This is a genomic window from Streptomyces sp. NPDC026538, assembly GCF_055567535.1.
The window spans coordinates 966004-1196689 of the sequence record NZ_JBVHQG010000002.1 but is presented as its reverse complement, the minus strand read 5'-3'; the positions used below and the strand labels follow the sequence as shown (position 1 = coordinate 1196689).

Here is a 230686-nt window from a genome sequence, read left to right as displayed (position 1 = left end):
CAGCATGCCGGTCTATCCCGTCTTCGCCTTCCGGCATGCTGAGCCAGCCGCGACTCCGAAAGGCGCCGCCGTAACCCGCGAATCTCCCCGTGGCCTCAACCACGGTGTACTCCACCTCCAAGGTGCTGACTCCGTCTTCCGCGGACGTCTGCAGGACGGCATGGTCTTGCGTGCGCAGCTTGGAGCCAGCCTTGTCGAGAAAGACGTGACACATCGTGTACTCGAACCTGCCATTGCCGACGCTGTTCAGGTCGCTGGTGTTCTCCCCGTAGGCCGCACCGTCAATCGTGCCTGTCATGGCACCGATGCCAGACCTTTCGGTCAGGGTGAAGAGGTTGGCCGTGCCGCCCATGCTGATGCAGTCAGGCGCCTCGGTATGACGCTGGATCGCCATGTGGTTCGTCCTTTCCGGGTATAGAAACGCGCGTCAATCGCCTGGCCATGGTCAGCACCAACCCAGTCAACGGACAACTAACGTTGCCGTATTGGCAAAACGTACTGGACCGATGGCCCGGGGCCAGAGGCCCACGGCGGTGCCTTCGCGCAGCGGCGCTCACAGGTGACGACCTTGCCGTGCACCTGTTGGTGACCTCTTCTGCAGCCGTGCTTCCTCGGCCTCCTGGCGCCCCCCCCCGGCTCCCGCCGTTTGCTGGATCAGCAACACAGCTTGCCTACTGAGCGGCGGGTGAGGACTTTGGCCACGAGGGGCCGCCTTCCGCGCCTGTAAGGAGATCTTGATGACCACACCCGACAGCATCGAGCCTGCCCAGTTCTGGGAGGACCGCTACCGCAAATGCGGACGCATCTGGAGCGGTCAGCCGAACGAGCTGCTGGTCCGCGAAGCGGTCAATCTGGCACCGGGAAGTGCACTGGAGCTGGGCTGCGGCGAGGGCGCGGACGCCTTGTGGCTGGCGTCCTGGGGCTGGCAGGTGACCGCTGTCGACATCTCCACCACAGCCTTGCGACGGGCCGCCGCCCGCGCGATCGAGCTGGGCCTGTCCGGGCAGGTCACCTTTCAGCATTACGACCTCGGGCAGACGTTTCCCGCCGGCAGCTTCGACCTCGTCGCCGCGCAGTACCTGCAGTCACCGGTCGCTTTGGACCAGACGGCCATCCTGCGGCTGGCGGCCCGGGCCGTCGCACCGGGCGGCACATTGATCATCGTCATGCACGCCGGATGGCCGACCTGGAGTACCGCCGCGCAGCAGCCCGCCGATGTCGTCTTCCCCACCCTGGAGGGCCTGCTGACCACCCTTGCCCTGCCTCCCACCTGGAAGGTGGACACCCTCGCCAGCGTCCAGCGGCCCGCCCCCTCATCCGAGGGGCGCCCAGGCACCCGCACCGACCATGTATGGCGCCTGACCCGCACCACCTGAACCGCCCCGCCCCCCCCGTACACCCGCAGCGAGCGGAGCCCCCTACCTCCCCACCCGACGAAGAAGAGAGCCATGTCCACCACACCGACGGACGACCAGCTCGTTCACGACACAGAGGCCGTGCTCGGCTCGGTCGGGCCCCGTCTGCGCGACGCCCGCCAAGCCCGCCGCATGACCCTCTCGGACGTCGCCGAACGCACCGGCATCTCCACCAGCACCCTCTCCCGCCTGGAGGGCGGCCGGCGCCGCCCCAACCTGGACCTCCTGCTGCCGCTGGCCCACGTCTACCGGGTCGCCCTGGACGACCTGATCGGCGCCCCGCCCACCGGTGACCCCCGCGTCCACGTCAAGCCGATCCGCAACAACGGCACCACCTTCGTCCCTCTCACCCGCGGCAGAGCTCCCGTGGAGGCGTTCACGATGGTTCTCCCGCCTCTGCGGATCGCCCCGAAGCCCTCGCTGCGTACGCATGGCGGTTACGAATGGCTGTACGTCCTGACCGGTGCCATCGACCTCACTCTCGGCACCACGACCACCCGCGTGCACGCCAGCGAAGCCGCCGAATTCGACACCCGCACACCCCACGCCCTGACCAGCGCCGACCACGACGCGGCAGCCGAAGTCCTGGCCCTGCTCTCCACCAGCGGCAAACAGCTCCACGTCCGCCAGTGCTGATCAGGGACACGTCCTGCGTTTGCGGCAGACGCAGCGCCCCGGCTGCGCCAGTGGTGGCCACCCGATACCGCTGATCCACAGGTATTGACAATCACTCCTGCACCCAGCGAACCGTCGGGGAGTTGGTCGACGTACTTCGTGAACAGGTCGACGAGGGCCTTCTGCATCTCGTGGGTTTCACGCCCCCACTCGTTCTCAAGCCGTCGCTGTGCGTTCGCGGCGGTCATCTCTGTCGGGGTAGCGGTGTAGATCAGGTCACGCTCGGCGGCGGTGAACGAGGTCCCATCGCACCGATACAGGCGCGACCGGTCATCGCTGCTGCTGTCCACTTCGGTGAGCAGGACGACGACGTTGGGGCGGAAAGAGGGCTGGGGCATGGGTGGTTCCTTGTGCGGTGTCGTGTGATCGGCGACGGTGATGGCGGCGTCCGGCGTAGGAGTGTTCAGCGCCGCCGTGTCTGGGGTTCGTGCGGGCGCGGAGCGGTGGCGTGCCTGGCGGTGTGGTGCGTGTTGGCTGCCTGGGCTCGCGGGCCGGGTGCGTGTCTTTCGCCGAGGCGGCGGATGCGCCAGGTCAGTGCTCGTGCGGGGCTGTGGGCGTCGTCGAGCGTGCGCTGGCTGAGGGCCCGGTCGAGGATCGCGGCCGGGTTGTGGCCGGCTGCTTCCGCCTCGGCGAGCACGGTGGCAAGGGCGTCCCAGGCGGGGTCGGTCCGGATGCGTTCAGCGTGCTCGGGGACCGCCTGCTGGAGGTGGTGGGCGTAGCGGCGTTTGGTCTGCGGGCTGGGTGCCCGGCTGGCGAGGCCGGCCAGGACTGGCCCGGTGACCTGCACGTACGCGGCCTGCAGGTGAATGAGGGTCTGCTCGGCAGCCGCCTGCTGCTGGGCGTTGTGGCGGGTGCGGTGCCAGTGCATCGCGTAGGCGACCGCGGTGAGCGCGACGTCCAGCAGCATCGCCAGCCCGGCACCGTCGCCATGCCGTGCGGGGTCCTTCCAGATCGCCTGGACGCTGCGGCGCAGGACGCGGGCACTGGCGTGGTCGGCCGCGGTGCGTGAACGGGTGGCGCGCTCGAAGGCGACGGCGGCGCGTTCGAGTTCGGCACGCGCTACGGCGGGGGCGGTGAGCGGGAGCAGGTCGAGCGCTGCCCCGAGGGCGGCCAGCTGGCCCTGGGCCACTTCGCCGTTGGTGTGGGTGAGGTGGTGGGGGATGCGTTCGGTGGCGGCGGTGGCCTGATGCCAGGGGTTGCCCGGCCGGACAGTGGAGGGCTCGGGGCTGGTGGTGGCGAGGCGTTGGCGGATCTTGGGGAGGGAGAGGTCGGGGGCGAGGGTGGAGCCCGAGTAGAACACCGGCTCGCCCTTGTCGTTGGTGTCGCCGGGCAGGGCGAAGTTGCAGCCGAGCGCGTCGCCGGACGGGCCGTGCTTGAGGCGCACAGTCACACCCGTTGTCTCCAGCAGGGCGAAGAACTCGGTCTCGGTGGAGGCGGCTGCCATCGCGCGCCGGACTCGCAGGCGCAGGATCTCGCGGGACGTGGCGTCCTGGCCCAGGCGCTTGGCCTTGAAGTGCTCTTTGCTGGTGGGGCGCTTGGCCGCGGTGCCGTCGCCCGGCTTCAACCGCCGCAGCCCGTAGTCGACTTCGATCTGGCGGGCTTCGCGCTGGACGGCGCGTTGGTCGTAGTCGCGCTGGGGGCGGCGGCCGTCCTGGCGTACGAGGGTGGCGGCGATGTGGATGTGGTCGTCGGCGTGGCGGACGGCCACCCAGCGGCAGGCTTCCTCGTCGCCTTCGGGGGCGATGCCGGCGGCGGCCACGATCCGGCGGGCGATGTCCGCCCACTGGGCGTCGGTGAGGATCGGGTCTTCGGGTGCGGCACGGACGGGGCAGTGCCACACGATGTACTTGGGTGCCTTGTCGCCCAGCATCTTCACGGGCTGGTCGAGCTGTGCGACGAGCTGGGCCTCTACCTCCTTCGGGTCGCGGTGCGGGCTGCGGCCGGGGTCGGGGGCGAAGTCGTTCCAGGAGGCCACCAGGTGCGGGTCGACGTGCTCATTCGCCCTACCATTGTCGAAGAGGTAGCCGATCGTTCGGCGGGTGGCGTGCGGCCCCGTGCTCAGGATGATCTTCGGGATCAACGGCTCACCGCGCCTCTGTGATCTGGGCGACGGCGGTGTCCAGGTCGGCGATGGACACCTCGACGCGGTCCAGGAGCCGTTGGACCGTGTCGGGGTGGGGCCAGGCACCGTCCTGGTTGAGGTGGCGGGTGAGCTGGTTGAGGTTGCTGCCAACCTTGCCGAGCTGCCCGTTGGCAGCCATCACTGCCTTCACCAGGGCGCGGTAGTCGGCGACGGCTGCGGTGGGATCGTCGGCGCGGGCGGCGGCGAGCGCGCACTCTGCAACGTAGCCGCCGGGCTTCATACGGCTCAGGGCAGCGGCCTTCTGGACGAGGTCGTACTCGTCGACGTTGTAGCGGGGATGGACGCGGTGCTCGCGCAGTTGCTTATCACGCAGACGGCGACGCGGTGTGGATCGCTGCGGCGAAGACGTCTCGGTGCTCCCTGTCTCGGTCGGCTCCCCCGGGCCGGCCGGCTCCGGTGCCCCCGCGCCGGATGCCTCCGCACCCTCCGGGGCGAGGGCCGGGTAAGGACTCCTTACCCGACAACTTGCTCCGGCTGAGGTCGGTGTGGAGGTCATCCGCTCCTCGGCGATGGGGTGTTCGTGGTGCGGGTTGTACATGGGTGGCTCTCCGTGTGATGCGCGGGTGGTGTTGCGTCGCCTGTGAGGTGTGCCGTTCCGGACGGGTGCGAGGCGGGTTTACGACCGGGTCAGGCTCCGGAGTCGTTTCCGTCCGCCCGCCGATGGTGGTTGTCGAGGACCGAGGGGACCGGTCCCCGAAGCGATGAGGCCACGGTCCCCGATCCGTTCGGGGACCGGCTCTGCGAAGTTGGTTGGGGACGGTCCCCGTGACATAGCGTCAGCGGGACCGTCCCCGCTGACGCATCGCGGACGGTCCCCAGGGCGTTGGCGGTCCCCGGAAAGCTGGGGACCGAGCCTGCCCTTGGAGACAGTAAAGAAGATCGAAATACTGTCTTTGAGCTGCGGTTTCTCGGGGACCGGTCCCCGTCCTCCTCGGTCCCCGGAGTGGCCCCGAGCGGTCCCCGTACGGGTCTGGTCCCCGCCGGTTCTCGGTCGCGGGGACCGGGCATTTCCCGATGGTTTGGGTCCCCAGTGCTCGGTCCCCGGTGGTGCTTGTCGGGACGGTCCCCGTTCGCCGCGACGTGCTGGCGCGGCCAGGAAGCCTCTGGTCACACGGGGGACGCGGTGCGGCGTCGGTCGGGGCCGGTGAGGATGACGCGTTCGGTCATCTCGGCGAGGCGGGAGGCGACGCGGTCGCCGAGGGCGGCGCGAAGCTCGGCGGTGGGGAGGTTGGTGGTGATGAGGGTGGGGAGCATGTGCTCGTACCGGTGGTTGACCAGCCGGTAGGTGAGCTCCTCGGTCCACTCGCTGGTTTTGGCCGCGCCGAGGTCGTCCAGGAGCAGTAGCGGGCAGCGGGCGAGTGTCTGCAGCTCCCGTTCGCCGTCGTGGCCGGCACGGGGGCGGAGCCGTGCGTACAGGTCGGCGGAGGTGGTGGCCTCCCAGCGCAGGCGGACGCCTCGGGTAAGGAGGGCGCGGACGGCGCCGTACGCCTGGTGGGTCTTGCCCGTGCCGGTGGGGCCGGCGATCAGCAGGGACGGGCCTTCGGCGATGCCCGGTCCGCCGGGTCCGGGGCGTCCTGCTCCTGCGATCTGGTCGGCCCAGGCGGTGATCTGGGGGTGGTCGGCCAGGGCACGGCGGTAGCGGGCAGGGATGCGGGCGTCGGCGATCTCCAGGGCCGTCACGGGCTGCGGTGGTGGCTCCTCGGTGGCGGCGGCGGTGGGGTCGATGCCCCGACTGGCCAGGATGCCGTTGAGGCGGTCGGCAAGCGGGCCAACACGCTGGGGTACGCGGGTGAGGGTGGCGGTCAGAGCTCATCTCCGTATGCGGCGACGACGTCGGTCGGGTTCGTCCAGGCCCGGTGGGCTGTTGGCGTGGCGGTGCCGGCGTTCATGACCTCGTGGACGAGGCTCGGCAGGACGCTGGGGTGCAGTCCCTTGGCCCGGTGGCGTTCGAGCGCGACCCGCAGGTGGGCGGGGGCGATGCCCTCGGCGAGGAGCTTGCGCACCTGCCGGCCCAGATGGCCCAGGAAGTCGCCCGGCGGACGGTGTGCGCACGCGGCGACGTACTCGGTGACGAGCTGCTGGGCCGAGACGGTGTCGGGCGCGGGGGCGCTTGCGCCCCCCGAAGGGGTACTTCCTAGGTCCATGATCCTAGGTCCTAGATCCGGGAAGTGAGGCTTCACCGCCGGTGCCGGGAGCCCTCCGTGCTGTTTCACGGAGGGCTCCGTGAAAACCTGCTGACCTGCGGGTTCGCGATCGGTCGCCGGATTCAGTGCAGGTGGGTGCATCTCGCGGGAGTCCTCACTGAGGGCTCCGTGAGGCGGCGGTGCGGGCTCCGTGACACCGGCCCGCGCGGTGTACGGCCCGGCGGCAGCCGGAGCGTCATGCTCCGGGCAGGCGGGGAGACGGCTCTTGCTCGGCCGGTTGATCTTCTGGTGCTGGCTCCAGGTGACGATGTGCAGGTAGCACTTGTCGTCGGGGCCCTTGTAGCGGCAGATGAGTCCGGCTCCGGCGAGTTGGGCGAGATCGGCCTCGACGTCGGTCGGGGTGTGCTCGGGGCGCAGGACCCACAGTTGGCCGGCGATGATCGCGGCGTGGTCGCGGTGGCGGCCCTGGTCGTCGGCCTGGGTGAGCAGGCCGAAGAAGGTGCGCTCCGCGGTCAGCGAGACAGCGGCCAGGGATTCGGAGACGAAGGCTTCGGGCTTGATGGTGCGGATTCGTGCCAAGAGCGGGCGGTCCTCACTCGGCGGCCTGTGCGCGGGCACCACGGCTCACCGTCGGTCGGGGCGGGTTTGGAGGCGGGCCGGTTGGCAGGGGGCGTGAGCCAGGAACCGACTGCGCTTTCCGGGGGGGGTGTGTCGTCAACATAGCCACACCCGAGTCGCGCAAGTCCAGCCCTGTCCGGCGCAATCTCTCACGGCAGAAAGGTGACCAGAAATAGCGCTGAGTGGAGGGCCGGGGCAAAACCGTAAGTCACGATTGGCTGTTGGCCAAATAGTTGCCCGGACCGATGAGCCAGAAGCATCACATCGGGAAGCTGTTGACGCACCGGCGATGACGAAGCTACAACACAACATCCCACGTCAGGAGCACATCGGGACGTCAGGGCGAGGTTGCGCACCACCTGGCTGGGGGCAGAGTCACCGACCTGCTCGTTTACCCGGGCGGGCGCAACATAGCCGACGATCGCCGGTTCACCAAACCGGCGAATGAGCGCTACAACTGGAGCCATGGCAGCACGCACTCTGGAAATAGGTCCGGCCGGAATACGGACCGCCCGCACAATCGAAATCCTCCGCACGGAACGTGGTCTCGCCCAGCGTCAGTTGGCTGACCGCGTCACGGCCCTTGGCCGTCCGATGTCCAACACAATGCTGTCCCGCATCGAACGCGCCCAACGCCGTTGCGATGTCGACGATCTGGTTGCGATCGCGGAGGCCCTCTGCGCCTCTCCGCTTGCCCTCCTTGAGGGGGCGCCGCCACGGTCGTGACGTGTCATCCGAGGCCGCCTGGGGGCTTGTAGCACCCCCTTCCCCGGTTACCGAAACCGGTGATTCTCTGGATGGTTGCGGTGTCCAGCAGGGCTGGCCCCTCTGCCCTCACATCGATCCACACCTCAAGCGAACGAAGAACGGAAAGTGTCCGCTTCCTTTCGCCCACCTCATGGCAAGACCGACCGCCGACCGGCTCGCGCCGCCTTGGGCGGCCTCGGAGCGCCTGATCCGGCTTCGTCCTGAACCTTCCGAGCAGCAAGCCAGCCGGCGGCTCCACCGGAAGTACGAAGTGGGCTGACCCCCGCTTGCTTCCCGCAACGCCAGCCCTCGTGCTGTGACACCTCACGTCTCTGACAAGGCCCGCCGGCCTGCCCCCGCGACCGGCTAACAGCTCGGCTGCCTCCACGCGCTGCCGCTTCCGGGCCCCATCCCACCCCACCTGCACCGTCAAGGACTCCTCATGCCTGCCCGCCTGTTGTCCATTCCCGCTGTCGCCGTCGCCCTCGACGTCGACCGCCGTACCGTCTACCGCTTCATCGCCGCTGGCGACCTGCCGGTCGTCGATCTCCGTACCGGCCCTGGACGGTCCCGCGTACGTGTCCCTGCTGCCGGACTCGAAGAGTTCATCAGCAGCAGGACCGTCCCCGCGCCCATAGCCCGTCGCTGATCCTGCGCCCGTTTCCGAATCTCTCGGCAGCTGAACAAGGAGTAGATCCACGTACCTCCGGAAACTGGCATCCGGCAACTGGCAGGCGACCGTACGCAACCGGGCGGGAGACCGGTTCAGTGAGTCATTCCCCCTCAAGACACAAGCCCGCGCCTGGGGCGCCGATCTGGAGACCCAGTTCGCTCGCGGTGCTCTGCGCGACCCACGGGCGGGCGAGATCTCCTTCAGGGACTGGCACGACCGGTGGTGGAACGCCCGCATCGTCGAGCCCCACACCCTGCGGGGCGACGCTTCCTCTATCCGGAACCATGTCCTGCCCTACTGGGACGGCTGGGAGATGCGGGCCATCACCCGCATGGACATCCAGAGCTGGATCCGCGCCCTGGTGGACAAGGGCGCGGGAGCCTCCGCGATCAAGAGGGCGTTCAACCTCACGTCCTCCATGATGCGCGCGGCCGTGGACGACGACGTCCTTGCGGTCAGCCCCTGCCGCAACATCGACCTGCCGACCATCGCGGTCAAACCGCCGCAGTGGTTCACGCTCGACCAGGCGCAGAGCATCCTGGACGAACTGCCTACCGCATGGCGGACGATGTGCCTGCTCGGCTTCTACACCGGATTGCGCTGGGGCGAACTGTCCGGGCTGCACCGGCATCGGATCGACCAGCGTCGCTCGCGGCTGTTCGTGGTGGAAGTCAACTCCAAGAGTGGCATCAAGGAGTACCCCAAGAGCTCCAAGAGCCGTCGGGAAGTCCCGCTGCCGCCCCATGTCCTGGAAGCCCTCGAACGCCACATCCACCGGCTCGACCGGGACGCCGTGGTGTTCACCACCCTCACCAAGGGCCGGGCCGGCCGTCTCCTCGCCGACAGCAACTGGCGACGGCAGACCTGGTGGCCCACCGTCGAGGCCGCGTACTACTTCGACACCGACGGCGAGCAGCAGCTCGTCCCGCACTATCCGCCGCACTCCATGCGCCACACCTGCGCCTCGTGGCTTGTCCAGAAGGGGGTGTCGCTCTACGAGGTCCAGCACCTCCTTGGCCACGAGAGCTTCCAGACCACCCAGCGTTATGCGCACTTGCAGCCGGACGCGCACAAGGCTGTCCTTGGCGCGTGGGAGCGCTTGGACGCTCCGCTGACCATCGCCGCTTAAGCGTTCCTTCGCTCCGTCCGCCATGGAGGGGGCGGCCCGGCGTGTTCCAAGAATCGGGTCGGTCGCGGTACCGGGACGCATGTCCCGCCCCCTCTCGGCCCGCGCCGATGGATCTCGGTCTGCCCGACATGGACGGCGTCGACGTGATCAAGGCCCTGCGCGGCTGGACCCGCGTACCCATCCTGGTGCTGTCCGCGCGCCAGGCTTCCGAGGAGAAGGTCGCGGCGCTCGACGCCGGCGCGGACGACTACATCACCAAACCGTTCAGCATGGACGAACTCCTGGCACGGCTGCGGGCCTCGGTCCGCCGCAACGAGGAGACTCCGCTTGTCCCCGAGGCGACACTGATCAAGACCGATGACTTCACCATCGATCTCCTGGCGAAGAAGGCGACGAGGAGTGGCCAGGACATCCGGCTCACTCCCACCGAGTGGCATCTGCTGGAGATCCTCGTCACCAATCCGGGCCGTCTCATCACGCAGATGCACATGCTGCAGGAGGTCTGGGGCGTCTCGCAGAGCAACAAGACCAACTACTTGCGGGTTTACATGGCCCAGCTGCGCCGCAAACTGGAGGCGGACCCCGCCCACCCCCGTTACCTGATCACGGAGCCGGGTATGGGCTACCGCTTCGAGGCATGACCGCAGAGACGAAGAGAGGAGAGACATGGCACGCGGCAAGCTCCGGATCTACCTCGGTGCGGCACCCGGGGTCGGCAAGACGTACGCGATGCTCTCCGAGGCCCACCGGCGCATAGAGCGGGGCACCGACTGCGTGGTGGCCTTCGTGGAGCACCACGGCCGCCCACGCACCGAGGTGATGCTGCACGGGCTGGAGGAGACCCCGCGCAAGGAGCTGGAGTACCGCGGGGCGGTCTTCACCGAGATGGACGTCGACGCCGTCCTGGCGCGCAGGCCGCAGGTGGCCCTGGTCGACGAGCTGCCCCACACGAACATTCCCGGCTCGCGCAACACCAAGCGCTGGCAGGACGTCGAGGAGCTGCTGGCGGCTGGCATCGACGTCATCTCCACCGTCAACATCCAGCACCTGGAGTCGCTGGGGGACGTCGTCGAGTCGATCACCGGGATACGGCAACAGGAGACAGTTCCCGACGAGGTGGTACGGCGCGCGGACCAGATCGAGCTGGTCGACATGTCACCAGAGGCGCTGCGCCGCCGGATGGCGCACGGCAACATCTACAAACCGGACAAGGTCGACGCCGCACTCTCCAACTACTTCCGGCCGGGCAATCTCACGGCGCTGCGGGAGTTGGCGCTGCTGTGGGTGGCCGACCGGGTCGACGAGTACCTGAACGCCTACCGCAGCGAGCACCGGGTGTCGAAGATCTGGGGCTCGCGGGAGCGGATCGTCGTCGGCCTGACCGGCGGCCCGGAAGGGCGCACCCTGATCCGGCGCGCCGCCCGGCTCGCGGAGAAGGGCGCCGGCGGCGAGGTGCTGGCGGTCTACATCTCCCGCAGCGACGGGCTGACATCCGCGTCCCCGAAGGAACTCGCCCTACAGCGCACCCTCGTCGAGGACCTCGGCGGAACCTTTCACCAGGTAGTCGGCGACGACGTGCCCGCCGCACTGCTGGACTTCTCCCGCGGGGTCAACGCCACCCAGATCGTGCTGGGCGTCTCACGGCGCAGAAGCTGGCAGTACGCCTTCGGGCCCGGCGTCGGCGCCACGGTCGCCCGGGACTCGGGACCCGACCTCGACGTTCACCTGATCACCCATGACGAGGCGGGCAAGGGCCGTGGCCTGCCCATCGCGCGCGGAACACGGCTCGGTCGCTCACGGATCATCTGGGGCTGGCTCGCGGGCGTCGGCGGGCCGGTGGTGCTGACGCTGCTGTTGACGCATGTCGACGCGGACCTCGGCCTCACGAACGACATGCTGCTGTTCCTGGCGCTGACGGTGGCGGCCGCCCTGCTCGGCGGACTGCTGCCGGCGCTGGCTTCGGCGGCGTTCGGCTCGATGCTGCTCAACTGGTATTTCACCCCGCCGGTGCACCGCATCACGATCGCCGACCCGAAGAACATGCTCGCGCTGGTGATCTTCGTGGCGGTGGCCGTGTCGGTGGCCTCCGTCGTCGACTTCGCGGCCCGGCGCACCCACCAGGCGGCCCGGCTGCGCGCCGAGTCGGAGATCCTCTCCTACCTCGCCGGCAGCGTGCTGCGCGGCGAGACCAGCCTGGAAGCCCTGCTGGAACGGGTCCGTGAGACGTTCGCCATGGAGTCCGCGGCCCTGCTGGAGCGCGCGTCCGACGCCGAGCCGTGGACCTGCGCGGGCCGCGCGGGGCCGGGTGCGCGAATCGAACGCCCCGAGGACGCCGACGTCGACGTGCCGGTCGGCGACCACATGGCGCTGGCGCTCTCCGGCCGAGTCCTGCCGGCCGAGGACCGGCGGGTGCTCGCGGCGTTCGCGGCCCAGGCGGCCGTGGTCCTCGACCGTCAACGCCTCCAGGAGGAGGCAGACCGGGCCAAGGTGCTGGCCGAGGGCAACCGGATGCGCACCGCGCTGCTCGCCGCGGTCAGCCACGACCTGCGCACCCCGCTCGCCGGCATCAAAGCGTCGGTGACCTCGCTGCGCTCGGACGACGTTGACTGGTCGAAGGAGGACCAGGCCGAACTCCTCGCCGGCATCGAGGACGGCTGCGACCGCCTCGACCACCTCGTCGGCAACCTCCTGGACATGTCCCGGCTCCAGACCGGAACCGTCGCACCGCTGATCCGCGAGATCGACCTGGACGAGGTCGTCCCCATGGCCCTGGCCGGTGTGCCGGAGGACAGCGTGGAGCTGGACATCCCCGAGACGCTGCCCATGGTCTCGGTGGACAAGGGCCTGCTGGAGCGTGCCGTCGCCAACGTCGTGGAGAACGGCGTGAAGTACGGCCCGGCCGGCGAGCCGGTTGTCGTCACGGCCAGCGCCCTGGGCGACCGGGTCGAGGTCCGGGTCGTCGACCGCGGCCCCGGCGTCCCCGACGAGGCCAAGGACCGCATCTTCGAACCATTCCAGCGCTACGGAGACTCCCCGCGTGGCAACGGCGTCGGCCTCGGCCTGGCCGTCGCCCGCGGCTTCGCCGAGGCCATGGGCGGCACCCTGCACGCCGAGGACACTCCGGGCGGCGGACTCACGATGGTCCTCAGCCTGCCGGTCGCGGCGAGCCGCCCGCCGGTCTCATCCGGCCTGTCCACCAGCGCCGCGTCGTAAAGCGCCGCGGGAATGCCGGCGCGCTGGGCTGGGCGGCGTCCTGGACGGGTTGCTGTCGATGCCGGTCGTCGCCGGGTTCACGGAGATGACCGGCCTTCGCCGAGGCCAGTGGCGGCACGCTCGTGGCAGAGGACACCCCGGGCGGCGGGCTCACCATGATTCTCACCATCACGGTGGCCGCCGGTGCGGCCGCCGGACCGGTCGCCGACGGCCGCCGCGTAGCCCTGCATGACCCTCGTTGCCGGGTACCGGCAACCTGTCGTCCACGACGGTGCGCGTAAGCGTTCTGTCAAAGACGTATCAAGAACAGGTAGGGTTTCCACCGGTGTGCCGGGAAGCCTGGTCGGCGAACAGAGGTGTGATCTCTCTTCCGATCGGGGGCGTTTCCGGTGGTGCTCGTCGCTGTCTTCGGGGTGGCGCTGCTGATCGCGGTGCTGCTGTCCGGGCTGGCCGCTCGTACCGTGCTGTCCACCTCCCTCCTCTTCCTCGTCGGCGGGGCACTGGTCAGTGACGGCTTCCTGGGGCTGATCCACATCACGCCGGACAGCGAGATCGTGTCGGTCACCGCCGATCTGGCCCTGTTCGCGGTCCTGTTCACCGACGGCCAGCACGTGTCCTTCGCCAAGCTGCGGACCAACTGGCGCAATCCCGCCCGCGCACTGGGGCTCGGCATGCCTCTGGCGTTCGTGTTCATGGCGCTGGTGACCCATTGGCTGGTGGGCCTGGACTGGACGACCTCGTTCCTGGTGGGCGCGGTGCTGGCGCCGACCGACCCGGTGTTCGCCTCGGCGATTGTGGGCCGCAAGCAGGTCCCGGCCAGGCTGCGCGAGCTGCTCAACGTCGAGAGCGGCGTCAACGACGGCCTGGCCCTGCCCGTCGTGCTGCTCCTGATCGCCGCCGCTGGACCCACCGCCGCCGGTCACACCGACGAGGCGTCGATCGGCGGCATCGCGCTGGAACTCGGCCTCGGCCTGGCCTTCGGTGTGCTGCTCCCGCTGCTGGTGGGCGGGCTTGTACGGTTCCGGCTGCTGGGCGCCGAGCCGAAGCTGCAGCCGCTGCTGCCGCTGGCCACCGGCGTCATCCTGTACGGCCTGTGCCACCTCACCCATGCCAACCCCTACCTGGCCGCGTTCTCCGCGGGCGCCGTGCTCGCCGCCGTCTCCCCTGAGGCGAAGGACGCGTTCGAGCCGCTGGGTGAGGCGCTGGCGGAGCTGGCGAAGTTCGCCGCGCTGCTGGTGTTCGGGGCGTTGCTGACGCCGACGCTGTTCGCGGACCTGTCGTGGCGGGGATACGTGGCGGTGGTGCTGGCGATCGTGCTGATCCGCCCGGTGTCGCTGCTGATCTCGCTGACCGGCACCCGGTTCGCACGGCGGGAGAAGCTGACCGCCGCGTGGTTCGGGCCCAAGGGCTTCGCCTCGGTGGTGTACGGGCTGCTGGTGCTGCAGTCGGGCATTCCGCACGCCGAGGAGGCGTACACGCTGATCGCGGTGTGCATCGCCTTCTCGATCGTGGCGCACTCCAGCACCGACGTACCCATCGCCCGCATGTTCGACGTCGAGGACCTGGTCGGCATCCCCGACGACGAGCAGGACCCGGCGGACCCGCCGACCGAAGTGGAGAGAAAGGCCGCCGTATGAGCGATTGGCAGAGCTGGGCGGCCGTGGCCGTGTTCGTGGGCGCGTACGTGCTGATCATCAGCGAGCGCGTCCACCGGACGGCTGCGGCCCTCGGCGGCGCCGGACTGATGCTCGTGATCAGCGCCACCGACGACAAGGCGGCGTTCTACTCCGAGCACACCGGCATCGACTGGAACGTGATCTTCCTGCTGCTCGGGATGATGGCGATCGTCGGTGTGCTGCGGCAGACCGGCCTGTTCGAGTACCTGGCGATCTGGTCGGTCAAGCGGGCCCGAGGCAGACCGTTCCGGGTGATGGCGATGCTGATACTCATCACCGCGGTGGCCTCGGCGCTCCTCGACAACGTCACCACCGTGCTGCTGGTCGCCCCGGTCACCCTGCTGGTTTGCGAGCGACTCGCCCTCCCCTCCGCGCCGTTCCTGATCGCCGAGGTGTTCGCCTCCAATATCGGCGGCACCGCGACCCTGGTCGGCGACCCGCCCAACATCATCATCGCCAGCCGGGCCGGACTGACCTTCAACGACTTCCTGGTCCACCTCGCCCCCATCGCTGCCGTTCTGACGGTGGTGCTGCTGGCGCTGTGCCGGGTGATGTTCCGCAAAGCGTTCGTGTACGACGAGGAGCGCGCCGCACAGGTCATGACACTGACGGAACGCGAGGCCATCCGCGACCCACGGCTGCTGTGGCAGGGGCTGGCAGTCCTGGCGCTCGTCGTCGCCGGCTTCGTCCTGCACCCCGTGCTGCACTACGAGCCGAGTGTGGTCGCCCTGCTCGGCGCCGGTCTGCTGGTCGCCGTGTCGAAGGTGGACACCCGGGATGTCCTGGGCGAGGTGGAATGGCCCACCCTCGCCTTCTTCGCCGGCCTGTTCGTGATGGTCGGCGCGCTGATCGAGACCGGGGTCATCGGCGACCTGTCCCGCGCTCTGGCGGACGCCACCGGCGGCCGTGAACTCGGCGCCACGCTCACCCTGCTGGGCGGTTCGGCGGTGCTGTCCGGCGTCGTCGACAACATCCCCTATGTGGCCACCATGGCGCCCATCACCGCCGACCTGGTCAAGGACATGGGCGGCGCGGCAGACGGCCATCACGTGCTGTGGTGGGCGCTGGCCCTGGGAGCCGACCTGGGCGGCAACGCCACCGCGATCGGCGCCAGCGCCAACGTCGTCGTCCTCGGCATCGCCGAACGCAACCGGCAGCCCATCTCCTTCTGGCAGTTCACCAAGTACGGCCTCGTCGTCACGACCGTGACCGTGCTGATCAGCGCCCTGTACCTGTGGCTGCGCTACTTCGCCCTGGCCTGAGCTCGTGCCATCGCACTCCGCGCGGGCGACTCAAGGACTCGGCGTGATCAATGTGCCTGCTTTGCCGAGAAGCTCGTGCAGCAGGTGCGAGGCGGTGACGACCCCGAGCAGATGGGTACCCGCCTTGTCCTTGGTGGCCACCGCGACCAAGGGGCTGCGCACCCGTGCCATCAGCGCGGCGACCTCCAGCGCGGTGTCGTCCGGGTCGGCGATCGGCGGCGCGGGAGCGGCACTCGACAGGCAGTCGCCGACCCGGCGTCCGGCCAGCGCCTGGCAGAGCCGGTCGGCGTGCTGCTCGTCGACGACCGCAGCGAGTGTGGGGTCCTCGACGACATACGCCGGCACCAGCACCTTGACCATCTGCGAGGCCGGCAGGATCGCCTTCGGCTCCCCGCGCTCGTCCAGTACGAGCAACGCCGGCAGCTTGTGCTCGGCCATCAGCCGCGCCGCGTCCAGAGCGTCGCTGTCGACGCTCACCGACTGGTACTCCACCGCCAGATCACGTGCCCGCACGGCCGGCTCCCGTCTTCCCGAAACGTCCCTGCGCCCAGCGTCGTACAGGTCCCGCTCCGCGCGCCAGGTCATCGCGGGGAAACATACGCGACCTGAGCGTCCTTGCGGGATGACCGGGTGAGGGGACGCCCCACCGGCGTGGCGGCCTTGGCGCGCATGCGTGCGGCGCAGGCCCTCGTGAGTCCACTGTGGGCGGCTACATTCGCTGCGGCAGCGTGTTCGCCGGCCCGGCAGGAGGTGTAGGCGCGTGGTGGTGGGGGCGGAGCGGCCCACGAGTGTCGTCCGACTGGACGGGGGCTTGGTCGAGTACCGGTTGGAGCGTCGGGGTCCGGCCGCCGTGGTCGTGTTGCACGGTGGGCACACCCGGGCCGGGCTGGCGGTGGGCGAGGAGGTGTTCGCCGAAGCAGGCTGCACGGTGCTGGCGCCGTCGCGGCCCGGCTACGGCCGGACCCCGCTGTCGACCGGTAAATCCGCGATGGGATTCGCGGATGTTGTCCGATCACTCTGCGCCCGCCTGGGGATCACTGAGGTAGCCGCAGTGGTGGGCACCTCGGGGGGTGGGCCGACGGCTGTGACGATGGCTGCCCGCCATCCGGATCTGGTGCGGCGACTGATTCTGCAGAGCGCGGTCGGGTGGCTGGCCTGGCCCGACCGCCACACCCGGCTCGGCGCGCATGTCGTGTTCGCCGCGCGGACCGAGCGAGTGACCTGGGGTGCGTTGCGGGTGCTCGTGCACCATGCGCCCGAGGCGGGGCTGCGACTGTTGCTGCACGGTCTCAGCACCCTGCCGGTCAGGGAGGTGATGGCCCGCCTCGGGCCCCAGGGGCGCGTGGCAATGATCGAGCTGCTCTGCCGGATGCGGTCGGGCCACGGGTTTCTCAACGATCTGCGGCCCACCCCGGATCTCACCGCCGAGGTCTGCCAGCCCACCCTGGTGATCGCCACCCGCTCGGACGGTGGCGTGCCGTTCGCCCATGCCCTGTCGCTCGCCGCGGCCATCCCCAACGCAGAGCTCCTTGAGAGCCGGGCCGACAGTCACCTCATATGGTTCGGGGCCGACTGGCCTTCGATCGCCACGAAGGTCCGCGCCTTCCTCGCGGACAACCCCGGCGGCGGGACGGGTTGACGGTCCCGGTGCCCGCGGCGACCGACCTCGGCGCATCGTCCTTTCGCCCCCTCCGTCCTTTCCGTTCTCCGCCAGTTCGGCGAGAGGAGCGTCAAGGAAGCATCAAGTGGCTGGTCGCAGGCCATACTTGACGAGCGGGGCCAGATCGGTCCCGCTGCGGTTCGACGCGGGGAGGCGGCGCCTGATGAGCAGCGTCGGCGAGGGACTCGGCAAGGTCGAGGTACGGCTGAAATGGGACCCGAGCCCTTTCGGGGAGCCGCCCCGGCATCTCGACATCGTCGCCGCGACCTACTCCGCGGACGACCCTCACGGCCGGCCGGAGTACATCGTCCACTACGGCAGCCGGTCACCCGACGGCACGATCAACATGACCCGGCACAGCCAGACCGGCCAGGGCTTCGGCTACGTCGAGGTGATGGTGCTGGAGTTCGACCGTCTCGCGGCCGTCTACGGGCGGGTCGTGGTGGGCGTGGTCATTCACCAGGACGGCGGACGCCGGACCTTCGGTGACATCTCCAACGCCGGGGTACTGGTTGTCCAGCGCTACAACGAACTGTTGGCGGACGACTTCACGCAGGTCGCCGACTCCACCGCCACCACCGTGGCCGAGTTCGTCAGAAACGGCTCGGGGGAGTGGGAGATGCGCGAGATGGTCCGGGGATCCGACAGCGACCCGGTACCCTTCACCCTGGAGATGGGCGGGGTGCCCCGGCCCTGCAGCGGCCACGCCCCGGAGGAGCGTCCGGCCGGGACGGCCTGAACGCACCGATCACGAGTCGCTGCCCGGCTGGGCGGCCAGCACACGGGCAAGACCGATCTGGTCCAGGATCGACCGGGCCCGCTCGTCGGCGTGCGTGACGACCACCCGGGTGTCGCGGGCGCGAGCGGCACGCAGCGCGACGAACAGTGCTCTGCAGCCGTCCGGGCTGAGATACGTCACCTTGCCGAGGTCGATCTCCAGGACCTGCGGTCCGGCGTCGATCAGCCGGACCAGGCGCAGGCCGGTCGCCCTGGCGCTGCGGGCGTCGAGCTCACCGCGGAGACGGATGACTTCGCGTGAGGACTGGCCGTGTGCGACGGGTCGTCGGGGGAAACGCGAGCGGAAGAGGCGCATCGGTGGCTCCGGGGCAGCGGACGACGTCCGCCGACCAGACTTCCCGGCACACCTGCTGCACACCGTATCGGGGGTGACGGCAGGGCGCCTGTTCTGAGCCGTGGGGCGACCGCGGGCGCCCCAATAGTACGGATCCGGGACGGTGGGTGCCTGCGGGAGCATGTGCCACCTCGATCCCGATCTCCCGCTGCCGGTACCGACAGGTCGGCGCCCGCGCGGTCGGGCCGGGGCATACGTGGCGCCTGACCGACTCCGAGGTCCCGTCACCCGGTCTTCCACCCCCTGGGGCTGTCGGCACGCGCCCACTCCTCGTCCCACCGCTCCAGCCGTCGTCGCTCCAGCCGGACACGGACGCCCTGGGCGCTGCCGAACACGGCACCGGCCGTGGCCACGGCGACCAGAATGCCGGTCCAGGCCACCTGGAACGCCGCATCACCAGGCGCGAGGGGCTCGGACGTCAGCTGGCCCTGGCGGTCGATCCACACCGTGACCTGCGTCCCGGCCTTCGCGCCGGGGTGCACCGTGGTACGGCCGATGCGGGCGGAGCCGTCCGGTGCCTTCCAGCGCACAGTGGCCCAGACGCGGCTGTCGTCCACTGCCGATGCCGATGTCCTGCCTGGCGCGTTCGCGGTGAGAACAGCCGGGATGGTACGGCGTTCCGCCCGCTGCCGGTCCAGCCGGTGGTCCACCGCGGATCCCGCCGCAAGGCCCGTGATCAGGCCCCCCGCGAGGGCGATCAGCCACGCCGCGAGCAGGATCCAGGCGTCGATCAAATCGCTGCGCCGCCTCAGCGGATTGCGGCGCAGGCGCCACATCCTCACCCTGCCGCGCCGGGACCACACCATGACCGACACCTCCTGGGCGAGTGATGACAGGACCGTCGTCACCTCAAGTGTCCTCCCGCCGTCCTTCTCAAGGACGCGGGGTACTCGACGTATGAGGCAACTGGTGCCCAAGTGGTGGCGTTATTGCACATGTTACGAGGGTTTGGGCCCTCCTTTGCATGGTGCAAAATACGATGGCGTCCTGTCGTACGGCCGCCCGGTCCTGCACGGGCGGCCGTGGAGTGCTGCTGCACACATTCCGGGGGGATGTGGGAATGAGTTCCGCACGTGATCTCGGCGCGCGCCGTCGCGCGCGCCGTCTCCTGGTGGGCACCGTGGTGGTGCTCGCGCTGGCCGGTATGAACGGGCCCTGGCTGTACCGCTTCGGGGCCGAGAGGTACCACGAGTACGCGATCAACAGACCGGAGTACAAGGCAGAGAACGGGCACTGGGACATCGTCGACGTCCCGGAGGAGTTCCGGCAGAACACCATTCACGGCGCCCTGCTGCAGACCGGCAAGGTGCTGCTGGTCGCGGGCTCCGGCAACAACCTCGACAACTTCGACGCGAAGAACTTCCGCTCCCTGGTGTGGGACCCGGTCAAGAACACGTACCACGAGGTCAAGACCCCCAGTGACCTGTTCTGCACCGGCCACATCCATCTGGCCGACGGCAACCTGCTGTTCGCGGGCGGCACCAAGCGCTACGAGAAGCTCAAGGGGGACGTTACCAAGGCCGGCGGGCTGATGGTCGTCCACAACGAGGACCCGGACAAGCCGATCACCCTGCCCGCCGGCACCCGCTTCACCGGCAAGGAGAACCACAAGACCTTCGTCTCCAAGGACCCGGTCACCGTCGCACCGGCGAAGAAGATCTTCGACAAGAAGACCGGCAAGTTCCTGCGCACCGAGGCGAGCCTGGGCCGGATCTACGTCGAGGCGCGCAAGAGCGGTACCAAGTACGAGACCGGAGCGCAGGAGAACTACCGGGTCGAGGGCCTGGCCGGCTCCGACACCCACAACGTGTACGGCATCGCCAACAAACTCGGCCTCGACAAGAAGGACTTCCAGGGCATCCGGCAGGCGTACGAGTTCAACCCGTACACAGAGAAGTTCACCAAGGTCGGTTCCATGAACGAGGCCCGCTGGTACCCGACCCTGACCAGGCTTGCCGACGGCCGAGTGCTGGCCCTGTCCGGCCTGGACGACATCGGACAGATCGTGCCCGGCAAGAGCGAGATCCACGACCCGAAGACCAGGACCTGGCACTACAGCGGGAAGATCCGTCAGTTCCCCACCTACCCGGCGGTCTTCCAGTTGCCCGACGGGACTTTCTTCTACTCCGGCTCCAACGCGGGCTATGGACCGGCCGACGTGGGCCGCACGCCCGGCATCTGGCAGTTCGACACCAACAAGTTCACCGACCTGCCCGGCCTGGACGACGCGAACCTGATGGAGACCTCCGGCACGGTCATGCTGCCGCCCGCCCAGGACGAGAAGTTCATGGTGGTCGGCGGCGGAGGCATCGGAGAGTCGCCCAGGTCTTCGAAGAAGACCCGCGTCATCGACCTCAAGGCGGCGGCCCCGCACTTCACGGACGGGCCCCAGCTGGCGGAAGGCACCCGCTATCCGGAGCTGTCCGTCCTCCCCGACGACACCGTGCTGGTCACCGGCGGCTCACAGGACTACCGCGGTCCGTCCTCCGAGAACATCCACCAGGCCCGCATCTACGACGCGAAGACCGGCACCATGCGCCGCGTCGCCGACCCCGAGGTCGGCCGCAACTACCACTCCGGGTCCATCCTGCTCCCCGACGGCCGGGTGATCACCTTCGGCGGCGACTCCCTCTTCGCCGACAAGGCCAAGACCAAGCCCGGCGTGTTCGAACAGCGCCTGGAGATCTACACCCCGCCGTACCTGTACCGCGGCTCGCGGCCGTCGCTCACCGGTGGCCCGAAAACCGTCGGGCTGGGCCAGACGGCGACCTTCACCACCAGGCACGCCTCGGTCATCAAGACGGCACGGCTGATCCACCCCAGCTCCACCACCCACGTCACCGACGTCGAACAGCGCTCCATCGCTCTCAGCTTCAAGAGGACGAAGGACGGCAAGGGCATCCAGGTCACCGTCCCGAAGAACCGCGACCTGGTCCCGGCCGGCTGGTACATGCTCTTCGTGACCGACGACCAGGGCACACCGTCCAAGGCGTTGTGGGTGCGAGTGCCCTAGCGGCCGGAAACGATCACCGGGACGGGAGGGTGTCGTGTCGCCTCGGCCAAGGGACGAGAATGAGGAGATGACTGCCGGTTCGCGCGCTCATTCCTTCAACTCGGCTGCTGCACAGTACGAGGCCAGCCGCCCGTCATATCCGCCGGCCGTCCTCGACCTCGTCGAGGAGTTCCTGGGCCGTCCGCTGAAAGACGCCCGCGTCGCCGATGTCGGCGCGGGCACGGGAATCGCGACCAGGCTCCTGAACGAGCGGGGCGCCGATGTGATCGCCGTCGAACCGGGTGAGGCGATGGCCGCCGAGTTCCACCGGGTGCTCCCGGACGTGCCGATCGTCCGGGGGGACGGCAACGCCCTGCCTCTCGCCGATTCCTCCCACGACCTCATCACGTACGCGCAGTCCTGGCAGTGGACCGACACCAGCCGTTCCGTCCCGGAGGCGCTGCGTGCCCTGCGTTCGAACGGCGCGCTCGCGATCTGGTGGAACACCACCGCCTTCGACGTCACGTGGATCCGCGCCCAGCACGAACGCATCGCGCGTCATTGCGGCATCCCCGCGCGTGCCGCGGTGCGTCCCGATGACGACGAGGCCATCCGGCTCGCGGGCCTGACGGGGTTGCGAGTCGTCCGCCGGCAAATCCGCTGGAACCGCGTGGTCGCCCTCGATACGCACCTCGCCAACATCGGCGGCCGTTCGGCGTTCCTTGTCCTCGACCAGGCTGAACGCAGTGCCATTCTCAAGGGGGAGCGCGGGAGACTGCGCGAGGCTTTTCCCGACGAGTTGCTGGAAGAGACCTACGTGGTCGATCTGCTGGTCGCCGCGGGTCCGTGATGCGCTAGCGAGTTCCGGCGAGGGTATCCAACGCAGCCAGAATGTCGGCGGGTTCGGCACGGGTGGTGTAGTCGGTGTCGACGAACGCCCAGCGGATGGTGCCGCCCTGGTCGATGACGTATGTGGCGGGCAGGGGAAGCGTGCGCGGGTGACCGTCGTTGACGCGCTGGAGGTCGAAGCCGAGCCTGTCGTAGACGGCGCCGAGGTCGTCGGGGAGGTCGAAGGCGATGCCGTACTCCTTGGCGGTGTCGGAGCCCAAGTCGCTGAGGACGTCGAACGTGAGGGAGTGCTTCTCGGCGAGGGAAAGGGATTCGTCGGGGATCTGCGGGGAGACGGCCACGAGGCGTGCGCCGCGTGCGGTGATGTCGGCGTGGTGTTGCTGGAGGGCGCGCAGGGCGATGTTGCAGTACGGGCACCAGGCGCCGCGGTAGAAGGTCAGCACGACCGGGCCGTGGGCGAGCAGGTCGTCCAACGACACGGACTCGCCGGTGGCGGAGGGCAGCCGGAAGCGCGGGGCGCGGGCGCCGGTGGTCAGGGCGCGGTCGGCCGCCCCGGAGGCGGCGAGTTCCTGGGCGGCCCGCTGCATGATCTCCCGCATCTCGGCGGGGATCTGCTGCTGGCGGGCGTCGTAGAAGGTGCGCAGTTCGGCGTTGAGGTCTGTCACGGCGTTTGGTCCTCCCGGTCGGCGTCCGACTAACTTGGAATGACTGTTTCAAGATAGGGGGTCCGCGCTCTCACGCCAAGGGGACGGGGGGATATCTTGAAATCATCGTTTCAGGAAGGCGGGTGGAGCATGCCGGACATCAAGCACTTCGACCCGGACGCGGCCCTGGAGGCCGTGGTAAGGCTGTTCTGGCGGCAGGGCGTGGCCACGACCGGGATCCAGGACGTCGTGACCGCGACCGGCCTCAACCGCTCCAGCCTGTACGCCACCTTCGGCGGCAAGCAGGAGCTCTACCTCGCCGCGCTGCGCCGCTACCAGGAGCAGTGGTCCCGGCCGGCGTTCCGTCGGCTCGCCGAGGACGGCCGCGGACTGCCCGCCGTCGCCGAGTTCTTCGACGCCCTGATCGAGGTCAGGTGCTCGGGCGAGTACGCCCGCTGGGGCTGCATGGTCTCGAACGCGCAGGCCGGCGCGGAGCACGGCGCCCCCGACGTGCGCGCCCTCCTCCACCGGCACCACGAGGAGCTGCGGGACGCGCTGCATGCGGCGCTCGTCAGGGCCGAGACGCAAGGGCAGTTGGCGGCCGGCACCGAGCCGGGCGCAACGGCAGAGCTGCTGGCGCTGCTCGCCTACGGTGTGAACCTGCGCTCCCGAACGGGCGCCGACGCCGGTTCGCTGCGTGCGACGGTGACTGTCGCACTGCGGTCGCTCGGCAGCCGGACGGCCGACTGACCCGGTGCGCGGATGGCCGGTCGCAAGCCCCTCGTGGTCGAGGTGGATCCCTACTTGGGCGGCAGGCCGGCCGCGAACGCGTATCCCTCGTCGATCCACCCGCCGAGCGCCTCGTCCTCCGCGACGGCGGAGCCCGCGACCACGACCCAGCCGCGCATCGATCGGCCCGTCATGTCGAAGATCCGCGTGCCCGGACGGGCCAGTGCGGCGTCCATGGCCTCCGGACCCACGCGGACCATGAGGTCGTCGCCGGTCGCCCCGACGGCCATGTTGCCGCTGTGCAGGAAGGCGATGCCGCCGAACATGCGTTTCTCGGTGATGTCCGGGTCGGAGCCCAGATGCTGCCGGATCCGCTCCGCCAGTCCTTCGTCGTACGCCATCACGTGCCGCCTTCGCGATCGGTGAGCCGTCGTTCGAGATCGCGCAGATCCTTGCCGAGAGAGGAGCGGACCTGGCGGGACGTCAGGGTTCGGCCAGCCGGAGCAGGCCGCCGGGGCCACCGCGAACCCGGATGCCGGCCAGGGTTCCCCGCGGATGGGACTCGAAGGAGTAGGTGACGTGCATGGGCATGGGGGCGGCCGAAGCGACCATGTCCAGCAGCCGCGGCGGGTCGTACCCGGCCACGCGCAGGACGTAGTCGATGCGCCGACCGAGGAACCGGGCCGTACGGGTGACCTCGGCACCCACGCCGAACCCACCGCCGTGCGCCTGCCTGGTCAGCTCCGCTCTGCGGATGCCCTGGGTCCACTCCGCGTCGTGACGCCAGTCCATGGCGTACGCGGCGACCAGGTCGGGCGGCAGCGGGATCACCCGGCGCACTGTCACATCGATGGCCACAGGACCAGGGTCCCAGCCGGTGCCGGACACCGCACCACACCGGACGGATGCGGTCGAGGCCATTCGGAGGCACCGCTGTGGCACCTGACGTGGGTGACTCGCACGCTGGACCTCAGACATGGACGACTCGCCACGCACCACGTGATGGCAGGGCTTTCAGGAGGACTGTGTGACCGCTTCGTCGCCCGCTACCGATGCTCCGCCGGCTCGGTACGACGACCTGCGCGCGCTGGTGATCAACTGCACCCTGAAGCGCTCGCCGGAGACGAGCAACACCCAGGGGCTGATCGACCGGTGCACCGCGATCCTGGATGCGCAGGGAGTGCATGTGGATGTCGTACGGGCGGTTGATCACGACATCGCCACCGGTGTGTGGCCCGACATGACGGAGCACGGCTGGGAGACGGACGCCTGGCCCGATCTGTACCGGCAGGTCATGGAGGCCGACATCCTCGTGCTGGCCGGCCCGATCTGGCTGGGCGACAACAGCTCGGTGATGAAGCAGGTGATCGAACGCCTCTACGCGTGCTCCAGCCTGCTCAACGAGGCGGGCCAGTACTCCTATTACGGCCGTGTCGGCGGGTGTCTGATCACCGGTAACGAGGACGGCGTCAAGCACTGCGCCATGAACGTCCTCTACAGCCTCCAGCATCTGGGGTACACGATCCCGCCCCAGGCGGACGCCGGCTGGATCGGCGAGGCGGGCCCCGGCCCCTCGTACCTCGACCCCGGCTCCGGCGGCCCGGAGAACGACTTCACCAACCGCAACACCACCTTCATGACCTGGAACCCGCTGCACCTGGCCCGGGCGCTCAAGGACCTCGGAGGCATCCCCGCCTACGGCAACCAGCGCACGGCCTGGGACGCCGGCTGCCGCCGCGACAACGAGAACCCCGAACACCGGTAGGCAGGGCTCTCACTGGCGGATCGTCACGGTCTTCTCCACGGTGACCTGGTCGATGTCGGACACACGGACGGTCGCTTTCATGGTCCAGGTCCCGGCGACCGGGAGGTTGAGGGTGTCGCTGCCCCAGTAGCCGTGTTCGTCGACGAGGCCCGCGTCCAGCGGGCCGATCGCGCGGTCGGTGTCCGTGAAGGTGAGGCGGAGTTCGGGGATGGTGACGGGGCTGTCGTCGGCGCCGTAGACCAGGGCCTCGACGACGTTCCGGCCGGTCCGGCCCGGCGAGAGGCTGACCTGGACCTTGCCGCGTCCGACGAGGGTGTCGGTACCCGTGTCGTATGGGATCAGGGTCAGGGAGATGTCGGGCTGACCCGGCACTCTGGTCGCGGTGGCGGCCGTCTCGGTGTCGGCCCGACCGGTCTGGGTGCCGGTCAGCAGGGTCGTGAGCACGAGGACCGTCAGGCCGATCGCCACTTCCGCCAGCACCGGCCGGCGCAACCCGCGTCGGGTTGCCTGGGAAGTGAGGCCCGCCGTGTCGCCTTCCTCGGCCCGGAGAGCGGGGCCGCCGTGGCCTGCCGGGATCAGGACCCGTTCCTCCTCCGGCGCGGGCAGCAGCCGGGCCGTCCAGCGCCGGGAGTGTGACGCCGCGAACAGCATCACCAGCACGGCCCAGATCTTGAACGCGAGGATCCTGCCGTAGGGGGTGGTGAACGCCTGCCAGGACCCGAGTCCGCGCCAGGACTGGTACACACCGGTGGCCGCCAGCACGGCCACCGCGGCGAGGGCGATGCGGGAGAAGCGGGCGACGGCGGCGGGCGGCAGCGGGTCCTCGGCGGGGGCGCGGTGGAGCGTGACCAGCAGTGCGGTCAGACCGCCCAGCCAGACCGCCATGGCCAGCAGGTGCAGCGCGGTGGAGGCCATGGCCACGGGCACCTGGACTCCGGCGGCGGCGTGCTCGGCCGTCACCCAGGTCGCGGCCAGGCCCAGCACGAGCACACCGCCCGCCGCGACGATCGGTCGCGTGGGCCGCGGCTCCGGCGGTCGGCGCCGTACGAGCACGGCCACGATCAGGAGCAGGACCAGCCGGGCCAGCAGGGCGATCGACGGTCGGGTGCCCACCGCTTGGCGCAGCGAGCCCAGGTCGAGCACCCCGGCCGGTCCGTCACCGCTGTCGTAGGGGCCGCGCAACAGCACCAGCGCGGCTGTGGACCCCAGCAGCGCCCACCAGCCGATCGTGAACGGGCGGCGCACCAGCCGTACCGCCGTGGCGGACCGCCAGCAGGCCAGGACGAACACGACGACGCCGATCAGCAGCGCCAGACCGCCGTAGGCGACATAGCGGCCGATGCCGTACAGCGCGTTGACCGTGGGGTCGACGGCCGGTGCGGCGGCGGTCGTGACGCGGGTCGTGGAGGGCTTTCCGACGGAGAACGTGAACGCGCCCGACACGGCGTGGCTGTCCGCCGACACCACCCGCCAGGAAACGGTGTAGGTGCCCTGCCCCAGACCGTCCGTCAGGTTCACCTGGTCGGTGTTGCCCTTGCCGCCCGCGTGGTGCGGACGCCCCGCCGTGACCGGACGGCCGTCCGGGTCGACCACCCGCAGTGAGTCCTCGACCAGAGCCACCGACTCGTCGAACGTTGCCGTGACCTGCTTCGGCGCGGTCTTCAGCACACCACCGTCGCTCGGGTCGCTGCTGGCCAGCGTCGCGTGCGCCGACGCGGGCGACGCTCCGCCGAGAAGGGCGCCGACGAGCAGGGCGACCACGGCGATCAGCGAACGGGCCTTGTACCTGATGTCGTTCACCTCTGGTCGCCCCACGTGGGTTCTCCGGTTTCCTGCTCTCGGTCCAGCAAGACGTACGGACGTGACCCGAGTCGTGCTCACCACCCGATGCGGGGCGTCGGGGAGGGTGTGCCGGCGTATGCGGAACCCGTCGGTGGGTGGGTGGCGGTCGGTATCCCGTCCGGCAGGACGTCCTCGGACTGCTGTGTGATGCCCTCGTCGGGTCCGCCGTCAGGGAAAGCTGATCGGGTGGGTACGTGGGCAAGGGCACCCACGGCCACGATGGCGGCGACGACGGCGAGGACACGGCCCCGGCCCGCCGTCGTCGCCAGACGGCATCCGGGACGGCCGGACCACTGTCCTCGCCGCCGAGTCCTCCGTTGCCCGCCGGGTGCTCAGCGACCACTGGCTCTCATCTCCATGCCCGTTGCCTTGACCGGGGGTACATCGTGCTGGAGTGGCGTACTGCTGGAGACCGGAGGGGTGGCGCGGCGTGCCCGTCGGGACAGGCCCGTGGGGCCCCGTCGGCGGCCGGCGCGCCACCCGAGCCCGTCATCCGTGCCGGTCACTCCTGCGCGGGCGCCGGGCGACCCGACCGCCGACTCGGCCCCCCGGGTGCAATATTTGCATGATGCAAAATTCAACGCCAGTACTTTCGAGAAGTTTCCTGTCTCGGGTCACGGTGGGCCTGCGGGTCATGTCGGGCGAAACCCTGGGGCGGCCTCCAGGAGGACGAAGAGGATGCCTCTTCCGGCCTCCCGGTACCCCGCATCGGTGCCGTCCGGTGTGAATCCCATGAAGGCGCAGAGCCGACGGGCGGTCCGGGGGTGGTGACGTGCGTAGCGGGCCATGATCTCGGCGCCTTCGTGCGGTGGGAGGAATCGGGCCGTGACGGCGTGCCGGCGGCTGCCCACCTCGATCAGCGTCTTCGGATCCGCACGCAGATTGCGGTACCAGGCCGCCCTCGGCCCGAAGCCCGACGCGACGGTCCAGCTGCCGCCGGCCCGATCGTGCTCCACCACTTCGAGTACGGCTCGGCGCTGGAGTCCGGTCACTCGGCCCGTGTGATGCAGCAGGAGCAGCCGTTTACCGAAGGCCCAGCCCAGCCCGCAACGGAAGAGCAGTATCGGCAGCCGTGCGGCCAGGCGCCGCCAGCCGACGGGAAGGGCGGGCCGGTCCGGTGGGGTCTGTCTGCCAGGCATGGTCGCCTTCCGGGATCGGGTACGTCGGCCACGGTGACTCTCGGCCTCTCCTGGGTAAAGGGCCGGGAATGGGGCCCGCTTCGATGTGCAAACTCTTGCATAGTCTAAAAACGGGGAGGGGTGCCTGTGCCGGAGATCCTGGAAAGGCGGCTCCTGAGACCGCGGTACCGCTGGAGGGCGTCATGACCGAACACAAGCCGACGTCCCGGTCCGCCGTGCTGTCCTGGATGCCGGTGGCGGTGATGGTTGTCGTGGCCGGGGCGGACCTGGTGTCCGGGCCTGGTGTGGGGTTCCTGCCGCTGGTGTCGCTGGGGCCGGCGTTCTCCGGGCTGGTGGGAGGGTGGCGGCGTACGGCGCTGATCGGGGCGGTGGCTCTGCTGCTGTGTGTGGGTCTCGGGATGTACGACGGGCTGTTCGAGGAGCGCCGTGGGTTCACGGCGATGGCGTCGGTGGCGGGTGTCACCGGGGTGGGTGTCGCGGCCGCGGTGGCGCGTTCGCGCCGGGAGGCGGAGCTCGCGAGTGTGCGGTCGATCGCGGAGGTGGCGCAGCGGGTGCTGCTGCGGCCGGTGCCGCGGACCGCCGGCCCGTTGCAGGCGGCGGTGTCGTACACCTCGGCGGTCGCGGAGGCGCGGATCGGCGGGGATCTGTACGAGGTGGTCGCCTCGCCGCACGGGATCCGGGTGATCGTGGGGGACGTGCAGGGCAAGGGGCTGGCCGCGGTGGAGACGGCGGCCGTGGTGCTCGGCGCCTTTCGGGAGGCGGCCCACGACGAACCCGATCTGGTGGGGCTGGGGGAGCGGCTTGAGCGCAGCGTGGCCCGGGAGCTGGAGGGCGAGAAGTTCGTCACGGCGGTGCTCGCCGAGATCGGCTCCGGTCACGAGGTCGTCTTCCTCAACTTCGGCCACCCGGCGCCGATGGTCGTACGGCAGGACGGCAACGTCGACTTCCCGCAGCCGCCCGCGTACGCGCTTCCCCTCGGGCTGGGCGCCCACGGGGCCGAGGGACCGGAGCCCTATCGGGTGGCCTTCGCGCCCGGCGACCAACTCCTCCTGTACACCGACGGTGTCACCGAGACCCGGGACGCCCAGGGCTCCTTCTATCCCCTCGGTGAGCGGGCCGACCTGCTCAAGGAGCCCGAAGCGGACCAGGCCCTGGAGGTTCTGCGGGAAGACCTGGTCAGACATGCCGACGGGCCGCTCCACGACGACGCCGCGATGCTGCTCCTGCGCTACCACGGTCATGGGGAGGGAAAAACTATTCCCCTCGCGTGAGGGGGCGCCGACTTCGGCACGGTAAAAAGGACCTATGCCGGAGCACGAGACGACCCCAGCGGGGGCCATGGACGATGTCGACGCGGTCACCAGGGCGGTACTGACCGCCTCCCGGCTGCTGGTGGCGGTCTCGGCCCGTTCCCTCGCCGAGGTCGAGGAGCGGGTGACCCTGCCGCAATTCCGGATGCTGGTCGTGCTCGCCACCCGGGGGGCTACCAAGCTGGTGGTGCTCGCCGACCTCCTCCAGGTGGCGCCGTCCACCGCGATGCGCATGGTCGACCGGCTCATCGCGGCCGGGCTCGCCGACCGCCAGACCAACCCCGACAACCGCCGCGAGACCCTGCTGCAGCTCACCGACGAGGGTCGGCGCACCGTCGAGCACGTCACCGCCCGGCGCCGCTCCGAGATCGCGGGGATCGTCGCCCGGCTCGGTCCCACGCAGCGGCTCGCGCTGATCGAGGCTTTGGGCGCCTTCAACCGGGCGGGCGGCGAGCCGCCGGCGACCCCCGCCGCCGACCATCCGGATCCGCACCCGCTCGGCTGGGCTGTGGACGAGGCGATGATCCACGACATGTGACCCGCACGGGTAGGAACCGCAGTGCGCGGCCGACCAGGCCCCGTTTTCGGACACGTCTTTTCCGGATCCCGCTGGTCTTGCATAATGCAAGGGAATTGTGAACACCGGCCACGCGACCCGCTCCGGGGCACGTGCCGTGCGCGTATGTCCGGCCAAGACAGCGCGGCCGCACGGCACGGGCGCCGGAAGTGTGAGGGAGGACGCGGGGGATGGCACTCGTGCGCCGTACGCGTCGGGTTTCGCCGTCCGCCGACTCCCACCTTCTGACGCATCTGCGCGCCGCGGTCTGGGGCCCGGCCGAGTTCGTCGGACTTCCGCCGTGGTGGCTGGTCGGGGAGGGAGTCCTCGCGGGGCTCCTCACCGCCGGGGCCGTCCTCGGCACGACGCTCTACGGCGCCTGGACGGGCCGCCCCTCGCTTGCCGATGGCGAGGGGGGCCTGGCGTGCGCGGCGGCGCTCGCGCTGTATCTCGTATCCGTCGGCGCCGGGCGTGCTCTGGTCGGCATCGTCGCGCTGCTGGGTGTCTGTCTCGCGCTGCACGCTCCGCAGTCCGCGGCCGGCGTGGTGCTGGCGGAGCGCGGACGGGTGCAGTCCGTGACGGTGACCTCGGTCGAGGACGGCTGGGCCACGGACGGCGGGCGGGGCCGGTACCTGTGCTCGGTGCGGGACGCCGACGGTGTCCCGCTCAAGGTCCGGATCTGGCGCGGCTGCGGAGGGACGACCCGCCCCGGGGACGCGATCGCGCTCGTGTACGACCCTGAGGGGCGGGTGCCCCCGCGCGGAGTGGAGGCGGGATCGGGCGGACTGCAGCCGTTGCGTGGCGTGACACCGTGGGTATCCGCTCTCGTCGTCGCCAGCCTGGTCGCGGTCGTCCGCTCCTACCGGCTTTCCCGCCCTGCCGACGCGAAGCGCTGAGGGCCCCCGCGGCCTGCCCTTGATCACCCAGCCGACGGGGTGGGTGTCGGCGAGGCGGTGTTGATACCCAGGTCGGGGCGTGGGGTGAGGATGACGATGGGGGCGCCGGGCTGCGCGGCGGGTGGGGTGAGCTGGTCCTTGGGGACCTTGGGCGGGGTGGTCTGCTGGAAGTTGACCTGGTCGAAGTTGACCACGCCGGTGTTCTCCAGGACGGTGATGTGGTCCAGGACGGTGTCGTTGGCCAGGTCGGCGAGCTGACGCACCAGGGTGTTGGTGGTGCTGGCGCGGATCTTGGCGATGGTCGGGAAGATCTGGCCGTGGGTGACACGCATGATGTTCGCCGCGGTGGAGTCGAACTGTCGGCCGGACTGCGCCGCCGAGGTCGCGACGAACTGTTGCTGTTGCGGGGTCGCCTGGTTGGGCAGCGTGATGTTCAGCATGGGTGCGATCTTGCGGCACAGCTCGTCCAGCCCGGCGTGCCCCACGATCAGGTGCTTGCCCGCCTCCTTCATCTCCGCCGTCGAGCCCTTCTCCAGCGCGAGTTCTCCCAGGGGGTACTCCCACAGCCCTGCCGACCGGACCTTGACGACGAAGTCGCGGTCCCCTTCGGTCAGCGGTCCCCACTGGGTGTTGGCGATGATCCGGGACGGATCGGAGGACGTGGTCTGCACGCCGAGCATGCTCGGGTAGACGAGGGCGGCCAATGTGGCGGTGAGCGCCCCGCCGACGACGAGGGCTCCGATCGTGTTGCGGGCAATGGGCATGATTCCTCCTGGCGCGAGCAAAGCGTTCGTCAAGAGGTACGCGGGAGTCACGCCGACCGATCATTGCGCAAGGTAAAACTTGCACGCTGCCATATAGTGGCCGGTCGGGCCGTGTCATCCCGCGGTCGGCGTCGGGGTGGGGGTCGGGGACGTCGCGGAGGAGCCCTCCGAGGTGACGGCCGGACCCGTCGGCACTCCCTCGGTCGACAGGCCGGGGGGTACCGTGAGGACGACCTGGGGTGCCCCCGCCTGTGGCACCGGCGGCGTCACCTGTGCGGACGGAAGCTTCGGCGGGGTCGTTATCTGGAAGTTGACCTGGTCGAAGTTGACCAGACCGGTCTTCTCCATCTGTGTGATGTGGTCCAGGACCACGTCGTTGGCCTGGTCGGCCAACGCGCGCACGAGGGTGTTCTCGGTCGTGGAGCGGACCTTGGCGATGGTGTTGAAGATCGACCCGTGCGTGACGCGCAGGATGTTGGCGAAGTCGGTGTCGAACTGCTTGCCCGTGTCCGACTGGAACGTCGCGAGAAAGCCCGCCTGCTGTGGTGTCGGCTGGTTGGGGATGGTGATGTTCAGCATGGGGGCGATCTTCCGGCAGCTGGCGTCGAGCGCCGCGTGCCCGATGACCAGGTGCCTTCCGGCTTCCCGTACCGCCGCGGTCGTCCCCTTCTTCATGGCCAGGTCCCCCGAGGGCCCCTCCCAGAGCCCGGCGGAGCGCACGAAGACGACGAAGTTGCGGTCGGACTCGGTGAGTGGCCCCCACTGGGTGTTCGCGAGGATCCGGGACGCGTTCGAGGAGGTGGTCTGGATGCCCAGCATGCTCGGATAGACGAGGGCGGCGAGGGTGGCGGCGAGTGCCCCGCCGACGGTGAGGGATCCGATCGTGTTGCGCGAGATGGGCATGGTGCCTCCTGGTGCGGACCGTCTGGCTGTCCGGATGTACGGAGGCGACAGGGAAAGAAGACCTTTGCGCTAGGTAAAGATTGCATGATGCCATCTAGGTCGAGTGCCGGATCGGGTCCAGTTCGGGCAGGCGCGGTCACATCCGCTCTTTCCGTCCGGCGCGTATGAGCCGGCCGTTGGCGGGCCGGGCCGTGAAGAAGCCCACGATCGTGGCGAGTCGCATCAGTGGCCGGTATGCGGCCGTGGTCTTCGCCAACTCCGGCGCGAAAAGCGCCTCCTGGTAGACGCGCCTGCCCGCCAACAGGTCGATCCGGAACGACGCGATGGAGAACTTGTCGGCCTTCACGGCTTCCCGCAGTCCCTGGGTGACGCCGATGTCGCGCGTGGGGCGATGGTGAAGCACCGGAAACCGATGCCGAGCAGCCAGGCGCGGGCGAAGCCGGTCAGGCACCCCGGCCCGGTGCTTCCAGCCAGTCGGGCGATTGATGATGTGGCCGCATCCTGGTCACGTCTCGTACAGGTGTGCCGTCGCCACCCGTCCCGGCCGCATGATGCGTATCTTGCGGCGCTCGCAGGCAGGGCAGCGGGGTGACTGCAGCGGTGACGGGACGGCCTTGTCGTCGAGGTGGTACGTGGCGATGATCCGCCCCTGGTCGTCCACGGTCACGTCGATGTCGTACGTGGCCTCCCAGCCGTGTCCGCAGTCGAGGCAGGCGAACGAGTAGGAGCGCCGGGTGTGCTCGCTGTGCATGGCACCTCCCTGGAGTGCTGTCACCCTTCGAGGCCCCCGTACCCATTCTTGCACACTGCAAAATAAGGGGTGGCGGGCGCCGGAACCGGGCGGACCGCGTCCGGTCGTCCCCTCAGGCCGTCGTGTGCACAGCGCGCAGCGCGCTCTGGTGGCTGAGCCAGCCCACCGGTTTTCCCTGCTCGGAGTCGAGGACCGGTACGCCGGTCCCAGCGGCCGACAGCAGGGTGTGCAGGGCCTGGGCGAGCGGCTGGTCGGCCACCACGGGCAGGGGTGCCTCGGCGAGCTGTCCGACGCGGGTCGGTGCGTTGTCCGGCTGTTCGGCGAGCGCTTCGGCCACCGCCTGGGCGGTGACGACGCCGACATAGGCCCCTCCGTCGTCGACGACCGGGAGCGCGCCGTGGCCCGAGAGGCTGAGCAGATCGGCGGAGTCCGCGAGCGTCGTCGATGCGGACAGCGGGGACGGCAGGGGTTCCATCACGGCATCCACCCGCTGGGTGCCGATCCGCGCACCGGGGGCGGGTCCCTCCAGGTCGATGCCTCGCCGTCGCAGCTTGAGGGTGTAGATGGTGTCCCGAGTCAGCAGGCGGCTTGCGGCGGTGGCCAGGACGATCGCCAGCATCAGCGGCAGGATGATCGAGTATTCGCCGGTGAGCTCGAAGAGGATCACCACGGCGGTGATCGGTGCCCGTGCGGCGCCGGCGAACACCGCGCCCATGCCGACCAGCGCGTAGGCGCCGACCGCACCGGCCGATCCGGGCAGCAGGTGGTGGACGACTGTGCCGTAGGCGGAGCCGAGCATCGCCCCGATGAACAGGCTGGGTGCGAAGACGCCGCCGGAGCCGCCGATGCCGATCGTCAGGCTGGTCGCCAGCATCTTGCCCACCAGCAACAGCAGCAGGAAGCCGATCGCGTAACCGCCCTCGGTCGCCGTCTGCAGGACCGGGTAGCCGACGCCGTACATCTGCGGCAGGAGCAGGAGTACCAGTCCGAGTGCCAGTCCGCCGACCGCCGGCCGCAGCCACTCGGGGCCGCGCCACAGCCAGTCGCAGGCGTCCTCGACCAGGTACAGGAACCGGGAGAACCCCACCCCGACCACCGCGGCCCCTACCCCGAGCGCCGCGAACAGCCCGTACTGGGCCAGGTGATCCACCCGGAAGCCGGGAAGCCGCAGGAAGGCGGTGTTTCCGAAAGCGGCGCGTCCGATGACGCTCGCGGTGACGCTGGCCAGCACGGTGGCGCCGAAGGCTTCCGCGCTGAAGGTGCCCAGGATCAGCTCCATGGCGAAGAACACCCCGGCCAGCGGTGCGTTGAAGGTGGCCGCGATGCCGCCCGCGGCGCCGCACGCGACCAGCAGTTTCATCCGGCCCTCGGTCACCTTCGCCATACGGCCGAGGGTGGAGCCCAGCGCTGAGCCGATCTGCACGATGGGGCCCTCGCGGCCGACCGAACCGCCCGAGCCGATACACAGGGCGGAGGCGAGCGTCTTGACCACTGCGACCTTGGGGCTGATCCGCCCGCCGCGCTGGGCGACGGCCAGCATCACCTCCGGCACCCCGTGTCCGCGCGCCTCCTTGGCGAACCGGTTCACCAGGGGACCGTAGAACAGGCCGCCCGCTACGGGCGCGAGAAGAACGAAGTACGGGCCGAGCCAGGGCACGTGCGGATTGACCGCGCCGGGGGAGGCCGCGTAGTCCGCATGGCCGGAGAAGAGACGGGTGAACGTTTTGAGGCACCAGCGGAAGACGATCGATCCCGCACCGGCCCCGGCGCCGACCACGACAGCCAGCGCCATCATCACCCAGGGCGCGGTGCGCACCGCAGGAAATCCCAAGGCCGGTCTGGCACCGCTCGTCGTACTGCTGGGCACGTGCTTTCCGCCTGTCGCCGCTCGTATGGCACTCATCGCATCCCCTTCATACCTTTGCATTATGCAAAACGAGTCAAGGGGGTGGTGTCGCGGGTGGTGCCCGAGGCGGCGTATTGCGCCCTGTGAGAGTCAGTCCGCTTCGGCACGGGCCTCGACGTCCTCGATGTCCGTGGGCCGTCCGGCCCGTGTCCACCGGGCGTACAGGGCGCCAGCGACGAGCAGGGTCGCGGCCAGGGAGAGGATGGGCCAGCCGCGCAGCAGGTTCACCGCGAGTGTGAAGGCGACGGCCACGGCGGCGAGGCCGTTCATCCAGGCCAGGGGTGTCTTCCGCTCCCGGTGGGCGAAGCGCACCATGGCGAGCAGGCCGACCAGGAAGCTGACGAAGACGGCGACCGCGTAGAACAGGACGAGTTCCTGTTCCTGGCCTGCCGCCGCGACGATGATCAGTGCTGCGGCGGCCAGGTAGGCCACGACCGACCAGTACGGGGTGTGGTGGCGGTTGGTGCGGCCCAGTACCGGCGGCAGGACACCGGGCCGTTCGGCGGTACCGGACAGGGCCTTCAGCAGTCCGGGTCCGGCCTGGAAGGAGGAGCTGGCCGCTGCGAGCAGCAGCAGCGAGCTGGTCAGCTGGAAGGCGCCGTACAGCCAGCCCGGTCCGGCGGCGGCGTGCGCGATGTCGGCGATCTGGGTGGAGTCGGAGCCGGGGATGCCGATGTGCAGGCGCACGGCGAGGGCGGTCAGGGCCAGGGTGAGACCGCCGACGATGACCAGCAACAGGGCGAGGGTGCCCCGGCCGAAGCGACGGCGGTGGGTGTCGTCGAGCTGGTCGAGCTGGGCGATCGCGGTGGACGGTGCCTCGATGCCGGTGGCCAGCGCCATGGCGACCGGGAAGGCCAGGACCACCGCCAGCGCGGCGGAGCGGCCCGGGTCGGCCGAGGCGGCCGCATGGCCGGCGCCGTGCGGGGACGTGAAGCCCAGGGCGAGAACGGCCACCGAGATCACGACGAAGGCCACGGTCATGACGGCGAACAGCAGCCGCCCGCCGTGCCCGAACCAGGTCAGCCCGGCCACCACCACGAGCAGCAGCAGCGCGAGCGGGATCCGGTACGGGGCCAGGCCGGGGAAGAGGGCGATCACCGCGCTCGCCGCGGCCGCGATCGAGATACCGATGGTCAGCACGAAGTCGACGACCAGGGCACCGATGGGCAGGAACGTCCAGCGGGGGCCGAACGCCCGCCCGGCAGCCGCTGCGGCACCGCCGCCCTTGGGGAAGCGCCGTACCAGCTGCCAGTAGTTGGCGGTGACCAGTACGACGAGCCCGATGACCAGGCTCATCGTCGGAAACAGCAGCGCGAGGTCACCGTGCAGGGCGCGCAGCGCCGCCTCGATCGCGTACGCCACCGACGAGACCGGGTCCGCGATCACCGCGAAGGCGAACGCGAAGAACAGGACGGAACGGCGTGGGCCGCGCCGGCCCGGGGCGAGGGACGGGGCATTCGCGGCGACGGCAGCCGACTTCGAGGGGGTCACGGGAAGACCTTCCTTGACGTCCGTAGTACGCACGACGGACGAGTCACCAGGGACACTTCGCCGACCCGTCTTCCCGGCACACCGCCGTCGACGATACGTCAAAGGGCCATCAGCGTGGCGTCAGGGAATCGTCAAGATCGTGGATCGCCCCGTGAAGCCGGTTGAGGCTGCCCTCCTGGTCGCCGGGTGTCGCGTCGGCGGGTGTGAACCGCCTCGACGCCTTCCGTCGCCCCGCCGGCCGGGCCGTGCCTTCTTGACACCCGAGCTTTGCATAGTGCAAAAGTAGTGGTGGGGTGGGTACACCCCGGTCCTCCCGAAGTGGAAGAGGCGACGCACACCGATGAGAGCAGTGATCTGCGGAGCCGGTATCGCCGGGCTCGCGCTCGCCGGCCGTCTGCACAATGCGCTCGGCTGGGAGGTCGTGGTCCTGGAGAAGGCGCCGGGGCCCCGCACCGAGGGATACATGATCGACTTCTTCGGCTCTGGCTACGACGCCGCAGAGGCCATGGGAGTCCTGCCCTGGCTGGAGGAACTCAGCTATCCGGTCTCCGGGGCCGCCTTCGTCGACGACCAGGGCCGGTGCCGTGCCCACCTCGGCTACGACCGGTTCGCCCGGTCGCTGGACGGGCGTCTGCTGAGCATCATGCGGCCCGACCTCGAACTCGCCCTGCGAGAACGGCTGTCCTTCGCCGTCGGCCTGCGCTTCGGCGTCGGCCCGGCACACATCGACGCCACCGCCTACGGTGTCCGCGTCACCCTCACCGACGGCAGCAGCCTCGACGCGGACCTCCTCGTCGGGGCCGACGGCATCCACTCCACGGTGCGGGCGCTGGCCTTCGGCGACGAACGACGTTACGTACGGCACCTGGGCTACCACACAGCCGCGTTCACCTTCGCCGACCCCGAGGCGCATGCGGAACTCGGTGACCGGTTCTGCCTCACCGACACCGTCGGCAGGCAGATGGGCCTGTACGCACTGCGGGACGGCAAGGTCGCCGCGTTCGCCGTGCACCGAGCCTCCGATCCCCGCAGGCCCGAGGACACCCGGGCCGCTCTGCGCCACGAGTACGGCTCGCTGGGCTGGCTCGTGCCCCGCGCTCTGGCAGGCTGCCCGCCGTCCCCCGAGCTCTACTACGACCAGGTCGCCCAGACCGACCTTCCCTCCTGGAGCCGCGGCCGGATCGTCCTGGTCGGCGACGCCTGCCACGCCGTGTCCCTGCTCGCCGCGCAGGGTGCCTCGCTGGCGATCGCCGGCGCCTACGTCCTCGCCGACCAACTCGCCGGATCCCGCAGTATCGAGGAGGCACTCGCCGGATACGAACGCCTGTGGCGCCCGGCCGTCAACCGCAGGCAACGCTCCGCCCGCAGGACCGCCCGCTGGTTCGTCCCCGCCACCCCCCGGCAACTGCGGCTGCGCCGACTCGCCCTGCGGCTCGCCGACCTCCCAGTGACGGGCAACGTCGCCGGCACGGCACTCGCCGGCAGGCAACGGCCGTATCTGCGTCAACTCGCCGCGGTGCCGGCCTGGTCGAGAACGGCGAAGTCGACAGGATCACGCTCACGTCCGGCCAAGTCGACGCGGATGGCTCGGAGTTCCGGGGAGCAGACCCAGCGGCCGGAGAGTTAGATGCCGTCAAGCACCGGGCCCGGCCCGAGCCTCGTCACCGCCCGCCTGCGCCAAGCCCTGGAAACCGCTGACTGTCCGCTGCTGGCCGATCTCCTGCACCCGAACGTGCACTGGAGTCCTCCCGATGGAGGCGAGACCGGCTGCCACACCCGCTCCCACGTGCTGAGCCGATTTTCCCGCTTGCACGCGCTCGGACTGCGGGCGAGCGCCGAGGAGACCTTCACCTATCCGATGGCCGCCGTCCTCGGGCTGCGGATTCTCGGCACGGTGCCGCCGGCCGACCCACAGAGCGTGGGCTACCACGTCTTCGGCGTCACCGGCGGCCTGATCACACGGATCACCGGCTACACGGACCGCGCCCAGGCGCTGGAGGCGGCCTTCGCCGGGACCGCCGGCAGGTCAGGCTGAGGAGACCCGGGCCTGGAACCGGATCAGTCCGGCCACGCCGAACTGAAGGACCACCGGCAGTGTGTGTCGCGCGCTGATGCCGCGCACGTGATGCAGCAGGACGCGCGGTCCGTCCGTGGCGCCGAACGTGACGCTGGTCCCGCTCGTCACCAGGATTCCGGCGGTGGAGAGTGATCCGTCGCCCTCGGCGGACTTCCCTCCGACGAGCTCCCCGCGTCTGCCGTCGGGGGCGGCGACCATGCCGAGGTGTTCGGGGACGCCGTCGTCGTTCCGGACGGTCATGGCGAGCGAGCCGTCACCGAAGCGGTCGAGACGCGCGACGGCGCCCGTGACCGTCAGGTCGACCTCGCCGGCAACGACCACATGAACGCTGCCGGGAGCGGCCGTACCGCCGGTGCTCGGGGAAGCGGTGTCGGCAGTGTGGGCGGAGGAGTTGCCCGCGCAGCCCGTGGTCGCAATGGCGAGCGCCACGTACAGGGATGCGACGAGAAGGGTGCGGCTAGGCGATGATGGGCCTGTCATCTTTGCAGTATGCCAATATTGGCTCGGGAGGCGGCCGCTGCCTCGGCTGTCCGAGCGGGATACCGGAATGCGGCCCTCGGGGCAGAAGGCGCACAGGCCGCCGGCGGCGCGGACACCGACGGAGTGGGGGATGCCATGGGACTGGCCATGTGCCCGTTGTGCAGTGACGACGAGGATGTCGAACTGGTCCGCACCCTGGACGACGGACGCCGGCTCGTGAAACACCGGTGCGGCTACGAATGGGAACACGGCGAGCCCGTCCACCCGAAGAAGGAGCAGGTCCGCTCCTTCGGCGACCTCAAGGCCCGCTTCCCGAAACCCGAGGACGCCGAGCCCCGGTGGCTGGAACGGGCGGACCGGCTCAAGGCCGAGTACCTGGCCACCAGGCCCGACTTCGACCCGCAGGTCGCCGCCTACTGGGCGAAGTACCAGCAGGTCTTCTCTCCGGACGGGTTGAGCACCTGCGACCCCAGGGTCCTCAAGGATTTCGCCAACTCCGATGTCGGAGCCCACCCCGGCAACCAGGCCACCTTCAACTCCGCCTGGAACCTCATGGGCGACGCCGCGGCGGGAGAGTCGACCCGCAGCACGATCGAGTACCTCCTGTACGGGCCCGACGAGGTACCTCTGGAAGACCGGCTCCAGCACCTGCTGTCCGGTGTGAAGCCGTTCGCGATGACCGGTTTCAAGGAGGCGCTTCTCACCAGAGTTCTGTGCGTGGTGCAGCCCGAGCGGTTCCTGTCGATCCTCAAGTACACGACGCTGGCGGGCGGCAAGCGCGAGATAGCCCGGGCCGTGTACGGACTCGAACTGCCGGCACCCGAGTCGGTGAACTGGACCCTCGGCCGGCTCATCCTCTGGAGCAACGACCTCCTGCACACCCTCGTCGGCGAGGGCTTCGCCAACCAGCAGCACTCCGCCGCGTTCCTGTGGTGGGCCAAGGACCAGCCAGGAGGATCCGGATAGACCGGCCGGGCCGTCGCGTGGACGCCTATGCGGCCCTCCTTGCCATGGGCAGTCGCAGTCGTCGCCGACTGATGACCGAACCTGTCGTGGTCAGTGCGGCTGGGAAGCGCTGACGCCTCGGCCGGTGAGTGGCAGACCTCTGCAGGGGTGTACAAGGCGGACCCAAATCGCCCCTCAGAAGGATGAAGACCGCAAGATCCGGGTTCTGGATCCATCAGTTCAGAACGGGCCGTGGAGACTGCCCAGTCTGTCGGTCAGGCGAAGGTTCTCGGAGTAGTCCACGGGGCAGGCGATCACGGAGACCCCCTCGTCGTCGAGGGCCCTGCTCAGCACAGGCAAGAGCTGGTCGGCGGCCTCGATCCGGTAGCCGCGTGCGCCGAAGCTCTCGGCGTATGCGACCAGGTCCGGGTTGGTGAACCGGGTGTGGCTGTGGCGGCCGAGTTCGAGTTCCATCTTCCAGGTGATCAGGCCGTATTCCTCGTCCACGAGGACGAGGACGACCAGGGGGACGCGTTCGCGGACGGCGGTCTCCAGTTCCTGGGAGTTCATCAGGAACGAGCCGTCGCCCATCATCGCCAGGACGCGCCGGTCCGGACGGGCGAGCTTGGCGGCGATGGCGCCCGGCAGTGCGAACCCCATCGTGGACAAGCCGTTGGAGACCAGGCAGGTGTCCGGTTCGTAGGTGGGGTAGAGGCGGGACATCCACATCTTCCCGGCGCCGGTGTCGGCGAGCACGATGTCGTGGCGGTCCAGCGCGGTGCGCACATCGCTCACGACACGTTGCGGCACCAGGGGGAACGCGTCGTTGTCGCGTCCGTACTGCAGTTCTTCGTCGAGCAGCGTACGGATCTTCTCGCTGCCTCCGGCGTCGTAGGTGAGTCCCTCGGGGAGCGCTGCTGCGAGTGCGTCCAGCGCCTGCGAAGGATCACCCTTGACGCCCACCGCCACCGGGTAGTGGGCGTCCACCTCGGCAGGGAAGCGGTGCAGGTGCAGGATCCGCTTGTCGCCGTTCGGGTTGATCTTGACCGGCTCGAACTCCTGGATCTCGTAGCCCACGCAGATCAGCACATCAGCCGCGTCGAAGCCGAAGTTGCCGTAGTCGTGGCGCATGAAGCCGACCGCGCCGAGAGCGTTGGGGTGGTCGTCGGGGAAGACGCCCTTGCCGTGGAAGGTGGTCGCGACCGGGATGTCCAGCCGTTCGGCGAACCGCACCAGGGCGGCCGAGGCCCCGGCTCTGGCGGCGCCGTGGCCCGCCAGCACGACGGGGTGCCGTGCAGCGGTGAGCACCTCGACCGCCCGCCCGATCTGGGAGGCAGACGGAGCATCGGCACGCACCGTGTCGACCTGCAGGGGGGGCCAGCGGCTCAGAGGGACGCCCCGCTTCGATGTCCTCCGGCACGGCCAGGAACACGGCACCGGGGCGCTCGCTCTGCGCGGTCTTGAACGCCTTGCGGGTCATCTCCGGCACCGCGTCCGGACACGCGACCTGGGCCGCCCACTGGGTGACGGGAGCGAACATCGACACCAGGTCGATGACCTGGTGCGACTCCTTGTGGGTACGGCGCAGGGAGCCTTGTGCGGCCAGGGCCACCATCGGGGCGCTGTTGGTCATGGCATCTGCGGTGCCGAGCAGCAGGTTGATCGCGCCGGGCCCCAGCGTCGCCGAGCACACGCCGGCCCGGCCGGTCAGCCGTCCGTAGATCTCCGCCATGAACGAGGCGGCCTGTTCGTGGCGCACCAGGACGTACCGGATACCGGAGTCGTTCAACGCGTCGACGAAACGGATGTTCTCCTCGCCGGGGATCCCGAAGACGTACTCCACGCCCTCGGCCCGCAGGCAACGCACCAACAGGTGCGCGACGTCCTCGACTGCTGCCGTGTTCTGCGACTCGCTCGCGCCTTCGGTACCCATGAGACGAACGTAGGCACGGCCACCGGACCCAGCCACTCGTCGGCAGCCGACCGAGGGGCGCGGAACGCCGGAACCGTTCGGAGGTGTTGCAGTGGCGGCTGCCGCGGTCGACACCCAGGCTGGACACAGTGGACGAGTCGCCGCGCACCGGGCGGCGGCAGGGCTCCAGGAGGACTGTGTGACTACTTCGTCGCCCGCTACCGATGCTCCGCCGGCTCGGTACGACGACCTGCGCGCGCTGGTGATCAACTGCACCCTGAAGCGCTCGCCGGAGACGAGCAACACCCAGGGGCTGATCGACCGGTGCACCGCGATCCTGGATGCGCAGGGAGTGCATGTGGATGTCGTACGGGCGGTTGATCACGACATCGCCACCGGTGTGTGGCCCGACATGACGGAGCACGGCTGGGAGACGGACGCCTGGCCCGATCTGTACCGGCAGGTCATGGAGGCCGACATCCTCGTGCTGGCCGGCCCGATCTGGCTGGGCGACAACAGCTCGGTGATGAAGCAGGTGATCGAACGCCTCTACGCGTGCTCCAGCCTGCTCAACGAGGCGGGCCAGTACTCCTATTACGGCCGTGTCGGCGGGTGTCTGATCACCGGTAACGAGGACGGCGTCAAGCACTGCGCCATGAACGTCCTCTACAGCCTCCAGCATCTGGGGTACACGATCCCGCCCCAGGCGGACGCCGGCTGGATCGGCGAGGCGGGCCCCGGCCCCTCGTACCTCGACCCCGGCTCCGGCGGCCCGGAGAACGACTTCACCAACCGCAACACCACCTTCATGACCTGGAACCCGCTGCACCTGGCCCGGGCGCTCAAGGACCTCGGGGGCATCCCCGCCTACGGCAACCAGCGCACGGCCTGGGACGCCGGCTGCCGCCGCGACAACGAGAACCCCGAACACCGGTAGTGGGATGCCGATGGCACGTGGCGGACGACCGTCGGGTTCGGCCCCGCGCAGTGGGCCGGGACGCCGGGGACCGGACGAGAGGCGGGTACGGGAGCGGCTGAGGCGTGTGCGGGCCGATGGGGCCGCTGCGGTGGCGTCGGCGGCCGCCCGTACCCGTACGGCGGCGCGGCGCGTCAGCCAGATGCCCCCGCCCCCAGGGCCGTTCCGGCCGGGATTCTGGCGCAGTCCGATCCGTGGCCCCTGGCTGACCTCGGCGTTCGGCCTGGTCCTCCTGGTCGGCATTCCGCTGCTGTTCATCACCGGACTGCTCTCCTACGCCGCCTACAACCCCGGGCTGAGCCCCCTCAACGACGAGACCCCCGACAAGGGCATCCTGGGCTTCTACCTCTTCAGCTGGCCCACGCATCCCTACTGGCTCTACCGGCTGCTCCAGGGCGTGCACGTGACACTGGGCGTGGTCCTTGTACCGGTGCTGCTGGCCAAGTTGTGGTCGGTGATCCCGAAGCTCTTCGAATGGCTGCCGGTACGCTCCGTCGCCCACGGCCTGGAGCGCTTGTCCCTGCTGATGCTGGTCGGCGGCGTCATCTTCGAATTCGTCACCGGAATCCTGAACATCCAGCTCTACTACGTCTTCCCGGGCTCGTTCTACCGCCTCCATTTCTACGGCGCATGGGTGTTCATCGCCGCCTTCGTCGTCCACGTGTGGCTCAGACTCGGCCGGATGACCCGGGCCCTGCGCTCGCGCAGCCTGAGCGCCGAACTGCGCACCGACCTCGCCCACACCGTGCCCGAACCACCCGATCCCGACGGCCTGGTGGCGGCCGCCCCCGCCGCACCGACGATGACCCGCCGCGGCGCGCTCGGCATGGTGGGCGCGGGATCGCTGCTCCTCCTCGTCGTGACCGCCGGACAGAGCATCGGCGGGTGGCTGCGCGGCACAGCACTGCTCGCTCCGCACAACCGTGATCCGGGCAGCGGTCCGAACAGCTTCCAGATCAACAAGACGGCGGCGAAGGTCGGCGTCACCCCCGCGCTCGTAGGCCCGACCTGGCGGCTGGAGGTGCACGGAAGCGGAGCGCCGCGGATCTTCACCCGCGAGCAGCTCCTGGCGATGCCCCAGCACGCCGCCGCGCTGCCGATCGCCTGCGTGGAGGGATGGTCCACCGAGGACCAGCACTGGAGCGGCCTTCGGCTGGCCGACCTCGCCGCTCTGGCCGGCCTGCCCGGCGCGGGAAGCGTCCTGGTCCAGTCGATCCAACCGCCAGGCCCCTTCACCAGGGTGGTGCTGCGCGGGAACCAGATCCACGACCCCCGAGCGCTGCTCGCCCTCCGCGTCAACGGCGCGGCCCTCTCACTCGACCACGGCTACCCGGCCCGCATCATCGTCCCGGCCAACCCCGGCGTGAACAACACCAAGTGGGTCCACCGGCTCACCTTCAGGGCGTGACCATGGCACGATTCGGCCGCTGGTACGGCTCCGGACCCCTGCACCTGCTCGTCCTGATCGCCTCGTTCGCCCTCACCGGCTACGCCATGGTGCGCCTGTTCGCCGTCCAGCCCTGGGAGGTGGCGATCTGGTTCGTCGGGGCGGCGATCCTCCACGACCTCATCCTGCTGCCCCTGTACTCGCTGTCCGACCTGTCGGCCCTCTCCGTACTACGACACCGCGCCGATGCCTCCCCCAGACCGACGGTGCCATGGATCAACCACCTGCGCGTCCCCGCCTTCCTGTCCGGTCTGCTCCTGCTGGTCTGGTTTCCCCTCATCCTCCGTCTGGCAGTCCCCTACCCCGGTGACACGGGCCTGTCCTACAGCGTCTACCTCGGCCGATGGCTGGCGATCACCGGCGTGCTCTTCGCCGCCTCCGCAGTGGCCTTCGCGATCAGACTTCGCCGCGCCCGGCGAGCCGACCGCGGCGACGAGGGCCCGCCCGCCACGGGTCATGGCGCCACACCGTGACCACCGACGGGGACAAGTCGTACGGCACCGGACAGGGCCCCTACGCGCTGGCCCTGCGACCCGGCCGTGGACCGGTGTATCTGCGGCTGGTCGACGGGCGCCGGATCCGGATGCCCGTGCACCGCTGGCACGAACAGCCCACAGCAGCCGACACGACCGTGCTGGAACGCTGCGTCGGTCCAGTCCTGGATGTCGGCTGCGGTCCGGGCCGGATGTGCAGGGAGCTGCTGAGCCGGGGAGTCTTCGCTCTCGGGGTCGACATTGCACCTCACGCGGTCGCACTCACCACCGTCCAGGGCGGGCTCGCACTGTGCCGGTCGGTCTTCGACCGTCTGCCGGCCGAGCGCGGCTGGCAGACGGTTCTGCTGATCGACGGCAACATCGGCATCGGAGGCGACCCGCACAGCCTGCTGCGTCGCTGTGGTGGACTCATGGCCCCGGCGGGACGCCTCGTCATCGAGGTCGACCCAGATGACATCGAGGAGCTGTGCACGGCGCGGTTCGAGGACCTCCAGGGCCACAGCGGTCCGCCTTTCCCCTGGGCGCGGCTGGGACGACGCGCGCTACGCAGGGTCGCCGAGGACCTCGCCCTCAGCATCACCGACCAGTGGACGAGCGGACACCGCAGTTTCCTCACCCTGGCTCATCGAAGATCTGAACCCACAACGACACACGAGGAAGGGGATCTCAATGAAGGCCATTGTGGTAACCGACCAGGACGCGGGAACAGCTGGGATGACCCTGACGGAGCGGCCTGAGCCGTCCGCAGCGATCAACGACGTCATCGTCCAGATTCATGCATCGGGCTTCGTCCCGACTGAGATGGAGTGGCCATCGACCTGGACCGATCGCGCCGGCCGTGACAAGACACCGTCGATCCCCGGCCACGAGCTGGCCGGAGTGGTCACCGCCCTCGGCTACGGCACAACGGGACTGTCGGTCGGGCAGCGGGTGTTCGGCCTCGCCGACTGGCACCGCGACGGCACCCTGGCGGAGTACGTGGCGATCGAAGCACGCAACCTCGCACCGCTGCCCGGCGACGTCGACTTCACGGTAGCCGCGTCCCTGCCCATCTCAGGTCTGACCGCGTGGCAGGGGCTGTTCCAGCACGGCCGCCTGCAGACCGGCCAGACCGTCCTCGCCCATGGCGCTGCCGGGGCAGTCGGGACGATGGTGACCCAGCTCGCACGTGAGGCCGGCGCTTACGTCATCGGCACCGGACGCGCCGCCGACCGTGAGAAGGCACTCGACTTCGGCGCGCATGAGTTCGTCGACCTGGAGAACGACGCGCTGAAAGACGTCGGCGGCGTCGATCTGGTCTTCGACGTCATCGGTGGCGACGTTCAGAAGCGGTCCGCTGCCCTGATCAGGGCCGGAGGCATGCTGGTGTCCGTCGTCGGCCCGGTCGAGGCGCGGCCCACCGACGGTCTGGCGGTGGACTTCGTTGTCGAGGCCGATCCTGCCGGACTGCGTGAGATCGTGCAGCGGGTGCGGGACGGACGGCTGCGGACGAATATCGGTGACGTCGCGAGCTTGGATGATGCCGTTGGTGCCCTTAACCCGACCACGCGACGCAGCGGGAAGACAGTCATCCGCGTACGCCCGTAGGGAGTGATGGCCACAGTCCGACTGGCGGGTGGCGGGATATCCGCACGGTGTACGAGATGAAGCGGCTCGGCCGCGACGTGCTCGTGCTGGAGATGCGCGCCGGACTCCTCGCGGGAATGTACGACCCTCAGCGGGCACGGCAAGTTGCTGTTTCTTCGCGGTCGTGGTGGAGACCGGGCGGGAGAACATCCCCAAGTCGACCCTGGAAGGACTCGACGCCGCCGCCCGCAAGGGCGAGCGCGGTGGCCGGCCGTCATCACCGCGATGAGGCGTACGTCGTGGAGCTGTGCAACCACGTGGTGGGTGAGACAGCCCTGACCCAGCACCGGTTCGACTCGCTCCCGGGAGACCCCAGTACGAACGGGCGGTGGGCGAGGCTGCCTGTCGACGCCTGCTGGGAGAGCCGCGTGCATCGTGCGGAGGGCCGCGCCGAACTGCCCGACGGCCGGCCGGCTCCGCTCACCATCACCCAGCTGGACGATCTGCTCGGGGAGCGGTCCAATCAGACGAGGATCGTCCTCGGCACGTCCGCCACTGGCGTCACGGACGTCGGCGACACCCTGCGGACGATCGCCGGACGCATCGCCGACTGGGTGCTGCCGCCCGTCGGCAGGCCCAGCGTCTACAAACAGGAACTCACGGGCGGACTCCCGTGTGAACGGCGCGTCGTCATCAGCGACTTCGCCTGCTACCCGACGCGGCCCGAGACCTGCCGGGAGGCCGTCGATCTGGCTGAGACGCTACTGCCCGACACCCCGGGGGTGACTCGCGCGGTCGTCCTGGTCACGGACCCCGCCCAGCTGGCCCTGTGGCGCACCCTGCTGACGGGCGAGGAACTCACCTCGGCTGCCCCCGTGGTGCTGCGCTGCCACGACCGCCGCAGCCTGCGCGGCTGGGCCCAGCTCGTCGAGATGTTCCACACGGAGGACCGCTTGGACCGCCTCCACGACCTGACTGGCGGCTGGCCCCTCCTGGTCGGCGTCGATCAGGTCGCGGGGCGCTCCGCGGTCGGCGAGGGCGCGGACCTTGGTTCCGATCACGTCCTCCTCCACGAGGACGGGCCCGTACGGGCTCTGGGCGACCGGCCGCCAGAAGATCTCCTTGAGGATGTCGACTTCGCTTCCTGCCCGGTGGCTGGGTCGGACACGGTGAAGCGGGCGGACAGCGGGGCAGTCTCCAGCGCGTGCACGTTCCAGCCGCGGGCTTCCAGGCCGGCCCGGAGCGTGGCGGCGATGTCGGCCATGGGTGCCGGGTTCTCGGTGGCGACGTCGAGGTCCTGGCTGGGGCAGTTCACGAGGCGGTGTGCCCGCACGGCGTATCCGCCGGTGAGGACCAGCGGATACGGGGAACCGAGCGCGATCACATCCGCCAGGAGCCGCGTGTGCAGCTCCGGCATGTCCGTCACGCGGCTGCCCGGGTGTGGGAGGCGAGCTGGGGGAAGGCGTCCTCCCACACGGTGCGCACGGTGCGGCCGACGAGGGTGCGCAGCACCGGCCACAGCTGCAGGAGCAGGTTCTGGTTGAGGTAGCGGGGCAGGTCGTCGTGCAGGCCCTCGTGCAGGACGGTGCGGTACAGGCCCATGCGCTGGCGAGGTTTGCCCAGGTCGTATGAGGTCATCCCGGACCAGGCCATGTGCAGCGGCAGATCCACGACACCCTGGGTCGGCCCGTGCAGCTCGTCCAGCGACTCCGGCAGACGGCGGCGGAACTTCTCCCGGTACAGCGCGAGGTCCTCGGCGTCCGCGCCCGAGAAGTCGCTCGGTGTGGGTGCGGAATGCTGTGGGCTGGAGGACATGAGTCCATTATGGCGGCCGGAGAAGTGGCGCGGGTCTTGATGAGACGGCTGGTGTCTGGAATGAGCGTGCCGGAGCGTGCCGGGGGAGCTGGTCGCGGCAGCTGGGCCTGCTCCGAATAGGTGGGACGGACTGTCGGCCGTGACGCTCTGGGCGCCCGCACGCTGCCTGTCGAGCTGAGAAAGCGGCTCTGACCTGGCCTTTTCTGCGACTCGCTCAGGTCGACACCTTTCCGATGACGTCGCATGTGGAGTGCGTCGCCATCCTGGAACCCGCCGGGCAAGGCCGCTGACCTGCCGTTTTCTGACTTCTTCTGGCTGCTCGACCTGTTTCCCGGCGTGGGAACATGTGAAGCCGGACGACGCCGCGTGGCCTGCGCTTTCGCTTGAGGGGGCGGGTTGCGTGGCGGGAACTGGACGTGTTCGTCCTGCGCTATGACGCATGAATGACGCACGGACTGATGTTCCGTCAGGTGTTTATGATGTCTGGATCAGGTGTAAAGGCGAGGCGGTTGGGCTGCTCGCTGAAATCCCGTACTTCGACAAGCCGGACCGGCTCGCCGTCAGCGGAGTCCAGCGGGGTGAACGATTCAGGTTCGGTGCGATGACCGCGGTGTGGCGGCCTGCTGTACTGCTCGGATCACTGCCGCTCGGGCAGCCGGTGAAAAGTTCCGTACATTTGCCAGCTTGATGGGTGAGCCGACGATGATGAATCGCTGATGGGGGTTGTGCCGGGCGGCGGTGGTCACGGCATCGTGCAGATCGGGTCCCACGGAGATGATGAGTCCGCAGTGGCGCTGCACGAGGCTGTTGATATAGGGCAAGGACGCCGCTGTGCCGCTCGTGGGGATTTGGAGGTGCTGCGCGTTGACGGCAGCACCTGAAGTCGCATTCTGCAGTGACGACCAGACGGACTGGGCCATATCCGAGTCGTGCTGGTCATTGATCAGGCAGGCGCGGAAATTTCTTGAGATGTTGTTTGCGGCGACCTTCGGAGCCCGGGGCGCGGTCAGCGAAGCGATGGCAAGCCACGCCAGTAGGCCGCTGACGAGCAGTGTGCCTGCGGCAGCCATGAGCCGGGCCTTTGGGGGGCGGTTGTGAAGGCTGAAGGGAAGGTTCACGTGGTGCGCTCCGGAATGGGTTCTGGATGGTGGTCTGCTACCTGCCCGGCGGGGGCGTGGCGCACCTCAGGCTCGGTTTTTCTGCTTCTTCTTGCGTGACTTGGCGTCCGGATGCTGTGTGCGGCGTGGAGGAGTCGGGCTTGTCCGCTTGGGAGAACGGCTCTTGCGGTGCCGGATGACGACCCACACCGATGCTGCAGTCACAGCCACCGCCCCGGTCAGACCGATACCGGCGACCCATCCGATACCGGTGCCTTCGTGATTGCCGAGCGGACTGGCGGACAGAAGGGGGTTGGCCGCAGCGCCGTTGGCGGCGGCGGGTGCGTGCAGAGCTGCGAGTGGGTCGATCAGGCCGTAGCCGTACTGGTCGTCGTGGCCGCTGCCGCCGGGCCGTCGAGCGGTGCTGATCAGACGGCGGATGGTCTGCCCCGCGCTCAGGTGGGGGAAGGCGGAACGAACCAGCGCGGCTGCTGCGGAGACGTAGCCGGCTGCGTAACTGGTGCCGTCCGCTTTCACGTACTGGCCTCGGTCGTTGGCGGAGTAGATGTCGGTGGCCGGCGCGGCGAGCGTCGACCGGGGTCCGGATTCGCTCACCGGCCAGAAATGGCCGCTGGAGTCGGTCCCGGTGACATCGATGACGCCGGGGAATGCGGCCGGGTACATGGCCGGGTTGCCGTTCTGCCCTTCGTTTCCGGCGGACGCGACGACTACCGCGTCTTTCCCGAGCGCGTAGTTGACGGCTTCGCGCAGCAGCGGATCCGGTGTGGTCGTCCCGATGGATATGTTGATGACCTGGGCGTGATGATCCGCGGCGTATTTGATGCCTTCCGCGATAGCGGTGGGCTCTGCGGTTCCGTCGGTGGACACACGGACGGGAAGTACCTGGGATTTCGGGGCGAGTCCGGTCATTCCGTTGCCGTCGTTCGCCTTGCCTGTGCCGGCGATGATGCCGGCGATGGCCGTCCCGTGTGAGTCGCCGGAGATGTCCGTCTGACCGTTGTCCCGAGGGTCTCCGAGGAATCCTGTGCCTTGGAGGACCTGGCCTTTGAGGTCGGGATGGGCGGCGTCGACACCGCTGTCGATGAGGGCGACGGTGGTGCCTTGGCCTTGGGACATGTGCCAGATCTTCTGGGTCTGGAACTGCGTGAGCGGCCACTCGGATTGGCGAATGCCCACCGCGTCGGCGGGTGCGTCGGCTGTGAGGGCCCATAGTCCTGCAAGCGTGGCGCCGACGAGGAATCGGCAAAGGGTCGATATCGGGGTTGGCGCGCGGCGTCTGCCGGATCGTCTTCGCGGCAACAGCACGAACAGCTCCTATCGGTGCGGGGCGTCCCAGATGGCAAGCGCGGGGAGCGCACGGAGCCAGCCAGGTTCTACCACATCGCCTGTGGTGGCGGCCGGGGCGGCGGGCGGGCCAGTGTCCGGCTCTGCCGACCGCGGAGTGTTCCGGGGCGGGCCGAGGCCGGGGCGTGAGTCAAGGCCGAGCATCGAAGGGCCAAGGCTTGATCAAGACTGTGGGGGCAAATCGGGCTCAAGCGAGTTTGATCATGTCAATTTGCTGTGTGTATTTGTCGATGAATCGTTGATCAACTGGCGGGTCGACATTACAACTTGGGTGCCGCGCCTCCATCGGAGAGGTGTTGCTGTGTCGCGCTGTGGGGGTTCTGTCATGAGTCGCCGTCCGGACCGCGTGCCGTCTGGTGCGGGTATGAGGTTGGTGTTCGTCATCTCCTCCCTCGCCAGTGGCGTGCAACGGCGTTGGCTGCGGAGTATCGCGCTCACGATCAGTGGCGTGGTGTTCATTGCGCTGGCGACGCAGCCCGCCGAAGCGTTCATCAATGAGCAGACCCTGGCTTCGAGTTCGGCAGTGCTGCCCCATCAGCGGACGGGTTCCGCGGCTGGGCTGCCCCACCAGACCGGTTCCGCGCTGACGGCGAAGGGCCCCAGGCTCGCCACCGTAAAAGCTCACAAGCCGGTCGCGGTGAAGGGGGCACTGCCCGCCGACCGCGAGGCGAAGCGGCCGGTGAAGCCGCGGATGTCGTACACCGGCCCGAAGAGCAAGCTGGGCGCCAAGCGCATGGCACCGCCTGCCGCAGTGCGCGCCCGCATGCTCCAGGGACATCGCACCAGCTCCCGGTCCTCCTCCGCGCACGGCGACGCCCACCTGCCAGGCCCCGCGGCCGCCGGTACGGAGGTCACCAAGGACCGCACCGCCACCACATCGGTGTTCCAGAACCCGGACGGGACCCTCACCGCCCGGGTCTACAGCCGTCCCGTCCACTACCGCACGGCTGACGGCTCCTGGGCCGACATCGACACCACGCTGACCCAGGACTCCGACGGACGGTGGAAGGAGAAGGCGGACGCCCCCTCGGCCCGCTTCGCAGCCAGCGGTGACGATCCGGCGCTGGTGACGTACGGCCCAGGCTCCGGCGAGCAGGTCAGCTACGGCCTGCAGGGCGCGGCCGCTGTCCAGGGCCAGGCATCGGGAAGCTCGATCACCTATCCGGGCATCGCCCGGCAGTCGGACGTGACGTACAAGGCGACCGCGTCCGGGGTGAAGGAGACGCTGACGCTGCACTCCGCCGCGGCCCCCGCCACCTGGATCTTCCCGCTGCACCTGACCGGCCTGACCCCATCGCTGGCCTCGAACGGCAGCGTGGTGTTCAAGGACGCCTCCGGCACGGTGCGTGAAACGATTCCGCACGGCTTCATGGAGGACGCCCACACCGGCAAGGTCTCGGGTGAGGGCGCCATCTCCACCGGCGTCACCTACGCCCTGACCAACGCCCCCGACGGCAGCCCGGCGCTGAAGGTCTCGCTGGACGACTCCTGGCTGCGCTCCTCGGACCGGGCCTTCCCGGTGACCGTCGACCCGACGAACCTCAACGCCGCGTCCAGCACCTACGTGGAGACCCCGTACGACATTAACTTCTCCACCGACGACACCCTGAAGGTCGGCTCCTACGACGGCGGCACCCACAAGGCCAACAGCTACCTGCAGTTCTCGTCGTTCGGCTCCACCTTCCAGAACGACTACATCGAGAAGGCGTCGCTGTACCTGGACGACGTGTGGTCCGGCGGCTGCACCGCGGAACCCGTCTACGTCCACGGCATCAGCAGCGCCTGGACCGTGGGCACCATTGCCGACTACCCAGGTCTGTCCTACGGTTCGACGCTCGGCTCGTCCAGTTTCGAGGCCGGGTCCAGCTGCGGCGGGTCCGCCTGGCACGGGATCGACATCGGCGACGACCCGAGCGCGGCCGGCGTGAAGTTGCTGGAGGGCTGGGCGCACGGCGGCACCAACCGGGGCCTGGCACTGACCGCGAGCACCTCCGTGGTGGCGGCCTGGAAGCAGTTCGCCTCGGTCCACTCCTCCTACCCGCCGTACCTGTCGGTCACCTACAGCGCGTACGGCGCCGACTACTCGATCCCCAGCCAGACGTACACCGAGCCCACCGCGACCACCACCGGCTCCATGAAGGTCACGCTCACCAACCGCGGCACCACGTCGTGGTCGACCACCGGCACCCAGCTGGCCACCGACATCTACAGCACGTCCTGGACGAAGCTGACCACCAACGCCACCAAGACGTACGTGACGAGCTCGGTCAGCCCCAACTCCACGATCACCATGACCGGCACGCTGCCCGCCCTGGCACCCGGCCAGTACTACGTGTGCTGGGACATGCTGACCGGCGGCACCTCGTTCTACTCCACCTACAACGTGCCGCAGAAGTGCGCGGAGATCGCCTCCGCCGACACCCCGCCGCAGATCGACTCGACGCTGCCGCCCTCCAACTCCGTGGTCGGCTCCATCACGCCGCAGCTGTTCGCCCGCGGTCACGACCCGGACAGCTTTCCGGGCAGCGCGCTGACCTACGACTTCCAGCTGTACACCGACCCCGCATCCGGCTCGCCGTCCCTCATAGTGGACTCCGGCTGGCTGAGCACGTCCAAGTGGACCGTGCCCAGCGGCAAAGTGGCCTGGGACCAGTCCTACTACTGGATCGTGGCCGACAACGACAGCGACGCCCAGAGCGCCTGGTCGGATCCCTCGTACTTCTCCACGACCGTTCCCCAGCCGCTGATCACCTCACATCTCGGCGCCGCGGCGCAGGGCCCTGACGGCAGGAGCTTCGACCCGCAGGTGGGCAACTACACCGCCTCGGCGACGGACGCGAGCGTGTCCGTGGCGGGTCCGGCGCTGTCGGTGGTGCGCTTCTACAACTCCCTCGACCCGCGCACCGGCAGCCTGTTCGGCGCCGGATGGTCGACGCAGTACGACATGTCGGCCCTGCCAGACAGCGACGGCTCGGGCGCGGTCGTGGTCACGCTGGCAAGCGGCGAGGAGGCGCGGTTCGGCCTGAACGCGGACGGGACGACGTTCACGCCACCGCAGGGCACGTACGCCACGTTCCGGACGGTCAGCGGTGGCGGGTACACCCTCAACGACAAGTCGGGCACGACGTACACGTTCGGTGAGCAGGTCGGCCTGGCATGGAAGCTGACGACGATCAGCGACGCGTCCGGGCTGAGCCAGACACTCTCGTACAACCCCGACGGCACCCTGGCCACCGTGACCGACACGGCCAGCAGCCGTTCGCTGCACCTCACCTGGAGCGGCGGCCATGTCACCCAGGTGGCCACCGATCCGGCCACCGCCGGCGGTGCGGCCGAGACGTGGACGTACTCCTACAGCGGCAGCGACCTGACGGGGGTGTGTCCGCCCACCTCCGCCACCGCGTGCACCGTCTACTCCTACACCACGGGTTCGTCCTCCGGCTCGCACTACCGATCGGCCGTGCTGGACGCCAACCCGGCCTCGTACTGGCGCCTGGCCGAGTCCTCCGGCACCTCGGCGGCCAGCGAGGTCGCCGTCAACGAGGGCAACGACAACGGCACCTACTCCTCGGCCGGCGTGACACTGGGAGCCGCCGGCCCGCTGCCCGGCTCTCCGACCACCGCCGCCACGTTCAACGGCTCCAGCGGCTACGCGTCGGTTCCGGCCGACGTGCTGCACCAGGGCAGGAGCCGGGCGGTGAGCCTGTGGTTCAAGACCTCCTCACCCGGTGTGCTCATCGGCGACCAGTCGGTGGCCATCGCCGGCACCTCCACCGCGACCGGCACCTGGGACCCGGTCCTGTACGTGGGGTCGGACGACAAGCTGCATGGTCACTGGTGGAGCGTCAGCGGCTCCGGCAGCACCGCCTTCGGTTCGACCGGCACGGTGAACGACAACGCCTGGCACCACGCGGTGCTCAGCTCCGACGGCGTCACCCAGACCCTGTATCTCGACGGCAGCCAGCAGGCCACCTTCTCCGGCACCCCCAACGACCAGTCCAACACCATCACCTACATAGGCGCCGGATACGCGAAGTCCTGGATCGACTCGCCGGCGGACGTCAGCTACTTCCACGGCTCCATCGCCGAGGTGGCCTTCTACGCCCACGCACTCGGCGCCCCGGCGGTCCAGGAGCAGTACACGACCGGCACCCACGCCGCCGGGGAACTGACCGGCGTCACCCTGCCCTCGGGCAAGACGGACATGGCCGCCGCCTACGACGCGGTGCACGACAGGGCATCGCAGCTCACCGACACCAACGGCGGCACCTGGAGCCTCGCCAACCCCACGACGAAGGGTTCGGGCGCCTACTACCGCAACTCGGTGATGACGAACGATCCCGGTGACTACTGGCGCCTCGGTGACTCCTCCGGCAGCCAGGCCGTCAACGAGACCGCGGGCTGCACCACCAACGCCCTGCGGTACTGCTCCGACGGCCCCGCGACCTATCACAACGTCACGCTCGGTGCGTCGGGCCTGTATTCCGGTGGCACGGAGACAGCCGCGTCCCTCAACGGCACCAGTTCCTACGTCGAACTGCCCTCCGGGACCATCGGCGGCATCAGCGGACCGGTGAACCTGACGCTGGAGATGTGGTTCAAGACCACCACCGCCGGTGGAGTGCTCTTCAGCTACCAGAGCAACCCCATCGGCACCACACCCAGCGGCAACTACACCCCGGCCCTGTACGTCGGCGCCGACGGCCACCTGTACGGCGAGTTCTGGGACGGCTACCTCTCTCCGATGGAGTCCGACGGCACCGTCACCGACGGCGCCTGGCACCAGGTGGCCCTGAGCATGGGCTCCGACGACGTCCAGACCCTGTACCTCGACGGCAAGCAGGCCGACCAGCGCACCGGCAGGGACTTCAACAACATCGGCCAGAGCTACTACTCCCTGGGCGCCGGCTACCTGTCCGGCGGCTGGCCCGCCCAGCCGTCCAACAACCTCAACGGCTACTTCAAGGGCTCGCTGGCCGAGGCGTCCTTCTTCGTCAGCGAACTCAGCGGCGACGCCGTCGCCGCGGACTACGCCGCCCGCGGTGCCTCCAGCGGCGCCACCCCGGTCACCACCGCCACGGTCACCGACCCCGGCCACAAGGCCCTCACCTACCAGTACGACCCCGGCCACGGCGGACGCCCGCTCTCCACCACCGACGCCCTCGGCCACACCGTCTCGTACGCCTACGACACCAACGGCTTCGTCTCCACCGTCATCCGTCCCGACGGCGACAACACCGGCTACACCCACAACGCGCGCGGCGACGTGCTGTCCACCACGCTCGGCGACTTCTACCCGGGGGGCCTGACCAGCTACTACAGCTACCCGGCCGACGGCACCTACAGCGTCACCGACCCACGCGACGACGAACCCACCGCGTATGCCGACGCCCGCTCCTCCGGACCGTCCGACACCACCTACGCCACCAACTACACCTACGCCGCGAACGGCGACCTGCTCACGACCGAGGACGCCGACGGCAACACCGCCAGACGCACCTACACCACCGGCACCGAGGCGGCGGTCGGCGGCGGAACGGAACCCGTCGGCCTGCTCGCCACCAGCGAGGACGCCGACAACAAGACGACCAGCTACGCCTACGACAGCGCCGGCGATCTCGCCCAGGTGACCGCTCCGTCCGGACTGAGGACCAGCTACACCTACGACGCGCTCGGCCGTCGGCTGACCGCCACCGAGGTCTCCGACACCTACCCGAACGGCATCACCACCAACTACACCTACGACGCCGACGACCGCCTGCTCACCCGCACCGACCCGGCCATCACCGACGCCGTCCAAGGCACCACCACCCACACCGCCCGGACGACGTACGGGTACGACACCGACGGAAACACGACCTCGGTCGCGGTCGCCGACACCACGGGGGGCGACACCACTCGCACTACGTCGTGGACGTACAACAGCCACGACCAGGTCGACTCGGTGACGGATCCGCTGGGCCACGAGACCGGCTACGGCTACGACGCCTACGGCAACCGCGCCTCCGAGACCGACGCCGACGGCAACGCCTACGCCTACAGCTACTCACCCACCGGTGAGCTGCTGACCACCACCCTCACCAACTACACCGGCGATCCGGTCAACCCCTCCACGGCGACGTCGCTGGTGCTCGACTCGCGCACCTACGACCCGGACGGGCTGCTCGCCTCCGACACCGACGCGATGGGGCGCACCACCGGCTACCAGTACCACTTCACCCACTGGCTCTACACCAGCTCGCTCACCGACTTCCACAACGCGGACGGTTCCACCAGCAGCAAGTACCTGCACGTCTACGGCTACGACGCCGCCGGGCACGTGGTCACCGACCTGGAGACCAACGCGCTGGTGAAGACCCAGTACACGTACGACGCCGCAGGCCGCACCACCCAGCAGACCTTCGATCCCAGCGGCCTGAACACCGTCACCTCCTACGGCTACGACGGCGACGGCAACCTCACCTCCCAGTCCGTCACAGGCGGCGGAACCACCGAGCAGAGCGACTACACCTACGACACCCTCGGCGACGTCACCGCGGAGACCGTCCACGACGGCTCGGCCGACCTCGTCACCACCCACACCTACGACCAGCGCGGGGTGCTCACCTCCACCACCGACCCGCGCGGCAACGCCTCCGGCGCCGACGCCGCCGCCTACACCACCGCCTACACCTCCGACCAGGCCGGCCGCGTCACCCAGGTCACCGCGCCGACCGTGAACGCCGAAACCGACGGCGGCACCCCGCAGCAGATCCACCCAATCACCCTGTACGGCTACAACACCTTCGGCGACCAGACATCGGTCGACGACCCCGACGGCGACATCACCACCTACACCTACGACGTGGACGGCGAGCAGGTGGCGGTCTCCGACGCCGCCTACACCCCGCCGGGCTCCGCCACGTCCATCACCCCGACCACGACCGCCGCCTACGACACCGACGGCCGCCTCACCGCCGCCACCGACGCGGACAACAACACCACCAACTACACCTACGACCAGTTCGGCGACGTGGCGCAGATCCAGCAGCCCGCCGCCGGCGGCACCACCCCCACCAGCCACGTCACCTACGACGCCGACGGCGAGGCACTGTCCGCGACCGACCCCACCGGCGCGGTCACCCAGACCACCTACGACGACCTCGGCCGCCCGGTGACCGCCAGTTCGGTGGTCCGCCAGCCGTCCACCACCACGGACACCACGAAGCTGGGCTACGACGAGGCCGGAAACCAGACCTCCCTGACCCTGCCCGGCGGCGAGAACTCCACCGCCACCTACGACACCGCGGGCGACCTCCTCACCACCACCGACGCCCGCACCAACACCACCCACTACGCCTACGACCTCGACGGGCGGCTCACCAAGACCACCCTGCCCGACCAGACCGCCACCACCCAGACCTACGACGCCGCCGGCCGCCTGACCGCCACTGCGAACCTGGACGCCTCCGGCACCACCCTGACGGGGACGTCGTACGGCTACGACCTGGCCGGTAATCCCACCTCGGTCAAGAACGCCGACCAGAACACCACCACCTACGCCTACGACGCCAGTGACGCGCTGATCCAGCAGACCGAGCCGGTCAGCTCCACCTCGACGATCACCACCAGCTTCGGCTACGACGCGGCGGGCAACCCCACCCGCTACACGGACGGCGACAACAACGCCACCATCACCACCTACAACACGCTCGGGCTGCCGGAATCGAGCATCGAGCCCAGCACCACCGCGTTCCCGAACACCGCCGACCGCACCACGACCATCGCCTACGACGCAGGCGGCAACCCGACCACCGTCACCCGCCCCGGCGGCGTCACCCTCACCCATACCTACGACGCCGACAGCCGCCTGACCCGTACCTCTGCGACGGGCGCCGAGGCCACCACCCCGAGCCAGAACTTCGGCTACGACGCCGACGGCCGCCTCACCTCGGCGGGAGCACCCGGCGGCACCGACACCTACACCTACGACGACCGCGGCGAGGCACTCTCAGCCTCCGGCCCGTCTGGCAACGCCACCTACCACTACAACTCCGACGGTCTGCTCTCCTCCCGCACCGACAAGGCGGGCACGGCGACCTTCACCTACAACCCCGACGGCCAGGTCGACACGGCCACCGATGCGGCCACCAACACCTCAGTCGGCTATACGTACAACTCCAACGGCCAGGTCAGCGGCATCGCCTACGGCGGCAGCGGCAACGCGACCCGCAGCTTCGGCTACGACCCCCAGCACCGCCTCACCAGCGACACCCTCACCGCTCCCGGCGGCACCACCGAGGCATCCGCCTCCTACGGCTACGACAACGCCGGCAACCTCACCGCGCAGACCACCACCGGCACCGCCGGAGCCGCGTCCAGCACCTACGGCTACGACCAGGCGGGCCGCCTGACCTCGTGGAACAACGGCTCGACTACCAAGAGCTACGGCTACGACGGCGCCGGCAACCGCACCAGCGTCACCAGCGGATCCACCACGACCAACGCGAGCTACAACGCCCGCAACCAGCTCACCGGCACCAGTTCCGGCTCGGCCTCGACGACGTACGCCTACACGGCCCGCGGCACCCGGGCCTCGGTCACCGGCGCCCAGGGCACCGAGAACCTCAGCTACGACGCCTTCGACCAGCTCACCACGGACGGCAGCACCACCTACACCCACGACGACCTCGGCCGCCTGGCCACCGCGGGCAGCACCACCTTCGCCTACGACGGCACCGACGGCCAGACGGTCTCCGACGGAACCGAGAACTACGGCCGCGGACCGGACGGAGAACTCCTCGGCGTCAGCGGCCCCGGCGGCGCGGCCCTCGCCTACACCAACCAGCACGGCGACCTCACCGCCACCTTCACCGCGACCGGCACCGGCCTCGCCGGCTCCACCGCCTTCGACCCCTACGGCCAGACCACCGCCACCAGCGGCACCCAGCACGACCTCGGCTATCAGGGCGGCTGGACGGATCCCGGCTCCCACCGCGTGGCCACCGCCAGCCGCTGGTACGACCCGTCGACAGGAGGCTTCACCAGCCACGACGCCACGAGCCAGCCGCCTGTCCCGTCCGTCGACGCCAACGCCTACGCCTATGGCGACGACGACCCGCTGACCAACGCCGACACCTCCGGCAACAGTGCCTGCCACCCGGCCACCGGATACCAGTACCACCCGTCCGTCAGTTACTGGCATCCCTCCGGCGGCTACCGGAACTCCTACTCGCACACCCGGAGCCACCGCAGCTCAGGGCGGGACAACGGCAACCGGATCGCCGCACTGCAGCGGGAAAACAGCAGGTGGAACGAGGACTTCAACACGAGCCCGTCGGATTATCTGCCGGATATGTACCCGCGCTACAACTCCAACGGCAGTATCGACTACGGCCCGTACGGCTCCGGCAACTCCTACAGCTCCGGCAACGACTACAACAACGACTCCTACGGCGGGTACGGAGGCTTCCTGGGCGATCTGGGCTCTGTACTGGGTGAACTGTTCAGCTACGGGAGCTGCGACATCTCAGTCCAGGCACCTCCGCCTCCGCCTCCGCCGACCGCCAAGACGGGCCTGCGCGAGAACCCTGGCAAGCGTCCTGTGGGCCAGGCCACCGGCCGTGGCACCACGCCACAACCGGGGACCAAGACAGCGGCGACAGGCCCGTCCGACACCGCCCCCGTCCAACCTCACGGCAGCGGCAAGACCCCCGTGGCCTACGATCCGGACACGGGCCCCGCGAACATGGCGGCCAACGATCCGTCGGGTGGCCTGGGCACCACCTTCCCGGTCGACCCCGGCGCCGGCGACGGCAACACGCTCGTCAACCCGGTAGACCCTGGCGCCGGAGCAGGGCTCACATCCACCCTCCCGGTCGATCCGGAGGCCGGAGCCGGCAGCACACTGATCAATCCGATCGACCCCGGCGCGGCCGCAGGATGGAGTTCGCTCTTCCCGGTCGATCCGACCGCCGGACTTCCCAGTGTGGCACTGGCTGTGCCACCGGGAGCTGAGACGCGTTACATCTACGGCGGATCGGAGGACGGTGCCGCTCAGTTGTCACAGCGGGCGACAGACCTTCAGAACCAGGCCGGCTGGAGCGGAACGACCTCGGTGGTGAGGGTCAGGAGCAAAGCAGACCCCGGACGAGAGATGACTCTGGTCTCCAGTAACAAGCAATACATGCCGAGTGGCTGGAAGAAAAACAATTCACTTCTGCCGGGGGAGACGTTCGTGCAGCTCCCCGGGCACGCAGAACAATCTGTTCTGCAAGCTCTTTCGGCCGGGGCCGGCTGGGAAATAGTCGAAGGCGGAACATCGACAGGTGTATGCTGGGGTCGCTGTTTTCCCAGCCTCACCGGTATGGGTGTGACTGTGGACGGGTCGGTAAACAAGAGCCAGAAGCAGAACTCGCCATGGAGGACATTTTGGACCACGTACCCCTAGACGTGACACACGATTCTTTGGTCCAGGCTTTGCGTACAGCGCAAGAGGACGCCCTCGTCAGCTTCGCATCGATGTGTCTCTACAAGGTCGTGCCGCTCCTCGAGGTCCGTTCCGGTTGCCCGGTCGAGGAGCGGGTCGTCCAGCGGATGCGCTCTCTGGAAGTGGACCGAGAATTTTTGCCCGAGATTCTTGCGGCTCTGCGTGACGTCCTTGAACGCCCCCTGGACGACAGCGTTTCTGATGAATTGAGGGAACCCTGCTCGATGGCCGCGGAAATGGTCTTGAGGGCTTTTGAGGATGGCTTTCAAATCAAGGAGTGGGCGGACTGGTGTTCGACTATCGCTCTGGACATTCATCAGGAATTCGATGCTCTATTGTATCCCGGAGACGGCGGCGCGCCGATTTTCCATCCGGCGCCTGAGCAACCCGAACCGACACCCATGGAGGAATTGGAGTTGCGAGATCAAGTGACCGCACTGGACCTCCTTCGCCGCGGTGGCGGCGATGACCGACTTCGTTCCCTCAACGAATCGGGGAACTCGCGGGTTGCCGTCGCACTTTCACGCCTGTAGTGAACGATGCCCGGTACTCGCACTGGTAGGGTTTAACAAACGCGGAGTGGGTCGCGAAGACACAGGCCATCTGTTACACATCCACTCCCGTATACGCGAACGACACCAACCCGCGACCCGAGGAGATCGACATCACTGCCTTGGGAACGGGCGGCTTCAAGTCCGGCCGGGACAGAATAGTCGAGTAACGGAGCAGAGGTGCAGCGGTATAGGGTCTGTGGAGGACGTCGCCCGGATCGTCAAGTTGGGACGGTCACGAGGTTTCACGGTCGACTGGCAGGTGATCGAGTCGGACGTCGGCATCGTGCTGCCACTGGACTACAAGGAACTCGCCAGGTATTTCGGACCCGGTGGATTCGCCCCGTTCCTTACGCTCCTTGTGCCTGGTGTGGCCAACCCTGCCGGGGAACTGCGCAGAAACCTGGCACGGTGGCAGCAGGTCGATGCGGACTACCAGGGAAAGACCAGGAAAATCACGCCGATCCCTCATTTCCCTCAGCCTGGTGGGCTGATCCCCTGGGGTAACTCGGGACACGGAGAACGCTATTGCTGGCGGACTGTCGGCAAGCCCGATGACTGGCCGGTGCTCGTGGTTCCCACCATCGGGCAGGATTTCTACGAATACCAGGGCGGCATCGTAGCTTTTATCCACGACCTGCTCACCGACAGGCTCGACATCCCGTTTCTCCCGAGCCTCGCGCAACTCAATGAAGAAGCCGAGCTGGACCCTGATATTGACATTGACGAGATCGAGGAGATCCGGCCCGAATTCCTTTCGCATGACGGCTCTTGGCCGTACGACGGTGCGCTGCCGGTGATCGCCAGCTTCGAGACGGACGACTCCGGGGACTGAGAGCCGAGCGCTCGTCGGGCGGTGGTGCGTCCACTCTCGCAGTGGCCGGGTGCCTGCAGTTGCCTTTGTAGATTGACTCCCGCCGCCTCCGCACGCCCCCCTGATCTGGCGTTTGCCGGTCAGGGGGTTCCTGCGTTGGCCCTCGATTCCATGGCGCGTCGAGAGAGGGCGGCGGAACCCGTGCATGCCCAGTGCACGGCCTGCTACCGCGTAGCCTGCGGTTCGGGCATCGATCGGTATCGGCGCGCGTCTGAGGCATGGCCTGGTGGTGACGCAGGTATGACGCACGAGGCCCTCGGAGGGGTCTGGATTTCGCTCTCGAAACCGTCTCTGACCAGCATGTTTCCCGGGAAGGCGCGAACTGCACACCTTCCCGATGACGCATCACGTGGAGTGCGTGGCGATTCTTGAGCCCGCTGGAAAAGGCAACTGACCCGCGCTTCCTCGGTTCCTGGTGATCGCGGGCGGGGTAGGCCGACCTGTTTTCAGGAATGCACGACGCGGTACGTGTCCTGGTTCAGGGGAGTGGGTTCGACCTGCGGCTTCGTGGGCGTCTCGGGGGATGATGCACGCGTTCCCCGCAAGTTCGGGGAATGCCGATCGGCGGACGGGGTAGACGCGTGCCTGCCGGACGATGGACCGGCGAGGACGAGGCTGATCGACTGGGAGGGCGCCATGATGCCGACGACGACCGAGCTGACGACCGAGCAGACGGTGGCTGTGCCGGAGATCACGGACCCTTCCAAGGTCGCGCCGAAGGACGCGCGGGAGCTGTCGAAGCCGTTCTTCGACCGGCTGGCCGTCCTGGAGGAGGGGACGCCCGAGTATCAGTACGCGCGCAACACGCTGATCGAGATGAACATGTCCCTGGTGCGCTTCGCGGCCGGCCGGTTCCGCAGCCGCGGGCCGGAGGAGATGGAGGACATCGTCCAGGTCGGCATGATCGGCCTGATCAAGGCGATCGACCGCTTCGAGTTGACCCGCGAGGTCGAGTTCACCTCCTTCGCCGTGCCGTACATCGTCGGCGAGATCAAGCGGTTCTTCCGTGATACCTCCTGGGCCGTACATGTCCCGCGCCGGCTCCAGGAAGCCCGCGTCCAACTCGCCCGCGCCAGCGAGGAACTGCGCAGCCGACTGGGCCGGACGCCGACCACCAAAGAGCTTTCCGAGCTGATGAGCCTTCCGGAGGACGAGGTCGTCGAGGCCCAACTGGCCTCCAACGGCTACAAGTCCGCCTCCCTGGACGCGGCGATCAACGGCAGCGAGGACGGCGAGGCGGCGCTGGCGGACTTCATCGGCGACGAGGACGCCGCCCTCGGCCTGGTCGAGGACTTCCACGCCCTCGCCCCGATGATCGCCGAACTCGACGAACGCGACCGCAAGATCATCCACTGGCGGTTCGTGGAGGAACTCACCCAGGCCCAGATCGGTGAACGTCTCGGTGTCTCCCAGATGCACGTCTCCCGGCTGATCTCCCGTCTCCTGGCCCACCTGCGAGAGGGCATGCTGAGCACCGTCTGACGGTCGGGGGCCCGGCAGCCGGACGGCAGCCGGGCGTCCTGCGGAGTGGGGGAGATGGGGTGTAGTGCCTCACTCCGTCGGCACGTTGCCGTGTCCGCCGGGGACTTGCGGGTGCGGGCCTGGTGGCGACCTGGGCGACGGCCATGGACGGGAAATCGTCGTTATGGTGGCGGTGAGAGGGTCGATGAGCAGTTGAGGCGAGACTCAGTGCCCGCGTGTTCGGCCCTCGGCGGTCCGTCGAAAAGGGGCCTGCCCGGAGTCATGCCGGGCAGGCCCCTTTCGAATTCTCGGTGGAGAATGCAGCTTTAGTGCTTGAACGCGTCTTTCGCCTTTTCCTTGGCCTCACGGGCATCACCCGCGCTCTTCTCAGCCTGCCCCTCGGCGGCCATACGATCGGTTTCCGATGGCGCTTCCCACGGCTTCCCTGGCCTTGCCCTTGGCCTGCTCGACCTTTGCCTTGGCCTTCTCGCCGGCAGTCATGGAAGAGTACCTCCTGATATCTCGTGTGCCGCTGTCGCGGTAACCCCGCTTGTGCCCTGGCGTTCCTTTCACAAACAAAGCGTATTCGGTGAATGGCGACGGAATTGCAGGGCAGACGAGGGTGCAGGAGGTTGATAAACATGGTTCCCCTGCTGCTTGTTCTGCTTCTTGCACTGCTCCTCTTCGGTGCCGGCTTCGCCATCAAGATCCTCTGGTGGGTCGCCGTCGCCGTCCTGGTGCTGTGGCTTCTCGGCTTCGTCATGCGCTCCACCACCGCCGGTGGTGGCCGAGGTCGTTGGTACCGATGGTGAGCTGACCCGCAGCGCGCCTTCATCACGGGGTCCGGCCGATATGACGGCCGGACCCCGTGCGCGTGCCGGACGTGAGGCGACCTGGTGCGTAAGAGGCCATACAGCCCATAGGCGTCCCCAACGACAGCAGGGTAGGCGTGTTGTAGTCGGCCGGGACGCGGCTACCGACGTGGCCGGGGGCGGGGCCTTCTCCTCCCGGACTCCTGTGCCATGAGGCTCTTGTACACGCCCCGTCCCCAACGCCGCCCGTGCGGGCCGGCATGACCTGACAGGCCTGGACGTGGGCCGCGGTGAACAAGGTCGCGGACGATCATGCGGCGGGCCGTCGCGGCAGCGTGTCCACCGGTGACCGTAGCCGTTTCCGGTTCTCAGCGGCCAGATGCGGCAACTCGCAGTGCGCTACGTCTCGTTCTGCGGCAGGGTCGCCAGGGGGCGCCTACCTGTGGCCGAGCGGCCCCGCCGCGACCGGCCCTGGAACGGCCCCGGTGGGCGGTTTTCGTGCGCCGCCGGGAGGACGTTCGGTCGGTGGGACCGCGGGTACGGCGTGCCTTCGCTTCACGTGCGCGGCGCCGGCCGGGTCGCGCGGCGCCTGCGGTTCGCCATTGTGCCAGGGTGCCGGTCGGCTCACAGGAAGCGCCGGATCGGGGTGACGGCGGCTTCCTTGGCGCGTTGCAGTACTGCCCGCCGTCTCCATCGGGTGAGCTCGATGTCCACGCTGTGGCGCAGGTCCGCCTCGTAGTCGCGGTCGAGGGAGGCAGTGAACTCCTCGTCCAGGACGGCGAGCATCACTTCTTCGTCGTGGTCCATGGACCGGCGGTTGAAATTGGTGGATCCGATGAGGGAGGCGATCGAGTCCACGGTGATGATCTTGGCGTGCATCATGGTCGGCTGGTACTGGCGGATGTGCACGCCGGCCTGCAGCAGACGCGTGTAGTGGTGTTGACCGGCGAGCTGGCAGGCGCGCTGGTCGGTGTGGGGGCCGGGCAGCAGGATCTCGACATGCACGCCGCGACGTGCGGTCTGGCACAGCAGGTCGATGAAGTAGGTGTCTGGGGCGAAGTAGGCGGTGGCCAGCCGGAAGCGTTCCTCGGCGGAGGTGAGCATGACCCGGATGAGGGTTTGCATGTCCTGCCAGCCGATGCTTGCGGAGCCGCGCACGACCTGCACCACCGACGAGCCGGCCTGCGGGTGTTCCCTGAAACGGTCGCGGTCATCGAAGAGTTCGTCGTGACACTCGGCCCAGTTCTGCGCGAATGCGGCGGCGATGCCGTCCACGGCCGGGCCGCGCACCTGGACGTGGGTGTCGCGCCACTCGGCAGGGTTGCGGGCATTGCCGCTCCATTCCTCCGCGATGCCGACGCCGCCGGTGAAGGCGGTGTGTTCGTCGACGATGAGGGCCTTGCGGTGGCAACGGTGGTTCTGTTTGAACGGTGACAGCCACACGGGTTTGCGGAACCAGGCCACCTGCACGCCCGCGGCGCTCATGAGGTCCAACAGTCGCCGCTCGATCCCCTTGGATCCGAAGCCGTCGAGCAGCAGTCGCACGCGCACCCCCGCGCGGGCGCGGTCGGCCAAAGCGACGGCGAAGTCGTGGGCGATCTGACCCTGCCAATACACGAACGTCATCATGTCGACGGTGTGCCGAGCCGAACGGATCGCCCCGAGCATCGCGGGGAAGATCTCATCACCGTTGCGCAGGGGCACCAGGTCATTGCCTTCGGTGGCGGCCACGCCGATCAGTCGCTCCAGGCGACGGCGTAGGCGCTGCTTGCGCGCCGCTGCGTCAGGCGCGGTGTCGCGCGCAGGGGGTGCCGGTATGCCGTCGAGTATCACGCCGAATCTCCCACTGGACCATGAAGACGGAACGTCACGGGCCGCTGGGCGCGCCCGAACAACCACATTCCCGGCCGGCGCCGCGGCACTCCAGCAGTCTGCCTGGACCGAGCCCACCGACACCGCGACGCCAGCCGCACAGTCTTTGCTGACGACGCCACTTCACCCAACAGCTCCTCCTGGCCGTCCCCGACCTACATGCCCACGGTGCCCGTCCTCCGCGCCGAACCGGCACGCGGACACCGCGGTCTGGCCCCGCTCACCGGCGGGGCAGTGCGGGGCGCGCGCAGCGCGAAGTTCTCGCGCGGCGGAGAGAGGCGTTCGAAGCCTCAGTCCACCGGCTCAGGAGCTTCGCCGGTCTCCCGTTCCACCCACTCGATCTGCCTCACCCGCGGGTCAGGCGGGTCCTGCGGGAGGGGGTGTGCGCAGCGCGATCATGGCGACGTCGTCATCGTTGTCGTTGGGGCGGACCTGGTCCAGCAGCAAGTCACAGAAGGAGTCGAGGGGGCGGTGGGCGAGGGAGGCCGCGTGTCGGCGCAGCCGGTCAAGCCCGTGATCGATGGAGTGGTGCGGGGATTCGACCAGTCCGTCGGTGTAGAGCAGGAGCGTGGCCCGGGGTGGCAGGACGGTGACGGCGTCGGGGCGAGGTCTGGTGACTCCGGTTCCGAGGAGTATGCCGTGAGCCTCGTCGAGGTAGCGGGTCTGTCCGTCATGGGTGATGAGCAGGGGCGGCGGGTGGCCGGCGTTCGTCCAGCGCAGGCGCCACAGCGTGTCACTCCCGAGGGTGAGCCTGGCGAGGATCATGGTGGCCATGGGTACCTCGGCTATGTGCATCACGGCATCGTCGAGCCGTGTGACGACGGCGCTGGGTGCGGCCTCGGGGTGGGACCAGGCGAAGGCGCGCAGCATGTTGCGGACCTGCGCCATGCCGGCTGCGGCGTCGAGATCGTGTCCGACGACGTCGCCGATGGCCAGTGCGTGGGCGTGGGCGGCCAGAGCGAAGGCGTCGTACCAGTCACCGCCCACGGATGAGGCGTCCGGAGCGGGTACGTAGCGCGCGGTCATCTCCAGCCCGGGCAGGACGGGCAGCTGGGGCAGCAGGTGGCGTTGCATGGTCTCGGCGACTTTGCGCTGGCGCTGGTACAGGCGCGCGTTGTCCAGCGCGAGGCCCGCCCGACGGGTGAGGTCCTCCAGCAGCGGCAGGTCGGCAGGGGTGAAGGCGTCATGACGCTGGGCGCGGCCCAGGGTCAGGGCGCCGAGTACGTCCCGCAGTCCGCGAATGGGCGCGATGACGGCGGAGTGCATACCGGTCGCGGTGAACAGGCGCTGCTGCTCGACCGCTATGCCGGAGTCGGGCGGACCTTGGTAGGTGGCGGGGCCGGCGAGGGAGGAGGCGGCGCCGCGCAGGGCCCGTGACAGGGGCATCGGTGACTCTGCCGGCACGGGAGGCATCGGGCCCTGCAGATCGTCCCGCTCGACGAGAATGCCGTCCTTGTGCTCCATCACGAGAACGCGTCGTACTTCGTCACGTTCGGTGAGCAGGTCGAACACGGCCCAGTCCGCGAGCCGGGGCACGGTCAGGGCCGCCAGTCGGTGCAGCGCCTCGTCCGCGTCCAGAGTGGATGTGAGCTGCGTGGTCGTCTCCGCCAGCAGGGACAGGCGGTCCAGTTCCGTCAGCGGCGCGGAGTGCCCGCCGTCGGTGTGGCGCACGTCCCGTGGCTTCGGCTCGTACAGCATCGCCAGCGCACCTGTCCCGCCCGGATCGGGTGAGTAGGGCGTGACCAGCCAGGACAACTGGACGAGAGTGCCGTCCCCGCAGGCGAACCACTCGGCGTCGCCATGTCTGGTGTCCCCGGTGAGGATGGCCTTCCTCATCAGGCAGCGCGTGCGCGGCACGGAGTGCCCGTATCTGTCCCGGTGCAGCAGGTCGTGGAAGTCCTGACCGACGAGTTCTGAGGCTTCCCTGCCCAGCAGGCTTTGGGCCGCGCTGTTGACCGCGACGATGAGGCCATCGTCATCGACCGCGAGGGCGGCTGCCCGCAGGTTTTCCAGCGTTCCGTCGAGCAGGGCGCCAGAACGCGCCTCATGCCCGGACGGGAGAACACTCTCCCTGCCGGGAGCGGCGACGTCGTCCATGTCCCTCCTCTGTTGAAGCCCGAATGGCGTCGGGTACCCCCATCGGATTCCGGCATGCATCGAAGGCTCGTCTTCCCTGCTGCGACTGCTCGAGCACCTCCTGGTGGTGCAGGAAGAAGCTGTCCGTGAAGTCCCGAATGCCGGTCGCGAGTGATGAGGGGAACGGAACTGTTGGTCTTGACGCTCTCGGCGCACGCACGCGGAGCGATGAGCCGGAAAACGGTCCCTGAGCTGGTGTTCTTCGTGACTCGTCCGGGACGACCTCCTTTCGATGACGCATCATCTGGAGTGCGTGGCGATTCTTGAACCGGTGGCTAAGGGCTTCTGATATGGTGATTCACGGCTAGTGGCGAGCCACTCGACCTGTTTCCGGTTTGGAATCAGGTTGGACGGGTGGTGCCTGTTCCGACCGTGCTTTCACGGTGAAGTGCTGAGCGAGGTCGCAGGGGTGCCCCGAGGACCAAGCACCTCTTGACACTCAAATGACGCTCGTTCCGTCTGCTTCTGATCCGTGGCCACCGGTAGGCCGGAGTTTCTGGGCGGTGCGGGTTGGGTGCACGGCCCTCAACGTCGGCCCTGGCCCACCCGAATATCCATGTTCCAGGCGTTGCTCCGGCCGTTCTGTCCGGTTTTGCAGACCGTGTCATAGCAGCGCCAGAACCAGGTGCCGTTCGTGCGTCGGCGCAGTTCGATGCTCGTGCCACCGCAGCGAGCACATTTCGGGGGGCGGGTGAACAGCTCGGCATGCTCGTGTTCCAGCAGCTTGCGCGCGAAGTGGCCACCTCGCATCGTCACCATGATCTCGCGAGTCCACGACTGGGACAGGCTGTTGAGACTGCCCATCATTACCGTCTGCTCGTCGATCACCGCGATCTTCTGGTGCATGACGTTGACGGGGATGACGGTGTGGACGACGGCCCGAAGGTCGGCGATGAGGCTCTGGTTGTCCGGGCGTGCCTGGAGCTGGTCCGTGCCGTCGCGGATGAACACGGTCACGCGCACGCCCCGCCCCGCTGCCTCGCGCAGCAGCGGCAGGATGCCGCGTACCCGGCGCGCGACCCATGGGGCCCACAGCCAGATCGAGGTGCGGGCCTTGTTGATCTCCTCCTCGAAGGTGCTGAAGAAGGTCAGTTCGTCGTCGAGGCCGGTCACTTCGACGTGCCGGGCCAGGACGTCGGCGAGCGCGGCTCCGAAACCACCGAGATCCCGCGCTTTGTCCTGCGGCGGCGTGATCAGGTGACTTGCTCTCAGCCGTCGCACTCCGGGAGTGCCGACCAGCGCGGCCAGATGACTGAAGGCCCTGCCGTTCCTCGCGGCCCGCATCCGTTCCCAGCTGCCGAGAACGTAGAGACGGGTCTGGACGCGGGTGGCGGCCACATTGAACAGACGTACTCCGTTCCGTGCCCAGTCCGACGCGTCCGGTTCCCGGTGCGCCAGAGACATCCACAGTTCGCGTCCGTCGGTTCCCTCAACCGTGTCGAAAACGACGACGGGGAACTCCCGGCCCTGGAAGCGGTGCGCCGTGCCCACTTCGGCCAGGGGGCCGCCTCCGCTCTCCAGGTCCCGCAGAGCCTCAAGAGTCGCGTCCGCCTGGGTACCGTACGGCGTGACGATGCCCGTCTCCTCGCCCTTGCCGCGGTGGTAGTCCACGAGAGCCCTGGCGATCAGTGTCCCCGCCGGCCACCAGCCGCTCCTGCGGCCGGTGAGGTGCGGCCTTGCCAACTCGTGCAGTCCGTCGGTGTCGACGACCACGATCTCCGGATCGTCGGGTGGTCTCGGCGCCGCGGTTTGCTTGCCACCCCTCAGCAGTCCACCGTAGGCCAGCGAGTTGGCCAGCCGCATGACCGCCGGGCCGAAGCGGTGCTGCTCGCTCAGGGTGATGCACGCCGCGTGCCGGTGGGCGTCCGACGGTTCCCGGATGCCGCAGTGCTCGAAGACGTCCGGGAGCAGCCAGCGCTTGACATCCGGGCGGTCAAGATCTTTCAGCTGCTCCTCGATGACTGGCCCGAGCTGCATGAAGTCGCCGAGCAGCACGGCCGTCCGCGACGCCTTCGCCGTCGCGAGGATCACTTCTGGCAGCGTCGCCGCCCCCGCCTCGTCGACCAGGACGACGTCGTAGGGGCCTTCGAAGACCGCCTTGTTGGTTCTGAACCTGGCGAGCGTGGTCGCGACCAGCGTGGCCCTCTTGATGATCTCGCCCTGGGCGTTGCGGGCGAGGCGCTCGTACTCTTCTTGAACCTGTTGGAACTGTGCCTCCAGTGCCGGCCGACGGGAGGTGTCGGCTGTCACCTGGGGCCGGAGTCGCTCGGCGCGGGCATGGCGGGTCGGCCAGCCCTGCCGGTCTGAGAGTCCGGTGAGTTCCGCCGCGTTGAGAGCGTGGACAACGGCCTTCTCCAGCCGGGTGACGTCGTCACGGTTCGTCGCGATGGCGGCGAGTGCCGACTTGCGGGCCGACTGCGCCGAAGCGAGCGCCCCCTCCAAAGCGGCGATCTGCTCGCGGGTGTGGGTGATGCCGGCGGCCAGCTGTGCCCGTTCCACCTCCAGCGCGGTGACATGCGCTTCGGCCGTCGTGCGCGCGGCCTGGGCGGTCCGGCGCGCCCGGTCGGCGTCCTCCGTCATGGCGGTCACCTGATCGCGGAGTGCCTGCCGTTTCTCCCGGGCCCGCCACTTTGCCATGGACCGCTGGCTGTCGAGCTGCCGCAACTCTTCGCCTACGTCATGCAGTTGTTCCTCGGCCAGGAGCGCCTCGGCTTCCTTCCGCTCCGCCGCTCCGAGGATCCGTGCCTGCTCGTCGCGCAGACGGTCGGCCTCCGACCACTTACGACGGGACTCCGCGGCTTCGTCTCGGTGCCGCTGTGCCGCCGACACAGTCCTCTCGGCCGCTTCCAAGGCCGCCTCGGCTTCCTCCAGCAAGGACGCGGCGCGCTCCGCGCGTTCCCGCACGGACTGGGGGTCCTGGCCGGGCGTACGCAACAGCTTCAGCGCGTCGAAGTACGCGGTCGGTTCGACGCGGACGAGGGAGGTGTCCAGTGCGGCCAGTTCCTTCGCGCGGTTTCGTATGTCCACCAGCGCGGCCTCGATGACACGCTTGCGCTCCGCCGTCTCCGTCAGTCGCTCGCGGATCATGAGAGGCAGAGACACCGAGGGATCGTCTGCCATTTCCCGAAGTTGCGGCGGGCCGACACGGACGATGTCGCCGGATCCGTGCCGGTTCTCCCTCACCACGCCCAACAGGGCGTTGTCCACCGCGATGTTGGTGGCGGACACCAACAGGACGCGGTCGCCGCGGGCGATCAGGTCCCCGATCGCCCTCTTCAGTACGGTCGTCTTGCCGGTGCCCGGTGGACCCCACACCAGATGCACGCCCTGGCCGAGGCACGCACGGTACGCGTGTCCCTGCGTGGGGTGGAATCCTGGAGGGTCCGGGTCGGGCGAAGAGGTACCGCCGATCGATCCTGCGGCCAGGACGTTCGCCAGCGGGCTCTCGCCCAGTCCGGCGATACCGTCGCGGAGTGCCTCCACCAGGAAGGTCGGCGGTTGCTTCAGCAGCCACAGATACGCATCCGGAAGATCCGCGAATTCGGCGACTTTCAGCGTGAGCAAGGATCCGTTCTGTACCGTCTCCGAGACGACGAACCCCTGAGTCTCGATGTTGTCCGAATCCGGGCCGGCCAGTCGCAAGGCGTCCAGTTGGTCCGGTCCGATGTCCGAACCACGCAGGTCCACCGCGTACCAGCCGGCCTCTTTGGTGCGGACCGCGCGCCCCACCCGTTGCCAGCGCGGCTGCCTCCCCGAGCCGCCCGTGACCCTGATCAACTCGCCCAGAGCCGTCGCGATCTCCTCGCGCCACCCCACCCGCGTCGCCCCCGTTCCGCGCTTTCGCGGGATCTCCCGCGTGCGCGCGGCCGGATCCCGCGGGGACCATACCCGTTGCGAACCTGGGGCGATTCCATGCGGCCCATGTCCTACGGCGGCTTTCGGCCTGCTGTGTCACCGGTAGGCATCGGCGATCCGGCGAGAAGGGCGTGCATGGTCACCAGGATCCTCAGCGATCGAAGATGTGACTTAGCGTCAAACTATGGTTGACGCTGCACATGCGCCTTGATGGAATGCCTTGTCCACGAAGAACGCGAGGGTGGGGTACGGGGCACGTGGCAGGGCTGGACAGCGCGAATCTCAAGACACTTCTCGGTGACGTCGCCTCGGGAAGGCTGCAACTCCCGGATTTCCAGCGGGACTGGAAGTGGGACGACGACCGTATTCGGGCGATCATCGCGACGGTGACGCTCGATTACCCGCTGGGCGTCGCCATGACGCTGGAGACCGGCGGCGCCTCCCGGTTCCGTACCAGGACACTCACGGGTGCGGAGTCCGCTGCCGGGCGGGAGCCCGGGCTGCTGCTGCTGGACGGCCAGCAGCGGCTGACCTCGCTGTTCCAGGCGCTGTACGTCGCGGACACGCCGGTGCAGACGGTGGACACCCGGAACAAGCCCGTACGCCGCTGGTACTACGTCGACATCGCGAAAGCGACCGGCTCGCCGTCCGACCGCGACGAGTCGATCGTGTCGGTGCCGGAGGACCGGATCCTCCGCACGGACTTCGGCCGCAGGGTCGTGCACGACCTGAGCGACACCTCCGGCGAATGCGGGGCGGGGCTGTTCCCGTTGCGCATCGTCTTCGACACGCAGCGGGTCAACGCATGGCGTCGCGAGTTCGAGAGGGCCGACGAGGCGCGGAACTTCGATCTGTGGGCCGCCTTCGAGGACCAGGTGCTGCACCCCGTCCGGTCGTTCCAGGTGCCGATGATCAACCTGTCCTCGTCGACGCCCATGGACGCCGTCTGTGCCGTCTTCGAGCGGGTCAACACCGGGGGCGTCCCGCTCAACGTCTTCGAGCTGCTCACCGCCAGCTACGCCGGGGATCCCGCGTACACGAGCCGTACCGGCGACTACTACGATCTTCTCTCCACCTGGCATTCGATCAAGGAACACCTCGCGGAACGGTTCGAGGTGTTCGGCCGCCTCGACGACGGTCTGAGCAACAGCGACTTCCTCCAGGCAGTGGCGTTGGTGCGGACCTGGAACCTCAAGCAGCAGGACCCCACGGTGGGTGTCTCCTGCAAGCGGCGCGACCTGCTGGAGCTCCCGCTGGACGATTTCGAGGAGCTCGCCCCGCGTCTGCGGGAAGCCTTCGAGTGGGTCGGCCTATTCCTGTTCGCACAGTGCATCGTCCGCGCCGAGGATCTGCCGTACCGAACCCAGGTGGTGCCGCTGGCCGCCGTCCGGGCCATCCTTGGCGACGAGCTCGACAACCCTGCGGCGAGACAGAAGATCGCCCAGTGGTACTGGTGCGGTGTCCTGGGTGAGATGTACGGCGGTTCGACCGAGACCCGGTTCACCCGTGACGTGGAGCAGCTCATCGCGTGGATACGCGACGACGGCGAAGTCCCCGACACGATCACCGACGCCTACTTCTTCCCCGAGCGCCTGCGCACCCTGAAGACCCGCAACAGCGCCGCCTACAAGGGCATCTTCGCCCTCCTGATCCGGCAGGGCGCCGTGGACTGGCACTACACCGACGGCCCGATGGCTGCCGGTCGGCTGGTGGAGTACGGCGTCGACGTCCGCCAGATCTTCCCGAAGAACTGGGTACGCCGAAACCTCGACGAGCGCTACCCGGCCAGCTCCGTGATCAACAAGACCCCACTGTCGCTCCGTGCCGCGCAGGCTCTCAGCGGCGCTCCGGCCGCGTACCTGGAACCCCTCGCCGCGGCGGCGGACATGCGCCCCGAATGGTTCGACGACGTGATCTCCACCCATCTCATCGACGCGAAGGCGCTGCGAGCGAACGACTACGTCACGTTCTTCGAGGCGCGCGCCACGGCGCTGGAGGACCTGGTGTACCAGGCGATGGGCAAGCGCACCACGGTTGTCCGCGGCACCCCGGACGACGAGGGTGAGCGCTGATGAGGAAGCCGACGACAGAACAGCTGATCGCCCTCAAAGGGACGGAAGTACCGCTGTCCGAGCTGCTGGCCCTGTACGCGGTCCGGGTACGCCAGGCTGGGGTCATCCGGGAGATGACCGAGTCGCTGGCCGCCGCCGGACTCACCACGCTCCCCGACTTCTCGACCTGCCCCAGTCTGGCCCGGGTCCGGCTCGTGCCGGTCGCGGCCGCCGTGACGACGGCGCCCGAGGACGACCCGGTGGTCCCATCTGATCCGCTGCCGCCGGGGGCGCTGCCGCAGCGCCTGCTGCTGGGGGACCTGCCCTCCGCCGTGGGCGGCCTCAAGTGCGTCTCCCGTGGTGCCGGGCTGAGCCAGGCCACGTACCTGATGCGCCACGAGGGCTACAACCAGATACCCGTAGTTAGCAACATGACCGAACTCCACGGTGTGGTGACGTGGAAGTCAATCGCCCTCATGTACGAGAACGGCTGGGACACCACTCTGGAGAACGCCATGCAGCAGGAGTCGCTGCCGGTGTTCGACAGCCGAGAGGACCTGTTCAGCTGCCTGCCCATGCTCGTCGACCACGGGTATGTGCTGGTCCGGGGGCAGGACGGCCGGATATCCGGCATCGTCACCTACCAGGAGATCGTCCGCCGCTTCCAGAACACCGCCCGGCCCTTCTTCCTCCTCGGGGAGATCGAGTCACTGCTACGGCGCTGGCTGGGCTCCCGCCTGAGCACTGAGGCCGTCATCGCCGTACAGGCCACCAACCGCAGGCCCGAACATCGCACCGGCAGGGTCGAGGACCTCATGTTCGGCGACTACGTCCTTCTCCTGGACGGCTCCCAGCGGAAGAAGCCCGACCTGGCCCGGCGCGCAGACGACAACTGGGCAGCTCTGGGGCGCCCGGCGCTGGACCGGGGCCAGTTCGTCCACCATCTCCAGCGGGTGCAGGCCATCAGGAACCGGATCGCCCACTTCGGCGAAGATCCGCTGCCGCCGGAGGACGTGCGGGACCTGATGTCCTTCGCCCGGCAGCTGCGCGACTGCGTAAGGTGAACGCCCTGCCCGGAGCCCATGACGGCAGTCCGGCCGCAGGGATAGGGTGAACCTCCGGTGAAAGTGTGACGTGCCCGGACAGGTGGGCACGAGAGGGTGGCGCGGCGCGTGATGACTGAGGGGCCCACGCAGATCGGCCGTTACACGGTTGAGCGGGAGCTGGGTGCGGGGGGCATGGGACGGGTCTATCTGGCCTACTCGCCCGGCGGCGAACCGGTCGCGGTCAAGGTGATCAGGAACGACAGGCTCGACCAGGCGACCCGGGCGCGCTTCGAACGGGAGGCGCTGATCGCGCGGACGGTCGTCGGAACCAACCGGGTGGCCCGTTTCCTCGACGCCGACCCGTACGCCGACCAGCCGTGGATGGCCGTCGAGTACGTGCCCGGCCGGACCGTCCAGGAGCAGGTGGACGGCGCGGGCTCCCTCCCGGTGCCGCTGGTCGCCAGTCTCGGCGCGCTGCTCGCCGAGGGCCTGGAGGCGGTGCACGCGGTCGATCTGCTGCACCGTGACCTCAAGCCGCAGAACGTGATGCTCGGCGAGTACGGCCCGATCCTGATCGACTTCGGCCTGGGCGCCTTCATGGACGCGAGCAAGGACACCCTCACGCACGACGGCATGATCATCGGCACGGTCCGTTGCATGCCGCCGGAGCAGGCGCTCGGCCGCTCCCAGGTGAAGACTCCGGCTGACGTGTACGGCCTGGGCACGGTCCTGTTGTATGCGGCGACCGGCCACTACCCCTATGACGGCAACGGCTGGCCGGCGATCGTCGCCAAGGTGACCGACGAGACCCAGCCGCCGGACCTCTCCGGACTGCCCGATGAACTGGCCCCCCTGGTCACCGCGATGCTCGCGCATGCCCCCGGCGAACGGCCGGCCCTCGCCGAGGTCACCGAGAGCTGCGTGGCGCTGATGAAGGCCGCGGGCTCCACACCCGTAGAGGCCCGGTACGCGCTGATCGACATCGCGGCGCCGTTCGGCGAGCGGAGCGTGTGGGAGCGCGTCGCGGAGCAGTACGGCGACGCGCTGGACATGCACACCCAGGTCGTGGACGAGGACGGCTACGACAGCCCGCTGGACCGCCCGGTCCGCCCCGAGCAGGGGGAGGACGACGAACCGGAAGAGGTGCAGGAGGCCGACGCCGAGTCCGTCGACGTACCTCACGAGGAGCTGGTGCCCGCCACCCCGCCCCGGGCGCCCGGCCGAAGGCCGGCCTCGCGGAAGGTGGCCGAGGAGCTGAGGGCCAGGTACGCGATGCAGCCGGTCCTGTGACCTGCGATACGGGCAGGTGGCGGTGGGAAACGGCATGCGGAACGTCAAAGACGTCAGGGACGACGACGAGGGAACGGAGCGGTTCGTGAACGGTACGGGGGCGGGCGGCGGTACGGCCGCCGCGGGACAGGGCACCTTCGACTCGGCGGTCCATGAACACACCGCACCCGAGACCGCATCGGACTCGGCCGCGCACGCCACGACCGGCACACGCGGGGCGGGGTTCGCCCCCGGCTCCCAGGTTCTGGTCCGCGACGAGCAGTGGCTGGTGAAGAAGGTCGACCCTACGACGTACGACGGCTGGATGGTCGAGGTTACCGGCGTCTCCTCGCTGGTACGGGGCATGGACGCTGTCTTCTACGAGAAGCTGGACCACATCGAGCCGCTCGATCCGGACAAGACCCGGCTGGTGCCCGACTCCTCGCCCAACCACCGCAAGGCGCGCCTCTATCTGGAGGCGGTCATCCGCAAGACCGCGCTGCCGCAGACCGAGCACGGCCTGGCGCTGGTCGGCAACTTCCTCATGGATGAGCAGACGCACCAGCTGCGCCCCGCTCAGCTGGCCCTGTCGATGGAGAACCCGCAGCCGCGGGTGCTCGTCGCGGACGTGGTCGGTCTCGGCAAGACCCTGGAGATCGGCATCCTGCTCGCCGAACTGATCCGCCGGGGCCGGGGCGAGCGCATCCTCGTGGTGACCCCGGCACATGTCCTGGAGCAGTTCCAGCGCGAGCTGTGGACCCGTTTCTCGATCCCACTGGTCCGCCTCGACTCGACCGGCATCCAGCGGATCCAGCAGGACATCCCGGCCGGCCGGAACCCGTTCGCCTACTTCAAGCGGGCGATCATCTCGGTGGACACGCTCAAGAGTGATGTCTACGCCCACCACCTGGAGAACACCGACTGGGACGCCGTCGTCATCGACGAGTCCCACAACCTGGTCAACCGGGGCACGAAGAACAACCAGCTCGCGCGTCTCCTCGCCCGCCGCAGCGACGCCTTCGTCCTCGCCTCCGCCACCCCGCACAACGGGGACGCCGAGTCCTTCGCCGAGCTGATCGGCATGCTCGACGAGGCGGCGATCGCCGACCCCTCCTCCTACGACGTGAAGGACCTGGGTCACCTCTACATCCGGCGGACCAAGACCGACCGCGAGGTACGCGACTCCCTGAAGGGTGCCTGGGCGGACCGCGGCCCCTCCCGCCCGGTGATCACCAAGGCGACCGAGAAGGAGCGGGCGGTCCTGGAAGAGCTGGCCGCCCGCTGGATCCCGCGCGACCCGGCGGCCTCTTCGGTGTGTGTGGACTCGATGGTCGCCTACAACCTGCTGAAGGCCTTCCTCTCCTCCCACCGTGCCTTCCAGCACTCGGTCGCGGCCCGGACCGCGACCCTTGCCAAGCCCCTGAAGGGCCGCAAGGGCCAGGACCCGGCTCAGCTGGAGGCCGCACGCCGGATCGAGCGGGAGGCGATCGTCGACCTGGCCCGGCTCGCGGACGAGCTCGGTGACGACGACTCGTCCAAGCTCGAAGCCCTGGTCGAGGTCCTCAAGGAGATCGGCGTCGGGCCCGGTTCGGACACCCGTGTCGTCGTGTTCTCCGAGCGCATCCCCACCCTGAAGTGGCTTGCCGAGACGGTACCGGCCAGGCTGGGTTTTCCCCAGACCAAGCTGCTGGAGCACGCCGAGCGCAAGTCCAGGCCGTGGAAGGCGTACGGTGCCGTCGTCGAGGTCATGCACGGCGACTCCACCGGCGAGGAGGAGCAGCAGCGGATCGTCGAGGAGTTCGGCCTGGGCACCGCGCCCGTCCGGCTCCTGTTCACCGGCGACGTGGCCTCCGAGGGCGTCAACCTGCACCAGCAGTGCCACCAGCTGATCCACTACGACCTGCCCTGGTCGCTGATCCGCATCGAACAGCGCAACGGCCGTATCGACCGCTACGGTCAGAAGCAGAAGCCACAGTTCCGGGCCCTGGTCCTCACCAGCGACACGGAGTGGCGCACCGACGAAACGACCGGCGAACCCCTCCCGCTCGACGACCGGCTCGTCGGCGCCAAGCTCCTCGCCCGCGAGGAGGAGGCCCACCGCATCGAGGGCACCGCCGAAGCGGTCACCGGGATCTACCGCGCCAAGGAGGAGGAGGACCGCCTCACCCGCGACCTCATCGCCGGCCGTACCGTCGAGGAGTCGATCAAGCGGTCCGCCGCGGCGGGCGGCGGCGCGAAGGCGATGCTCGCGCGGGCGATGGGCAACGTCGGGGCGAAGAAGCCGACGGACGACGTGCCGCGCGCCACGGTCCCCAGCCTGTTCGGCTCACCCGGCGGCGCGCTTGCCACCGCCGGTTACTTCGACGAGGCGCTCCGCCAGGTCTGCGATCCCATCAGTCCCGACATCGCCCTCAAGCTACGGCGGGAGAAGGACGGCACGATCGCCTTCCGGCCGCCGGCGGACCTCCTCTACCGGCTGAAGGCGCTGCCCAAGTCGTACCTGACCGAGCAGCAGATCATGCCAACGGCGAACACGGAGGCGCGGATCCGCCTCACCTTCGACAAAAGCCTCGCCGCCAAGCGACTGGACGTGGCCCGCGAGGAGTCCGGCAGCCAGTGGCCCAACGTCAGCTACGTCTCCGACGTGCACCCCGTACTGGACTGGGTGACCGACAAGGCACTTGCCGCGCTCCGCCACGACGAGGCGTTCGTCCTCGCCTTCGACCCGGACCGGGAGAAGGCCGGGGACATCGATCCGGAGCTGCCCGCCGCGCTCGACGGCCCGGTCTACCTCGTCCAGGGCAGCTACTCGAACAAGGCCGGACGTCCCACGGTTGTCGAGTGGATGGCGGTGGCCGGTCTGCCGGACGCCCCGCGCACCTACCGGATGGACGACGCCTTCCTCGCCGCCTGCCGGGTCGGCCCGAGCATGCCCGGCCGTGCCGTCCCGGTGAATCTGGCGGCCCTGCAGCGCCAGGTACCGGCCGCGGTGGGCGAGGCGCGCCGGTTCCTGGAGGGACGCGAGGCCGAGTACGGGCAGCGGATCGACGCCGTACTCGCGCCGTACGAGAAGCGGGTCACCGAGTGGAAGCAGGCCGCGCTGTTCACCCCGGCGGCCCGCCGCTCCCAGAAGGCGAAGAACGACGTGAACCTCACCGCCGACCGTCGCCGGACCCTGATCCGTTCCCTGCGCACCTCCGGCGCCCCGCTGCTGCGGCTCCTCGCCGTACTCGAACCACTGGCCGCCACCCCCGCGCCGCCCACCGCCGCACCCGCCGCGACCGACCTGCCCGACGCCGGAGAGACGACCGCCCGATGAGCACCGACTTCGACTCCTTCTCCAACCGCGGCGAGTACCTGTCCGCGCACTACTTCGCCGAGCAGCTCGCCGACGGCCTGAAGAAGGGCGTCTTCGCTGCCTGGGCGGACCGCGAGAGCGACGAGAACGACAAGCGCACGACCCCGCGCGTCGCCCTGCGCGGTCTGCGCTCGGTCTACCTCGACGAGAAGTACCGGGGTTTCTTCGCCGAACAGGCCAAGGCGGACGCGGACGACGACGAGTACCCCGACAAGGACGGCTTCGAGGAGCGCCGCAACACCTACGAGGACGACGAGTGGCGCGCCCGCGTCGCCGCCTGGCACCGTGAGGTGCTCACCGCCCTCGGCTACCCCGGACTCGGCACCGAAAATCCTTGCGAGCCACGCGAGTTGACGGTCCACCGGGCCGGACGCGACCACACCGTCAAGGTCGCCTGGCACGGCGACGGCATCGTCGCCGTCGACTGCGGCTGGTCCGCGAGCAACGACACCGCGCTGGACGCCGACGCCTACGGCCGTCTGCTCCACCCGCTGCGCACGGTCGGCAACGGCGAGACCTACGAATCCGGCCACGCCCTCGCCACCTGGCTCTTCCAGAGCGAACTGGGCGGCGCGGGCGGCAGCGCGCCCCGCTTCGTGCTGCTGCTCTGTGGCGGGGTGATCGTCCTCGCGGACCGGCAGGCGTGGGGCGAGGGCCGCTATCTAGCCGCCAACCTCGATGCCGCGCTGGAGCGTTACGACCGTAAGCAGTACGGCGAACTCGCCACGATCGCCGGTCTGTTCAGCCACGACGCGCTCGCCCCCGCCGAGGACGGCAAGGGCCCCGCCATCGACGCCCTGGTCAAGGCGTCCCGGGACAACGCGGTCGGCGTCTCCGGCGAACTGCGCCAGGGACTCCAGAAGTCCGTCGAGATCATCGCCAACGAGGTCCTGGCCCGCCTAGAGGAGACCGGCCTCGACCCCCGCGACCTGGAACAGCCCGGCGAGCCGTTCCCCCGCCGGCTCACCCGCGAGGCGCTGCGCTACCTCTACCGCATCCTGTTCCTCCTCTACGCCGAGGCCCGCCCCGAACTGGGCATCCTCCCGGCCGACGACGGCACCTACGAGGCCGGCTACTCGGTGGCCCGCTTGCGCGAGATCGTCGAGCGGGACGCCCAGCTCACGGACGAGACCGCCCGCAACGGCTTCCACCTGCACGCGTCCCTCGATGTCCTGTTCAACAAGGTCAACCACGGCCACCGCGAGTACGGCACCGAACCCTGGGACGAGCGCGCGGACGACGACGCCGAGACCCGCAAGAAGAAGGCCAAGCAGCGCAGCGAGGGCCGGGGCCTGCGCTTCGAGCCGCTGAGCAGCGAGCTCTTCGAACCGGCGGCGGTACGGCTGATCGGCACCGGCACCCGTGACCCGCGCCGCGACGAGGACGGCCCCGACGGCCCGGCCTGGCTGGACCTGCGACTGCGCAACAGCGCTCTGCACGAGGTGCTGCGCCTGCTCACCATGAAGAAGGCCAAGCGGCGCGGCGAACGCGGCGGTTTCATCTCGTACCGCAACCTCGGCATCAACCAGCTCGGCGCGGTCTACGAGGGCCTGATGTCCTACACCGGCATCATCGCCGACCAGGAGCTGTGCGAGGTCGCCAAGGGCGGCGACCCGGAGAAGGGCTCCTGGCTGGTGCCCTCGCACCGGCTCAAGGAGTACCACGAGAGCACCTGGGTCTCGTACGACGAGCGGGACCGCGAGGAGAAGGGCCTGCGCGGCCCGAAGAAGTACCCGGCGGGTACGTTCGTCTACCGCCTCGCCGGCCGCGACCGGGAGACCTCCGCGTCGTACTACACCCCCGAGTCGCTGACCAAGGTCACCGTCGAACTGGCCCTCAAGCACCGCCTCGACCAGAAGAAGGACGAGGCAGGGAACGTCGTCAAGACCCGCGCCTCCGAGCTGCTGAAGTACCGCATCTGCGAGCCGGCCCTCGGTTCCGGGGCCTTCCTCAACGAGGCGATCAACCAGGTCGCCGAGGAGTATCTGCGGCGCCGCCAGGACGAGTTGGGCCGCTCCATCCCGACCGCCCAGGCCCTGACCGAGAAGCAGAAGGTCAAGGCGTACATCGCCCTGCACAACGCGTACGGCGTCGACCTTAACCCGACAGGTGTCGAGCTCGCCGAGGTCTCCCTCTGGCTCAACACCATGCACCCCGGGATGCGGGCCCCGTGGTTCGGGCTCCACCTGCGACACGGAAACTCGCTCATCGGCGGACGGCGTGCCGTCTACGCGGCCCACGACGTCTCGCCGCACAAGGGCAAGCCCCGCTGGTCCGTCGACAAGGACACGCTGGCGCCGACCCGGCTGCCGTTCCGTGACAACGAGGCGGGCGGGCAGCCGCTGTCGCTTCCCGACGGCGCCGTCCACCACTTCCTCCTCCCCACGCCCGGCTGGGCGGCGGTCACGGGCGCGAGCGGCGACGCGAAGAAGCTGCTTGGGCAGCTGGCGGGGGACGGTGTCGACCGGCTCAAGGACTGGAAGAAGGGCGTCGTCCAGAAGCCGGAGCGGAAGTACACCCAGGCCGGCACGCCGAGGGTGGACCGGAAGACCGGCGACGAGGCCGCCTCCCAGTACACGCGGCTGCGGGACGCGGCCCGCCGCGCGGAGTTCCTCTGGAAGCTCGTCGTCAAGCGCATGGAGCTCTCCGAGCGGGAGATCGCCCGGAGCATCGACGTCTGGGAAGCCGACCCGAAGGACAAGGAGTTTGCGTTCCTGCGGCGGGCCAAGAGCGCCGAGGGAGACTCCCAGCAGTCCCGGCTGACGAAGGAGAAGGTCTACGCAGACCTCTTCGACGCGGTGGACACGCCGTACTGGCGCCTCAAGCAGGTGATGAACGCCTGGTGCGCACTGTGGTTCTGGCCGGTGGACAAGGTGGGGCTCCTCGACGGCACGGACGGGGAGTACGCGGCAGAGTCCGTCGACGTGGAGCAACTGCTGGGCGGGTTCGGGGAAGTGGAGACGGCTCCTCCTCCGGCCGCGGTGGAGGAGGTACGACCGCTGCCCGCGCCTGCGCCTGTGGCGAGCAGGCCCGCGCCCCGGTTCGTGGAGGCGGGGCTGCTGTTCCAGATGGCCGGCGACCAGCCGACGCTCGACGACGCGGGCATGCAGGCGGAGGGCGACTACTTCTACGAGGTCCAGGCGGCCGGTGGCGTCCCCAAGCAACGTAAGAAGACGGCGAGCGTCAGCGCCGGGCCGAAGCGTCGGCGCCCTCTCATCCCGCTGAAGGATCTGAACGACTGGCTGGACTTCCTGGAGTCCATGTTGGGGACGGGGCCGGTGCCGGACGGCAGCATCGGGTCCGACCTCGACAACCTCAAGGACCTGGGGGAGTACGAGAAGCTGCTCCTGGACGAGATGTGGATGGACCAGTCCGACCCGAAGACACGGTATCCGTGGATGCGGGTCGTGGCGGACATCGCGGAGGAACAGGGCTTCCTGCACTGGGAGTTGGACTTCGCGCTGGCGTTCTCGGAAGGGGGCGGGTTCGACCTTCAGGTGGGGAATCCGCCGTGGGTTCAGCCGCAGTGGAAAGAGAACGCTGTCATCGCGGAGTTCGAGCCGTGGTTCATGCTGACGGAGAAACCTCTGGCGGCCGAGAAGCAGCGGCGGCGGACGGCTGAGTTGGCCAGGACGGAGGTGGCGGCGTACACGCTGGGCGAGGTGACGACGACGGTGACGCTGGCCGACTATCTGGCGGCGTCGCAGGTGTATCCGCTGATCGCGGGCAGCCAGCCGGACCTGTATCGGGCGTTCATGTGCCAGGTGTGGGACCACACGGCGGCCTTCGGCAGCGCCGGGCTAGTCCATCCCGACACCCACTTCAACGGGGACAGGGAGGCCGCGCTCCGTGAGGCTGCCTACCGCAGACTGCGGATGCACGGCGACTTCGTCAACGCTGGCAACCGGTTCTTCCCGCCACCTGTCGGTCGGTCCAGCCACTTCGGTGTCCATATCTACGGCACACGCGGAGAGATCGATTTCCAGCACCTGTCCTGGCTCTTCTCCGTCGACGCGTTCCGGCTGTCCATCGCGCACGACGGCAAGGGCGACGCGCCGGGAGTGAAGTTCGACGGCGACTGGGACGAGCGTCCGCACAGCAGGCGGGTCGTCCGCGTGACCACGGCCACCCTGGCGCGCTGGCAGAAGCTCTCCGGGGAGCAGGACGTCCTGGTCGAACGGGCGCGTCTCCTCACTCCGGTGAGCACCGCCGAGGACCCTGCCATCAACGCGCTCGCGGGATATCCGCTGCGGCTCGGTGCGCTGGCTCCGCAGATCACACGCGGATTCGATGAGAGCGGCGCGAAGAAGTCCGTCTACGGTCCCGACGAGGACACGCCCCTGATCGATTACAACAAGGACCTCGCGGACAGAACCGACTTCCAGGCGGACACCTGGGAGGATGTCATCCTTAAGGGTCCGCAGATCGGCGTCGCCAACCCGTTCTTCAAGCAGCCTAGCCAGGGCGGCGGCGAGGTGCGCGGGCTCAACCACTTGGAGCTGCTGCCGGACGCGGTCCCCGAGTCGGAGTACCGGCGGGTCGCTGACGAGGCCACGTATCTGGGTGCGCAGGACCGGTGGCTGGACCATGAGGAGTTGGAGCGGCTGCGGGCTTCGGGCGAAGAAATCCGTGCGGTCAAGCAGACCCTGGCTGAGAAGATGGAGTGTCTGCCGAAGGAGGTTCCGTACGAGTCGGTGGACGCGGTGTTCTTGGCACGAGTAACTAAGCCGTACACGGAATTCTACCGGGTGGCATGGCGACAGATGATTGCCCCTGATACGGAGCGCGCGCTCTACAGCGCTCTGCTTCCCATGGGAGCTGCTCACATTCATGGAATGCGTTCCGCCGTCATGGCCGATCGCCGTTCGACATGTCTGGCTGCGGGTTTTTGGAGTGCGCTTCCCACTGACTACATGTTGCGAACCGTCTCGATCGGCAACTTCGATGTTGCCCATGCCCACCGATTCCCTGCTCCGCAAGCCGACCACCCCCTAGCCCCCGCCCTACTCCTCCGAACCCTCCGCCTCAACTGCCTCACCACCGCCTACGCCGACCTCTGGCGGCAACTCCACGACCCCACCTGGTCCGACAACGACCCCTGGGCCCGCACCTGGCCCCAGATGTCCACGAAGCTAAACGACACCACCCCCACCTGGCAGCGCGACACCCCCCTCCGCTCGGAGTACGCCCGCCGAGCCGCCCTCGTCGAGATCGACGCCCTCGTGGCCGTCTGGCTCGGTATCGACGCCGACACGCTGATCACCATGTATCGGGCCCGTTTCCCGATCATGCAGGACTTCGACAGCGTGACCTGGTTCGACGCCGCCGAGCGCAAGATCGCTGGGGACCGCTACACCTTCGGCCACGGCCAGGACAAGGACCACTGGAAGCAGTTCGAGAAGTACATGGCCGACCCCACCCGCCAGACCGCCGCACCCGACGGCTACACCGCCCCCTTCTACAAGGCTGACCGCGAGACTGAAATGCGGGAAGCCCACGCCTACTTCCAGAAGCGGCTCGACGCTGCCGTGGCCGAGGGCAAGTGGGACCCGGTCAAGCAGGAGGTGCCGAAGCCGTGAGGCCGACGCTGGAAGCCGAGGGGTTGAAGGAGAGCCTTCTCCAGTACCTGTCGACCACCTACGCTCTCACCGACGAGGGGGCCCGGAAGGCGCTCCACCGCTTCCTCGGGGACGACAACTCCGGCATGTTCCGGGGCCCCTTCCTCCGTCTGCGCACGCCCTTCGTCCAGGCCGACCCCTCCTGGGAGACGTACCTCGACTGGCGCCGTACGGACGGCTGGACGCCGTACGCGCATCAGGCCGTCGCCTTCGAGCGGCTGTCGTCCGCCGGTGGGCGCTCCCCGCGCCCGACCCTCGTCACCACCGGCACCGGGTCTGGCAAGACCGAGTCGTTCCTGTACCCCGTACTCGACCACTGCGCCCGTGAGCGCGCGGCCGGGCACAACGGGATCAAGGCCGTGTTCCTGTACCCGATGAACGCCCTCGCCACCGACCAGGCGCAGCGCATCAACGGGCTGCTCACCAAGCAACCGGTGCTCAGCAAGATCCGCGCGGGTCTGTACATCGGTGAGCGCGCGGCGACCCGGTACGACAGGGTGTACACCGACCGGTACGACATGCAGGTCACCCCGCCGGACATCCTGATCACCAACTACAAGATGCTGGACCTGCTGCTCCAGCGGGCGGACGACGCCGCGATGTGGGCGGGGTCGGACATCCGGTATGTCGTGGTCGATGAATTCCACACCTACGACGGCGCGCAGGGCACGGACGTGGCGATGCTGCTGCGCCGGCTCGCCTCCGCCGTCGGGGCGTCGGAGAAGGGACGGCCCCTGGGCCGTATCTGCCCGGTGGCCACGTCCGCGACCCTCGCCTCGGGGACGGACGCGGACGGCGTAAAGCAGTTGCTCACCGTCGCGAGCCAGGTGTTCGGCACCGAGTTCACACCGGATGCGGTCGTCGGCGAACAGCGGCTCAGCGTCGACGAGTTCCTGCCCAGCGACGACTTCGACCCGCTGGCGCCCTTGCCGACCCCGGACCAGCTGGCCGCCCTGCCCGATCCCACCCTCGGTGAGGCGGAGTTCGCCGCTCTCGCCGAGGCCGTCACCGGCAGCCCATACACCGATGATCCGCACGCCCTCGGCCGCCTCCTGAAGCGGCATCCGCTGACCGCCGCCGTACTGCACGCACTCGACGGGCAGGTGCGTTCCGTGCCCGAGGTGCTGGATTTGATGTGGCGGAAGGGTGCGCAGGCCTGGGGCAGGACCATCACCCTGCGCCCGGAGGTGGCCGCCAAGGCGCTCGCCCGGTTCGTCGCTCTGCTGTCGGTCGCGCGCGATCCGGCGTCCACGCCCGCCGAGCCGCGGCCCTTCGTGCAGGTAGAGGTGCACCAGTGGGCGCGATCGGTGTCCCGGCTCGTGCGAGGCGTACTGCCTTGGCCCAAGGCCGAGTTCCAGTGGGACACGGTGGGCGCGCCTGAGACCTCCGAGGAGGCGACCGCGCGCACCGCGCCGGTCACCACCGCGACCGCCGGGCAGACGGCGAACCTGTTCCTGCCCGCCGTGTACTGCCGTGACTGCGGACGCTCGGGCTGGGCGGTGTTCACGCCGGAGTCCGACGACCTCGATGTCGAGGTCGACACGCACAAGATCCGGCGGGCCTCGGTCAGCCAGGACAAGATGCGGGTGCGGAACCTGATCGCCGCCACGGACGGGGAGGCCAAGGAGGGGTCCGCCGCCGCCCCGATGGAAGGCGCGGGGCGGGCCGCCGGGCGGGCGGACGCCAACGCGCTCAGTGTGGCCGGGGCGGGGCAACTCCGGGTGCTGGACGGGCCGAAGCGCCGGCTGCGGCTGCCCGATCCCGTCGCCGACTACGACCAGGAGACGGGCACTCCCCGACTGGCGGGCGCCGACTCGGCGTTCGTGCTGGTGTACCTGGGGGAGACCGCGACCACCGCCGCCGAGGAGGACTGGTGCCCGGCCTGCGGCTCGCGCAACACGATCCGCTTCCTCGGTACCGGCGCCGCCGCCCTCGCCGCCGCCTCCGTCACCCAGCTGTTCACCGGCGGGGAACTGGACGAGAAACAGGGCGAGACGAAGACCCTGATGTTCAACGACTCGGTCCAGGACGCGGCGCACCGGGCCGGGTTCGTCGCGAGCCGGTCGTACACCTTCTCGCTGCGCGCCCTGTTCAAGAGCCACCTCTCCGAAACCACCCCGACCGCGCTGAACGACCTGATCGCCGACGTCGTCGCCGCGACCACCGACCGTACGACCCTCGCCGCCGTCGTCCCCACCGACCTGCACGACATCAAGGGCGTGAAGAAGCTGCTGTCGGGGGAGGGGCGGGGCGGGGACCACAAGACGTGGTCGTTGATCGGGGAGCGGTTCGCGTTCGAGGCGCTGATGGAGTTCGGGTTCCGGTCGCGCAACGGCCGTACCCTCGAACTGACGCGGACCGCCGCCGCGCAGGTGCGTATCGCCGACCCGGCCGCCGCTGCCGGCCTCGTCCGGGCCGCGCACTCCGCGCCGTACGGCAAGGGCGGTCAACTGCCCGTCCCCGAGGCGCTGGACGACGCGCGCTATCTCGGGTTCCTGCGTATCTTCCTGGAGCGGCTGCGGACCCGCGGCGCCATCGGCCACCGCTGGCTGGACGGCTATCTGAAGGAGGCCGGGACCAGCCGCTACTTCATCTGGGGCAAGCGGCCGACCGGTATGAAGGCCTTCCCCAAGGGCATCGCCGCGCCCGTCTTCCTGCTCAACGCCCCCAAGGCGCGCAGTGAGTTCGACTTCGCCACCGGGCGGCTCTCCTGGTACGAGCGATGGGCGCAGCGCAGCCTGGGCCTGCCGCGTGAGCAGGCCGCAGAGTTCTGGTCGCGGCTGCTGCCCGAACTGGTTGAGGCGGGGCTGCTCGCCGTACGGACCCCGGACGACAGTGCCCTGCGCATCTACGGGCTCAAGCCGGGCGCCGTCGACGTACAACTGCTGACGGACGACGAGGTCAACGAGGCGTTCGTGCGTTGCCCGTCGTGCTTCTGGGAGCAGACCGTGCACCCGTCCCTGCTCGCGCAGTGGGACGGCCAGAAGTGCCCTGCCTACCGGTGCCGGACGGGGCGGCTCGTCGCCGGGAACCGGCCGGAGGGGCTCGGCCTGCACCAGCGTGACCGTGACTACCGCGAGGACTACTACCGCAGGCTGTACCGCAAGGCCGGCACCTACCAGGTGATCACAGCCGAGCACACCGGCATGCTCACCCGGCCCGAACGCGAGCGCATCGAGGCGGCGTTCCGGGACGGGCGTGGGTTCAAGGACCCCAACGTGCTGTCCTGCACGCCCACCCTGGAGATGGGCATCGACATCGGCGATCTGTCGGCCGTCGTGCTCGCCGCGCTGCCGCGCCGCGCCGCCAACTACGTCCAGCAGGTCGGCCGCGCGGGCCGGCGCACCGGCAACGCCTTCCTCCTCACCATCCCCGACCGCAGCCGCCGCGACCTGTACTACCTGGACCAGCCGCGCGAGATGATCGCCGGGCAGATCGTGCCGCCGGGCAGCCACCTGTCGGCCATCGAGATCCTGCGCCGGCAGTACCTCGCCCACCTCCTCGACCTCGCCGCCCAGGGACGCCTCAAGCGCACCGACGGGCAGCCGCTCGCCGCGATCCCGCGCGAGGCACCCGCCCTGTTCGGGCCCACCGGCTACCTCGTGGACCTCGTGGCGGCCGCTCTCGCCGGCGCGACCGAACTCGTCGAGGACTTCCTCGGTCTCTTTCCCACCGGCGTCAGCCCCCAGGCCGCCGACGAGCTGCGCGCCTACGCCGGACGGAAGCTGCGCGGCGCCGTCGAGGAGGCCGGGCGGCAGTGGAAGCGCGGTGAGGAGGAGCTGCGGCGCAGGCTCACCTTCATCGACGAGGCCGCCCGCGAACTCCGCGATGACGAGGACGAACAGCGCATCCGCAAGGCCGAACTCGAAGCCGAGCACCGGGCCGTCGGCCGGCGTATGAAGAAGCGCGGCCGGATCACCGCCCAGCAGGCCCTCTGCGACCTTGGTCTGCTGCCGAACTACGCCCTCCTGGACTCCGTCACCACTCTCAACGCCACCCTGTACTGGCCCGACGGCATCGACCCGAGGACCGGCCGGGACCGCTTCGACTCCAAGATGCGCTCGTACGACCGGCCCCAGCGCTATGCCCTGTCCGAACTCGCGCCCGGCAACACGTTCTACGTCAACGGATACAAGCACCAGGTCACCGGCATCGAGATCGGCAGCTCCACCCGCCCCGACTGGACGCCCTGGCGGTTCTGCCCGGAGTGCGGCTACGTCCGCACCGAGAACGCCGCCGAGGACCGCGACCCGTGCCCGCGCTGCCACAGCACCGGCATCGCCGACGACGGGTCCTGCCTGCACCACGTGATCGAGCCGACCGTCGTCACCTCCCGCGACAAGCGCGACGACGCCCGTATCGGCGACGACAAGGACGACCGCGAACAGCGCTTCTACTCCGTCGTCGACGCGGTCGACATCCCGGAGAAGCACATCGAACCCGGCGCGTCCTGGCGGCACACCCGCGAGACCTTCGGCATCGACTACTCCCGCAAGGCCGTCATCCGCCGGATCAACGTCGGACCGCTCCGCTTCGACGCTCGCGCGGACGAACAACTGGCCGGACACGACGTCAGGTTGGCGCCCTTCCACGTGTGCACCGCCTGCGGGGCCGCCACCGCCGACGGCAAGCCCGTCTTCGACCACGACACCGACGCCCTCGACACCTCCGCCGTGCGCAACCCGGCCGTCAAGCACCACCAGCCCTGGTGCCCGCTGCGCCGTGGCAAGAAGGGGCCGGACCTGCCGAAGCAGGAACCGGTGCTCCTCGCCCACCAGCTCACCACCGAGGCCCTGCGCGTCCTGCTGCCCGCCGCGACCGTCCTCGTCGACGAGAAGGTGTACTCCTTCCGGGCCGCCCTGCGACTCGGCGTCGACAGGCACTTCGGCGGCGACCCCGCCCACCTGGACACCACCCTCGCCAGGATGCCCGACCGCACCACCGGCGAGACCCGGCACTTCCTCGTCCTGTACGACCGCCTGCCCGGCGGCACCGGATACCTCGACCGGCTGACCCGGCCCACCGCCTTCCGCGACACCCTCGCCGACGCCCGCGAGACGCTGCTGGCCTGCCCCTGCAAGGAGGAGGGGCGCCGCGCCTGCCACCGCTGTCTGCACCGCTACACCGAGGAACGCCACCAGGACGCGGTCTCCCGCCAAGAGGCCCTGGAAATCATCAACAGCCTCCTCGGACCCGTCGACGAGAACGGCCGCCCCGTCACCGGCGACGACGGCGAACCCGTCAGCCTCTGGGACGTCAAGGAGATCCCGACCACCGCGGCGATCGGCCTGGACAAGCAGGTCGAGTCCGACCTGGAGGCCCGCTTCCTCGCCGCACTGCGCACCTGGAGCACCGGACAGGACGACGCCTCCCTGGAGGAGAGTGGCACGCACAGCGGCCTGCTGCGCTTCTCAGGGGCCGCGGCCTGGCGGCTGACCGCCCAGCGCGACGAGGAGTTCACCCGGACCGACTTCACCTTCGAGCGCACCGACGGCACCCCCCAGAAGGTGCACGTCTTCCTCGACGGCCACCGCTACCACGCCTCTCGCGCCCACAACCGCATCGCGGCCGACTGCGTGAAACGCGACGAGCTGCGGGCCGGCGGAGCCCTCGTCTTCCAGGTCACCTGGGACGACCTGGAACTCTTCGAGAAGGGCGACCGTGCCACTGCCGTCCCGGTGTGGCCGCCGTACCGGCGCACCGGTCAAGACTCCGCCAAGGACTGGTACGAGGAACTCGGTGGCGACCGCGCCGAGTTCGCCGACGCGGTCCTCACCAACCCCATCGTCACCCTGCTCGGCTATCTCCGCGACCCCTCGCGGAGCCGGTGGGGACGGCGGGCCGAGGCGCTGGTCGGCGGGTTGCTCGGCGACCCCCGGCCGCTGGCGCAGAACGTCGACCCCGGCCAGGCCCGTACGACCCTGCGCGCCGCCCTCCGCTGCCTGGCGAAGGGCGGAGACCCGGCGGCCGACGTCGAACCCGCCGCCGGGGACGGCGAGATCCTCGTCCTGCACGCCACCGACGAGCACGGCCTGCCACTGCTCTACACGGTCGACCCCTCCGGCGGACCCGACGGTACCGGCCGGGTCGGCTGGAGCGCCCTCGCCGTACTCGACGACCACGATGGCGACCAGCTCGGCACCCCGGCGCACAAACTCCGGTGGCGGTCCTGGCTGTACTGGTCCAACCTCCTGCAGTTCCTCGCCTTCACCGGCGGCGACGGGGTGCAGCTCGCCAGCAGTGTGGCCGCCGACTTCGCCGTGGAGGTGCTGCGGGTCGGCGGCGGGGCCGGTGAACTGGAAACCCTGATCGCGCGGGCACACGCCGAGACGACCGAGGCGGCCGACACACCTGCCTCCGACATCCCCGAGGTGGGGCAGCAGCCCGCGGAGTCCTCCTCTCTCGAAGAGGCGGTGGCGGGCCTGATCCGCGACGCCGCCTGGGACGAGGACATCCTCGAACTGCTCGAAGAGGACGAACCCGGCTCCGACCTCACCCGGCTCGCCCGCACCCTCGCCGCCCGGGGCAAGAAGGCCCCGGTCTTCGGCCACGAGCTGGGCGAGCGCGGCTGGCAGGCCGACTTCGCCTGGCCCGGCACCCCCGCCAAGGTCGCGGTGGTCGTGGACTCCGACGCCCACGACAGCGACGAGCGCCGTAAACGGGACGACGCCTACGCCGGGGCCGGCTGGACCGTACGCACGGCGGCCGACTGGCTGGACCACCTCGACACCCTGCTCACCCTGCTCCCGGACACGGAAGGCCCGACCCAGCGATGACCGCACGGCTCAGCCTGTATGAGAAGGCCGAACAAGAGCTGTACAAGCTCGACCGATCGGTCAAGGGCAAGTTCTACGACTTCTGCCACCGCTTCCGGGAGAACCCCGATCACCCCGGCCTCGACCTCAAGCCCCTCAAGGGCGACGGCCGCGTCCACCGCGCCAAGATCGACCAGTCCTACCGGGCGCTCCTCGCCAAGATCGGCATCGACGCCGACGGCCGCGAGAAGTGGCTGGTCGTCGCCGTACGCCACCGCAGGCACGTCTACGAAGAGCTCTCCGTCGCGATCAACCGCATCACCGGCGAGATCGAGTTCGTGGACCTTTCGGTGGTGGGCCAGAGCGTCCTCCAGCGGGCCGGCATGAAGCTCACCCCGGCGGAGCGCGAGCAGCCCGAAACCGCCGAGGAGCCCACGGCAGAGCCCGCCGCCGAGGCGCCCGTCCCGGTGGCCCAACCGCTCCTCGCCGGTCTCACCGCCGACGACCTGCGCGGACTCGGCGTCGCCGAACAACTGATCGGCCTCGCCCTCGCGGTCACCGAGAGCACCGAACTCGACGCCCTCGTATCCGGCGCCCCCCTCCTCACCAAGGACATCCTGTACGGCCTCGCCGCCGGGCTCTCCATCGAGGACGTCCGCAAGGAGATCACCGCCCCTGTCGACGTCAAGCTCCCCGAGGAGGAGCGGCACGACCTGGACGCGGCGCTCGCCCGCACCACCGTCACCACCATCGACGAGGATCTCAAGGACATCCTCGAAGAAGGCGACTTCCGCGCCTGGAAGGCGTTCCTCCACCCCGCGCAGGCCAAGCTCGTCGACCGCCGCTACAGCGGTCCCTTCCGGGTCTCCGGCGGGCCCGGCACCGGCAAGACCATCGTCGCCCTGCACCGCGTCAGGCACCTCGCCGAGCAACTGCCCCCCGGGCACAGCAAACCGATCCTGCTCACCACCTTCACCAAGAACCTCACCACCGACCTGCGCGCCCGCCTCTCGTACCTCCTCGAACCCGAGCAACTGGCCCGCGTCGACATCACGCACATCGACCAGCTCGCCGCCCGCGTCTTGAACGAGAACACCCTCTCCGGCGCCGGGAAACAGCGAATCTACGACGGCGTCGCCCTGGACACACTCCGCCAGATCCTCCTCGAACTCGACGAGAAGCGATGGGACCCCGAGTTCCTCTACGAGGAGTGGGAGCAGGTGATCCTCGGTCAGTCGCTCGGCACCCGCAAGGCGTACTTCGACGCCCGCAGGGCCGGACGGGGCCGTTCCATCAGCCGTCCCGACCGCGCCCAGATCTGGAAGATCCTGGAGCAGTTCACCACCCGTCTCGACAAGGAGAACCGTGAGACCTGGGGGCAGGCAGGCGAACGCGCCGCCCGCTTCGAGATGCAGCGCGCCGACAAGATCAGGAAGCGCCAGGAGTACAAGGACGAAGTCGGCGGCCTGGATCTCAAGCACCGCGACGACAGCTCCGGCATGTACTACCTGGGCCACCGCTACAAACACGTCGTCGTCGACGAGGCACAGGACCTCCGCCCCGCCCACTGGAAGATGCTCCGTGCCATGGTCGCCTCTGGCGAGGACGACATGTTCATCGCCGGCGACACCCACCAGCGCATCTACGACCAGCAGGTCACCCTGGGGACCGTCGGCGTCCACATCCGAGGCCGCGCGGCCCGCCTCACCCTCAGCTACCGCACCACCCGCGAGATCCTGAACCGGGCCATGGAGGTGGTGAACCCGAAGAACGGCCGGATCACCTTCGACGACCTCGACGACGGCACCGACAACCTCGACGGCTACCGCTCGGTCCTGCGCGGCCCGGCCCCCGAACTCGTCCCCTGCGAATCATGGGACGACGAACTCGCCAAACTCGGCACCACGCTCCGGGCCTGGCGGGAGGAGCTCGCCGCCGGCGGTGCCGACGGCGCATCCCGCGACCCGCGCGGCACCATCGCCGTCTGCGTCGCCGACCGCGAGGCCGTCAACCAGGTCATGTACCACCTGGTGACCCAGGCCGGCCTCACCGTCGCCGAACTCACCAAGGACGGCGCGAAGGGAGACGGCGACATCCACGTCGGCACCATGCACCGCTTCAAGGGCCTCGAATACCAGAGGCTCGCCATCGTCGGTGCCCGCGACGGCGTCATCCCCCGTGCCTCGGTCGTCCAGCGCTACCGCGACACGGACCCGCAGCGACTCGCCCGTGAGGAACTCAAGGCCCGTTCCCTGCTGTTCGTCGCGGCGACCCGGGCCCGTGACGCCCTGCGCATCAGCTGGTACGGCAAGCCGAGCCCGTACCTGCCGGTCTAACGGCGTCCGAGGAACCCCGCCCACGCCTCACGCGACACACGCACGACGGGTCCGGCCACGGCCTTGGAGTCACGGATGTGCACGACTCCGGGGTCGGCCGCGACCTCTACGCAGTCGCCGCCCTCAGCTCCGCTGTAGCTGCTCTTGAACCAAACGAGACCGGAGTTGTTCATAGCGATCCCAGCAACCCTTCGATGAACTCCAGGGACTCTCGCGGGGTGAGAGCCTGTGATCGGATGATCCCATAGCGGGCGGCAGCGAGAGCCGTCTGTTGCGGATCGGTCTGAAGGGTGCTGGCTCCCTGTGCCTCGGTGTATGCGAACTTCTTGCCGTCGTTCCGCGTGACGACTGTGAACGGCCCGTCCACGCCCGCGCTCTCCTCACAGTCGAGGGGCATGACCTGAATCTCGACGTTGCGCTTCTGACCGATGAGAAGCAGATGCTCAAACTGGCCTCGCAGTACGTCCTTTCCGCCGAGCGGACGCCGCAGTACTGACTCGTCCATCACGAAACTGAGCAGCGGCGCGGGCTGGCGGTCGAAGATGTCCTGCCGTGCTAGGCGCGCCGTAACCCGCTGCTCGATCGTCTCCTGATCCAGAGGCGGTCGTCGCATGGCGAGTACAGCCCTCATGTACTCCTCGCTCTGGAGCAGGCCTTTGACCATGAGAGTGTCGTACGCGAGCAGTTCGATGGCCTCCTTCTCCAATTTCGCCATCCCCTGGAAGAACACCGGATACTGCGCCCTCTCCACCTGCTCCTTCCACACCGTCAGCAGCCCCTCCGCCCCCAGTGCCTCGTCCGCCTTGTCGATGGTCCTGGGGGACGGGATCCGCCGCCCCTGCTCGAACGACGCGACCGTGGACGCCGAGTAGCCGATCCGCCGTCCCAGCTCCTCGCGTTCCAGGCCCGCCCGCAGCCGCAGCGTCTTCATGGTCTGGCCGAACGCGGCGACCACGCCCCGGCCCGAGGGGTCCGCCGCCTGGCCCGCGGTGCCCTCTTCTTCCGCAACCTCGGTCACCTCTGCCGCCTCCCTGCCCCAACGCCCGTCTCCGGGACGGCGTCACGCCGCGCCGCTCGTACTCGTACCGCCACCGCGCGTACAACCGGCCCGCGTCAGTGCGTCACCGCTGGTCACGCTACGCGACCGAGGACACCGTTGTCGGCATGACGAACAAACCCGGCAGCGCCTTCGAGATGCGCTTCACCTCCACCCCGCGCGGCGCCCGTCTCGCCCGCAGGCTGGCCGCCCACCGGCTCGACACCTGGGGGATCCCCTACGGCGGTGGCCCGCACGAGGCGATCGCGCTGGTCGTCGGCGAGCTGACCGCCAACGCGGTGCGGCACGGGCACGTGTCCGGCCGGGACTTCCACCTGCGCCTGTACGTGACCGGACCCGCCGCTGCGATGGTCCGGATCGAGGTCACCGACACCCGCGCCGAACGCACACCGCCCCGCCCGGAGGCGCTGCGCGCGGCGGACCCCGAGGACACCGAGGGCCGAGGGTTGGTCATCGTCGCAGGGCTCGCGTCCCGCTGGGGCTGGCACGCGCGGTCCGACGGGGCGGGCAAGACGGTGTGGGCCGAGTGCTTGGCCACGCGCCCGGCGTGAGACGAAAACCGGACATCGCGCCCGGGCAGCGGCGGCCATCAGGGACAATGGTCCGACGATGACCTCGCAGGACTACAGCCCGTTCGCGCACCTCACCACGCCCAACTCCGCCCTCTACCGCCAGGTGATGGGGGCGTTCCTCGCCGCCAAGGAGCGGTTCGCGGTGCATCTGCGGCCTGAGGACGTGTTCGTGGCGCTGGACGCGGACGCGCGGCCCGGTGACGTCGAGTCGGTGGTGACGGCGCTGGACAGGCTTGTGGGATGGGGAAACCTACGGGCCGATCCCGACCACGCCCGGGTGACGGCGGTCGAGGACTTCTACCGCAGGCGGTTCATCTACCAGCTCACCCGGGCCGGTGAGGCGGCCGAGGCGGCGCTCGGGACGTACGACGCGACGCTCGGACGGCGCGGGGAACTCCAGGCGGTCGCGCTGCACGACATCGTCACGCAGCTGCGGGCGCTGCTGGTGATCGCCCAGGAGGACGAGCCGGACCCGGCCAAGGCACATATCGCGCTGTCCGTCCTCACGGCCCGCTTCACCGACCTCGCGGACAACGCGCGTGCCTTCATGGGGTCGTTGCAGCGCACCATCGACCTGCACGACATCGAGGTCGAGGCGTTCCTCGCCTACAAGGACCGGCTGATCCAGTACCTGGAGCGGTTCATCCAGGATCTGATCACGCTCGGCGGGCGGATCGCCCTTCTCATCGGCGAACTGGAGGAACAAGGCAGGGTGGAGCCGCTGTTGGCCCTCGCTGCCGGGCGGGAGGCCGCCGATGCCGCTCCCGAGGAGGCCGAGCAGGCGGAAGCGGTGGCGTACGAGAGGTGGGCGGCGCGCTGGTCCGGGCTCGCCCAGTGGTTCGTGTCGGAGGAGGACCGGGAGTCGCAGGCCCGGCTGCTGCGCGGGCGCGCCCTCGGCGCGATTCCGCAACTTCTCGCCGTCGTACGGCAGTTGAACGAGCGACGCGCCGGGCGTTCGGACCGCTCCGCCGACTTCCGCACGCTGGCCCGCTGGTTCGCCCAGGCACCGGACGACGAGACGCGGCACCGGCTGTGGCGGGTGGCCTTCGGACTGCACTCGTCCCGGCACCTCACCGTCGACGCCGACACCCTCGCCGAACGCGCCGCCGCCCCGGAGCCCGCCTCGACGCCCTGGGCCAAGTCGCGTCCCCTGCGGATCAGCCCCCAGCTGCGCCGAACCGGAAGCTACGAACGCCGGGGCAAACCGCGCCGGGTCGCCGACCGGGGCGAGGCGAAACGGCGGCTCGCCGAACTCGCCGCCCGGCAGACGGCTCAGGCCGGACGGGCCCGCGACCGGCTCGCGACGGGCGGGCCCGTCCGGCTGTCCCGGCTCGGTGAACTCGATCCCCTCGCCTTCCAGCTCTTCCTGCGCCTGCTCGGCGACGCCCTCGCCACCTGGCGGCCCGGCATGACCACCACCACGGCGACCAGCTCGGACGGTTCGATGGAGATACGGCTGACCGCGCTCGACGACGGCACGACGGCCGAAGTGCACACCCCCGACGGGGTGTTCAGCGGCCCCGACCACCTGATCGACATCGTCGACCTCACCGCGACCGGGACGGGGGAGGACCGATGACCAGCCCATCCGGCCCCTCCGGCCCCCTGGCGGAGGTCCTCGAAGGCCAGCGCGCGGCCGAACTGCAGCGCGCCGCCCGCGCGTTGCTGAAGGAGCCGCTGCTGACCGCCGACGGGCCGTACGCCGACGAGTTCCGGCTGGTGCGCCGGCACGCCACCGCACTGCGCGACTGGTTCGAACGCAACGTCGGCTGGACGCTGCGCACCGACGCCGACGCGGCCCGGCTACGCAAGACACCCGGCACCCTCACCGACGCCACGCACCCCGCCCGCGAGGCGGCCCGCACCGCCCTGCCCTTCACCCGCCGCCGCTACGTCCTCCTCTGCCTGACCCTCGCCGCCCTGGAGCGCGGCGAGGCCCAGGTCGCCCTCGGCCGCCTCGCCGAACAGGTCGTCCTGGCCGCCGCCGACCCCGAACTCCTCACCGCCGGAATCGAGTTCACCCTGGAGCGGCGCGACGAACGCCTCGACCTCGCAGCCGTCGTACGCCTGCTGCTCCGGCTCGGGGTGCTGCGGCGGGTCGCCGGTGACGAGGAGGCGTACGTCAGCGGCTCCGGTGACGTGCTGTACGACGTTCGCCGACGCGTCCTCGCGGGGATGCCCGCCGCCCTGCGTGGCCCCTCCCTGATCGAGGCCGAGGACTTCGCGGGACGCATGACGGAGATGACGGCGCGGACCGCCCTCGACAGCGACGAACTGCGCTTCCGCACCATCCGCTGGACACTGACCCGCCGCCTCCTCGACGACCCCGTGCTCTACTACGACGACCTCACCGACGACGAACTCGCCTACCTCACCCGGCAACGCGGCTTCATCACCGCCCGGATCACCGAACTGACCGGCCTGGTCGCGGAGGTCCGGGCCGAAGGCATCGCCATGGTCGATCCGCTGGACGACCTGACCGACGTACGCATGCCGGAACAAGGCACCCACGGCCACATCACCCTGCTCCTCGCCCAGCACCTGGCCCAGGCCGACGAGCCCGTCACGGTCGCCGAGCTGGCCGCGCACGTGCGTGAACTTGCCGCGGAGCACGGCAATTTCTGGTCGAAGACGGCCCGTGAACCGGGAGCCGAACCCGCACTCGTGGCCCGGGCCCTGACCAAGCTCCAGGCCCTCGGACTCGCCGAGGACACCCCGCGAGGCGTCGTGCCCCGCCCCGCCCTCGCGCGGTACGCGGTCGGCGACGCCGTCATCAGAACCACCGGCGACGAAAGGTGACCCGCGCCGTGACCGCCCCACCCGCGCAGACAGTACGGACCGAGCCCCCGGCGTTCGTTCTGCCCGCCGCCGCTCCCGGCCGGTGGCGGCCCCTGCGGATCGGGCTCGTCGACCTGTTCCACTACGACGTCGAGGAGTTCTGGTTCCGCGACGGCCGGCTGCTGCTGCGCGGCAACAACGGCACCGGCAAGTCGAAGGTGCTCGCTCTCACGCTGCCGTTCCTGCTCGACGGCGACCTCTCCGCGCGCCGTGTCGAGCCGGACGGCGACCCCGGCAAGCGCATGGAGTGGAACCTGCTCCTGGGCGGCGAACACCCCCACCCGGAACGTCTCGGCTACACCTGGATCGAGTTCGGCCGGCTCGACGACACCACCGGCGAGGCCCACTTCCGCACCCTGCTGTGCGGCCTGAAGGCCGTCGCCGGACGCGGCATCGCCCGCCACTGGTTCGCCGTCACCACCCAGCGCATCGCCGCCGGACTCGACCTGCTCGACGCCACCGGCACCGCCCTGTCCCGGGACCGGCTCGCCGAAGCCATCGGCGGCCACGGCATGGTCTACGACACCGCCAAGGCGTACCGCCGCGCGGTCGACGAGGCCCTGTTCGGGCTGGGGGAGCGGCGCTACGGCGCACTCGTCGACCTGCTCATCCAGCTGCGCCAGCCCCAGCTGTCCAAGCGGCCCAATGAGGCAGCGCTGTCACGGGCGTTGACGGAGGCGCTGCCGCCGATGGACCAGGCGGTCGTCGCCGACGCGGCGGAGGCGTTCCGGTCACTGGACGAGGAGAAGGAGGAACTGCTGGCGGCCCGTGAGGCCCAGCAGGCGTCGTCGGCGTTCCTCGACCACTACCGGCGCTACGCCCGCATCGCCGCCCGGCGCAGGGCCCGCCTGCCCCGCGCCGAACACGCCCGCTACGAACACCTCCAGCGGGAACTCGTCAGGGCACAGGCCGACCACGACCAGGCCGTCACCGACCGGACCGAGGCGCAGGAGCGCGCGGCGGCGCTCGCCGAGCGGGCGGCCCGGCTCAGTGCACAGGACGCGGCACTGCGGTCCGGGCCCGAGATGCGTGACGCCCGCGCCCTCGACCAGGCGGCGGCCGACGCCTCCCGCACGGCCGGCGACGCCGTCCGCTTCGAGGCGGACCGGCTGAAAGCCGCCGAAGCACACACCCGGGCCCGCGGTCGGCTCGCCACCGCCACGAACCGGCTGACCGCAGCCCAGGAAGCCCTGGACGACATCGAAGGCAGGGTCGCCGACAGCGCGGCGGCGGCCCGCATCGACGTACCCCGGACCTCCGGAGCCCCCGTCCCGGCCCTGCGCCGGGCCGCCGACGAGGCCATGGCGAGCAGACGGCGGGCCGTGGACCATGTGGAGACCCTGGTGACGGCGGCCGAACGCGCGGAGGAGGCCCGCAGGGCCGCCCGGCTGCGCGCCGACGAGGCTGACGAGGAGGCGGGGCGCGGCGCGGTACAGCTGGCCGAGGCGGAGGAGGCGGTTGCAGAGGCCGGACACGCCCTGGTCGCGGCCGTCCGGGAGAAGCTGTCGGGGTTCGTGGAACTGCGCGTCGACGGGCTGCCGGGGGTGCTCGACGCCGTGCAGAGCTGGACGGGCAGCCTCGACGGGCCTCATCCGGCCCGACTCGCCGCCACCGCCGCCCACCGCGTAATCGGCGCCCGACTGGCCGACAGGGCCGCAGCGTTGGCCCAGTCGGAGGCGGCGACGGCCGAACGCCTGCGTCTCGGGGCCGAGGAACTGGCCGCCCTGGAAACCGGCGGGCAACGCGGCCCCACCGCCCCTCACACCCGCACCGCCGATCTCCGCAGCCGCGCCCTCGGCGCCCCGCTGTGGCGTCTCGTCGACTTCCGCCCGCACGTGACGGAGGCGCAACGAGCAGGCCTGGAAGCCGCGTTGGAGGCCTCCGGGCTCCTCGACGCCTGGGTGCGGCCGGACGGCACCGCGGTGCGGGCGGACGACCACGACGTACTCCTCGACCCGCTCGACCTGCCCACCGGAAGCGGGCTCGACCGTGCCTTGTGCCCGGCCGTCGACCACGCCGACGCCGGGGCGGCGGCCGTCGGCGAGCACACCGTCCAGCGCCTGCTGGCCGCCATCGCGCTGGTGGACGTCGACAAGGACGGTGACAGCCGCACCTGGGTCTCCACCGACGGCCGCTTCCGGGTCGGCGCGCTCACCGGCGGCTGGGCCAAGGACAGCGCCCAGTACGTGGGAGAGGGGGCCCGGGAGCGGGACCGCCGCAACCGCATCGGCGAACTGCGCCTTGAACAGAAGGCCTTGGCGGCCGAACGGGAGCAATTCGCCGGGGAGCGCAGAACGGTGTCCGAGCGGCGCACTGTACTCGACGCCGAACTCGCCGCCGTACCCGGCGAGGACGATCTGCGCCGCGCCCACGCCCGGCTCGGCGCGACGGCCGAAGCCGTCCACCGGGCCCGTACCCGGCAGCGGGAGCGGGCCGCCGAACTGGCCCGCGCGGCTGCCGACGCTGACCGTACGGCGAAGGAACTCGGCGACACGGCGGCCGACCTGAACCTCCCCGTCGGCCGGGACGGCCTGGCCGCCGTACGGCAGGCGCTCGCCGACCACGCCGTCCACCTCGCCGTACTCTGGTCCGCGGCGCGCGAGCGCGCGGACGCCGAGCAGGCGGTCGACGGGGAACGTACCGAGACCGGCCGCGCGGAGCAGCTCGCCGCCGAGCTCGCCGACCGTGCCACGGAGGCGGCCCGCCTCGCCGCGGCCGCCGACGAACATCTGCATGCCCTCCGCTCCACCGTCGGAGCGGCTGTCGCCGAACTTCAGCGGCAGCTGGAGGAGACGGGGGAAGCCGCACGCGCCTGCGAGCGCGATCAACAGCGAGCCCAGGAGGACATCCAGGCCGCCGACCGGCGGGCCGGCCACGCCGAGGGGCGCATCGAGCGGCTCACCGAGGACGTCACCGACGCCACCGCCGCACGCGAACGGGCCATCGCCGCGTTCCAGCGGTTCACGGCGACCGGACTGCTCGCCGTAGCCCTCCCCGACCTGCCCGTACCGGGCGAGGACGGCGGACTGTGGGCGGCCACCCCCGCCGTGACCCTCGCCCGCGCCGTCGAGTCCCGCCTGGCCACGACCGACGACTCCGACGCGGCCTGGGAACGCATCCAGAAACATCTCAGCGAGGAACTCGGCCGGCTCCAGGACGCGTTGTCCCGGCACGGCCACACCGCCACGGCCCGTCCCGGCGAGGACGGCATGCGCGTCGACATCGTCTACCAGGGCCGCGAACGCGCGGTACCCGAACTCGCCGAAGCCCTCGCCACGGAAGTCGCCGAACTGACCCGCATCCTCTCCGCGCACGAACGAGAGATCCTTCAGACCCATCTGATCACCGAGGTCGCCGGCACCCTCCAGGAACTGATCGGCGCGGCCGAACGCCACGTGCGCGTCATGAACAGGGAGTTGGAGGAGCGTCCGACGTCCACGGGTATGAAGCTGCGCCTGGTCTGGCGCGCCTCTCGCCGGGCGCCGCAGGGGCTGGCCCAGGCCCGGGACCGGCTGCGCCAGTCCGCCGACGCGTGGTCACCCGAGGACCGGGCTGCCGTCGGCACCTTCCTCCAGGAGCAGATCGCACGCCAGCAGGCCGACGACCGTACCGGCAGCTGGCAGGAGGACCTCACCGCCGCCCTCGACTACCGCGCCTGGCACGAGTTCGGTGTCGAACGCCACCAGCACGGCAAGTGGGTACCAGCCACCGGCCCGGCCTCCGGCGGCGAACGCGTCCTCGCCGCCTCCGTCCCTCTCTTCGCCGCCGCCTCCTCCCACTACGCGAGCGCGGGCGGCGCCCACGCCCCGCGCCTCGTCACCCTCGACGAGGCGTTCGCGGGAGTCGACGACGACTCCCGCGCCAAGTGTCTGGGCCTGCTCCGTGCCTTCGACCTCGACGTCGTCATGACCAGCGAACGCGAGTGGGCCTGCTACCCGCAGGTGCCCGGCATCGCCATCGCCCAGCTGTCCCGGGTCGACGACATCGACGCCGTCCTGGTGACCAGATGGGAGTGGGACGGCGGTGAACGGCGACGCGGTCCCGAGCCCGGCTCCACCGCAGGTCCGGCATCGGTTCCTGCCCAGGCCCACGCCCCCGTCACCTCGGTGGAACCGGGGGCCCCATGGACGTGAACCACCCGGTGGCCGAGGCGAAGGTCGACGGCGAACGACTCGCGCGACTGCTCGGGGACCCGGAACTCGCCTGGCTTCTGGAACGCGTCCGGCAGCGGATTGCGGCGGGGCGGCCGCTCACCGGGACGGTCACCCTGGCGCGCCCGGACGACCTCCAACGCCGGGCCGCCGAAAGGCTGCTGGGGCGTCCTCCGAGTATCGGCCGGTCCCTGACCCTGCGCCTCGACACGGTGGACGAGATCCTGCGTCGCTCCGGCGTCAGCCCGGACGGCCTGGAGACCGCCGTGGTCGCCCTCACCGGGCCCGTCACACTGCGTGCGGAGACGAGGGACAGGCAGGTCGAGGCGTGGCAGGAGGCACTGGCCCCGCTCACCACCGTGCGCGCCGAACTGGCCGCCTGGTCCGGCCAAATCCGCGAAAACGGTCTCGTACGGCGACTCGCCCGCACCCCCGACACCGCCCGCCCACTCGTCGCCGCCGCTGTGCGGGCACTGCACGCCCTGCCCGCCGACCCCCCGATGTCACGGGCGGCGTTCGCGGCACTCCATCTGACCGGCGCCCACGCCCTGGACGAGGGGACCCCGCTCGCCACGCTCGTGCTGTCGGGGATCCGGGCGCTCACCGGCTTCCCCGACGGCGCCGGCGCCGAGTGGCGACGCGAGGCCTGGGCTTCGGCCGGACTGCTCAAGGACGACGTGTCGTCCACCGTCCTCACCCTCAACCTGCGCGGTACACCCGCCCTCGACTGGATGGCCGACGAGGGCGAGCCTGCCGTCCTGACGCTGCGTTCTCTCACCCGCCCGACCGCGAACCGGATCACGACGGCGACGGGAGGCGTCCACGTGTGCGAGAACCCGGCCGTCCTGTCCGCCGCCGCCGACGCCCTGGGCCCAGCATGCCCGCCCATGGTGTGCCTCCAGGGGCAGCCCTCGGCGGCCGCACTCACCCTGCTGCGGAGCCTGTCCGCGTCCGGAGCGGTACTCCTCCACCACGCGGACTTCGACTGGGGTGGGGTACGCATCGCCACAGCGCTCGGGCGAGTGGCCCCGTGGCGCCCCTGGCGGTACGAGGTCGCCGACTACCTGTCGGCCGTGACCAGGGTGAACGAGCCGCAGGACCTGACGGGCACGCCTGCCGCGACACCATGGGATCCGCGCCTGGCCGCCGCGATGAACGAGCTCCGAGTGCGTGTCGAAGAGGAGTCGCTCCTCGATGTCCTGCTCTGGGATCTGCAGACGGCGGCGCACTCAGCCACGCTCGACGGTGCTGGAGGCTTCTCGACAGGCGGTTGAAGGGGCCCGCATGGCCTACCCGCCGAGGAGCAGCGGACGTGTGGGGCTGAGAGCGATGACATCTGCCAGGAACGGCGTGTGCAGCTCCGGCATGTCCGTCACGCGGCTGCCCGGGTGCGGGAGGTGAGCTGGGGGAAGGCGTCCTCCCATACGGCGCGAACGTGCGGCCGACGAGTGTGCGTAGCACCGGCCACAGCTGAGAAGGAAGTCCTGGTTGAGGTATCGGGGCAGGTCCTCGCGCAGGGCGGTGCGCTACAGGCCCATGCACTGGCGAGGCCTGCTCATGTCAGACGAGGTCATCCCCGACCAGGCCATGTGCAGCGGCAGCTCCACGATCCCCTGGGTCGGGCCCTGCAACTCGTCCAGCGACTCCGGCAGACGCCGCCGGAACCTCTCCCGATATTGCGCGAGGCCCTCGGTACCTGCGCCAGAGAGGTCCATCGGCGCGGGTGCGGCGCACGGGTCGTGATGTGCGACCCCGCGCCCTGAGGGAGAAGGGTGGCTCGCCAATGAGCCGGCTGCCGTGGCCGTTCTGCTCTGTACCAAAGGCGCAGGTAGTAGGCCGTGACGCTCGTTTGACGTTCTGGGCGTCCGCTGACGCATCATGTGGAGTGCGTTGCGATCCTGGAGCCGGTGGCGAAGGGCTCTTGAACTGCGGTTTCGTGCGTGCACATTATGCGCGGTATGGGCGTTGCGGGCGGTATCTCAAGCTGAAATGACGCTCGTGAGGCTCATTCGGCACTCGCCCTGATGGCGTGTCAGTTGCGCTGGCGAGTCGGTCAGCTCATCCTGATGCGAAGGTGGGCCGAGCTGGTGCCTCTGGAGAAGTAAGGCGTCAGCCGCCCAGGAGATCTTCTCCGTGCGGCGTGGGGAGACCTCTTCACAGCCCGTCAGCTGTGGCCGACGAGGGGCAAGTCATCGCTTCCGTCCAAGTCGTTTCGCAGAGCTTCGGATCCGTCGGCACTCACGGCATGGGTATCACGGCGGATACGGAAGGCTGGACTGGATCACAGTGTGGTTTGCCGTCATTGTCCGCGGGGGCGCCGGGTGATCACCTGGGGGAGATTGCCGTTCCTCCAGTAGCCGTCGAGGATCGTGAGGAGTCGTTCGGGGTCGCGGAAGACCTCGGCGATCCGGGCTCCGTATTCGTCGAGCAGCGGGTCGCTTTCGACCCTCTTGCGGCCGGCGCCTGTGAAGGACGACGAGTAGGCGTGGCAGTTGCCGCGCCACAGGTAGTTGATCCTTGACGGCTCGGTCCGTCTGTACTGCTCGTGGTGGTAGTTGCGCAGGCCGACATGCCCGCAGATCGGGCAGATCCGCTTGGTCACCGGAAGCTGGAGTTGCGCGAAGAGCGCCTCACGATGGTGTTCGTCGTAGGGGCGGACCATGGATGGGACCTTTCTGGGGTGTGCGGGATCATGCGCCACATCATCGTTCGTACTCGTCCCACTCGGAGCGGTAACCCGCCCTGGCCGGCGTTTCCTTGAGCCTGTCGAGGCTCACCACGGGCCCCCTGTGGATACTCGTTGGGTTTCTTGCTGAGCCCGCTGTGGTAGGTTTTGCCCTCTTTCGTCCCCGTCGCCGGACCCGACTCGTCCCCGCTTCGGGCGGCGGACTTGCCGCTGCCGCGCGGTTCCTTGCCGCCCTTACCCGTATCCGATCGCGGTGCCGAGGGGGCATCGCCGGACTTGGGTGTGGCGGTCGGCAGGTCGCCGGAGAGGGGTCTCTTGACCGCCCTGGCGAGGTCATCGAGGTTGTAGTCGTAACCGACGGTCTCGGTTGGCAGACCACCGTCCGCACCGTACGTGGTCGCCGCCAGCAGACCGGCGTTCTCGGTGTAGGAGGCCTTTGCGGTGTAGGTGCCCGCCAGGGGTGCGTTCTTCGCCCCCCGGGTGTCCGCTCGGCTTCCGTTCCTCTCGACTCGCCTCGAGTCAGTCTCCAGTGCGCCCCGGGACGCTGGGGCGGCAAATGTAATGGGAGGTTCCGAACCAGGGGCCGGCGTCGGTGGGCGGGCGGTCTTCGGGAGGGTGACGGATGACGGACGTGGCGATCGTGGGTGCTGGGCCGACCGGGCTGATGCTGGCGTGCGAACTGCGGCTGGCCGGTGCCGAGGTGGTCGTGCTCGAAGTACTGCCGGAACGCACCGGGCACTCCAAGGCGCTCGGGCTGCACGCCCGTTCGCTGGAGGTCCTGGCCCAGCGGGGGATCGTGGAGCGGTTCCTGGCCGAGGGGCATCCCAAGGTGCCGGTCGGGCACTTCGCGGGTATCCGCAAGCTCGACTTCGAACGTTTCACCGGCGACCACCCGTACATGCTACGGATCCCGCAGGCGGACACGGAGCGCCTGCTGGAGCAGTGGGCGCTGGAACTCGGTGTCGAACTCCGCTTCGGCGCCCGGGTGACGGGCCTCGCGCAGGATCCGGAAGGGGTCGCGCTGACGGTCGAGGGGCCCGAGGGGGCGTACGTCCTGCGGGCGGCCTACGCGGCAGGCTGCGACGGCGGGCACAGCACCGTGCGCGAGTTGCTCGGCGTCGGCTTCCCCGGCACGCCCACCACGCTCACCGCGATGGTCGGCGACGTCGAACTGCCCGGCCTGGACCAGCCGGTGACCGGATCCATGCCCCGGCACACGAACGGCGTGGCCATGCAGTTCCCGCTCGGAGCGGGGCTGTACCGGGTGGTCACCGTCGAGTTCGACAAGGTCACGGACCGGGACGCACCCCTCGACATCGATGTCCTGCGCACCGCCTACCGGTCGATCGCCGGCACGGACTACGGTATGCGCGGCGCCCGTTGGCTGTCCCGGTTCGGGGACGCGACCCGCGAGGCGGAGCAGTACCGGGTGGGCCGGGTGTTTCTGGCCGGGGACGCCGCGCACATCCACTTCCCGGCCAGCGGTCAGGGGCTCAACCTCGGCATCCAGGACGCGGCGAACCTCGGCTGGAAGCTCGCGGCCGTCCTCGCGGGGCGCGCGGGAGGGGAACTCCTGGACACCTACCACGAGGAGCGGCACCCGGTCGCCGCCGCCGTGCTGCACAACACCCGGGCCCAGGTCGCCCTCATGGAGCCGGGCGACAAGGTGGGCGCGCTGCGCGAACTCTTCGACCTGCTGCTGGACTTCGACGACGTGCGCGACTTCCTCACCGGCATGGTCAACGGCCTCGACGTGGTCTACCCGGCGTCCGGCGACCACCCGCTGGCGGGCCGCAGGGTTCCCAACGCGGTGCTGAAGACCGAGGACGGCGAACGCCGCGTCCATGAACTGCTGTACGGCGGGCACGGCGTCCTGCTCGACCTCTCCGACGGTGCGCCGGCCCTCGCGGCCGGGTCGCGTCGGGCCGTGGTGGACACCGTGCGCGCCCGGGCCGACGAGCTCGGCGCGGGCGCCCTGCTGATCCGCCCCGACGGCTATGTCGCCTGGGCGGCCCCGGCCGGCGAGGTGACCGGCGAGGGCCTGGAGCCGGCGCTGACGAAGTGGTTCGGGGCGACCGCCTGAGCGGTCGCGGGACAGCGGTACGGGCGGGGCGCCCCGGGGGATTCGGGCGCCCCGCCCGCGTCGGGGAGGGCCGGGCGGTCACGGCAGGACCAGTACCGCCTTGCCCCGGAAGGAGCGTGCCGCCAGGGCCGCGAACGCCTCCGCGGTCCGCTCCCACGTGTCGCGCAGACCGATGTTCGGTACCAGACGCCCGTCGGCGATCAGACCCACGAGGATCGCCAGGTCCTCGCCCTTGGCCTGGTCGGGGATCGGACTGACCAGACCCATCACCTTGCTGTTGGGCGCGTATCCGGCGAAGTCGAGGATGCGCACCTGGGACGGGCCGCCGATGTTGCCGTACAGCACTGTCGTCGCGCCCGGCGCCATCCGGTGCATCACCTGCGGCAGGAGCGGGCCGCCGATGCCGTCGAGGGCGAGGTGGAAGGGGCCCAGAACCCCTTCGGCGTGCTCGGCGAGCGAGGTCACCGCGCGGTGCGCGCCGAGTGCGCGCACCTCCTCGGCCCGCTCGGGGCGGGTCACGTGCGCGGTCACCCGCGCGCCCGACGCGACCGCGAGCTGCACCGCGAACTGTCCCACGCCGCCGCTCGCCCCGGTGACCAGCACGTCCCGGCCGAGGAGCGCACCGCCCACCCGCAGCGCCCGCAGCGCGGTCAGGCCCGCCACCGGAAGAGTCGCCGCCTGCTCGAAGGAGACCTCGTCGGGCAGTACGGCGGTCCGGTGGCCGGCGATCGGGATGCGCTCGCACCAGCCCTCCCAGTCCATGTAGGCGACGACCCGCTCGCCCTCGCGCGGACCGGTGCCGTCGGCGGCGGCCCGCACCACGACCCCGGCGGTGTCCTGGCCGGGCCGCCAGCCGTCCGGCCTGCGCCGGACGAGGTTGGCCTCGTCGTGGTTGAGGGAGAACGCGCGTACCTCCACCACGGCCTCGTGAGGGGCTGGGTCGGGCTCCGGCAGACCGTCGGTCAGCCGGAGCCCGCCGGGGGCCGTGGGTTCGGTGACGAAACCGCGCACGGTCAGGCCTTCGCGGGGGCGACGTCCCCGGGGGACGCGTCGCTCGCCGCCCGGGCCTCGGCCGCCGACGCCGCCGCGGCCCGCACCAGCACGGTGACCAGGGCCGTCATCACCAGGATCAGGGCGAGCGCGATCCAGGCGGCGAGCTCGGTGGCGCCGGCGTACGCGTCGGCGCCCGCGTGGTCGCCCAGCTTGGCGAAGAAGATCGCGCCCAGCACGGCGACGCCGGTCACGCTGGCGAACTGCTGGGTGGTGGAGAGCATGCCGGAGGCGATGCCGGCCTGGGCGGGCTTGACGCCGGCCATCGGGGCGCCGATCAGCGACGGCAGGATGAGGCCGTTGCCGATGCCCATCAGGGCCGTGGAGGCCAGCAGCACCGGCTGGGTGATGTCACCGCCCTGGACCTGCAGGCCGACGGCGGTGATCAGGACGCTCACGGCGGTGATCAGCGAACCGATGGTGAGCACCCGCAGTCCGTACTTGGCGACCAGGCCCTTGCCCTTGAGCGAGGCGACCATGGCGAGTACGGCGGTCGGGGCGAAGACCAGGCCCGCGTGCAGCGCGCTGAAGCCGAGGCCGGTCTGGAGCATCAGGCTCAGCACGAAGATGTAGCTGGTGAAGAAGGCCATGAAGGCCGCGTTGATGGCGAGCCCGGCGTTGAACACCTTGCTGCGGAACAGCGTCAGGTCGAGCAGCGGCTGTCCGCCGGTACGGGCGAGCCTGCGCTCCCACAGCAGCGCGGCCGCCATCGCCGGCACCGAGGCCACCAGCAGGATCCAGGCCCACAGCGGCCAGTCGTACTCGCGGCCGAGGACCAGCGGGACCAGCGCCAGGGCGAGCGATCCGGAGATGCCGAGGATGCCCAGGGCGTCGAGCCCGGGGCGGCGGCCCGAGGTGGCGGTGGGGAGCAGCCGCAGGGCGAGCGTGATGACGATGATGCCGATCGGGACGTTCACGAAGAAGATCACGCGCCAGCCGAGGCCGAACAGGTCGGACACCAGCAGCAGACCGCCCAGTACCTGTCCGCAGATGCCGCTGAGGCCGCCGGTCACACCGAACCAGGCCAGCGCGCGCGGGCGCTGCTCGGCCGGGAACGTGGAGGTGATCAGGGCGAGCACCTGCGGCACCATGGCGGCCGCCGTCAGCCCCTGCAGCATCCGGAAGATCACGAGCTGGGTGGGGTTCTGTGCCAGGCCGCAGAGCACGGAGGCGACGGTGAAGCTCGCCATGCCGAGCAGGAACATGCGCCGGTAGCCGAAGAGGTCGCCCATGCGGCCACCGAGCACCAGGCCGGCCGCGTAGGTGAAGACGTAACCGCCGACGACCAGTTCCAGGGCCGCCTCGCCGGCGTGGAGGTCCGCCTGGAGCGAGGGGATGGTCACGTTCACGACGTTGCCGTCGAAGCCGTACATGAAGAAGGCGGCCAGGATCACCGGCAGCATGCGCCAGTTGCGCCGGTCCGTGGCACTCGGTGTGTCCCGCGTCTCCGTGGCGGACATCGTGCTCACCTCGTCCGTTCTCATCAGTTCGATGTTCATCGATCAGGTTGTTGGTCATCGAACAGTACGATCGTCGTCGATGTCCTCGCAAGTGCAACGGACGGATGTCGCCATGCGGGCGAACGGCCAAGGCCTGTACGGAGGATGGCCCCACGGGGCGGCCGGGACTCCGGCGTCGCGCGAAGACGTGAGAAGTTCATGGTCCAAGACATGACGGCGCCACTGCCTTCCTTCGCCGTGGCTCCGCAGAATCCCTGTCAAAGGCGTCGACGACCGGGATCGGGTCGGCGAGGCCGTCATCCAGTCGGAAAGGAAAGCAACCATGCAGCACTCTCCGCGCACTCCCCACGGCGCTGGCTACCAACTCCCCGCAACGGACGGGGTGCTGACGATCGAGAACCTCGACCGGCCCGACCCCGCGGGCGTCGCCCTGTTCGGCGTGTGCGTCCGCGCCCTGCCCGCGGCCGACGGCGCCACGGTGGCGGGGCACACGGAGTGATCCGGCCATGAGCGAGGTACGGGGGGCGGAGCGGGCGCACCTGGCCGACGAGGAGGCGCCCGTCGGGTTCAAGCGTCATCTGCGCAGCGTGGTCGTACCGGGGGAGGCCGTCTATCTGCTCTCCTCCGAGAGCGTGCTCGCCGTCCGCGGGGCGGCGGCCGAGGTGGTGGCGCCCCTGCTCGACGGCACCCGCACCCTCCCCGACCTCCAACGCGCCGCCGCGCCGCGGCTCGCTCCCGAGCACAGTGCCCGGGCGGTGCGCGCCCTCACCGAGGCGGGACTCGTCCGCGGCCACACCCCGTCGCGCCTCGATTCCGCCGCCCAGGCGTACTGGGACCACGCGGTCCCCGACGCCCGCACCGCGGAAGCCAGGCTGACCACCGAAGCCGTACGCATCGTGGTCCTGGACACGCCGGACGCCGACGGTGACACCGACCGTGCCGCGCTTGCCGCGGCCTGTTCCGGTGCGGGGCTGCGAGTGGCCGCCGGCGCGTCGGATCCCGAAGGCCTCGTGCTCGTGCTGTGCGAGGACCATCTCGATCCGCGGCTGGGCGAACTGGACGTGCGCCGGCGGCGGGACGGAGTGCCGTGGCTCCCGGTGCGGGTGCACGGACCCGAGGTGTGGATCGGCCCCGTCCTCGGGGCGCCGGGCCCGTGCTGGTCCTGTCTGGCACACCGGCTGCGTACGCACCGCCGCTCCGAGGCGCCGCTGAGGCGCGCCCTCGGCACGGACGCGCCGGCGGCGCGACCCGGCGCCTCGCTCCCGGCCACCCGGGCCCTCGGCTTCCAGCTGGCGGCCCTCGAAGCCGCCCAGTGGATCGCCGGTCTGCGCGATCCGGCCCTACCGGACCTTCTCGCCTACGACACGCTCACGCGCCGCACCACCCTGCACCCGGTGCGCAGGCGCCCGCAGTGTCCCGACTGCGGGGACCCCGGCCTGGTGGCCCGACAGGTACGGCGGCCGTACGTACCGCGCCCGCGCCCCAAGGCGGCCGTCGAGGGCAACGGCCACCGAGCTCTGACCGCCGATCAGATGCTGGCGAAATACGGCCACTTGATCGGGCCCGTCACCGGTGTGATCAAGGAGCTGCGGCGCGATCCGCGCTCTCCCGGCTTCGTCGACTGCTATCTGTCCGGCCACAACCTCGCCACCGAGGCGCACACCCTGGCCGGGCTGCGCGCCGGGCTGCGCGCGCTCAGCGGCGGCAAGGGACTCGACCCGGCCGAGGCACAGGTGAGCGCGTTGTGCGAGGCCGTCGAGCGGTACAGCGCCACCCGGCACGGCGACGAGCCCGTCGTCCGCGACACCTACCGGGCGCTCGGTGCCGACGCGATCCACCCCAACGCCTGCCAGCTCTACGACGAACGGCAGTTCCGCGACCGCGACCGCTGGAACGCCCGCGCCGCGCACTTCCAGTACGTGCCCGCGCCCTTCGACGAGAACCGGCCCGTCGAGTGGACCCCGGTCTGGTCGCTCACCGCCGGCCGCCACCGGCTCCTGCCCACCTCCCTGCTCTACTTCGACCCCAGGGACGCCGACGGGGACGGACTGCGCGCCGATTCGAACGGCAACGCCGCGGGTGGCAGTCTCGAGGACGCCGTCCTCCAGGGCTTCATGGAACTCGTCGAACGCGACGCCGTCGCCCTGTGGTGGTACAACCGCACCCGCCAGCCCGCCGTCGACCTCGACGCTTTCGACGCCCCCTGGGTGCGGCGCGTGATCGACGGCTGCCGTGCCCTCGGCCGCGAGACCTGGGTCCTCGACCTCACCACCGACCTCGGCGTGCCCGCCCTCGCGGCCGTCTCCCGGCGCGTCGACAAGCCCGCCGAGGACATCCTGTTCGGATTCGGCGCCCACTTCGACCCGGCCGTCGCCCTGCGACGCGCCCTGACCGAACTCGGCCAGCTGCTGCCCGCGGTGGCCGGGGCGCGCCCCGACGGCACCGGATACGCCGTCGACGACCCCGAGCCGCGCACCTGGTGGCGTACGGCCACGATCGCGGGCCGGCCGTTCCTGCGCCCGGATCCGGCTGCCGCGGCGCGTACGCCCGCCTCCTGGCCGTACCACGCGCGCACCGATCTGCGCGACGACGTCGCGGCAGCGGAGGCGTTGGTGGCCGAGCGGGGCATGGAACTGCTCGTCCTGGACCAGACCCGGCCCGACATCGGCCTGCCGGTCGTCAAGGTTCTCGTGCCCGGACTGCGTCACTTCTGGGCCCGGTTCGGGCCGGGCCGCCTGTACGACGTCCCGGTCGCGCTCGGCCGGCTGGACGCACCGACCGCCTACCAGGACCTCAACCCGGTGCCCCTCTTCGTCTGAACTCCAGCCTCAGCAAAGCGTGTTGCATGCCTGCCACCCAGGCTGCCTATAGTTGCAGGCTGAAATGGTTCGACTACGTGGGGAGGGCGGCGTGCCGCGCAGCGTTGATCCTCGTCGAACCGACACGGACCCGCCGGAAGGGTCGTCGGCATCGACAGGAAATCCGCTCTTACAGCAGGCATCGGATGTGCAACCGGGAATCGGGGACATCCCCGCGCCACGCCTGGCCCGCGGCATCCTGGTCGCGGTACTCCTGTCCTACCTGTTGATCACCCTGCTCAACGTGTTCCGCCAGGACATTCCCGCGACCGACGAGGCGGGCAGCGTCGTCGGCCTGGCGGCGGTCTTCGTGCTCCAGCTCTGGCACTCGGCGCCCTCGGCCCGGCAGCGGTCCGCCCGGCGCAGAGCGCTCACGCTCGCCCTGCAGGGCCTGGTCACCTACCTGCCGCTGCTCGTCTACGCGTCGGAATGGGGTGGCATGGCGGGATTCCTGGCCGGATCGCTGCTGCTCCTGCTGCCCGGACCGTACAACTGGGCGGCCTACGGCCTGGTCGGGCTGAGCATGCTCGTGCAGCCGGCCCTGGTCGGCAGGTCCCTGCTCGACAGTGTCTACCTGTGCGAGTCGACGCTCCTGACCGGGTTGGTCGTCTTCGCCCTGACCAGCCTCGCCGAACTCGTGGTCAGGATGCACACGGCCCGTCAGGAACTCGCGCGGATGGCCGTGATCGAGGAGCGCATGCGATTCTCCCGCGACCTGCACGACCTGCTCGGCTACAGCCTGTCCGCCATCACCCTCAAGGGCGAGCTCATCCACCGCCTGGTACCGGCCCACGCCAAGCGCGCCCAGTCCGAGATCACCGGAATGCTGGAGATCTCCCGCCAGGCCCTGGCCGACGTCCGCACCGTCGCCAGCGGCTATCGCCGGCTCTCCCTGGTCGACGAGGCGGCCTCCGCGCGGTCGGTGCTGGCCGCGGCCGACGTCAGCGTGGACGTCATGGTCACGGTCGCCGACCTCGACGTCCAGGTGGAGACCGTCCTTGCGACCGTCCTGCGGGAGGCCGTCACCAACGTGCTGCGCCACAGCAAGGTGCGCAACTGCGAGATATCGGCGCGCATGGCCGACGGAGCGGTACGGCTGTCGGTGCTCAACGACGGCGCCGACACATACCGCCGGGACTCCTCCCCGGACAGCGGCAGCGGCCTCGACAACCTCGGCACCCGGCTGGGCACGGTGGGCGGCACCCTGGCGGCCGGCCGTCTGGACGACGGGCGGTTCCGGCTGGAGGCCGTCATCCCCGCCCGCCCGGCCGGGGTCGCGGCGGGACACCGGGTCGGCTGAACACCGCGGGCGGCCGGGTCGAGTTCCTGTCCAGCGGGGCTCCACCCGGGACACGGAAGCTGCGAAGGGCTCGAAGCCAGGGCCGCAGACAACCCGATTCCGATTGGCGGTGCAGTGGAATGGCGGTGGACGCCCAGCGCTTCCGCGAGCTCTTCGGTTCCTATCCCACCTCGGTCTCCGTCATCACGACAGTGGACGCGGACGGTACGCCCCGCGGCTTCACCTGCAACGCGATGACGGCGGTCTCAGCCGCACCCCCGATGCTCCTGGTGTGCGTGGACCGGAATTCCCAGTCCCTGCCGGCGCTTAGGCACTCCGGCGCCTTCGTGGTGCACGTCCTCGCGGAGAACGGCCGTACGGCCTCCGAGGTGTTCGCGACCAAGGCCGAGGCCAAGTTCGAGGGACTGCGCTGGCGCCCGGCGGCGCTGGCCGGCGGCGCGCCCGTGCTGGCGGACGTCGCGCTCGCCCACGCCGAGTGCCGCATCGTGCAGCACGTCGAGGCGGGTGACCACTGGATCCTCGTGGCGCGGGTGGAGGCGGCCGAGGTGTACCGGCGCAGGCCCCTGCTCTACCAGCGCGGCACCTACAGCGTGTGGCACCAGGAGACCGAACTGGCCGCGACGCACGGCTAGCCGACGCACGTGCCGAGGGCCCCGCCGACTTTCGGCAGGGCCCGGCCGTGCGTGGCGGGCCGGCGGCCCTGGGTCAGGCGTGACAGGCCGGCAGCCGGCCGTGGTGCTCGATCATCTCCTTGAAAAGCGCGCCGATGTCCATCGGTGCGCCGCGCCGCGCGCCGCGCACCTCGGCGTAGGCGCGGTGCAGGTTCGGTACCAGACGCTCGGAGTCGAGCAGTTCGGCGTACTCGCCCAGATCCGTCTCGCGCGCCACCTCCAGCGGGCTCAGGCCCGCCGCGTCGCCTTCGACGGCCAGCTCGTGCACCCAGCGCAGATACGACTCGGCGACGTCGAACGCCTCCGGACCGCACACCGGGCCGTGCCCGGTGACCAGGGTCTCGGCGCCGAACTCCCGCAGCCGCGCGATCGCCTCGAGCGAACCGGCCACCGATCCCATCGGGCAGAACGGCGTGACCCCGGCCATCACCAGGTCGCCGGTGAACAGCACCCGCTGTGCGGGCAGCCACACCACGGTGTCGTTCGTCGTGTGGGCCGGCCCCACATGCACCAACTCGGCCTCGATGCCGCCCACATGGAGCGTCAACCGGTCCCGGTAGGTCACCGAGGGCGGATCGAGCGCCAGGTCGCCCCACTCGACGTCCGGCCACAGCCCGGTCAGATGCAGCCCCGCCTCCGTCATCTCCGTACGCGTGCGTTCGTGGCCCACGACCACCGCGCCGGGGGTGAACACGTAGTTGCCGAAGGTGTGGTCGCCGTGGAAATGGGTGTTGACCACATAGCGCGGAGCGTGCGGGGTGACGGAGCGTACGGCGTCCCGCAGCGCGAGCGAGCGGCGTTCGGTCGCCGCGGTGTCCACCAGGGCCGTCTCCCCCTCCCCGGCCAGGATTCCGGCGTTGTTCAGGCACCACCCCCCGTCCGGCTGCACATAGGCGAAGACCCGGTCGGCGACCTCCTGCGTACGGGGCGGCGCGAGCCGCTGGACAGGCGCGGTCATCAGAACTCCAGACGTATGTGGACTGTTGGGAACCTCACAGTGCAGACGCACCATCGAGTACGACCGGAAATCTGACTTGAGTAGTATTCGGGGCACGCTTGCGATCATGAAGTGGGGGAGCATGAAGGCGGGCAAGATACGAATACTGTTGGCCGAGGACATGCACATGGTGCGTGGCGCCCTGGCCGCACTGCTCAGTCTGGAAATGGATTTCGAGCTGGTCAGCGAGGTGGAACGAGGGGACGAGATCGTGCCGCAGGCGATGCGGCGGCGGCCCGACGTGGCGATCGTCGACATCGATCTGCCCGGCGTCGACGGTCTGACGGCCGCGCGCGAGCTGCGCTCGGCACTGCCCGAGTGCCGGGTACTGATCCTCACCAGCCTCGGTCGCCCGGGGACCCTGCGGCGGGCCCTGGATGCCCAGGTCTCCGGCTTCCTCCTCAAGGACGCGCCGCCCAGGGACCTCGCCGAGGGAGTGCGCCGGGTGCACGCCGGGCACCGGGTCATCGACCCCAAGCTCGCCCTGGCCGCCTGGGGCGCCTCGGAGGACCCGCTGACGGCACGGGAGTCGGAGGTGCTCAGGCTCGTCGCCGAGGGCGCGGAGGCGGCGGAGATCGCCGACCGGCTCCATCTCTCGGTGGGCACCGTCCGCAACTACATCACCGCCGCGGTGACCAAGCTCAACGCACGCAACCGCCTTGACGCCGTACGGATCGCGCGGGAGGCGGGGTGGCTCATCTGACGAGGCCGCCGGCCGGTGGGCCGGTTCAGCACACCACGTCGGCGCCCACCAGATAGGCCAGGATCTCCTCGGTCACGTCGCGGCGCAGGGAAACGGCCGCGGCTGCCTCCCGGGCGTCCAGCGGTCGGTGCAGGGTGGCCACCAGGGCCGTGGCCTCCGGGCGGTGCAGCCGCACACGGTGCGCGGAGCGGGGGGAGGCGAGGACCGGCTCGCCGTGCTCCCGGCGGCACACGACGCCCGGCGCGAGCCGCACCCGGCCCTCGCCGGGCGGCCGCGCCGGGCGGAACGCGGCCGAGGCCGCCGTGCAGTACACGGACAGCAGCGGGCCGCGCGGGTCGTCGTAGCCCAGTGTGTGCACCACGAGTTCCGCGATGCACCGCAACGACCACATCAGTTCGGCCACTTCGCCGCAGCTGCCGCTGTCGCCCGGTCGCACCGGCACCCCGGTGAGGTTGTCCAGCCGCACCGGCCCCAGCGTCATCCGGTCCAGCGCGTTGCGCACCAGCAGCCCGGGCCGGTACAGGCTCCGGACCTCCGTGCCGCGGCGCAGCACGACGGACCCGTCGGAACGGCCCTCCACGACGACCTCGTCGAGCAGCGACCACAGGTGGAGCGTCAAGGCGCCGGACGTCCGGGTCTCGGTGATGTCGGGCATGTCATCTCCTAGTCGGGCGCCCAAGGTCCGACGAGTGTGGATCAGAGCGTGTCGCGGGGGCAGTTAGCGGTTCAGTCTCCGGACGTGAATTCCTCATATGAGCAATTCCCGTCGCAGATCATGAGGAACGGTATACGGCCGGGATGTTCATCGGTGCGAGGCTCCCGAGGAGATGGATGCGTTTCCGGACGCCCGACCTCACAGGTCCGTCAGGAGAAACAGGGGAGATCCACGTGGAGATCAAGGTCCTTGGCCCGTTGCTCGTCCAGGAACACGGTGTGTCGATCGTGCCCAGCGCCGGCAAACCCCGGCAGATCCTTGCCTTGCTCGCCCTGCGCGCGGGCCGTGTCGTGCCGGCTCCGGTCCTGATGGAGGAGATCTGGGGCGACCAGCTGCCGCGCAGCGCGAGCACCACGCTGCAGACCTACATACTCCAACTGCGCCGCAAGATAGCGTCGGCGCTCGGTCGCGATTCGGGCCGTTGCGCCAAGGACGTACTGAAGACCTGCTACGGCGGCTACCGCCTCGACGCCGCTGAACTGTGCTCCGATGTCGCCGAGTTCGAGCACAAGGCGGCCCGGGGCGGGGAGGAGCTGGAGGCCGGGGATGCGGGCGCCGCGTCACTGCTGCTGGCCGGAGCGCTCGAGCTGTGGCGCGGTCCCGGCCTGGTGGACGTGCCCACCGGCGAGGTGCTGTCCGTCGAGCTGATCGGCATGGAGGAGTCCCGGCTGCGGGTCCTCGAACAGCGCATCGAGGCGGATCTACGACTGGGGCGGCACGCGGCGCTGCTGTCCGAGCTGGGGATGTTGGTGGCCAGATATCCCATGAAGGAGAGCCTGTGCGCCCAGTTCATGCTGGCGCTGTACCGCTCGGGCAACGCCTGGCGGGCGCTGGAGGCGTTCCAGCGGCTGCGCGGCACGCTCATCGAGGAGCTCGGGATCGACCCGTCGCCGCGGCTGCAGCGGCTGCACCGGGCGATGTTGTCCGCGGACCCGTCCCTCGAACTGCCGCTGGCCGCGGCGCACTGAGCACGGCCGCGGCCAGGGCGGCGTCGAGCCCTGGTGACGGCGTATGCGGCCCTGGCCCCAGGGCCAGGGCCAGCACATGATCACCGGCCACGCCGCGCGTACGGAACCGCCAGCCCGCCGCGTCGGCGAGAGCCCCGTCGGCGGTGACCAGCCGAACGGGGCCGTCCGCGTACGGGGCCGGGGTGCACCGCTCCTGGGGGAGCGGGATGAACCCGAAGGAGGCGAACGGCAGCCTGAGGCCGTGGCCCAGAGCCTTGGCGTAGGCCTCCTTGAGGGTCCACAGGCGCAGCAGGGCCCGGGCGCGGCGGGCGTCCGGCAGGTGGGCCAGCGCCGCCAGTTCGGGCGCTGTCAGGACCTCCTCGCCGAGTCCGCCGACCGTGCGTGCCGCGGACTCCACATCGACGCCGACCCGCCCTGAGCGGCTCAGCGCGACCACAGCCAGGTCGCCGGTGTGACTCACGCTCACGTCGAGCTCCTCGCAGCCGCGCAGGAAAGGCCGGCCCTCCGGTGCGCGCGCCACGTCGATGTCCGCGGGCGCGGCGCCGAGAGCGTGCGCCGCGGCGTGCCTCAGCAGCAGCCGGGAGGCCACGAACGACGACCGCCTGCGCCCGGACAGCACTGCGGCCCGCGCGAACTCCCGCTGGGACAGCCCGAGTTCACGCTCGTCCCCGACTTGCCAGTCCCGTTTCCCGCTCCACAGCACGGCATGCCCGAACCGCCCGAGAACGGCGCCGAGTTCCCCCCAGGGGGCGTCCGGCCCGGCGATTCGCGTCGGCCCCGGCACGGGGCCGTCTGCGACCGCGGCCGGGGGGTGCGCGGCGGCGTCGGCGTGCGCGTGGTCCCCGGTCATGGTCACAGCCTGGTGCGGGACAGGGGGGTGGCGTACAGGTCGAGGGCCGTGTCGTCGCGGCACCGGGTCAGGACCTCCTCGAGGACGGTGTCGTCCCGGGGGCGGGTGCCGGGCGCCAGGGGGAGGGCGAGGCGGTGTGCGATGCGGGCGAGGGCGGCGGTGAGCCATGCCGGGTCGGTGAGAAAGCCCGGGGGCACGTTGCGGGCCACGCCGAGACAGCAGGCCGCCGCATGCAGCAGGGCGTAACGGTCGGCGGCCGCGCGCAGGGCCGGTGCGGACACCGATGCCCGCGTGGCGGCGAACTCAGCGCGCACCACGGAGGCTTCGCGGGCCAGCAGCCGCACGAGTGCGCCGAGCGGGCCGGACAGGCCCTCCGCGGGGAACCGCGGAGCGAACCAGGCCGGGGGAGCGGCGACCGGTCGGGCCTTCGGCGGCGACAGCGGGCCCCCCGGCGCGTACACGGCCTCCGGGAGGCCGGCCGCGCGGTGCTCCTCGTGGGCCGACAGCGCGGTGAGCACACCCAGACCTCCCGCCCCGTGGGGCGACGGCGCGGCGAGCTCCCGCAGCCGGGCGCGTATCGTGCCGAACACGCCGTACGCGTTGTGGGCATGCCGCCCCAGCACCGGTACGAGGCCCTCGCTGCCGTCCCGCAGCAGCCGCGGCCCCAGGTGCCCGGCCACGGCCGACAGCGCCGTCGCCTGGGCCGGCGCGAGATGCAGGGCGCGCACGGCCGTCGTCACCAGGCAGTCCACGACGAGCAGGTCGAGGAACGCGGCCGTCACCGCACGCCGGGTGAGTGAGGAGCCCAGTGGACGCACACCGGCGGTCCCGGCGGCGTCGACGACCGCGCGCAGCACGGTGTCGGCGGTGCCGATGCCCACCGACACGAACAGGGGCCAACCGAACAGCATGGCGTCCAGCAGCACCTGGGCACCATGCCCCGGCGCCCCCAGGAAGGAGTCCTCCGCGGCGCCGCGGACCACCAGACGCGCCGTGAGCGAGGCGTCCGCGAGGACGGGCCCGGCCGGAACGAACTCCACGTACACAGAGGTTCCTTCGAGGACGCTCCCGCCCACCGGTGCGCCGGGCAGGAGCAGCGTGAGGCGGCTGCCCGCGAGGGCGGCCCGGGTCGCGACAGCGCGCTGCTCCGGCGTGCCGTGCACCGCCACGGCGGCGAGTGCGACGGCGGGATGGACGCCCCGGGTGAGGGCGGCGCGGACGTCCCGCCGGGCCACCGCGCGTACCGACCGGGCCGGGATGTCGAGCCGTGCCGGCCGGCCCCCTGGACCCACCGCGACCAGCTCCGGCCCCTCCGGCCGGACCTCCGCCCTCACCCCTCGTACACCCCGTCTCCGCCTTCCGGGCCGCACCTGGTCTCCTCCTCAGAACATCTGGTCGTGTGTGATCCGCCGCGAGCGGGTGTGGATCGTGCCGCCCTGCGTCTCGACCAGCACGTCGTGCACGACGCAGCTCGGGGCGATCTCCGGCTTGCCGCCGGGGCGGACGGTGACCACGAGGGCGTAGGTCGTGGACAGCAACTCGCCGTCCGGGCCCTGCTCCAGCGCGAGGTGCCCGAACCAGTGCCGCCGCTGCACCGGGTCGCCGTCGAACCGCTTGTGGAACTCGACCAGTTCGGCCACGATCCCGGGCCGGGTGCGCGCCGGTTCCACGCCGGGCGAGTGCTGGAAGGTGCCGTCCTCGGTGAAGGTCGCCGCATAGTCCTCGAACCGCAGCGAGTCGAGTGCCTGCATCTGATGGGCGTAGAAGTGCTGCACGCGTGCGTACAGCTCCGGCGTCACCCGCGCGGCCCGCTCGGCCGGCGAGTGGCCGCTGGTCATGACGGTCTCCGTGCTGGTCATGGCTGTCTCCCGGAGGCAAGTGGTGGGCATGAACGGCCACTCACGTTCGCCCCCGCCCCTCGAACCCGGCTCGAGCAACGGCGGTCAAGGCCGCTTCGAGCCCCTTTCGAGAACACCTGCGCAGGCTCGGACCGCAGACCGCACACGAGGAGGCAGCATGAGTGAGTCCGCGCGGCCGGTGGCCCTGGTCACCGGCGCGACCAGCGGGATCGGCCTGGAGGTGGCGAGCCGCCTCGCCGGTCTCGGCGCCCGCGTGTATCTGTGTGCCCGCGGCCAGGAGCAGCTGACCGACACCGTCAAGTCGCTTCAGGAGCAGGGGTACGACGTCGACGGCACGGTGTGCGACGTGTCCGACCCCGCGCGGATCCGCGCCTTCGTGCGCGCCGCCGTGGAGCGCTACGGACCGGTGGACATCCTCGTCAACAACGCCGGCCGCAGCGGCGGCGGCGCCACCCACGAGATCCCCGACGAGTTGTGGCTCGACGTCGTCAACACCAACCTCAACAGCGTCTTCCTGATGACGAAGGAGGTCCTGACCACCGGCGGGATGCTCGCGAAGGAGCGCGGCCGGATCGTCAACATCGCCTCCACCGGCGGTAAGCAGGGCGTCGTGCACGCCGCCCCGTACTCCGCCTCCAAGCACGGCGTGGTCGGCTTCACCAAGGCGCTCGGCCTGGAACTGGCCCGCACCGGCATCACCGTCAACGCCGTCTGCCCCGGCTTCGTCGAGACGCCCATGGCCGAACGGGTGCGCACCCACTACGCCGGGATCTGGCAGGTCAGCGAGGAGGAGACCTTCGACCGCATCACCAACCGGGTGCCGCTGGGCCGCTATGTGGAGACCCGAGAGGTCGCCGCGATGGTCGAGTACCTGGTCGGCGACGACGCGGCCGCCGTCACCGCGCAGGCCCTGAACGTCTGCGGCGGCCTGGGCAACTACTGAGCCCCGCACCCCGCCGGCGGCGAGAGGCCCGGCGCATGCGGATCCGGTCCGCCACGGCGAAGGGGGTCCTTGGCGTCGCTCCCGCGGCCGCCCCGTCGGCCGGCACCCGTCGCGGGATGCCGGGCGGCCCACCCCGCCAAGCCACGAACGCGGCACACCCATGACAGCCACGCCCCGGCATCGCTGGGTGCCCCGATCCTGCGAACGGCCCGGATCAACCCACGAAGAAAGGTATGGCACCCATGACTGTGCAGACCGACGCCCCGCGGCGGGTGCACTTCCTCGACGACTTCGCCCACGGGCTGGACCACACCCGCCCCGGCGCGCCCTGGCGGCTGCGCGACACCCACATCGGGGCGGGCGGCGACGGAGTCGTCGGGCGCGGCGAGAGCGGTGTGGTGATCGTGCCGAGAAGCGTCCACCCGGGCACCGGGGAACCGGCGTTCACCCCGTCCGAGGGCCCCGAACCACCGGACGCCTTCCTGCGCTGGACCGCCTACCTGGAGACCACCGCGTCCACCGGCGTCGCCGGCTTCGACACCCCGCCGGAGCGGGCCCTCACCGTCGAGGCCGAGCTCGCGGTACGCGCCTACGGCACCTGGGGCGCACCCGCGTCCGGCGCCGCGGCGGACCCGGCCGGGGATGTCGGGCGCGGAGCGGGGGCCCTGATGACCTTCGACCGCGAGACCGGAATGGTCTTCGACTTCTGTCTCACCGGCAGCGCCGTGTACGCGCTGTACGAACGGCTGCCCCGGGCGGGCCGCGACGACCGCGCGTTCTCCGTCGCCGTGCCGCTGTGCGACGTACGGCCCGGCCGCCCGCACCACTGCGCCCTGACCTACGACCCGGCGGCGGGCACCGTCCGCTGGGTGGTCGACGGGCGGCACGCCCTCACCGTGGGCGACCTGGGCCAGCAGCAGTTCGACGGAGCCTGTGTGCTGTGGGAGCTGCCCGGCGAGGAACGCGCGGCCGCCCCGCGCCAGCTCGCCGTCGGGCTGACCACCATGGCCGCGTCCGTGGACGGCCAGGGCATCTGCCTGGGCGTGCGCCGGGTCGCCGTCCACAGCACGTCCCGCTGACCCCCACGATGAGCGGCCGGCCGTCCATCCCCGGCGCCCGGCCGCCGCGCCCCCGACCCAGGGGCCTCCTCCCGAGCGCACCGCCGGGCCGCGACCCGGTTCGGCGGTGCGCTCCGGCGTACCCACCCGCATCCACCCGAAGGAGTTCACAGCATGAGCGACGACAAGCGCGTGGCCCTGGTGACAGGATCCACCTCCGGCATCGGCGCCGCGGTGGCCGTACGGCTGGCCGCCGCGGGGATCCGCGTGGTGATCAACTCGGCGCGTTCCGCGGACGCCGGGCGCCGGTTCGCCGGCTCGCTGCCCGAGGCGACGTACATCCAGGCCGACCTCTCGGACGAGGACGAGGCGCGCCGGCTGGTCGCCGAGGTGGCCGCCCAGTACGGCCGGCTCGACATTCTGGTCAACAACGCGGGCACCACGAAGGTGATCCCGCACTCGGACCTGGAGGCGGCCCACGCGGGCGTCTGGCGCGAGATCCTCGACCTGAACGTCATCGGTACCTGGACGACCACGGTGGCCGCCATGCCGCACCTGCGCGAGTCCGCCGACGGTGTGGTCGTCAACATCTCCTCCGTGGCGGGCAGCAGGCCCGCGGGCAGCTCCGTCCCGTACGCCGTCAGCAAGGCCGCGATCGAGCACATGACCCGGCTGCTGGCCAACACCGCGGGTCCCCGGGTCCGGGTCAACGCTGTGGCGCCCGGGCTCATCGAGACGCCGTGGACCAAGGACTTCACGGCGATCGCCGAACATGTGCGGGAGAGCACCCCGCTGCGCCGGGTGGGCACGCCCGAGGACGTCGCCGCGTCCGTGTACGGGCTGATCGAGTCGCCGTACACGACCGGCGCGATCCTGTCCGTGGACGGCGGCGCGCATCTGCTGTGACCCGTGCGCGAGCGCACACGGCGAAGGCCCGGCGGTCCCCTTCGGACCGCCGGGCCTTCGTCTTCCCGGCCGGCGCCGTCTCAGGCGCTACGCGCCACGGCCCGCTTGCGGCGGCCCGTCGCGAACGCGTCGGCGTGCTCGATCGTCGTACGGCTGTTGCGCCCCAGGGCGTCGCGCAGAAACGCCCGGGCCTCGGCGAGCGTGGCATGCTCACCGAGCACCTCGGACACGGCCTCCGGGTTGAGCGCCACGGTGTGACGGGCCGTCACCACCGGGCCGCCGGGCCCGTCGGCGAAGGTCCACAGGCCGCTGTGCCCCAGCATCAACCGAGGCGTCATCAGCTGCTTGTACGCGATCCACTCGCCAGTCCGGCACACCCGCAGCGAGCGCGTGGTGTGCGCCGAGCCGTCCGAGGTCACCGTGTCCATCTCCAGCTCCTGCACACCGGGCGAGGGCTCGGTGAGCCGGACCCGGTCCACGTGCGGCAGCAGCCGGGCCCACCGGTCGGCCCGGTGGACGAACGTGTACACGTCCGCCGCCCTCCCGGTGAGGCGGACGGTGTCCGTGAAGGAGAACACGAGGTCGTCCACCGGGTGCCCGTACAGCGCGAACCGGGCCAGGGCGGCCAGCTCCTCGGGGCTGTTGCGGTCCAGCCCCCGCAGGATCCACGCCACGGACTCCGGGTCGTCGTCGACGGCGGAGAAGGTGTGCCGCAGCACGATCTCCGTGCGCGACGGCGACAGCGTGCGAAACAGCCACTCGCCGCGCATCGAGGCGATCGGGGCCCGGCTGCGGACCTGGGCGAAGGTCACGCGCAGCCGGTCGGGGTCCAGGGTCCGCTGCGAGACCCAGCTGCCGACCTCGCCGTTGACGACGGCCCACAGCTCGAACCGCTCGGCCCGCTCCTCGCGCAACTGGTGCTGCACGTGCACGCTCGGGCCGAACAGGGCGGGCCAGCGGGTGACGTCGGCCGCCAGGCCGTACAGCTCGGCGGCCGGCGCGTCCACGGTCAGGGTGTGCTCGGTGTGGTGAAGACGTTGCTCGGTCATGGGCGTTCTCTCCTCGCCGGCCCGCTCAGGCGGCCGCGGTCAGGCTGCCGTTGACCAGGCCGAGGAGCGCCCGTGGCGTCTCCACCTCGGTGATCTCGTCGTCGGGTATGGCGACGCCGAACTCCTTCTGGATGCGGGCGGCGCTCTCCATCAGGGCGAGGGAGTCGTAACCCAGGTCCTCGAAGACCGCGTCGAGCGCGGCCTCGTCGTCCTGCAGGCCCTCGTCGAAGCCGGCGCACTCGCGCAGGATGCGGCGCAGATCGTCCAGGGTCATGGTCCTCACGATGTGAACTCTCCTTCGTGTCATAGGTGGTGAGATGCCAGGTGCGGGCGGGGCGACGAGTGGGCGGACTCGTCGTGGTGAGCAGTCGTGCTCAGAGTCCGGCCGCGCGGACCACGAGGGCCGCGTTGAAGCCCCAGCGGCCCCGCGCGAGCACCAGGGCGGTGCGGACGGGCAGTTCGCGAGGCTCGCCCACAACCAGGTCGAGGCCGTACCGTCCGGGCACCTCGGTGGTGCCGGCGGTCGCGGGCAGTACGCCGTCGCGGATGGCGAGCAGGGCCGCCACCACGTCGAGCGGGCCACCGCCGGCGTACAGGCGCCCGGTGAGCGACTTGGGCGCGGTGACCGGCACGCCGCCGGGTCCGAAGACGCCGGCCAGCGCCTCGGCCTCGGCCAGGTCGAGTTCGGGGATGCCGGCCGCGTCGGCGAACACCGCGTCGACCTCGGCGGGCGTCACCCCCGCGTCCGCGAGGGCGAGTTCGACGGCCCGGCGCAGCCGCGGCGGCCGGCCGGAGCCGGGAGCCGGGTCGAACGTGGCCGCGTAGCCCGCGATCTCGCCGTACACCCGCCCTACCCCGCGCTCCCGGGCGGTGTCCGGGTTCTCCACGACGAGGATCGCCCCGCCCTCGCCCGGCACGTAGCCGGCGGCCCGCGCGTCGAACGGCAGATACGCCCGGTCCCGGTCCGCGACCGTGGTCACCCGGCCGCCCGCGAGCTGCGAGGCGTAGCCCCAGGGGTCGAGCGCCGAGTCGACGCCGCCCGCGACGACCAGGTCGGTGCCCTGCCGTACGGTGCGCCGCGCGTGCCCGAGGGCGTCGAGACCGCCGGCCTGCTCGCCGACCAGGGCGGCGCTGGGCCCGCGCATGGTGTTGCGGATCGAGATCTGCCCGGTGTTCACGGCGTAGAACCAGGCGAACGACTCGTAGACGCTGACGTGTTCGGGCCCACGGGTCCACAGCTTGCGGAACTCCTCGTGGGTGAACGCGAACCCGCCGGTGGCGTTCGACGTCACCACGCCCTTGGCGTAGTCGGTGAGCGTCCCCGGCGTCACGTCCGCGTCGGCCAGCGCCCAGTCGGAGGCGGCGAGCGCCAGCCGGGTCGACAGGTCCGTCTGCGGGAGCAGCCGGCCGGGCAGATGGTCCTCGGCCCGGAAGTCGGTGATCTCGCCGGCCAGCCGGGACGGGAACCGGCTGGTGTCGAACCTGCCGAGCTCCCTGATCCCGTTGACGCCGGCCAGCACGGCCTTCCAGTACGCCTCCGTGCCCAGCCCGTTGGGGGCGGTGACCCCGATGCCGGTGATGACGGCCCGGGTCGCCGGGGCGCGGACGGCGGGGACCTCGACGGTGGTCGCGGTCATGCGCGGGCTCCTTCCGGACGCTGCAGCACCATGGCGCTCTGGAAGCCGCCGAAGCCGCTGCCCACGGTCAGCACCGTGTCCAGCCGCCGCTCCCGCGCGGTGAGCGGGACGTAGTCGAGGTCGCACTCGGGGTCGGCGGTGTGCAGGTTCGCCGTCGGCGGGACGACACCGTGCTCGATCGCCAGGGCGCAGGCGGCGATCTCGATCGACCCGATGGCGCCCAGCGAGTGGCCGACCATCGACTTGATGGAACTGACCGGCACGTCATACGCGTGCTGCCCGAGGCTCCGCTTGAACGCGGCCGTCTCGTGCCGGTCGTTCTGCTTGGTGCCCGAACCGTGCGCGTTGACGTAGTCGACGGAGGTGGCGTCGGCGCGGGCCTGCCCGAGGGCCACCCGGATCGCCTCGGCCATCTCCCGGCCGTCCTTCTTCAGACCGGTCATGTGGTACGCGTTCGAGCGCGTCGCATAGCCCGTGATCTCGGCGTAGACGTGCGCGCCGCGGGCCCGGGCGGACTCGTACTCCTCCAGGACGAACATGGCGGCGCCCTCGGCGAGCACGAAGCCGTTGCGGGAGCCGTCGAAGGGCCGCGAGGCGTGTTCGGGGTCGTCGTTGCGGGTCGTGGTCGCCTTGATCGCGTCGAAGCAGGCCACGACGATCGGCGAGATGGGGGTGTCGGCCGCGCCCGCGACCATCACGTCCACGCTGCCCTCACGGATCAACTGGGCCGCGTACCCCACCGCGTCGAGGCCCGAGGTGCAGCCGTCGGAGACCATCGTCACCGGGCCCTCGGCGCCCACCGCCCAGGCGATCTCGGCGGGCATCACGCCCGGGCTGAGGTAGTCGAACATGTGCGGCGACAGATAACCCGGGTCGACGACCCACTCCTGGCCGCCGCCGGACATCACCAGATACTCGCGCTCCAGGCTGGTCGCGGAGGCGACGGCGCTGCCCAGGCTGACGCCGACGCGGTGCGGCTCGGGGTGGCCGGCCTGCGCCGAGCCCGGCTCCAGACCGCTGTCGGCGAGGGCGTCACGGGTACAGGCCACCGCGAACTGGGTGGCGCGGTCCATGCGCCGCAGCTCGCGGGGCGTGAACCCCTCGGCCTGGGCGTCGAAGTCGACTTCACCGGCGACCTGCGAGCGGAACGGGGACGGGTCGAAGAAGGAGATGCGCCGGGTGGCCGTACGGCCCGCGGTCAGCAGGTCCCAGAACTCCTTCGTTCCGGAACCGCCCGGTACACGCACCCCGATGCCGGTGAGCACCACACGCCGGGTCACCGCACACCTCCTGTGCGCCTGAGGTCGGACAAGGGCATCGCGTCGTCTTCCTTTCGCTTGCCGGCGCCGGGCGGTCCCCGGGCCAGGTCAGGCTGCGACCACACCCTTGAGAGCGGCTCGAAACGGGGTGGGGCTCGCCCCTGTCCACCGGCCCTAGCCGCGGTCGAGGTCGTTTCGAGCCGGGCCGCACACGCTGGCGCCCAGTCCTCACAAGGAGGTGTGCCGAATGCCCGGCCCCAACCCAGCGGAGCGTCTCGTCGCTCTCGCCGCGGACCACGCAGACAAGGCGGAGGCCGACCGGCAGCCGGCGCCGGAGGTGGCGCAGGCCGTGCGCGAGGCCGGTTTCGCGCGCCACTTCGTGCCGGCCCGCTGGGGCGGCACGCAGGGCACGTTCCGATGGTTCCTCGACACCACGGCCGAGGTCGCCGCGGCGGACCCGTCCGCCGCCTGGGTGGCGTCGATCGCTGCCTCGCTCGGCCGGATGGCCGGCTTTCTGCCGGAGGCCGGGCAGCGTGCGGTGTGGGCCGGGAACCCGGACGCCCTGGTGGTCGGCGCGCTGTTGCCGGGCGGCGAGGCCACGGCGGTCGCCGGCGGCTGGCTGCTGAGCGGTCGCTGGGCGTTCGTCAGCGGCATCGACCACGCGGACCACGCCCTGCTGTGCTGCCCGGTCCCGGTGGACGGCGACGGCCGGGAGGTCCGCTTCCTGCTGGTCGCACGCTCCGCCTACGAGATCGAGCGCACCTGGTTCACCGTCGGCATGCGTGGCACCGGCAGCGACACGCTGGTGCTGGCCGAGCAGGTCTTCGTGCCGTACGGGCACAGTTTCGCCCGGGAGGCCCTGTTGGCGGGGCGGCCCGAGGCGTCGGACGCGCACTGCCACCAGGTGCCGCTGAAGAGTGTGAGCGGACTGTCCTTCGCGGCGCCCGCGCTGGGCGCGCTGGACGGTGCCCTGGCGGCCTGGACCGCGAGCCAGGCCGCCCGGCGCGCGGCCCGTGCCGGCGGACTCGGCATGTCAGGCGACACCGCCGCCACCGAGGAGCTGGCGCTGGCCCGGGCGGCGGGGGAGACGGACGCCGCGCGGCTGCTGCTGACGCGGGCCGCCACCGACGCCGACGAGGGCCGCCCCGATGCCGCCGCGACGGCCCGCGCGCAGCGGGACCACGCGCTGGCGGTCGACCTCCTGGTGGCGGCCGTGGACGGCTTGCTGCGCTCGTCCGGTGCCCGGGCGCAGCACGAGAGTGAGCCGTTGCAGCGCTACTGGCGGGACGTCCACGCGGCGGCCGGGCACGCCGTACTGCGCTGGGAACCGGCCGCCCGCGCCTACGCGGCGTCGAGGCTGGAGTCCCCGTGACCGGCCGCCCGGGTGCCTCAGACGGCGGCCGCCCCGACGACCGCGTCGCTCTCGGTGAGCACCGCGTCGAGCAGGCCGGGGAAGCGGCGGTCCAGGTCGGTGCGGCGCAGGGTCAGCATCCGCCGGGAGCCTTCGATGCGGGTGCGGGTGACCCCGGACTCCCGCAGCACGCGTTGGTGGTGCGACATCGTCGACTTGCCGATCTCGATTCCCGCGTCCCGCTGGATCTGGGTGCACGACACCCCGGTCTCCCCGGTGCGGGCGATGGCACGCACGATCGCCAGCCGGGCCGGTTCGGCGAGGGCGGCGAGCACCTTCGTCAGGACCAGCTCCTGCACCGGCGGATGAAACACCACATCGCTCATGGAGGCGAGCATAACTCCGCCTCGCAGCAGTGTTCCAACATCATCGTAATGTTCGATCAAGTTCGAAGTCCTGCGGGAGCATCATGACCGGCACCCACAACTCCGTCTCCGCACCGCCCAGGTTCGTGGTGACCGAGGAGACCCCTTGTGTCGAGTGGACCGTCGAACGGGGCAGGTTCCTGCTGCGCGGCGCCGACACCCGCGGCCTGTTCTCCCTGTTCGAGGTGACCACACCCGCCGGCGGCGGTCCGCCCTTCCACTACCACCGCCACACGGACAAGGTGTTCTACGTCCTGGAGGGCCGCTACGACATCCAGGTCGGCGAGAGCCTCCACCGCGCCGCTCCCGGAACCGTCGTCTACGCCCCCCGCGGCATCGGACACGGCTTCCGCAACGTCGGCGACACCGAGGGCCGGATGCTCTTCGTCACCACCCCCGGAGGCGCCGAGCTGATGTTCGAGGGCCTGGCCGACCTGCTCGCCGCGCCGGGCCCCACCGACCGCGGGCGCATCGCCGAACTCGTCGAGGCCCACGACACCGTCTACCTCGAACAGCCGCCCGCGACCCGGGTGGGAGGAACCCGATGACCCCGGCTGCTCGTATCCCGTCCGTTGCCCTGGTCACCGGCGCCAACAAGGGCATCGGCCTGCACACCGCCCGCCGCCTCGGCACCCTCGGCACCACGGTCTTCCTCGCCGCCCGCGACAGGGAACGCGGACGGGCCGCGGCCGCCGCCCTCACGGCCGAGGGCGCCGACGTCCGGTACGTCCAGCTCGACGTCACCGACCCCGACTCCGCGAAGGCCGCCGCGGCCGCCGTCGAGGAGACGGCCGGCCGGCTCGACCTCCTCGTCAACAACGCGGGCGTGCTGCTCGACGCGGGCATCCCCGTTCCCGAGGCCACCGCCGACCACCTGCGCCGCACCTACGAGGTCAACGTCTTCGGCGTGGTCACCGTCACCACCGCGTTGCTCCCGCTGCTGCGCCGCTCTCCGGCGCCGCGCATCGTCAACCTCTCCAGCAGCCTCGGCTCCCAGACCGTCAACGCCCAGCAGCCCGAACGCCTCGCGCCCTACCAACTGCTGGCCTACGGCACATCCAAGGCCGCCCTGAACGCGGTGACGCTGCAGTACGCCCACGCCCTGCGCCTCGACGGCATCAAGGTCAACGCCGTGGAACCGGGCTACGTCGCCACCGACCTCAACGGCCACTCCGGCCCCGGCTCGCCCGCGGACGCCGCGGAGACCGTCCTGCGACTGGCCCTGCTGCCGGACGACGGCCCGACCGGAACCTTCCAGTCGGCCCATGGCTCCGTGCCGTGGTGAACCCACAGTCGCTCCCCTTTTCCTCTCGGCCTCGTCGGAACGTCCGGAGACACGCCATGACCGCCGTCCCCCGCAGGATGCTCGCCGTACCGCTCGACGCATACGGCGGCCCCGACGTCCTGCGCCCCCGCGAACTACCGACCCCCGAACCCGGCCCCGGCGAGGTCCTCATCACCGCCGAGGCCGTCAGCGTGGGGTTCGCCCAGACCCAGATGCGCGCGGACACCTTCCCCGCCCCCATGTGGCACCCGACCCTGCCCCTGCTGCTCGGCGGTGACGTCGTGGGCACCGTGGCCGAGCTCGGGCCGGGCACCGCCGGCGTCCGCGTCGGCGACCGGGTGGGAGCCTTCCTGATGCAGGGCGCCTACGCCGACCACATGGTGGCCGGGGCCGACTCCCTGGTGCCCGTGCCCGTGGAGCTGGACGCCGCCGAGGCGACCGTGCTGCCCGGCGCGGGCCCCATCGCCGTGGGCATCCTGGCCACCGCCGGCCTGCGCGAGGGCGAGAGCGTCCTGGTGCACGCGGCGGCGGGCGGCATCGGCCACCTCGCCGTCCAACTGGCCCGGGCCGCCGGCGCCGGACAGGTCCTCGCCGCCGCGAGCACGCCCGCCAAACGGGAGTTCGCGGCCGGCCTCGGCGCTGACGCCGTCATCGACCCCACCCGCCCCGACTGGCCCGACGCGATCCGTGCGGCGACCGGCGGCCGCGGCGCCGACGTCGTCCTCGACAGCATCGGCGGCGACGTCCTGCTCGCGGGTGTGCGGGCCCTCGCCCCGGCCGGGCGCCTGGTGTTCTACGGCTCGGCCGGCGGCGGCACCGACATCCCGCGGGTGTCCGTCATGGACCTCATCGCTCTCAAGACCGTCACCGGTTTCTCCCTCTCGGCCTGGCGCGCCGCCCGTCCCGACCAGTACCGCGCCGGGCTCGCCGAGCTCACCCGGCGCCTCGGCGACGGCACCCTGCGGCCCGCGGTGCACGTCCGCCTCCCGCTCGACCAGGCCGCCACCGGCCACCGGCTGATCGAGGACCGGGTGCAACGGGGCCGCGTCGTGCTCGTCCCGCGTCCCGCCCCGGCGCCCGGCCGGACCGCCCCGCAACCCGCCCTCGAACGGAGCTGATCCCGATGGCCTTCTCGCGCAGCGGCCCGCGCACCTCGTGGCTGCCCGCCCTCGACGGCATGCGCTTCGTCGCCGCCTCGATCGTCTTCCTCTTCCACTTCGCCTACCAGTTCCCCTTCCGCGACACCGAGGTGGGGGAGTGGTACAGCCGACTCGTCGGCCGCGCCGGTCCCATGCAGGTGGGGTTCTTCTTCGTGCTCAGCGGCTTCATCCTGACGATGGTCGCCAAGCCCGGTGAGCCGCTGCGACGCTTCTACCGCCGCCGCACCGCGAAGATCTACCCCAACCACGTGGTCGCCTGGGCCCTGGCCGCTGTGACCATGCTGGCGCTCGGCATCCCGATCGCGGCCCGCAGCGCGATCCCGAACCTCTTCCTGATCCACCCGTGGTTCCCGCCGATGGACATCACCTTCAGCATGGACTTCGTCAGCTGGTCGATGGCCTGCGAGGTGGTCTTCTACCTCTGCTTCCCGCTGCTGCACAAACTGGTGGGGCGAATCCGTCCGCAGCGCCTGTGGTGGTGGGCGGCGGGTCTGGCGGCGGCCATGTGGGTGGTGCCCTTCGTCGCCGAACTCCTCCCGGACCGGCCGATGTTCTACACGATTCCGGCCCGGCACGTGTGGTTCATCCAGATGTTCCCGCCGGTGCGCGCCCTGGACTTCGTGCTGGGCATGGTGATGGCCCGTATCGTCATCGAGGGGAAGTGGATCCGTCTCGGCCTCTATCCGGCGCTCGGCCTGCTGTTCTGCGGCTACCTGCTGGCCTCGAACGTGCCCGAGCCGTGGAGCTTCGTCGCGGCCACCGGAGCCCCGATCGCCCTGGTCGTCGCCGCTGCGGCCACGGCGGACATGAAGGGACTGTCCTCACCGTTCCGCAGCCGTCCCGTGGTGCGGCTGGGCGAACTCTCCTTCGCCTTCTACCTGGTGCACTGGCAGATCCTCAACTTCGGCCATGTGGCGCTCGGCGCGAAGCGTCAGTGGAGCACCCCCGCCGCCATCGCCCTCGGCGTCACCGCGTACGTGGTCTCCTGGTGCCTGGCCTGGGTTCTGCACACCCTCGTCGAGGTCCCCGCGATGCGTCGCTTCGGCCGCCCTCGTCTCCTCCCCAAGCCGGCACCGGCCGCGGCGGACGCCGCCCTGCCCGTTCCCGACGCCGGGAGGCCGGTCGGGATCCCGGAAAGCCTTCCGACCCCCGGGCCGGACGCCGGCTGAACACCTCCGGCGTCCGTGGTGTGCATGCGCGGCGCCACCACGGCGGTGACCACCACGTCGCGCAGTCGCGGCGCCTGACATCGAGGCGGGCCGTGGCCGCGGGTTCGGTCCGGGTGCGCCGGGTCGGTGGGCTCATCGGCTCCTCGATCGCTGGTCGGCCGCGACCGAGCGGAGGGTACGAGTCTCGGTCCGAGCGCGGGACCGGGTCACGGAGCCGGCAGGCGCAGGGCGAGGAGGGCCACGTCGTCGGTGCTGCCTGGCGGCATGCGGGCGAGCAGCTGGTCGCACAGCGTGTCCAGCGGTTCCCCGGCGAGTGCGAGAGCGTGGTGGCGCAGCACGCCCAGGCTGGTGCTGAGGTCGCTGCCGGGGACCTCGACCAGCCCGTCGGTGTAGAGGAGCAGCGTGGAGCCCGGTGGCAGGGACTGCGTGGCGTCGGGGCGGCTCGCTTCGGTACCCAGGGGGGCGCCGAGAAGGATTCCCTGTCCGGCTTCGAGGTAGTGCGCGTGTCCGCCCGGGGTGAGGAGGAGGGGCGGCGGATGTCCGGCGCTGGTCCACCGCAGTGTCCACGGCCCGGTGTCCGGCTGACCTTCGATCCGGGCGAGGACGAGGGTGGCCATGGAGACGGTGGTGATGGCGGACATGGCGTCGTCGAGACGGGCGACGACGGCGCCGGGCGGCTCGGTGCGGTCCCAGGCCAGTGAGCGCAGGATGCCGTGCAGTTGGGCCATCCCGCCCGCCGCGGTCAGGTCGTGGCCCACGACGTCGCCGATGACCAGCGCGAGCGTGCCGTCCTTCAACTCGAACGCGTCGTACCAGTCACCGCCGACCTGGGAGCCGGCCGGGGCGGGCTGGTAGCGGGCGGCCAGCCGCAGGCGGCCGGGCTGGGGGAGCGGGGCGAGCAGGTTGCGCTGCATGGCCTCGGCGACGGCGCGCTGGCGGCCGAACCGCCGTGCGTTGTCGATGACCAGGCCGACCCGGTGACCGATGTCGCTCACCACCCCCAGGTCGGCGGTGTCGAAGGGGTGTGCCGGGTCGGTACGCACCAGCGTCAGGGCGCCGGTGATCTGGCGTCCGGAACCCAGCGGCACCGTGATGACGGACCTCGCGCCCACCCTCCGCAGAAACCCGCTGTGCGCCGCGGCCAGGGGAGAGCCGGGCGGCGCGGCCGTCCGGGCCTCGTCCTGAAGCATGGGATCACCGCTGTTCAGCACCCGGACGAGAGGTGAGTGGTCCCCCTCCCCGGGATCGGGAAGCCGCTCGCGGCCGCCCTCCAGTGCGGCATCCCGGCCCGTGGGACCGGTCACCGCCACGCGGTGGACCTGCCCGGAACGGGTCCGGAGGTCGACCGCCGCCCAGTCGGCCAGACGCGGAACCAGCAGGCGCCCCAGCCGGGCGAGGGCCTCGTCCGTCTCCAGGGTCTGGCCCAGTACGTCGGTGATCTCCGCGACGAGCGTCAGCCGCTCGTTGAGGTCCTCCAGGGCGCTCGTATAGGCCGCACGTTCCCGGCGCGCGCCGTGGTCGCCCGTGACGTCGGTGAACATCACCGCGATGCCCTTGAAGGAGCCGCCGTCCCACAAGGGGGACGCGGACCAGGAGATCGTGATCAGGCGCCCGTCACCGCGCAGATAGCTGTCGCCCTCCCCACGCGCGGCGGCCTCCTCGGCCAACGCCTGGAGCAGCGGGCACCGCTCCCGCAGGAGCGGTCCGCCGCCCGCGTCCCGGTGCAGCAGATCGTGCGCGTCCCTGCCGCGCATCTCGGTGGCGGCACGGCCCAGCAGCCGCTCGGCGGCCGGATTGAGGGCGACGATTTGTCCGGCCGGATCCACCACCATCACGGCCGTGCTCAGCTGGGCGACGACCCGTCGCCAGAAACCCGGCCCGGCCGCCGGCCCCGCCCGCCCCTCGTCCCCCGCGCCGGGCACCGCCCCTGCACCACGCACCCGCCACCACGCACCCTCCAGCCGTCGCGACCCCGCACCGGAGACCGCGGGCACGTCAGGGAAACCGACCCACCAGTGTCCGATGGTCCCCCGGCCGGAGCCCGGCCGCACGGCCGACACGACAATCCGTTCCGGCACCTCCCGAGTGCCCGCCCCACGGCACGGTCGCCGCCGGCGCACGGAACGCGCCCCGGCGGGCCGGGAACGGCCGTACCGCGGAGCAGAACACGCCGGGGCCACAGCGTCCCGGGCGCCCCGCCGGGTCAGCCGGTGTCCTTCCCGGTCGTCACGAGCCGTGCCCCTGACGCGTCGGCATGACCGTGGGCTCGTTCCGCCGTCATGAGCCTGGTCGCGGTCATGGGCGGGCCGGTGTCCGCACTCGCGGCGGCCATCAGCCGGGCGGCCGCGAGTGCGCCGGTTTCCGGGGGGATCACGAGGAGGTCCCAGCGGCCCGTGGTGTAGGAGAGCAGCAGGATCTCGTGCGGATCCAGCTCCGAGGTGGACCAACCGACCTTCACCACATGGCCGTTGGCGGACATCCTGGGTGGCAGGACCGGCCAGTGGCGGGGGTTGACCGCGATACGGGTGATCCGTCCCCAGAGCGGATCCAGCACATCCGCCAAGGCGGAGAGCTCGCTCGGCAGGTCACGTGAACGGGGCCACCAGGCGCCGTCCAACCCGGCGGCCGCACGGGAAGGGCTCACGGATTTCAGCGCGAGACGCGCGGTCGGAACCCTGAAGGGACCGGAGGTGCCAGACGGATCATCCGGACCGGACGAACCGGAGGGACTGAAGGGACTGAAGGGAACGGGCCGTGGAGAGACACGAGGCGTGCTGGCGGACATTGCGCGGACCCGTCTCCGGACCCCTGCGCAAGGGCAGCCGCCCGGTGTCGTCGCTCACCGGGAACGGCACCGGCATCGGAGTCGGTGTGCGAAATGCTCCCGGTGACTCAACGCTACTCCGCGACGGCGCCGGAGGGGCCGTTCCCGGACGCCGTCCCACCTCCGCCGGCGGCCCGCTGCCCGGACTGGCTGGTCTCGAGCCAGGACCGTGCGGGTTCTGCCGCGCGGGTGGTGTCGACGGTGAGGTCGAGGCGGGTTCCTCCGTCGGGGCCCGCGGGATAGCTGCGCTGCTCCGTGGCGTCGAAGCAGTGGCGCAGTACCTCCGCCACCCGGCGGGCGACCTCGGGCGAGGCGGCGACGATGCGGACCGCGGCATTCCCGTCCGAGGGTGTTTGCATGGGCTGCACGGCGACCTCGGAGTTCGGTGTCCCGGTATGAGAGGGACTCGGAGCGGATCTTCCACTCTACTCCGGCATGTCCCGCGGCCCCGCCCGCGACCGGGTGAGTCCCCGGCCTGCGCCGGACAGCCTTAGGGCCTGTCCGACCATTCCCGTCGTCGCCGCGAGGCAGACGGGAATGGTCAGGCAGGCCCTAGGTGCGCAGCAGCCGTTGGGTGATCTCCCGGTACTGCCTCAGCGCGTCCCGGAGTTCGGCGGAGTCCGTCTCGGGCTCCCGGTCCTGCCAGCCCGTGCGAAGGACCTGCCGCAGCTCCGCAAGGGCCTTCGTGAGCTGGGCGGCGGCTTCGTCGAAGGCGCCCTCGGCCTCCTCCAGAGCCTCGCGCGGGGTGTCCGCGAAGGTGTTGACGGCATGTCCGAGGCGGCGCACGATCTCGTCCCGTTGTTCCGGGGGGAGCAGTGGCTCCGGGCCCGAGGTGCGGCGTCCGTCGGAGCCCGGGGGCCGGCCTGCGGGCTGCTGGGCGCGTGTCTGGTCGTACATCGTCGTGTGTACCGCTTCCGTTGCGATGGGGGGCACCGCCTGAAGACACCCTTCGCGTCATCTTCTCGACGGCCTGCTCCAGGCTTCCGGGGGCCCGGTCGACGCTGCCCTTCATGGCCCGGCCCTCGGTCGTCCTGCCAGTCAATGTCCGGCGACGACCGGTGTCAACGCGGCGCCGGCCCGGGCGCGTCCGGCCGACGGGCGCCGGCCGACGCACTCCTGGTATCCCGCCCAGACGGAGTACGAGGGAGTACGTTGGGGGGAGCGAGGGTGTGGTGCCTACCGACAGGTCGTCCCCAGCACACCACCCATCCCCCAGGGGCAGTCCGTGACCCCGGCCGCACCTCCTTCCCAGCGGCCTTCGCCCAGGTCAAGGAGTGCCGCCATGCCATCCACCCCCATAACCCCCACCGCCCCCGTCGCTCCGAGTCCGCCGGACACCGCCGAGCCGCCCCGGGGCTACGACGGCGTCTCGCCCTTCCCGCCGGACGGGCCGGCGCCCGCGCGCGACGGCGGGGAGCGGCTGTACGTGACCGTGACGGCGGTGATCGTCGTCCTGCCATTCGTGGCTCTCGGCCTGGTCGGCTGGCTGCTGTGGGGCCGTCTCGTCCACCCCGCCGACATCCTGCTCGCCGCCGTCTTCTACACGGTCACCGGCCTGGGCGTCACGGTCGGCTTCCACCGCGGTCTCACCCACGGCAGCTACCGTGCGGTACGTCCCGTGCGCATCGCGCTCGCGGTGGCCGGTTCGATGAGCTTCCAGGGCGACGTCATCGGCTGGGTCGCCACCCACCGCCGCCATCACGCCTTCACCGACCGGCCCGGCGACCCGCACTCCCCGTACCGCTACGGCACACACCTGCGCGGCCAGTTGCGCGGGCTCCTGCACGCCCACATCGGCTGGCTGTTCCGCAACGACCGCACTCCCGCCGACCGTTACGCCCCGGACCTGCTCGCAGACCCCGACATCCGGGCCGTCTCGCGCGCCTTCCCGCTGCTGTGCCTCCTCACCCTGGCCCTGCCGTTCGGGGCGGGCTGGGCCATCGGCGGCAGCTGGGTGTACGGCCTGACCGCCCTGCTGTGGGCGGGACTCGTCCGCATCGCGCTGCTCCACCATGTCACCTGGAGCGTCAACTCCCTGTGCCACATGATCGGGGAACGCCCCTTCCGGACCCGCCGGCACGACCGCGCCACCAACCTGTGGCCGCTCGCCCTGCTCTCCTTCGGGGAGAGCTGGCACAACCTCCACCACGCCGACCCGACCAGCGCCCGGCACGGCGTCGACCGCGGCCAGATCGACCCGTCGGCCGCCGTCATCCGCCTCCTGGAACGCCTCGGCTGGGTGTACGACGTGCGCTGGCCGACGCCGGACCGGGTCGCCGCGCGTCGCGCCTGACGGCAACCACCCCTCCACCTAAGCCAGTTGGCAGGAGTCTCATGACCACCGCGCTGCAGCCCGCGCTTCCCTCCCACCCCGTCCTCCGCCTGCACCTGGCGCCCCACGGCGACCTGCCCCGGCCCATCGACGGAGCATGGTGGCCGCGCTCCTACGACCTCCTCGTGGAACTCCCGCGGCTGCTGGCCGGGTTGCCGCGCGACTGGGGCCATATCACCAGCGTCACCGTCAACGGGGCGGTGTGGTCCACGACGCCCGGCCGGATACTCGTCTCCAACCAGGTCGTACGACTACGCAGAGCCCTGGCGGCGAACGCCCCGCACACCGTCGTCCTGCTCGCCCCCGGCCGCGGACGCTGGGACCTCGTGGTCGTGCCTCCGGACACCGCCGAGGACGCCGCGGAATCGCTCATGGCGGCCGCGGCGGGTGATCTCGGGGACGACCTCGGCGACGACTTCGAGGACGGCTTCGAAATTCACCTCGGGGAACGCTGACCCGCGCGCCTTTTCCGCCGCTGAGCGCGGTGCGCCAGCCGTTCGAGGCGCTTAGCGGGTCGATCAGCACGACCGGCGCGCTGTTCGACGATCCGCCGCTGGTCCTCCTCGGCCAGCATCGAGATCACGGTCACCAGCCCCGCCGCGCCGAGCGCCACGCACTCCTCCAGCCACGCGGAGATCGACCGTCGGCTCGTCGTGCCGGTGACCACGTCGATGCCAAGTTCACCGGCCGCGTCCACGATCCCCCGGGCGACCTCCAGGGTGTACGGGCCGGACAGGTCGCGGAAGACGACGATGATCTGCCGGGGCGTCTCGGGATTCCGCTCCCACGGGCGGACGTACCCGTGCCGTGCCGGCAGTTCCTCGACCCGGTCCCGGGTCGCCGCGCCGACGTCCCGGCGCCGGTGCACCACCTTGGACACGGTGCTGAGCGGGACCCCCGCCTCGGCGGCGATGTTCGTGAGCAGGCCGTGCTGCGCCTCCTGCCGGCCCTTGCCTCGACCTGCGGGGAGGCAAGACCGGTGACCGCCGTCCACGGCGAACCTGCCGGGCCTCCTGGTCCCGTCGCCCCTCGGGCATGATGAGTCCCCGCCGCGCGGGAGGGCGCACCGGAGGCGGGTGTGACACAGGTCACGGGAAGTCGGTGCCGGGTGCCGCACAGCTCAATGAGGTGAGCACTCTTATGCGAACCCGGATACGGGCCGGGGATTCGAGCGCGTTCGCCGAGCTCTTCGACACCTGCGCCCGCGCGGTCTACAACCATGCCTTCCGGCTGACCGCCGACTGGTCGACGGCCGAGGACGTGATGGCCGCGACCTTCATGGAGGCGTGGCGGCTGCGCGAGAAGGTCGATCCGACGGGTGGTTCCCTGCGGCCGTGGCTGCTGGGCATCGCCACCAACACGGCGCGCAACCAGTACCGGAGCAACCGGCGCTACCGGGCGGCGGCGACGGCGGCCGCCGCGGCCGAGCTGTCGGTGCCCGACCACGCCGAGGAGGTGGCGGACCGGCTCGACGACCGGGAACGCCTCGCGAGGGCACTCACCGCGCTCGCGTCGCTGCGCCGCCCGGAGCGCGAGGTCATCGCGCTGTGCCTGGGGGAGGGCCTGGACTACGAGGCCGCCGCGGAGGCGCTCGGCATCCCGGTCGGCACGGTCGCCTCCCGGCTCTCCCGCGCCCGCAAGAAGCTCCGCAAGCTGGCCGAGGCCGCGCAGGTCAGACAGCAACCACCGCTCCATGCAAGGCAGTTGGCGGATCCGGCCGTGGCAGAGGCGGCCGGGAAAAATATCGGAACAAGTCCCGGGAAACGGGAAGGCGGCCGCCCCGGCCGACAGACAAGAGGCGATCACGCAAACGCGATCCGGCCCGCACAGGAAGGAAACCGATGAACGCGGACACGTCCCGGCAGAACGCTGCCGAACGGGACGAGAGCGACCGGCTCTTCGACCGGACGACACGCGACCTGCCGCCGGGCCGTCACCAGTTCCACAAGGAGCGCATGATGGCCCGGATTCACGAGACCCAGGCGGCGGAGCACCCCGCCGAGCACCCGGCGGACCGGCCGCGGACCCGGCGGCTGCGGCTGCCGCGACCCGCGATCGCCCTGCCCGCGCTGGCCGCCGCCCTCGCCGGGGTGGTCGTCGCCGGGGTGGCCGCCTCCGGTGGCGGCGACGGCGTCAAGGACGAAGGCGTCGCCACCGGACCGGCACTGACCACCACCGTCGGCGCCGCGACCAGCAAGGGCGTACCGCAGCTGCTCGACCGGATCGCGCTGGCGGCGGCCGACACGTCCCACCCGGACGTCAAGCCCGGCCAGTACGTCTACATCGAGTCCAAGTCGGCCGACACGTTCCTGAAGTCCACCGACGACGGCACCACCCTGGCCGGCCACGAGCTGCACACCCGCCAGGTGTGGAAGTCCGCGGACGGCACCAAGGGGTGGCTGATCGACCCGGCCGTCAACGACGGCAGCGAGGGCGAGACCCTGAGCCTGCCCGACGAGCAGGGCAACACCCCGAAGGCGAGCCTGAACGCACCCTCGTACGACTACCTGGCCAGGCTGACCACCGACCCCGACGCCCTGCTGGCCAAGATCTACCAGGAGACGAAGGGGCAGGGGAACTCCCCCGACCAGGAGGCGTTCACCACCATCGGTGACCTGCTCGGCGAGAGCTACCCCCCGGCGAAGCTCTACCCGGCGCTCTTCAAGGCCGCCGCGAAGATCCCCGGCGTCGTCGTCGTGGACGACGCGGTGGACGCGGCCGGCCGGCACGGCGTCGCGGTGGCCCGGCTCGACGAGACCAGTGGTGAGCGCGAGGAGTGGATCTTCGACAGGAAGAGCGATGTCTTCCTGGGTGAGCGCTCGGTCCAGGTGAAGCGGAACAGCGGCGCCGACGCCCTCATCAAGCCGGGCACCGTGACGTTCACCAACGCCGTCATGGTCCGCGCCGTCGTCGACGGGATCAGGCAGACCCCGTCACAGGCCGGCTGACCCATCCACGGTCTTGCCCCGAAAGACCCCTGGGTGAACAATCCGGGGGTCTTTCCTGAACGAGGCCGGAACCTGGCGGGCGATCTTTCCGTCTTCCCTCATCGGACAGGTGTCGTCATCTAACAAATCGGCCGGAAATTGAGATCCATACCATCGCGGGGTCCTTCGCGAAGAAGCGACGGAACACCGCCCTCCCCGGGGCCTAGACCGGGGCTGAGACTCTGGGCCGTGGCGGGCGTCGCGGCCCTCGGGTTCCTCCTGGCACTCGAGATCGCCGCACGACGCTACGGCCTGCCGGGGCCGATCACCAACCAGGCGCGGGAGGTGATATTCGCCCCCAAATCAGGCTTCCTGCTGTACGCCGGCCTGGCGCTGATGATGACGGTGCTCACCTGGCGGCAACGGTTCGCCGCCGCCGCTGTCGCGATCGGCATCGACATCGCCATCGCGACGGTCCGGTGGGCACTCGGCGCCCAGGCGACCGACGGCCACCCCTTCGGCAACGGTGCGCTGTGGGTGATCCTGGGCCACGCGGTCATCGCGGTCACCCGCCGCACCGGCCGGGAACGCGTCCTGCTGCTCAAGGGCGTCGGGCTGGGCCTGCTGCTGGTGACCGGCCGCAAGACCGGCGACACCTGGCTGCTCCTCACCTCGAAGACCCGTCCGACGGTGCTCGACCAGTACGTGGCCACCGCCGATCACGCGCTGGGCGAACCGTCGTGGCTGGTGGGCAGGTTCGTCACCGCCACCGGTCCGGTCGGCTTCAACCTTCTCAACATCGTCTACGGCCAGCTCGCCGTGGCCGCCGTCGTCGTCGCGCTGTACCAGCTGCGCCACGTGGCGGCCGAACGGCGCTTTCCCCGCCATCACCTGGTGCGCACCTTCCTGGTGATCGGCCTCATCGGGCCGGCCGTCTACATGATCTTCCCGGTGGTCGGACCGGTCTTCGCCTACGGCACCGGCGTCGAGCACTGGGCTTCGGTCAGCCTGTGGCCGGACGCGCCGCCCGGCGGGCACGGCCTCGACGGCGGCCACTGGGAGGTGGCCGACCTGTGGCCGCGGGCGACGCCACCGGTCGATCCCCCGCACCCCATGCCGTTCGACGCGTTCACCCCGCGGAACTGCATGCCCAGCCTGCACACGGCGTGGGCCGTCGCGATCTTCATCCACTCCCGGAGCGGACCGCGCGTGCTGCGCTTCGCCGGCGCGTTCTGGCTGGTCGCCACGCTCACGGCGACGCTGGGATTCGGCTACCACTACGGCGTGGACCTGGTCGCCGGCGTGGTGTTCACGCTCACCGTCGAGGCGACGCTGCGCTCGTTCGACCGCGGCTGGGACCGGCCGGGTCTCCGGTTCGCCGCCTACGGCGTGACGGTCTTCGCCGCGCTCCTGGTGTCGTACCGCTGGCTGCCGTTGGAGATGGCCAGGCACCCGTGGGCGTCCGGCCCGCTTCTCCTGCTGGCGATGGCCTCGGTGGTCTACGGCTACCTACGGACCCAGCGCCGGCCCGTGGAAGAACCCGTCCTGACGCCCCGTCAGCCCATGCGGCCGGGGGCGATGCGGTAGACCGGCAGCGGCGGCCGGGCACACCCCCCGGGTGTGCCCCGCCGGGCGGCTGCGGCCCCCGGGCCGGTACGGCTGCGCCCAGACGGATTCCCGGTGCGGGAGTAGCGTGGAATTCATGGCCGAAGACACGCTGATCGCACACGAGTCAGGGACCTTCGAGATAGCGGGCAAGCAGGTGGCCCGGCTGGGCTTCGGGGCGATGCGGCTGACCGGACCCGGCATCTGGGGCGAACCGGCCGACCGCGAGGAGTGCCGGCGGGTCGTCCGCCGTGCCGTCGACCTCGGCGTCCAGCTGATCGACACCGCCGACTCGTACGGTCCCCATGTCAGCGAGGAGATCATCCGGGAGGCGATCCACCCGTATCCCGACGACGTCCTGATCGCCACCAAGGCGGGCCTCGCCCGCTCGGGCCCGGACGAGTGGGCCCCGCTCGGACGGCCCGAATACCTGCGGCAGGAGCTCGAGATGAGCCTGCGGCGGCTCGGCCTGGACCGTATCGACCTGTTCCAGCTCCACCGCATCGACGCGAAGGTGCCGCTGGAGGACCAGATCGGCGAGCTGAAGCAGCTCCAGGACGAGGGCAAGATCGTGGCCATCGGGCTCTCCGAGGTCACGGTGGACCAGATCGAGCAGTGCCGGCGGATCGCGGAGATCGTCACCGTGCAGAACCGCTACAACCTCACCGACTCCACGTCGGAGGACGTGGTGGACCACTGCACGCGTGAGGGCATCGGCTTCATCCCGTGGGCGCCCGTCGCCGCGGGCGAGCTGGTCGAGCCGGGCCGTCTCGTCGACACGATCGCCAAGCGGCACGAGGCCACCCCCGGTCAGGTCGCGCTGGCATGGCTGCTGGCCCGCACGGAGGTCATGCTGCCGATCCCCGGCACCTCCCGTGTGGCGCACCTGGAGGAGAACGTCGGCGCCGCCCGGCTCACCCTCGACCCCGAAGAGGTCGACCAGCTCACCCGGGCGGCACGCGAAGCGGCCTGAGCCACCGCTCCACGGGGCGTGCACCGGCGGGCGTGGGTCGCGGCGTGTGCTTATGGTGGGCAGGTGACGGGCGTTTCGCCGTGGACGCGGGTGCGCTCCAGGCTCCGGGCGCAGGGGCCGACGGCGGCCCGCATTCTGGTGATCGCGGTGGTCTGCTGGCAGGTCGCGCTGTGGGCCGGTGCCGTTCAGCCGCCGGTGTTCGCCGCCATCGTCCCGGTCCTGAGCCTGCGCGGTGACTCCGCCTCCTCCCTGACCGCGCTGCTGCTGAGGATCCTCGGCGTGATGGCCGGAGTGGCCCTGGGCGTCACCGTGGTCCACTTCTTCCAGCCGACCACGGCCGTCCTCGCCGTAGTGATGGGCCTGGCCCTGCTGTGCGGGACCGTCATCACCTCCGGCACGACACTGAACGTGCAGGTCGCGGTGACCTCACTCCTGGTCTTCGCCAACCCCTCGCCGGACTCCTACGGCTTCGCCCGGCTGTGGGAGAACGCGCTGGGCGGCGCGGTCACCGCCGTCCTCGCTCCGCTGCTCTGGCCGCGCGACCCCCACCAGGAGGCCGCGACCCTGGCACGCGAGTGTGCGGGCGACCTGACGGAGGGCCTCCTGCGCAGCACACACGCGATCGGCTCACCGGACGCCGCGTACGCGAACCGGAGGCACGCGCAAGCGGAGGCGGACCGGCTGCCCGGCTACGCGGACAAGGCCCGGGAAGCGGAAAAGGCCATGCGGTTCAATCCACTGCGACGGCGCCACCGGACCGAGGTGACCGAACTGCGCGACCGGATCGACCGCGCCACCCAGGCCGCGCCCCATCTCCTCGACCTGGCCGCCGAGGTGGACTTCTTCACCGCGCGCGACGGACCCACCCCGGCCCTCTGCCGGGCCCGGGCCGCTCTCCTCCCGGCCGCCGAGGCCACCGGACGAGCCCTGAAAGCCGTCCTCGAAGGACGGGACCCCCACCAGGACACGGCCACCGCCCGCGCCGCACTGGCCCGGTACAGGAAGGAGGACAGCGCCCCCGTGGCCGTACTGCTCCGCAGACCGTTCACCAAGATCCTCGACCTCTGTGACCGTCCCGGGAGCTGAGCACGGGTCACTCCGGGTCGCCGGATCCGGCGGTCCAGGTGATGAGCGGGGGCTCGACGCGTGCGTACCGGGGGCCGCCGTCCGCGTCGGTCAGGCCGAGGCGGCCGACCAGCAGTCCGTGGTGCGCGGCGGCGGCGAGTACGTCGGCGGGGACGGCGTCGAGCATGAGCTTGGTGCGCCGGAACATGGCGAAGACGCCCGAGTCGTCGGCCGTGCACCAGGACAGGTACACGAACCTGCGGCCCAGGCGGTCCTGCACGTACGGGCCTGTCACGTCGATGCCGGCGGGTGTGGCGGTCGCGGTGCACTCCAGGGTCCAGGTCGCGGTCGCGGCGTCGCCGGGCTGTGGTGCGAGAAGTTCGGCCGGACGGTCACGGCGTTGCACGGCGACATGGATGCCGGCGTACGCGGGGCCGTCGGAGCCGGCGGGGGCCGGACGGGTGCGGCCGGGCAGGTCCACGGCGTCGATACGGATGCGCATACCGCCCATCATCCGCCCGCGGCCGCCGGTAGCCGCCCGCGGTCGGGAAGATGGCCGGGAAGGTGGTCGCTGAGGGCCGCTGTTCGTCGTTCTTCGCCGGGGCGAACAGCAGGGCCACGGGGGGCCGGGCCGCTCGATCCGGGGCTCATGCGGTGGGGCCGAGTACGTCCTCGATGCTTCGGGGCTCGGTGCGGGGCTGCTGGTTGAGCTTGTGGCGCTCGATGGAGGATCGCCGGTAGACCTCCTTGCGGGCCCGCATGATGTTGCCCAGGGGCGCGTGCTCGGCGGTGACCCGCCAGGGCGTGAAGGACAGCGAGTCCATCTTTTCCAGGTTCTCCGGCTCGGAGATGTCCTGCTGCGGCAGCCGCAGCTTCGCCACGGTGAAGGCCGGCGAGAGCTGCTCGGGCCACTCCACGGTGGTGTCCTCCACCGGCATGCGCTCCAGGTCGGTGCAGAGCTGGACCTGGATGTCGAAGACGTAGGGCCCCTCCTGCAACTCCGCTTGCAGGGCAGGCCGGAAGACCTCCGCCGCCGAGGTCGGGTCGAGGGTGCGACGGACCACCCCGGCGGCGGACGTCGGGTCGGGAGTGATGCGCACCTTGGCGATGTAGTCGCCGTGCCGGACCGCGCCCATCGTCCAGTAGCTCGACAGCAGTATGTTCACCGGAGGCGTCTTCGACAGGCGCAGGAAGGCCAGGAACTCGTCCCACGCCCAGTCGTCCTGTTCCAGCGTTCCTTTTCCGGTCACGAATTCGGTGAAGAAACGATGCGCTCCGGGGCGGCCCTGGGAGAAGTAGGCCGGCGCGTTCAGGAACAGCTCCTGGATGAACAGGTAGTGCTCGACCGTGTTGCAGAAGAAGACCGGTCCGTTGATGTTGGCGTAGTCGAAGGTGCCCGAGTCCGGTTCGTCCTCCAGCAGGGTCGGGCCGGGGATGCCGAACATCTTCAGTGCCAGTCCGGTGGCGGCGCCCAGTCGTGCGTCGGCTCCGGCGTGGGGCGAGCCGTTGGAGAAGCGGATCAGCGCGTCGTGGGTTCCCGGGGTCGCGTAGATGCCCTGGGCGTACTCCGGGGGCAGCCCGGCCAGGATCTCCACCTCCCCCCGGACCAGCCCGTAGCCCTTGGCATGGGCGTCGCGCAGGGCCCGCCCGGTGCCGCCGGCCCCGACGGACTCGGCGATGTAGCCCTCGGTCTTCTCGATCACCGTCTGCACGTCGCGGTCGAAGTCCGGGGCGTAGTCCTCGACGTCGGGCGTGTAGCGGACGAACTGTTCTGCCATGGCTGCGGCCTCTCCTCGGAGAGCGTGATCGACCTCAGGGGCTTGGAGCGGCTGTCAGCCCTCCAGTTCGGCGAGCCAGCGCAGGGCACGCAGACCCGGCACGAAGCAGTACTCGCCGCCGCGCGTGACCACGAAACCGGGCAGGTTCTGCAGGCGGCGCCGGACCGGCTTCTCCGGGATGGTGACGCTGCCGGTCCCGTCGTGGTGCCCGGCCACGGGATCCTGCTCGCCGGGGTAGCCGATGAAGTTGCCGTCGTTGACCCACTCGGCCTTGATGAACTCGAACTGCCGCTCCAGGTGGGCCCCGAGGAACACGCCGACCAGGCCGCGGTCGGCGCCGTCGTCCTCCAGCACGCCCTCGGGCAGCGGCGGCCCGTAGGTGGTGCCGCGGCGGATGAGGCGGTGCATCCGCGCGTCGCCGATGATGGTGGCGTCGCGGGGGTTGGTGCGCCGGATGTGCGCACCGGCGGGGCACCGGTAGCCCCGGTCGTCGTTCTCCCGGTACAGGAAGTTGTTGACGCGGTGCGGATCGGCAGCCAGTTCCGGATCGTCGTGCTCCGGCGCCAGCGCCAGCGGCGCCCCGCTGGGCCAGCGCCCGACCATCTTCGCCGCCAGGAGTGCCTCCTCCTCGGCGCCGGCGCTGTTCGCGCGCAGAAACCGGCGCCAGGCCGCCACGTTGGTGTGGATCTTGCGCACGGCCGCGTAGGTGCCGTTGCGGCCCAGCACGTCGGGGCTGGGCATGGGCGGCAGATTGCCGGTTTCGTCGGGGTAGCCGAGGATGAACTCCCCGGCCTTGATGGGGGCTTCCTGCGGGTTGGAGCCGGGCAGTCCGACGCCTTCGATGTTCGGATGGCTGATGCCGTCGCGGAAGCCGAAGGTGGTGCGCCCGGTCGGGAGCTGGTGCACGTCCTGCTGCCAGATCACCTCGACACCGGGCGTGTCCTCGTAGGCGACACGGGCCCGCGCCAGCTCCCTGTCCAGCTGCGCCGCATCCGAGGAGAGGGCGCTCAACGCGATATGGACGTCGCCGCTTCCGAACGGTGCCTCCCAGTGGGCCGGTGCGCTCTCGCCCACGTCGCCGATCAGCTCCGCGCGCGCGGCCATGCCCTCGCGGAACGCCCGCGGAAAGCTGTCCAGCGACTCCTGGGGCACCCCCAGCGCTTTCAGCCCCTGGTAGGTGAGCGCCACAGCCACCCAGGCATCCTTGCTCCGGTCCTCGCCGGGCAGGCCACCCGAGGCAATCGGGAGCAGCCGCCGCAGCAGGTCGCGCCCGGCACGGCGGTCATCGACACGCAGGAAGACGAACTCCCCCTGATAGGGCACGGGCCGTGGGCGCAGTGCCCCGCTCTGGACGTCGTCGATCTCGACGCGTACGCCGACCGCGCTGCTGCTGTCCGCGGGGTTCATGATCGCTTGTGCCTCCCACATCGGTCTCTGCCTGGGCAGCCCTGCTGTTGACGGGCCCGCGCCCGCCGACGCGGGCCACCGAAGTTCGGGTCGGTTCTTTTGGGGCCGGCCGTGTCCGGTTCTAGGCCGAGGCCTCCTCCAGCAGCTTCTGGAAGGCCGGCGTGGACACCAACTCCGCGTTGGCCGGGTTCTCCAGCGCCGCCCGGAACTGGGGGGTGTCCAGCACCTCCTGGAACGCGTCGTCCACGCGGTGGTCCTTGTAGATCTGCTGAACGGTCAGGTCGGGATAGGCGCTGACGAAGACCCCCGCGGGTTCCTGGTGGGCGACGAACCAGTCCTTCGCCCCTGGGTCGGTGACGCCGGGGAACCCGACGCTGTGCGAGAAGACCTTGTCGAAGCGCTCCCCGACCACCGTCTTGGCGAAGTCGTCGATGTAGTTGTCCCAGGAGCCGTCGAAGACGCTGGCGAACATGAACCGGGTGTCGTTGTCGAAGATCACATGCCGTGCGTCATGCAGGGTGCCGATCTGGCGCACCGCCGCATGGACCTTCTCGTCATCCGCCGCGGCGGAGAGCGTGGCGAGGTCCTCACGCAACGCATCCGCATGGCCCGGCTTGATCTCGGTGAAAACGGTGAACTCCCTGCAGACCCCGTCCGACCTGCCCGGGCGCTCGGGGTGAGCCGGTTGGGTTGCACCTGTCGTCGCAGTCATCGTGGAACTCTCCCGCCACGGATCGGTGCGAGGGTCACCAGGAGCCCGGACATGAGGCGCCGTCGCCCTCACACGTCAATCGTCACCGCGACCGTGCCGCCTCGCATCCGGGGCCCGGGCACAGTGGTCGGCACCTCCCGAGAGGCTCCCGAGGACAGACCCGGCCGGGCGCAGGAAGATGGAACGGCGGGACGTGCCGAGTCGGTCGTACGTCGTCGTCATTCTCGGGCAGCCATTTCCGCACGGCCGTGAAGACAGTGGCGCGGCCGGTCGCACCCCGGCCCAGGCACTGCCGAGGCGGTCGAGGGCCCCTCTCGCGCCGAGCCCCGACCCGACCGGATCGCCACCCAGACCCCACGCGGAGGCAACCATGGGCAAAGTTCTCGGTGACGTACTGGGTTTCGCGGCCGCCGTCGCGGTCAGCCCGCTCCCGATCATCGCCATCATCCTCATCCTCGCGACGCCTCGGGGCCGTCTCAACGGCGTTCTCTTCACCGTCGGTTGGATCCTGGGACTCGCGATACTGGGCGCGGTGATGCTGGCGATCGCCTCCCCGGCGGGTGCCTCCACCCACAAGCACCCGGCCACCTGGGTGGGAGCCCTCAAACTCGCCCTGGGCCTGTTCCTCGTCCTGTTCGGCGCCCGGCAATGGCACCGACGTCCGAAGGATCCCTCGCAGGCCCAACTGCCGAAGTGGATGAGCGCGATCGACCGCCTCACGCCGGTCAAGATCTTCGCACTCGGGCTGGCCCTGGCCTCGCTCAACGCCAAGAACGCCCCGTTGACCATCGCCGCGGGCGCCGCGATCGGCTCGGCCGGAATACCGGTCGGGCAGCAGATCGGCTCCCTGGCGATCTTCGTCGTGATCGCCACCCTCGGCCTGCTGGCGCCGCTGGGGGTCTTCCTCCTCGGCGGAGAGAAAGCCAAGACCACGCTCGGCAACTGGAAGGACTGGGCAGCCCAGCACAATGTCGCCGTGATGGCCGTGCTGTTCTTCGTCCTCGGGCTGAAGCTGCTCGGAGACGGCATCTCCATCCTCACCTCCTGACCCGCCGGTCAGACGTACGGCGTCCGGCCCGGCAAGCGGAGCGCACGGTGTGCCGCCGTAGGCTCCGCCGCCCGCGTTCGGCGCCACGGCAGCGCCTGCCCGAACTGGCCGGTGATGTCCGCGCGGTCGCGGGCGCCCACCACGGCCGGGGAGTCCACGAGGACGGTGCCGTTCCGGCGTCGAGGCCGCCGCGGCGCCGGGAGTGCGCCGGTGAACGCCGTACCGGCTCTCTACGCCTGCATGATCGGGCACGTGCGGACACCACTCCCCGGCGATACGCGCTGCGCCACCGCGCGTACATGTGGCTCAACGACCCCGACAGGCCGCCCCACCTGCCCTTTCCGCTGCGGCCGTTGGCCCGTGTCGACCCACGCGACCACTTCACCGGCGACCGGTCCTCGATCCGGGCCGGCCTGGACGACTTCCTCGCCGGTCACGGCGTACACCTGGACGGTGGCCGGGTGGTGATGCGCACCCACGCGCGCATGCTCGGACACGTGTTCAACCCGCTCACCCTGTACTGGCGTCAGGGCCGCCCCGGGGAACCGCGCTGTGCGGTCGCGGAGGTGCACAACACCTACGGCGGACGCCACTGCCCCCTGCTGCGGCCGGACGCGTCCGGGACCGCCCGCACCGCGAAGGAGTTCTGCGTCTCGCCGTACTTCCCGGAGGCAGGTCCGGGTAACGCGGCTGACCCACCCGGGTCCGCTAGCGCCCCCGCGACGGCGGGGTCGCCGGGCCGGCCGGCTTGGCGAGTTCCGCGGCGAACTGCGCTCCGGTGAGCAGCGCCAGATTCGACAGCCACAGCCAGACGAGGAAGACGACGCTGCCGGAGAGCGAGCCGTACAGCCTGCTGTAGGCGTCGAGCGTCGTGGCGTACGACGAGAAGCCCGCGGAGACGGCCAGCCACAGTGCGGCGGCCAGCGCGCCGCCGGGCAGGCTGTGCCCGCGTCGGCGCGCGCCGGCCGGGCCGGTGTGGAAGACGACCACGACCAGGAGGGCGACCAGGCAGAGCAGCACGGGCCAGCGCAGCAGGCTCCACGCCCAGGCCGCGGTGGTGTCCATGCCGAGGATCCGGCCGACGGCCTCCGCGAGCGGCCCGGTCAGCAGCAGGGTGAGCGAGCCGACGAGGAGCAGAGCGAGCACCACGAGCGCGGTCAGCACGATGCGGTGCGCCTTGCGCCAGGTCGAGCGCCGGTCCTCGACGCGGTGCATACGGTGCAGGGCGCGGCGGCAGACGGCGAGATAGCTGGAGGCCGACCACAGTGCGCTGGCCGTACTGGTCACCAGCAGCGGCCAGGCCGTGCCGTCCGTGTCCAGGGCGTGGGACAGGACGGCGTGCAGGTCGGCACCGGAGTCGGCCGGGGCGTACGCGGTGACGTGGCCGATGAACTCCTCGGCCGTGTCCGGGCTGATCAGGCCGAACGCCAGGACCGTCGCCAGCAGGGCGGGGAGCACGGTCAGGATCGCGTAGTACGTCAGCGCCGCCGCGTAGTCCGTGATGTCGTCGTTCCACAGGGACACCGGCGTGCGCCGGAGCGCGGGCCACCAGGCGGCGGGCTGCTGGAACAGGGCGGTGCGGCGGGCCCGGTCGGTGTACGGCTCAGTGGACATGCGGTATGCGGTGCGAGGCGGCACTCAGAGTGACCCTTGTGTGTGTCGTGTACGGCTCCGCCGCCCTGGCGGCTTCCGCCATCATCCCGCGGAGGGCGGGCAGCACGGTTGCCGGGGGCATGGCGGGTCCCAGGGCGGGCCGGCGCCCGGCCCCGGCAGTGCCGCCGGACACGACCGTCGTCCTCCGGGGCGGTCCGCCCGGTTGCGCCCGAGCGCCACCCGGCCCACCAGCTCCTCCAGGTCAGGCCCGTTCGAAGCGGGGGAGGAGGATCAGGCTTCGGGGATGGCGCGACCGTAGTTCGCGAGGGTGACGGCCTCCGGTTCGGGGCCGCCGCGGCGTCGTTGACACGAGGCGGTGGGCTCGCCCGCAGGGCCTGAACCTCCAGGGGACCCGGGGCTCCGGGAAAACCTCGTCACGCCGCGACCGTGGCGTGCGTTTCCCATGCTTGATGACGACACGGCCCCCTGCGACGGTCCCCGGCCCGCGCGCTAGGGGATGGCCAACTCCGCCCAGATGGTCTTTCCGGACGCGGTGTAGCGGGTGCCCCAGCGCTGGGAGACCTGGGCGACGAGGAACAGGCCGCGGCCTCCCTCGTCGTCACGGCGGGCGCGTCGCAGATGAGGCGCCGTGTGCGCGTTGTCGGAGACCTCGCAGAGCAGACTGCGGTCCCTGATCAGCCGTAGCAGCACAGGACCGGTGGCGTACCTGATGCTGTTGGTGACCAGTTCGCTCACCACCAGCGCGGCGGTGAAGGACAGTTCGGACAGGCCCCAGTTCTCCAACTGGCGCTCGGTGTCCGTGCGGGCGTCCGCCACCATGGCCGGGTCCGGCGGCAGTTCCAGGTCCGTCACGCGGTCGGACCCGAGCCGCCGGGTGCGCACCAGCAGCAGCGTGGCGTCGTCCGCCTGGGGCCCGGGCGGCAGGGTCGACATCGCCCGGTCGCACAGTTCCTCCAGCGGGCATCGCTGCCAGCTGAGCACATGGGCGAGACGGTCGATCCCGCTGTCGATGTCGGTGCGCCGGTCCTCCACGACACCGTCGGTGAAGAAGGCCACCACACTGCCGTCGGACAGGCTCAGCTCGACGTTCTCGTACGGCAGGCTGCCCAGCCCCAGGGGCGGCCCCGGCGCCGGCGCGGACAGGGGCACCGAGCCGCTCGCGTCGGCCACGATCGGCGGAGGGTGGCCCGCGCTCGCCCAGACGCAGCGACCGCCGACCGGGTCGTAGATCGCGTAGAGACAGGTCACGCCGAGTGCCTCGTCGCTCAGCCCGTCGGCCTCGTCGGGTTCCGCGTCCTGCCCGACCAGGCCGGCCAGCCGGGTCAGCAACTCGGCCGGGTCCAGGTCCAGCAGCGCCAGGGTCCGTACGGTGGCGCGCAGCCGGCCCATGGTCGCCGCCGCGTGCACACCGTGGCCGACCACGTCGCCGACGGTCAGCCCCACCCTGGCACCGGACAGCGGGATCAGGTCGAACCAGTCGCCGCCCACCCCCACCCGGCTGTCTGCGGGCAGGTAGCGGTACGCCACCTCGACCGCGCTCTGCTCGGGCAGCCGCTGGGGCAGCAGGCTTCGCTGCAGCACCAGGGCGGCCGCGTGCTGGCTGGTGTAGCGGCGGGCGTTGTCGATGCCCACGGCAGCCCGCTCGGCCAGCTCCACCGCGAGCGTCTGCTCCTCGGGCCCGAAGGGGTCCGGGTTGCTGGTGCGCCGGAAGGTGGCGAGACCGAGGACCGCGTCGCGGGCGAGCAACGGGACGAAGAGGTCGGCGTGCCGGGCGGCCGAGCCCCCTCCTTCCGGCGGGGAGGCACCGACGACGGGGCGGTTGGTGGCCAGGCTCAGCGCCTGCGGTGACGACGGCGGATAGGAGACCGGGCTGGTCCGGAACCCCTCCGGGGTACGGCCGTGCATCCGCAGCAGACTGTGCCCCGGCGCCGAGCGGGTCGGCGGCTGCCGTCCCTCGATGACCGCCGGCGGCAGATCCACCAGCACCTCGTCGGCCAGCTGCGGCACCGCCACGTCGGCCAGCTCCGCGGCCGTCCGCCGCACGTCCAGCGAGGCGCCGATGCGCTTTCCGGCCCGTACGAGCAGCGACAGCCGTTCCTGGGCGCGGTAGCGGTCGGTGATGTCCAGGGACTCCTCGAACAGCCCCAGCGGTTCGCCCCTGGCGTCCACCAGCCGGTAGTACGAGCACGACCAGACGTGCTCGCGCACCGGGTCGGCGGGGGCGCGCCCGCGGTAGTGCATGCCGAGGACCGGTTCGCCCGTCTTCAGTACCTGCTCCATCACCTGGTCCTCGTCCGGGGGGTGGTGGCGGGAGATGAACTCGCCCTCGGGAAAGAGATCCGCGGCGGGCCGGCCGACGTACTGGGCGACCCCGGCCAGCTCCTGGTCGGTGGAGACGTTTCCCCAGACGACGCGCATGTCCGTGTCGAAGATGGTCAGGCCCACGGAGGACTCGGTGGCCAGCCCCTGCAACATCGCCAGCTGCGCCTCCCAGCCGCGCAGGGCCGTCAGCTCGGCCGCGACCACCACGGTCGCGGCGACACCCTCGTGGGTGAGCGGACCGAACGTCACCGCGGCGCGCAGGGTGTGTCCGTCCCGGCAGCGGAGGTCCAGGACCGTGCTGCGGGGGCGGCGCGCCTTGCAGAGAGCGGACAGTGGCGGGCCCGGGGCCGCCGCCAGCAGCCGGTCGGCCGACCGGCCGAGCACTTCCTCGGGTGAATGTCCGAGGAGACGCTGGGCCGAGATGCTCCAGCCGGAGACGCGTCCCTCCGCGTCCAGCACGGCGGTGGCGGCCTTGGTGAGGTCCAGAGGACTGTGGAATTCGACGTTGGCAGCATTCGGAAAACGATCCATGGCACCGCTTCCCCTCGTGCTCACTCAGCATCCCGTGCCGCGCGACGGACTACAACCGCACGCACCGGCGTGGTCGGCGCCGTGCTGTGCCGTCGACCGGCTGCGGCACCGTCGTGGCTGGTCGCAGGGCCGGCCCGGGGAAACTCACGCACGAGCAGATGCTCGACGAACTCGGCGCCGGCCGGGTACGGCCGCCGACCTGATCGCCGGGGCACGGCGCCGCGACCGGCCCGGTGGGCGGCCCTCAGCCGCCGCCGGCGTCTTCCCCCGCGGTGAGGGCGTCCCGGAGCTGCGCCCTGGCCGTGATGCCCAGCTTGGGGAAGATCTTGTGCAGGTGGTAGCCGACCGTGCGCGGCGAGAGATAGAGCCGGGCCGCGATGTCGCGGTTGGTCAGGCCCTGGGCGGCCAGTTCGGCGATCTGGCGTTCCTGCGGGGTGAGTTCACCGGCCGGGGCGGTGGCCCCCGCCGTACCCGCCGCCCGCAGTTCCGCCGCCGCCCGCTCGGTCCAGGGGCGGGCGTCCAGCCGCTCGAAGCACTCCAGCGCCGCGCCGAGATGCCGGCGGGCCTCGGCACCGCGGCGGCGCCGGCGCAGCCACTCGCCGAAGTCGAGGTGGGCCAGCGCCTTCTCGAACGGCCAGCGGTCGGTGCCGGAGCCGTCGAGAGCGGCCTGGAAATGCCGCTCGGCGTCGTCGGTGTCGGTCAGCAGGGCGGTGGCCCGGTGCAGTACGGCGGCCAGCCGCGGGGAGGGGTCGGGCTTCAGCTCCTGCGTCACGCCGTCGACCACCGTGCGCGCGTCGTCCGTCCGCCCGGCGCGGACCGCGGCGGCGGCCAGGTCGCCCAGGTAGTAGAGGGAGGCGTGGTAGTGGACGGGGGCGGGGCGGAAGTCGCGGGTGAAAGCGGCGCGCAGCTGCTCGTAGGCGCCGGCGTGGTCCCCGGCGACGAACGCGGCCATGCCCAGGGCGTGCCGGTGCCGGACCTGGAGACTCAGGGACTTGCGCAGGTCCACCCCGCGTACGGCCTCCGCCGCCTGGGCCCGGGCCGCCGCCGGGTCGCCCCGCAGCGCGCACAGCGTCGCCCGCAGGATGCGGGCGCCCACGGTCACGTTGTCGGCGCCCGCCTCCGTGCCCATCCAGAACGCCTCGTCGGCCGCCTCCTCGGCCGTCGCCCACGAGCCGTTCTCGAACAGGGCCAGGGCGAGTGCCTGGGTCACGGTCGCGTTCGTACCCGCGCTGCCCGCGCGGCGCAGGACGTCGATCGTGCGGCCGAGGACGCGTACGGCCTGCTCGGTCTCGTCCAGGATCCACGTCGTGCCGCCCACCGCCGTGAGGTTCCCGAGGCTCTCCTCGCGGGCCAGCTCGGCCAGCCCGTCCGCCAGGTGGCTCATGAGCAGCGGCCGTTCACGATGGGGGTCGACGACCGCCAGGGCCCAGGAGCGGCCGGCCGGATCGCCGTCCCCGTCGATCAGCTCGCCGATCCGGCGGAGTTCCGCGCGGTGGTAGGGCGCGCCTGAGTTGTAGACGGATGTCGCGGCCGTGCTCAGGGCGCCCAGGGCCAGGCCCGGAACCGAGGCGGCGGTGGCCTCGGCGACGCCCAGCAGCAACGCCAGCGCCTCCTCGTGGCGGAGCGTGACCCCGAGGGCCCAGCCGCCCAGCAGCGAGGCCTCGGCGCGCAGCCGGGGGTCCTCGGTCAGACCGCCGACCCGGCCGCTCATCTCGCCGACCCACTGCGGGTGCCCGGCGAACATCGCCGACTGGGCGGCCGTCAGCAGCCGCCGGGCGCGCAGCCCCGGATCCGGTGTCAGCTCGGCCGCGCGTTCCAGCGCGGTCGCGGTCGCCGCGTAACCGCCCCGGCTTCGGGCCCGCTCGGCGCTCTCCGCCAAAGCGTCGGCGACCTCCGCGTCCTGGCCGGTCGCCGCGGCGGCCAGCTGCCAGGCGCGGCGGTCCGGCTCCCCGGCGAGCGCGCCGGCCAGGGCGAGATGGGCCTGCCGGCGCTCGTGGAAGGAGGCCGCGTGGTACACGGCCGAGCGGACCAGCGGGTGCCGCGGCAGCACCCGGCCGTCCGCCACCCGGACCAGCCCGACACGCTCGGCCGGGTCCAGAGCCCGGACGACGTCCAGCTCCGGGGCGGCCCGGATGAGATGGGCCAGCTCCGCCGTACCTGCCGCGGCCACCAGCAGCAGGGCCTCCCGGGTGGGCGCGGGCAGACCGGGCAGATCGGCGGCGAACAGGTTCTCCAGCCGCGCGGTGAGCGGAAGGGCCGTACCCCCGGCACCGCCTGTGCCTCCGGCACCTCCTCCGGCGCCCGCCGCTCGCCCCCGGGCCAGGGCACGCGGCAGCTCGATCAGGGCCAGCGGATTGCCGGCCGCCTGCCGGAGGATCTCCGCGCGCGCCTTGCCGCGCGGTGGATCCGGCTGCGCGTCCAGCAGCTGCCCGGCCGCCGTCCGGCTCAGCGGGCCCACGGTGACCTGCGGGAAGTCCCGGTCGAACCGGGCCGGCACGCCGTCCTCACGGGCGGCCAGCAGCAGCACCACCGGCTTGCCCTCCAGCCGTCGGGCCAGAAAGGCCAGCACGTCCACCGAGCCGAGGTCCAGCCACTGGGCGTCGTCCACCAGCAGGAGCAGCGGCCGGTGCGCGGCGGCCCCGGTGATGAGCCCGAGCACACCGACGCACAGCGACAACTGGTCCAGTCGCAGTTCGTACTCCGCCGCCCCCGGGCCGAAGGCCTGGTCCAGAGCCTCCCGGTGCGCCGCGGGCAGACCGTCACCGGGCAGCAGCGGATGCAGCAGCTGGTGCACGCCGGACAGACCGAGCCCGGTCTCGCCCTCACTGCCGCGCACCCGCAGGACGCCGAAGCCCAGCGCCCGCCCCCGCTCGGCCGCCCGGTCCACGAGGGTGCTCTTGCCCGCCCCCGGCTCCCCGGTCAACACCAGCACCTGGGGGCCGCCGCCGGCCACCGCCCCGAGCAGCCGGTCGAGCCGGGCCAGTTCGGCGGCCCGGCCCAGGACGACCGGATCGGTGGGACGGTCGGTGCCGGTGTGCATGAGCGGTCCTTGTCGCAGAGGTCGTCAGAGGTCGTCAGAGGCCGTGGGGCTCCTGACACGGCAATCCTGCCAGCGGCGGTCTGCGCGGCAGCGGCCGCGGGTGACTGGTCATGTGACAGAAGCGTGGCTGCCCGGCCGCCGGGACAATGGCTCTGGCCAGGGAGAACGCCCACCGCCACGGGAGTACGTGCATGACGGTCCAGTCACCTCAGCAGCCCGCGATCGCCGCCGAGGCCGCCGTTCTGGGCCGGGACGGCGAGATCGAGCGGATCCTGCGGTACGTGACAGGCGAGCCCGGCACTCCCCAGACCCTGCTGGTCCTCGGCGAGGAGGGGATCGGACGGACGGCCCTGCTCCGGCGCGTCCGTGAGCTGGCCGCCGCCCAGGGCGTGGCGGTGCTCTCGGCACAGGGCTGGGCCGGTGACCCACGGCATGCCCGTGCCTGCCTGCAACAGCTGCTGGCGCCGCCGGTGCCGGCCGCGGTGGCCGCCCTGCCGGCCGTGTCCCAGCGGGTGCTGACGGCCGTACTCCACGGGGACGACCGCCCGGACGAGGGAGAGCTGCGGGCGGCGCTGACCGCGCTGCTCGACCGGCTCGCCGCCGCCCGGCCGGTGCTGGTGTGCGTGGACGACGCCGACCTGTGCGACCGCGCCACCGTGGAGGCGCTGTTCGCCGCCGCCCGGCTGCTGGCCGGCCGCCCGCTGACGGTGCTGCTCGCCGCCCGCCACGAGACCGCCCTGCCCGGCCTGCCTCCCGGCACCGAGATCCTGAGCCTGGGCCCGCTGGACGACGCGTCGGCCGCCGCGCTGCTGGACCTGCAGCCCGCGCCGCCCAGCGGCCGGCACCGGCTGGAGATCCTGGCGGAGGCCGAGGGCAACCCGTTGGCACTGGTCGAACTGAGCCGCAGCGTGCCCGGCCCCGTGGGAGGGGTGCGGCGCGCGCCCGCCGAGCCCGTCTTCGGGGTACGACTCGACGCGCTCCCGGCCGGCACCCGGCGCGCCCTGCTGTACGCGGCGGCCGCCGGACCCGGCGAGACCGTCGCCGCCGTCATGACGGCCCTGGACACCGGCGACCTCGCGGTGTGGGCCCCGGCGGAGGCCGCCGGACTCGTCTCGCTGGTCGAGGACCGGCTCGTCTTCCGGCATCCGCTGGCGCGGTCGGCCGCGTATCTGCGGCACCCCGCGGGAGAGCGCCAGCAGGCCCACCGGGACCTCGCCGAGGTCGCCGTACTGCCGGAGGACACGGCCCGGCACCTGGCCGCCGTCACCGTGGGCGCCGACGCGTTCGTCGCCGCCGCGCTGGCGACCTCCGCCTGGCGGCGCGGCGACGCCGTACAGGCCGCCCGGGCCCTGGAACAGGCGGCCCGGCTCAGCCCGCGGCGGCCGGAACACGCCCGTCGGCTGGCCGAGGCCCTGACGGCCGCGCAGGCGGTGGGGGACCCCGGCTGGGTACGGGACCTGTACGGCCGGCTCCTCCGGGAGTCCGCCGAGCCGGAGTCCGTCTGTGTCGCGGCCGGCGCCCTGGCCTCCGTCCTGTGCCACGAGTCCGCCCAGCGGGAGGCCTTCGAGCTGCTGGCCGCCGCCTCGGAGTACTTTCCCCGGATCGGCCGCCCGCTCGCACTCACCCTGGCGGGCCTGGCAGCGGCCGTCGCCGCCCAGTCCGGACTGCCCGAGCACCGGGCGGCCCTGCCCGCACTCCTCGAACGGGCCCGCCGGGCCGACGGGGGCGGGGCGGCGCACGCCGGAGCGGCCGGGCCCGTGGGCCAGCCGAGCGCGCCGGGGGATGACGGGGGCGGGGCGGGGCTGCCCGGAGCAATCGGGCGTCTCGGTCAGCTGGACGTGCCCGGCACTCAGCGGGCTGACGGGGGCGGGGCGGGGCACCCCGGAGTGACCGGGTCTCCGGGCCGGCTGGACGTGCCGGGGGGTGAGGGCGGCGGGGCGGGGCACCCGGGTGCGGCCGGGCCTCTCGGGCGGCTGGACGCGCCCGGTACCCGGTCGGCCATGGAAGCGCTGGTCGCCGTTGTGGCCCGGCCCGAGACCGCCACCGGTGTGCTGCGCGCGCTCGGCCGGCCGCCCCGCGCACCGCTCGGCGGTCCGGACGCGCCGGCCGGCCGGCTGGCGGCCGCCGCGGTGGCCCACCACGCCGACGAGGCCGACCTGGACCTGGGGCAGTCCCGGCTGGCCGACGAGCGGCTGCGCACCGCCCGGGCCTTCGGCCTGCGCGGCTGGTCGGTGCTCGGCCTGGTGGACACCCTGCTGGCCGTCGGCCGGTTCACCGAGGCCCAGACCGTGCTCCAGAGCGCCATGACCGAGGCGGCCGTCCTCCGCCTGCCACGCCTGCGGGCGGACCTGGAGACCCAGGCGCTGACCCTGCGGGCGCTGCGCGGAACCCTCCCCGACGAGCCCTGGCAGCTCACCCCGGCCGTCTGGCGCACCGTCTCCCTGGACGAGAACCGGGCCACCCACGCCCGGCTGCTGCGCGCCCGCGGCCTCGCCGCCATGGCCCGCGGGCACTGGGACGACAGCTGGCGGCAGCTGCGCGAGCTGTTCACCACCGACGGCTCGCCGCTGCACCCCTTCCTGTCGCCCCGGAGCATCGCCGAACTCGCCGTCACGGCGCAGCGGACCGGCCGGCCGGCCGAGGCCCTGCCGATCCTGGAGCGGGTGCGCACGGAACAGGGGGACCGGCCCAGCACCCGGATGACGCTGCTGCTGCACCACGCGACCGCCGTGCTCGGCCCGGACGAGGAAGCCGAGGAGCATTTCCAGCTCGCCCTGGTCAACCACGCGGCGAACCGCTGGCCGTGGGAGTGCGGCCATGTCCGCCTCAACTACGCCCACTGGCTGCGCCGTTGCCGCCGAACCCTGGAGGCGCGCGGGCAGCTGACCACGGTCCTGGAGACCGCCGAACGCCTGGGCGCCGGCCCCCTCGCGGCCGCCGCCGGCCGCGAACTGCGCGCCAGCGGAGCCGCCCCCGCCCCCGAGGCAGGCGGCCCGCTGGGGGAGCTGACGGCACAGCAGCGGCAGATCGTCCAGCTGGTGGCGAGTGGCCTGTCCAACCGGGAGATCGGCGAACGGCTCTTCCTCTCCCCGCGCACGGTCGGCTCGCACCTCTACAAGGTGTATCCCAAACTCGGCATCAGCAGCCGCCATCAGCTGCGCGACCTGGTGCAGGGCCGGTGAGGGGGGCCGGCGGGCCGGACGGAGGCGCGCCCATGAGGCCCGGAGCGGCGGGGACGGCCGTCGTCCTCGACCGGGTGGTGCAGCGCCTGCTCACCGCCTCCGCCGCCCCGCCCGCCCTCGACGACCTCGCTCCGGACACGGCACGGCGGGCGCTGCGCGAGACCCAGGCCGACCGGTTCGGGGACTTCGACGTGGACGCGGCCTTCCAGGCGGCCCCGGTCGGCCCGGCAGGGCTGCTCGGCTTCTGGACCGTCCGCCCCGCGGCGGCCACCGGCCCGCTCCCGGCCCTGCTGTACCTGCACGGCGGCCGGTGGACGCTCGGCGACGCACAGACCCACGCCCGCCTCATCAGCGAACTCGTCACCGGCGCGGGCGTGTGCGCACTCGTCCCCGAGTACAGCCGCACCCCCGAGGCCCGTTACCCGCATGCCCTGGAGGAGTGCTACGCCCTGCTGACCTGGGCGGCCGACCGGGCCGGTGAACTCGGCCTGGATCCGGGCCGGCTGGCGGTGGCGGGCGACTGCGCCGGGGCCACCCTGGCGGCCGCCGTGACGATGCTGGCGAAGGCCCGGCGCGGGCCGCGGATCGCCGCGCAGCTGCTCTACTACCCGCTCACCGACGCCCGCTGCGACAGCGTCTCCCAGCGCCGGTTCGCCACCGGCTACCTGCTCACCCGCCGGGCGCTGCACGCCTACTGGGCCCGGTACGTCCCCGATCCGGCCCGGCGCGCCGAACCCACCGCGGCACCGCTGCGGGCCCGCACGGAGCAACTGGCCGGACTGCCACCGGCCCTGGTCGTCACCGCCGAGGCCGACGTGGCCCGCGACGAGGGCGAGCTGTACGCGCGCCGGCTGGCCGAGGCCGGTGTCGACGCGCTCTCCGTGCGCTTCCTCGGCACGATCCACGACTTCGTGGCACTGCACGCCCTCGCCGACAGCGTGCCCACCCGGGCCGCGATCCTGACCGGCTGCGCCTTCCTGCGCGCCCGGCTGTCCTGACGGGCACGGTACCGGCCGAGAGCCGGGCGAGGACCGGCCGAGAACCGGCTGAGGACCGGCACAGGACCAGTCGGCCGACTGATGCGGCGACGCCCCTCATCCGGCGAAGCTGACGTCATGCCAACCGCGATCGGCTCCTATGAGGAGAGACGCCGGCGTCCGACCGCCTCCGCGGGTACCCGAGCCGGGACCCTTCCGCCCGTCTCGGCGGGTGCCCGAGCCGGGACCCTTCCGCCCGTCTCGGCGGGTGCCCGAACCAGGGTCCTGACCACCCGCTCGGTGCCGCCGGGCGAGAGCCTGGACTACTGGCACGACGCCGTGTTCGACACCCTGGTGGGGATGGACATCGCCACCTCAGGCGGCACCTACGACGCGACCCTGCGGACCGACCGGCTCGGGGATCTGCAGGTCACCACGGTGGAGGCCGACCCCGGCCAGGTCCACCGGGCGCCGCGCTTCATCGCCCGCGGCGACGGGCACCAGGTCTTCGTCGCCGTCCAGAGCACCGGCCGGGCCCGGGTCGAACAGGACGGCCGCAGTACCGAGTTGCGCACCGGCGACATCGGGTTCTTCGAGACCGTACGCCCGTTCCGCACCGCCTTCCCGGAACGCTTCCGGCTGAAGATCTTCGCCGTTCCGCGCCGGCTGCTGGAGCTTTCGGAGGCCGACGTGCGGCGGCTCACCGGCCGTGCGGTACGCCCCAGCGGCGGACTCCCCGCGCTGCTCGCGCCCCTGCTGGAGCGGCTGGCGGACACCTCCGAGTCGTATGCCACGCCGACGGCCGAGCGGCTGGCCGGAAGCGTCATCGACCTGGTGGCCGCCACCGCGGCGGATCAGCTGGGGGAGGACCCCGCCGAACTGCCGGGTGCCGACGGCGTCCTGCTGCTGCGCGTCAAGACGTACATCCGCTGGCAGCTGTCGGACCCGGAACTCACCCCGTCCGTCATCGCCGCGGTCCACGGCATCTCGGTCCGCTCCCTGCACCGGCTGTTCCAGACCGAGAACACCACGGTGTGCCGGTGGATCCGCGAACTGCGCCTGCACGAGTGCCGCAGGGAACTCGCCGCCCGGCCGCCGGGCGCCGTCGACCTGGGCCAGGTCGCCCGCCGCTGGGGCTTCACCGGTTCCGCCGGGTTCGGCAAGGCCTTCCGCAGCACCTTCGGGCTGTCACCGACCGACTGGCTGGAGCGGGTCCGGGCGGACGGGACGCCATGCTGACGGCGGTGTCCTGCGCGATTCCGGACCCGGCACCCGGCGAGCGTCCCGCGGCCTGGCAGCGGGCGCTGTCGGAGATCTTCGTCGACCTGGAGGTCACGGTGGCGCCGGGCCGTCCCTGGACGGGCGAGCTCACCTCCCAACGCCTTGGCGCCCTCCAGATCGCCACCGAGGAGTCCGGCCCCGGAACCGTCCTGCGCAGCGCCCGCGCGGTGGCCGCCGACCCGCGCGGCCACATCCTGGTCCGCCGGCAGCTGGCCGGCACCGCCCTGCTGCTCCAGGACGGCCGCACCGCCGAACTCCGCCCCGGCCGGCTGGCCTTCCATGACGCCCGGCGCCCGTTCCGGATCGTGCTGCCGGAGCGCCAGCGGGCGCGGATCCTCATGGTGCCGCGCGCCCTGCTGCGCCTGGAGGAACGGCGCCTGCACGCGCTGACGGCCACGGTGGTGGACGAGGCCGGAGGGGGCGCGGCGGCCCTGCTGCTGCCGCTCCTCGACGGACTCGTCGACGAGGTCGGACGGGCCGGCCCGGCCCGGCGCGAACAACTCGCCCGCACTGTGGCGGAGATCCTGGCCACCGTCGCCCTCGACCAGGCCGGCCGGCAGCCCGAGCCGGCCCTGTGGGAACGGATCACCGCAGCGCTGCGGACCCGGCTGGGCGAGCCCGGACTCACCCCGCAGGACATCGCCGACCAGCACGCCATCTCGCTGCGCTATCTGCACCTTCTCTTCCAGCGCCACGGCATCACCGTCGGCGCCTGGCTGCGGACCCGGAGGCTGGAGGCGGCCCGCGAGGAACTCGCCGGGCCCGGGTCGGCCCACCGGCCCATCGCCGCGGTGGCCGCCCGCTGGGGCTTCACCAGCCCCTCCCACTTCAGCCGTGCCTTCCGGGAGACGTACGGCATGTCACCGGCGCAGTGGCGGCGGGCGGCCGCCGAGAACGCCCCCGGGTCGTGGCCCGGACCTCCTAACCTTTCCGATGAAGGCCGGATCGAACTGATGGCCCGAGCGACGATGGAGCACGTATGACCGACGAGGCGATGGGTGACGACGTCTACCAGCCGGACGGTTCGGAGGTGCAGGACGACGCGGGTCTGCTGGACGCGTCGGACACCCTGGACTACCGGGCCGGCGAGGAGGCCCTGGACGAGGGCTACTCACCGCCGGAGCGGCCCTGGGCCGTGGAGCACACGGGCGTCACGGCGGCGGAGGGACAGCGCGGGGAGACTCTCGACGAGCGGCTCGCCGAGGAGGTCCCGGACATCGCCGTCCTGGAGGGCGACGACATCGGCGACGCCTGGGACACGGACGGCGAAGTCCTCGACGACGAGGTCGGCGACGTCCGCGCCGGACGGCTCGTCGCACCGGACGAGGGCGCCCACGAGAACACCGAGACCGACCTGTTCGCCTCCGACCGTGGCCTGGACGGCGCCGGGGCGTCGGCGGAGGAGGCCGCGATGCACGTGGTCCCCGACGCTGACACCTTCTGACGGCTCCCGCACGTCCGGGCACCCCGCGGGGCCGAACCCCGCCGCGAGGTGGCGCCGGTGTCCCGTGGGGCCGAGGCCGGTGTCCTGCGGGCGGCACCGAGAGGCCGCGTGCGCGTGGCGTCGGCCTCCCGTGCGCGCCGTGCCGTGGGTCCGTGCGCGCCGTGCCGTGGGTCCGTGCGCGTGGCGCCGGCCTCCCGTGCGCGCCGTGCCGTGGGCCCGTGCGCGCGGCGCCGTGCGCGCGGCGCCCTGCGCGTGGCGCCCTGCGCGTGGGTCCTTGCGCGTGGCGCGTGGCGCCGGCCGGAGTGCCGGGTCAGGTCATGTGCCGCAGCAGGGCCGCGACCGCGGCCGGGGGCTCGCCAGGCGGGCGTACCACCATCACCTTCCAGCTCGGCGCGTGGCGGGTGAAGCGGTAGGTGGTCAGGTCCGGGAAGCGGTGGGCGACGGTCGGCGGCATGATGCAGACGCCGAGGTCGTTGCGGACCAGTTCGGACGCGGCCACGATGTCGTTGACCTCGAAGGTCGTGGCCCGCTCGACGCCGGCCGCCCGGAACGCGCGGTCGGCCGCGTCGCGGATCGCCCAGCCGGGGGTGAACTCCACCTGCGGCAGCTCGGCGATGTCGGCCAGGTCGACCGTGCCCTCGGGGCCGCTCGCGGCGAGGCTCCGGCGGGGTGAGGCCACCAGCACCATCTCCTCGTGGGACAGCAGTCTGGTCACCAGCCCGCGCTGCTGCTGGCGGTCCAGCGCCACCACCGCCAGGTCCACCGTGCCCTCGCGCAGCGCCTGCCGGAGGTCGATGACCGCGGCCTGCCGCAGCCGCACCACCACCCGCGGGTGTTCCGCCCGCAGCGCGGCCAGCGCATGGTGCAGGTTCGCCCAGACCCCCTGCATCGTGCCGACCGTCACCCGGCCCCGCAGCTCCCCCTTGGCCGCGTCGACCGCCTCACGGGCCAGCTCGGCCGCGCGCAGCGCCTGCCGGGCCGCCGGGACGAACGCCTCGCCGGCCGGGGTGAGCCCGACCCGGTGGGTGGTCCGGGTGAACAGCGCGGCGCCCAGCTCGCGTTCGAGTGCGCGGACCGTACCGGAGACCGCGGACTGGACCACGTGCAGCCGCCGCGCCGCCGCCGTGAACCCGCCCGCGTCCGCCACCGCGACGACGACTTCCATCTGCCGTAGGTCCATCATCCGCTCCCGCCGGCGCAGCGCCCCGCCTCGGCAGGGCGGCGATCTTCGCTGCATCCTAGGCATCCGCCGGCTCCCGTCGGCGCGCACCGGGGGAGTGTCGGCCGGGCGCTCGGCGGGGAACCGGACCGGTGGTTCCCCGGTACCGGCCGCACGGCCCTACGCCGGACGCTTCGCGCTCTGCCGCCGCTCGGTCAGCCAGTACAGCAGCGCCAGCACCGGCAGGACCGCCCCGAAGAGGCTGACCGCGCTCCAGCCGCCGGCCCGGTAGGCGATCGAGCCGAGCTGCGAGCCGAGGGCGCCGCCGATGAAGAAGATCGCGATGAAGGCGCTGTTGAGGCGGGCGCGGGCGAGGGGGTCGAGCTGGTAGACGGTGTGCTGGCCGAGGATGAGGCTGGTCTGGACGGCCGCGTCCAGTGCGACGGCTCCCAGGGCGATCAGGAGCACGCTGTGCTGACCGAAGCCGGCTATGACGAAGGCCAGCGCGCCGAGCGCGAGCGCGGCACCGGTCATCCGCCGGGTCAGTCCGTGGTCGGCCCAGCGTCCGGCGAGCGGCGCCACGGCCGCGCCGGCCGCTCCGACCAGCGCGAACACACCGACACCGACGGCGGAGTAGTGGAAGTACGGCCCGGTCAGGAGGTACGAGACGGTGGTCCAGAAGGCGCTGAAGGCACCGAACATCGCGGCCTGGTAGAGGCCGCGGCGCAGCAGCGCGGGATGGGTGCGCACCAGCGCCGCCGTGGAGCGCAGCACATGGTGGTACGGCACGGACGTGGTCGGTGCCTGCCGGGGCAGGGCCAGCCGCAGGGCCACGCCCAGCAGCGCCATCAGGACGGCCGAGCCGAGGTAGACGACCCGCCAGCCGGCGACGCCGGAGACCAGGCTGCTGAGCGTGCGGGACAGCAGGATGCCGGTGAGCAGGCCGCTCATCACCCGGCCGACGATCCGGCCCCGGGCGTGGTCGGGCGCCAGGCTCGCGGCGAACGGCACCAGGATCTGCGCGACCACCGAGGTGGCACCGCTGATCAGTGAGGCGATCAGCAGCATCGGGAAGCCGGTCGCGAGACCGGCGGCCACCAGGGCGAGCGTGGTGACCGTCAGCAGGGCGGTGATCAGGCTCCGCTTCTCCAGCCGGTCACCGAGCGGCACCAGGAAGAGCATGCCGATCACATAGCCGACCTGGGTGAGTGTGATCAGCGCACCCGCGGTGGCCTCGCTGATGTGGAAGACGCCGCGCAGCTCGGACAGCAGCGGCTGGGCGTAGTACAGGTTGGCGACCGTCATGCCGGAGGCGACGGCGAACAGCGCGATCAGCCAGCCCGGCACCCCGTGGGCGGGCTCGGCGGCGGGCTTCCGGCGCGGGGAGCGGACTTCGGACGACGACTGGGACACGGGGACCTTCCTCACAGGAGTGACTCTCATCGTGCACAGCGCTCCACCGCCGGCCATGCTTCCCTTCGCACGGCGATGGATCGGGATGTCAGCCATCTCCGTCCCAGATGACCGTCCGCGCACCGCGTCCGAGCGTGCGCTGCGGGGTGGCCGGAAGTGCGCTCGGGGACAACTGCCCGGTGCGGCGGGCTCCTACGGTGAGGCGTGACGGCGCCGGAACGACCGGTGTGCCCCACGCAATTCCAGGAGACTCGCATGTCCGAAGACTTCACGCCCGTCAAGCCGGTGCTCGAACCCGCCGCCCAGGCCTTCGTCGAGGCCACCGCCAACCCGCCGTACCTCTTCGACCTCGCCCCGGCGGAGGGCCGCAAGGCCGTCGACGAGGTGCAGTCCGGCGAGATCGCCAAGCCCGCCGTCGACGAGGAGTGGATCACCGTCTCCGGCGGCCCCACCGGCACGGTCCGGGCCCGCATCGTGAAGCCCGCCGGCGCCACCGGCACCCTGCCGGTGATCATCTACATCCACGGCGCCGGCTGGGTCTTCGGCAACGCCCACACCCACGACCGCCTGGTCCGCGAACTGGCCGTCGGCGCCAACGCCGCCGTGGTCTTCCCCGAGTACGACCTCTCGCCCGAGGTGCGCTACCCGGTCGCCATCGAGCAGAACTGGACCGTCGCCCGGTGGGTCGTGGAGCAGGGCGCGACCAAGGACCTGGACAGCACCCGGATCGCGGTGGCCGGCGACTCGGTCGGCGGCAACATGACGGCCGCGCTGACCCTGATGGCCAAGGAGCGCGGCGGCCTCCCGCTGCTCCAGCAGGTGCTGTTCTACCCGGTGACCGACGCCGGCTTCGACACGCCGTCCTACCACCAGTTCGCCGAGGGCTACTTCCTGCGCCGCGACGGCATGTTCTGGTTCTGGGACCAGTACACGACCGACGAGGCCGAGCGCGCCCAGATCACCGCGTCCCCGCTGCGCGCCACCACCGAGCAGCTCACGGACCTGCCCCCGGCCCTGGTCATCACCGGCGAGGCCGACGTGCTGCGCGACGAGGGCGAGGCGTACGCCAACAAGCTCCGCGAGGCCGGTGTGCCCGTCACCGCGGTCCGCTTCCAGGGCATCATCCACGACTTCGTGATGCTCAACGCCCTGCGCGAGACGCACGCCGCAGAGGCCGCCATCTCGATGGCCGTACGCACCCTGCACGCCGCCCTCCACACCGCCTGATCCGGGGCGCGGTGTGAACACCGGTGAGCCGTCGGCAGCGCCCGACGGCCACCCGCACCTCAGGCACCTCAGGGAACGGCTGACCGAGCGCCACCGCCGGGTCCGGGCGGAACGCGAGGAGGCCGAGCCGGCGGAGGCGATCGACACCGCCGCCTTCGACCTGGGGGCCGACATCGCGCACCCCGCCCCCGACCGTGCGGCGGCCGGACACGACGTCGACACGGACCTCGGCGTCGACCCGCGCCGCCCGGCCCCGCCCGACCCCGCCCGCCCCTGGACAGCCGACAAGGAACTCCCATGACCGACCCCGCACCCACCGTCGTCCTGGTGCACGGCGCCTTCGCCGACGCGTCCAGCTTCGCCCGGGTCATCCCCGAACTGCTCGCCGACGGGCTGAAGGTGCTCGCCCCGGCCGTGCCCAACCGCAGCCTGACGGGCGACGCCGCCTACATCGCCTCGGTGGTCCGCGCCATACCCGGCCCCGTCGTCCTGGTGGGGCACTCCTACGGCGGTGCCGTCATCACCGTCGCCGGTGCCGAGGACAACGTGAAGGCCCTCGTCTACCTGGCCGGCTACGCCCTGGAGGAGGGGGAGAGCCTCGGCGAGCTGCAGGGCCGGTTCCCGGACTCCGAGCTGGCCTCGGCCCTGGTGTACACGCCGTTCCCGGTCGAGGGATCGGCGGAGCCCGGCACCGACGTGACGGTCGACACCGACAGGTTTCCCGCGATCTTCGCCGCCGACGTGGACCCGGCCCTGGCCAAGGTGCTCGCCGTCTCCCAACGGCCCCTGGCCGGCGCGGCCTTCGCCGAGCCGGCCCCCGTCGCGGCCTGGAAGACCAAGCCGTCCTGGGGCCTGGTCTCCTCCTCGGACCGCACCATCAACCCCGACGTCGAGCGCTACGGCTACGAGCGCGCCGGCATGACCACCATCGAGGTCGACTCCTCCCACCTGGTCATGCTCGCCCACCCCGGGAAGGTCGCCGACCTGATCCAGGAGGCGGTCAAGAGCCTCATCGCGGAATGACCCCGTGAGGGCGACGCAGAGCGGGCCGCGCACCGGTGCCCACCGTGCGCGGCCCCGGTCGTCGGGTTCGAGGAGCAGTCCGACACATCGGTAGGCTGCGTCACCATGACGCGCGCCTGGATCCTGCCGATGCTGTTCGTGCTCTGCGGATCAGTCATGGGGACCGGCCTGGTCCTGCGGGGGAGCCCCTCCGCCGCCGTGGCCGTCCTGCTGGTGTTCGTGCTGGTCGCGGGGGTGAACTCACCTCTCGTGTTCCCGCGGTCGATCGGCGCCCTGGAGGCCGCTCGCCGGAGCGCGGCCGACGGTCGGCCGGTCGTCTTCTGGCGGCCGGGCTGCCAGTACTGCATACGGCTGCGCTTCCGGCTGGGCCGCGGCGCACGGCAGGTGCACTGGGTCAACATCTGGCGCGACCCGGCGGGAGCCGCCGCGGTGCGGGCGGCCAACGAGGGGAACGAGACCGTGCCGACGGTCGTCGTGGCGGGCCGGCCGCACACCAACCCCGACCCCGCATGGGTGCGCGGACAACTCTCCCGTCCGGCGTGAAGGACAGGCCAGGAGGCCGTCTCGGCCCGACCTAGCCCTCCGGGGCCGGCTTCCAGTCCTGGGCGAGGAGGCCGAGCAGTACCTCGTCGAGGAACTCGCCCATCACCCAGGCCGCGGAGCGCAGTACAGCCTCGCGGACGAAGCCGTTGCGCTCGGCGGAGCGCAGCATCGCGGTGTTGTCCGCCAGCGTGTCGACCTGGAGCCGGTGCAGACCGCGCACGACGAAGCCGTAGTGGCACAGCACGGCGACCACGTCGGTGCCGTAGCCCTTGCCGCGGGCGGACGGCAGCAGCCCCAGCCCGAGGTGCGCGGAGCGGTTGTGGGTGTCGATGCCCCACAGCATCGCGCTGCCGACCAGCGTGTCGCCGTCCAGCTCCACCACGGAGAAGGAGACGTTCCCTTCCACCTCGTCGGCCACCACGAACGGCGCTTCCTGCGAGCCGGGCGTGAACGGCCGCCACGGCCGGCCGCTGGCCCGCGAGGTGGTGACCACGTCGCCGTGGAGCTCGGCCTGCAGGACCGGGACGTCCGCCTCGTACCGGGCCCTGAGCCCGACCTTGCTACCCCTAAGCATGCGAGCTTCCTATCCGACCCGTCCGACCGGCGGCAAACCAATAAGGGGCCGGGGCCGGCGGCTGTGAACCGGCCCGCTCCGCCTGTGAGTCGAGCACGCCGATGCTCGCCGCCCACCTCCTCGCCGCGCTGCTCTGCGGACTCTGGCTCGGCCACGGCGAACGGCCCGCCTTCCGCCGTCCTGCCCGCACGCCCCGCGCCGCACGGGAAACGCGACGAGTCGATCACGGCCTGGGCGCTCGCCGGCCGCTCCGGAGACACGGTCGCCTTGGACGCGTTCGTCCGGGCCCCGCACCGCGACGTGCTGGTACGTCACCCATCTCGGCGCCGACCCGCAGGCGGTCGACGACCTCGCGCAGGACACGTTCCTGCGCGCGCCGGGCAGCCTGCACCGCTTCGAGGGCCGTTGTTCGGCCCGGTCCTGACTGCTGGCGATCGCCCGCGGGGCGGTCGTGGACAGCCGTCGGTACGCCGCCGTCCGGCCGCGCCCGGCGGACGTCCCCGACTGGCAGCCGGCCGCCGAGCGGGCTGCCCCGCTTTGACGACGGGTCGCGCTGCTCGATCTGCCGGCGACGCTGCCCGCGGCGGGACGGGAGGCGTTCGTCCTCACCCAGCTCGTCGGGCTGCCGTACGCGGAGGCCGCCGAGGTCGGCGACCGTCCCGTGGGCACGGTCCGGTCCAGAGCGGCCCGGGCCCGCGAGGCGCTCCAGGATCAGCTGGTCCGAGGCGCGTCGGGGGATTCCCCGAACGCCTTCAGGATCCGCTCGGCGGCCAGCGTCGCCGTCAACGTGCCGTCCCTGACCTGCCGTTCGAGGTCGGGGGCGGCCGCGCGCACCGCCGGATGGGCGGACAGCCGGCCGAGCAGCTCGTCCCGCACCATCGACCAGGTCCAGCCGACCTGCTGCTCCCGGCGCTTCTCGGCGAGCCGCCCGGTGGACTCGAGCAGCGCCCGGTGCTGTTCGAGGCGCTCCCAGACGACGTCCAACCCCATCGACTCCCGGGCGCTGCAACTCAGCACCGGCGGCGTCCAGAAGGCGTCCTTGCCGTGCATCAGCCGCAGCGCGCCGGCCAACTCCCGTGCCGCGGACCGGGCGTCGCGCTCGTGCGGGCCGTCCGCCTTGTTGACGGCGATGACGTCGGCCAGCTCCAGGACACCCTTCTTGATGCCCTGGAGCTGATCGCCGGTGCGGGCCAGGCTGAGCAGCAGGAAGGAGTCGACCATGTCGGCGACCGCCGTCTCGGACTGCCCGACGCCGACGGTCTCGACCAGGATCACGTCGTACCCGGCGGCCTCCATGACCACCATCGACTCCCGGGTCGCCTTGGCGACCCCGCCGAGGGTGCCGGCGCTGGGGGAGGGGCGGACGAAGGCGTCCGGGTCGACCGACAGCCGCTCCATCCGTGTCTTGTCGCCGAGGATCGAGCCTCCGGTCCGGGTGGACGACGGGTCCACGGCGAGCACGGCGACCCGGTGGCCGAGCCCGGTCAGTATGGTCCCGAACGCGTCGATGAACGTCGACTTGCCCACGCCCGGCACCCCGCTGATGCCGATCCGCCGCGCCCGGCCGCTGTGCGGAAGCAGCTCGGTGAGCAACTCCTGGGCCAGCACCCGGTGCTGTGGCCGGGTGGACTCGACGAGGGTGATCGCGCGGGCGACGACCGCGCGCTTCCCGTCGAGCACACCCTTCACATAGGCGTCGACATCGATCACAGGTCGTGCCCGAGATCCGCCGACAGCCGCTTCACCAAATCGTGGGCCGCGTCCGGAATCACCGTCCCGGGCGGGAACACGGCCGTGGCGCCCATCTCCAGCAGGGTCGGCACGTCCTGCGGCGGGATCACCCCGCCGACCACGATCATGATGTCCGCCCGGCCCTCCTCGGCGAGCTTCTCGCGCAGCGCCGGTACGAGGGTGAGGTGACCGGCCGCCAGCGAGGACACGCCGACCACGTGCACGTCCGCCTCCACCGCCTGGCGCGCGACCTCCTCCGGGGTCTGGAACAGCGGGCCGACGTCGACGTCGAAGCCGAGGTCGGCGAAGGCGGTCGCGATCACCTTCTGACCGCGGTCGTGGCCGTCCTGGCCCATCTTGGCGACCAGGATGCGCGGGCGGCGCCCCTCGGCCTCGTCGAAGGCGTCGACCAGGGCCCGGGTGCGGTCCACGTTCGGGGACTCACCGGCTTCGTTGCGGTACACACCGGAGATCGTACGGATCTGGCTCGCGTGCCGGCCGTACACCTTCTCCAGGGCGTCGGAGATCTCGCCGACGGTCGCCTTGGCGCGGGCCGCGTTCACCGCCAGCTCCAGCAGGTTGCCCTCGCCGTCGGCCGCCCGGGTCAGCGCGTCGAGCGCGGCCCGGCATTCGACGTCGTCCCGCTCCGCCCGCAGCCGCCGCAGTTTCTCGATCTGCTGGGTGCGCACCGAGGAGTTGTCGACCTTGAGGACCTCGATCTGCTCGTCGCTGTCCACCCGGTACTTGTTGACGCCGATCACCGGCTGCCGCCCGGAGTCGATCCGGGCCTGCGTCCGCGCGGCCGCCTCCTCCACGCGCAGCTTCGGGATACCGGCGTCGATGGCCTGCGCCATGCCGCCGGCCCGCTCGACCTCCTGGATGTGCGCCCAGGCCTTGCGCGCCAGGTCGTAGGTCAGCCGCTCCACGTAGGCGCTGCCGCCCCACGGGTCGATGACCCTCGTCGTCCCCGACTCCTGCTGGATCAGCAGCTGGGTGTTGCGGGCGATGCGCGCCGAGAAGTCGGTGGGCAGGGCGAGGGCCTCGTCCAGGGCGTTGGTGTGCAGTGACTGGGTGTGGCCCTGGGTCGCCGCCATCGCCTCCACACAGGTCCGCGTGACGTTGTTGAACACGTCCTGCGCGGTCAGCGACCAGCCCGAGGTCTGCGAATGGGTGCGCAGGGAGAGGGACTTGGTGTTCTGCGGCTCGAACTGGCCGACCAGCTTGGCCCACAGCAGCCGGGCCGCCCGCAGCTTGGCGATCTCCATGAAGAAGTTCATGCCGATCGCCCAGAAGAAGGAGAGGCGCGGGGCGAACGCGTCCACGTCCAGGCCGGCTTCGCGGCCCGCCCGGATGTACTCGACGCCGTCCGCCAGCGTGTACGCCAGCTCCAGGTCGGCCGTGGCACCGGCCTCCTGGATGTGGTAGCCGGAGATGGAGATCGAGTTGTAGCGGGGCATCCGCTGCGAGGTGAAGGCGAAGATGTCGGAGATGATCCGCATCGACGGCTTCGGCGGATAGATGTAGGTGTTGCGGACCATGAACTCCTTGAGGATGTCGTTCTGGATGGTCCCGGCCAGCTTCTCGGGCGGTACGCCCTGCTCCTCCGCCGCCACGATGTAGAGCGCGAGCACCGGCAGCACGGCGCCGTTCATCGTCATCGACACGGTCATCCGGTCCAGCGGGATCCCGTCGAACAGCTGGCGCATGTCGTAGATCGAGTCGATCGCCACGCCCGCCATGCCGACGTCACCGGTCACCCGCGGGTGGTCGCTGTCGTACCCCCGGTGCGTGGGCAGGTCGAAGGCGACCGACAGGCCCTTCTGGCCGGCCGCGAGGTTGCGCCGGTAGAAGGCGTTGGACTCCTCGGCGGTGGAGAAGCCCGCGTACTGGCGGATGGTCCAGGGCTGGTTGACGTACATCGTCGGGTAGGGGCCGCGTAGATACGGCGCGATGCCCGGGTACGTCCCGAGGAAGTCCAGGCCCTCCAGGTCACGGCCGGTGTAGAGCGGCTTGACCCCGATGCCCTCCGGGGTCTCCCAGACCGGGGCCTCGCCGCCGTTGGCGTGCTTGACGGCCGTACGCCACTGAGCGTCACCGCCCTCGGTGACGGGGGTCCCCAGCTCGATGCCGGAGAAGTCGGGGATTCCCATCAGGACACTCCCATGCGGTCAAGAGTCTCGGACAGCACGGCCACGGCGTCGCAGCCCGCGAAGACGTACGAGTCGACACCGGCGAACTCGCCCCGGCCCGCGAGGAACACGTGCCGGGCACCGGCCGCCTTCAGCGACTCGGCGGTTTTCGGGGCCTGTTCGGCGTAGAGCGCGTCGCTGGAGCAGAGCACCGCCTCGGTGGCGCCGCTCTCCTCGAAGCTGCCCTCGGTGACGGTTTCGATGCCGCCGGCCTGGAAGAGGTTGGCGGCGAAACCGGCGCGCGCGGTGTACGCGGCGGCCGGGCCGATCGTCGCCAGGTAGATCCGGGGGCGGGCGCCGGTCGCCGCGAGGTGCGCGTCCGAGCGGGCGCGCAGCTCCTCGTAGGCCTCGTCCCGGCGCACCCGGGGCAGTCCGCCGGACGGCGGCTCGGGGGCGGGTTCGCGCACCGGCGGCTTCTCGGCCAGGAGCGGGAACTCGCTGACGCCGGTGATGGGTTCGCGGCGCCTGGCGAGCTTCTTGGAGCGCTCCGCCCAGGTCGTCGCGAGGTCCGTGCGCAGCCGGCCCGAGCGCAGCACGGCCGCCTGGCCGCCGTCCCGCTCGATCGACCGGAAGAACTCCCAGCCCGCGTGGGCGAGTTCGTCGGTGAGCCGCTCCACGTACCAGGAGCCGCCCGCCGGGTCGATCACCCGGGCCAGATGCGACTCCTCGACCAGGATCGTCGAGGTGTTGCGGGCGATACGGCGGGCGAACGCGTCCGGCAGGCCGAGGGCGTGGTCGAACGGCAGCACGGTGACCGCGTCGGCGCCGCCCACCCCGGCGGCGAGGGTGGCCACCGTGGTGCGCAGCATGTTCACCCACGGGTCGCGGCGGCTCATCATCACCGGCGAGGTGACCGCGTGCTGCACCTGGGCGCCCGCGTCGGCCGCCCCGCTGACCTCGGCGACCCGTGCCCACAGCCGGCGCGCGGCGCGCAGCTTGGCGATCGTCAGGAACTGGTCGGCGGTCGCCGCGTACCGGAACTCCAGCTGCCCGAGGGCCTGTGCGACGCCCATCCCGGCCTCGGTCAGCTCCCGGAGGTAGGCCACCCCGGTGGCCAGCGAGACGCCGAGCTCCTGCCCGGCCGAACCGCCCGCCTCGTGGTACGGCAGCGCGTCCACGGTCAGCGCCCGCACCCCCGGGAACTCCTCGGCGCACCGCCGCGCGAGATCGGCGACCGGCGCGAAGTCCAGGGACTCACCCGTACGCGCCTCGAAGCCGAGCGGGTCGGCGCCCAGGTTGCCGCGTACGGCCTTGGGGTCGACGCCCTTCTCGTCGTAGAGCCGGAACAGCTCGGCGGCCGCCTCCGGCACCTCGCGGCCGGCGTCGAGGACGACCGGGGCCAGGTCGAGGTAGACGCCGTCGAGGGCGCGGGCGAGGCCGGACACCGGGATGCCGCCCTGGCCGACCAGCAGCCAGAGCGAGGCGACGCCGTTCTCCAGATCGGTCAGGACCGCGCCGTCGGGGGCTGCCGCGTGCCGCTGCCTTATGTCCCAGCCGCCCCCGGTGCCGCCCTCGGGCCGGCCGCCGCGCACAAACGGCGCGAAGCCGGGCAGGCCGGGGTCGGGCGCCGTGTCGCGCGCGGTGTAGAGGGGACGGGTGCGCAGCCCGTCCTCCAGCGTCGTGGACAGAGCGTCCTCAGCGGCCTCGCCCGAGACTTCCCTGCCCGACTTGCGCAGTACACCCGCCACGAGGTGTTGCCACTGCTCGTGTGTCGCGTCAGGGAACTCGGCGGCCAGTGAGAGCCCGTCGTCAGGCAGGACCGTCATGCTCGGATGCTAGGGCAGAGCGCCAAAAGTGCACGGGTGACGGGGCTGTGACCTTGCCCTCTCCGTGGTTGTGACCTGAGCCTCCCGAGGGGGGAAGTGGCCTGATTCGTGCGGTCAGCGCGTGCCCTCGGCGAGCCTCGGCACGAGCGCGCTCAGGGCCTCGCGCTGGTCCGCTCCGACCACGTGGGCGAACGCCTCCCCGACCGTCTCGGCGAGGGTGGCGGAGGCGTCCTCGAGGAGGCTCCGGGCCTTGTCGGTGAGGGCGACCTCGATGCCCCGCCGGTCCTCGCAGGCGGCCTTTCGGGTGACCAGCCCGGCGTGCTGGAGGCAGGCGATCTGGTAGGTGAGGCGGGTCTTGGGGCGGCCCAGCAGCTCGGCGATCCGGGTCATCCGCAGGCCCTCGCGCGGCTGCTCGGCCAGCAGGCACAGGATCAGGAACTCGTCGTGCGAGACGTCCAGCCGCTTCTTCACGACCGACCGCAGCCGCTGCTCCACCGCCCCGGTCGCGGCCAGCAGCAGCATCCAGGCGCGCAGCTCGGCCGGGAGCAGCCCATCGCCCGCGTGGGACGGGCATTCGGGCAGCTCTGCGGGGTGTTCCTGGGCGGCGGCCATGGCATCGAGTCTACCTGTTGTTCAAATTTGGATATTGGGCTAGCGTGCCGCCGTAGCGCAGTCATCCAAATTTGAACCAACAATCGATCGGAGCACGGCCATGACCGTCACCGTGGAAACCGGCCTCTGGCAGCTCGACCCGACCGCCTCCACCGTCGCCGTCCGGCACAAGTCGGTGTGGGGCCTGGTCACCGTCAAGGGCACCTTCACGGGCGTCACCGGCCGGGGCGAGGTCGCCGCCGACGGCAGCGCCACCGGCACGCTGGCGATCGACGCGGCCTCTTTGGACACCAAGAACAAGAAGCGGGACGACCATCTGCGCTCGGCCGACTTCTTCGACGCCGCCAACCACCCGGAGATCACCTTCGCGGTGCGCGGCGCCGAGCGGGGCGCGGGCGACGGGGTGCACGTCGACGGTCAGCTGACCGTCCGGGGCGTCAGCAGGCCGCAGCAGGTCACCGCGAAGCTGGTCTCGGCCGACGCGGACGGGCTGACGCTGGAGACCGAGTTCACGGTGGCGCGCGAGGAGTTCGGGGTCACCTTCAACCAGATGCGCATGATGGGCGGCCCGACCACGGTGACCGCCACCCTGCGCTTCACCCGCGCGGCGGCCTGACCGACGGTGCGGGGCCTGTCCGGCCGAGCGTGACGTACTGGCTGGACAGGGTCTGCGGGTCCGCCGTGAAGGCGCGCAGCCGGATCCGGGTGCTCGGCTTGGTGGGGACGGCGAACCGGCCGTCCGGCGGCCGGAGTTCGACGCTCGCCGTGCCGTGCCCGGGAATCGTCGCCGGGCCCCGTACCAGCAGCCAGTACCTGCTCATGCCCTGACCGGTGGTGAGTGTGTAGTGCGGGGTGAGCGGGGCGCTCCCGGTGTTCACCACCTTCAGCGTCATCGCCCGGACCACCGCGGCCGACCGCTCGGCCCGGCGCAGGGCGGTGATCTCCATCCGCAGTGGCGGCCTGCCCGACACCGCGAGGGCCGCGCTCACCAGCGCCGGGGTGAACAGCAGGGCGACCGCCGCGACCAGGACGGGCCGGCGGCGGGACCCGGTGAGGAAGGCCGGACGCGGCTGCCAGGCACGCTCGAACTCCGGCAGGGGCGCGGTGACGGCGGCCGCCAGCCACAGCGGGGTCATCAGCAGGTAGTAGCCGTCCTGGGAGCGGGTCGCCAGGAAGAAGGCGAGCCAGGGCAGCACGGTCGCGACCGGGCCGAGCCGCCGTACGAACAGCACGAACAGGGCGAGCAGGGCCGCCGCGAGCAGCATGCTGGCGTGCGAGTACCAGTCGATGCGGTCGCTGCCGTCGGTGAAGTACAGCGTGACGTCCACCAGGCCCTGGCCGTGCACCACGGCGCCCTGGGTCAGCGGCAGCGCGATCCCGCCCAGCCAGCGGCCGGGCTCGGACACGATGAAGTACGTGTTGATCAGCAGCCAGACCGTGACGGCGACGCCGGCGATCCGCAGCACCACCAGAGCGGCGGCCCGGCCGCCCAGCTCCCCGCGCCGCACCGCGTAGATCCCGGCCAGCAGGAACGGCGTGACGAACCAGGGCAGTTGCTGTGCCGCGCAGGCCGCACCCAGGCACGCGGCCCGGGCGATGCCGGCCGTGCCCAGCCGGCCGCCCGCACCGGTCCGCGGCCAGCGCACCACCACCGGGATCAGCAGGGCCAGCCCGATGATCGCCGGGTAGCCGACCCGGGCGTACGTCGACAGGAAACCGAACCCCAGGCACGCCAGCGTCGCCGCGGACCGCCACGGCGCCGGGAGCATCCGCCACAGCGTGATCGTGCCGGCGATCAGCGCGCCCGTGCACACCGCCGTCGCCGGAGTGCCGGAGTGGCCCAGCCACAACAGCGGGACGGTCAGCAGCGGCGCCAGCGGGGGATAGCCGTAGGTGTAGTCGTAGCCGCCGCCTGTGGTCGGCGTGACGGCGATGCCCGTGCCGTGAAACAGCCAGGGCCAGGGCTGCCCGTAGACGGCGTGGCCGGCGACGAGTTCCCTGGCGGCCTGGGTGGTGAGGACGCCCTCGTCGCCGCCGTTGTGGTTCAGCGCCCAGGCGCACAGGGTGAGGGTCACCGCCGTGACCAGGACCAGCAGGTCGAGGCGGGCCAGCGAGCGGGTCGTGCGGACCGTCAGGGTCAGTACGCCGGTCACCAGGATCGAGGCGTAACAGACGGAGATCAGGGCCGCCAGGGCCAGGTGGTGCGTGGCCGCCTGCGTCCAGAACGAGCGGGTGCCGATGAACAGCCCTATGTCGGCGAGGAGGGTCAGGACGCGATGCCAGGGTGCGGGGGCTCCGGAATCTCGGGGTTCCCTCGGGGCGGCGGACACCGCCGACTGTGTCCGCCGGTCGGGTGTCACCTGTTGTGTTTCTGCCAAGTGCACGCCTCGGACGCTAATCCCGGGCGGTGAGTGGGGCGTCGCAGGAGGAGAAGAGTCCGGTGTGAGGGCGGTAAGAAGCCCCCAATGCGGGGCAATTGCCCTAATAGTGACAAAATCGCCTCTTCCTCGCATGAGTGCCCACAGTCGTTCGCGCTTCGTGTCGCTGTTGGGCCGAACGGGTGACTTGGCGTAAGAATTGGCTGGTGCAGGCATCGAGTGCGAGTCAGGTCAGGGGGAGCCGGTGAGCCGTTACGACGTCACCGATGAACAGTGGGAGGGGCTCGCCCAGGTCGTGCCGCTGCGGGGCCGGGACGCCTGGCCGTCGGCGGTGGGCCATCGGGCGCTGCCGGACGCGGAGACCGAGACGCGGCGCCGTTTCGTGGTGCTGCGGGTGAACGTCTTCGCCGACGCGCGCGAGGTCGCCGAGACGCTGATGGCCGGGATACCGGTCCTGCTCGACCTGACCGGCGCGGAGACGGAGACCGCCAAGCGCGTCCTCGACTTCAGCACGGGCGTCGTGTTCGGCCTCGCGAGCGGAATGCACCGGGTGGACCGCAACGTGTTCCTCCTCACCCCGCCCGGCACGGAGGTCAGCGGGCTGATGGAGGGAGCGGGGGTGTCCGGGGGCTGAGGCCCCGTCCGACGGCAGGGCCACGGCCACCGACACGACCACCTCGCCGGAGGACGGGGAGGGGGGGCGGGCCGGCGGGCCTCTTCGCCCGAGGGGTGGCGGTCGGCGCGTCGGCCACGGGGTGATGGCGCGCATCCCCCGATCGTAGGAAGGTCCCGTCGGCGGAACGGTTCACCGACCGTCCGGAGCCCTACGGTCCGCATATGGCCGTGCCCTCCGTCCCGCCCGCGTCCCGCCCCGCCCCGTCCGCCGGTTCCGGCCCAGGCGACACGCCGACGCCGTCCGAAGCCGTGCCACCACCGGCACCATCGAGCGCCCCGACGCTCCCCGACGGCCCTGGACCCGAACGCCCCCGAGGGCCCCGCACCGCCACCCCCGCCGAACCGCAGGAGACGGTACCCCGCGCCCGGTCGGACCGCCGCGCGAAGCCGCCGGCCACGGGAACCGCCGCTCCGCCCCTCGCGACATCGTCCGGCCGCCGGGCCGGTGCCTCCTCCGTCACTTCTGCTCCTGCCGCCGCGGCATCGTCCGCCCGCCCGGCCGGTGTTCACTCCGCCGCTGCCGCTCCCGCGGCCTCCGTAGCCACCCCCCGGCGCGACCCACGGCCCCGGGTCACCGAGCTTCGGCTTTCCGCTTTCGGGCGGCATCGGGGGGCGAGCTTTTCGCTGGGGCCGGTCACTCTCTTCACCGGGCCCAGCGGCAGTGGGAAGTCCGCCGTGCTCGCGGCCTACGAGGCGCTGGCGCGGCTGGGGGGCGGCGCCTCGGTCGCGGAGGTGTTTCCCGATCCGGTGGCGCTGGTGCCGGAGCGGGCGCGGCCCGACGCGCAGCGGCGCCGGGGGTTCCGGATCGGGTGTACGGCGGACGGCGCCGAGGGGCCCGTACGGCTCGATGTCGCCGTGCAGGCCGAGCCCGAACTCCGCATCGTCGGGGAACGGTTGAGCGCCGGCGGTCTCGTGCTGCTGGAGACCGCCCTGCGCGACCCCGGACGGCGGGCCGTACAGGCCGCCTGGCACACGGCGGGCAGTTCCCCGGTGACCAGGGCCCCGCTGCCCGACGACCGGCTCGGCACCGCCCTGCTGCCGCTGCGCGTGGCCGGGAAGACCGACGGGCAGCGCCAGGTCCTCGCCGCCGCCGAACAGATGGTCGTCGCCCTGCGGTCCGTGTTCGCCTGTGACCCGCGCCCCGAGGGCATGCGCACCGCCGTCCTCACCGGCTCGGGGCGCCTGCTGCGCGGCTGCGACAACCTCGCCGACGTCCTGTGGCGTACCCGCTCCGAGTGCGGCCGCCGGCATGGCCTGCTCGTCGAAGCGGTGCGCACCGGCTGCGCCGGCCCCGTGACCGACCTGCTCGCCGAGCCGCTCGGCGACGGCACGGTACGGGGGCTGCTCGACCGCGGCGACGGCCACCGATCGGAGCTGGCGCGGCTCGGCGACGGCGAGCTGCGCTATCTCGCCCTCGCCCTGGTCCTCTTCACCGGCCCCGGCGTCCTGGAGGTCGACGCACCCGGTGAGGTCCCCGACGCCATGCGCAGCCTCACCGTCCTCGCCGACGGCCTGGACCGCTGCCTCGACCCCCGCCAGCGCACCGAACTCCTGCGCACCGCCGTCCTGATGGGCGAACGCGGGCACATCCGCTTCGTCGGCGCGGTGAGCGACGCGACGTGGGCCGCCGAAGCCGGCGCGATCACAGTGGTACACCTGGACGCGTGAGCGACGAAGAACCCCTCGATGTGGCGAAGCTCCAGCACCGGCTGGCCGAGTTCGCCGCCGCCCGTGACTGGCGGCAGTACCACACGCCCAAGAACCTGGTGGCCGCCCTCAGTGTCGAGGCCTCCGAACTGGTCGAGATCTTCCAGTGGTTGACTCCGGAGGAGTCCGCCCGGGTGATGGACGACCCCGACACCGCCCACAAGGTCACGGACGAGGTCGCCGACGTCCTGTCCTATCTGCTCCAGCTCTGCGGGGTCCTGGACATCGACCCGCTGGCCGCGCTGGCCGCGAAGATCGAGCGCAACGAGAAGCGCTTCCCGCCCGCCTGACGGAGCGGTCATGGGGGGTCACGGGGGGAGTGCGATACTCCGGTAACGCTCGGTAGCCGGTAAGCCGCCCGAATCCGAATTGTTGTCCACAGATTTCCCCCTTCCTCTGGCTCAACGTCTCGCGCACCCTCACTCTGGGTAGTGAACTACTGAATGCTGCAAGGCAGTTCGGACCGACGGGGACGGGGCGACGGATGGACGCGATGCGGCTCATCGTGGCGAGCAGACGGGCGCTGGCGAGTGGTGCCGGCGCACCGGAGATGATGACCGAGGTGTGGCAGGCCCAGGCCCTGGCCCAGGCGATCGGCAGCCGGCTGGCCGTCTCCGGCCCGCCCGAGCTGCGCGGCGAGGCCCTCGGCCTGACCGAGCTGGCGGGCCGGGGCTGCGGGATTCTGGGCGCTCCTGACCTGGACCCCGGCACCCTGCGTGCCGCCCAGCTCACCGAACTGGACGACGCGCGTGCCACGCTTCTCTCCCTCGGTGGCCTCCTTGCCGAGGTCGGCATCACGCTGGTCGGCATGGCCAGCGCGGCGGCCGACGAGGCGACGTACTGGCAGTGCATGGAGGCCATCGACGCGGCCGACGAGTCACGGGACCGGGTACTGGAGATGCTGCGCAAACTGGCGGCAAGAGAGGAAGTCCGCGACGGCTGACCCCCGGCACCGGCCTCGACTCGAGCCGCTCCCTCCCGGCGCCACCGGAACGCCGGCGCGCACGGCCGTCCCGGTGTCCCCGGCCCGCCGCAGGCGGGCCACGAACTGCGCGCGACGGCGAGGACCGTCCGGCGCGGGTGCCGGACGGCCCGGCTCCTCCCAGCCAACGATCACCGCGGAGGCCGGTCACCGGGCCGCCCCGCCCCGCCGTTGACGATATTCACCCTGGCGGGGACGCGCGCGACGGCCGGTGCCGGTGCGGTCGACGGGGCCGCGGCCGTGCAGGATGGACGCATGGACCTTCGCATCTTCACCGAGCCCCAGCAGGGCGCGAGCTACGACACCCTCCTCACCGTCGCCAAGGCGACCGAGGAGCTCGGCTTCGACGCCTTCTTCCGCTCCGACCACTACCTGAAGATGGGCGACGCGGACGGCCTGCCCGGCCCCACCGACGCCTGGATCACGCTGGCCGGGCTCGCCCGCGAGACCAAGCGGATCCGCCTCGGCACCCTGATGACCGCGGGCACCTTCCGGCTGCCCGGCGTGCTCGCCATCCAGGTCGCCCAGGTCGACCAGATGTCCGGCGGCCGTGTCGAACTCGGCCTCGGCGCGGGCTGGTTCGAGGAGGAGCACAAGGCGTACGGCATCCCCTTCCCGAAGGAGAAGTTCGGCCGTCTGGAGGAGCAGCTGGCGATCGTCACCGGGCTGTGGGAGACCAAGCTCGGCGAGACCTTCGACTTCCACGGCACCTACTACGACCTCACCGACTCGCCCGCGCTGCCCAAGCCCGCCCAGGCGCGGATCCCGGTGCTGATCGGCGGCCACGGCGCCACCCGCACCCCGAAGCTGACCGCCCGGTACGCGGACGAGTTCAACATGCCGTTCTCCTCCATCGAGGACACCGCGGCCCAGTTCGGCCGGGTGCGTGCCGCCGCCGAGGCGGCCGGCCGCAAGGGCGACGACCTGACGTACTCCAACGCCCTCGTGGCCTGCGTCGGCAAGGACGACCAGGAGGTCGCCCGCCGCGCGGCCGCCATCGGCCGTGAGGTCGACGAGCTGAAGACGAACGGCCTGGCCGGTACCCCGGCCGAGGTCGTCGACAAGATCGGCCGCTATGCGGAGATCGGCTCGCAGCGCTTCTACCTCCAGATCCTCGACCTGTCCGACCTGGACCACCTGGAGCTGATCTCCGCCCAGGTCCAGTCGCAGCTGTCGTAACCGACCCGGGCCGCGCATCCGGTCAGCTGTGACGCGGCTGTGACCGGAACTATGGCTTCCACCACAGTCGTTCGGGGTTCGCCCTGATGAGGTGGCCGGATGCGCAGACCTCACCCCCGTCTCCTCGCCCCCGCCGCCGCCCTTCTCCTGGCCACGGCGTGCGGCGCGGAGCACGCGGACACCGGCCGCGGCGCCGGCGCGGACGTCCCGGCACCCCGCGCCACCGTCACCGACCCGCCGGTGGACGGCGTACGGATCACCTCGGTCACCATCCCCGCGGCCTCCCCGAGCCCGACCCCGTCCGCCACGCCGGGCCGGGTGCACGCGGACCCGCTGCCCGGGGCCGGTGACTCCGGCATCGCCGCCGCCTACCAGGTCAGCAACGACGGCGACGAAGCCATGACCTACACCGTGCTCTTCGACTTCACGACGGACACCGGCGCTGTCATGGGCTCCCGGAAGGTGACCGTGCGCGGCGTCGAGCCGGGCCGCAGCACCAGCGGAACCGTCGACCTGGGCGTGCTCGCCCCCGGTGCCTCCCCGGTGACCCGGGTGAAGGTCGCCGAGGTCAGAAAGGTCCCCGCCGACGAGGCGCCGGCCCGGACGGGTGCCTGCCCCTCCTCGGGCGTGCGGGTGTGGGCCGACGACGGCGACGCCGCGATGGGCCTGCGCGTCGTCGGGCTCCACCTGGAGAACTGCGGAGAGCGGGACTACCCGCTCGACGGCTACCCGGAACTGAGCCTCCTGGACGACAACCGCCGGCCCGTCGACGGCATACGCATGCTGCACGGCGGCGCGGCCATCGCTTCGGGAACCGGCTTCGACGGCCCGCCCGTCCCGCTCGTCCTGAAACCCGGTGAGACCGCCCTCTCCGGCCTGATCTGGCGCAACACGACGCTGGCGGGCACGCCGGTGAACGTGCCCTACGTACGGGTCCTGGCGAAGCCGGGCGCCGCGCCCGTCACGGTCACCCCGGGCCTGGATCTCGGGACCACCGGGAAGCTCGGCGTCGGCGCGTGGAAGCGGGCCGACCGGTAACGCGGGAGAAAATCGGCGGCCCTTTACGGCGGCCGTCTGTACGTTGGAACCGCGCACAAGCGCACGACCAGCGCTTTCGCACTGTTTCCGGACCCTTTTCGAGGCGACCCACCGTGTTCCTGACGATCACCACCACCGGCACCCCCGAACGTCCCGCGACCGACCTCGGGTTCCTGCTGCACAAGCATCCCGACAACGCGCAGACGTTCTCGACCTCCTACGGCATCGCGCATGTCTTCTACCCCGAGGCGGATGCCGAGCGCTGCACCGCCGCGCTGCTCCTGGAGGTCGACGCGGTGGCGCTGGTCCGGCGCGGCAAGGGCAAGGGACGCGGCGGGGCACCCGACGCGGCGCTCGCGCAGTACGTCAACGACCGCCCGTACGCGGCCTCCTCGCTGCTCGCCGTGGCGATCGGCAACGTCTTCTCCAGCGCGGTGCGCGGTGTGTGCCGGGCCCGTCCCGAAGCCCCTGAGCAGACCAGGCCGCTGCGCGTCGAGGTCCCGGCGCTGCCCGCCAGGGGCGGCCCCGACCTGGTACGACGCCTCTTCGAGCCGCTCGGCTGGACGGTGAGCGCCGAACCGGTCGCCCTGGACACCGCGTTCCCCGAGTGGGGCGACTCGCGGTACGTCGGTCTCGTCCTGGAGTCCGAGGCGCTGACCCTCGCCGAGGCGCTGCGCCACCTCTACGTCCTGCTCCCCGTCCTCGACGACGCCAAGCACTACTGGGTGTCCGCCGAGGAGGTCGACAAGCTGCTGCGCGCCGGCGAGGGCTGGCTGCCCGGCCACCCCGAGCAGAAGCTCATCACCACTCGCTATCTCTCCCGCCGCTGGTCGCTGACCCGGCAGGCGATGGAGCGGCTGGAGCTGGTGCGGCTCGCCGAGACCGACGACAGCGAGGTCGAGGAGATCGACAACGCGGTCGGGGAGGAGACGGAGGCGGAGGAGAAGCCGGCGCCGCTCGCGGTGCAGCGCCGGGCGGCGATCCTCGACGCGCTGCGCCGGTCCGGCGCCGCCCGGGTCCTCGACCTCGGCTGCGGGCAGGGCCAGTTGGTGCAGGAGCTGCTGAAGGACCCGTCGTTCACCGAGATCGTCGGCGTCGACGTGTCGGTGCGGGCGCTCACCATCGCCGCACGCCGGCTCAGGCTCGACCGCGTCAGCGAGCGCCAGGCGGCCCGCGTCAAGCTCTTCCAGGGCTCGCTGGCCTACACCGACCAGCGGCTCAAGGGGTACGACGCCGCCGTGCTCAGCGAGGTCGTCGAACACCTCGACCTGCCCCGGCTGCCCGCCCTGGAGTACGCCGTGTTCGGCGCCGCCCGCCCGCGCACGGTCCTGGTGACCACGCCGAACGTCGAGTACAACGTCCGCTGGGAGACCCTCCCCGCCGGACACGTCCGGCACGGCGACCACCGCTTCGAGTGGACCCGCGAGGAGTTCCGCTCCTGGGCCGCCCGGGTCGCCGAACGCCACGGCTACCAGGTCGAGTTCCTTCCCGTGGGTCCGGACGACCCCGAGGTGGGGCCGCCCACCCAGATGGCTGTGTTCGAGATGAGCACAGCCGGGACGACCACCACCGCTCCCGCCGTGAAGGAGGCGAAGGCAGCATGACCGAGCAGACAGCTGGACGGGTTCTTCCCGTCACCGACCTCTCCCTGGTCGTCCTCGTCGGCGCCTCCGGCTCCGGCAAGTCCACCTTCGCGCGCCGCCACTTCAAGCCGACCGAGGTGATCTCCTCCGACTTCTGCCGGGGACTGGTCTGTGACGACGAGAACGACCAGGGCGCCACGAAGGACGCCTTCGACGTGCTGCACTACATCGCGGGCAAGCGACTGGCGGCCGGCCGCCGTACGGTCGTCGACGCGACCAGCGTGCAGCAGGAGTCCCGGCGCCGGCTGATCGAGCTGGCCAAGCAGTACGACGTGCTGCCCATCGCCATCGTCCTGGACATCCCCGAGGAGGTGTGCGCCGAGCGCAACGCGGCCCGCGCCGACCGCGCCGACATGCCCCGCCGGGTCATCCAGCGGCACATCCGCGAACTGCGGCGCTCCCTCAGGCATCTGGAACGGGAGGGCTTCCGCAAGGTGCACCTCCTGCGCGGTGTCGAGGAGGCCGAGTCGGCGACCGTCGTCACCGAGAAGCGCTTCAACGACCTGACCCACCTCACCGGACCCTTCGACATCGTCGGCGACATCCACGGCTGCGCCTCCGAACTGGAGACCCTGCTCGGCAAGTTGGGCTATGCGGACGGCGTGCACCCCGACGGCCGTACCGCCGTGTTCGTCGGCGACCTCGTCGACCGCGGTCCGGACAGCCCGGGCGTGCTGCGCCGGGTGATGTCGATGGTGGAGTCGGGCAACGCCCTGTGCGTGCCCGGCAACCACGAGAACAAGTACGGGCGTTATCTCAAGGGCCGCAAGGTCCAGCACACCCACGGACTCGCCGAGACCATCGAGCAGATGGACGGCGAGAGCGAGGAGTTCACCAAGCAGGTACGGGAGTTCATCGACGGGCTCGTCAGCCACTACGTCCTCGACGGCGGGAAGCTGGTCGTCTGCCACGCCGGCCTGCCCGAGAAGTACCACGGCCGCACCTCCGGCCGGGTCCGCTCGCACGCGCTGTACGGCGACACCACCGGCGAGACCGACGAGTTCGGCCTGCCGGTGCGCTACCCGTGGGCCGAGGACTACCGGGGCCGGGCGGCCGTCGTCTACGGCCACACGCCCGTCCCGGAGGCGAGCTGGCTGAACAACACCATCTGCCTGGACACCGGCGCCGTCTTCGGCGGCAAGCTGACCGCGCTGCGCTGGCCGGAGCGGGAGCTGGTCGACGTACCGGCCGAGCGGGTCTGGTACGAGCCGGCCCGGCCACTGCGCGCCGAGGCGCCCGGCGGCCAGGACGGGCGCCCGCTCGACCTGGCGGACGTGCAGGGCCGGCGGGTCGTGGAGACCCGGCACCAGGGCCGGATCGCGGTCCGTGAGGAGAACGCGGCGGCCGCCCTGGAGGTGATGAGCCGCTTCGCGATCGACCCGGGTCTGCTGCCGTACCTGCCCCCGACGATGGCTCCCACCGCCACGAGTCACGTCGAGGGCTATCTGGAGCACCCGGCCGAGGCCTTCGCGCAGTACGCGGAGGACGGGGTCGCCCGGGTCGTGTGCGAGGAGAAGCACATGGGCTCGCGGGCGGTGGCCCTGGTGTGCCGGGACGCGGAGGTGGCACACCGACGCTTCGGTGTCGCGCCCGGCCCCACCGGCTCCCTCTACACCCGTACCGGACGCCCGTTCCTCGACGACGAGTCGGTCACGGAGGAGATCCTCGGCCGGATCCGCGCCGCGGTCGACGCGGCCGGACTCTGGGACGAACTCGCCACCGACTGGCTCCTGCTCGACGCCGAACTGCTGCCCTGGTCGCTCAAGGCCGGCGGCCTGCTGCGCACCCAGTACGCGGCGGTGGGCGCCGCCTCCGGCGCGGTGTTCCCGGGCGCGCTGGCCGCCCTGGAGAACGCCTCGGCGCGCGGTGTGGACGTCAGCGGGCTGCTCTCCCGGCAGCGTGGACGCGCAGCCGACGCGGCCGCGTTCACCGACGCCTACCGCCAGTACTGCTGGACCACCGAGGGCCTGGACGGGGTGCACCTGGCCCCCTTCCAGATCCTGGCGGTGCAGGGCCGCAGCCTCGCCGCGCTCCCGCACGACGAGCAACTCGCCCTCCTGGACCGGCTGGTGGAGAACGACCCGAGCGGCCTGCTCCGGACCACCCGGCGCCTGTACGTCGACACCGGGGACCCGGAGTCGGTGCGGACCGGTGTCGACTGGTGGCTGGAGATGACCGGCCGGGGCGGCGAGGGCATGGTCGTCAAGCCGCTCGGGGCGGTGGTGCGCGACCCGAAGGGCCGGCTGGTCCAGCCCGGGATCAAGTGCCGGGGTCGTGAGTACCTGCGGATCATCTACGGCCCCGAGTACACCCGCCCCGACAACCTGGCCCGGCTGCGCAACCGGTTCCTCAACCACAAGCGGTCCCTGGCGATCCGCGAGTACGCGCTGGGTCTGGAGGCCCTGGACCGCCTCGCGGAAGGCGAGCCGCTGTGGCGGATCCACGAGGCGGTGTTCGGGGTGCTGGCCCTGGAGTCGGAGCCGGTCGACCCCCGGCTGTGAGGCCGGCCGGCACCGGGGTCAGCCGACCAGCCGGAGCCGGTGGGCGCAGGCTCCGACCCTCACCGTCTGCCCCCAGGTCAGCTCCAGGGCGTCGGTCTCGATGCCGTCGCCGAAGGCGATCAGACGGTCCGACTCGACCGTGAGGGTCAGGGCCGCCGAGGCGGTGAGTTCACCGGCGACCAGGGAGGTCCCGGTCGCCGGTGACGGCCAGGCCTCCCGGACGAACCACAGCAGGCGGTCCTCGGTGGGGGAGGGCAGCGTCAGCCGGGCGCCGCGCTCCTGCCACACCGAGCGCAGCCAGCCGGTGGCCCCCGTACCGGTGCCCACCAGCACCCCGGAGGAAGCCTGGGCCTCGACGACACCCCCGTCGTCCTCGAGGCCCAGGCGGTATCGGGCGGTCTGATGACCGGCGGTTCCCAGATAGATCTCGTTGAGCGCCACGAGCCGCTGGGTGTCGTCGGCCACCGCCTCGACCATCGTCAGCTCGTCGGCGCGCGTGGCCTCGAACGAGGCCAGCAGCAGGGCCGCATGCTCGGGCCGGTGCCGTACCAGCACACCGGGGTTGCGGCCGGGGTCGGTGTCGATGCCGATCACCGGCTGGCCGTCCAGGTACTTGGCCACGTTCGCCACCAGCCCGTCCTGGCCGACCACGACCACCACGTCCTCGGGCCCGAACAGGAAACGGTCCAGGTCGGCCCGCTCGACCCGGGCCTGGCGCCAGGTCAGCGGAATCGCCGAGGCCACCTCGGCCAGCGCCCGCCCGGTCCGGCGGTGCCGCTCGGCGACCTCCTCGATGTCCCGCCCGCGGCAGGAGAGGAAGAAGGCGGCCTGCCCGTGGGTGCCGTGGTGGGCCACCAACTCGTCGTACTCGGTGGTGCGGTGGACGAGGACCACCCGGGGTGCGAGGCTCATGCCACCCCCTCCAGGGGCCGCCCGAGCCGGTCGGCGGGCCTGGGTGGGCCGGCCGGCCGGGGTGCGGCCGGTGCCGCGGTGCGGTGGGCGGGCGTGTTCCTGGTGCCTTTCCCGACGGGGGTTCGGTCGAGCTGGGCGGGCTTCGGTGGGGCGGTCGGCCGGGGTGCGGCTGGTGCCGCGGTCCGGTAGGTGGTCGTGTTCCTGGTGCCTTTCCCGACGGGGGTTCGGTCGAGCCGGGTGGGCTTCGGTGGGGCCGCCGACTCGCCGGGCCGCCGGGCGGCCGTGCCCCGCGTGCCGTCCCCTGCCGGGGAGCTGCGGTCCGCGTTCACGCCCCCTCCGCCGAGCCCAGCTTCGCCAGCAGCCCCGTCAGCACGTCCGGCGACACGGTCACGCTGTCGATGCGCGGCAGGTTCTCGGCGAGCCGCGTGCCCGTCAGGGCGTGCAGCGTGGCCACGTCCACCTCGCCGTGCACCCGCAGCCAGGCCGCCTGTGCCGCGGCCCGGGCCTCGCCGATCTCCCGGGCCCCCTCGGCCTCGGCCCGCGCGAGCGTGACCGCCCGGGCCGCCTCGGCCTCGCCCAGCTTCACGGACCGGGCCGCCTCCGCCTCCGCGAGCCGCACCGTGCGGGCCGCCTCGGCCTCCGCCAGCTTCACCGACCTCGCGGCCTCCGCCTCCGCGCGCACCGCGTCGGCCGCCGCGTGCTCCTCCGCCTCGCGCCGTGTGTTGGTGCCCCGCTGCTCGACCAACTGCTCCTCGCGGCGGGCCAGTTCGATCTGGCTGGCCAGCTCGTTCTCGGCGATCGCCCGCTCCCGCTCGACGGCCACCGCCCGCCGCTCGTAGGTGGCCCGGTCGGCCTCCTGCTGGATCTGCTCGCGGGCCGGGGTGCGCAGCGCCCGCTCCACCTCGGGTTCGGGCCGCAGCGCCATCACCCGCACGGCCACCACCTCGATCCCGGTGGCCGGCAGCCGGGGCTCCGCGCCGAGCCCCTCGGCGATCCGTTCCCGGACCGCCGCCACCCCGTCGACCAGCGCCGCCGCCAGCGGGGTGCGGGCCAGCACGGCCAGTGCGTGCTGCTGGGCCGTCTCGGTGAGCAGGGTGCCCAGCTGTTCCAGCGGGGTGCCGCGCCAGGCTCCGGTGTCGGGATCGATCGAGAAGTCGAGGCGGGCGGCCGCCAGTGCCGGGTCGCCGACGCGGTAGGTGACCGTCGCCTGCACCGACACGTCCTGGAAGTCGGCCGTACGGGCGTGGAAGGTCATCGCCAGCTCGCGGTCGTCGACCGGTATCTCGGAGATCGCCGCGGTCAGCGCGCGGAACCAGAAGCTGATGCCGGGTCCGTCGTGCAGGAGCTTCCCGCCCCGGTGATGCCTGATGTGCGCCGTCGGTGCCCCGCGCAGATGGCGCCGGCCCAGCCGCCGGGTGATGTCGGCCATGGTGCCCCCCTCGTGATTTAGAGTCAGCATGACAATAATCCTGTGCGTTCCGCTTGTCGTCAAGAGGACGAGAACAAGAAGCGGTCAACCTGGGGGTGAACCCGGTCCGCGATGGCCAGGATGGAGGCATGGGATTCCATGTCGACTCCGAAGCCGGGCGGCTGCGCCGCGTCATCCTGCACCGGCCGGATCTGGAGCTCAAAAGGCTCACCCCCAGCAACAAGGACGCCCTTCTCTTCGACGACCTCCTGTGGGTGCGCCGGGCCAGGGCCGAGCACGACGGCTTCGCGGACGTGCTCCGGGACCGCGGGGTCGCCGTCCATCTCTTCGGCGACCTGCTCACCGAGACGCTGGCGATCCCGGCTGCTCGCACCCTCGTCCTGGACCGGGTCTTCGACGAGAAGGAGTACGGCCCGCTCGCCACCGACCACCTGCGCGCCGCCTTCGAGAACCTGCCCACGCCCCAGCTGGCCGAGGCGCTGGTCGGCGGCATGACCAAGCGGGAGTTCCTGGACGGGCACGCGGAGCCCACCTCGGTCCGCTTCCACGTCATGGACCTCGACGACTTCCTCCTGGAACCGCTCCCCAACCACCTCTTCACCCGGGACACCTCCGCCTGGGTCTACGACGGCGTCTCCATCAACGCCATGCGCTGGCCGGCCCGGCAGCGCGAGACCGTGCACTTCGAGGCGATCTACCGGCACCACCCGCTCTTCCGTGGCGAAACGTTCCATGTCTGGTCGGAGGGGCAGGCCGCCTACCCCTCCACCATCGAGGGCGGCGACGTCCTGGTGATCGGCAGCGGCGCGGTCCTGATCGGGATGAGCGAGCGCACCACCCCGCAGGCCGTGGAGATGCTCGCGCACAAGCTGTTCGCGGCGGGCTCCGCGCGGACGATCGTGGCCCTGGACATGCCGAAGCGGCGCGCCTTCATGCACCTCGACACGGTGATGACGATGGTCGACCGCGACACCTTCACCCAGTACGCCGGGCTCGGCATGCTCCGCTCGTACACCATCGAACCGGGCGCCGGCGAGAAGGAGCTCAAGGTCACCGACCACCCGCCGGAGCACATGCACCGCGCGATCGCCGCCGCCCTCGGCCTCAGCGAGATCCGGGTCCTCACCGCCACCCAGGACGTGCACGCGGCCGAGCGCGAGCAGTGGGACGACGGCTGCAACGTCCTCGCCGTCGAACCCGGTGTGGTCGTCGCCTACGAGCGCAACTCCACCACCAACACCCATCTGCGCAAGCAGGGCATCGAGGTGATCGAGATCCCGGGCAGCGAACTGGGCCGGGGGCGGGGCGGCCCGCGCTGCATGAGCTGCCCGGTGGAGCGGGACGCCGTGTGAGGGGCACAAGACGTGGGGACCATAGGACGATCTCGACGGGCGGCTGTATATAAATGTGGCACGTCGTATAGACTTCCATAAGTCCCCGCGTCGACCTCTACTGCTGGAGCGCCCCCATGGCGACAGTCCCGACCGCCCTCGCCGGCCGCCACTTCCTCAAGGAGCTGGACTTCACCCAGGAGGAGTTCCGCGGGCTGGTCGGGCTGGCCGCCGAGCTGAAGGCGGCCAAGAAGGCCGGGGCCGAGACCCAGTACCTGCGCGGCAAGAACATCGCGCTGGTCTTCGAGAAGACCTCCACCCGCACCCGCTGCGCCTTCGAGGTCGCCGCCGCCGACCAGGGGGCCGTCACCACCTACCTAGACCCGGCCGGTTCGCAGATCGGGCACAAGGAGTCGGTGAAGGACACCGCCCGGGTCCTCGGTCGGATGTTCGACGCCATCGAGTACCGCGGGCACGGGCAGGGCGTCGTGGAGGAGCTGGCCGCGTTCGCCGGGGTGCCCGTCTACAACGGCCTCACCGACGAGTGGCACCCCACCCAGATGCTCGCCGACGTGCTCACCATGACCGAGCACAGCGACAAGCCGCTCACCGGGATGGCCTTCGCCTACCTCGGCGACGCCCGCTACAACATGGGCAACTCCTACCTCGTCACCGGCGCCCTGCTCGGCATGGACGTGCGGATCGTGGCGCCCCGGCTGCTGTGGCCGGACGGCACCATCGTCGAGCTGGCCGAGCGGCTCGCCGAGGCGTCCGGGGCCCGGATCACCCTCACCGAGGACGTCAAGGAGGGCGTACGCGGCGCCGACTTCATCGCCACCGACGTATGGGTGTCGATGGGCGAGCCCAAGGAGGTCTGGGACGAGCGGATCGCGCTGCTCGGCCCCTACGCCGTGACCATGGACGTGCTGCGCGCCAGCGGCAACCCCGACGTCAAGTTCCTGCACTGTCTGCCGGCCTTCCACGACCTGGGCACCGACATCGGCCGGGAGATCTTCGAGCGCCATGGACTGACCGAGCTGGAGGTCACCGACGAGGTGTTCGAGTCCGAGCACTCGGTCGTCTTCGACGAGGCCGAGAACCGGATGCACACCATCAAGGCGGTGCTGGTGGCCACGCTCGGCTGACCGCCGCCGTAACGCTCCGGCCTCAGCAGGCCTTATTCTTTCCGGCGGCCCGGCCCACCCCTGCCGCGGCCGCCACGGCGACCGACCCGGATCGCACCCGCACCACCAGAAACGAGCACCACCCGCATGCCCCGCATCAAGTCCCCCCACCTGCTGGTCGCCGAATCCGGCGCCGACCGCGCGGGCCACGGCCTCCGCCGCACCATGGGCCTCTTCCAGCTGATCTGCTTCGGCATCGGCGCGATCGTCGGCACCGGCATCTTCGTCGGGCTCTCCGACTCGGTCGCCCAGGCCGGTCCGGCCGTCGTGATCTCGTTCGCCCTCGCAGCGATCACCTGCGTCTTCACCGCCCTCTCCTTCGCCGAGCTGGGCGGCGCGATCCCGGTCTCCGGATCGTCGTACTCCTTCGCCTACGCCGGTCTCGGCGAGTCCACGGCCTTCCTGGTCGGCTGGTGCCTGCTGCTGGAGTACGGCGTCTCGATCTCGGCCGTCGCGGTCGGCTGGAGCCAGTACGTCAACGAACTGCTGCACAGCCTCACCGGCCTCCAGCTCCCGCACGCCCTGTCCGCGGGCCCCGGCGACGGCGGGATCGTGAACCTCCCCGCCGTGATCGTCATCGCGATGGCCGCCGTGCTGCTGGTGCGCGGGGTCCGGGAGAGCGCCCGGGCGACCGCCGCGATGGCGGCCGTGAAGCTCGTCATCCTGGTCGCCTTCTGCGTGATCGGCTTCAGCGCCTTCAAGGACGGCAACCTCGTGCCGTTCTCCCCGGCCGGGCTCGGCGGCATCGGCGCCGGCACCACCGCGGCGTTCTTCTCCTACATCGGCTTCGACGCGATCACCACGGCCGGCGAGGAGGCGAAGAACCCGCGCCGGGACATCCCGGTCGCGATCCTCGTCTGCATGGGCGTGGTCACGCTGCTCTACTGCGCCGTCGCGCTGGCCGCGACCGGCGCCATCGGCGGCGCCCAGGTGGCCGGGCGTCCCGCGGCCCTGTCCTACGTCGTCAACCAGGTCACCGGGTCCACGATCGGCGGCGGTGTGATCGCCTTCGGCGCGGTCGTCGCCATCGCATCCGTCGTCCTCGCGGTGATGTACGGCCAGACCCGCATCCTCATGTCCATGTCCCGGGACGGGCTGATCCCGCGCGTCTTCGAGAAGGTCTCCCCGAAGACCGCCACCCCGGTCGCCGGGACGCTGATCGTCGCGGGCGTCTTCGCGCTGCCGGCGGCCTTCGCCTCGCTGGACGCGGTGATGAACCTGTGCACCATCGGCACCCTCGCGATCATGGCGGTGGTGAACATCGCGGTGATCGCCCTGCGCCGTCGCGAACCGTCCCTCGCCCGCACCTTCCGGGTGCCGCTCTACCCGGTCGTACCGCTGCTGGGCGTCGCTTTCTGCCTGTACCTGATGTACGAGACCGGGTGGGCGACCTGGATCCAGTTCGCCGTCTTCCTGGTCGTGGGCCTGCTGGTCTACGTCGGCTACGGGCGCCGGAAATCCACGCTGGCCGTTTCCGCGAGCGACGCGGTCACGCCGGACGCCACTGACGCGGTACTACAGGAAGCCTGAACCACACCGCCTTGCCGGACTCGGTGGGGCGGTGCCCGCAGGACGCGCTGAGGGCGCGGATCAGCAGCAGACCCCGCCCGCCCTCGTCCATGGGATCGGGCTCCTCGATCACCGGACGGGTCAGGTGGCCCGGCGGCGCCGGGTCCGGGTCGTGCACCTCGACCTTGCAGCCGCCCGGCATCAGCTCGACGACCAGCTCTATCGGCCCCTTGCCGGCGGTGTGCTCGACGGCGTTGGCGACCAGTTCCGCGGTGAGCAGCTCGGCGGTGTCGGGGTCCGCCGGGTGGTCGGCCTCCTCCATCGCCGAACGCACCAGGGCACGGGCGACCGGCACGGCCGCGACGGTGTGCGGCAGCGCGATGCGCCAGGAGGCGGCGGAAGGTGGTTCGTACACGGCGATTCCGTTCATGGCGCAGGCGATCACTGCTTGTCCTGCTTTCAACTGTAGGAATGGTACGGGTCCCGCCCCAGAGCCTGTCGGCGGGCCCCGGGCGCGTCCTTCGGCCCGACAACGGACTGCTTACCCCGGCCGCCCGGCCGTCCTGCACGCCCGCCCGCTCTGTTACCGCCTTATTGACGCGCCGTGACCTTGTGACCGTCTCGAACGCGCGGAGCCCCCGGCGGGTGCCGGGGGCTCCGCGACGGAGAGGGGATCAGGCGAAGTCGACCATCCCCGCGGTCAGCGTCGCGCCGTCCGCCGGATCGATCAGGATGAACGCCCCGGTGCGCCGGGAGACCGCGTAGGCGTCCAGCGGCACCGGCTCGGCGCTGCGCAGGGTGATCCGGCCCAGATCGTTGGCGGTGAGCTCGGGGGCGCCCGCGAGATGGGACAGGGCGAAGGTGCTCATACCAGTCCCCGCTCCGCCAGCAGCGCGTGCACCGCGTCCGCCGACTCCTGCGGGGTCTGGTCCTGGGTGTGCAGCACCAGCGCCGGGTCCGTGGGCGGCTCGTACGGGTCGTCCACACCGGTCAGCCCGGACAGTTCGCCCGCGGCCTGCCTGGCGTACAGGCCCTTCACGTCCCGTCCGCTGCACACCTCGAAGGGGGTCGCGACATGCACCTCCAGGTACGGGGTGCCGCTCTTCGCGTGCCGGTTGCGGACCGCCTCGCGGCTGTCGGCGTAGGGGGCGATGACCGGGACGACGGAGAGCACGCCGTTGCGTGCCAGCACCTCGGAGACCAGTCCGATGCGCTGCACGTTGGTGTTGCGGTCCGCCCGCGAGAAGCCGAGGCCGGCCGAGAGGAAGCGGCGTATCTCGTCGCCGTCGAGGACCTCCACGCGATGTCCCTGGGCCTTGAGCCGATCCCCCAGAAGCCGGGCGATCGTCGTCTTGCCCGCGCTCGGCAGCCCCGTCAGCCAGACCGTGGCCCCCTGAGCCCTTGGCGTGGTGGTCATGCGCAACAGACCTCTTCCTTACCGTCTCGTCAAGCTGGCGTACGACCCGTCGAAGAGTAGGTAAGAAGTCTGAGAGGAGTGGTCAAGGAGGCTGAGGTTTGGCTGAGTGACTCGTAGTACGCAAGAGGTCACGCGGTCCTGAAATGAACATTTCACAATCGGCGGTCGGCTGGCCGGTCCGTTCACAGGCCGACGAAGGCACCGCCCGGGTCCCGCAGCCGCTGGTGCAACGCCCGGAAGACGGCGGCCGAACGGGTGCCCGGCCAGTCGGCGGGCAGCAGGCTCGTCGGCAGTCCGGGGTCGGTGTACGGCATATGGCGCCAGGAGTCCAGGGCGAGCAGATAGTCGTGGTAGGCGCGCTCGGGCGGGGTGTCCGTCCGGTGCTCCCAGCCGCGCAGCACCGGCTCGTGGTCGTCGAGGAACTGCTCGTGCGCCTTGGCGATCGCTGTCAGGTCCCACCAACGGGCGACCGCCTCGGTGGTGGGCGCGAATCCGAGATGGTCGCCGCGGAAGAAGTCCACGTACGGATCGAGGCCGAGCCGGCGCAGGGTGTGCCGGGTCTCCTCGAACAGCCGGGCCGGGGCGATCCACACCCCGGGGGCGGCCGTGCCGAAGCCGAGTCCGGCGAGCCGGGAGCGCAGCACGTGCCGCTTCTGCCGTTCCGACTCGGGCACCGAGAACACCGCGAGCACCCAGCCCGCGTCCTCCGGCGGTGCCGCCGCGTACACCCGGCGGTCGCCGTCGTCCAGCAACTGGCGGGCCTCGGCGGAGAGTTCGTAGCCGGCGGCGCCCTGCGCGGTACGGGCCGGCGCCAGCAGGCCGCGCCGTTTGAGCCGGGACACCGACGACCGTACGGAAGGGGCGTCCACGCCGACGGCGGCCAGCAGCCGGATCAGCTCGGCGACAGGCACCGGGCCGGGCAGGAAGCGGCCGTACGCACCGTAGAGCGTGACGATGAGGGACCTCGGGGCGTGTTGCTCGGACACGTTGATCATTTTAGGTCCCCGGCATCGCTGCTGGTCACCTCAGGTACGCGCCTGAACATGAGTCAGGATTCCGGGAGGGGACCGACGGGGTGTCCGCGGAGCCGCCGGAGCGCTGTCCGCGCCCTCCCCGCGGCGGGTCAGGCGGCGACGGCGAGCCGGCCGGCCGGGCCGCGGCGCGGCTCGGCCACGCTGCCGTCGGGGCGCAGCTCGCCGGTGTCGTCGAAGACGATCGCCCCGTCGCACAACAGGGTCCAGCCCTGCTCGGGGTGGGCGGCCACGACGTGCGGGAGGCCGCGGTCGGCCGTCGCGCTCGGGAACTGGTGGGAACACATGGCGCACCTCCACGGGTCTGCCTCCGGCGCGGTCGCCGACCGGCATGACCAGACCATGCTCCCGTCGTGAACGCCACGGAACCTCCTGCCGCGACCTGTGACAACACACGGACAACTCCCGGACGCTCCCACGACGGTCGCCGCGCGCCCGGGACGGCAGGCGGCGCTGCCGCGCTGACGTGCGGTTCCTTGCCGAGTGGTGGGACGCGCCACCGAAGGGGTGATGGTCACGCTTCCCGGGCCGGGCGCCCGGTATCCAGGGCATGCCCCACACCCCGACCTGGGAAGGATGTCATGCACCTACGCCCTGTCCTCGCCGCGGCCCTCGGTTCCGCCGCGCTGCTCTGCGTCGCCGTCGCCCCCGCGACCGCCGCCCCCTCCGAGTCCGTCACCGTCGACCCCACCGGCCGTCTCGCCGACGACGGCACGGTCACCCTCTCCGGCACCTACACCTGCACCGATGCCACGGGGCCGGTGTTCGTCAGCTCGTCGGTCAGCCAGGAGTCGCCGAACCACCGCCACGGCGTCGGCGGCACCCGGGCCGTGTGCGACGGCGCCGAGCACCACTGGAAGAACACCGGCAAGGTGACCTCGGAGAAACTGAAGCCCGGTGCGGTCCGTGTGGAGGCCACGATCATGGAACTGCGCCTGCAGGGCGGCCTGCCGTTGCCCTTCTTCCACGCCGTCCAGCAGCAGGACGTGACCCTCGACAAGGGCTGAGGCGCGGCCCCGGGCGGCCCGGCACCCCGGCGGCCCCGGGCGGCCCGGCACCCCGGCGGTGCCGGGCCGGATCACCAGCCGGATCACCGGGTCAGCAGCTTCCGCAGCGCGGACGTGACCTCGTCCGGTGCCTCCTCCGCCATGAAGTGCCCGCAGTCCACCGTGTGGTGGTCCAGGTCCGGTGCCCAGGCCCGCCACAGCGCGGCCGCGTCGTAGCCGAGGGCTGCGCCCCAGTCCTGCTGGAGCACGGTCACCGGCATGCCCAGCACGGTCCCGGCGGCCCGGTCGGCCCGGTCGTGCTCGGTGTCGATGCCGGCCGAGGCCCGGTAGTCGGCCACGATCGAGGGCACCGCCGCCCGGCAGGCCGCGAGATAGGCGGCGCGGACGTCGGCGGGGATCGCCGAGGGGTCCCGGGTCCACAGGTCGAGGAAGTGACCGAAGAAGAGGTCCGGGGCGGCGCCGATCAACTGCTCGGGCAGGCCCGGGGGCTGGGCCATCAGGTAGAGGTGGAAGGCGACGGCGGCGGTGCTGCCGTGCAGCACCTCCCACATGTCCAGGGTGGGCAGTACGTCGAGGAGGGCCAGGTGCGTGACGGTGTCCGGATGGTCCAGGCCGGCCCGGAACGCCACCAGCGCACCCCGGTCGTGCCCGGCCAGCGTGAACCTCTCGTGGCCGAGGGAGCGGGCCAGCGCCACCACGTCGGCGGCCATGGTCCGCTTCGCGTACGTCAGCCCGTCCGCGTCGGCCGGCTTGTCACTGGCGCCGTAGCCGCGCAGGTCGGGACAGATCACCGTGTGGTCGGCGGCGAGGTCGGCGGCCACCCGCCGCCACATCAGGTGGGTCTGCGGGAAACCGTGCAGCAGGACGACCGGGCGGCCGGTGCCACCGACGGAAGCGTGCAGGGAGACGCCGTCGGCGACCGGAACACGGTGGGTTGCGAAACCGGGGATGTTCATGCCCCGAGACTCCCGCCCCCGGATCAGCAACGAATCAGCACTCGCCGTGGGGTGGGGTCCGGCATGGCCGGGGTTCGGCGTGGGCCGGGAGCTGCCTTGGGCGGGGGTTCGGCGTGGGGCCGGGTTCGGCGTGGGCCGGGAGCTGCCTTGGGCCGGGGTACGGCCTTGGGCCGGGGTACGGCGTGGGGCCGGGTTCGGCGTGGGCCGGGATCTACCGTGGGCCGGGGTTCGGCGTGGGCCGGGATCTACCGTGGGCCGGGGTTCGGCGTGGGCCGGGATCTACCGTGGGCCGAGGATCCGGCGTGTGGTGGACCTGGCACGGCCGGGATCCGGCGTGGGGTGGGATCTACCGTGGGGCGGGTGAGGATGGAGCAGGTCGTTTTCGGGGTGCTCGGGACCGTGACGGCCGAGCGTGTCGGTGTTCCGCTCGCTCTGAAGGGCCCTCGGCACCGCGCCGTACTGGCCCGGCTGATCGTGGCCCGCAGAAGGGTCGTGCCGGTGGCCTGCCTGGTCGCCGACCTCTGGGACGAGCCGCCGCCCACCGCCGTCGGCACCGTCCGCACCTTCGTCGGCGACCTGCGCCGCGCCCTCGAACCCGACCGGCCGTCCCGCACCCCGGCCCGGCTGCTCGTCACCGAGGGACCCGGCTACGCCCTGCGCGCGGAAGCCGAGGCGGTGGACGCCTGGCGGTTCGAGACGGCCGTGGAGAGTGCCGTAGAGGAGGAGCCCGCGCAGGCCGCCCGGCGGCTCCGGGAGGCGCTGGAGCTGTGGCGGGGGCCGGCCTACGCCGAGTTCGCCGACGAGGCCTGGTGCGGGGGCGAGCGGGCCCGGCTGGCCGAGCTGCGGCTCCGGGCCGTCGAGCAGCGGGCCGAGGCGCTGCTCACCGAGGGCCGGGCGGCCGAGGCGGTGCCCGATCTGGACGCCCACCTCACCGGGCACCCGTGGCGCGAGGAGGGCTGGCGGCTGCTGGCGCTCGCGCTCTACCGGACCGGCCGCCAGGGCGACGCCCTCGCGGTGCTGCGCCGGGCCCGCGCGACCCTCGCCGACCAGCTGGGACTCGACCCCGGCCCGGCGCTGCGGCGGCTGGAGGCCGGCATCCTCGCGCAGGACCCCGGCCTGGACGCGGAACGGAAGACCGCGGCGGCACGGGTGTGGTCCCGGACGGCCGAGGCGTACGACCGTACCGTCGCCGCGGGCGCCCGGGCCCGGCTCGAATCGACCGTCGGCCTGCTGCGCACGCTCGCGGTGACCGGCTCCGGTGGGCTGGCCGCCGCCCGCGAACACCGTCTCGCGGCGATCAGCGCGGCCGAGGAGTCCGGTGACCCGGAACTGGCGGCGAGGGTCATCGGCGCCTACGACGTCCCGGCGATCTGGACCCGCTCCGACGACCCGGCGGCCGCCCGCCGCGTGGTCGAGGCCGCCGAACGCGCACTGGCCCGGCTGCCCGCGACCCCGGCCCGGGACACCGCCCGCTGCCGGCTGCTCGCCACGGTCGCCCTCGAGTCACGCGGCACCCGATCGGCCCGTGCCGCCGAGGCCGCCGTCGAAGCGGAACACCTGGCCCGCGGCCTGGACGATCCGGCGCTGCTCGCCTTCGCCCTCAACGGCGTCTTCATGCAGTCCTGCACCCGGGCCGGCCTCGCCCCGCGCCGTGACGCCCTCGGCACCGAACTGATCGCCCTGGCCACCCGGCACGGCCTGGTCACCTACGAGGTGCTCGGCCATCTGATCCGGGTGCAGGCCCGCGCGGGCCTCGCCGACCTCACCACCGCCGAGGCACACGCCGAGGCGGCCGACCGGCTGGCCGCCCGCCATGAACTGCCGCTGGTCCGGGTGTTCACCGACGGGTACCGGGCCCTGCGGCTGGCCGCGACCGGGCAGCCGGAGCGCGCCGAGGCCGCCTACCGCGAGGTCGACCGGCTGCTGGACGGGCCGGGCATGCCGGGAGTGCGCGCCGGGCTGCTTCCGCTCGCGCTGCTCTGCCTGCGCCTGGCCGGGCGGCCGTACGGCATCCGTGCGGCCCTCGGTCCGGACGCCGACTGGGGCCCGTATCTCCCCTGGATCCGGCCGGGGCTCGCTCTGGCCGCCGACGGCGAGGGGGCGGCCCGCGAAGCGCTGCACGGGCTGCCCGAGCCGCCTGCCGACCTGGTGCAGGAGGCGCTGTGGTGTGTCGTGGCGGCCGTCGCCCTGGCGGTCGGCGACCGCCGGACCCTGCGCCGCTGCCAGGACGGGCTGCGCCCGGCCGCCGGCCAGCTCGCCGGCGCGGGCAGCGGGCTGGTGACGGCCGGACCGGTCGACGCCTGGCTGGCGGCGATCGGGAAGGCTCTGCCCTAGGCGGCCGGCCACGGACCCCTCACCCCCTCACCCCCTCACCCCTCACCCCCTCACCCCCTCACCCCCTCACCCCTCACCGGGAACTGCACACCGTCCGCGGTGCCGCTCTGCCCGGGGCGCCCTGTGCGTCCTGCACCCGCTGAAGGTCCCGCAGCAGGCCCGCGGTGCCGGGATCCTGGCCGGCGGCGACCCGGGCGATGGTCTGCAGGACGGCCTCGTAGAAGGCGTCCCGTACGGCGGGCGCCATCACGTCCGAGGCGTCCAGGCAGCGCGGGCCCGCCCGGAGCCGCTCGGCGATCTCGCGTTCCACCGTGTGGTTCTGCGGGTCCACCTGCCGGTTCGCCGAGAAGAAGTCCGCCGAGTCGGCCCACTCCTGCTGGCCCTCCTTGGAAGCCAGCCGCCGGACCAGCTCACGGGCCTCGGGACGGCCGCTGAACAGTGCCGCGAAGTCCCCGGTGACCTCGTGGGCCCGGACCTGGCCGCCGCCGGGCAGCAGCGGAGCGGAGTCCGTCAGGTCCGCGTGCGGCGCCTCGGTCTTGTAGAAGGAACTCGCGAACGACCCCTGATGCTCCAGATCGCATCCGCCCCAGCCGCCGAACAGCAGCCCGTCGCTGTCCGGGGCGCCGCGGTGGTCGGTGAGCAGGGCGTGCCGGGCCCTGGCCCGGTCCTGCCCGAGCAGACCGGCCCAGGCCTGCCAGGCGGAGCGCACCGGGGCGCTCCGCCATGTGTCGCCGGCGCCCAGCGCCCACTTCTCGTACACGGCCGGCCCCGCCCGTTGCAGCACGAGGTCCTCGATCCAGTCGGTGCCGGGCCAGCCGGAGGCACCGTCGTCCCCCATGCCGATGCACCAACTCCGCAGCGGTGCGGGTGAGGCGGCGAGCCTCTCACCCCGCCGGTACCAGACGATGCTCTTCAGGTCCGCCTTGACCGGGACCCAGTACACGGACGCGGAGGCCGCGCCGGTCGCGTTCCAGGGGGCGCCGTACTGCCGCGGGTCGTAGAGCCCGTTCAGTGGCTTGAGACGGTTCTGGCCGGCGTACTCGGCGAGTTCACCGATGCCCGGCATGATCACGATGTCCGGGGGCTCTCCCGACTGCACCTTGGAGAGCAGCACCTCGCGCTGGGCGGCGGTGCCCTGGTAGCGGAAGGGGATGCCGAAGCCCCGCAGCACGGCCTCGAACTGCTCCGCCTGCTCCCCGGTCCAGGTCCCGAGGATCGTCACCGGCTCCCGGTCGTCGTGCCGTGCCCAGACCACCACCAGCCCGCCGGCCGCGATCAGCAGCATGACCACGAGCACGACCAGCACCTTGAACCGCCGGGTCACCGCCGCCTCCAGTAGTCGCTGTCGAGCCGGAGCCCGACGCCCTGCGCGGGCAGGACGACGAGCAGCAGGCCGCCGACGACCGTGCCCCGGTACATCCGGTCGGTCCAGCCGCCGTCGGTGAGTTCCTGCCGGACCTCCTCCGACTTCTGCGCGACGCTCTGCTGCGCCCCGGCCAGCCCCGGGCCGGAGTGCCGGGTCCGGGACACCTTGGTGATCTGCCCCAGGTCGGCGAGCGCTCTGTCCAGGCGGTCCTCGGTGGCCGACGTCGTCAGCAGCGGGAACACCGCGAGCAGCACGGTGATGACGAAGGCCGCGAGCAGATACGGGTTCCAGTCGCGGCCGCACCGGTCGCGCAGCACGAACAGCGCCGAAAGCAGGGTCAACGCCAGTGTGGCCAGGGCGAGTTCGGCGAGCCACCAGCCGGCCCGCTGCCACTGCCCCATGGTGGCCGTGGCCTCGGCGTGCCGCAGCTGGATCCGCTGCAGTGCGTCGAGGCGGGGCGCGAGCCCGACCGTGCTGCGGGTGAGCAGCGAGTGCGCCTCGTCGAGTTTCTGCTCCCGCATCAGCGGCTGGTCGCGGTACATGGACGTACCGAGGTTGAGCGAGTTCCCGTAGGTGGCGAGCAGACCGTTGACCGTGCCGAGGTCCTGGTCCGTGCGGTCGGCGATCCGGGACAGGCCCTGGTCCGCGGCGGACAACTGGGACCGGTAGGTCTCGCCCGAACCCGCCACGTCGACGAGGTGCGTCGTCACCAGGGCGTGGGCCTCCTGGTCGGCCCGCAGCGCCGCCAGCCGGCTGGCGGCGAGCCCCTGCACGGCCGGCGCCTCACGGGCGGCGAGGGCCGCGGCGCCCCGCTGGGTCTGCCGGTAGGAGAAGAACAGAGAGGTCGAGGCCACGGCGGCACACAGGAACAGCACCAGCAGATGCGTCTCCAGCAACCGGCGGGTCCGCCAGTGGCTCAGCCGCCCGCGCCAGAACGCGGCGGGGGAGTACCGGCGTAAGAGGGTCGTCCGTACGGTCGTCACGGCAGCTTCTCCCCGCAGACGATGCAGTAACGGGCCTCGCTCCCGGCCCGGCTCCGGCAGGTGCCGCAGCGTGGGCCGGGCGGTGCGTCGACGAGGTCGGCCATGGGGCCGCCCGGCCGGGAGCCGGCCCGCAGGATCATCGGGCCGAGGGCGCCCGCGTCCACGGCGCGCAGTCGGATCCGCCCCGCGGCCGCGTCCTCGATGTCGGCGACCGTACGGATCTCGTCCAGCACCCAGTCCGTACCGAACCGCGCCGCCAGTTGGGCCGCCTGCGCCAGGCACTCCCGGGCGGTGTCGGGCCGGTGTCCCTGGAGCGCGGTGAGCCCCTCGCGCAGCGCGCCGCGCATCCGTGCGGTGGCGTTGAGGCTGCGCACACTGCCGCCGCCCGCCGGGCCGGGCGGCGCGGACTGGCGGGGCAGGCGCCAGCGGGCGACGACCGGCACGTGGACGTCGGCGACGGAGACCATGGCGAACTGCAGGTCGGTCTCCAGCGGGTCGTCGTCGGCGCTGGCGACCAGGGTGAGCAGGTAGTCGCGGCTGCCCTGCTCCCACTGGTGGGTGGGGAAGCTCCACCCGCGCGGTCGGCCGGACCGGGGCAACCCGACGAGGCGGTGCGGCCGCGGCGCCTTCTCGCTGAGCGAGACCTGGCGCACCGAGGGGCACACGGTGACCTCGATCGCCAGCTGGGAGGTGCCCACCCGGCGCAGCCGCGCGATGGCGTCGGAGACCGCCCGGCCGAGACCCTCGTCCACGAACTGGGCGGTGCCGTGCAGCCGTTCGGCGATGGCGAGCAGCGGATCAGGAGGCCAGTCGGCGCCCACCGCGAACACGTCACAGGTGAACTTCCCGGCACAGGCGTCCAGTTCCTCCTCGAGACGCGTCTCGCCGGCGGCGCTGCTGCCGTCGGTGATCAGCACCAGATGCGGTACGGACAGCGGGCGGTCGGCGAGCAGGGCACGCGCCTCGGCCGCCCAGGGGGCGTACCCGGCGGGACGCGGACCGTCCCGGTGCAGCGGCAGCGAGCCCACGGCGAACGCGGCCCGGCGGCGCTGGTTCTGGTCGGCGACGGCCCACGTGTCGTCGCCCCGCGGATAGCACCGGACCGGCTCGGGGCCGCTGCCGAGCACGGCGAAGGAGATCCGGTCGGGCAGGGCACGCAGCGCGGCCGGCAGGGCCTGGCGTACGGCCGCCCGGTTGGACTCGGCGACGTCCACGGCGATGATCACGGCGAGTTCGACCGCGGGCAGGTCGGTGGGGGCGCCGTCGGCGGCCGCCTCGACCCGCAGATGGGCCTCGATCTTCGCGCTGCGGTGCGGGCGCAGGTCACCGTCGAGGTCGACGTGGAGTCGGATGCCCGGCCGCGACGGCCGGGTGTGGCTGCTCATGTCCTCCGTCACCGCTCCTTCCCTTCGTCACCGAGGACACCGCGTCTGCGGCGCTGCGCGGCTGCGTCGTGCCGCCCGGCTCTGTCGTGCCGGGTGGTCCGGTCGTTCAGCCTGGTTGTGTCGTGTCGTGCGGTGCTCGCGTGTTGCCGTGCGTTTGTGTCGTGCGGTGCGGTGCTTGCGTGTTGCCGTGCGTTTGTGTCGTGTCGTGCGGTGCTCGCGTGCTGTCTGTGTCGGCGTCTGCGTCTGCGTCTGCGTCGTTCGGTTCGGTGGTGGCGGGTGGTCAGATCCGGGTCTGTGGCCGTATCGCGTGCAGGAGGTCCACGAGGTGTTCGTGGGTGGCGGCCGACTCACGGTTCCAGGCGGCCAGTTGCCGGTAGAGCGACTCCAACCGCCTGCGCTGCTCGCGCTCCGGCGGGGGCAGGCGTCTGAGCCGGCGGGCGTCGAGCCGGCCGGCGCCCGCGCCCGGAGCGCCGGTCCGGTCGCTCTGGTGGTGCAGCGCGTCCAGTTTCCATTCGTGCAGCTCGGTCCGCAGCCGCAGCGCCTCGTCCTCGGACAGGCTCGGCTCTCCCGCGCCCGGTCCGCGGCCCACCAGGCCGGGCAGTTCGGCCAGCGCCGCGTCGACCTCGGCGGGCGCGGGCAGCGGAGCGAAGTTCCTCGACGGCGGACCGACGTCCTCGGGCAGCCGGGCCGCGCGGATCCGCAGGGACGCGATCCGGGCCACGGTGTGGTCCAGGGTGCCGGGCCCCACCCGGCCGAGCACGTCGAGGGCCGCCCGCCGGTCGCCCGCGCGCAGCGCCAGCCTGGCCAGCCCCAGCGCGGCGCCGCCGTGCGCGGGGTTGCGGGCGAACACCGCCTCGTACAGCTCCCTGGCGGTGGGTCCGTTGCCGTGGTCGCCGAGCCGCTCCCCGCAGTAGGCGAGGGCCAGCTTGGGGGCGTACTCGCCGGGCAGTTCGAGGTGGACCCGCAGGAAGTGGCCCTGGGCGTCCGCGACTTGCTGTGCGGTGTCGTGAAGACCGGCGTGCCGCAGCGCGAGCAGCGCGCGGTGCCACTCCAGACGCCATCGGCGCACCGCGGACGGCCCGGGGATGGAGTCGGCGGTGTCGAGCTCCGCCTGGGCCAGCTCCAGGTCGCGCCGGGTGTTCCGGCCCAGCAGGACACGCACGTTGTGCAGGCAGATCTCCACCGAGGCCGGTTTCTCGTCCTCCTGGTCGAGGAGCAACCCGGGGTCGTAACCGCTGCTCACCTCGAACCGCGCGGTCTGCGGGTCGCCCGGGTAGCGGCGCGGCACCGGCAGACAGCCGGCGATCTCGGTGGGAGTGGGGGCGCCGAGATCGAGGGCGGGAGCCACCGGCGGCTCGTACCGGTCGCGGCGGGGTCGCTCCAGCCAGTGCTCGATGCCCGGCACCGTGCCGAGCCGGGCGCCGAGCAGCTGGGCGGACGGACGGAAGTAGTCGGAGGGCTCGGGCGGGTCGCTCTTGCCGCGCAGGGCCCGGATCTCCCGCAGTGCGCCCCGTAGTTGGCCCGCCATCTCGCGGGCGTCGGCGAAGCGCCGGCCGGGGTCGGTCCGCACGGCTCGCTCGACGACCTGCCAGAAGGAGCCGGTGCCGAGGCCGGGCACCTCGTCGACGGCCCAGTGGGCGAGTTCCCGCAGGGTGACGCCGACGGTGTGCAGGTCGTGGGCGACGGTGGGCAGCCCCGAGAACGCGGTCTCCGGCGCCATGTAGTCGTTGGTGACATGGGCGGGCGGCCGGCTCTGGCCCTCCTCGCGCATGCCGCCGAGGTCGATGACCTTGACGCCGGCCCCGTGGTGCACGACGTTCGAGGGCTTCATGTCCCCGTAGACGAAGACCCGTTCACCGCCGGCGTGCAGATGCGCCAGGGCTTCGAGGACCTGGCAGCCGTATGCCGCCACGTGCTCGATGTCGAGCACCGACTCGCCCCGCCGGGTCTCCTCGACGACCTTCTCCAGGGTGCCGTCGCCGACGTCGTCCATGACGATGTAGCCGCCGGTGATCTCCCCGGTGCCGTCGCCGCGGGCGACGAAGTCGCGGATCTGGACGATCCGGGGGTGGCGCATGGCGACCAGGTTGCGGCGCTCGACGTCGGCGAGCCGGGCGCCGTCGTGCTCGTACCGGTTGAGCAGTCCCTTGACGGCGACGACGTCCCCGAGATGGGTGTCCTCGGCGAGGTAGACCCAGCCCTGGCCGCCGTGTGCGATGGGCCCCATGATCCGGTACTGGTCGCGCAGTAAATCGCCCTCGGTGAGCTCGGGTTCGTACGAGTACCGCTCGCCGCACGCCGGGCAGTACCCCGTGATGGGCACCGGGCCGTCGGTGTAGGGCGGGGCGAAGGTGACCCCGCAGTCGGCGGCCGAGCAGCCCATCCGGATACGCAGCGGTGTCTCCGTACGGACGAGGCGTTCCTCGGCGGGGCGCGGTGCGCGGTCGGGGAGCGTGAGGAGGCCGCGGGGACCGAGGTCCCCCGGGTCCTCGGGCAGGGCGGGCAGTGCGGGGCCCCGCTCCGCGCGGCCGCACAGGTCGCACCAGCCGGTGGGCAGTACGGAGCCCTGGCAGCGGGAGCCGTCGAAGTTCCGGTGCGGGCAGCCGCGCATCCTCCCCTCGTCCTGCCGCCCGGCCCGGTCCGGGCGGTGCCCCCGCATCACCGGCCTCCCTGACGGTCCAGGTCGGCGCGCAGGGTTCTGAGCAGCGCGCGCAGCCGGGGAAGTTGCTGCTGCGGGTCCGGTAACGCGCCGATCCGGCGGAGTTCGGCCCGGCGCAGGTCGGCCGTCTCGGTGACGGCGTCGAGGGAGGCGCTGCCGACGACGTCGCGGCGGATGGCGTTGCCGAACTCGGCGAGCCGCAGCCGGCCGAGCAGCGCGTCCGCGTGGCCGAGGAGCGCGGGCCGCAGCAGGTCGTCTCGGGCCGTGTTCCAGCCGGTGCCGCCCTCGTGGCGGAAGACGAGCAGCAGTCGGAAGCCCAACACCCGTAACCGCACGAGGAGTTCGAGCAGCGGGCCGGGCCGGGGCTCCTCGTCGAGGCCGTCGACGACCACCGTCACGGGCCGGACGGGGGTGGAGGTCGCGCCCGTCGGGTGGCGTGCGGTGCCGAGCAGCCAGTCCCAGTACGCGAGGTACTCGCCGACCGGGAAGGAGATCCGGCCCAGGGCGTGGTCGGCCAGGTGCGGTCTGCTGTCGCCGCCGCGATGGACGATGTCGGCACGGTGCAGCAGATGGCGCAGCGAGCGGTCCTTGCCGCTGCCCGGGGGCACCACGGTGATCTTCACCGGGTCCTCGTCCGGATCGTCGTACCACCGGACCACTCGCTCCTCGAAGCCGTGGTCCCAGGCGTCCGGGCTGCTCAACTCCTTCACGACGGGGGAGAGTTCGGCGATGCGGTCGATCGGAACCAGATACGAGAAGGCGAGCCGGTTGTCCTCGGGCAGCAGCTCGGCCATGTCCCCGCGCCAGCTGACGACGAGGCCGACCACCCGGGCCGGACGGCCCTCACGGGGCCGGGTGCAGACGGCTGCGCCGCTGAACCCGGCGCGCACCACCTCGGCCTTGGTGACGGCGTCGAGCTGCACCCGCTCGCCGCTGGCGCCGCCGATCCGGCCCCACAGGCTCATACCGTCGTCGAAGCCCTCCGCGTACCCGGTCGTGTACACCTCCGTACCGGCCCTGAGCACGGGTTCCAGCGGAGCGGGGCGCGCCTGCGGGCGCGGACTGTCGAGCCGTAACACGGCGACGTCCTCGCCGTGTCCGCCCTCCCGGAGCCAGCCGCCCGCCATCACCCGGGCGGCCACCGGTTCCAGCGCGCTGTTCTCGGCGAACTCCAGCCACATCACGGCATCCGGGTGGCGCACCACGTGTGCACAGGTCAGCGCCGTGTGCTGGTCGACGAGTACACCGGCTCCGCAGACGGGGCCGTGCGCGTCCTCGCGTCGCAGCCTGAGTCTCCAGTCCGCACGCAGTTCCCCCATGCTGTCTCACACTACGCGCGGGGCATCGCCCGTCCCTAGACTTGTGACCGGGTTGCATCGGTCAATCAACGGAAGCCGGCGGTGTGTTGTCATGGGGGATCCGGAACCGATCGGTCTCGCGGAGGCCATCGGCACGGTACGTGCGGAACTGGCCCGGGCCCAGGCCGAGGGCGCCGAGAGCGACTGGCGGTTCAGTGTGGAGCAGGTCAGCCTGGAGTTCTCGGTGCAGTTCCACCGGGCCGGTGAGGGCGGTGCGGGGCTGCGCCTGGGTGTGGTCGAGGCCCGGCTGGGCGGCTCGGTGAGCCACGACTCCACGCACCGCATCCAGGTCGACCTCAAGCCGCTGCCCCGCCCCGACGGCCGCCACCACGAGGTGAGCCGCGAGGAGGACGGTCCTCTCTCACGGGGGTGAGGGACGCCCGTTCGGGGACGTCCACCTGGCGTTCGGCGCCGGCACCCACCACTGCATGGGAGCCCGTCTCGTCCGCGCCGAGGCTCCGGTCGTCCTCGACGCCCTCCTCGACCGCTTCTCGGGAGTGACGGCCGCCGCCGAGCCCCGCCGAACACGAGACCGCAGGCCATCAGCGGGTCGGCGGGCCAGGCGGCCGCCGCGAATCCCGCACAACAGGCAGCCAGCGCGAGGCCGGCCCGCCGGGAGGACCGCACCGCCCCGGCCAGCCGTTGCCCGGAGCGGGTGACACGCACCTGGAACAAGGCGATGCGGAGCGAACTGACCAGCACTGTCAGTGGGGCGATCCAGACCGGAGCCGTGGTGTCCTGCTGCAGCCACAGAGGCAGGCCGCTGGACAGCAGTGCCCAGCACAGGGCCAGCAGGGCGCAAGTACCTCGGTACCCGCCACCACAACTGCGGGAGCATCGAACGCCGAGACGACGACGAGGACCAGGCCGCCGGGCGCAAGGTCCGACGCCCCACCCTGGTGTTGTGGGGCGAGCAGAGCGACCGAGTGGTACGAGGACATCGCCGGCAGCTGGCAGCGGTGGGTCCACAACCAAGTGACGGCCATGGGCGTCGAAAGCGGTCACCCTCTGGCCGAGGACGCGCACGAGGCCGTGGCACGGGCGCTCCGGCAGGCATGGAACTCCACAGGGCTGACGGACGACGACGAAACCCGGAGCAGCGGAATCCGGGCGTGATATGCGCCGTCGCGGCCTTCCGGCTGCCGATCCGCGGCCGGTTCGATCCGTTTCGCGGCACTCGATCATGTCTGGTGGGGCGGTGCCCGTAGCCCGCCGCGTGCCCAAAGTCCCAGAGCGGTCCCAAAGACGCCGCCGCACCCCGTCCTGACCCGCTCAGCAGCAGGTCAGGCGAGGTGTGGCGGCATTCGCTCATCAGATGTCGCGGAAGATCTCGATCTGCGCCCCGATCGTGTTGAGGCGCTCCGCGAGGTCCTCGTAACCGCGGTTGATGACGTACACGTTGCGCAGCACGGAGGTGCCCTCGGCCGCCATCATGGCCAGCAGGACGACCACGGCGGGGCGCAGCGCCGGCGGGCACATCATCTCGGCGGCGCGCCAGCGGGTCGGGCCCTCCACCAGTACCCGGTGCGGGTCCAGCAGCTGGAGCCGGCCGCCGAGGCGGTTCAGGTCGGTGAGGTAGATCGCGCGGTTGTCGTAGACCCAGTCGTGGATCAGGGTCTTGCCCTGAGCGACCGCCGCGATGGCCGCGAAGAAGGGGACGTTGTCGATGTTCAGACCCGGGAACGGCATCGGGTGGATCTTGTCGATCGGCGCCTCCAGCTTGGAGGGCCGGACGGTGAGGTCGACCAGGCGGGTACGGCCGTTGTCGGCGAAGTACTCGGCCGTGCGGTCGTGGTCGAGGCCCATCTCCTCCAGGACGGCGAGTTCGATCTCGAGGAACTCGATCGGCACCCGGCGCACGGTCAGCTCCGACTCCGTCACCACCGCCGCGGCCAGCAGGCTCATCGCCTCTACCGGGTCCTCGGAGGGCGAGTAGTCCACGTCCACGTCGATGTTCGGGACGCCGTGCACGGTCAAAGTGGTGGTGCCGATGCCCTCGACCCTGACGCCGAGCGCCTCCAGGAAGAAGCAGAGGTCCTGGACCATGTAGTTGGAGGACGCGTTGCGGATGACGGTCACGCCGTCGTGCCGGGCGGCGGCCAGCAGCGCGTTCTCGGTGACCGTGTCCCCGCGTTCGGTCAGCACGATCGGGCGGTCCGGGCGGATCGAGCGGTCGACCTGCGCGTGGTACTGCCCCTCGGTCGCCGCGATGTCCAGCCCGAACCGGCGCAGCGCGATCATGTGCGGTTCGATGGTCCGCGTGCCGAGGTCGCAGCCGCCGGCGTACGGCAGCTTGAAGTGGTCCATGCGGTGCAGCAGCGGACCGAAGAACATGATGATCGAGCGGGTGCGTACGGCGGCCTCGGCGTCGATCGCCGCCATGTCCAGGTCGGCCGGCGGTACCAGCTCCAGGTCGACGCCCTCGTTGATCCAGCGGGTGCGCACGCCGATGGAGTTGAGCACCTCCAGGAGGCGGTACACCTCCTCGATCCGGGCCACCCGGCGCAGTACCGTGCGCCCCTTGTTGAGCAGGGAGGCGCACAGCAGGGCCACGCACGCGTTCTTGCTGGTCTTCACGTCGATCGCGCCGGACAGCCGGCGACCGCCCACCACCCGCAGATGCATCGGGCCCGCGTAGCCCAGTGAGACGATCTCGCTGTCGAGGGCTTCACCGATTCGAGCGATCATCTCAAGGCTGATGTTTTGGTTGCCGCGCTCGATGCGGTTGACAGCGCTCTGACTGGTGCCGAGCGCCTCCGCGAGCTGTGCCTGTGTCCAGCCGCGGTGCTGCCGGGCGTCACGGATGAGCTTGCCGATGCGTACGAGGTAGTCGTCTGCCATGAGGTTGAGGTTATCTCAGATATGAGATGGTGCCCGTTGGGGGGTCCGTTCGGGTGATGCCTTGTCAGCGAGCGTGGCTGTTCGGCCCGTCGACCATCGTTCCGATGCGCGCGAGGGCGGGGTCGTCGAACTCGAGGCGGCTCCCGGCGTTCGGCCGTGAATTCCGTCGGACGTCGGCCGGGGGCATTTTCTCCGTGCGCCGGTGTGGTGCCCGGTGCACCCCGCCGGCATGTCATCGGGCTCAAGTCGGAGGTACGGGAAATGTCCCAGGAGGCCGTCGAGACAACCCTCTTCGTCGGAACTCCGGAAGGCCCGAAAATCACCCGTCTCGGGTCCCTCGAAGTTGGTCAGGGAACGACCATTCTGGCCCCCGAGGGTGAGAATCCCGAGCCTTTTCCGGCGATCACCGGCAACGGAATCTGATACACGGTGCGTTGCACGGCGCGCCCCCGCCGACGCCCTCCCCGGACGCCCGCCGACGGCGGCCACGGAAATTCCCGCACTCTCACCGCACCCGGCGGGATCGCGCATGTATCGAAGGATTCGGGTGGCGGAAAGCGTGGCGGGCGACGGTGACATGTACGGCCGCGCCCGGACGTCGGACGGGGAGCCGGAGCCCGGCAACGACGTGGGCGGGGGCGTCCACCGGCGGTCGCCGTCGGTTTCCCGGGGCGGCGTGCGGTGGATTCCGCCGGCCGTTTTCCCGGCCGGTCCGCGGGTCGCCGGACACGGTCCGGAAAGATTCTCCGAGATCGACGTCCCGGACCGTATCGCGGCGAATCGAAGGATCATCTCCCGGCTTCTCACGCCCCGCGAAGAAGTACGTACGACCGGCCCCGGGTCGGCTCTCGTCATCCGCCTTCCGGGACAACTCCGGCCCTCCAGTCGTACCTGTCCGGAACTTCTCCAGGACGGAAACTCCGCCTCCGGAAACCACTTCGAGGCCGCCATGTCGCCGCCCGGTATGTCCGGTGGTGTCGACGCCGGCCTCACGGTTTCCGGAAAACTGAGAACGGATTCCGTACTCGTCGCCGGACACCGTGGACTCAAGGACGCCCGCGCCGACCGATTCAGGGCCGCCGCCGAAATCACGGAGGCGATGCGGAAAACCCGTCCGCTCCAGGTGACGGTCCAGGACGACCCGTTCGTCGACGGGTCCGGCCCCTTCGCCGACGGCGGCCACGCGACGAGTGGTCCGGAGTGCCGGGGTGCGGTCACGTGGTCGCCATCGGCACCGCGCGCCGTCCGCCGACCGGATGGACCGGAGCCCGAACTGCCTGCTCAAGGAGGGTGCCGTGGGCGTCCGGCCGGGGGTGGATGGTGGTCTGGCCGGCGCGCACTTCGACTTCGCCGCGCGGGAAGCCCGGACTGCCCCGTTCTGGCATGTTTTGCGACACGCCGACGATCCGCCTTGTGGGTTCCCCGCTCCTCCGTCCGGACCCGGAAGACGCCGCGGGCGGACCGCTCGGGTCTCCGGTCCGCCCGCGGACGTCACCGGCGGCGCTCCCTGGAGGTGCGCCGCCATCCGAACGGTCCGGGCAGATCCATCGACGTCGTCCGGCGTCCCGTACTGCTGTGCGTGTGCCGGGGCCCGTGCTTGCCCCCGGTGGTGATGGACCAGGAGTGCCGGTTGATGTTGAGGCGTACTCCGGGCAGGATCCGGAAGCTCTTCCGGAAGGTGAGCGGCATGACTGCGACTCCTTTCGTTCCTCTCGCCGGTTACCCCCACTCCGTGAACTGATGGGCGCGAGAACCGGATTGCCTGACGGGCGCTCGTTCGGGACCCGGTGGTTCGCGCCCGCGTGCCCGTGCGGGATGTGGTGATTCGCCCCTCGGGGGCAGGCCCCGGACACGCCGCGGGGACAGCGGAGAACGGGTGTCCCGTCTCCGGGAATACGGCCCGTGACCATGTGCTGACCTGGGCGTGGACAGGTGTGGTGAGACGAGGCACTCCACTCTGTCTCACTTCGAGTGGCCGTTCTTGGTGCGTGTGGAAAGTCTCGCCTGTGTGGCTACCTTCAGGACGTGATCGCCGCCGAAGTTCGGGTCCAGGGCCGGTCTCAGGCGTCGTCTTCGGGGGCGCCGGGGGAGAGCAGTTGGCAGCTGTCGAAGTTCATGCACCCGCAGGCGAGGCAGTCGGCGACGGCGTTCCGCAGGGCTTGCGTCTCCTGGATGAACCGGTCCAGTTCGGGGATCTTGCGCTCCGCGAGAGTGCGCCATTGCTTGGTGGCACCTCGGTCGGCGTCGGTGTCCAGCAGTTGGCGGATCTCGGCCAGGGTGAATCCGGCCCGCTGCGCCATTTTGATCAGGGCGATCCGTCGCAGGGCGCTGGCCGGATAGACGCGTCGGCCTGTGACTCGCCGGGCGGTCGGCAGCAAGCCGATGCTCTCGTAGTAGCGCAATGCCGAGGGCCGCATCTTGACCTGCCGCGCAAGGTCACCGATGCCCAGCTCTCGCACTGATCCCCCTTGACTTCAAGCGCGCTTGAACCACAAGTCTGACGTGGTGCCTCTTTCATCGACAACCCGCTTGTTGCCGCCGACGTATCGGCCGCTGTTCGCTCATGTCGAGTTCCGACGGCTCTTGCCGGCTCTGGCGGCATCCGACCTCGGTGACGGGATGAGTGTGGTCGCCGTGGCGTGGTTGGCCGTTCTGATCGCGCCTCCCGGTCAGTCGGGGCTGGTCGTCGGTGCTGCGGTTGCCGCCTATGCCCTTCCCGGGGCCGCTGGAGCGCTGGTCTTCGGCCGCTGGCTGCGTCGCCTGGCTCCTCGGCGGTTGTTGGCCGCGGACAGCTGGCTCCGGGCGTTACTTCTCGGCTGTGTGCCGTTGGCCTGGGTAGCGGGAGTGCTGCACCCGGTTCTTTATGTGGTCCTGCTCGCCGGGTCGTCGGTGCTGCATGCCTGGGGTGGTGCGGGGAAGTACTCCCTGATTTCCCAGATGCTTCCGCCGGATCAGCGTCTGGCCGCGAATGCGCTGGTCAGTTCGAGCGGATCGGCGTCTGTCATCGTCGGTCCTGCACTCGCCGGGTTTCTGGCGGCGGTCGTCAGTCCAGCCTGGATCATCGGCCTCGATGCCATGTCCTTCGCCGTCCTTGCCGTCCAGGTGGGACGGCTGGGCGGTGTGGCCAAGGCGGTGGCGACGGCTGCGCCGGTCGACACCAGCCGATCGGCCGCCGGTCTGCGCTTGTTGCGCAGTCAGCCCGAGCTTCTCGGCGTTCTCGCGTTGACGTGGTTCTTCAACTTCCTCTATGGGCCGGTGGAGGTCGCGCTCCCGCTGCATGTCACCGACGACCTTCACTCGGGTGCGAGCCTTCTTGGGCTGTACTGGACTCTCTTCGGAGCGGGCGCCGTCCTTGGCAGCCTGACGGCCGGCGCGTTGAGCAAGCTTCCGCACTGGCCGGTCACTCTGGGGATCGTCGCTGGTTGGGGCCTGATGCTTGTGCCCTTCGGTCTGGGTGCGACGGCCGGTATCTCACTTGTGTGTTTTGCTCTTGGTGGCATGATCTATGGACCCTTCACGGCGCTGTCGTTCACCTTGTTCCAGGACCGCACCCCGGCGGCCTGGCTGACCACGGTCTTGGCCGTCCGAGGTGCCGCCCTTCTCACCGCCTCCCCGGTGGGCACTGCGCTCGGCGGCCCGCTCAGCGCTGCCATGGGGCCCCGGCAGGTACTGGCTGCTTCGGGGATGGCGACCATCACCCTTGCCGTCGTCGCCACCGCGGTGCGGGCCTTGGGGAAGCATCGAGGTGGAGGTCGCTCATTCAATAGGGAGGAAGAGGGATGAGGCGGAAGTCCCGGGCAGGTCTGCGCGCTCAGCCGTAGGTGGTTGGCGCGGGCAAGGCGGCGGACGTAGGAGTCGGGCTTGCCCCACCCGCTGTGACGTGCTCACCGCGCACCACCTTCGGGCGGCTGGAGGGACTTTCCCCGGAGGAGATGCGCGTCGCAAAGTGGTGGGTTGCCGGTCAGCTCAACCCGGCCCGGCACTCCGTCGTCCAGCAGTCGAACCAGTGCAGCCAGAACGGCTGCGACGAGATACCCGCCACATCCGGGTCGAAGTCGAGGCCGATCAGCACCGCCCGCTCCAGCCACGACTCGTAGCCCACATGCGTGTCTGTCGTCGCGGTCCACCACCAACCGGTGAAGTTCTTCTGCCCCCGGTAGACAGGAAACGCCCGGGACGGGCGGCAGTCCTCGAACCGGACATGCCAGCACTGCGCCAGAGCCGAACGGACTACCCGGCCCACACCGTCGACGTACTCCACCTCAAACGGATCGGCCCCGCTCAGCGGGACCGCCGCAGCTACCGGATCCGCCATGCCCACCCCCGGCACCGCAACGTACGGACTCTCGTGAACGTACGGCGGGCAGCGGGGCACGTGGCCACATGGCCGAGATTTTCACTCGAACGTGACCAGGCCAAGTGAGACCTGGCCACCTCCACGGAGACAGAACAACGGGTCCGGGCATGACCATCCGGCGCCCGTGTACTAGAGTTATCTCGACATCGAGATATCTGCCTAGGCGCACCGTAGCCGCCACCTCTAGTAAGGCCTGCCTAACTTAGTCTGACCTTACTGGATCGGCCAAGTCGGCGTGGCGGCACGATTGACGGTGGTACGCGCACATCAATGAAGGAGACTGTCGTGTCGGCGAACAGCTTCGACGCCCGCAGCACGCTGCAGGTGGGCGACGAGTCGTACGAGATCTTCCGGCTGGACAAGGTGGAAGGCTCGGCTCGCCTTCCGTACAGCCTGAAGGTGCTGCTGGAGAACCTGCTCCGCACGGAGGACGGCGCGAACATCACCGCCGACCACATCCGTGCCCTCGGCGGCTGGGACTCGCAGGCCCAGCCCAGCCAGGAGATCCAGTTCACGCCGGCCCGCGTGATCATGCAGGACTTCACCGGCGTGCCCTGTGTCGTGGACCTCGCCACCATGCGCGAGGCCGTCAAGGAGCTCGGCGGCGACCCCGCGAAGATCAACCCGCTGGCCCCGGCCGAGCTGGTCATCGACCACTCCGTGATCGCCGACAAGTTCGGCACCCACGAGGCCTTCGCCCAGAACGTCGAGCTGGAGTACGGCCGCAACCGCGAGCGCTACCAGTTCCTGCGCTGGGGCCAGACCGCGTTCGACGAGTTCAAGGTCGTCCCCCCGGGCACCGGCATCGTCCACCAGGTCAACATCGAGCACCTGGCCCGCACGGTCATGGTGCGCAACGGCCAGGCGTACCCCGACACCCTGGTCGGCACCGACTCGCACACCACCATGGTCAACGGTCTCGGTGTGCTCGGCTGGGGCGTCGGCGGCATCGAGGCCGAGGCCGCCATGCTCGGCCAGCCGGTCTCCATGCTCATCCCGCGCGTCGTCGGCTTCAAGCTGACCGGTGAGCTCAAGCCCGGCACCACCGCCACCGACCTGGTGCTCACCATCACCGAGATGCTCCGCAAGCACGGTGTGGTCGGCAAGTTCGTCGAGTTCTACGGCGAGGGTGTGGCGGCCACGAGCCTCGCCAACCGCGCCACCATCGGCAACATGTCGCCGGAGTTCGGCTCCACCGCCGCGATCTTCCCGATCGACGACGAGACCCTCAACTACCTGCGTCTGACCGGCCGCAGCGACCAGCAGGTCGCGCTCGTCGAGGCGTACGCCAAGGAGCAGGGTCTCTGGCTGGACCCGAAGGCCGAGCCCGACTTCTCCGAGAAGCTGGAGCTGGACCTCGCCACCGTCGTCCCCTCCATCGCCGGCCCGAAGCGCCCGCAGGACCGTATCGTCCTCGCGAACGCCGCCGAGCAGTTCAAGAGCGACGTCCGCAACTACGTCGCCGACGACGACGAGGCGGGCAAGGAATCCTTCCCGGCCTCCGACTCCCCGGCCACCGCCAACGGTGTTCCGACCAACCCGGTCACCGTGACCGCCCCCGACGGCTCGACGTACGAGATCGACCACGGCGCGGTCACCGTCGCGGCCATCACCTCCTGCACCAACACCTCCAACCCGTACGTCATGGTCGCCGCCGCGCTGGTGGCGAAGAAGGCGGTCGAGAAGGGCCTGACCCGCAAGCCCTGGGTCAAGACCACCCTCGCCCCGGGTTCCAAGGTCGTCACCGACTACTTCGACAAGGCGGGCCTGACCCCCTACCTCGACAAGGTCGGCTTCAACCTGGTCGGTTACGGCTGCACCACCTGCATCGGCAACTCCGGCCCGCTGCCGGAGGAGGTCTCCAAGGCCGTCAACGACCACGACCTCGCGGTCACCTCGGTCCTCTCCGGCAACCGGAACTTCGAGGGCCGGATCAACCCCGACGTCAAGATGAACTACCTGGCCTCCCCGCCGCTGGTCGTCGCCTACGCGATCGCCGGCTCGATGAAGGTCGACATCACCAAGGACGCCCTGGGCACCGACACCGACGGCAAGCCGGTGTACCTCCAGGACATCTGGCCCACCGAGGCCGAGGTCAACGAGGTCGTGGCGAGCGCCATCGGCGAGGACATGTTCAACAAGTCCTACGCCGACGTCTTCGCCGGCGACGCCCAGTGGCAGTCGCTGCCGATCCCGACCGGCAACACCTTCGAGTGGGACCCGGAGTCGACGTACGTCCGCAAGCCCCCGTACTTCGAGGGCATGGCGCACGAGCCGTCCCCGGTCACCGACATCGCCGGTGCCCGCGTGCTGGCCAAGCTGGGCGACTCGGTCACCACCGACCACATCTCCCCGGCCGGTGCCATCAAGGCCGACACCCCGGCCGGCAAGTACCTCACCGAGCACGGTGTGGAGCGTCGTGACTTCAACTCCTACGGCTCCCGCCGAGGCAACCACGAGGTCATGATCCGCGGTACGTTCGCCAACATCCGCCTGCGCAACCAGATCGCGCCGGGCACCGAGGGCGGCTACACCCGCGACTTCACGCAGGCCGACGCGCCGGTGGCGTTCATCTACGACGCCTCCCGCAACTACATCGAGCAGGGCATCCCGCTGGTCGTCCTGGCCGGCAAGGAGTACGGCTCCGGCTCGTCCCGCGACTGGGCCGCCAAGGGCACCGCGCTGCTCGGCGTCAAGGCCGTCATCGCCGAGTCGTACGAGCGCATCCACCGCTCGAACCTGATCGGCATGGGCGTGCTCCCGCTGCAGTTCCCGGAGGGCGCCACCGCCGAGTCCCTCGGTCTGACCGGCGAGGAGACCTTCTCCTTCACCGGTGTGGAGGAGCTCAACAACGGCACCACGCCGCGCACGGTCAAGGTCACCACCGACACGGGCGTCGAGTTCGACGCGGTCGTCCGGATCGACACCCCCGGTGAGGCCGACTACTACCGCAACGGCGGCATCATGCAGTACGTGCTGCGCAGCCTGCTCCGCAAGTAGCCTCAAGGGGCCTGTGAGGGCCGCGTCCCCGGTCAGCCGGGGGCGCGGCCCTTCGTCGTACCTGTGCGCGGCCGCCGCGGAACATCGCCAGGGCTCAGCCGGAACACAGCGTTCCCCCAGCTGACCGGCACAGACTTGATACATGGCTGCCACCGCAGGGTCCCGAACCGGCCGAGTCCGCGTTCTGATCGTCGACGACGAGCCCGGTCTCACCGAGCTGCTGTCCGCCGCCGTCGCGGACGCGGGCCGGCGCCCCTACCCCGCGCTCGACGGACAGACGGCCCTGCGGCTGGCCCGCGGCTGCACCCCGCACGCGGTGGTGCTCGACGGGATGCTGCCCGACCTCGACGGCCTCCAGGTACTGCGCAGACTGCGCTACGAGATGCCGCGGCTGCCCGTCCTGATGCTCACCGCCCGCGATGCCGTCGAACACCGTATCGACGGCCTGGAGGCGGGGGCCGACGACTACGTCACCAAGCCCTTCTCCGTGGCGGAGGTGATGCTGCGGCTGCGCGGGCTGCTGCGCCGGGCCGGCAGCGAACAGCACCCCGCCGACGACTCCGTACGCGTCCTGGGCGACCTGGTGCTGACGGGGGAGTCCCGCGAGGTACGGCGGGCCGGCACCCCGGTCAGGCTCACCGCCGAGGAGTTCGACCTGCTCAGCCTGCTCCTGGACCATCCACGCCAGGTGCTGAGCAAGGCCCAGATCCTCGACCACGTCTGGAGCATGTCCTTCGACGGCGGCGGCAACCTGGTCGAGGTCTACGTCTCCGGTCCGCGCCGCAAGATCGACCGGGGCCGGACGCCGGTGATCCACACCGTGCGCGGCATGGGATACGTCGTACGGGCCGTGGAGGACGGGAGATGACCGCCCGGCTGCGGAGCCGGTCGCTGCGCACGCGGCTGCTCGTCTTCATCACCGCCGTCCTGGTCTGCGTCTGCGCCGTGCTGGCCCTGACCACCGCCTTCGCCCAACGCGCCTACCTGATGGGCGACCTGGACGACCGGGTGAGCGACGCGGTCGAGCGCAACGCGGGTGGCGCCGCGCTGCATCCGGAGCTGACCCGCGACCTGACCTTCCTCAACGAGGGCGGCCAGCCGGCCGGCATGCTCGCCGCCCGCATCGACACCAGGGGCGAGATCCTCAGCGCGGCCGTGGTCACCCAGGACGCGCCCCCGCGTTCGCTCACCGCCGCCCAGACCGCCGCTCTCAGGGGCATCGTGCCGAACGGCTCGCCGGACACCCGCACGGTCCCCGGCCTCGGCACCTACCGGGTCGCCGCCCTGGACGCCAGCGGGGTCCGCGTCGTGACCGGCCTGCCGATGGACGACGTACTGGACATGATCGGAGACCTGGTCGAGGTCGAGGTCGCGGTCGCCACAGTCGGTCTCACGGTCGCCGGCTGCGTGTGCGCGGTGGTGATACGACGACAGCTGCGCCCCCTCGGCCGGGTCGCCGCCACCGCCGTCGAGGTCTCCCACGCGCCCCTCGGCCACGGCCAGGTCACCGGCCTGACCCGGGTCCCGGAACGGGACACCGAGCCCGGCAGCGAGGCCGGCCAGGTCGGCGCCGCCCTCAACCGCATGATCGATCATGTCGAGGCCTCGCTCGCCCAACGCCGGCACAGCGAGGAGCAGGTGCGCCGCAGCGAGGAGCGCATGCGCCGCTTCCTGGCCGACGCCAGCCACGAACTGCGCACCCCGCTCGCCTCGATCGCCGGGTACGCGGAGCTGATGAACCGCGGCACCGACCGCATCGAACCGGACCTGGCCTGGCGCCGGGTCAACGCCGAGTCGGCCCGGATGCGCAGCCTGGTCGAGGACCTGCTGCTGCTCGCCCGCCTCGACGAGGGACGCGCGCTGCAGTCCGCCGAGGTCGACATGGCCGCACTGGTCGCGGAGGCGGTGTGGGACGCGAGGGCGGCGGGCGCGGCACACGTCTGGCAGCTCGAACTCGACCTGGACGGCCCGGCGCTGGTCCTGGGCGACGAGGCCCGGCTGCACCAGGTGGTGGCCAACCTGCTGGCCAACGCGCGGGTGCACACGCCCGCGGGTACGGCGGTGACCGCCACGGTCGAGACCACCGCCGCCACCTGCGTGATCCGCGTCCACGACGACGGACCGGGCATCGCGCCGGAACTCCTGCCCGCCGTCTTCGAACGCTTCACCCGGGCCGACTCCTCCCGGACCCGCGCCGGTGTCCGGGAGGGCGGCTCCGGTCTGGGCCTGGCCATCGCCGCGGCCATCACCACGGCCCACGGCGGCCGGATCGACGTGGCGAGCCGGCCGGGCCGTACGGAGTTCACTCTGGAGCTCCCGGTGGCCGAACTCCGGGCCGCCGGAACGGCGATGCGCGCCCGCACGGCGCCGGTCTGAGAAAGCACCGGGCGCCGCGCGGACGACACCCCCTAGGGGGTGGTGGTGAACGTGTCGAAGTCGGCCTCGCCGGTGGTGCCCGAGGCGTGCGAGGTCTGGGTGAGGCCGACGTCCTGGGTGGCCGCGGCGGTCGGGACCGTGACCGTGCCGACCAAATTCCAGGTGGCGTCGTCGGTGGAGTAGTAGCCGCTGTACGTGGTGCCGTGCCGGACCAGCTTCAGCCACGAGGGGTAGGTGGCGGTCCCGGTGGAGTCCTGGGAGTCCAGCCGCCCGTCACCGTCGCTGTCCCAGTCGAGGAGGTAGCCGTTGCCGGGGGTCACGACCAGGGCCAGGTAACCGGGGGAGGTGTCCGGCCGGGTGATGTCGTTGCGGACCATGATCCCGGCCTTCGCCCAGACGTCCGTGTCCGCCTGGGAGTCGATCTTCACGGTGGTCGTGGAACCGTCGTGCTCGGCCCCCGGCAGGTAGACCGTCCCGTACTCGTTCGTCCCGTTGTACAGGTCGGCGCCCTGGGCACGGATGCCGAGCCTGGAGCCGGACTCGCTGAAGCTCGCCGTGGTGGAGGCGAAAGTGCGGTACGGAGCCGTCACCGGATGGTTGACGGTGATCGTGTCACCGGCCTTCAGCCCCGTGGCGCCGGCGGAGCGATGGCGGTAGGTCGCCGACCCGTGGAACGCGCTGGAGGCGAAGAGGTCGGCCGAGGGCGGGATCGAGACGCTGAAGGTGGCCTTCAGCGCGCTGCCGCCGTGGATCGTCCGGGCCCGGGTCTCGTCGCGCGTGGTGATCTTCGTGCCGGACGGCCCGGTGAGGGTCAGACCGGCGTCGGTGACCGGGCGGGAGCCGTTGTCGGACAGGACCGCGGTCACCTCACGCGTGGTGCTGTCGCTCGGCGCGGAGGCCCAGTGCAGTGCCAGCGAGACGTCGGGGGCCGCGCCCCGCACCACGTGGTCGCTGCCGTGGACCCGGTACAGGACCACGCCGTGCGGCGGCACGTCGGCGGCGATCCGGCCCGTCGACTCGGTCACCCGGGGGCTCCACAGATCCCGCAGGGAGTAGTCGCGCGCCGCCGGCAGACCCAGCGCGGCAGCGGTGGTGGCGACCTCCCGGGGCGCCGCGTCCGTGTTGAACAGGCCGACGACCACGTCCCCGTCGGGCTCGGTCTTGGCGAACACCTGGGAGTCGCCGTTTCCGGAGATCCGCCGGGCGTCGATGCCGTCCTGGTCGACCGCGAGGACGTCGGTGTTCTTCAGCAGGGCCAGGTCGGCCGGGTCGAGGTGGGTCAGATCGGTGCCGAGCATGAGCGGGGAGGCGGCCAGTGACCACAGGCTCAGCTGGGTCCTGCGCTCGTCCGGGGTCAGCCCGTCGTGGTCGCCGTTGCCGATCTCCAGGGAGTCGTAGTCATTGTAGCCGCCGGGACCGCCGTACGGCGCCCACGCGGCGACCTGGTCGAACCGGGAGGCGACGGAGGCCCAGGTGGTCAGCGGGTAGCTGCTGCCGTCCGGTCCGCAGTAGCACTCGATGTCGCCGCCGGTGCGCCAGCCGTTGGACAGCCTGGCCCAGGTGGCCGCGTTGTTGATGTCGAGGCTGTTGGACAGCTCCAGGTGGATGGGCCTGCCGGTCCCTCGCAGGGCGTCGGACCAGGCCTGGACGTCCTGTTCGTCGGGGGTGCCGACGCCGTCGATCTTGAGATAGTCGATGCCCCAGCCGGCGAACTGGCCGGCCCAGGAGTCGATGAACGCCTGTGCGCCGGGCTTGCCGTAGTCGATGCCGACCATGCCGCCGCAGTTGTAGTTGTTCTCCGTCGTCGTGGTGGCGATGTCCTGGGCGTGGTACGGCGTTCCCTGGATCGCGGTGTTCTGCGCGACTGCCTGCCGGGAGATGCCCGGAGTGACATAGAGCCCGAACTTCAGCCCGAGGGAGTGGACATAATCGGCCACGACCTGGATGCCGTTCTCGCCACCGCGGGGCGGGAACTTGGCGGGATCGGTGACCCACCGGCCGTACTGGTCGACGTCCGGACCCTGGCTGCCCGGGCACTGGTACCAGAAGTCGTCGACGTTGGCGTACACGAACCCGTTCTTCGCGAGGCCGCTCGACTTGAGCGCCTTGGCCTGCGACTCGATGGTCCCTGCGGTCGGATTGCGCCGGACGAAGCTCCAACTGCTCCATCCGAGGGCGGGTTTGAGTCCGACACCGTTGTCATCGGCTTGCGCCGGCTGGCTGCCGGTCGCGGTGAGCCCCATCGTGAGCAGCAGCGCTCCGGTCAACGCGGCCAGCGTCCCGCGTATGTGTCTCCTCATGAGTTCTTCCTCCATCGCAGCGCCCTGACAGCGCGACGGCCGGTATCGGAGGGTCGGGATCCGGCCGGGAAGGCTGCTCGCGCGACCCACCTGACTGACTCAGAAAACGTCAAGAACCAACTTCGTGGGCGCGACAAGTGAACATGACCGAACGCCAGTCACCACCGGTGCGCTTGGCCAAAAAAGAGTCAAGTCTGTGGGCTCACTGTGGCACCGCCCGGCGACCGCGATGGCCCCCGACCCCAGGGCGCGGCCCTGGCCGTGGCTGATCGTCCGCCGACGCGCCCGGACTCACGGCGGGCCACCCGGTGAGGGCGGGTCCGGCGGCCGGCTCGCCCAGCTGCCGGTACGACAGGCCGTCCTTGTGTCCCGGCGTTCACCGACCAAGACCGATCCAGGTCGGCCCATTAGGGTCGAGGCATGACGACATCCCTTGCCGGCAGTGCCTTCGATTCGCTGCGCCTCGACGCGGTGCCCGACCAGGAGGCGCTGCGCCGGGTCTACGACCTCCCCGGCGACGCGGCCGTGCGCAAGCAGATGACCGAACTCACCGAGCAGACGCGGCGGTTGATCGGCTGTTCATCGCTGGTCCTGGTCGCCAGCGCGGACGCCGAGGGCAACTGTGACGTCTCCCCGCGCGGCGGCCCCGCCGGGTTCGTCGCCGTCCTGGACGCACGGACGGTGGCGATACCCGACGCGACCGGCAACAAGCGTCTGGACACCCTGCAGAACGTCATCGCCACCGGACGGGCCGGGCTGCTGTTCGTCATCCCGGGGCGCACCACGACCCTCCGGGTGAACGGCCGGGCCTGCGTCTCCACCCGCCCGGAGCTGCTGTCGCAGCTGACCGCCGTGGGCAAGCCGCCGGCCAGCGCGCTGGTGCTGGGGATCGAGGAGGTCTACCCGCACTGCCCCAAGTCGCTTCTGCGCAGCGGGGCCTGGAAGCCGGAGCAGTGGCTGCCGGCAAACGCCCAGCCGACCTCTGCCGAGGTGACGCTGGCCCAGCTGCGGATGCCGGAGCTGACGATCACCGACATCCAGCAGGCGGAGGCGGACTCGCTGAAGTACCGCTACGAGTGACGCGCCGGCCGGCGGTCGCCGAACCGCCGGCCGGCCGAGCCCCCGGGCCGGCACGCCGGCCGCGACATCGGTGCCCCGCCTCCGGGACGGCGGACCTGGTCCGAGTTGGGCCGCCGGCTGCCGGCCGTCCCCCACCGTCCGACCGACTCGCCGCCCGGAAGCCCGTGGTCCCTTCCGGTCAGGCGGTGGACCACTTGAGGTGGACGGCGGTCTGGTGGAACCCCAGGGTGCGATAGAAGCCGGCCGCCCTGCGGGTCGGCACGGTCACCTCGACGTCCTTCGCCTCCCGGGCCCGCGCCTGTACGGCCCGGATCAGCGCGGTACCCGTACCGCGCCCGCGCGAGGGCGCGTCCACGGTGAGTTCGAGCAGTTCGAGGATGGTTCCGCCCGCGAAAAGGGTGGGCATGCGCAGTGCGAGCGCGTACCCGACCACACCCGGGTCCGCCTCCGCGACCAGGAACTCGGCCGTGCCGTCCGCGGCGGCCGCGACGATCCGGGGGAACGTGACGGCGTCGAAGACCGCCCGGTCGGGCCGATGGCTCGTCACGAACCCGCTCAGCAGGCGGTAGACGGCGTCGGAGTCCGAGGGGGTGGCGTCGCGGACGGTCATCTCGTCGAACATCACGGTGCTCACCCCGCCGAGACTACGGCCGACGGTGTCTGCCGTCAGGGGATCAGTCGTAGGGGTTGATCGACCCGCCGGACGAGCTGCAGTTGTCGAAGGTCGTGTCGCGGCAGACCGTCACCCAGAGGCTGTGGATGCCGCCGTCCAGGCTGCCCGGCAGGCTGCCCCAGGTGGTGGTGGTGCCGCACCCGCTGGTGTTCCAGTGGTTCGGGTACTGGAAACCCGGCACGGTGACGTAGAAGAACACCGGGTGGGCGTCGCAGGAGGTGTCACTGAGTTTCACGTTGCGCAGGGTGAACGACTCCGAACCGGTCCAGTCGACGGTGAGCGAGACGGAGGCGCCCGTGGTGCTGGCGCTGAGCGGATCGTTGTCCGCCGCGTTGGCCGTGCCCGGCGTGAGCCCCAGGGCAGCGGCCGCGAGGCCGGCGGCGATGGCGGCGATGCCACGCTTCTTCATGATTCCTCCCGTGTTTTCGAGCGTTGTCCGGTCGTGTGCTCGGTGCGAGGTGTCCTCTCCCACCCGGCGGCAGCAGGCTGTCGGCGCGGCCGGGTGGGTGCCAAGGAGTTCCGGGGGCCCTGGGATGCCGGGATGGCGGTGGCGTGTTGAACTGCGGGATCGCGGAGTCGCTGGGATGTCGCTGGGACGGCCGCCCGCCGGACACCGGCCGCGAGTCCGGGCGTCGGTGTCACCTCCGGAACGGCGGACCCGTCCCTGCCGTTTACAGTCGCTCGCGTCCGCGCTAACTTCACAGAGAGTGGGGTGGGAGCGCTCCCACCAGCTTCGCCGGACCGGAACCCGTCGAGGCGTCGGGCCCGCTTCCGCCCCGCGTCCGTCTCCTTGCCCCGCGTACGGCCGGTCACCCCACACAGACCTGCACGGCCACCCGGACCACGGCCAACAGCCGGCCCGGCGGCCACCAGCCCGAGGCCGCCGTCACCAACAGCGGTGACGTGGCCTGTGGAACGGCGACGTGATGGTCCACAACGTCGACTGGAACGGCTCGCTCAGCCCCGGGCAGAGGGCGGCCTTCGGCTACGTGGTCCAGGGCGACGGCGCGGACACCGCAACCGCCCGGCCGTGCCAGGTCGGTTGACGTCGCCGGTGGCCGCTCTGGGCGGACCCGGTGTCGGTGCACACCGGGTCCGCGAGCCGGGCAGGGAGGGGGGTGGGGTACCTGCCCGGGGGGAAGTGGCTCGAACTGCCTCTTGCGCGCCGTGCTGTTCGGCTTGTGTCAACGCTATGGAACACGACAACGTTGTCTGATGGTCGGTACATGACTCTACCGCCTCAACCGACAACGATGTCAACCCACTTCGGGTAGCCCGACCGGGTGAACCGGGGCGGTGCCTGTCCGGGGCATGCGGTCTTCCGTGCTACGGGTGGCGCACGTTACTGTCCCTGCGGCTTGTGCGACCTGTGGTGCGCGACCCGTCCGAAGGAGGAGGGGCCGCGTCATGCGTTTCCGTCCCATGTCCCTGCTGCTGGCCGCGGTGCTCGCGACCGGCGGCGCCACCCCCGCCCTCGCGGCGACCGCGAGCGGGGTACCCGAACGAGCCCCCGAACTGGTCAAGGACCCCACGGCGTACGTGGATCCGCTGATCGGCACCAAGAACGGCGGCGACACCTTCCCGGGCGCCGTCGTGCCGTTCGGCATGCTCTCCTGGAGCCCGGAGAACACCAGAGGCGACGCGACCAGAACGGCCGCGCCCGGCGGCTACCAGTACGACGCCACCCGCATCCGGGGCTTCAGCCTCACCCATATGTCCGGCACCGGCTGCGCCGGCGGCAGCGGCGACATCCCCTTCTTCCCGTACGCCGGTGAGGTCACCTCGTCCCCGGCGAGCGACACCAAGGACGCCGTCTACGCCTCGGACTTCGGTCACGCCGACGAGACCGCCGAGCCCGGCCACTACAAGGTCGGCCTCGCCTCCGGCGTCACCGCCGACCTCACCGCGACGGCCCGCACCGGCTCCGGCCGCTTCACCTACCCGGCCGACAAGCCCGCCTCGCTGCTGATCCGCACCGCCAACTCCGAGGTGGGCTCCACGGATTCGTCGGTCACCATCGACCCGGCGACCCGCACGGTCTCCGGCTCGGTCACCTCCGGCGACTTCTGCGGCTACCTCGACCCCGAGGGCCAACGCGCCTACTACACCCTGTACTTCACCGCCACCTTCGACCGCGCCTTCAAGACCACCGGCACCTGGCAGGACGACAGGCTGACCCCAGGGTCGACGAGTACGACCGGCGGCACGGGCGGGTTCACCAACGGCGGCCGTCCCGTCGCGGGCAAGGGCGCGGGCGGCTACGTCGAGTTCGAGCCCGGCACCGGCCCGGTCGGCGTCAGGGTCGGTATCTCGTACGTCAGCCAGGCCGGCGCCCGGGCCAACCTCGCCGCGGAGAACCCGCCGAAGAGCTCCTTCGACGCCGTCGAGGACGCGGCGCACCGGGCCTGGCGCGACCAGCTCGGCGCGATCAAGGTCGGCGGCGGCACCGACGCCGAGCGGACCACCTTCTACACCGCGCTCTACCACTCCCTCCTGCACCCGAACGTCATCAGCGACGCCGACCGCCGATACACGGGCAGCGACGGCAAGGTGCACAAGGTCGGGCGGGGCCACGAGGCGCAGTACGGCACCTTCTCCGGCTGGGACATCTACCGCTCCCAGGTCCAACTGCTCACTCTCCTCAACCCCCGCACCGGCTCGGACATCGCTCAGTCCCTCTACGAACTCGCCCAGCAGAACGGCGGGATCTGGGACCGATGGCTGCACGGAGCGAGCGGCACCCACGTCATGAACGGCGACCCCTCGCCCACCGCCCTGGCCGGCATCCGCGCCTTCGGCGGCACCGACTTCGACCTGAACGGCGCCCTCGACTCCCTCGTCCAGGCGGCGACCGTACCGACCGCGCAGGACCTGTCCTCCTCGGGCAAGCCGGTGCTCTCGGCGGGCCAGCGCCCCTCCCTGGACAAGTACTTGAAGCTGCACTACATGCCGTCCGTCTCCAACGCCTGGGGCGGCGCCGCCGAGACGCTGGAGATGTCCACGGCGGACTTCGCGCTCTCCCAACTCGCCACGGCGGCAGGGAGGAAGAGCACGGCGAACGACTTCGCCAAGCGCG

Annotated in this window: 176 protein-coding genes and 11 pseudogenes (2 of these 187 running past the window's edge); 102 read left to right on the top strand and 85 right to left on the bottom strand. The window is 71.2% G+C overall.

Annotated features, from left to right (window positions below):
- Positions 1-394, bottom strand: the 5' portion of a protein-coding gene (locus ACZ4N4_RS12210; protein WP_467587308.1) for a hypothetical protein. Its footprint begins 41 nt before the window's first position; only the first 394 of its 435 coding nucleotides appear in the window; the start codon lies at positions 392-394; its stop codon lies off the left edge, out of view.
- A gap of 343 nt (positions 395-737) precedes the next feature.
- Here ACZ4N4_RS12210 and ACZ4N4_RS12205 point away from each other — a divergent pair, with 343 nt between their 5' ends.
- Positions 738-1376: a class I SAM-dependent methyltransferase gene (locus ACZ4N4_RS12205; RefSeq protein WP_467587305.1), complete on the top strand. Its 639-nt coding sequence runs from the start codon at positions 738-740 to the stop codon at positions 1374-1376.
- Positions 1377-1448: 72 nt separating this feature from the next.
- Positions 1449-2051 carry a helix-turn-helix domain-containing protein gene (locus ACZ4N4_RS12200; protein ID WP_467587303.1) on the top strand — a complete coding sequence of 201 codons (603 nt, stop codon included), beginning with the start codon at positions 1449-1451 and terminating at the stop codon, positions 2049-2051.
- Positions 2052-2493: 442 nt separating this feature from the next.
- On the opposite strand, the gene ACZ4N4_RS12195 is transcribed toward ACZ4N4_RS12200, so the two are convergent.
- From ACZ4N4_RS12195 to ACZ4N4_RS12180, 4 genes are all read right to left on the bottom strand, one after another.
- Positions 2494-4170: a relaxase family protein gene (locus tag ACZ4N4_RS12195; RefSeq protein WP_467587301.1), complete on the bottom strand. Its 1677-nt coding sequence runs from the start codon at positions 4168-4170 to the stop codon at positions 2494-2496.
- Between the two features lie 4 nt (positions 4171-4174).
- Positions 4175-4546 carry a plasmid mobilization protein gene (locus tag ACZ4N4_RS12190; RefSeq protein WP_467587717.1) on the bottom strand — a complete coding sequence of 124 codons (372 nt, stop codon included), beginning with the start codon at positions 4544-4546 and terminating at the stop codon, positions 4175-4177.
- Between the two features lie 794 nt (positions 4547-5340).
- The gene (locus tag ACZ4N4_RS12185) at positions 5341-6039 is read right to left on the bottom strand and encodes an ATP-binding protein (RefSeq protein WP_467587714.1); all 699 of its coding nucleotides are present in this window, start codon (positions 6037-6039) and stop codon (positions 5341-5343) included.
- Entirely contained in the window at positions 6036-6956 is a 921-nt protein-coding gene (locus tag ACZ4N4_RS12180) for a hypothetical protein (protein WP_467587298.1), read from the bottom strand. Before ACZ4N4_RS12180 ends, ACZ4N4_RS12185 begins: the two co-directional genes overlap by 4 nt.
- Positions 6957-7460: 504 nt before the next feature.
- On the opposite strand from ACZ4N4_RS12180, the gene ACZ4N4_RS12175 reads away from it, so the two are divergent.
- From ACZ4N4_RS12175 to ACZ4N4_RS12140, 8 genes and pseudogenes are all read left to right on the top strand, one after another.
- A complete protein-coding gene (locus ACZ4N4_RS12175; RefSeq protein ID WP_467587295.1) occupies positions 7461-7721 on the top strand; it encodes a helix-turn-helix domain-containing protein in 261 nt (86 codons plus the stop codon).
- A 463-nt stretch (positions 7722-8184) separates the two neighbouring features.
- Positions 8185-8391: a helix-turn-helix domain-containing protein gene (locus ACZ4N4_RS12170; protein ID WP_467587293.1), complete on the top strand. Its 207-nt coding sequence runs from the start codon at positions 8185-8187 to the stop codon at positions 8389-8391.
- Between the two features lie 166 nt (positions 8392-8557).
- Positions 8558-9544: a tyrosine-type recombinase/integrase gene (locus ACZ4N4_RS12165; protein WP_467587711.1), complete on the top strand. Its 987-nt coding sequence runs from the start codon at positions 8558-8560 to the stop codon at positions 9542-9544.
- A gap of 107 nt (positions 9545-9651) precedes the next feature.
- Positions 9652-10185, top strand: a pseudogene (locus ACZ4N4_RS12160) (winged helix-turn-helix domain-containing protein); the annotation flags it as partial.
- Between the two features lie 25 nt (positions 10186-10210).
- The gene (locus ACZ4N4_RS12155; protein WP_467587290.1) at positions 10211-12757 is read left to right on the top strand and encodes a sensor histidine kinase; all 2547 of its coding nucleotides are present in this window, start codon (positions 10211-10213) and stop codon (positions 12755-12757) included.
- Positions 12758-12852: 95 nt separating this feature from the next.
- A pseudogene (locus ACZ4N4_RS12150) lies at positions 12853-13038 on the top strand (hypothetical protein); the annotation flags it as partial.
- A gap of 108 nt (positions 13039-13146) precedes the next feature.
- Positions 13147-14394, top strand: a complete 1248-nt coding sequence (locus tag ACZ4N4_RS12145) for a cation:proton antiporter (RefSeq protein WP_467587288.1) — start codon at positions 13147-13149, stop codon at positions 14392-14394.
- Positions 14391-15695 carry an ArsB/NhaD family transporter gene (locus ACZ4N4_RS12140; protein ID WP_467587285.1) on the top strand — a complete coding sequence of 435 codons (1305 nt, stop codon included), beginning with the start codon at positions 14391-14393 and terminating at the stop codon, positions 15693-15695. Before ACZ4N4_RS12145 ends, ACZ4N4_RS12140 begins: the two co-directional genes overlap by 4 nt.
- 30 nt (positions 15696-15725) lie before the next feature.
- Here the strand turns inward: ACZ4N4_RS12140 and ACZ4N4_RS12135 are convergent, their stop codons facing one another.
- A complete protein-coding gene (locus ACZ4N4_RS12135; RefSeq protein ID WP_467587282.1) occupies positions 15726-16208 on the bottom strand; it encodes a CBS domain-containing protein in 483 nt (160 codons plus the stop codon).
- 298 nt (positions 16209-16506) lie between these two features.
- Between ACZ4N4_RS12135 and ACZ4N4_RS12130 the strand changes: the two genes are divergently transcribed.
- Both ACZ4N4_RS12130 and ACZ4N4_RS12125 read left to right on the top strand, forming a co-directional pair.
- On the top strand, positions 16507-17334 hold the full coding sequence (locus tag ACZ4N4_RS12130; RefSeq protein ID WP_467587280.1) for an alpha/beta fold hydrolase: 828 nt from the start codon (positions 16507-16509) through the stop codon (positions 17332-17334).
- A 184-nt stretch (positions 17335-17518) separates the two neighbouring features.
- Positions 17519-18094 carry a TerD family protein gene (locus ACZ4N4_RS12125; protein WP_467587278.1) on the top strand — a complete coding sequence of 192 codons (576 nt, stop codon included), beginning with the start codon at positions 17519-17521 and terminating at the stop codon, positions 18092-18094.
- 9 nt (positions 18095-18103) lie between these two features.
- Here the strand turns inward: ACZ4N4_RS12125 and ACZ4N4_RS12120 are convergent, their stop codons facing one another.
- Complete coding sequence (locus ACZ4N4_RS12120) at positions 18104-18448, bottom strand: STAS domain-containing protein (RefSeq protein ID WP_467587276.1); 345 nt, start codon at positions 18446-18448, stop codon at positions 18104-18106.
- Between the two features lie 263 nt (positions 18449-18711).
- Entirely contained in the window at positions 18712-19335 is a 624-nt protein-coding gene (locus ACZ4N4_RS12115; RefSeq protein WP_467587273.1) for an Rv1733c family protein, read from the bottom strand.
- 212 nt (positions 19336-19547) lie between these two features.
- Here ACZ4N4_RS12115 and glxA point away from each other — a divergent pair, with 212 nt between their 5' ends.
- Entirely contained in the window at positions 19548-21500 is a 1953-nt protein-coding gene (gene glxA / locus ACZ4N4_RS12110) for a radical copper oxidase GlxA (RefSeq protein WP_467587271.1), read from the top strand.
- 67 nt (positions 21501-21567) lie between these two features.
- Positions 21568-22329 carry a class I SAM-dependent methyltransferase gene (locus ACZ4N4_RS12105; protein ID WP_467587269.1) on the top strand — a complete coding sequence of 254 codons (762 nt, stop codon included), beginning with the start codon at positions 21568-21570 and terminating at the stop codon, positions 22327-22329.
- A gap of 4 nt (positions 22330-22333) precedes the next feature.
- Here ACZ4N4_RS12105 and ACZ4N4_RS12100 read toward each other — a convergent pair whose 3' ends face one another.
- Positions 22334-22993, bottom strand: a complete 660-nt coding sequence (locus ACZ4N4_RS12100; protein ID WP_467587266.1) for a peroxiredoxin-like family protein — start codon at positions 22991-22993, stop codon at positions 22334-22336.
- Between the two features lie 129 nt (positions 22994-23122).
- Here ACZ4N4_RS12100 and ACZ4N4_RS12095 point away from each other — a divergent pair, with 129 nt between their 5' ends.
- On the top strand, positions 23123-23722 hold the full coding sequence (locus ACZ4N4_RS12095; protein ID WP_467587264.1) for a TetR/AcrR family transcriptional regulator: 600 nt from the start codon (positions 23123-23125) through the stop codon (positions 23720-23722).
- 50 nt (positions 23723-23772) lie between these two features.
- Here the strand turns inward: ACZ4N4_RS12095 and ACZ4N4_RS12090 are convergent, their stop codons facing one another.
- A complete protein-coding gene (locus tag ACZ4N4_RS12090; RefSeq protein WP_467587261.1) occupies positions 23773-24102 on the bottom strand; it encodes a TfoX/Sxy family protein in 330 nt (109 codons plus the stop codon).
- Positions 24102-24559 (bottom strand): annotated as a pseudogene (locus ACZ4N4_RS12085) (SRPBCC family protein). The gene ACZ4N4_RS12090 and the pseudogene ACZ4N4_RS12085 overlap by 1 nt, the downstream one beginning before the upstream one ends.
- A gap of 169 nt (positions 24560-24728) precedes the next feature.
- Between ACZ4N4_RS12085 and ACZ4N4_RS12080 the strand changes: the two are divergent.
- The gene (locus ACZ4N4_RS12080; RefSeq protein ID WP_467587258.1) at positions 24729-25466 is read left to right on the top strand and encodes a flavodoxin family protein; all 738 of its coding nucleotides are present in this window, start codon (positions 24729-24731) and stop codon (positions 25464-25466) included.
- Between the two features lie 9 nt (positions 25467-25475).
- On the opposite strand, the gene ACZ4N4_RS12075 is transcribed toward ACZ4N4_RS12080, so the two are convergent.
- On the bottom strand, positions 25476-27266 hold the full coding sequence (locus ACZ4N4_RS12075; RefSeq protein WP_467587256.1) for a copper resistance CopC/CopD family protein: 1791 nt from the start codon (positions 27264-27266) through the stop codon (positions 25476-25478).
- A gap of 674 nt (positions 27267-27940) precedes the next feature.
- Positions 27941-28447, bottom strand: coding sequence for a nitroreductase family deazaflavin-dependent oxidoreductase (locus ACZ4N4_RS12070; RefSeq protein ID WP_467587253.1), 507 nt, complete (start codon positions 28445-28447; stop codon positions 27941-27943).
- 182 nt (positions 28448-28629) lie between these two features.
- Here ACZ4N4_RS12070 and ACZ4N4_RS12065 point away from each other — a divergent pair, with 182 nt between their 5' ends.
- The 3 genes from ACZ4N4_RS12065 (at position 28630) to ACZ4N4_RS12055 (ending at position 31209) form a co-directional block, all read left to right on the top strand.
- Entirely contained in the window at positions 28630-29718 is a 1089-nt protein-coding gene (locus ACZ4N4_RS12065; protein ID WP_467587250.1) for a PP2C family protein-serine/threonine phosphatase, read from the top strand.
- Between the two features lie 34 nt (positions 29719-29752).
- Positions 29753-30295 carry a MarR family winged helix-turn-helix transcriptional regulator gene (locus ACZ4N4_RS12060; RefSeq protein ID WP_467587248.1) on the top strand — a complete coding sequence of 181 codons (543 nt, stop codon included), beginning with the start codon at positions 29753-29755 and terminating at the stop codon, positions 30293-30295.
- A gap of 209 nt (positions 30296-30504) precedes the next feature.
- Complete coding sequence (locus ACZ4N4_RS12055) at positions 30505-31209, top strand: hypothetical protein (protein WP_467587245.1); 705 nt, start codon at positions 30505-30507, stop codon at positions 31207-31209.
- Positions 31210-31232: 23 nt separating this feature from the next.
- Here the strand turns inward: ACZ4N4_RS12055 and ACZ4N4_RS12050 are convergent, their stop codons facing one another.
- The 6 genes from ACZ4N4_RS12050 to ACZ4N4_RS12025 all read right to left on the bottom strand — a co-directional run bounded on the left by ACZ4N4_RS12050 (position 31233) and on the right by ACZ4N4_RS12025 (position 37024).
- Positions 31233-31973 (bottom strand): DUF4142 domain-containing protein, encoded by a 741-nt coding sequence (locus tag ACZ4N4_RS12050; RefSeq protein ID WP_467587243.1) that lies wholly within the window; start codon positions 31971-31973, stop codon positions 31233-31235.
- Positions 31974-32087: 114 nt separating this feature from the next.
- Positions 32088-32876, bottom strand: a complete 789-nt coding sequence (locus tag ACZ4N4_RS12045; RefSeq protein WP_467587241.1) for a DUF4142 domain-containing protein — start codon at positions 32874-32876, stop codon at positions 32088-32090.
- Between the two features lie 136 nt (positions 32877-33012).
- On the bottom strand, positions 33013-33279 hold the full coding sequence (locus ACZ4N4_RS12040; RefSeq protein WP_362572595.1) for a DUF4396 domain-containing protein: 267 nt from the start codon (positions 33277-33279) through the stop codon (positions 33013-33015).
- Between the two features lie 102 nt (positions 33280-33381).
- Positions 33382-33627, bottom strand: coding sequence for a hypothetical protein (locus ACZ4N4_RS12035; protein ID WP_362572592.1), 246 nt, complete (start codon positions 33625-33627; stop codon positions 33382-33384).
- Between the two features lie 112 nt (positions 33628-33739).
- Positions 33740-35419, bottom strand: coding sequence for a chloride channel protein (locus ACZ4N4_RS12030; RefSeq protein WP_467587708.1), 1680 nt, complete (start codon positions 35417-35419; stop codon positions 33740-33742).
- Between the two features lie 204 nt (positions 35420-35623).
- Positions 35624-37024, bottom strand: coding sequence for an APC family permease (locus ACZ4N4_RS12025; protein ID WP_467587237.1), 1401 nt, complete (start codon positions 37022-37024; stop codon positions 35624-35626).
- A gap of 340 nt (positions 37025-37364) precedes the next feature.
- On the opposite strand from ACZ4N4_RS12025, the gene ACZ4N4_RS12020 reads away from it, so the two are divergent.
- Entirely contained in the window at positions 37365-38651 is a 1287-nt protein-coding gene (locus ACZ4N4_RS12020; protein ID WP_467587234.1) for an FAD-dependent monooxygenase, read from the top strand.
- Entirely contained in the window at positions 38652-39059 is a 408-nt protein-coding gene (locus tag ACZ4N4_RS12015; RefSeq protein ID WP_467587231.1) for a nuclear transport factor 2 family protein, read from the top strand.
- Here ACZ4N4_RS12015 and ACZ4N4_RS12010 read toward each other — a convergent pair.
- Positions 39051-39581: a hypothetical protein gene (locus ACZ4N4_RS12010; RefSeq protein ID WP_467587228.1), complete on the bottom strand. Its 531-nt coding sequence runs from the start codon at positions 39579-39581 to the stop codon at positions 39051-39053. The two genes, ACZ4N4_RS12015 and ACZ4N4_RS12010, sit on opposite strands and share 9 nt — an antisense overlap.
- Positions 39582-39716: 135 nt before the next feature.
- Here ACZ4N4_RS12010 and ACZ4N4_RS12005 point away from each other — a divergent pair, with 135 nt between their 5' ends.
- Positions 39717-40547: a hypothetical protein gene (locus tag ACZ4N4_RS12005; protein WP_467587226.1), complete on the top strand. Its 831-nt coding sequence runs from the start codon at positions 39717-39719 to the stop codon at positions 40545-40547.
- A 219-nt stretch (positions 40548-40766) separates the two neighbouring features.
- Here the strand turns inward: ACZ4N4_RS12005 and ACZ4N4_RS12000 are convergent.
- Positions 40767-42459 (bottom strand): annotated as a pseudogene (locus tag ACZ4N4_RS12000) (acetolactate synthase large subunit).
- 178 nt (positions 42460-42637) lie between these two features.
- On the opposite strand from ACZ4N4_RS12000, the gene ACZ4N4_RS11995 reads away from it, so the two are divergent.
- From ACZ4N4_RS11995 to ACZ4N4_RS11975, 5 genes are all read left to right on the top strand, one after another.
- A complete protein-coding gene (locus ACZ4N4_RS11995) occupies positions 42638-43375 on the top strand; it encodes a flavodoxin family protein (RefSeq protein ID WP_467587223.1) in 738 nt (245 codons plus the stop codon).
- 181 nt (positions 43376-43556) lie between these two features.
- Positions 43557-44822, top strand: coding sequence for a molybdopterin-dependent oxidoreductase (locus ACZ4N4_RS11990; protein WP_467587706.1), 1266 nt, complete (start codon positions 43557-43559; stop codon positions 44820-44822).
- Positions 44823-44824: 2 nt separating this feature from the next.
- Positions 44825-45334: a hypothetical protein gene (locus tag ACZ4N4_RS11985; RefSeq protein ID WP_467587703.1), complete on the top strand. Its 510-nt coding sequence runs from the start codon at positions 44825-44827 to the stop codon at positions 45332-45334.
- Positions 45331-46092 carry a class I SAM-dependent methyltransferase gene (locus ACZ4N4_RS11980; RefSeq protein WP_467587220.1) on the top strand — a complete coding sequence of 254 codons (762 nt, stop codon included), beginning with the start codon at positions 45331-45333 and terminating at the stop codon, positions 46090-46092. Before ACZ4N4_RS11985 ends, ACZ4N4_RS11980 begins: the two co-directional genes overlap by 4 nt.
- Positions 46025-46942: an NADP-dependent oxidoreductase gene (locus tag ACZ4N4_RS11975; RefSeq protein WP_467587217.1), complete on the top strand. Its 918-nt coding sequence runs from the start codon at positions 46025-46027 to the stop codon at positions 46940-46942. Before ACZ4N4_RS11980 ends, ACZ4N4_RS11975 begins: the two co-directional genes overlap by 68 nt.
- A 980-nt stretch (positions 46943-47922) precedes the next feature.
- Here the strand turns inward: ACZ4N4_RS11975 and ACZ4N4_RS11970 are convergent.
- From ACZ4N4_RS11970 to mycP, 4 genes and pseudogenes are all read right to left on the bottom strand, one after another.
- Positions 47923-48338: pseudogene (locus tag ACZ4N4_RS11970) on the bottom strand (nucleotidyl transferase AbiEii/AbiGii toxin family protein); the annotation flags it as partial.
- Positions 48339-48343: 5 nt separating this feature from the next.
- Positions 48344-48736: a hypothetical protein gene (locus ACZ4N4_RS11965; protein WP_467587214.1), complete on the bottom strand. Its 393-nt coding sequence runs from the start codon at positions 48734-48736 to the stop codon at positions 48344-48346.
- Positions 48737-49323: 587 nt separating this feature from the next.
- The gene (locus tag ACZ4N4_RS11960) at positions 49324-49806 is read right to left on the bottom strand and encodes a BMP family ABC transporter substrate-binding protein (protein WP_467587211.1); all 483 of its coding nucleotides are present in this window, start codon (positions 49804-49806) and stop codon (positions 49324-49326) included.
- Between the two features lie 114 nt (positions 49807-49920).
- The gene (gene mycP / locus ACZ4N4_RS11955; protein ID WP_467587208.1) at positions 49921-51159 is read right to left on the bottom strand and encodes a type VII secretion-associated serine protease mycosin; all 1239 of its coding nucleotides are present in this window, start codon (positions 51157-51159) and stop codon (positions 49921-49923) included.
- A 487-nt stretch (positions 51160-51646) separates the two neighbouring features.
- On the opposite strand from mycP, the gene ACZ4N4_RS11950 reads away from it, so the two are divergent.
- The 4 genes from ACZ4N4_RS11950 (at position 51647) to ACZ4N4_RS11935 (ending at position 64573) form a co-directional block, all read left to right on the top strand.
- A complete protein-coding gene (locus tag ACZ4N4_RS11950) occupies positions 51647-61627 on the top strand; it encodes a LamG-like jellyroll fold domain-containing protein (RefSeq protein ID WP_467587206.1) in 9981 nt (3326 codons plus the stop codon).
- Positions 61628-61698: 71 nt separating this feature from the next.
- On the top strand, positions 61699-62199 hold the full coding sequence (locus tag ACZ4N4_RS11945; protein WP_467587203.1) for a hypothetical protein: 501 nt from the start codon (positions 61699-61701) through the stop codon (positions 62197-62199).
- Positions 62200-62416: 217 nt separating this feature from the next.
- Positions 62417-63052 (top strand): SMI1/KNR4 family protein, encoded by a 636-nt coding sequence (locus ACZ4N4_RS11940; protein ID WP_467587200.1) that lies wholly within the window; start codon positions 62417-62419, stop codon positions 63050-63052.
- 675 nt (positions 63053-63727) lie between these two features.
- Positions 63728-64573: an RNA polymerase sigma factor SigF gene (locus tag ACZ4N4_RS11935; protein WP_467587197.1), complete on the top strand. Its 846-nt coding sequence runs from the start codon at positions 63728-63730 to the stop codon at positions 64571-64573.
- A 305-nt stretch (positions 64574-64878) separates the two neighbouring features.
- Here ACZ4N4_RS11935 and ACZ4N4_RS11930 read toward each other — a convergent pair.
- Positions 64879-65053, bottom strand: a pseudogene (locus tag ACZ4N4_RS11930) (CsbD family protein).
- Between the two features lie 140 nt (positions 65054-65193).
- On the opposite strand from ACZ4N4_RS11930, the gene ACZ4N4_RS11925 reads away from it, so the two are divergent.
- Positions 65194-65364, top strand: a complete 171-nt coding sequence (locus ACZ4N4_RS11925; protein WP_037952753.1) for a hypothetical protein — start codon at positions 65194-65196, stop codon at positions 65362-65364.
- Positions 65365-65988: 624 nt separating this feature from the next.
- On the opposite strand, the gene ACZ4N4_RS11920 is transcribed toward ACZ4N4_RS11925, so the two are convergent.
- The 3 genes from ACZ4N4_RS11920 to ACZ4N4_RS11910 all read right to left on the bottom strand — a co-directional run bounded on the left by ACZ4N4_RS11920 (position 65989) and on the right by ACZ4N4_RS11910 (position 73188).
- Positions 65989-67197, bottom strand: a complete 1209-nt coding sequence (locus ACZ4N4_RS11920) for a phospholipase D-like domain-containing protein (RefSeq protein ID WP_467587195.1) — start codon at positions 67195-67197, stop codon at positions 65989-65991.
- Positions 67198-67593: 396 nt separating this feature from the next.
- Complete coding sequence (locus tag ACZ4N4_RS11915; protein ID WP_467587193.1) at positions 67594-69333, bottom strand: PP2C family protein-serine/threonine phosphatase; 1740 nt, start codon at positions 69331-69333, stop codon at positions 67594-67596.
- 564 nt (positions 69334-69897) lie between these two features.
- Entirely contained in the window at positions 69898-73188 is a 3291-nt protein-coding gene (locus ACZ4N4_RS11910; RefSeq protein ID WP_467587191.1) for an AAA domain-containing protein, read from the bottom strand.
- 296 nt (positions 73189-73484) lie between these two features.
- On the opposite strand from ACZ4N4_RS11910, the gene ACZ4N4_RS11905 reads away from it, so the two are divergent.
- The 7 genes from ACZ4N4_RS11905 (at position 73485) to ACZ4N4_RS11875 (ending at position 95660) form a co-directional block, all read left to right on the top strand.
- Complete coding sequence (locus ACZ4N4_RS11905) at positions 73485-75299, top strand: GmrSD restriction endonuclease domain-containing protein (RefSeq protein WP_467587188.1); 1815 nt, start codon at positions 73485-73487, stop codon at positions 75297-75299.
- On the top strand, positions 75299-76342 hold the full coding sequence (locus ACZ4N4_RS11900; RefSeq protein ID WP_467587185.1) for a CBS domain-containing protein: 1044 nt from the start codon (positions 75299-75301) through the stop codon (positions 76340-76342). The genes ACZ4N4_RS11905 and ACZ4N4_RS11900 overlap by 1 nt, the downstream gene beginning before the upstream one ends.
- Positions 76343-76453: 111 nt before the next feature.
- The gene (locus ACZ4N4_RS11895; RefSeq protein WP_467587182.1) at positions 76454-77614 is read left to right on the top strand and encodes a serine/threonine-protein kinase; all 1161 of its coding nucleotides are present in this window, start codon (positions 76454-76456) and stop codon (positions 77612-77614) included.
- Between the two features lie 34 nt (positions 77615-77648).
- Complete coding sequence (locus ACZ4N4_RS11890; protein ID WP_467587179.1) at positions 77649-80912, top strand: SNF2-related protein; 3264 nt, start codon at positions 77649-77651, stop codon at positions 80910-80912.
- Positions 80909-86530, top strand: coding sequence for a hypothetical protein (locus ACZ4N4_RS11885; RefSeq protein ID WP_467587177.1), 5622 nt, complete (start codon positions 80909-80911; stop codon positions 86528-86530). The genes ACZ4N4_RS11890 and ACZ4N4_RS11885 overlap by 4 nt, the downstream gene beginning before the upstream one ends.
- A complete protein-coding gene (locus ACZ4N4_RS11880) occupies positions 86527-93345 on the top strand; it encodes a DEAD/DEAH box helicase (protein ID WP_467587174.1) in 6819 nt (2272 codons plus the stop codon). Before ACZ4N4_RS11885 ends, ACZ4N4_RS11880 begins: the two co-directional genes overlap by 4 nt.
- Complete coding sequence (locus ACZ4N4_RS11875) at positions 93342-95660, top strand: UvrD-helicase domain-containing protein (RefSeq protein ID WP_467587171.1); 2319 nt, start codon at positions 93342-93344, stop codon at positions 95658-95660. The genes ACZ4N4_RS11880 and ACZ4N4_RS11875 overlap by 4 nt, the downstream gene beginning before the upstream one ends.
- Here the strand turns inward: ACZ4N4_RS11875 and ACZ4N4_RS11870 are convergent.
- Together ACZ4N4_RS11870 and ACZ4N4_RS11865 are read right to left on the bottom strand one after the other, a co-directional pair.
- The gene (locus ACZ4N4_RS11870) at positions 95657-95833 is read right to left on the bottom strand and encodes a DUF397 domain-containing protein (protein ID WP_467587168.1); all 177 of its coding nucleotides are present in this window, start codon (positions 95831-95833) and stop codon (positions 95657-95659) included. The genes ACZ4N4_RS11875 and ACZ4N4_RS11870 overlap by 4 nt on opposite strands.
- Positions 95830-96678, bottom strand: coding sequence for a helix-turn-helix domain-containing protein (locus tag ACZ4N4_RS11865; protein WP_467587166.1), 849 nt, complete (start codon positions 96676-96678; stop codon positions 95830-95832). Before ACZ4N4_RS11865 ends, ACZ4N4_RS11870 begins: the two co-directional genes overlap by 4 nt.
- A 146-nt stretch (positions 96679-96824) precedes the next feature.
- Here ACZ4N4_RS11865 and ACZ4N4_RS11860 point away from each other — a divergent pair, with 146 nt between their 5' ends.
- The 5 genes from ACZ4N4_RS11860 to ACZ4N4_RS11840 are packed head-to-tail and all read left to right on the top strand — an operon-like array spanning position 96825 to position 105552.
- Entirely contained in the window at positions 96825-97268 is a 444-nt protein-coding gene (locus tag ACZ4N4_RS11860; protein ID WP_467587163.1) for an ATP-binding protein, read from the top strand.
- Between the two features lie 58 nt (positions 97269-97326).
- Positions 97327-98868 carry a TIGR02677 family protein gene (locus ACZ4N4_RS11855; RefSeq protein ID WP_467587161.1) on the top strand — a complete coding sequence of 514 codons (1542 nt, stop codon included), beginning with the start codon at positions 97327-97329 and terminating at the stop codon, positions 98866-98868.
- The gene (locus tag ACZ4N4_RS11850; RefSeq protein WP_467587159.1) at positions 98865-100088 is read left to right on the top strand and encodes a TIGR02678 family protein; all 1224 of its coding nucleotides are present in this window, start codon (positions 98865-98867) and stop codon (positions 100086-100088) included. The genes ACZ4N4_RS11855 and ACZ4N4_RS11850 overlap by 4 nt, the downstream gene beginning before the upstream one ends.
- Before the next feature lie 8 nt (positions 100089-100096).
- Entirely contained in the window at positions 100097-104260 is a 4164-nt protein-coding gene (locus ACZ4N4_RS11845) for a TIGR02680 family protein (protein ID WP_467587156.1), read from the top strand.
- On the top strand, positions 104251-105552 hold the full coding sequence (locus tag ACZ4N4_RS11840; RefSeq protein WP_467587153.1) for a TIGR02679 family protein: 1302 nt from the start codon (positions 104251-104253) through the stop codon (positions 105550-105552). Before ACZ4N4_RS11845 ends, ACZ4N4_RS11840 begins: the two co-directional genes overlap by 10 nt.
- A 98-nt stretch (positions 105553-105650) precedes the next feature.
- Here the strand turns inward: ACZ4N4_RS11840 and ACZ4N4_RS11835 are convergent.
- Together ACZ4N4_RS11835 and ACZ4N4_RS11830 are read right to left on the bottom strand one after the other, a co-directional pair.
- Positions 105651-105993, bottom strand: a pseudogene (locus ACZ4N4_RS11835) (hypothetical protein).
- Between the two features lie 584 nt (positions 105994-106577).
- Positions 106578-106940 carry a hypothetical protein gene (locus ACZ4N4_RS11830; RefSeq protein WP_467587151.1) on the bottom strand — a complete coding sequence of 121 codons (363 nt, stop codon included), beginning with the start codon at positions 106938-106940 and terminating at the stop codon, positions 106578-106580.
- Between the two features lie 646 nt (positions 106941-107586).
- Between ACZ4N4_RS11830 and ACZ4N4_RS11825 the strand changes: the two genes are divergently transcribed.
- The gene (locus ACZ4N4_RS11825) at positions 107587-109047 is read left to right on the top strand and encodes an FAD-dependent monooxygenase (RefSeq protein WP_467587148.1); all 1461 of its coding nucleotides are present in this window, start codon (positions 107587-107589) and stop codon (positions 109045-109047) included.
- A gap of 78 nt (positions 109048-109125) precedes the next feature.
- Here the strand turns inward: ACZ4N4_RS11825 and ACZ4N4_RS11820 are convergent, their stop codons facing one another.
- Entirely contained in the window at positions 109126-110058 is a 933-nt protein-coding gene (locus tag ACZ4N4_RS11820; protein ID WP_467587145.1) for a zinc-binding dehydrogenase, read from the bottom strand.
- 2 nt (positions 110059-110060) lie between these two features.
- A complete protein-coding gene (locus ACZ4N4_RS11815; RefSeq protein ID WP_453565950.1) occupies positions 110061-111581 on the bottom strand; it encodes an MFS transporter in 1521 nt (506 codons plus the stop codon).
- 298 nt (positions 111582-111879) lie between these two features.
- Between ACZ4N4_RS11815 and ACZ4N4_RS11810 the strand changes: the two genes are divergently transcribed.
- The 4 genes from ACZ4N4_RS11810 (at position 111880) to ACZ4N4_RS11795 (ending at position 116347) form a co-directional block, all read left to right on the top strand.
- On the top strand, positions 111880-112056 hold the full coding sequence (locus tag ACZ4N4_RS11810; RefSeq protein WP_453565953.1) for a hypothetical protein: 177 nt from the start codon (positions 111880-111882) through the stop codon (positions 112054-112056).
- 7 nt (positions 112057-112063) lie between these two features.
- On the top strand, positions 112064-114376 hold the full coding sequence (locus ACZ4N4_RS11805; RefSeq protein WP_467587141.1) for a TOMM precursor leader peptide-binding protein: 2313 nt from the start codon (positions 112064-112066) through the stop codon (positions 114374-114376).
- Between the two features lie 187 nt (positions 114377-114563).
- Positions 114564-115715: a sensor histidine kinase gene (locus ACZ4N4_RS11800; RefSeq protein WP_467587139.1), complete on the top strand. Its 1152-nt coding sequence runs from the start codon at positions 114564-114566 to the stop codon at positions 115713-115715.
- A 119-nt stretch (positions 115716-115834) separates the two neighbouring features.
- Positions 115835-116347: a flavin reductase family protein gene (locus ACZ4N4_RS11795; protein WP_467587138.1), complete on the top strand. Its 513-nt coding sequence runs from the start codon at positions 115835-115837 to the stop codon at positions 116345-116347.
- A gap of 73 nt (positions 116348-116420) precedes the next feature.
- Here the strand turns inward: ACZ4N4_RS11795 and ACZ4N4_RS11790 are convergent, their stop codons facing one another.
- Positions 116421-117344, bottom strand: a complete 924-nt coding sequence (locus ACZ4N4_RS11790; protein ID WP_467587136.1) for an MBL fold metallo-hydrolase — start codon at positions 117342-117344, stop codon at positions 116421-116423.
- Between the two features lie 106 nt (positions 117345-117450).
- On the opposite strand from ACZ4N4_RS11790, the gene ACZ4N4_RS11785 reads away from it, so the two are divergent.
- On the top strand, positions 117451-118086 hold the full coding sequence (locus ACZ4N4_RS11785) for a response regulator transcription factor (protein ID WP_467587133.1): 636 nt from the start codon (positions 117451-117453) through the stop codon (positions 118084-118086).
- Positions 118087-118111: 25 nt separating this feature from the next.
- Here ACZ4N4_RS11785 and ACZ4N4_RS11780 read toward each other — a convergent pair whose 3' ends face one another.
- Positions 118112-118741, bottom strand: coding sequence for a hypothetical protein (locus ACZ4N4_RS11780; protein ID WP_467587131.1), 630 nt, complete (start codon positions 118739-118741; stop codon positions 118112-118114).
- Positions 118742-118974: 233 nt separating this feature from the next.
- Between ACZ4N4_RS11780 and ACZ4N4_RS11775 the strand changes: the two genes are divergently transcribed.
- Entirely contained in the window at positions 118975-119769 is a 795-nt protein-coding gene (locus ACZ4N4_RS11775; protein WP_453565970.1) for an AfsR/SARP family transcriptional regulator, read from the top strand.
- Here the strand turns inward: ACZ4N4_RS11775 and ACZ4N4_RS11770 are convergent.
- The 3 genes from ACZ4N4_RS11770 to ACZ4N4_RS11760 are packed head-to-tail and all read right to left on the bottom strand — an operon-like array spanning position 119663 to position 122478.
- Complete coding sequence (locus ACZ4N4_RS11770; protein ID WP_467587129.1) at positions 119663-120619, bottom strand: 4'-phosphopantetheinyl transferase family protein; 957 nt, start codon at positions 120617-120619, stop codon at positions 119663-119665. The genes ACZ4N4_RS11775 and ACZ4N4_RS11770 overlap by 107 nt on opposite strands.
- A 2-nt stretch (positions 120620-120621) precedes the next feature.
- Entirely contained in the window at positions 120622-121953 is a 1332-nt protein-coding gene (locus tag ACZ4N4_RS11765) for a hypothetical protein (protein WP_467587127.1), read from the bottom strand.
- Between the two features lie 48 nt (positions 121954-122001).
- The gene (locus ACZ4N4_RS11760) at positions 122002-122478 is read right to left on the bottom strand and encodes a nuclear transport factor 2 family protein (RefSeq protein WP_467587125.1); all 477 of its coding nucleotides are present in this window, start codon (positions 122476-122478) and stop codon (positions 122002-122004) included.
- Between the two features lie 157 nt (positions 122479-122635).
- Between ACZ4N4_RS11760 and ACZ4N4_RS11755 the strand changes: the two genes are divergently transcribed.
- The 3 genes from ACZ4N4_RS11755 (at position 122636) to ACZ4N4_RS11745 (ending at position 125385) form a co-directional block, all read left to right on the top strand.
- Positions 122636-123421, top strand: coding sequence for an SDR family NAD(P)-dependent oxidoreductase (locus tag ACZ4N4_RS11755; protein ID WP_453565982.1), 786 nt, complete (start codon positions 122636-122638; stop codon positions 123419-123421).
- 242 nt (positions 123422-123663) lie between these two features.
- Positions 123664-124500 carry a DUF6081 family protein gene (locus tag ACZ4N4_RS11750; RefSeq protein ID WP_467587122.1) on the top strand — a complete coding sequence of 279 codons (837 nt, stop codon included), beginning with the start codon at positions 123664-123666 and terminating at the stop codon, positions 124498-124500.
- Between the two features lie 153 nt (positions 124501-124653).
- Positions 124654-125385: an SDR family NAD(P)-dependent oxidoreductase gene (locus ACZ4N4_RS11745; RefSeq protein ID WP_453565988.1), complete on the top strand. Its 732-nt coding sequence runs from the start codon at positions 124654-124656 to the stop codon at positions 125383-125385.
- An 80-nt stretch (positions 125386-125465) separates the two neighbouring features.
- Here the strand turns inward: ACZ4N4_RS11745 and ACZ4N4_RS11740 are convergent, their stop codons facing one another.
- The 4 genes from ACZ4N4_RS11740 to ACZ4N4_RS11725 form a co-directional block, all read right to left on the bottom strand.
- Positions 125466-126434 carry an aromatase/cyclase gene (locus tag ACZ4N4_RS11740; RefSeq protein ID WP_467587119.1) on the bottom strand — a complete coding sequence of 323 codons (969 nt, stop codon included), beginning with the start codon at positions 126432-126434 and terminating at the stop codon, positions 125466-125468.
- 25 nt (positions 126435-126459) lie between these two features.
- Complete coding sequence (locus ACZ4N4_RS11735) at positions 126460-126720, bottom strand: acyl carrier protein (RefSeq protein ID WP_467587700.1); 261 nt, start codon at positions 126718-126720, stop codon at positions 126460-126462.
- Between the two features lie 88 nt (positions 126721-126808).
- The gene (locus ACZ4N4_RS11730) at positions 126809-128071 is read right to left on the bottom strand and encodes a ketosynthase chain-length factor (protein ID WP_467587116.1); all 1263 of its coding nucleotides are present in this window, start codon (positions 128069-128071) and stop codon (positions 126809-126811) included.
- Entirely contained in the window at positions 128068-129351 is a 1284-nt protein-coding gene (locus ACZ4N4_RS11725; protein WP_453565997.1) for a beta-ketoacyl-[acyl-carrier-protein] synthase family protein, read from the bottom strand. Before ACZ4N4_RS11725 ends, ACZ4N4_RS11730 begins: the two co-directional genes overlap by 4 nt.
- Positions 129352-129577: 226 nt before the next feature.
- Between ACZ4N4_RS11725 and ACZ4N4_RS11720 the strand changes: the two genes are divergently transcribed.
- Positions 129578-130702 (top strand): acyl-CoA dehydrogenase family protein, encoded by a 1125-nt coding sequence (locus ACZ4N4_RS11720; RefSeq protein WP_467587113.1) that lies wholly within the window; start codon positions 129578-129580, stop codon positions 130700-130702.
- A gap of 17 nt (positions 130703-130719) precedes the next feature.
- Here ACZ4N4_RS11720 and ACZ4N4_RS11715 read toward each other — a convergent pair whose 3' ends face one another.
- Positions 130720-131067, bottom strand: a complete 348-nt coding sequence (locus ACZ4N4_RS11715; protein WP_450767881.1) for an ArsR/SmtB family transcription factor — start codon at positions 131065-131067, stop codon at positions 130720-130722.
- Positions 131068-131150: 83 nt separating this feature from the next.
- Between ACZ4N4_RS11715 and ACZ4N4_RS11710 the strand changes: the two genes are divergently transcribed.
- From ACZ4N4_RS11710 to ACZ4N4_RS11695, 4 genes are read left to right on the top strand one after another with little or no spacing between them, the layout of a single operon-like run.
- Positions 131151-131654 carry a cupin domain-containing protein gene (locus ACZ4N4_RS11710; protein WP_467587110.1) on the top strand — a complete coding sequence of 168 codons (504 nt, stop codon included), beginning with the start codon at positions 131151-131153 and terminating at the stop codon, positions 131652-131654.
- Positions 131651-132391: an SDR family NAD(P)-dependent oxidoreductase gene (locus tag ACZ4N4_RS11705; protein ID WP_467587108.1), complete on the top strand. Its 741-nt coding sequence runs from the start codon at positions 131651-131653 to the stop codon at positions 132389-132391. The genes ACZ4N4_RS11710 and ACZ4N4_RS11705 overlap by 4 nt, the downstream gene beginning before the upstream one ends.
- Positions 132392-132447: 56 nt before the next feature.
- Positions 132448-133509, top strand: coding sequence for a quinone oxidoreductase family protein (locus ACZ4N4_RS11700; protein WP_467587105.1), 1062 nt, complete (start codon positions 132448-132450; stop codon positions 133507-133509).
- A gap of 5 nt (positions 133510-133514) precedes the next feature.
- Positions 133515-134720 carry an acyltransferase family protein gene (locus tag ACZ4N4_RS11695; protein WP_453566012.1) on the top strand — a complete coding sequence of 402 codons (1206 nt, stop codon included), beginning with the start codon at positions 133515-133517 and terminating at the stop codon, positions 134718-134720.
- Between the two features lie 206 nt (positions 134721-134926).
- Here the strand turns inward: ACZ4N4_RS11695 and ACZ4N4_RS11690 are convergent, their stop codons facing one another.
- The 4 genes from ACZ4N4_RS11690 to ACZ4N4_RS11675 all read right to left on the bottom strand — a co-directional run bounded on the left by ACZ4N4_RS11690 (position 134927) and on the right by ACZ4N4_RS11675 (position 138441).
- Positions 134927-136660 carry a PP2C family protein-serine/threonine phosphatase gene (locus tag ACZ4N4_RS11690; protein ID WP_467587102.1) on the bottom strand — a complete coding sequence of 578 codons (1734 nt, stop codon included), beginning with the start codon at positions 136658-136660 and terminating at the stop codon, positions 134927-134929.
- Between the two features lie 263 nt (positions 136661-136923).
- A complete protein-coding gene (locus ACZ4N4_RS11685; RefSeq protein ID WP_467587099.1) occupies positions 136924-137364 on the bottom strand; it encodes a DUF5994 family protein in 441 nt (146 codons plus the stop codon).
- Between the two features lie 254 nt (positions 137365-137618).
- Positions 137619-137903, bottom strand: coding sequence for a hypothetical protein (locus ACZ4N4_RS11680; protein WP_467587097.1), 285 nt, complete (start codon positions 137901-137903; stop codon positions 137619-137621).
- A 193-nt stretch (positions 137904-138096) separates the two neighbouring features.
- Positions 138097-138441 (bottom strand): hypothetical protein, encoded by a 345-nt coding sequence (locus tag ACZ4N4_RS11675; protein WP_467587698.1) that lies wholly within the window; start codon positions 138439-138441, stop codon positions 138097-138099.
- Positions 138442-138826: 385 nt separating this feature from the next.
- Between ACZ4N4_RS11675 and ACZ4N4_RS11670 the strand changes: the two genes are divergently transcribed.
- Positions 138827-139837 carry an acyl-CoA desaturase gene (locus tag ACZ4N4_RS11670; RefSeq protein WP_453566024.1) on the top strand — a complete coding sequence of 337 codons (1011 nt, stop codon included), beginning with the start codon at positions 138827-138829 and terminating at the stop codon, positions 139835-139837.
- Positions 139838-139878: 41 nt separating this feature from the next.
- Positions 139879-140331, top strand: a complete 453-nt coding sequence (locus tag ACZ4N4_RS11665; RefSeq protein ID WP_467587093.1) for a DUF5994 family protein — start codon at positions 139879-139881, stop codon at positions 140329-140331.
- On the opposite strand, the gene ACZ4N4_RS11660 is transcribed toward ACZ4N4_RS11665, so the two are convergent.
- On the bottom strand, positions 140313-140870 hold the full coding sequence (locus ACZ4N4_RS11660) for a LacI family DNA-binding transcriptional regulator (RefSeq protein WP_467587090.1): 558 nt from the start codon (positions 140868-140870) through the stop codon (positions 140313-140315). The genes ACZ4N4_RS11665 and ACZ4N4_RS11660 overlap by 19 nt on opposite strands.
- A gap of 146 nt (positions 140871-141016) precedes the next feature.
- Here ACZ4N4_RS11660 and ACZ4N4_RS11655 point away from each other — a divergent pair, with 146 nt between their 5' ends.
- The 5 genes from ACZ4N4_RS11655 (at position 141017) to ACZ4N4_RS11635 (ending at position 146467) form a co-directional block, all read left to right on the top strand.
- Positions 141017-141721: an RNA polymerase sigma factor gene (locus ACZ4N4_RS11655; RefSeq protein WP_467587088.1), complete on the top strand. Its 705-nt coding sequence runs from the start codon at positions 141017-141019 to the stop codon at positions 141719-141721.
- Entirely contained in the window at positions 141718-142824 is a 1107-nt protein-coding gene (locus tag ACZ4N4_RS11650; RefSeq protein ID WP_453566031.1) for a CU044_5270 family protein, read from the top strand. The genes ACZ4N4_RS11655 and ACZ4N4_RS11650 overlap by 4 nt, the downstream gene beginning before the upstream one ends.
- Before the next feature lie 228 nt (positions 142825-143052).
- A complete protein-coding gene (locus ACZ4N4_RS11645) occupies positions 143053-144390 on the top strand; it encodes a phosphatase PAP2 family protein (protein ID WP_467587085.1) in 1338 nt (445 codons plus the stop codon).
- 115 nt (positions 144391-144505) lie between these two features.
- Positions 144506-145381 (top strand): aldo/keto reductase, encoded by an 876-nt coding sequence (locus ACZ4N4_RS11640; RefSeq protein ID WP_467587083.1) that lies wholly within the window; start codon positions 144506-144508, stop codon positions 145379-145381.
- A 63-nt stretch (positions 145382-145444) separates the two neighbouring features.
- Positions 145445-146467: an FUSC family protein gene (locus ACZ4N4_RS11635; RefSeq protein WP_467587080.1), complete on the top strand. Its 1023-nt coding sequence runs from the start codon at positions 145445-145447 to the stop codon at positions 146465-146467.
- A 7-nt stretch (positions 146468-146474) separates the two neighbouring features.
- Here ACZ4N4_RS11635 and ACZ4N4_RS11630 read toward each other — a convergent pair whose 3' ends face one another.
- The 4 genes from ACZ4N4_RS11630 to ACZ4N4_RS11615 form a co-directional block, all read right to left on the bottom strand.
- Entirely contained in the window at positions 146475-146948 is a 474-nt protein-coding gene (locus ACZ4N4_RS11630; RefSeq protein WP_467587077.1) for a DUF5990 family protein, read from the bottom strand.
- 145 nt (positions 146949-147093) lie between these two features.
- Positions 147094-148224, bottom strand: a complete 1131-nt coding sequence (locus ACZ4N4_RS11625) for a catalase family protein (protein ID WP_467587074.1) — start codon at positions 148222-148224, stop codon at positions 147094-147096.
- Between the two features lie 54 nt (positions 148225-148278).
- Positions 148279-149631 (bottom strand): Dyp-type peroxidase, encoded by a 1353-nt coding sequence (locus ACZ4N4_RS11620; RefSeq protein ID WP_467587072.1) that lies wholly within the window; start codon positions 149629-149631, stop codon positions 148279-148281.
- A 121-nt stretch (positions 149632-149752) separates the two neighbouring features.
- The gene (locus ACZ4N4_RS11615; protein ID WP_453566045.1) at positions 149753-150343 is read right to left on the bottom strand and encodes a hypothetical protein; all 591 of its coding nucleotides are present in this window, start codon (positions 150341-150343) and stop codon (positions 149753-149755) included.
- Between the two features lie 370 nt (positions 150344-150713).
- Here ACZ4N4_RS11615 and ACZ4N4_RS11610 point away from each other — a divergent pair, with 370 nt between their 5' ends.
- The gene (locus ACZ4N4_RS11610) at positions 150714-151391 is read left to right on the top strand and encodes a GAP family protein (RefSeq protein ID WP_453566047.1); all 678 of its coding nucleotides are present in this window, start codon (positions 150714-150716) and stop codon (positions 151389-151391) included.
- A 299-nt stretch (positions 151392-151690) separates the two neighbouring features.
- Positions 151691-152173 (top strand): DUF1365 family protein, encoded by a 483-nt coding sequence (locus tag ACZ4N4_RS11605; protein WP_467587070.1) that lies wholly within the window; start codon positions 151691-151693, stop codon positions 152171-152173.
- On the opposite strand, the gene ACZ4N4_RS11600 is transcribed toward ACZ4N4_RS11605, so the two are convergent.
- From ACZ4N4_RS11600 to ACZ4N4_RS11590, 3 genes are all read right to left on the bottom strand, one after another.
- On the bottom strand, positions 152100-153005 hold the full coding sequence (locus ACZ4N4_RS11600) for a YihY/virulence factor BrkB family protein (protein WP_467587067.1): 906 nt from the start codon (positions 153003-153005) through the stop codon (positions 152100-152102). The two genes, ACZ4N4_RS11605 and ACZ4N4_RS11600, sit on opposite strands and share 74 nt — an antisense overlap.
- Before the next feature lie 489 nt (positions 153006-153494).
- Positions 153495-155858, bottom strand: a complete 2364-nt coding sequence (locus tag ACZ4N4_RS11595; RefSeq protein WP_467587065.1) for a SpoIIE family protein phosphatase — start codon at positions 155856-155858, stop codon at positions 153495-153497.
- Positions 155859-156102: 244 nt separating this feature from the next.
- Positions 156103-158898 carry an AAA family ATPase gene (locus ACZ4N4_RS11590; protein WP_467587063.1) on the bottom strand — a complete coding sequence of 932 codons (2796 nt, stop codon included), beginning with the start codon at positions 158896-158898 and terminating at the stop codon, positions 156103-156105.
- A gap of 191 nt (positions 158899-159089) precedes the next feature.
- Between ACZ4N4_RS11590 and ACZ4N4_RS11585 the strand changes: the two genes are divergently transcribed.
- The 5 genes from ACZ4N4_RS11585 to ACZ4N4_RS11565 all read left to right on the top strand — a co-directional run bounded on the left by ACZ4N4_RS11585 (position 159090) and on the right by ACZ4N4_RS11565 (position 165782).
- Complete coding sequence (locus tag ACZ4N4_RS11585; RefSeq protein ID WP_467587061.1) at positions 159090-162080, top strand: helix-turn-helix transcriptional regulator; 2991 nt, start codon at positions 159090-159092, stop codon at positions 162078-162080.
- A gap of 32 nt (positions 162081-162112) precedes the next feature.
- Complete coding sequence (locus ACZ4N4_RS11580) at positions 162113-163078, top strand: alpha/beta hydrolase (RefSeq protein ID WP_467587058.1); 966 nt, start codon at positions 162113-162115, stop codon at positions 163076-163078.
- 117 nt (positions 163079-163195) lie between these two features.
- Positions 163196-164296 carry an AraC-like ligand-binding domain-containing protein gene (locus tag ACZ4N4_RS11575; protein WP_467587056.1) on the top strand — a complete coding sequence of 367 codons (1101 nt, stop codon included), beginning with the start codon at positions 163196-163198 and terminating at the stop codon, positions 164294-164296.
- Positions 164290-165321: a helix-turn-helix domain-containing protein gene (locus tag ACZ4N4_RS11570; protein WP_467587053.1), complete on the top strand. Its 1032-nt coding sequence runs from the start codon at positions 164290-164292 to the stop codon at positions 165319-165321. The genes ACZ4N4_RS11575 and ACZ4N4_RS11570 overlap by 7 nt, the downstream gene beginning before the upstream one ends.
- On the top strand, positions 165318-165782 hold the full coding sequence (locus ACZ4N4_RS11565) for a DUF5709 domain-containing protein (protein WP_467587051.1): 465 nt from the start codon (positions 165318-165320) through the stop codon (positions 165780-165782). Before ACZ4N4_RS11570 ends, ACZ4N4_RS11565 begins: the two co-directional genes overlap by 4 nt.
- Positions 165783-166092: 310 nt before the next feature.
- On the opposite strand, the gene ACZ4N4_RS11560 is transcribed toward ACZ4N4_RS11565, so the two are convergent.
- Complete coding sequence (locus ACZ4N4_RS11560; protein ID WP_467587048.1) at positions 166093-166962, bottom strand: LysR family transcriptional regulator; 870 nt, start codon at positions 166960-166962, stop codon at positions 166093-166095.
- Positions 166963-167121: 159 nt separating this feature from the next.
- Positions 167122-168354, bottom strand: a complete 1233-nt coding sequence (locus tag ACZ4N4_RS11555; protein ID WP_467587046.1) for an MFS transporter — start codon at positions 168352-168354, stop codon at positions 167122-167124.
- A gap of 255 nt (positions 168355-168609) precedes the next feature.
- On the opposite strand from ACZ4N4_RS11555, the gene ACZ4N4_RS11550 reads away from it, so the two are divergent.
- From ACZ4N4_RS11550 to ACZ4N4_RS11535, 4 genes are all read left to right on the top strand, one after another.
- Entirely contained in the window at positions 168610-169581 is a 972-nt protein-coding gene (locus ACZ4N4_RS11550) for an alpha/beta hydrolase (protein WP_453566080.1), read from the top strand.
- 13 nt (positions 169582-169594) lie between these two features.
- Complete coding sequence (locus tag ACZ4N4_RS11545; protein WP_467587043.1) at positions 169595-169882, top strand: hypothetical protein; 288 nt, start codon at positions 169595-169597, stop codon at positions 169880-169882.
- A complete protein-coding gene (locus ACZ4N4_RS11540) occupies positions 169879-170604 on the top strand; it encodes an alpha/beta fold hydrolase (protein ID WP_467587041.1) in 726 nt (241 codons plus the stop codon). Before ACZ4N4_RS11545 ends, ACZ4N4_RS11540 begins: the two co-directional genes overlap by 4 nt.
- 105 nt (positions 170605-170709) lie before the next feature.
- On the top strand, positions 170710-171147 hold the full coding sequence (locus ACZ4N4_RS11535) for a glutaredoxin domain-containing protein (protein ID WP_453566081.1): 438 nt from the start codon (positions 170710-170712) through the stop codon (positions 171145-171147).
- Positions 171148-171178: 31 nt separating this feature from the next.
- On the opposite strand, the gene ACZ4N4_RS11530 is transcribed toward ACZ4N4_RS11535, so the two are convergent.
- Positions 171179-171721: a GNAT family N-acetyltransferase gene (locus ACZ4N4_RS11530; RefSeq protein WP_453566083.1), complete on the bottom strand. Its 543-nt coding sequence runs from the start codon at positions 171719-171721 to the stop codon at positions 171179-171181.
- Between the two features lie 180 nt (positions 171722-171901).
- On the opposite strand from ACZ4N4_RS11530, the pseudogene ACZ4N4_RS11525 reads away from it, so the two are divergent.
- A pseudogene (locus ACZ4N4_RS11525) lies at positions 171902-172439 on the top strand (sigma-70 family RNA polymerase sigma factor); the annotation flags it as partial.
- Here the strand turns inward: ACZ4N4_RS11525 and meaB are convergent.
- The 4 genes from meaB to ACZ4N4_RS11505 form a co-directional block, all read right to left on the bottom strand.
- Complete coding sequence (gene meaB, locus ACZ4N4_RS11520) at positions 172433-173431, bottom strand: methylmalonyl Co-A mutase-associated GTPase MeaB (RefSeq protein WP_453566085.1); 999 nt, start codon at positions 173429-173431, stop codon at positions 172433-172435. The pseudogene ACZ4N4_RS11525 and the gene meaB sit on opposite strands and share 7 nt — an antisense overlap.
- Entirely contained in the window at positions 173428-175602 is a 2175-nt protein-coding gene (scpA, locus tag ACZ4N4_RS11515; RefSeq protein ID WP_453566088.1) for a methylmalonyl-CoA mutase, read from the bottom strand. The genes meaB and scpA overlap by 4 nt, the downstream gene beginning before the upstream one ends.
- On the bottom strand, positions 175602-177407 hold the full coding sequence (locus tag ACZ4N4_RS11510) for a methylmalonyl-CoA mutase family protein (protein ID WP_467587037.1): 1806 nt from the start codon (positions 177405-177407) through the stop codon (positions 175602-175604). Before ACZ4N4_RS11510 ends, scpA begins: the two co-directional genes overlap by 1 nt.
- 114 nt (positions 177408-177521) lie before the next feature.
- Positions 177522-178019, bottom strand: a complete 498-nt coding sequence (locus ACZ4N4_RS11505) for a MarR family winged helix-turn-helix transcriptional regulator (protein WP_467587035.1) — start codon at positions 178017-178019, stop codon at positions 177522-177524.
- Between the two features lie 100 nt (positions 178020-178119).
- Between ACZ4N4_RS11505 and ACZ4N4_RS11500 the strand changes: the two genes are divergently transcribed.
- A complete protein-coding gene (locus tag ACZ4N4_RS11500) occupies positions 178120-178635 on the top strand; it encodes a YceI family protein (protein WP_467587033.1) in 516 nt (171 codons plus the stop codon).
- Here ACZ4N4_RS11500 and ACZ4N4_RS11495 read toward each other — a convergent pair.
- The gene (locus ACZ4N4_RS11495; protein ID WP_467587030.1) at positions 178616-180403 is read right to left on the bottom strand and encodes a hypothetical protein; all 1788 of its coding nucleotides are present in this window, start codon (positions 180401-180403) and stop codon (positions 178616-178618) included. The genes ACZ4N4_RS11500 and ACZ4N4_RS11495 overlap by 20 nt on opposite strands.
- 238 nt (positions 180404-180641) lie before the next feature.
- Between ACZ4N4_RS11495 and ACZ4N4_RS11490 the strand changes: the two genes are divergently transcribed.
- The 8 genes from ACZ4N4_RS11490 (at position 180642) to ACZ4N4_RS11455 (ending at position 190122) form a co-directional block, all read left to right on the top strand.
- Positions 180642-181031, top strand: a complete 390-nt coding sequence (locus ACZ4N4_RS11490) for a cell division protein SepF (protein WP_360488923.1) — start codon at positions 180642-180644, stop codon at positions 181029-181031.
- Between the two features lie 203 nt (positions 181032-181234).
- Positions 181235-182740 (top strand): AAA family ATPase, encoded by a 1506-nt coding sequence (locus tag ACZ4N4_RS11485; RefSeq protein WP_467587029.1) that lies wholly within the window; start codon positions 181235-181237, stop codon positions 182738-182740.
- Positions 182737-183069, top strand: coding sequence for a nucleotide pyrophosphohydrolase (locus ACZ4N4_RS11480; protein WP_467587026.1), 333 nt, complete (start codon positions 182737-182739; stop codon positions 183067-183069). Before ACZ4N4_RS11485 ends, ACZ4N4_RS11480 begins: the two co-directional genes overlap by 4 nt.
- 194 nt (positions 183070-183263) lie before the next feature.
- A complete protein-coding gene (locus ACZ4N4_RS11475) occupies positions 183264-183722 on the top strand; it encodes a DUF6099 family protein (protein WP_360488929.1) in 459 nt (152 codons plus the stop codon).
- A gap of 294 nt (positions 183723-184016) precedes the next feature.
- A complete protein-coding gene (locus ACZ4N4_RS11470; protein ID WP_467587024.1) occupies positions 184017-184940 on the top strand; it encodes an LLM class F420-dependent oxidoreductase in 924 nt (307 codons plus the stop codon).
- A 99-nt stretch (positions 184941-185039) separates the two neighbouring features.
- A complete protein-coding gene (locus tag ACZ4N4_RS11465; protein ID WP_467587022.1) occupies positions 185040-185978 on the top strand; it encodes a DUF4232 domain-containing protein in 939 nt (312 codons plus the stop codon).
- A gap of 113 nt (positions 185979-186091) precedes the next feature.
- On the top strand, positions 186092-187582 hold the full coding sequence (locus ACZ4N4_RS11460; RefSeq protein ID WP_453566104.1) for a 3' terminal RNA ribose 2'-O-methyltransferase Hen1: 1491 nt from the start codon (positions 186092-186094) through the stop codon (positions 187580-187582).
- Positions 187579-190122 carry a polynucleotide kinase-phosphatase gene (locus tag ACZ4N4_RS11455; protein WP_467587018.1) on the top strand — a complete coding sequence of 848 codons (2544 nt, stop codon included), beginning with the start codon at positions 187579-187581 and terminating at the stop codon, positions 190120-190122. Before ACZ4N4_RS11460 ends, ACZ4N4_RS11455 begins: the two co-directional genes overlap by 4 nt.
- Positions 190123-190140: 18 nt before the next feature.
- On the opposite strand, the gene ACZ4N4_RS11450 is transcribed toward ACZ4N4_RS11455, so the two are convergent.
- Both ACZ4N4_RS11450 and ACZ4N4_RS11445 read right to left on the bottom strand, forming a co-directional pair.
- Positions 190141-191034, bottom strand: coding sequence for a hypothetical protein (locus ACZ4N4_RS11450; protein ID WP_467587015.1), 894 nt, complete (start codon positions 191032-191034; stop codon positions 190141-190143).
- A gap of 325 nt (positions 191035-191359) precedes the next feature.
- Positions 191360-192463 carry an SPFH domain-containing protein gene (locus ACZ4N4_RS11445; RefSeq protein ID WP_467587012.1) on the bottom strand — a complete coding sequence of 368 codons (1104 nt, stop codon included), beginning with the start codon at positions 192461-192463 and terminating at the stop codon, positions 191360-191362.
- Between the two features lie 128 nt (positions 192464-192591).
- On the opposite strand from ACZ4N4_RS11445, the gene ACZ4N4_RS11440 reads away from it, so the two are divergent.
- The 3 genes from ACZ4N4_RS11440 (at position 192592) to ACZ4N4_RS11430 (ending at position 196508) form a co-directional block, all read left to right on the top strand.
- Entirely contained in the window at positions 192592-193815 is a 1224-nt protein-coding gene (locus ACZ4N4_RS11440) for an arginine deiminase (RefSeq protein WP_453566110.1), read from the top strand.
- 116 nt (positions 193816-193931) lie between these two features.
- On the top strand, positions 193932-194939 hold the full coding sequence (argF, locus tag ACZ4N4_RS11435) for an ornithine carbamoyltransferase (protein WP_467587010.1): 1008 nt from the start codon (positions 193932-193934) through the stop codon (positions 194937-194939).
- Positions 194940-195065: 126 nt separating this feature from the next.
- Positions 195066-196508 carry an amino acid permease gene (locus tag ACZ4N4_RS11430; RefSeq protein WP_467587008.1) on the top strand — a complete coding sequence of 481 codons (1443 nt, stop codon included), beginning with the start codon at positions 195066-195068 and terminating at the stop codon, positions 196506-196508.
- On the opposite strand, the gene ACZ4N4_RS11425 is transcribed toward ACZ4N4_RS11430, so the two are convergent.
- From ACZ4N4_RS11425 to ACZ4N4_RS11405, 5 genes and pseudogenes are all read right to left on the bottom strand, one after another.
- Complete coding sequence (locus ACZ4N4_RS11425; protein WP_467587005.1) at positions 196468-196917, bottom strand: ATP-binding protein; 450 nt, start codon at positions 196915-196917, stop codon at positions 196468-196470. The genes ACZ4N4_RS11430 and ACZ4N4_RS11425 overlap by 41 nt on opposite strands.
- Positions 196918-197161: 244 nt before the next feature.
- Positions 197162-197317 (bottom strand): annotated as a pseudogene (locus ACZ4N4_RS11420) (elongation factor 1-alpha C-terminal domain-related protein); the annotation flags it as partial.
- Positions 197318-197352: 35 nt separating this feature from the next.
- Complete coding sequence (cysC, locus tag ACZ4N4_RS11415; RefSeq protein WP_467587002.1) at positions 197353-197904, bottom strand: adenylyl-sulfate kinase; 552 nt, start codon at positions 197902-197904, stop codon at positions 197353-197355.
- Between the two features lie 182 nt (positions 197905-198086).
- A complete protein-coding gene (locus ACZ4N4_RS11410; protein ID WP_467586999.1) occupies positions 198087-198899 on the bottom strand; it encodes a PaaX family transcriptional regulator in 813 nt (270 codons plus the stop codon).
- A gap of 128 nt (positions 198900-199027) precedes the next feature.
- Positions 199028-199222: a DUF5999 family protein gene (locus ACZ4N4_RS11405; protein WP_453566123.1), complete on the bottom strand. Its 195-nt coding sequence runs from the start codon at positions 199220-199222 to the stop codon at positions 199028-199030.
- Between the two features lie 294 nt (positions 199223-199516).
- Here ACZ4N4_RS11405 and ACZ4N4_RS11400 point away from each other — a divergent pair, with 294 nt between their 5' ends.
- A complete protein-coding gene (locus ACZ4N4_RS11400) occupies positions 199517-199942 on the top strand; it encodes a DUF6299 family protein (protein ID WP_467586996.1) in 426 nt (141 codons plus the stop codon).
- Positions 199943-200025: 83 nt separating this feature from the next.
- Here ACZ4N4_RS11400 and ACZ4N4_RS11395 read toward each other — a convergent pair whose 3' ends face one another.
- Positions 200026-200898 carry an alpha/beta fold hydrolase gene (locus tag ACZ4N4_RS11395; protein WP_467586994.1) on the bottom strand — a complete coding sequence of 291 codons (873 nt, stop codon included), beginning with the start codon at positions 200896-200898 and terminating at the stop codon, positions 200026-200028.
- 366 nt (positions 200899-201264) lie between these two features.
- Between ACZ4N4_RS11395 and ACZ4N4_RS11390 the strand changes: the two genes are divergently transcribed.
- A complete protein-coding gene (locus ACZ4N4_RS11390) occupies positions 201265-203232 on the top strand; it encodes an AfsR/SARP family transcriptional regulator (protein ID WP_467586991.1) in 1968 nt (655 codons plus the stop codon).
- 73 nt (positions 203233-203305) lie between these two features.
- Here ACZ4N4_RS11390 and ACZ4N4_RS11385 read toward each other — a convergent pair whose 3' ends face one another.
- The 5 genes from ACZ4N4_RS11385 to ACZ4N4_RS11365 form a co-directional block, all read right to left on the bottom strand.
- On the bottom strand, positions 203306-204556 hold the full coding sequence (locus ACZ4N4_RS11385; RefSeq protein ID WP_467586989.1) for an extracellular solute-binding protein: 1251 nt from the start codon (positions 204554-204556) through the stop codon (positions 203306-203308).
- A complete protein-coding gene (locus tag ACZ4N4_RS11380; protein WP_467586986.1) occupies positions 204553-205581 on the bottom strand; it encodes a hypothetical protein in 1029 nt (342 codons plus the stop codon). Before ACZ4N4_RS11380 ends, ACZ4N4_RS11385 begins: the two co-directional genes overlap by 4 nt.
- Positions 205578-206966: a vWA domain-containing protein gene (locus ACZ4N4_RS11375; RefSeq protein WP_467586983.1), complete on the bottom strand. Its 1389-nt coding sequence runs from the start codon at positions 206964-206966 to the stop codon at positions 205578-205580. The genes ACZ4N4_RS11380 and ACZ4N4_RS11375 overlap by 4 nt, the downstream gene beginning before the upstream one ends.
- A gap of 280 nt (positions 206967-207246) precedes the next feature.
- Positions 207247-209577 carry a tetratricopeptide repeat protein gene (locus tag ACZ4N4_RS11370; protein WP_467587695.1) on the bottom strand — a complete coding sequence of 777 codons (2331 nt, stop codon included), beginning with the start codon at positions 209575-209577 and terminating at the stop codon, positions 207247-207249.
- A 47-nt stretch (positions 209578-209624) separates the two neighbouring features.
- Positions 209625-210944, bottom strand: coding sequence for a S1 family peptidase (locus ACZ4N4_RS11365; protein ID WP_467586980.1), 1320 nt, complete (start codon positions 210942-210944; stop codon positions 209625-209627).
- Positions 210945-211035: 91 nt separating this feature from the next.
- Between ACZ4N4_RS11365 and ACZ4N4_RS11360 the strand changes: the two genes are divergently transcribed.
- Positions 211036-211356: a trypco2 family protein gene (locus ACZ4N4_RS11360; RefSeq protein ID WP_360488956.1), complete on the top strand. Its 321-nt coding sequence runs from the start codon at positions 211036-211038 to the stop codon at positions 211354-211356.
- A gap of 938 nt (positions 211357-212294) precedes the next feature.
- On the opposite strand, the gene ACZ4N4_RS11355 is transcribed toward ACZ4N4_RS11360, so the two are convergent.
- Positions 212295-213824 (bottom strand): helix-turn-helix domain-containing protein, encoded by a 1530-nt coding sequence (locus tag ACZ4N4_RS11355; RefSeq protein ID WP_360488958.1) that lies wholly within the window; start codon positions 213822-213824, stop codon positions 212295-212297.
- Positions 213825-214085: 261 nt separating this feature from the next.
- On the opposite strand from ACZ4N4_RS11355, the gene ACZ4N4_RS11350 reads away from it, so the two are divergent.
- Positions 214086-214247: a hypothetical protein gene (locus tag ACZ4N4_RS11350; RefSeq protein ID WP_467586978.1), complete on the top strand. Its 162-nt coding sequence runs from the start codon at positions 214086-214088 to the stop codon at positions 214245-214247.
- A gap of 106 nt (positions 214248-214353) precedes the next feature.
- Positions 214354-214950 (top strand): annotated as a pseudogene (locus ACZ4N4_RS11345) (hypothetical protein); the annotation flags it as partial.
- Between the two features lie 365 nt (positions 214951-215315).
- Here the strand turns inward: ACZ4N4_RS11345 and ACZ4N4_RS11340 are convergent.
- Positions 215316-215513 carry a DUF4236 domain-containing protein gene (locus ACZ4N4_RS11340; protein WP_351728923.1) on the bottom strand — a complete coding sequence of 66 codons (198 nt, stop codon included), beginning with the start codon at positions 215511-215513 and terminating at the stop codon, positions 215316-215318.
- A gap of 371 nt (positions 215514-215884) precedes the next feature.
- Positions 215885-216283, bottom strand: a complete 399-nt coding sequence (locus ACZ4N4_RS11335) for a MerR family transcriptional regulator (protein ID WP_467586975.1) — start codon at positions 216281-216283, stop codon at positions 215885-215887.
- Positions 216284-216308: 25 nt separating this feature from the next.
- Here ACZ4N4_RS11335 and ACZ4N4_RS11330 point away from each other — a divergent pair, with 25 nt between their 5' ends.
- On the top strand, positions 216309-217607 hold the full coding sequence (locus ACZ4N4_RS11330; RefSeq protein WP_467586972.1) for an MFS transporter: 1299 nt from the start codon (positions 216309-216311) through the stop codon (positions 217605-217607).
- A 178-nt stretch (positions 217608-217785) separates the two neighbouring features.
- On the opposite strand, the gene ACZ4N4_RS11325 is transcribed toward ACZ4N4_RS11330, so the two are convergent.
- The gene (locus ACZ4N4_RS11325) at positions 217786-218139 is read right to left on the bottom strand and encodes a TnsA-like heteromeric transposase endonuclease subunit (protein ID WP_467586969.1); all 354 of its coding nucleotides are present in this window, start codon (positions 218137-218139) and stop codon (positions 217786-217788) included.
- Positions 218140-218466: 327 nt separating this feature from the next.
- On the opposite strand from ACZ4N4_RS11325, the gene acnA reads away from it, so the two are divergent.
- The 3 genes from acnA (at position 218467) to ACZ4N4_RS11310 (ending at position 223557) form a co-directional block, all read left to right on the top strand.
- A complete protein-coding gene (gene acnA / locus ACZ4N4_RS11320; RefSeq protein WP_467586966.1) occupies positions 218467-221181 on the top strand; it encodes an aconitate hydratase AcnA in 2715 nt (904 codons plus the stop codon).
- A 142-nt stretch (positions 221182-221323) separates the two neighbouring features.
- Positions 221324-222049: a response regulator transcription factor gene (locus tag ACZ4N4_RS11315; RefSeq protein WP_467586964.1), complete on the top strand. Its 726-nt coding sequence runs from the start codon at positions 221324-221326 to the stop codon at positions 222047-222049.
- Positions 222046-223557, top strand: a complete 1512-nt coding sequence (locus tag ACZ4N4_RS11310) for a sensor histidine kinase (protein ID WP_467586961.1) — start codon at positions 222046-222048, stop codon at positions 223555-223557. The genes ACZ4N4_RS11315 and ACZ4N4_RS11310 overlap by 4 nt, the downstream gene beginning before the upstream one ends.
- 32 nt (positions 223558-223589) lie before the next feature.
- Here the strand turns inward: ACZ4N4_RS11310 and ACZ4N4_RS11305 are convergent, their stop codons facing one another.
- Complete coding sequence (locus tag ACZ4N4_RS11305; protein WP_467586958.1) at positions 223590-225857, bottom strand: NEW3 domain-containing protein; 2268 nt, start codon at positions 225855-225857, stop codon at positions 223590-223592.
- Positions 225858-226277: 420 nt separating this feature from the next.
- Between ACZ4N4_RS11305 and ACZ4N4_RS11300 the strand changes: the two genes are divergently transcribed.
- Complete coding sequence (locus ACZ4N4_RS11300; protein ID WP_467586955.1) at positions 226278-226937, top strand: MSMEG_1061 family FMN-dependent PPOX-type flavoprotein; 660 nt, start codon at positions 226278-226280, stop codon at positions 226935-226937.
- 178 nt (positions 226938-227115) lie between these two features.
- Here ACZ4N4_RS11300 and ACZ4N4_RS11295 read toward each other — a convergent pair whose 3' ends face one another.
- Complete coding sequence (locus tag ACZ4N4_RS11295) at positions 227116-227571, bottom strand: GNAT family N-acetyltransferase (protein ID WP_453566168.1); 456 nt, start codon at positions 227569-227571, stop codon at positions 227116-227118.
- Between the two features lie 40 nt (positions 227572-227611).
- Positions 227612-228019 carry a hypothetical protein gene (locus ACZ4N4_RS11290; protein WP_453566170.1) on the bottom strand — a complete coding sequence of 136 codons (408 nt, stop codon included), beginning with the start codon at positions 228017-228019 and terminating at the stop codon, positions 227612-227614.
- A gap of 398 nt (positions 228020-228417) precedes the next feature.
- Between ACZ4N4_RS11290 and ACZ4N4_RS11285 the strand changes: the two are divergent.
- Both ACZ4N4_RS11285 and ACZ4N4_RS11280 read left to right on the top strand, forming a co-directional pair.
- Positions 228418-228656, top strand: a pseudogene (locus ACZ4N4_RS11285) (chitin-binding protein); the annotation flags it as partial.
- A 361-nt stretch (positions 228657-229017) separates the two neighbouring features.
- On the top strand, positions 229018-230686 hold the 5' portion of the coding sequence (locus ACZ4N4_RS11280) for a GH92 family glycosyl hydrolase (protein WP_467586952.1). It continues 1619 nt past the right edge of the window; only the first 1669 of its 3288 coding nucleotides appear in the window; it begins with the start codon at positions 229018-229020; its stop codon lies off the right edge, out of view.

Bases quoted from the DNA above. Each gene is read 5' to 3' on its own strand.
- ACZ4N4_RS12205 (WP_467587305.1), top strand. From the start codon at position 738: ATGACCACACCCGACAGCATCGAGCCTGCCCAGTTCTGGGAGGACCGC.
- ACZ4N4_RS12200 (WP_467587303.1), top strand. From the start codon at position 1,449: ATGTCCACCACACCGACGGACGACCAGCTCGTTCACGACACAGAGGCC.
- ACZ4N4_RS12175 (WP_467587295.1), top strand. From the start codon at position 7,461: ATGGCAGCACGCACTCTGGAAATAGGTCCGGCCGGAATACGGACCGCC.
- ACZ4N4_RS12170 (WP_467587293.1), top strand. From the start codon at position 8,185: ATGCCTGCCCGCCTGTTGTCCATTCCCGCTGTCGCCGTCGCCCTCGAC.
- ACZ4N4_RS12155 (WP_467587290.1), top strand. From the start codon at position 10,211: ATGGCACGCGGCAAGCTCCGGATCTACCTCGGTGCGGCACCCGGGGTC.
- ACZ4N4_RS12140 (WP_467587285.1), top strand. From the start codon at position 14,391: ATGAGCGATTGGCAGAGCTGGGCGGCCGTGGCCGTGTTCGTGGGCGCG.
- ACZ4N4_RS12125 (WP_467587278.1), top strand. From the start codon at position 17,519: ATGAGCAGCGTCGGCGAGGGACTCGGCAAGGTCGAGGTACGGCTGAAA.
- ACZ4N4_RS12120 (WP_467587276.1), bottom strand. From the start codon at position 18,448: ATGCGCCTCTTCCGCTCGCGTTTCCCCCGACGACCCGTCGCACACGGC.
- glxA (WP_467587271.1), top strand. From the start codon at position 19,548: ATGAGTTCCGCACGTGATCTCGGCGCGCGCCGTCGCGCGCGCCGTCTC.
- ACZ4N4_RS12105 (WP_467587269.1), top strand. From the start codon at position 21,568: ATGACTGCCGGTTCGCGCGCTCATTCCTTCAACTCGGCTGCTGCACAG.
- ACZ4N4_RS12095 (WP_467587264.1), top strand. From the start codon at position 23,123: ATGCCGGACATCAAGCACTTCGACCCGGACGCGGCCCTGGAGGCCGTG.
- ACZ4N4_RS12090 (WP_467587261.1), bottom strand. From the start codon at position 24,102: ATGGCGTACGACGAAGGACTGGCGGAGCGGATCCGGCAGCATCTGGGC.
- ACZ4N4_RS12070 (WP_467587253.1), bottom strand. From the start codon at position 28,447: ATGCCTGGCAGACAGACCCCACCGGACCGGCCCGCCCTTCCCGTCGGC.
- ACZ4N4_RS12065 (WP_467587250.1), top strand. From the start codon at position 28,630: ATGACCGAACACAAGCCGACGTCCCGGTCCGCCGTGCTGTCCTGGATG.
- ACZ4N4_RS12060 (WP_467587248.1), top strand. From the start codon at position 29,753: ATGCCGGAGCACGAGACGACCCCAGCGGGGGCCATGGACGATGTCGAC.
- ACZ4N4_RS12055 (WP_467587245.1), top strand. From the start codon at position 30,505: ATGGCACTCGTGCGCCGTACGCGTCGGGTTTCGCCGTCCGCCGACTCC.
- ACZ4N4_RS12050 (WP_467587243.1), bottom strand. From the start codon at position 31,973: ATGCCCATTGCCCGCAACACGATCGGAGCCCTCGTCGTCGGCGGGGCG.
- ACZ4N4_RS12045 (WP_467587241.1), bottom strand. From the start codon at position 32,876: ATGCCCATCTCGCGCAACACGATCGGATCCCTCACCGTCGGCGGGGCA.
- ACZ4N4_RS12035 (WP_362572592.1), bottom strand. From the start codon at position 33,627: ATGCACAGCGAGCACACCCGGCGCTCCTACTCGTTCGCCTGCCTCGAC.
- ACZ4N4_RS12030 (WP_467587708.1), bottom strand. From the start codon at position 35,419: ATGGCGCTGGCTGTCGTGGTCGGCGCCGGGGCCGGTGCGGGATCGATC.
- ACZ4N4_RS12020 (WP_467587234.1), top strand. From the start codon at position 37,365: ATGAGAGCAGTGATCTGCGGAGCCGGTATCGCCGGGCTCGCGCTCGCC.
- ACZ4N4_RS12015 (WP_467587231.1), top strand. From the start codon at position 38,652: ATGCCGTCAAGCACCGGGCCCGGCCCGAGCCTCGTCACCGCCCGCCTG.
- ACZ4N4_RS12010 (WP_467587228.1), bottom strand. From the start codon at position 39,581: ATGACAGGCCCATCATCGCCTAGCCGCACCCTTCTCGTCGCATCCCTG.
- ACZ4N4_RS12005 (WP_467587226.1), top strand. From the start codon at position 39,717: ATGGGACTGGCCATGTGCCCGTTGTGCAGTGACGACGAGGATGTCGAA.
- ACZ4N4_RS11990 (WP_467587706.1), top strand. From the start codon at position 43,557: ATGCCCCCGCCCCCAGGGCCGTTCCGGCCGGGATTCTGGCGCAGTCCG.
- ACZ4N4_RS11985 (WP_467587703.1), top strand. From the start codon at position 44,825: ATGGCACGATTCGGCCGCTGGTACGGCTCCGGACCCCTGCACCTGCTC.
- ACZ4N4_RS11975 (WP_467587217.1), top strand. From the start codon at position 46,025: ATGAAGGCCATTGTGGTAACCGACCAGGACGCGGGAACAGCTGGGATG.
- ACZ4N4_RS11965 (WP_467587214.1), bottom strand. From the start codon at position 48,736: ATGTCCTCCAGCCCACAGCATTCCGCACCCACACCGAGCGACTTCTCG.
- ACZ4N4_RS11960 (WP_467587211.1), bottom strand. From the start codon at position 49,806: ATGGCTGCCGCAGGCACACTGCTCGTCAGCGGCCTACTGGCGTGGCTT.
- ACZ4N4_RS11945 (WP_467587203.1), top strand. From the start codon at position 61,699: ATGTGTCTCTACAAGGTCGTGCCGCTCCTCGAGGTCCGTTCCGGTTGC.
- ACZ4N4_RS11935 (WP_467587197.1), top strand. From the start codon at position 63,728: ATGATGCCGACGACGACCGAGCTGACGACCGAGCAGACGGTGGCTGTG.
- ACZ4N4_RS11925 (WP_037952753.1), top strand. From the start codon at position 65,194: ATGGTTCCCCTGCTGCTTGTTCTGCTTCTTGCACTGCTCCTCTTCGGT.
- ACZ4N4_RS11915 (WP_467587193.1), bottom strand. From the start codon at position 69,333: ATGGACGACGTCGCCGCTCCCGGCAGGGAGAGTGTTCTCCCGTCCGGG.
- ACZ4N4_RS11900 (WP_467587185.1), top strand. From the start codon at position 75,299: ATGAGGAAGCCGACGACAGAACAGCTGATCGCCCTCAAAGGGACGGAA.
- ACZ4N4_RS11895 (WP_467587182.1), top strand. From the start codon at position 76,454: ATGACTGAGGGGCCCACGCAGATCGGCCGTTACACGGTTGAGCGGGAG.
- ACZ4N4_RS11890 (WP_467587179.1), top strand. From the start codon at position 77,649: ATGCGGAACGTCAAAGACGTCAGGGACGACGACGAGGGAACGGAGCGG.
- ACZ4N4_RS11885 (WP_467587177.1), top strand. From the start codon at position 80,909: ATGAGCACCGACTTCGACTCCTTCTCCAACCGCGGCGAGTACCTGTCC.
- ACZ4N4_RS11875 (WP_467587171.1), top strand. From the start codon at position 93,342: ATGACCGCACGGCTCAGCCTGTATGAGAAGGCCGAACAAGAGCTGTAC.
- ACZ4N4_RS11870 (WP_467587168.1), bottom strand. From the start codon at position 95,833: ATGAACAACTCCGGTCTCGTTTGGTTCAAGAGCAGCTACAGCGGAGCT.
- ACZ4N4_RS11860 (WP_467587163.1), top strand. From the start codon at position 96,825: ATGACGAACAAACCCGGCAGCGCCTTCGAGATGCGCTTCACCTCCACC.
- ACZ4N4_RS11855 (WP_467587161.1), top strand. From the start codon at position 97,327: ATGACCTCGCAGGACTACAGCCCGTTCGCGCACCTCACCACGCCCAAC.
- ACZ4N4_RS11850 (WP_467587159.1), top strand. From the start codon at position 98,865: ATGACCAGCCCATCCGGCCCCTCCGGCCCCCTGGCGGAGGTCCTCGAA.
- ACZ4N4_RS11840 (WP_467587153.1), top strand. From the start codon at position 104,251: ATGGACGTGAACCACCCGGTGGCCGAGGCGAAGGTCGACGGCGAACGA.
- ACZ4N4_RS11830 (WP_467587151.1), bottom strand. From the start codon at position 106,940: ATGGTCCGCCCCTACGACGAACACCATCGTGAGGCGCTCTTCGCGCAA.
- ACZ4N4_RS11825 (WP_467587148.1), top strand. From the start codon at position 107,587: ATGACGGACGTGGCGATCGTGGGTGCTGGGCCGACCGGGCTGATGCTG.
- ACZ4N4_RS11815 (WP_453565950.1), bottom strand. From the start codon at position 111,581: ATGAGAACGGACGAGGTGAGCACGATGTCCGCCACGGAGACGCGGGAC.
- ACZ4N4_RS11810 (WP_453565953.1), top strand. From the start codon at position 111,880: ATGCAGCACTCTCCGCGCACTCCCCACGGCGCTGGCTACCAACTCCCC.
- ACZ4N4_RS11805 (WP_467587141.1), top strand. From the start codon at position 112,064: ATGAGCGAGGTACGGGGGGCGGAGCGGGCGCACCTGGCCGACGAGGAG.
- ACZ4N4_RS11795 (WP_467587138.1), top strand. From the start codon at position 115,835: ATGGCGGTGGACGCCCAGCGCTTCCGCGAGCTCTTCGGTTCCTATCCC.
- ACZ4N4_RS11790 (WP_467587136.1), bottom strand. From the start codon at position 117,344: ATGACCGCGCCTGTCCAGCGGCTCGCGCCGCCCCGTACGCAGGAGGTC.
- ACZ4N4_RS11785 (WP_467587133.1), top strand. From the start codon at position 117,451: ATGAAGTGGGGGAGCATGAAGGCGGGCAAGATACGAATACTGTTGGCC.
- ACZ4N4_RS11780 (WP_467587131.1), bottom strand. From the start codon at position 118,741: ATGCCCGACATCACCGAGACCCGGACGTCCGGCGCCTTGACGCTCCAC.
- ACZ4N4_RS11770 (WP_467587129.1), bottom strand. From the start codon at position 120,619: ATGACCGGGGACCACGCGCACGCCGACGCCGCCGCGCACCCCCCGGCC.
- ACZ4N4_RS11760 (WP_467587125.1), bottom strand. From the start codon at position 122,478: ATGACCAGCACGGAGACCGTCATGACCAGCGGCCACTCGCCGGCCGAG.
- ACZ4N4_RS11755 (WP_453565982.1), top strand. From the start codon at position 122,636: ATGAGTGAGTCCGCGCGGCCGGTGGCCCTGGTCACCGGCGCGACCAGC.
- ACZ4N4_RS11750 (WP_467587122.1), top strand. From the start codon at position 123,664: ATGACTGTGCAGACCGACGCCCCGCGGCGGGTGCACTTCCTCGACGAC.
- ACZ4N4_RS11745 (WP_453565988.1), top strand. From the start codon at position 124,654: ATGAGCGACGACAAGCGCGTGGCCCTGGTGACAGGATCCACCTCCGGC.
- ACZ4N4_RS11740 (WP_467587119.1), bottom strand. From the start codon at position 126,434: ATGACCGAGCAACGTCTTCACCACACCGAGCACACCCTGACCGTGGAC.
- ACZ4N4_RS11730 (WP_467587116.1), bottom strand. From the start codon at position 128,071: ATGACCGCGACCACCGTCGAGGTCCCCGCCGTCCGCGCCCCGGCGACC.
- ACZ4N4_RS11720 (WP_467587113.1), top strand. From the start codon at position 129,578: ATGCCCGGCCCCAACCCAGCGGAGCGTCTCGTCGCTCTCGCCGCGGAC.
- ACZ4N4_RS11715 (WP_450767881.1), bottom strand. From the start codon at position 131,067: ATGAGCGATGTGGTGTTTCATCCGCCGGTGCAGGAGCTGGTCCTGACG.
- ACZ4N4_RS11710 (WP_467587110.1), top strand. From the start codon at position 131,151: ATGACCGGCACCCACAACTCCGTCTCCGCACCGCCCAGGTTCGTGGTG.
- ACZ4N4_RS11705 (WP_467587108.1), top strand. From the start codon at position 131,651: ATGACCCCGGCTGCTCGTATCCCGTCCGTTGCCCTGGTCACCGGCGCC.
- ACZ4N4_RS11700 (WP_467587105.1), top strand. From the start codon at position 132,448: ATGACCGCCGTCCCCCGCAGGATGCTCGCCGTACCGCTCGACGCATAC.
- ACZ4N4_RS11695 (WP_453566012.1), top strand. From the start codon at position 133,515: ATGGCCTTCTCGCGCAGCGGCCCGCGCACCTCGTGGCTGCCCGCCCTC.
- ACZ4N4_RS11680 (WP_467587097.1), bottom strand. From the start codon at position 137,903: ATGCAAACACCCTCGGACGGGAATGCCGCGGTCCGCATCGTCGCCGCC.
- ACZ4N4_RS11675 (WP_467587698.1), bottom strand. From the start codon at position 138,441: ATGTACGACCAGACACGCGCCCAGCAGCCCGCAGGCCGGCCCCCGGGC.
- ACZ4N4_RS11670 (WP_453566024.1), top strand. From the start codon at position 138,827: ATGCCATCCACCCCCATAACCCCCACCGCCCCCGTCGCTCCGAGTCCG.
- ACZ4N4_RS11665 (WP_467587093.1), top strand. From the start codon at position 139,879: ATGACCACCGCGCTGCAGCCCGCGCTTCCCTCCCACCCCGTCCTCCGC.
- ACZ4N4_RS11655 (WP_467587088.1), top strand. From the start codon at position 141,017: ATGCGAACCCGGATACGGGCCGGGGATTCGAGCGCGTTCGCCGAGCTC.
- ACZ4N4_RS11650 (WP_453566031.1), top strand. From the start codon at position 141,718: ATGAACGCGGACACGTCCCGGCAGAACGCTGCCGAACGGGACGAGAGC.
- ACZ4N4_RS11640 (WP_467587083.1), top strand. From the start codon at position 144,506: ATGGCCGAAGACACGCTGATCGCACACGAGTCAGGGACCTTCGAGATA.
- ACZ4N4_RS11630 (WP_467587077.1), bottom strand. From the start codon at position 146,948: ATGCGCATCCGTATCGACGCCGTGGACCTGCCCGGCCGCACCCGTCCG.
- ACZ4N4_RS11625 (WP_467587074.1), bottom strand. From the start codon at position 148,224: ATGGCAGAACAGTTCGTCCGCTACACGCCCGACGTCGAGGACTACGCC.
- ACZ4N4_RS11620 (WP_467587072.1), bottom strand. From the start codon at position 149,631: ATGAACCCCGCGGACAGCAGCAGCGCGGTCGGCGTACGCGTCGAGATC.
- ACZ4N4_RS11615 (WP_453566045.1), bottom strand. From the start codon at position 150,343: ATGACTGCGACGACAGGTGCAACCCAACCGGCTCACCCCGAGCGCCCG.
- ACZ4N4_RS11610 (WP_453566047.1), top strand. From the start codon at position 150,714: ATGGGCAAAGTTCTCGGTGACGTACTGGGTTTCGCGGCCGCCGTCGCG.
- ACZ4N4_RS11605 (WP_467587070.1), top strand. From the start codon at position 151,691: ATGTGGCTCAACGACCCCGACAGGCCGCCCCACCTGCCCTTTCCGCTG.
- ACZ4N4_RS11600 (WP_467587067.1), bottom strand. From the start codon at position 153,005: ATGTCCACTGAGCCGTACACCGACCGGGCCCGCCGCACCGCCCTGTTC.
- ACZ4N4_RS11595 (WP_467587065.1), bottom strand. From the start codon at position 155,858: ATGGATCGTTTTCCGAATGCTGCCAACGTCGAATTCCACAGTCCTCTG.
- ACZ4N4_RS11590 (WP_467587063.1), bottom strand. From the start codon at position 158,898: ATGCACACCGGCACCGACCGTCCCACCGATCCGGTCGTCCTGGGCCGG.
- ACZ4N4_RS11585 (WP_467587061.1), top strand. From the start codon at position 159,090: ATGACGGTCCAGTCACCTCAGCAGCCCGCGATCGCCGCCGAGGCCGCC.
- ACZ4N4_RS11580 (WP_467587058.1), top strand. From the start codon at position 162,113: ATGAGGCCCGGAGCGGCGGGGACGGCCGTCGTCCTCGACCGGGTGGTG.
- ACZ4N4_RS11575 (WP_467587056.1), top strand. From the start codon at position 163,196: ATGCCAACCGCGATCGGCTCCTATGAGGAGAGACGCCGGCGTCCGACC.
- ACZ4N4_RS11570 (WP_467587053.1), top strand. From the start codon at position 164,290: ATGCTGACGGCGGTGTCCTGCGCGATTCCGGACCCGGCACCCGGCGAG.
- ACZ4N4_RS11565 (WP_467587051.1), top strand. From the start codon at position 165,318: ATGACCGACGAGGCGATGGGTGACGACGTCTACCAGCCGGACGGTTCG.
- ACZ4N4_RS11560 (WP_467587048.1), bottom strand. From the start codon at position 166,962: ATGGACCTACGGCAGATGGAAGTCGTCGTCGCGGTGGCGGACGCGGGC.
- ACZ4N4_RS11550 (WP_453566080.1), top strand. From the start codon at position 168,610: ATGTCCGAAGACTTCACGCCCGTCAAGCCGGTGCTCGAACCCGCCGCC.
- ACZ4N4_RS11540 (WP_467587041.1), top strand. From the start codon at position 169,879: ATGACCGACCCCGCACCCACCGTCGTCCTGGTGCACGGCGCCTTCGCC.
- ACZ4N4_RS11535 (WP_453566081.1), top strand. From the start codon at position 170,710: ATGACGCGCGCCTGGATCCTGCCGATGCTGTTCGTGCTCTGCGGATCA.
- ACZ4N4_RS11530 (WP_453566083.1), bottom strand. From the start codon at position 171,721: ATGCTTAGGGGTAGCAAGGTCGGGCTCAGGGCCCGGTACGAGGCGGAC.
- scpA (WP_453566088.1), bottom strand. From the start codon at position 175,602: ATGGGAATCCCCGACTTCTCCGGCATCGAGCTGGGGACCCCCGTCACC.
- ACZ4N4_RS11510 (WP_467587037.1), bottom strand. From the start codon at position 177,407: ATGACGGTCCTGCCTGACGACGGGCTCTCACTGGCCGCCGAGTTCCCT.
- ACZ4N4_RS11505 (WP_467587035.1), bottom strand. From the start codon at position 178,019: ATGGCCGCCGCCCAGGAACACCCCGCAGAGCTGCCCGAATGCCCGTCC.
- ACZ4N4_RS11500 (WP_467587033.1), top strand. From the start codon at position 178,120: ATGACCGTCACCGTGGAAACCGGCCTCTGGCAGCTCGACCCGACCGCC.
- ACZ4N4_RS11485 (WP_467587029.1), top strand. From the start codon at position 181,235: ATGGCCGTGCCCTCCGTCCCGCCCGCGTCCCGCCCCGCCCCGTCCGCC.
- ACZ4N4_RS11475 (WP_360488929.1), top strand. From the start codon at position 183,264: ATGGACGCGATGCGGCTCATCGTGGCGAGCAGACGGGCGCTGGCGAGT.
- ACZ4N4_RS11470 (WP_467587024.1), top strand. From the start codon at position 184,017: ATGGACCTTCGCATCTTCACCGAGCCCCAGCAGGGCGCGAGCTACGAC.
- ACZ4N4_RS11465 (WP_467587022.1), top strand. From the start codon at position 185,040: ATGCGCAGACCTCACCCCCGTCTCCTCGCCCCCGCCGCCGCCCTTCTC.
- ACZ4N4_RS11455 (WP_467587018.1), top strand. From the start codon at position 187,579: ATGACCGAGCAGACAGCTGGACGGGTTCTTCCCGTCACCGACCTCTCC.
- ACZ4N4_RS11450 (WP_467587015.1), bottom strand. From the start codon at position 191,034: ATGAGCCTCGCACCCCGGGTGGTCCTCGTCCACCGCACCACCGAGTAC.
- ACZ4N4_RS11445 (WP_467587012.1), bottom strand. From the start codon at position 192,463: ATGGCCGACATCACCCGGCGGCTGGGCCGGCGCCATCTGCGCGGGGCA.
- ACZ4N4_RS11440 (WP_453566110.1), top strand. From the start codon at position 192,592: ATGGGATTCCATGTCGACTCCGAAGCCGGGCGGCTGCGCCGCGTCATC.
- argF (WP_467587010.1), top strand. From the start codon at position 193,932: ATGGCGACAGTCCCGACCGCCCTCGCCGGCCGCCACTTCCTCAAGGAG.
- ACZ4N4_RS11430 (WP_467587008.1), top strand. From the start codon at position 195,066: ATGCCCCGCATCAAGTCCCCCCACCTGCTGGTCGCCGAATCCGGCGCC.
- ACZ4N4_RS11425 (WP_467587005.1), bottom strand. From the start codon at position 196,917: ATGAACGGAATCGCCGTGTACGAACCACCTTCCGCCGCCTCCTGGCGC.
- cysC (WP_467587002.1), bottom strand. From the start codon at position 197,904: ATGACCACCACGCCAAGGGCTCAGGGGGCCACGGTCTGGCTGACGGGG.
- ACZ4N4_RS11410 (WP_467586999.1), bottom strand. From the start codon at position 198,899: ATGATCAACGTGTCCGAGCAACACGCCCCGAGGTCCCTCATCGTCACG.
- ACZ4N4_RS11405 (WP_453566123.1), bottom strand. From the start codon at position 199,222: ATGTGTTCCCACCAGTTCCCGAGCGCGACGGCCGACCGCGGCCTCCCG.
- ACZ4N4_RS11400 (WP_467586996.1), top strand. From the start codon at position 199,517: ATGCACCTACGCCCTGTCCTCGCCGCGGCCCTCGGTTCCGCCGCGCTG.
- ACZ4N4_RS11395 (WP_467586994.1), bottom strand. From the start codon at position 200,898: ATGAACATCCCCGGTTTCGCAACCCACCGTGTTCCGGTCGCCGACGGC.
- ACZ4N4_RS11390 (WP_467586991.1), top strand. From the start codon at position 201,265: ATGGAGCAGGTCGTTTTCGGGGTGCTCGGGACCGTGACGGCCGAGCGT.
- ACZ4N4_RS11375 (WP_467586983.1), bottom strand. From the start codon at position 206,966: ATGAGCAGCCACACCCGGCCGTCGCGGCCGGGCATCCGACTCCACGTC.
- ACZ4N4_RS11370 (WP_467587695.1), bottom strand. From the start codon at position 209,577: ATGCGCGGCTGCCCGCACCGGAACTTCGACGGCTCCCGCTGCCAGGGC.
- ACZ4N4_RS11365 (WP_467586980.1), bottom strand. From the start codon at position 210,944: ATGGGGGAACTGCGTGCGGACTGGAGACTCAGGCTGCGACGCGAGGAC.
- ACZ4N4_RS11360 (WP_360488956.1), top strand. From the start codon at position 211,036: ATGGGGGATCCGGAACCGATCGGTCTCGCGGAGGCCATCGGCACGGTA.
- ACZ4N4_RS11355 (WP_360488958.1), bottom strand. From the start codon at position 213,824: ATGGCAGACGACTACCTCGTACGCATCGGCAAGCTCATCCGTGACGCC.
- ACZ4N4_RS11350 (WP_467586978.1), top strand. From the start codon at position 214,086: ATGTCCCAGGAGGCCGTCGAGACAACCCTCTTCGTCGGAACTCCGGAA.
- ACZ4N4_RS11340 (WP_351728923.1), bottom strand. From the start codon at position 215,513: ATGCCGCTCACCTTCCGGAAGAGCTTCCGGATCCTGCCCGGAGTACGC.
- ACZ4N4_RS11325 (WP_467586969.1), bottom strand. From the start codon at position 218,139: ATGGCGGATCCGGTAGCTGCGGCGGTCCCGCTGAGCGGGGCCGATCCG.
- ACZ4N4_RS11315 (WP_467586964.1), top strand. From the start codon at position 221,324: ATGGCTGCCACCGCAGGGTCCCGAACCGGCCGAGTCCGCGTTCTGATC.
- ACZ4N4_RS11310 (WP_467586961.1), top strand. From the start codon at position 222,046: ATGACCGCCCGGCTGCGGAGCCGGTCGCTGCGCACGCGGCTGCTCGTC.
- ACZ4N4_RS11305 (WP_467586958.1), bottom strand. From the start codon at position 225,857: ATGAGGAGACACATACGCGGGACGCTGGCCGCGTTGACCGGAGCGCTG.
- ACZ4N4_RS11300 (WP_467586955.1), top strand. From the start codon at position 226,278: ATGACGACATCCCTTGCCGGCAGTGCCTTCGATTCGCTGCGCCTCGAC.
- ACZ4N4_RS11290 (WP_453566170.1), bottom strand. From the start codon at position 228,019: ATGAAGAAGCGTGGCATCGCCGCCATCGCCGCCGGCCTCGCGGCCGCT.